This window comes from Bacillus sp. FSL R7-0166, from assembly GCF_038008935.1.
GTDB lineage: Bacteria > Bacillota > Bacilli > Bacillales > Bacillaceae > Bacillus > Bacillus altitudinis.
The window spans coordinates 173,015-403,700 of sequence record NZ_JBBPAC010000001.1 but is presented as its reverse complement, the minus strand read 5'-3'; the positions used below and the strand labels follow the sequence as shown (position 1 = coordinate 403,700).

192 protein-coding genes, 5 tRNA genes, 2 pseudogenes and 2 riboswitches (2 of these 201 cut by a window edge) are annotated in these 230,686 nt (G+C 42.8%); of the genes and pseudogenes, 51 read left to right on the top strand and 148 right to left on the bottom strand.

The window, feature by feature from the left end:
* The 10 genes from NST01_RS01990 to NST01_RS01945 all read right to left on the bottom strand — a co-directional run.
* A protein-coding gene (locus tag NST01_RS01990; protein WP_341041403.1) for a non-ribosomal peptide synthetase crosses the window boundary here: on the bottom strand, positions 1-9,471 show its 5' portion. The gene continues 672 nt to the left of window position 1, outside the view; 9,471 of the gene's 10,143 nt are visible here — the first part of the coding sequence; it begins with the start codon at positions 9,469-9,471; its stop codon lies off the left edge, out of view.
* 62 nt (positions 9,472-9,533) lie between these two features.
* Positions 9,534-13,367 carry a non-ribosomal peptide synthetase gene (locus tag NST01_RS01985; RefSeq protein WP_341041402.1) on the bottom strand — a complete coding sequence of 1,278 codons (3,834 nt, stop codon included), beginning with the start codon at positions 13,365-13,367 and terminating at the stop codon, positions 9,534-9,536.
* Between the two features lie 45 nt (positions 13,368-13,412).
* On the bottom strand, positions 13,413-24,107 hold the full coding sequence (locus NST01_RS01980; protein WP_341041400.1) for a non-ribosomal peptide synthetase: 10,695 nt from the start codon (positions 24,105-24,107) through the stop codon (positions 13,413-13,415).
* 19 nt (positions 24,108-24,126) lie between these two features.
* Entirely contained in the window at positions 24,127-34,842 is a 10,716-nt protein-coding gene (locus tag NST01_RS01975; RefSeq protein ID WP_341041398.1) for a non-ribosomal peptide synthetase, read from the bottom strand.
* 147 nt (positions 34,843-34,989) lie between these two features.
* Positions 34,990-35,083: riboswitch (cyclic di-GMP riboswitch) on the bottom strand.
* 368 nt (positions 35,084-35,451) lie between these two features.
* Entirely contained in the window at positions 35,452-36,255 is an 804-nt protein-coding gene (locus NST01_RS01970; protein WP_144740497.1) for an ABC transporter permease, read from the bottom strand.
* Complete coding sequence (locus NST01_RS01965; protein WP_008347830.1) at positions 36,248-37,117, bottom strand: ABC transporter permease; 870 nt, start codon at positions 37,115-37,117, stop codon at positions 36,248-36,250. Before NST01_RS01965 ends, NST01_RS01970 begins: the two co-directional genes overlap by 8 nt.
* Positions 37,117-38,208, bottom strand: a complete 1,092-nt coding sequence (locus NST01_RS01960; RefSeq protein WP_212357432.1) for an ABC transporter ATP-binding protein — start codon at positions 38,206-38,208, stop codon at positions 37,117-37,119. The genes NST01_RS01965 and NST01_RS01960 overlap by 1 nt, the downstream gene beginning before the upstream one ends.
* A gap of 8 nt (positions 38,209-38,216) precedes the next feature.
* Complete coding sequence (locus tag NST01_RS01955) at positions 38,217-39,302, bottom strand: ABC transporter substrate-binding protein (RefSeq protein ID WP_341041394.1); 1,086 nt, start codon at positions 39,300-39,302, stop codon at positions 38,217-38,219.
* On the bottom strand, positions 39,299-41,284 hold the full coding sequence (locus tag NST01_RS01950) for a hydantoinase B/oxoprolinase family protein (protein ID WP_341041392.1): 1,986 nt from the start codon (positions 41,282-41,284) through the stop codon (positions 39,299-39,301). Before NST01_RS01950 ends, NST01_RS01955 begins: the two co-directional genes overlap by 4 nt.
* Complete coding sequence (locus NST01_RS01945; protein WP_341041390.1) at positions 41,274-43,343, bottom strand: hydantoinase/oxoprolinase family protein; 2,070 nt, start codon at positions 43,341-43,343, stop codon at positions 41,274-41,276. The genes NST01_RS01950 and NST01_RS01945 overlap by 11 nt, the downstream gene beginning before the upstream one ends.
* Positions 43,344-43,709: 366 nt before the next feature.
* On the opposite strand from NST01_RS01945, the gene NST01_RS01940 reads away from it, so the two are divergent.
* The 3 genes from NST01_RS01940 (at position 43,710) to comJ (ending at position 46,486) form a co-directional block, all read left to right on the top strand.
* The gene (locus NST01_RS01940) at positions 43,710-44,138 is read left to right on the top strand and encodes a NucA/NucB deoxyribonuclease domain-containing protein (RefSeq protein WP_007498233.1); all 429 of its coding nucleotides are present in this window, start codon (positions 43,710-43,712) and stop codon (positions 44,136-44,138) included.
* A 126-nt stretch (positions 44,139-44,264) separates the two neighbouring features.
* A complete protein-coding gene (locus tag NST01_RS01935; protein WP_035390503.1) occupies positions 44,265-45,962 on the top strand; it encodes a methyl-accepting chemotaxis protein in 1,698 nt (565 codons plus the stop codon).
* Between the two features lie 137 nt (positions 45,963-46,099).
* Positions 46,100-46,486 carry a competence protein ComJ gene (comJ, locus tag NST01_RS01930; RefSeq protein WP_017366590.1) on the top strand — a complete coding sequence of 129 codons (387 nt, stop codon included), beginning with the start codon at positions 46,100-46,102 and terminating at the stop codon, positions 46,484-46,486.
* A gap of 1 nt (position 46,487) precedes the next feature.
* On the opposite strand, the gene NST01_RS01925 is transcribed toward comJ, so the two are convergent.
* Both NST01_RS01925 and NST01_RS01920 read right to left on the bottom strand, forming a co-directional pair.
* Positions 46,488-47,294 carry an aminoglycoside N(3)-acetyltransferase gene (locus NST01_RS01925; RefSeq protein ID WP_025206721.1) on the bottom strand — a complete coding sequence of 269 codons (807 nt, stop codon included), beginning with the start codon at positions 47,292-47,294 and terminating at the stop codon, positions 46,488-46,490.
* A gap of 24 nt (positions 47,295-47,318) precedes the next feature.
* Positions 47,319-47,738, bottom strand: coding sequence for an Lrp/AsnC family transcriptional regulator (locus NST01_RS01920; protein ID WP_008347846.1), 420 nt, complete (start codon positions 47,736-47,738; stop codon positions 47,319-47,321).
* A 115-nt stretch (positions 47,739-47,853) separates the two neighbouring features.
* On the opposite strand from NST01_RS01920, the gene NST01_RS01915 reads away from it, so the two are divergent.
* Positions 47,854-48,618: an MBL fold metallo-hydrolase gene (locus NST01_RS01915; protein ID WP_008347848.1), complete on the top strand. Its 765-nt coding sequence runs from the start codon at positions 47,854-47,856 to the stop codon at positions 48,616-48,618.
* Positions 48,619-48,664: 46 nt separating this feature from the next.
* On the opposite strand, the gene NST01_RS01910 is transcribed toward NST01_RS01915, so the two are convergent.
* Positions 48,665-48,994: a YckD family protein gene (locus NST01_RS01910; RefSeq protein WP_008347851.1), complete on the bottom strand. Its 330-nt coding sequence runs from the start codon at positions 48,992-48,994 to the stop codon at positions 48,665-48,667.
* Positions 48,995-49,232: 238 nt separating this feature from the next.
* Here NST01_RS01910 and NST01_RS01905 point away from each other — a divergent pair, with 238 nt between their 5' ends.
* Complete coding sequence (locus tag NST01_RS01905) at positions 49,233-50,048, top strand: transporter substrate-binding domain-containing protein (protein ID WP_370529221.1); 816 nt, start codon at positions 49,233-49,235, stop codon at positions 50,046-50,048.
* Between the two features lie 12 nt (positions 50,049-50,060).
* Positions 50,061-50,738: an amino acid ABC transporter permease gene (locus tag NST01_RS01900; protein ID WP_008347854.1), complete on the top strand. Its 678-nt coding sequence runs from the start codon at positions 50,061-50,063 to the stop codon at positions 50,736-50,738.
* Between the two features lie 224 nt (positions 50,739-50,962).
* Here the strand turns inward: NST01_RS01900 and NST01_RS01895 are convergent, their stop codons facing one another.
* The 6 genes and pseudogenes from NST01_RS01895 to NST01_RS01870 all read right to left on the bottom strand — a co-directional run.
* Complete coding sequence (locus tag NST01_RS01895; protein WP_008342056.1) at positions 50,963-52,261, bottom strand: arsenic transporter; 1,299 nt, start codon at positions 52,259-52,261, stop codon at positions 50,963-50,965.
* A gap of 129 nt (positions 52,262-52,390) precedes the next feature.
* Entirely contained in the window at positions 52,391-53,623 is a 1,233-nt protein-coding gene (locus tag NST01_RS01890; RefSeq protein ID WP_008342058.1) for a PucR family transcriptional regulator, read from the bottom strand.
* Positions 53,624-53,748: 125 nt separating this feature from the next.
* A complete protein-coding gene (pruA, locus tag NST01_RS01885; RefSeq protein WP_008342059.1) occupies positions 53,749-55,296 on the bottom strand; it encodes an L-glutamate gamma-semialdehyde dehydrogenase in 1,548 nt (515 codons plus the stop codon).
* Positions 55,297-55,319: 23 nt separating this feature from the next.
* A complete protein-coding gene (locus tag NST01_RS01880) occupies positions 55,320-56,237 on the bottom strand; it encodes a proline dehydrogenase family protein (protein ID WP_007498256.1) in 918 nt (305 codons plus the stop codon).
* Between the two features lie 160 nt (positions 56,238-56,397).
* A pseudogene (locus NST01_RS01875) lies at positions 56,398-56,982 on the bottom strand (nucleotidyltransferase domain-containing protein); the annotation flags it as partial.
* Positions 56,983-56,991: 9 nt separating this feature from the next.
* Positions 56,992-57,432 (bottom strand): annotated as a pseudogene (locus NST01_RS01870) (nucleotidyltransferase domain-containing protein); the annotation flags it as partial.
* 93 nt (positions 57,433-57,525) lie between these two features.
* Between NST01_RS01870 and NST01_RS01865 the strand changes: the two are divergent.
* Positions 57,526-57,840, top strand: a complete 315-nt coding sequence (locus NST01_RS01865) for a hypothetical protein (protein WP_008342068.1) — start codon at positions 57,526-57,528, stop codon at positions 57,838-57,840.
* 71 nt (positions 57,841-57,911) lie between these two features.
* Here the strand turns inward: NST01_RS01865 and NST01_RS01860 are convergent, their stop codons facing one another.
* Positions 57,912-58,874 carry an acetylxylan esterase gene (locus NST01_RS01860; protein ID WP_099496293.1) on the bottom strand — a complete coding sequence of 321 codons (963 nt, stop codon included), beginning with the start codon at positions 58,872-58,874 and terminating at the stop codon, positions 57,912-57,914.
* Between the two features lie 210 nt (positions 58,875-59,084).
* Here NST01_RS01860 and NST01_RS01855 point away from each other — a divergent pair, with 210 nt between their 5' ends.
* Positions 59,085-59,870 carry a carbon-nitrogen family hydrolase gene (locus tag NST01_RS01855; RefSeq protein ID WP_341041388.1) on the top strand — a complete coding sequence of 262 codons (786 nt, stop codon included), beginning with the start codon at positions 59,085-59,087 and terminating at the stop codon, positions 59,868-59,870.
* Positions 59,871-60,067: 197 nt separating this feature from the next.
* Here NST01_RS01855 and NST01_RS01850 read toward each other — a convergent pair whose 3' ends face one another.
* Positions 60,068-60,973 (bottom strand): LysR family transcriptional regulator, encoded by a 906-nt coding sequence (locus tag NST01_RS01850; RefSeq protein ID WP_129548440.1) that lies wholly within the window; start codon positions 60,971-60,973, stop codon positions 60,068-60,070.
* Between the two features lie 117 nt (positions 60,974-61,090).
* Between NST01_RS01850 and NST01_RS01845 the strand changes: the two genes are divergently transcribed.
* Complete coding sequence (locus NST01_RS01845) at positions 61,091-61,864, top strand: class I SAM-dependent methyltransferase (RefSeq protein ID WP_017366580.1); 774 nt, start codon at positions 61,091-61,093, stop codon at positions 61,862-61,864.
* Between the two features lie 39 nt (positions 61,865-61,903).
* On the opposite strand, the gene NST01_RS01840 is transcribed toward NST01_RS01845, so the two are convergent.
* Together NST01_RS01840 and NST01_RS01835 are read right to left on the bottom strand one after the other, a co-directional pair.
* Entirely contained in the window at positions 61,904-62,461 is a 558-nt protein-coding gene (locus NST01_RS01840) for a shikimate kinase (protein WP_007498270.1), read from the bottom strand.
* A gap of 85 nt (positions 62,462-62,546) precedes the next feature.
* Positions 62,547-63,320 (bottom strand): IclR family transcriptional regulator, encoded by a 774-nt coding sequence (locus NST01_RS01835; protein ID WP_017366579.1) that lies wholly within the window; start codon positions 63,318-63,320, stop codon positions 62,547-62,549.
* Positions 63,321-63,463: 143 nt separating this feature from the next.
* Between NST01_RS01835 and NST01_RS01830 the strand changes: the two genes are divergently transcribed.
* The gene (locus NST01_RS01830; protein WP_341041387.1) at positions 63,464-64,825 is read left to right on the top strand and encodes a hypothetical protein; all 1,362 of its coding nucleotides are present in this window, start codon (positions 63,464-63,466) and stop codon (positions 64,823-64,825) included.
* A 40-nt stretch (positions 64,826-64,865) separates the two neighbouring features.
* On the opposite strand, the gene NST01_RS01825 is transcribed toward NST01_RS01830, so the two are convergent.
* The 9 genes from NST01_RS01825 to NST01_RS01785 form a co-directional block, all read right to left on the bottom strand.
* Positions 64,866-66,176 (bottom strand): MFS transporter, encoded by a 1,311-nt coding sequence (locus NST01_RS01825; protein WP_341041385.1) that lies wholly within the window; start codon positions 66,174-66,176, stop codon positions 64,866-64,868.
* Between the two features lie 45 nt (positions 66,177-66,221).
* A complete protein-coding gene (locus tag NST01_RS01820; protein ID WP_017358567.1) occupies positions 66,222-67,424 on the bottom strand; it encodes a CaiB/BaiF CoA transferase family protein in 1,203 nt (400 codons plus the stop codon).
* Positions 67,425-67,511: 87 nt separating this feature from the next.
* Complete coding sequence (locus tag NST01_RS01815; protein ID WP_008342095.1) at positions 67,512-67,892, bottom strand: cupin domain-containing protein; 381 nt, start codon at positions 67,890-67,892, stop codon at positions 67,512-67,514.
* Positions 67,893-67,915: 23 nt separating this feature from the next.
* On the bottom strand, positions 67,916-69,676 hold the full coding sequence (locus NST01_RS01810; protein ID WP_017366574.1) for a thiamine pyrophosphate-binding protein: 1,761 nt from the start codon (positions 69,674-69,676) through the stop codon (positions 67,916-67,918).
* A gap of 38 nt (positions 69,677-69,714) precedes the next feature.
* Complete coding sequence (aroD, locus tag NST01_RS01805; protein WP_341041384.1) at positions 69,715-70,488, bottom strand: type I 3-dehydroquinate dehydratase; 774 nt, start codon at positions 70,486-70,488, stop codon at positions 69,715-69,717.
* Positions 70,489-70,497: 9 nt separating this feature from the next.
* A complete protein-coding gene (locus NST01_RS01800) occupies positions 70,498-71,931 on the bottom strand; it encodes an aldehyde dehydrogenase family protein (protein WP_098680990.1) in 1,434 nt (477 codons plus the stop codon).
* Positions 71,928-72,785: a citryl-CoA lyase gene (locus tag NST01_RS01795; RefSeq protein ID WP_341041382.1), complete on the bottom strand. Its 858-nt coding sequence runs from the start codon at positions 72,783-72,785 to the stop codon at positions 71,928-71,930. The genes NST01_RS01800 and NST01_RS01795 overlap by 4 nt, the downstream gene beginning before the upstream one ends.
* A 324-nt stretch (positions 72,786-73,109) precedes the next feature.
* Positions 73,110-73,931 (bottom strand): ammonia-dependent NAD(+) synthetase, encoded by an 822-nt coding sequence (gene nadE, locus NST01_RS01790; protein ID WP_098680988.1) that lies wholly within the window; start codon positions 73,929-73,931, stop codon positions 73,110-73,112.
* Positions 73,932-74,126: 195 nt separating this feature from the next.
* Positions 74,127-74,723, bottom strand: a complete 597-nt coding sequence (locus NST01_RS01785; RefSeq protein WP_008342104.1) for a DUF1989 domain-containing protein — start codon at positions 74,721-74,723, stop codon at positions 74,127-74,129.
* Positions 74,724-74,805: 82 nt separating this feature from the next.
* On the opposite strand from NST01_RS01785, the gene NST01_RS01780 reads away from it, so the two are divergent.
* On the top strand, positions 74,806-76,155 hold the full coding sequence (locus NST01_RS01780; protein WP_007498290.1) for an amino acid permease: 1,350 nt from the start codon (positions 74,806-74,808) through the stop codon (positions 76,153-76,155).
* Here NST01_RS01780 and NST01_RS01775 read toward each other — a convergent pair.
* From NST01_RS01775 to NST01_RS01740, 7 genes are all read right to left on the bottom strand, one after another.
* Entirely contained in the window at positions 76,150-76,908 is a 759-nt protein-coding gene (locus NST01_RS01775; protein ID WP_017358572.1) for a YqcI/YcgG family protein, read from the bottom strand. The genes NST01_RS01780 and NST01_RS01775 overlap by 6 nt on opposite strands.
* A 505-nt stretch (positions 76,909-77,413) precedes the next feature.
* Positions 77,414-77,797, bottom strand: coding sequence for a UPF0715 family protein (locus tag NST01_RS01765; protein ID WP_046342568.1), 384 nt, complete (start codon positions 77,795-77,797; stop codon positions 77,414-77,416).
* Between the two features lie 119 nt (positions 77,798-77,916).
* Complete coding sequence (locus NST01_RS01760; RefSeq protein WP_008342111.1) at positions 77,917-78,546, bottom strand: LysE family translocator; 630 nt, start codon at positions 78,544-78,546, stop codon at positions 77,917-77,919.
* A 125-nt stretch (positions 78,547-78,671) separates the two neighbouring features.
* Positions 78,672-79,859, bottom strand: coding sequence for an MFS transporter (locus tag NST01_RS01755; protein WP_098680986.1), 1,188 nt, complete (start codon positions 79,857-79,859; stop codon positions 78,672-78,674).
* Between the two features lie 57 nt (positions 79,860-79,916).
* Positions 79,917-80,963, bottom strand: a complete 1,047-nt coding sequence (locus tag NST01_RS01750; protein WP_007498302.1) for a Gfo/Idh/MocA family protein — start codon at positions 80,961-80,963, stop codon at positions 79,917-79,919.
* Entirely contained in the window at positions 80,960-81,826 is an 867-nt protein-coding gene (locus tag NST01_RS01745; RefSeq protein WP_017366565.1) for an HAD-IIB family hydrolase, read from the bottom strand. Before NST01_RS01745 ends, NST01_RS01750 begins: the two co-directional genes overlap by 4 nt.
* Positions 81,801-83,126 carry a DegT/DnrJ/EryC1/StrS family aminotransferase gene (locus NST01_RS01740; protein ID WP_181891150.1) on the bottom strand — a complete coding sequence of 442 codons (1,326 nt, stop codon included), beginning with the start codon at positions 83,124-83,126 and terminating at the stop codon, positions 81,801-81,803. The genes NST01_RS01745 and NST01_RS01740 overlap by 26 nt, the downstream gene beginning before the upstream one ends.
* A gap of 109 nt (positions 83,127-83,235) precedes the next feature.
* Here NST01_RS01740 and NST01_RS01735 point away from each other — a divergent pair, with 109 nt between their 5' ends.
* Entirely contained in the window at positions 83,236-84,225 is a 990-nt protein-coding gene (locus tag NST01_RS01735) for a LacI family DNA-binding transcriptional regulator (RefSeq protein WP_326114667.1), read from the top strand.
* Positions 84,226-84,474: 249 nt separating this feature from the next.
* On the opposite strand, the gene NST01_RS01730 is transcribed toward NST01_RS01735, so the two are convergent.
* The 3 genes from NST01_RS01730 to NST01_RS01720 all read right to left on the bottom strand — a co-directional run bounded on the left by NST01_RS01730 (position 84,475) and on the right by NST01_RS01720 (position 88,736).
* Positions 84,475-86,097, bottom strand: coding sequence for an L-lactate permease (locus tag NST01_RS01730; RefSeq protein ID WP_046342560.1), 1,623 nt, complete (start codon positions 86,095-86,097; stop codon positions 84,475-84,477).
* Between the two features lie 43 nt (positions 86,098-86,140).
* Positions 86,141-87,088: an L-lactate dehydrogenase gene (locus tag NST01_RS01725; protein ID WP_007498309.1), complete on the bottom strand. Its 948-nt coding sequence runs from the start codon at positions 87,086-87,088 to the stop codon at positions 86,141-86,143.
* Between the two features lie 217 nt (positions 87,089-87,305).
* Positions 87,306-88,736 carry a YfcC family protein gene (locus tag NST01_RS01720; protein WP_007498311.1) on the bottom strand — a complete coding sequence of 477 codons (1,431 nt, stop codon included), beginning with the start codon at positions 88,734-88,736 and terminating at the stop codon, positions 87,306-87,308.
* A 153-nt stretch (positions 88,737-88,889) separates the two neighbouring features.
* On the opposite strand from NST01_RS01720, the gene NST01_RS01715 reads away from it, so the two are divergent.
* Positions 88,890-90,017, top strand: coding sequence for a M20 peptidase aminoacylase family protein (locus NST01_RS01715; protein ID WP_341041378.1), 1,128 nt, complete (start codon positions 88,890-88,892; stop codon positions 90,015-90,017).
* Positions 90,018-90,064: 47 nt separating this feature from the next.
* On the opposite strand, the gene NST01_RS01710 is transcribed toward NST01_RS01715, so the two are convergent.
* The 15 genes from NST01_RS01710 to NST01_RS01640 all read right to left on the bottom strand — a co-directional run bounded on the left by NST01_RS01710 (position 90,065) and on the right by NST01_RS01640 (position 105,237).
* Positions 90,065-90,787, bottom strand: a complete 723-nt coding sequence (locus NST01_RS01710) for an SDR family NAD(P)-dependent oxidoreductase (protein WP_272754910.1) — start codon at positions 90,785-90,787, stop codon at positions 90,065-90,067.
* A gap of 85 nt (positions 90,788-90,872) precedes the next feature.
* Positions 90,873-91,679, bottom strand: a complete 807-nt coding sequence (locus NST01_RS01705; RefSeq protein WP_234891326.1) for an alpha/beta fold hydrolase — start codon at positions 91,677-91,679, stop codon at positions 90,873-90,875.
* A gap of 108 nt (positions 91,680-91,787) precedes the next feature.
* Positions 91,788-92,669 (bottom strand): glycine betaine ABC transporter substrate-binding protein, encoded by an 882-nt coding sequence (locus NST01_RS01700; protein ID WP_008342122.1) that lies wholly within the window; start codon positions 92,667-92,669, stop codon positions 91,788-91,790.
* On the bottom strand, positions 92,669-93,514 hold the full coding sequence (gene opuAB, locus NST01_RS01695; protein WP_024718999.1) for a glycine/proline betaine ABC transporter permease subunit OpuAB: 846 nt from the start codon (positions 93,512-93,514) through the stop codon (positions 92,669-92,671). Before opuAB ends, NST01_RS01700 begins: the two co-directional genes overlap by 1 nt.
* Before the next feature lie 10 nt (positions 93,515-93,524).
* Positions 93,525-94,790 carry a glycine/proline betaine ABC transporter ATP-binding protein OpuAA gene (opuAA, locus tag NST01_RS01690; protein ID WP_017358586.1) on the bottom strand — a complete coding sequence of 422 codons (1,266 nt, stop codon included), beginning with the start codon at positions 94,788-94,790 and terminating at the stop codon, positions 93,525-93,527.
* Between the two features lie 401 nt (positions 94,791-95,191).
* Positions 95,192-96,286, bottom strand: a complete 1,095-nt coding sequence (locus NST01_RS01685; protein WP_025206695.1) for a toxic anion resistance protein — start codon at positions 96,284-96,286, stop codon at positions 95,192-95,194.
* Between the two features lie 14 nt (positions 96,287-96,300).
* On the bottom strand, positions 96,301-97,917 hold the full coding sequence (locus tag NST01_RS01680; protein ID WP_035703101.1) for a YceG family protein: 1,617 nt from the start codon (positions 97,915-97,917) through the stop codon (positions 96,301-96,303).
* Between the two features lie 70 nt (positions 97,918-97,987).
* On the bottom strand, positions 97,988-98,803 hold the full coding sequence (locus NST01_RS01675) for an HAD family hydrolase (protein ID WP_017358588.1): 816 nt from the start codon (positions 98,801-98,803) through the stop codon (positions 97,988-97,990).
* A complete protein-coding gene (locus tag NST01_RS01670; protein ID WP_341041375.1) occupies positions 98,800-99,909 on the bottom strand; it encodes a cysteine protease StiP family protein in 1,110 nt (369 codons plus the stop codon). Before NST01_RS01670 ends, NST01_RS01675 begins: the two co-directional genes overlap by 4 nt.
* Positions 99,902-101,233, bottom strand: a complete 1,332-nt coding sequence (locus tag NST01_RS01665; RefSeq protein ID WP_341042511.1) for a phosphoribosyltransferase family protein — start codon at positions 101,231-101,233, stop codon at positions 99,902-99,904. Before NST01_RS01665 ends, NST01_RS01670 begins: the two co-directional genes overlap by 8 nt.
* Positions 101,217-102,410 (bottom strand): HpcH/HpaI aldolase/citrate lyase family protein, encoded by a 1,194-nt coding sequence (locus NST01_RS01660; RefSeq protein WP_236810204.1) that lies wholly within the window; start codon positions 102,408-102,410, stop codon positions 101,217-101,219. Before NST01_RS01660 ends, NST01_RS01665 begins: the two co-directional genes overlap by 17 nt.
* An 82-nt stretch (positions 102,411-102,492) precedes the next feature.
* Positions 102,493-103,272, bottom strand: coding sequence for a TerC family protein (locus tag NST01_RS01655; protein ID WP_008342130.1), 780 nt, complete (start codon positions 103,270-103,272; stop codon positions 102,493-102,495).
* Between the two features lie 140 nt (positions 103,273-103,412).
* Complete coding sequence (locus NST01_RS01650; RefSeq protein WP_007498343.1) at positions 103,413-103,991, bottom strand: TerD family protein; 579 nt, start codon at positions 103,989-103,991, stop codon at positions 103,413-103,415.
* A 41-nt stretch (positions 103,992-104,032) separates the two neighbouring features.
* Positions 104,033-104,614: a TerD family protein gene (locus tag NST01_RS01645; protein WP_008342133.1), complete on the bottom strand. Its 582-nt coding sequence runs from the start codon at positions 104,612-104,614 to the stop codon at positions 104,033-104,035.
* 20 nt (positions 104,615-104,634) lie between these two features.
* Complete coding sequence (locus tag NST01_RS01640) at positions 104,635-105,237, bottom strand: TerD family protein (RefSeq protein ID WP_008342134.1); 603 nt, start codon at positions 105,235-105,237, stop codon at positions 104,635-104,637.
* Between the two features lie 417 nt (positions 105,238-105,654).
* On the opposite strand from NST01_RS01640, the gene NST01_RS01635 reads away from it, so the two are divergent.
* Positions 105,655-106,647 (top strand): LLM class flavin-dependent oxidoreductase, encoded by a 993-nt coding sequence (locus NST01_RS01635; protein WP_017366555.1) that lies wholly within the window; start codon positions 105,655-105,657, stop codon positions 106,645-106,647.
* A 212-nt stretch (positions 106,648-106,859) separates the two neighbouring features.
* The gene (locus NST01_RS01630) at positions 106,860-107,900 is read left to right on the top strand and encodes an acyltransferase family protein (RefSeq protein ID WP_017366554.1); all 1,041 of its coding nucleotides are present in this window, start codon (positions 106,860-106,862) and stop codon (positions 107,898-107,900) included.
* Between the two features lie 19 nt (positions 107,901-107,919).
* On the opposite strand, the gene NST01_RS01625 is transcribed toward NST01_RS01630, so the two are convergent.
* Both NST01_RS01625 and NST01_RS01620 read right to left on the bottom strand, forming a co-directional pair.
* Entirely contained in the window at positions 107,920-108,702 is a 783-nt protein-coding gene (locus tag NST01_RS01625; protein WP_048001328.1) for a glucose 1-dehydrogenase, read from the bottom strand.
* A 112-nt stretch (positions 108,703-108,814) separates the two neighbouring features.
* Positions 108,815-109,243 (bottom strand): cell wall hydrolase, encoded by a 429-nt coding sequence (locus NST01_RS01620; RefSeq protein WP_008342138.1) that lies wholly within the window; start codon positions 109,241-109,243, stop codon positions 108,815-108,817.
* 539 nt (positions 109,244-109,782) lie between these two features.
* On the opposite strand from NST01_RS01620, the gene NST01_RS01615 reads away from it, so the two are divergent.
* Positions 109,783-110,844, top strand: coding sequence for a DUF4352 domain-containing protein (locus NST01_RS01615; RefSeq protein WP_035390550.1), 1,062 nt, complete (start codon positions 109,783-109,785; stop codon positions 110,842-110,844).
* Between the two features lie 305 nt (positions 110,845-111,149).
* Here NST01_RS01615 and NST01_RS01610 read toward each other — a convergent pair whose 3' ends face one another.
* The 3 genes from NST01_RS01610 to NST01_RS01600 form a co-directional block, all read right to left on the bottom strand.
* Complete coding sequence (locus NST01_RS01610; RefSeq protein WP_017366552.1) at positions 111,150-111,461, bottom strand: hypothetical protein; 312 nt, start codon at positions 111,459-111,461, stop codon at positions 111,150-111,152.
* A 172-nt stretch (positions 111,462-111,633) separates the two neighbouring features.
* Positions 111,634-112,815 (bottom strand): ABC transporter permease, encoded by a 1,182-nt coding sequence (locus NST01_RS01605; protein WP_341041373.1) that lies wholly within the window; start codon positions 112,813-112,815, stop codon positions 111,634-111,636.
* The gene (locus NST01_RS01600) at positions 112,815-113,555 is read right to left on the bottom strand and encodes an ATP-binding cassette domain-containing protein (protein WP_007498365.1); all 741 of its coding nucleotides are present in this window, start codon (positions 113,553-113,555) and stop codon (positions 112,815-112,817) included. The genes NST01_RS01605 and NST01_RS01600 overlap by 1 nt, the downstream gene beginning before the upstream one ends.
* A gap of 160 nt (positions 113,556-113,715) precedes the next feature.
* Between NST01_RS01600 and NST01_RS01595 the strand changes: the two genes are divergently transcribed.
* Entirely contained in the window at positions 113,716-114,417 is a 702-nt protein-coding gene (locus tag NST01_RS01595; protein ID WP_135226913.1) for a LytR/AlgR family response regulator transcription factor, read from the top strand.
* A gap of 182 nt (positions 114,418-114,599) precedes the next feature.
* On the top strand, positions 114,600-115,394 hold the full coding sequence (locus NST01_RS01590) for a sensor histidine kinase (RefSeq protein WP_326114652.1): 795 nt from the start codon (positions 114,600-114,602) through the stop codon (positions 115,392-115,394).
* Between the two features lie 35 nt (positions 115,395-115,429).
* Here the strand turns inward: NST01_RS01590 and NST01_RS01585 are convergent, their stop codons facing one another.
* A complete protein-coding gene (locus tag NST01_RS01585) occupies positions 115,430-116,359 on the bottom strand; it encodes an aldo/keto reductase (protein ID WP_007498377.1) in 930 nt (309 codons plus the stop codon).
* Positions 116,360-116,858: 499 nt separating this feature from the next.
* Here NST01_RS01585 and NST01_RS01580 point away from each other — a divergent pair, with 499 nt between their 5' ends.
* Positions 116,859-117,899 (top strand): DUF4352 domain-containing protein, encoded by a 1,041-nt coding sequence (locus NST01_RS01580; protein ID WP_039963227.1) that lies wholly within the window; start codon positions 116,859-116,861, stop codon positions 117,897-117,899.
* A 48-nt stretch (positions 117,900-117,947) separates the two neighbouring features.
* Here NST01_RS01580 and NST01_RS01575 read toward each other — a convergent pair whose 3' ends face one another.
* From NST01_RS01575 to NST01_RS01565, 3 genes are all read right to left on the bottom strand, one after another.
* The gene (locus NST01_RS01575) at positions 117,948-119,039 is read right to left on the bottom strand and encodes an SEC-C metal-binding domain-containing protein (RefSeq protein WP_135226915.1); all 1,092 of its coding nucleotides are present in this window, start codon (positions 119,037-119,039) and stop codon (positions 117,948-117,950) included.
* A gap of 193 nt (positions 119,040-119,232) precedes the next feature.
* A complete protein-coding gene (locus tag NST01_RS01570) occupies positions 119,233-120,171 on the bottom strand; it encodes a response regulator (RefSeq protein WP_326114648.1) in 939 nt (312 codons plus the stop codon).
* A 4-nt stretch (positions 120,172-120,175) separates the two neighbouring features.
* A complete protein-coding gene (locus NST01_RS01565; RefSeq protein ID WP_046526603.1) occupies positions 120,176-121,462 on the bottom strand; it encodes an ATP-binding protein in 1,287 nt (428 codons plus the stop codon).
* A gap of 517 nt (positions 121,463-121,979) precedes the next feature.
* Between NST01_RS01565 and NST01_RS01560 the strand changes: the two genes are divergently transcribed.
* Entirely contained in the window at positions 121,980-122,960 is a 981-nt protein-coding gene (locus tag NST01_RS01560; RefSeq protein WP_017366545.1) for a glutaminase, read from the top strand.
* Positions 122,961-122,993: 33 nt separating this feature from the next.
* Positions 122,994-124,421: an alanine/glycine:cation symporter family protein gene (locus tag NST01_RS01555; RefSeq protein ID WP_326114645.1), complete on the top strand. Its 1,428-nt coding sequence runs from the start codon at positions 122,994-122,996 to the stop codon at positions 124,419-124,421.
* A gap of 39 nt (positions 124,422-124,460) precedes the next feature.
* Here NST01_RS01555 and NST01_RS01550 read toward each other — a convergent pair whose 3' ends face one another.
* The 4 genes from NST01_RS01550 to NST01_RS01535 form a co-directional block, all read right to left on the bottom strand.
* Complete coding sequence (locus tag NST01_RS01550; protein WP_326114643.1) at positions 124,461-125,321, bottom strand: alpha/beta fold hydrolase; 861 nt, start codon at positions 125,319-125,321, stop codon at positions 124,461-124,463.
* A gap of 113 nt (positions 125,322-125,434) precedes the next feature.
* Positions 125,435-125,800 carry a VOC family protein gene (locus NST01_RS01545; protein WP_008342155.1) on the bottom strand — a complete coding sequence of 122 codons (366 nt, stop codon included), beginning with the start codon at positions 125,798-125,800 and terminating at the stop codon, positions 125,435-125,437.
* Positions 125,801-125,900: 100 nt separating this feature from the next.
* A complete protein-coding gene (locus tag NST01_RS01540) occupies positions 125,901-127,283 on the bottom strand; it encodes an amino acid permease (RefSeq protein ID WP_251186008.1) in 1,383 nt (460 codons plus the stop codon).
* A gap of 67 nt (positions 127,284-127,350) precedes the next feature.
* Positions 127,351-128,859 (bottom strand): class I adenylate-forming enzyme family protein, encoded by a 1,509-nt coding sequence (locus NST01_RS01535; RefSeq protein ID WP_251186009.1) that lies wholly within the window; start codon positions 128,857-128,859, stop codon positions 127,351-127,353.
* 262 nt (positions 128,860-129,121) lie between these two features.
* Between NST01_RS01535 and NST01_RS01530 the strand changes: the two genes are divergently transcribed.
* Entirely contained in the window at positions 129,122-129,559 is a 438-nt protein-coding gene (locus NST01_RS01530; protein ID WP_007498406.1) for a MarR family winged helix-turn-helix transcriptional regulator, read from the top strand.
* A gap of 21 nt (positions 129,560-129,580) precedes the next feature.
* Here the strand turns inward: NST01_RS01530 and NST01_RS01525 are convergent, their stop codons facing one another.
* The 4 genes from NST01_RS01525 to NST01_RS01510 form a co-directional block, all read right to left on the bottom strand.
* The gene (locus tag NST01_RS01525) at positions 129,581-130,714 is read right to left on the bottom strand and encodes a zinc-dependent alcohol dehydrogenase (RefSeq protein WP_046342536.1); all 1,134 of its coding nucleotides are present in this window, start codon (positions 130,712-130,714) and stop codon (positions 129,581-129,583) included.
* 161 nt (positions 130,715-130,875) lie between these two features.
* Positions 130,876-131,898: a quercetin 2,3-dioxygenase gene (locus NST01_RS01520; RefSeq protein ID WP_046526606.1), complete on the bottom strand. Its 1,023-nt coding sequence runs from the start codon at positions 131,896-131,898 to the stop codon at positions 130,876-130,878.
* Positions 131,899-131,978: 80 nt separating this feature from the next.
* A complete protein-coding gene (locus NST01_RS01515) occupies positions 131,979-132,542 on the bottom strand; it encodes a TetR/AcrR family transcriptional regulator (RefSeq protein WP_008342160.1) in 564 nt (187 codons plus the stop codon).
* Between the two features lie 45 nt (positions 132,543-132,587).
* Positions 132,588-134,072: an amidase gene (locus NST01_RS01510; protein ID WP_326114639.1), complete on the bottom strand. Its 1,485-nt coding sequence runs from the start codon at positions 134,070-134,072 to the stop codon at positions 132,588-132,590.
* Positions 134,073-134,260: 188 nt separating this feature from the next.
* Here NST01_RS01510 and NST01_RS01505 point away from each other — a divergent pair, with 188 nt between their 5' ends.
* Positions 134,261-135,874, top strand: a complete 1,614-nt coding sequence (locus NST01_RS01505; protein ID WP_235672455.1) for a S8 family peptidase — start codon at positions 134,261-134,263, stop codon at positions 135,872-135,874.
* Positions 135,875-135,911: 37 nt separating this feature from the next.
* On the opposite strand, the gene NST01_RS01500 is transcribed toward NST01_RS01505, so the two are convergent.
* Entirely contained in the window at positions 135,912-136,448 is a 537-nt protein-coding gene (locus NST01_RS01500; protein WP_113747535.1) for a DUF402 domain-containing protein, read from the bottom strand.
* A 114-nt stretch (positions 136,449-136,562) separates the two neighbouring features.
* Between NST01_RS01500 and NST01_RS01495 the strand changes: the two genes are divergently transcribed.
* Positions 136,563-136,769 carry a hypothetical protein gene (locus NST01_RS01495; RefSeq protein ID WP_008342164.1) on the top strand — a complete coding sequence of 69 codons (207 nt, stop codon included), beginning with the start codon at positions 136,563-136,565 and terminating at the stop codon, positions 136,767-136,769.
* 59 nt (positions 136,770-136,828) lie between these two features.
* Here NST01_RS01495 and NST01_RS01490 read toward each other — a convergent pair whose 3' ends face one another.
* Positions 136,829-137,365, bottom strand: coding sequence for a GNAT family N-acetyltransferase (locus NST01_RS01490; RefSeq protein WP_008342165.1), 537 nt, complete (start codon positions 137,363-137,365; stop codon positions 136,829-136,831).
* 211 nt (positions 137,366-137,576) lie between these two features.
* Between NST01_RS01490 and NST01_RS01485 the strand changes: the two genes are divergently transcribed.
* Positions 137,577-138,794 (top strand): multidrug effflux MFS transporter, encoded by a 1,218-nt coding sequence (locus NST01_RS01485; protein WP_148780765.1) that lies wholly within the window; start codon positions 137,577-137,579, stop codon positions 138,792-138,794.
* Between the two features lie 13 nt (positions 138,795-138,807).
* Here the strand turns inward: NST01_RS01485 and NST01_RS01480 are convergent, their stop codons facing one another.
* The 4 genes from NST01_RS01480 to NST01_RS01465 all read right to left on the bottom strand — a co-directional run bounded on the left by NST01_RS01480 (position 138,808) and on the right by NST01_RS01465 (position 140,810).
* Positions 138,808-138,978 (bottom strand): hypothetical protein, encoded by a 171-nt coding sequence (locus NST01_RS01480; protein WP_017360401.1) that lies wholly within the window; start codon positions 138,976-138,978, stop codon positions 138,808-138,810.
* Positions 138,975-139,562 (bottom strand): DUF1700 domain-containing protein, encoded by a 588-nt coding sequence (locus NST01_RS01475; protein ID WP_017366536.1) that lies wholly within the window; start codon positions 139,560-139,562, stop codon positions 138,975-138,977. The genes NST01_RS01480 and NST01_RS01475 overlap by 4 nt, the downstream gene beginning before the upstream one ends.
* Positions 139,555-139,872, bottom strand: coding sequence for a PadR family transcriptional regulator (locus NST01_RS01470; RefSeq protein ID WP_025206674.1), 318 nt, complete (start codon positions 139,870-139,872; stop codon positions 139,555-139,557). The genes NST01_RS01475 and NST01_RS01470 overlap by 8 nt, the downstream gene beginning before the upstream one ends.
* Positions 139,873-139,979: 107 nt before the next feature.
* Positions 139,980-140,810 (bottom strand): YitT family protein, encoded by an 831-nt coding sequence (locus NST01_RS01465; RefSeq protein WP_025206673.1) that lies wholly within the window; start codon positions 140,808-140,810, stop codon positions 139,980-139,982.
* Between the two features lie 336 nt (positions 140,811-141,146).
* On the opposite strand from NST01_RS01465, the gene mmuM reads away from it, so the two are divergent.
* The 3 genes from mmuM to NST01_RS01450 all read left to right on the top strand — a co-directional run bounded on the left by mmuM (position 141,147) and on the right by NST01_RS01450 (position 144,268).
* Complete coding sequence (mmuM, locus tag NST01_RS01460; RefSeq protein ID WP_341041360.1) at positions 141,147-142,085, top strand: homocysteine S-methyltransferase; 939 nt, start codon at positions 141,147-141,149, stop codon at positions 142,083-142,085.
* Between the two features lie 46 nt (positions 142,086-142,131).
* Positions 142,132-143,535, top strand: coding sequence for an S-methylmethionine permease (gene mmuP / locus NST01_RS01455; protein WP_008342173.1), 1,404 nt, complete (start codon positions 142,132-142,134; stop codon positions 143,533-143,535).
* Positions 143,536-143,647: 112 nt separating this feature from the next.
* A complete protein-coding gene (locus tag NST01_RS01450; RefSeq protein WP_017366532.1) occupies positions 143,648-144,268 on the top strand; it encodes a hypothetical protein in 621 nt (206 codons plus the stop codon).
* Positions 144,269-144,613: 345 nt separating this feature from the next.
* Here the strand turns inward: NST01_RS01450 and NST01_RS01445 are convergent, their stop codons facing one another.
* Together NST01_RS01445 and NST01_RS01440 are read right to left on the bottom strand one after the other, a co-directional pair.
* Positions 144,614-145,096 (bottom strand): hypothetical protein, encoded by a 483-nt coding sequence (locus NST01_RS01445; RefSeq protein ID WP_156060838.1) that lies wholly within the window; start codon positions 145,094-145,096, stop codon positions 144,614-144,616.
* Positions 145,097-145,203: 107 nt separating this feature from the next.
* A complete protein-coding gene (locus tag NST01_RS01440) occupies positions 145,204-147,870 on the bottom strand; it encodes a S8 family peptidase (RefSeq protein ID WP_341041359.1) in 2,667 nt (888 codons plus the stop codon).
* A gap of 242 nt (positions 147,871-148,112) precedes the next feature.
* Here NST01_RS01440 and NST01_RS01435 point away from each other — a divergent pair, with 242 nt between their 5' ends.
* Genes NST01_RS01435 through NST01_RS01410 form a run of 6 tightly spaced genes read left to right on the top strand, consistent with a single transcriptional unit; the run spans position 148,113 to position 155,602 of the window.
* Positions 148,113-148,571: a PTS sugar transporter subunit IIA gene (locus NST01_RS01435; RefSeq protein WP_017358748.1), complete on the top strand. Its 459-nt coding sequence runs from the start codon at positions 148,113-148,115 to the stop codon at positions 148,569-148,571.
* Entirely contained in the window at positions 148,568-148,897 is a 330-nt protein-coding gene (locus NST01_RS01430) for a PTS fructose transporter subunit IIB (RefSeq protein ID WP_017358747.1), read from the top strand. The genes NST01_RS01435 and NST01_RS01430 overlap by 4 nt, the downstream gene beginning before the upstream one ends.
* A 36-nt stretch (positions 148,898-148,933) precedes the next feature.
* Positions 148,934-150,052 (top strand): PTS fructose transporter subunit IIC, encoded by a 1,119-nt coding sequence (locus NST01_RS01425; protein ID WP_017358746.1) that lies wholly within the window; start codon positions 148,934-148,936, stop codon positions 150,050-150,052.
* A gap of 28 nt (positions 150,053-150,080) precedes the next feature.
* Positions 150,081-152,744, top strand: coding sequence for a mannosylglycerate hydrolase (mngB, locus tag NST01_RS01420; RefSeq protein ID WP_341041358.1), 2,664 nt, complete (start codon positions 150,081-150,083; stop codon positions 152,742-152,744).
* A gap of 57 nt (positions 152,745-152,801) precedes the next feature.
* On the top strand, positions 152,802-153,686 hold the full coding sequence (locus tag NST01_RS01415; RefSeq protein ID WP_008342179.1) for an ROK family protein: 885 nt from the start codon (positions 152,802-152,804) through the stop codon (positions 153,684-153,686).
* On the top strand, positions 153,683-155,602 hold the full coding sequence (locus NST01_RS01410) for a BglG family transcription antiterminator (protein ID WP_268439049.1): 1,920 nt from the start codon (positions 153,683-153,685) through the stop codon (positions 155,600-155,602). Before NST01_RS01415 ends, NST01_RS01410 begins: the two co-directional genes overlap by 4 nt.
* Before the next feature lie 61 nt (positions 155,603-155,663).
* On the opposite strand, the gene arr is transcribed toward NST01_RS01410, so the two are convergent.
* The 5 genes from arr to licT all read right to left on the bottom strand — a co-directional run bounded on the left by arr (position 155,664) and on the right by licT (position 160,918).
* Positions 155,664-156,080: an NAD(+)--rifampin ADP-ribosyltransferase gene (gene arr, locus NST01_RS01405; RefSeq protein WP_007498448.1), complete on the bottom strand. Its 417-nt coding sequence runs from the start codon at positions 156,078-156,080 to the stop codon at positions 155,664-155,666.
* Between the two features lie 120 nt (positions 156,081-156,200).
* A complete protein-coding gene (locus NST01_RS01400; RefSeq protein ID WP_008343855.1) occupies positions 156,201-156,386 on the bottom strand; it encodes a hypothetical protein in 186 nt (61 codons plus the stop codon).
* A 158-nt stretch (positions 156,387-156,544) separates the two neighbouring features.
* Positions 156,545-157,966: a glycoside hydrolase family 1 protein gene (locus NST01_RS01395; protein ID WP_008343856.1), complete on the bottom strand. Its 1,422-nt coding sequence runs from the start codon at positions 157,964-157,966 to the stop codon at positions 156,545-156,547.
* A gap of 19 nt (positions 157,967-157,985) precedes the next feature.
* Positions 157,986-159,845 (bottom strand): beta-glucoside-specific PTS transporter subunit IIABC, encoded by a 1,860-nt coding sequence (locus NST01_RS01390; RefSeq protein WP_057078645.1) that lies wholly within the window; start codon positions 159,843-159,845, stop codon positions 157,986-157,988.
* Between the two features lie 236 nt (positions 159,846-160,081).
* Positions 160,082-160,918, bottom strand: coding sequence for a BglG family transcription antiterminator LicT (gene licT / locus NST01_RS01385; protein ID WP_017358738.1), 837 nt, complete (start codon positions 160,916-160,918; stop codon positions 160,082-160,084).
* A gap of 185 nt (positions 160,919-161,103) precedes the next feature.
* On the opposite strand from licT, the gene NST01_RS01380 reads away from it, so the two are divergent.
* Entirely contained in the window at positions 161,104-161,304 is a 201-nt protein-coding gene (locus NST01_RS01380; RefSeq protein WP_008343859.1) for a hypothetical protein, read from the top strand.
* Positions 161,305-161,338: 34 nt separating this feature from the next.
* On the opposite strand, the gene NST01_RS01375 is transcribed toward NST01_RS01380, so the two are convergent.
* Positions 161,339-162,958, bottom strand: coding sequence for an APC family permease (locus tag NST01_RS01375; RefSeq protein ID WP_024719047.1), 1,620 nt, complete (start codon positions 162,956-162,958; stop codon positions 161,339-161,341).
* A gap of 343 nt (positions 162,959-163,301) precedes the next feature.
* Positions 163,302-164,270 carry an oxygen-dependent tRNA uridine(34) hydroxylase TrhO gene (gene trhO, locus NST01_RS01370; RefSeq protein ID WP_007498459.1) on the bottom strand — a complete coding sequence of 323 codons (969 nt, stop codon included), beginning with the start codon at positions 164,268-164,270 and terminating at the stop codon, positions 163,302-163,304.
* Between the two features lie 199 nt (positions 164,271-164,469).
* Here trhO and NST01_RS01365 point away from each other — a divergent pair, with 199 nt between their 5' ends.
* Entirely contained in the window at positions 164,470-165,552 is a 1,083-nt protein-coding gene (locus NST01_RS01365) for an iron-containing alcohol dehydrogenase family protein (protein WP_129548054.1), read from the top strand.
* 50 nt (positions 165,553-165,602) lie between these two features.
* Here the strand turns inward: NST01_RS01365 and NST01_RS01360 are convergent, their stop codons facing one another.
* The 4 genes from NST01_RS01360 to NST01_RS01345 form a co-directional block, all read right to left on the bottom strand.
* Positions 165,603-166,430, bottom strand: a complete 828-nt coding sequence (locus NST01_RS01360; RefSeq protein WP_017358734.1) for an aldo/keto reductase — start codon at positions 166,428-166,430, stop codon at positions 165,603-165,605.
* A gap of 96 nt (positions 166,431-166,526) precedes the next feature.
* The gene (locus NST01_RS01355) at positions 166,527-166,943 is read right to left on the bottom strand and encodes a hypothetical protein (RefSeq protein WP_017358733.1); all 417 of its coding nucleotides are present in this window, start codon (positions 166,941-166,943) and stop codon (positions 166,527-166,529) included.
* Positions 166,944-166,972: 29 nt separating this feature from the next.
* Complete coding sequence (locus NST01_RS01350) at positions 166,973-167,434, bottom strand: DUF523 domain-containing protein (RefSeq protein WP_341041356.1); 462 nt, start codon at positions 167,432-167,434, stop codon at positions 166,973-166,975.
* A gap of 348 nt (positions 167,435-167,782) precedes the next feature.
* Positions 167,783-168,241 carry a MarR family transcriptional regulator gene (locus NST01_RS01345; protein ID WP_282834045.1) on the bottom strand — a complete coding sequence of 153 codons (459 nt, stop codon included), beginning with the start codon at positions 168,239-168,241 and terminating at the stop codon, positions 167,783-167,785.
* Between the two features lie 207 nt (positions 168,242-168,448).
* On the opposite strand from NST01_RS01345, the gene NST01_RS01340 reads away from it, so the two are divergent.
* Positions 168,449-169,216 (top strand): GNAT family N-acetyltransferase, encoded by a 768-nt coding sequence (locus NST01_RS01340; RefSeq protein WP_050826876.1) that lies wholly within the window; start codon positions 168,449-168,451, stop codon positions 169,214-169,216.
* A 137-nt stretch (positions 169,217-169,353) separates the two neighbouring features.
* Entirely contained in the window at positions 169,354-169,731 is a 378-nt protein-coding gene (locus tag NST01_RS01335) for a hotdog domain-containing protein (RefSeq protein WP_008343876.1), read from the top strand.
* 42 nt (positions 169,732-169,773) lie between these two features.
* Here the strand turns inward: NST01_RS01335 and NST01_RS01330 are convergent, their stop codons facing one another.
* Complete coding sequence (locus tag NST01_RS01330) at positions 169,774-170,946, bottom strand: MFS transporter (RefSeq protein WP_017358727.1); 1,173 nt, start codon at positions 170,944-170,946, stop codon at positions 169,774-169,776.
* A gap of 77 nt (positions 170,947-171,023) precedes the next feature.
* Positions 171,024-171,123, bottom strand: a riboswitch (purine riboswitch).
* A gap of 400 nt (positions 171,124-171,523) precedes the next feature.
* Between NST01_RS01330 and proS the strand changes: the two genes are divergently transcribed.
* Entirely contained in the window at positions 171,524-172,957 is a 1,434-nt protein-coding gene (gene proS / locus NST01_RS01325) for a proline--tRNA ligase (RefSeq protein WP_341041354.1), read from the top strand.
* 175 nt (positions 172,958-173,132) lie between these two features.
* Positions 173,133-173,309 (top strand): hypothetical protein, encoded by a 177-nt coding sequence (locus NST01_RS01320; protein WP_017358723.1) that lies wholly within the window; start codon positions 173,133-173,135, stop codon positions 173,307-173,309.
* Between the two features lie 52 nt (positions 173,310-173,361).
* Here the strand turns inward: NST01_RS01320 and NST01_RS01315 are convergent, their stop codons facing one another.
* From NST01_RS01315 to NST01_RS01270, 10 genes are all read right to left on the bottom strand, one after another.
* Entirely contained in the window at positions 173,362-174,138 is a 777-nt protein-coding gene (locus tag NST01_RS01315) for a sulfite exporter TauE/SafE family protein (protein WP_060832026.1), read from the bottom strand.
* Positions 174,139-174,196: 58 nt separating this feature from the next.
* Positions 174,197-174,427: a sulfurtransferase TusA family protein gene (locus NST01_RS01310; RefSeq protein WP_341041353.1), complete on the bottom strand. Its 231-nt coding sequence runs from the start codon at positions 174,425-174,427 to the stop codon at positions 174,197-174,199.
* A 34-nt stretch (positions 174,428-174,461) separates the two neighbouring features.
* Positions 174,462-175,589 carry an MBL fold metallo-hydrolase gene (locus NST01_RS01305; protein ID WP_341041352.1) on the bottom strand — a complete coding sequence of 376 codons (1,128 nt, stop codon included), beginning with the start codon at positions 175,587-175,589 and terminating at the stop codon, positions 174,462-174,464.
* A gap of 15 nt (positions 175,590-175,604) precedes the next feature.
* Positions 175,605-176,162 (bottom strand): sulfurtransferase TusA family protein, encoded by a 558-nt coding sequence (locus NST01_RS01300; protein ID WP_008343883.1) that lies wholly within the window; start codon positions 176,160-176,162, stop codon positions 175,605-175,607.
* 53 nt (positions 176,163-176,215) lie between these two features.
* Entirely contained in the window at positions 176,216-176,572 is a 357-nt protein-coding gene (locus NST01_RS01295; protein WP_341041351.1) for a rhodanese-like domain-containing protein, read from the bottom strand.
* 11 nt (positions 176,573-176,583) lie between these two features.
* Entirely contained in the window at positions 176,584-177,066 is a 483-nt protein-coding gene (locus NST01_RS01290) for a DsrE/DsrF/DrsH-like family protein (protein ID WP_008343885.1), read from the bottom strand.
* 126 nt (positions 177,067-177,192) lie between these two features.
* Positions 177,193-177,453 (bottom strand): metal-sensitive transcriptional regulator, encoded by a 261-nt coding sequence (locus NST01_RS01285; RefSeq protein WP_341041350.1) that lies wholly within the window; start codon positions 177,451-177,453, stop codon positions 177,193-177,195.
* A gap of 122 nt (positions 177,454-177,575) precedes the next feature.
* A complete protein-coding gene (locus tag NST01_RS01280; RefSeq protein WP_058214100.1) occupies positions 177,576-178,040 on the bottom strand; it encodes a DMT family transporter in 465 nt (154 codons plus the stop codon).
* A 13-nt stretch (positions 178,041-178,053) separates the two neighbouring features.
* Positions 178,054-178,482, bottom strand: a complete 429-nt coding sequence (locus NST01_RS01275; RefSeq protein WP_035390625.1) for a DMT family transporter — start codon at positions 178,480-178,482, stop codon at positions 178,054-178,056.
* A gap of 83 nt (positions 178,483-178,565) precedes the next feature.
* Positions 178,566-178,880 (bottom strand): ArsR/SmtB family transcription factor, encoded by a 315-nt coding sequence (locus NST01_RS01270; RefSeq protein WP_008343888.1) that lies wholly within the window; start codon positions 178,878-178,880, stop codon positions 178,566-178,568.
* A gap of 193 nt (positions 178,881-179,073) precedes the next feature.
* Between NST01_RS01270 and NST01_RS01265 the strand changes: the two genes are divergently transcribed.
* The 5 genes from NST01_RS01265 to NST01_RS01245 all read left to right on the top strand — a co-directional run bounded on the left by NST01_RS01265 (position 179,074) and on the right by NST01_RS01245 (position 185,691).
* Positions 179,074-180,054, top strand: a complete 981-nt coding sequence (locus tag NST01_RS01265; RefSeq protein WP_341041349.1) for a DUF4917 family protein — start codon at positions 179,074-179,076, stop codon at positions 180,052-180,054.
* A gap of 123 nt (positions 180,055-180,177) precedes the next feature.
* Positions 180,178-182,241 (top strand): thioredoxin domain-containing protein, encoded by a 2,064-nt coding sequence (locus NST01_RS01260; RefSeq protein WP_341041347.1) that lies wholly within the window; start codon positions 180,178-180,180, stop codon positions 182,239-182,241.
* Positions 182,242-182,393: 152 nt separating this feature from the next.
* A complete protein-coding gene (locus NST01_RS01255) occupies positions 182,394-183,164 on the top strand; it encodes a SurA N-terminal domain-containing protein (protein ID WP_017358711.1) in 771 nt (256 codons plus the stop codon).
* 218 nt (positions 183,165-183,382) lie between these two features.
* Complete coding sequence (glpT, locus tag NST01_RS01250; RefSeq protein WP_008343899.1) at positions 183,383-184,717, top strand: glycerol-3-phosphate transporter; 1,335 nt, start codon at positions 183,383-183,385, stop codon at positions 184,715-184,717.
* Between the two features lie 92 nt (positions 184,718-184,809).
* Entirely contained in the window at positions 184,810-185,691 is an 882-nt protein-coding gene (locus NST01_RS01245) for a glycerophosphodiester phosphodiesterase (RefSeq protein ID WP_017358710.1), read from the top strand.
* A gap of 38 nt (positions 185,692-185,729) precedes the next feature.
* Here NST01_RS01245 and NST01_RS01240 read toward each other — a convergent pair whose 3' ends face one another.
* From NST01_RS01240 to NST01_RS01040, 41 genes are all read right to left on the bottom strand, one after another.
* Positions 185,730-187,118, bottom strand: coding sequence for an amino acid permease (locus NST01_RS01240; protein WP_048001358.1), 1,389 nt, complete (start codon positions 187,116-187,118; stop codon positions 185,730-185,732).
* A 219-nt stretch (positions 187,119-187,337) separates the two neighbouring features.
* A complete protein-coding gene (locus tag NST01_RS01235; protein ID WP_212047230.1) occupies positions 187,338-188,096 on the bottom strand; it encodes a DUF4097 family beta strand repeat-containing protein in 759 nt (252 codons plus the stop codon).
* 27 nt (positions 188,097-188,123) lie between these two features.
* Positions 188,124-188,795: a bacitracin ABC transporter permease gene (locus NST01_RS01230; RefSeq protein ID WP_341041346.1), complete on the bottom strand. Its 672-nt coding sequence runs from the start codon at positions 188,793-188,795 to the stop codon at positions 188,124-188,126.
* A gap of 28 nt (positions 188,796-188,823) precedes the next feature.
* Complete coding sequence (locus tag NST01_RS01225; protein ID WP_046342507.1) at positions 188,824-189,456, bottom strand: TetR/AcrR family transcriptional regulator; 633 nt, start codon at positions 189,454-189,456, stop codon at positions 188,824-188,826.
* A gap of 129 nt (positions 189,457-189,585) precedes the next feature.
* Entirely contained in the window at positions 189,586-190,476 is an 891-nt protein-coding gene (locus NST01_RS01220) for a helix-turn-helix domain-containing protein (protein ID WP_148780787.1), read from the bottom strand.
* 93 nt (positions 190,477-190,569) lie between these two features.
* Positions 190,570-191,514 carry an alpha/beta fold hydrolase gene (locus NST01_RS01215; protein ID WP_341041343.1) on the bottom strand — a complete coding sequence of 315 codons (945 nt, stop codon included), beginning with the start codon at positions 191,512-191,514 and terminating at the stop codon, positions 190,570-190,572.
* Between the two features lie 55 nt (positions 191,515-191,569).
* A complete protein-coding gene (locus tag NST01_RS01210; RefSeq protein WP_017366494.1) occupies positions 191,570-191,869 on the bottom strand; it encodes a hypothetical protein in 300 nt (99 codons plus the stop codon).
* On the bottom strand, positions 191,866-192,084 hold the full coding sequence (locus NST01_RS01205) for a helix-turn-helix transcriptional regulator (RefSeq protein ID WP_017358703.1): 219 nt from the start codon (positions 192,082-192,084) through the stop codon (positions 191,866-191,868). Before NST01_RS01205 ends, NST01_RS01210 begins: the two co-directional genes overlap by 4 nt.
* 184 nt (positions 192,085-192,268) lie before the next feature.
* On the bottom strand, positions 192,269-192,874 hold the full coding sequence (locus tag NST01_RS01200; protein WP_008343909.1) for an ABC-2 transporter permease: 606 nt from the start codon (positions 192,872-192,874) through the stop codon (positions 192,269-192,271).
* The gene (locus NST01_RS01195) at positions 192,858-193,733 is read right to left on the bottom strand and encodes an ABC transporter ATP-binding protein (protein ID WP_341041342.1); all 876 of its coding nucleotides are present in this window, start codon (positions 193,731-193,733) and stop codon (positions 192,858-192,860) included. The genes NST01_RS01200 and NST01_RS01195 overlap by 17 nt, the downstream gene beginning before the upstream one ends.
* A gap of 5 nt (positions 193,734-193,738) precedes the next feature.
* The gene (locus NST01_RS01190; RefSeq protein ID WP_008343911.1) at positions 193,739-194,110 is read right to left on the bottom strand and encodes a GntR family transcriptional regulator; all 372 of its coding nucleotides are present in this window, start codon (positions 194,108-194,110) and stop codon (positions 193,739-193,741) included.
* 173 nt (positions 194,111-194,283) lie between these two features.
* Entirely contained in the window at positions 194,284-195,411 is a 1,128-nt protein-coding gene (locus NST01_RS01185) for a DUF418 domain-containing protein (protein ID WP_341041341.1), read from the bottom strand.
* Positions 195,412-195,563: 152 nt separating this feature from the next.
* Entirely contained in the window at positions 195,564-195,755 is a 192-nt protein-coding gene (locus tag NST01_RS01180; RefSeq protein WP_017366488.1) for a hypothetical protein, read from the bottom strand.
* A gap of 23 nt (positions 195,756-195,778) precedes the next feature.
* Entirely contained in the window at positions 195,779-196,198 is a 420-nt protein-coding gene (locus tag NST01_RS01175) for a TlpA family protein disulfide reductase (protein WP_017366487.1), read from the bottom strand.
* Positions 196,198-196,713, bottom strand: a complete 516-nt coding sequence (locus NST01_RS01170; protein ID WP_341041339.1) for a HEAT repeat domain-containing protein — start codon at positions 196,711-196,713, stop codon at positions 196,198-196,200. The genes NST01_RS01175 and NST01_RS01170 overlap by 1 nt, the downstream gene beginning before the upstream one ends.
* 18 nt (positions 196,714-196,731) lie before the next feature.
* A complete protein-coding gene (gene skfF, locus NST01_RS01165; protein WP_017366486.1) occupies positions 196,732-198,153 on the bottom strand; it encodes a sporulation killing factor system integral membrane protein in 1,422 nt (473 codons plus the stop codon).
* The gene (locus tag NST01_RS01160; protein WP_008343917.1) at positions 198,146-198,868 is read right to left on the bottom strand and encodes an ABC transporter ATP-binding protein; all 723 of its coding nucleotides are present in this window, start codon (positions 198,866-198,868) and stop codon (positions 198,146-198,148) included. Before NST01_RS01160 ends, skfF begins: the two co-directional genes overlap by 8 nt.
* 17 nt (positions 198,869-198,885) lie before the next feature.
* Positions 198,886-200,376 (bottom strand): CPBP family intramembrane glutamic endopeptidase, encoded by a 1,491-nt coding sequence (locus NST01_RS01155; RefSeq protein WP_017366485.1) that lies wholly within the window; start codon positions 200,374-200,376, stop codon positions 198,886-198,888.
* A complete protein-coding gene (gene skfB, locus NST01_RS01150; protein ID WP_008343919.1) occupies positions 200,369-201,604 on the bottom strand; it encodes a sporulation killing factor system radical SAM maturase in 1,236 nt (411 codons plus the stop codon). The genes NST01_RS01155 and skfB overlap by 8 nt, the downstream gene beginning before the upstream one ends.
* 64 nt (positions 201,605-201,668) lie before the next feature.
* Positions 201,669-201,836 (bottom strand): sporulation killing factor, encoded by a 168-nt coding sequence (gene skfA / locus NST01_RS01145; RefSeq protein WP_017366484.1) that lies wholly within the window; start codon positions 201,834-201,836, stop codon positions 201,669-201,671.
* A gap of 251 nt (positions 201,837-202,087) precedes the next feature.
* Positions 202,088-202,486 (bottom strand): RidA family protein, encoded by a 399-nt coding sequence (locus NST01_RS01140; protein ID WP_017366483.1) that lies wholly within the window; start codon positions 202,484-202,486, stop codon positions 202,088-202,090.
* Between the two features lie 125 nt (positions 202,487-202,611).
* Positions 202,612-203,124: a PadR family transcriptional regulator gene (locus NST01_RS01135; protein WP_007498534.1), complete on the bottom strand. Its 513-nt coding sequence runs from the start codon at positions 203,122-203,124 to the stop codon at positions 202,612-202,614.
* A 5-nt stretch (positions 203,125-203,129) separates the two neighbouring features.
* Positions 203,130-205,595: an FtsX-like permease family protein gene (locus NST01_RS01130; RefSeq protein WP_341041334.1), complete on the bottom strand. Its 2,466-nt coding sequence runs from the start codon at positions 205,593-205,595 to the stop codon at positions 203,130-203,132.
* Complete coding sequence (locus NST01_RS01125) at positions 205,564-206,283, bottom strand: ABC transporter ATP-binding protein (protein ID WP_341041332.1); 720 nt, start codon at positions 206,281-206,283, stop codon at positions 205,564-205,566. Before NST01_RS01125 ends, NST01_RS01130 begins: the two co-directional genes overlap by 32 nt.
* Before the next feature lie 155 nt (positions 206,284-206,438).
* Positions 206,439-207,203 carry an ABC transporter permease gene (locus tag NST01_RS01120; RefSeq protein WP_129548047.1) on the bottom strand — a complete coding sequence of 255 codons (765 nt, stop codon included), beginning with the start codon at positions 207,201-207,203 and terminating at the stop codon, positions 206,439-206,441.
* On the bottom strand, positions 207,200-208,117 hold the full coding sequence (locus tag NST01_RS01115) for an ABC transporter ATP-binding protein (protein WP_217816263.1): 918 nt from the start codon (positions 208,115-208,117) through the stop codon (positions 207,200-207,202). Before NST01_RS01115 ends, NST01_RS01120 begins: the two co-directional genes overlap by 4 nt.
* A 14-nt stretch (positions 208,118-208,131) precedes the next feature.
* A complete protein-coding gene (locus NST01_RS01110; RefSeq protein WP_003217265.1) occupies positions 208,132-208,323 on the bottom strand; it encodes a PLD nuclease N-terminal domain-containing protein in 192 nt (63 codons plus the stop codon).
* 160 nt (positions 208,324-208,483) lie between these two features.
* A complete protein-coding gene (locus tag NST01_RS01105; RefSeq protein WP_026050037.1) occupies positions 208,484-208,840 on the bottom strand; it encodes a DUF2200 domain-containing protein in 357 nt (118 codons plus the stop codon).
* 530 nt (positions 208,841-209,370) lie between these two features.
* Positions 209,371-210,171, bottom strand: a complete 801-nt coding sequence (locus NST01_RS01100) for a hypothetical protein (protein ID WP_017366477.1) — start codon at positions 210,169-210,171, stop codon at positions 209,371-209,373.
* A 116-nt stretch (positions 210,172-210,287) separates the two neighbouring features.
* Positions 210,288-212,090 (bottom strand): glutamine--fructose-6-phosphate transaminase (isomerizing), encoded by a 1,803-nt coding sequence (gene glmS, locus NST01_RS01095; protein WP_046527275.1) that lies wholly within the window; start codon positions 212,088-212,090, stop codon positions 210,288-210,290.
* A 579-nt stretch (positions 212,091-212,669) separates the two neighbouring features.
* Positions 212,670-214,016: a phosphoglucosamine mutase gene (gene glmM, locus NST01_RS01090; protein WP_007498543.1), complete on the bottom strand. Its 1,347-nt coding sequence runs from the start codon at positions 214,014-214,016 to the stop codon at positions 212,670-212,672.
* Between the two features lie 25 nt (positions 214,017-214,041).
* On the bottom strand, positions 214,042-215,448 hold the full coding sequence (locus NST01_RS01085) for a CdaR family protein (protein WP_035390676.1): 1,407 nt from the start codon (positions 215,446-215,448) through the stop codon (positions 214,042-214,044).
* Entirely contained in the window at positions 215,441-216,262 is an 822-nt protein-coding gene (cdaA, locus tag NST01_RS01080) for a diadenylate cyclase CdaA (protein ID WP_008344027.1), read from the bottom strand. Before cdaA ends, NST01_RS01085 begins: the two co-directional genes overlap by 8 nt.
* A 204-nt stretch (positions 216,263-216,466) precedes the next feature.
* A complete protein-coding gene (gene rsiW, locus NST01_RS01075) occupies positions 216,467-217,093 on the bottom strand; it encodes an anti-sigma-W factor RsiW (RefSeq protein WP_008344028.1) in 627 nt (208 codons plus the stop codon).
* 14 nt (positions 217,094-217,107) lie between these two features.
* Positions 217,108-217,671 carry an RNA polymerase sigma factor SigW gene (gene sigW, locus NST01_RS01070; protein ID WP_007498553.1) on the bottom strand — a complete coding sequence of 188 codons (564 nt, stop codon included), beginning with the start codon at positions 217,669-217,671 and terminating at the stop codon, positions 217,108-217,110.
* A 185-nt stretch (positions 217,672-217,856) separates the two neighbouring features.
* Positions 217,857-218,768, bottom strand: coding sequence for an arginase (gene rocF / locus NST01_RS01065; RefSeq protein ID WP_098681036.1), 912 nt, complete (start codon positions 218,766-218,768; stop codon positions 217,857-217,859).
* A gap of 137 nt (positions 218,769-218,905) precedes the next feature.
* Positions 218,906-218,977, bottom strand: a tRNA-Gln gene (locus NST01_RS01060).
* Between the two features lie 4 nt (positions 218,978-218,981).
* A tRNA-Tyr gene (locus tag NST01_RS01055) sits at positions 218,982-219,066 on the bottom strand.
* Between the two features lie 28 nt (positions 219,067-219,094).
* Positions 219,095-219,167 (bottom strand) — tRNA-Thr (locus NST01_RS01050).
* 3 nt (positions 219,168-219,170) lie between these two features.
* Positions 219,171-219,246: transfer RNA gene (locus NST01_RS01045), tRNA-Val, on the bottom strand.
* A 6-nt stretch (positions 219,247-219,252) separates the two neighbouring features.
* Positions 219,253-219,327: transfer RNA gene (locus NST01_RS01040), tRNA-Glu, on the bottom strand.
* A 220-nt stretch (positions 219,328-219,547) separates the two neighbouring features.
* On the opposite strand from NST01_RS01040, the gene murQ reads away from it, so the two are divergent.
* Genes murQ through NST01_RS01010 form a run of 6 tightly spaced genes read left to right on the top strand, consistent with a single transcriptional unit; the run spans position 219,548 to position 227,277 of the window.
* Positions 219,548-220,459, top strand: a complete 912-nt coding sequence (gene murQ / locus NST01_RS01035; protein WP_206114153.1) for an N-acetylmuramic acid 6-phosphate etherase — start codon at positions 219,548-219,550, stop codon at positions 220,457-220,459.
* A 12-nt stretch (positions 220,460-220,471) separates the two neighbouring features.
* Positions 220,472-221,341: a MurR/RpiR family transcriptional regulator gene (locus tag NST01_RS01030; protein ID WP_007498558.1), complete on the top strand. Its 870-nt coding sequence runs from the start codon at positions 220,472-220,474 to the stop codon at positions 221,339-221,341.
* Positions 221,338-222,711 (top strand): PTS transporter subunit EIIC, encoded by a 1,374-nt coding sequence (locus NST01_RS01025; protein WP_341041327.1) that lies wholly within the window; start codon positions 221,338-221,340, stop codon positions 222,709-222,711. Before NST01_RS01030 ends, NST01_RS01025 begins: the two co-directional genes overlap by 4 nt.
* Before the next feature lie 18 nt (positions 222,712-222,729).
* Positions 222,730-224,085 carry a penicillin binding protein PBP4B gene (gene pbp4b, locus NST01_RS01020; protein WP_135226942.1) on the top strand — a complete coding sequence of 452 codons (1,356 nt, stop codon included), beginning with the start codon at positions 222,730-222,732 and terminating at the stop codon, positions 224,083-224,085.
* 13 nt (positions 224,086-224,098) lie between these two features.
* Positions 224,099-226,018 (top strand): glycoside hydrolase family 3 protein, encoded by a 1,920-nt coding sequence (locus tag NST01_RS01015; protein WP_065459693.1) that lies wholly within the window; start codon positions 224,099-224,101, stop codon positions 226,016-226,018.
* A 50-nt stretch (positions 226,019-226,068) separates the two neighbouring features.
* A complete protein-coding gene (locus NST01_RS01010) occupies positions 226,069-227,277 on the top strand; it encodes an exo-beta-N-acetylmuramidase NamZ family protein (protein ID WP_412778916.1) in 1,209 nt (402 codons plus the stop codon).
* Between the two features lie 38 nt (positions 227,278-227,315).
* Here NST01_RS01010 and NST01_RS01005 read toward each other — a convergent pair whose 3' ends face one another.
* The 3 genes from NST01_RS01005 to hag form a co-directional block, all read right to left on the bottom strand.
* The gene (locus NST01_RS01005; RefSeq protein ID WP_024719110.1) at positions 227,316-228,281 is read right to left on the bottom strand and encodes a bile acid:sodium symporter family protein; all 966 of its coding nucleotides are present in this window, start codon (positions 228,279-228,281) and stop codon (positions 227,316-227,318) included.
* A gap of 61 nt (positions 228,282-228,342) precedes the next feature.
* Positions 228,343-229,782, bottom strand: coding sequence for a SulP family inorganic anion transporter (locus NST01_RS01000; RefSeq protein ID WP_341041324.1), 1,440 nt, complete (start codon positions 229,780-229,782; stop codon positions 228,343-228,345).
* Positions 229,783-230,119: 337 nt separating this feature from the next.
* Positions 230,120-230,686, bottom strand: partial view of a flagellin Hag gene (hag, locus tag NST01_RS00995; protein WP_017358869.1) — the 3' portion only. 399 nt of this gene lie beyond the right edge of the window; the window shows 567 of its 966 coding nt (coding positions 400-966); the start codon falls outside the window, past its right edge; it ends in the stop codon at positions 230,120-230,122.

The window sequence follows — 230,686 nt, the reverse complement described above, 5'->3', positions numbered from 1 at the left end:
CTCGTATTCTCTCATCTGAAAAACGGTTTCCTGTGTATGGGCGAGCAATCGTGCAATCGTCCAGTCCGAATGGATCGGTAAACGAAGCGGCAATGTGTTAATAAAGAGCCCTGTCATGCTTTCCACTTCTGGTAAGTCGGCTGGCCGGCCAGATACGGTCACCCCAAATATGACATCCTCTGCGCCCGAATGAAGGTGCAAGAGCAGTCCCCACGCTGATTGAATCAGTGTGCTCATCGTGACCTTCTGCTTGCCAGTCATCTTCTCCAGCTTCTGCTGCATCTCTGGCGTCAATTTGACGCTGGACTGCGCCATGCTTACTTCTTGGTCTAAAGCATGTTCTTCGCCGTCTCCTGGAAGCGGTGTCGCTTCCTCTACGCCTGACATATAACGCTGCCAGAATTCTTGCGCCTTCTCTTGATCCTGCTTTTGCAGCCATTCGATAAAATCTTTATATGGACGGACTGTAGAAAGACTGATCTCTCGGTCGTCCACAAGAGAGCGATACAGCGCAAAGGATTCCTGAATAAAACTGAACAAACTCCAGCCATCGATTAAAATGTGATGAAAACTAAAGACAAACGTGCATCTTTCCTCATCACAACGGAATAAAGCAATCCGAATTAGCGGTTCATCTATATGGTCTAAATGGAAATCCTTTGAACGATCAGATATTAAAAAGTGTTCGATTGTCTCTTCTTGCTTCGCATCACTCAGGTGGCGCACATCGTGCTGAGTGAGATGGATGCTTCCTTCTGATTGAATGAACTGAACAGGCTCCTTCAGCCCTTCCCAAGCGAATTTTGTTCTCAAAATCGAATGACGTTCTACAAGAAGATTCCAAGCTTGTTCATAGGCATCGCCGTTTGTTAAGCCTTGGAGCGTCATATGCACCTGACCAAAATAAGCTTGTGAGTCTTGATCTAGCAGTGCATGAAACAGCATTCCTTGCTGCATTGGAGACAGCGGATACACATCGACTACATTGTCTGGAAGTTCATCTATTTGCTTTTGCGTGAGCTGAACCATCGGAAAATCAGATGGTGTAAAGCCGCCGCTCGTTTCAACACAATGCGTCAAGATGATCTCCATTTTTTCTTTAAAACGTTCAGGTAACAACCGCACCTCTTGATCTTGCAGCAGTTCACGATTGATCATAAAGTTCATCTGCAACTGACCATCTGTCACATATCCATACACATCGATCAAATGCTGTCTTTCTGCTTTCGGATCGTGAACATGTCCATTTCGTTCGTCTGCTATATACAGCTTGGCTTCGCCATCTGCCTGATCTAACTGACCGAGGTAATTAAAGCTCATCTGCGGCGTTACCGTTTTGAGTAAACGAGATTCTGTCATATATTGAAGCAAACCATAGCCGATTCCCTTTTGCGGCACAGCTCGTAAGGTTTCTTTGACGTCTTTGATTTGTCTTGCAACATCGGTTTGTATAAAAGGAATAAAAATAGGATAAGAGCTTGTAAACCAGCCGACTGTCCGTGACAAATCCATCTGTTCAAATAAATCCTCGCGTCCATGCCCTTCTAACGTGATGAGCATTGGCTTTCCAATGGCTTGCGTGAGTCCTGCTAACAGTAAATCGTTAATCTCTGTTCGGTATGCTTGTGAGGCCTGTCTAAGTAACCTATCTGTTTGTTCCTTTGTAAGCTGAACCGACAGGATCTCTGCATGTTCTTCTATATTAGAAAGCGCAGGCAGTTGGAAAGGAGAACCTTCTTCCTCTTGATCCTTGATTTTTTGCCAAAAAGAGGCCTGCGCTTGTAATTGATCTGTTTGTGCATATTCGTATAAGGCATCTGCCCACTGCTTATAGGAGGCGGTTTTTTTCGCAAATAGGATGTCCTGCCCCGTAGCAAGCTGTTTCAATCCATTTAGTACATCTTCTTGTATCATGCGCCATGATATGCCATCCATGACGAGATGGTGTGCAGCAATAAAGAGCTCAGACGTGTCTTCACCTGTATGAAAAAGAATCGCTTTGATTACTTCTCCGCGCTCTAATGACAATGTTCCTTGACAGGCACTTGTCTCCAAGCGGATTTGTTCCCGTGCTTCCTCCTGAGATACATTCGTCACATCAAAGAATGTGACACATGGTGTGATGCCAGGCTCACGAATGGTTTGAATCCATGTGCCATCTGCCTCTTTTGTATATATAGCTCTCAGCATATCGTGATGATCGACCAGTTTTGAAAGAACCTGTGTTAACTGTTCATGTGGAACAGATCGCTTCATTTCAATATGCGCCGATAGATTCCAATAATCTTGATTGGTCAACGATTGCTCAAAGAACCATGATTGAATCGGGAGAAGACGAACCTCTCCTGTCACAGGTGATTGATCATAGACCGTAGAGACCTCTGACTTTCTCATCGCTTGTGCGAGTTGTGAGATGGTCTGTTTTTCAAATACATCTCTCGGCTGGATGACGTAGCCTTCCTGTGCTAAACGTGCCACCATTTGTATGACAATAATAGAATCACCGCCAAGCTCAAAGTAGTTATCATGGACGCCAATAGAAGGAACGCCTAGCAGCTGAGACCACACTTTTTCTAACACACGTTCTTCCTCAGTAGCTGCTCTATCAATGGCTGTTTCTACTTCTTCTTGTCTCCACTCTGGCGGTGGAAGACGCTTTTGGTCTACCTTGCCATTTGGCGTGAGCGGTAATTCATCCAGCTCTATTAATAGGCTTGGTACCATATAATCTGGCAGGATGTCTTTTAAGTTTTTGCGAATGTCTTGCGTGGTCATGCCGCCTTTTTGGACAAAATAACCGATCAATCGCTTATGACCACTCTCATGCTGATGCGGGATAACGGCACATTCTGTGATGTCATCAAAAGTCAGCATAGCGGCTTCAATTTCTCCACATTCCACGCGGTGTCCGCGAATTTTCACTTGATGATCGATTCTTCCAAGACAGTCAATGATGCCATTTGACAGCCAGCGGCCCATATCGCCTGTTTTATATAAACGCGCTCCTTCTTGGAAAGGATGCGGGATAAATGATGATGCTGTTTTTTCTTCATCTCCAAGGTAACCAAGTGCTAGCCCTGTGCCGCCAACGTAAATTTCGCCGATGACGCCTTGCGGAACTGGCTGCATTTGGTCATCTAATACATAAGCTTGTGAATAAGCAATAGGCTGTCCAATCGGGACCGTCGCCTGATCTTCTTCCAGTGCTCGAATGTGATGCACACAGGAGAATGTTGTATTCTCTGTTGGTCCATAACCATTTAAAAGCCCTTCAGGCAAATACGGTAGTGCTTTTCGGATATGAGCGGCTGATAAGGCATCTCCGCCGATCAATAATGCATGAAGTCCAGATAAAGCTTCTGGATGTTCTTCTGTTAAACGGTTGAACAGCGGCACAGTCAGGAACCCTGTTGTAATCTGATAAGTTTTTAGTGCTTCCGCTAATGTATCCATTGATAAAATGGTATTTCGATCCGTCAGTATGAGCCTTCCCCCGTTTAAAAGGGCACCCCATATTTCATACGTAAATGCATCAAAAGAGAAGCTAGCGATTTGTAAAATGCGCGTTTGTTCATTAAGGGTGACATAGTCTGTTTCACACACAAGCCGGACGACCGCTTGATGCGGGATCAGTACTCCTTTTGGCTGTCCAGTTGACCCCGATGTGTAATTGATATAAGCAAGTCCATCAGGTCTTAGTGCAGCGGGCATGACCTCTGCTTCTGGTAAAAATTCTTCATACCCTTGATCAAGACAAATGAGTTCCGTTTGATGGATGGATACTTTTTTCAGCCATTCATTTTTTGTCAGTAAAAGCTGAATCCCTGTATCTCTCAGCATATAGTCAATGCGTGCATCTGGATATTCAGGATCAATTGGCACATAGGCCCCGCCTGCTTTCACAATGGCCAGCACCCCAAGAATCATTTCAGGCGATCTGTCGATGAGCAGTCCAACTGGTTCATGCGGCGTCACGCCTCGCTGCTGCAAATAGGCTGCTAGACGATCGACTTTCTCATGTAACTCTTGGTACGTCCACTCATCTCCCTGGAACTCGAGCGCCACTGCATGAGGTGTCTTTTTCACTTGCGCTTCAAATCGTTCCGTCATGAGTAACGGACCTTTTGGTTGATCAGTCTTTCCGCTCCATTCATAGAGCAATTGATGCTTTTCTTTCTCTGGCAGGAAATTCACTTGTCTGATCGGCAGCGCTGGATTTTCACAAATTCCTTCAAGCAGGTGCTCGTAGTATGCAAGGAATCGCTCCATCGTGTCATCAGAAAATAAATCCGCATGATACTCAAGTTTTAACTGAAGACCTTCAGCTCCTTCAAACACAAACAAAGAGAGATCAAATTTCGCTGTATCATTATCTTCAATGGCTAAAACTGACGTCGCCTCCCCCATTGGAGAAGCTTCAAGCGGTAGGTTTTGCAGAACAAACATAACTTGAAACAGCGGCTGCTTACTGGCATCACGGACAATATTCAATTCATCGACCACCATCTCAAACGGCACATCCTGATGTGCATAAGCACCGACGGTTGTCTCCTTCACTCGCTCTAATAATTCCGTAAAGGCTGGATTCCCGCTATGGTCGATCCGAAGCGCCAATGTATTCACGAAAAATCCGATTAAATGCTCCATTTCCGTTCGATTTCTCCCAGCAATGACCGAGCCAATGACAAACTCATCCTGTGAAGACAATCGATGTAAAAGTGTAGAGAAAGCCGACAGCAAGGTCATATAAAGTGTGCTGTCTGTTTTCTTAGATAGCTCATCAATCTTTTCAGACAGTGACTTCGACAGTTGATATGTTTTCGTCTTCCCTTCGTAGGATTGAACGGCCGGCCGCGGATGATCATACGGCAATACCAAATCTTCAACAGGTGCCGCAAATTGCTCCTTCCAATAGGTAAGCTGCTTATCTAGTGGCTCTCCTGTCAAATACTCCTTCTGCCACAGTGCGTAATCCGCATATTGAATTGGCAATGCCGGCAAGTGCGGCTCCCGCCCTTCGATCGCCGCTGTATACCACTCGGATAATTCTCTTGCAACAATGCCGATCGACCAGCCATCTGACACGATGTGGTGAATGGACATCAGCAAGATATGCTCTGCGGGTGAAAGTCGAATCAGCTTCACTCGAAAGAGCGCTTCGTGTTCTAATTGAAAAGGTGTGGATGCCTCTTCTTTCGCCCATTCAGCCGCTTTTTGTTCTTTCTCTTCCTGTGACGCTATGCCTGAAAGGTCCATCACCTCAAGCTCTGGAAGGGCCATCTGTTCATGAATGACCTGTACCGGTTCATCCCCGCTCATCGTAAAGGACGTTCTGAGCGATTCATGTCTTTCCACCATATGATGCAGACTTTCCTGAAGCACCTTGATATCTAAAGGCCCATTCATCCGAAACGAAATCGTATTATTGTAAAATGGCAGATCCGGCTCTAATTGATAGAGGAACCACTGTCTTTGCTGGGCATAAGACATCGGAATTTCCTGACCCTTTTCCATTTTTCTCATCGGAATCACTTCATCTGCTTTGGCATTTGAATCGATCCAGTCTGCTAATTCTCCGAGTCTCGTATGTTCAAACAACACAGCAAGTGGCACGTCAAACCCTGTTTTTTGTCTAACCGCAGACAGCATTTGCGTCGCCTTCAGCGAATGACCTCCTAGTAAAAAGAAATGATCGCCGCAGCTGACATCCGAGACATCGAGCAACTCTGACCAAATGTGTGCGAGCAGTTTCTCCGTTTCTGTGTGAGGTGCTCTGTTGTCTGAATCCATTCCGCTTTCCTCTATTAATTCATGAAAATATGCCTCGTCTGGCGATCCATCTTCTGTTTCTTTCCAATATTCCTCAGGAAACAAATGCACGGCATATTCACCAGATAGACGGGACTGTAAACACGTATGAATCGATTGATAAAGCCGCTCTTCCACCGCCTTTGTTTGATCAGTTTTGAAAAAGACGTAAAAGGTCTGCTCTGTTTGCATCTCCGCATCCGCATGGATCATCTCGTGAATCTCTTTCTTCGATCGATCCAATCCCGTATAAATGAGCGGAGCATCTGTCATCAGACATGCGAGCATTGTTTGGAAGCCTGCCTGCTTTGAAATTGGTAGATAACCTCTTTCTTTTAACATGCCTTTTATCATGGAGCCTTCACTCATTCCAATCTCGTCCCACATGCTGAAACTAAAGCAATATGGCTTCACTGTAGATGTCAGCTTCTGATAATGAGCAAATTGTTCCACGAACTCATTGGCAGCGCAATAGGCGCCGACAGTCATACCGCCCTTTAGCGTTCGGGCTGACGAGCTGGAAAGAAATAAAACATTCCTGCGTTTGGAGGCAGCTTCATGAAGCGCAATCGTTCCATATACCTTCGCTTCGTACATGTCATTCAGAGACACAGATGTCATATCAGCAAGCAGTTCTTCTTGAATAATACCTGCGAAATGAATGATGCCATCCAGCCTTCGATTTCCGGCGACCTCATGTCTAGAGATGATCGCTTCTACCTCTTTTTCAGCCGTGATGTCTGCTTTCTCATAAAGAACCTTGCCGCCATGCACTTTTGCCTGCTTTTCTAGCAAAGACAATGTCTCTTGCTGGTCACTAGAAAGTGCCTCTCTCTCTTTCCTTCCAAGCAATACGAGATGTGCTTGATAAGATGTCAGTAGGTGTTCACTGACTAAACGGCCAATTCCGCCTAGCCCGCCTGTTATGACATAAAGCCCAGATGATTCAAATGGCGGCTCTTTCCTTTTCTGTTCCTTTTCCAAATGAAGAGGTGCTAAAAAGGGAATATAACGAACACCTTGACGATAAGCAGCAACATGACGGTCTTGGTCATGTGTGAGTTCTGCCATCATCGCCATTGCATGAGAATGACTAGATACCGATTCTGCTAGAGAAAAATCAAGACATTGCACCTTGATAAACGGCCATTCATGCTGAATTGCTGTCATCAGTCCTACTGTCGTTGCTTTTTCTACATCGTGGATATGATCCCCCGGCACATTCATCGCATGGGCTGAGACAAAAGTGATGGCCACCTGCTCCTCATAGACGGAAATGGCTTTTGTTAAAAATAATGCACTCATGCTGCCCGTTTTCTGCGCTTGTTTTGCCTTGGACACATAAAGCTTGTCTTCTTGGTTTGTATAGTTCCAAAGGTGAATGATGTGTTTCACCGAAACGCCATACGAACGGAGCGTCTCAAAGAGTTGTTCGTAGTCAGACGGCCGATTCGGGTGGATGATGAAGTGAGTGTGTGTGAGTTGTTTGAACGCTTGACCCGGTTCAACCGTAATGTATGTTTGTTCACTGTTTGCAAAAGATTTCAATTGATCTGCCAGTCCTAATGGATCTGCAAAGATCACAACGTCCCCTATGATCTGCTTGTCAGCTGCATCAAGTGGAGCAGGTATCCACTTCTTTTGATAACTCCAATCAGGCAAGGTATGTTCATTTTCAAGTCTCATGTCCATTTCCATGATCATTTCATCAAATTCGCCTTCTTGCCATCTTGTCTTGAGCTGTGCCCTTTCTATTTTTCCAGAGCTTGTTTTGGGAAATGCATGCTTCTGGACAGGAATGATGCGAGATGCAGACAAGCCCATTTTTGTTGCAATATGGGATTTAATGTGCTGACTTGCCCTCATAATATAAGCTGGCTCATACAGCTTCGGTGTAAAAAAGAGAATCAGTTCATCGGATGCAGAAGCCTCCATTCGGACGGAACAAGCAGCCACAAAGCTCGTTTCTACTCCCGGTACTTCCTCTGCTATGGCTTCAATTTCATAGTTGTGATAGTTTTTCCCGTTGATGATAATCATGTCTTTTTCTCTACCGGTTAGTGTCAGCCTTCCTTCGTGCAGGAAACCTAAATCACCCGTGTGAAACCAGCCATCCGCTTGAAATACTTCTTGATTCGCTTCGTCATTCCGGTAATAGCCCTTCATGGTGGTTGGACCTTTTATTTGCACACGGCCAATATGATCTTCTGGAAGAAGCTCATGCTGATGATTGACGATGCGTATCGTGATACCTGGAATCGGTTTGCCCAACTCTGTAAAGCTGACGGTTCCTGTCTCACGTGCTTCTGCTGGTCTTAGCTGCTCTGTCAGCGACGTTTCCTCAAAAGTCAGAACCCCGCTGTTTTCATCTCCACGCTCAATCGCAAAGGAAAACACAACCGCTGATGAGATTTCAGACATGCCAAAAGCCGGTCTGATCACATCTCCCTTTAAGCCGTGCGGAGCAAGCAGGTGTAGAAATCGGTGGATGGTTTTTGGCACGACCGCCTCTGCCCCATTGATCATGCAGGTCATCGCCGACAGATCCCAAGATCCTGATGAAATCTCTTTCTCATAATCATTGATCATCGCAAATGCAAAGTTAGGTGCCCACGTCTTCGTTGCACGGTAGCGGTCCATCCAGTCAAGCCACCGCAGCGGCTGAGCGATAAAGTCATCTGTTCTTGCCCGAATCTGCTCGCAGCCTGTGTACACATTGACAAGGTGGAACATCACGATGCCACCAATATGATCTAAAGGCATCCAGTCTAACGAGACATCCTCTTGTGTAAATTGATTTGCTGCCACTGTTCCTTTGACGTTCGCCAGCACACTTCTATGGGAATGCTCTACACACTTTGGCATCCCTGTACTTCCAGACGTTAAGATAAAGAAGACGGAATCATCTGGCGCGGCAGGGTGAGCGGCTGTATCTCTTTCTAATGTCAGCATCGGCTCAACTGCTGCGACACGTAATTGGTCTGTATGCCACAGTAAGGCTAACCCTTGCACCTCCTCGATCAGTGAGTCATCTGTTAGGATGAGCGGATGCTCGAGCAGCTTCCAAGCGTGATGAAGCTTCTTCACTGCAGCATTCATCTCCCGATAGGTTGGGGCAGCCGACACAAGCGTTGGAACAAATCCGCCTAATACACATGCCCAAAAGGCAGTGACCATGGCATGATTCGATGAGAATTGAAAGAAAACAGGATCGCCTGCCTTAAGCCCCAGTGCCCTTAAACCAGTCAGAACCCTCTCGGCGTCCCCTTGTAACTGCGCATAAGATTGTGTGAGTTCGTTCTTGCTATTCACGATATACGTAAGCCCATTTGTCGTTTTTGCAGCCTCTGTTAAGACTTCCTGTAAGGTCTGTGCGCCTTGTGTGACGTCGAGATCCCCTCCATAGGAAAGAGCGGGCGGCATATCGGCCAAAGCAGGTACAGCCTTTTGCGTCTGTATCGCTTCCGCTGCGGCCTCCTGCTCAATGTGCTTGTCGAGAAATAAATGAGAGAGGTGATACGGCCGCGGTCGAATGGTTTTTTCACGTGAAAAAACAGCGAAGCGTTCGATTTCGTTGGTTTGTAAAATGGTTGTCTTTACATCTTGTAAAATCGCATCCATTGATTCATGTCTACTCGTTTGGTTAATGGTTGATGGTTTCATATGAGTTCCTTTCCTTTTTTGTTAGGCAGGACTGCAAGGCTGCATCCTGCCTAATCTAAAGTTTACAAGACTCGTTCTCTATTTGTTTGATTGACAATATGTTTGATCAGCTTTGCATTTTGAGCTGCACATTCTTTCTGTTTGAACATATCAGCATGCCGGCCATAGCCTTGGTATTGGGTAAAAGATCCGGCCGTTGCCTGTGTCCACTCTTCCATCCAGTCCGGGATCGCTATTTGTTCTTCAGATTGGATGAACGTAATATCTGCCTGTATTTTGCCTTGATTCACCCCCTTAACAAACGTTTCATAGTAGGCGCGCGTCTTTTGGGCAAGCGCTTCTTGAACGATCTCCCCTTGAGCAAGCTCGCTTTGTTTCGTTTGATGAACAATCGCTTCAATATCATCATCAATGGATCGTCCTTCTAAATCACTTTCTCCAATTTTCTTATAGGAATCGATCATGATGACCTTCTCGACTGTCCGTCCTACTTGTTCAAGCGCTTGAACAAGCTCAAAGGCGAGGTAACATCCGCCTGAGTACCCCATCAACGTCAGCGGCCCTTTTGGCTGAAGGTGCTGAATATGCTGAACGTACTGCGCCATTCGGTTATTCGTTTCAATAAAATCAAAAGCGACTAGCCGAACATCATCAAGCGTTTTTGCTGCTTCCTGATAGATAAAGCCGTAGCCTGGTAATGGCGGAAGAGCAAAGACTGTTGATGTTTGAGATTCATTGAATACAAGATAGCCAGCGGTTTCCCCGTCCTGATGCTGAATATAATGACTAAGCGCTTCAATCGTCGGGGTCTCAAACAACAAATGGATCGGCACCTGAACCTCAAACTCTTTTGATACTTTGGACAAAAGAGACATTGCTTTTAAAGAATGTCCGCCAAGCTCAAAGAAATGGTCATCTGTGCTAATATCCTCTCGTTCAAGTACTTCCCGCCACATTACCAGCAGCTTTTGTTCCACTTCATTTGCGGGCAGTTTCACACGGCGGTTTCCTTGCGGTGCCTCTGGTTTTGGTAGCTGGCGTTTATCAACCTTCCCGTTTGGCGTAAGTGGGAGGTTCTCCAGTTCAATCAGCTCATGAGGCAGCATATAAGCTGGAAGACGCTCTTTCAGCCCTGATTTGATGTCATCGAGTTTGCCTTTCCATGCATCATCACACGTGATATAGGCAAGCAGCCTTGTATGATTGGTTTCATCATGATCCGCTAGGAGTACAGCTTGTTTTACACCTGGGTGCATGAGAAGGTTGGCTTCAATTTCTGTCAGTTCAATTCGGTGTCCTCGAATTTTCACCTGATCATCAACTCTGCCTGCATACTCAATCAGACCGTCTTCTCGAAAGTAAGCTAAATCCCCCGTGCGATACAGGCGCTCACCCGCAGCGAATGGATGGGCGATAAAGACTTGTTTTGTCAGATCAGGACGATTCAAATACCCTTTTGCCAGTCCTTTGCCGCTCAGACAAAGCTCTCCAACCATTCCAATCGGCTGAAGCTGTCTGTGCTCACTCAATATATAAGCGCCCGTCTGGTTGAGCGGCTTCCCAATTGGAATAGAACGTGCCTCTAAAGGGATCGCTTCATCTATCGGATAATATGTGGCAAAAACCGTTGATTCGGTTGGTCCGTATACATTCAACAATCTGCCTTTTCCCATCACATCAAAGGCTTTTCTCACATGCTGAACCGATGCCCTCTCTCCCCCAAACAGCACCTTACGCACACCGCGCATCCAGTCTGTTCCTTCATCAACGAGAAGATGGAATAAAGCGGTTGGAACAAACATGACAGAAATATGCTCTCCTTTTATCAACTCAGTGAGCTTCCCCATATCTAAAATGGTTTCTTTTTGCGGCAGGACAAGCTTTGCTCCGTTTAAAAGCGCACCATATACATCAAATGTAAAGCCATCAAATACGCTATTTGATAACGACAGCAATGTATCTGTTTCTAAAATGGTTAAATAATTCGTATTTTTGACCACCCGGGCAATATTGGAATGGGTCGTCATGATGCCTTTTGGCTGTCCGGTTGTTCCAGATGTATACATGATGTATGCCGTATCATCTAAACCAGCTTCAAGTGGCAGATTCTCTGAGCTCATCAGTAAAATTTCTTGATCATCTGCAAAAAGATACGTGCCATCAAATGCGAGTGACCTCGTCTGACTGATAAAGGATGAATGAGTCAGAAGATGCGTCGCTCCGCTATCTTTCAGCATATATTGGATACGGCTTTCTGGATAATCTGGATCAATCGGCACATAGGTGGCACCTGCTTTTAAGACAGCGAGTAAGCTGACAATGAGTTCAGGTGTCCGCTCTGCTAAAATGGCGGTCACCGTTTGATGACCCACCCCATTTTTTTGCAAATGCCTTGCCAGTCGATTGGCTTGTTCGTTCAGCTCCGCATATGTCATCGTGTGATCACCTGCTGATAATGCCACTGCATTCGGCTGTTTTCGGACATTATGCTCAAACCACTTTGTCAAATAAAGCTGATCATGCTCCAGCTCAGGTGCATTCCATTCCTCTAACATTCGCTGTTTTTCCTGCTTTGTCACAAGTGTCAGTATATGAACTAACTGATCTGGATGTTTGATGGCCCCTTTGATCAAAAGGGTCAGCTGATCCTTTAATTTATGGACAAATGCAGGATCAAATGCACGCTGATTAAAGGCCAGCTTCAGCTGCAATTGTTCCCCGGGCGACGCCAGTAAATTGAGATCATAGTTCGATTTCTCATAGACATTCATGTCTTCTACTGTAAAGCCAAGCAGTGACTCCTGCTCGTCTTTCTTTGCAGCAGGGACATTCTCAAACACCACAATATGATCAATGAGCTGCTGCTGACCTGCCTTAGCCTGAATATCATAAATCGGGATATATTGGTGCGGTTCAGCCGCTAAAGACTGCTGCTGCGTTTCTGATAATAGAGAACGGAACGTCATTTGGTCTGTCAGCTGAATTCGTCTTGGAATGACATTGATGAACAACCCCACCATCCGGTCCACACCAGCTAAATCTGCCGGACGTCCTGACACAACCGTTCCAAACAACACATCGTTTGAGCGCTGATACCTGCTTAGTAAAATGGACCAAGCCGATTGAAGCGCACTGCTTAACGTGGCATTCTGCTGCAAGGCTAACTCTGATAAAGCAGCAGTTTCTTCTTTACTCATGGCCCATTCGATTTCGCCTAATTCATGCTCATTTGTTTGCTTTTGCTGTTCTTTAAAAGTCGACTGCCCCTCAAAACCAGCCAAAGATTGCGTCCAATATTCAAGTGAGGCTTGTTTATCTTGTTTTTCCAGCCATTGAATATATTCTTTATATGGCTTGACTGGCTCCAGCCTATAAGGGATGTCATGCAAAAGTGCATGATAAATCGCAAACAATTCCTGCACAACTAGGCCAAAACACCAGCCATCTAGAAGGATATGGTGATAGCTCCATATCCAGCGATAGCTTGAAGGACCCGTTTGAAAAACAGAGGCCCGCATGAGCAGATCCTTCGAGAGATCAAATCCTCTCAGCTGATCCTTTTGTTTAAAACGATCAATACGTTCAAGCTGTTCACTTTCAGAAAGATCCTGTATGTCCACAACATCAAGCTGGAAAGGTCGATTCTTTAATACAACTTGGACAGGACGCTTCACTTTTTCGTGGAGGAACACGGTACGAAAAATATCGTACCGTTCCACAATGATATTCATGCTTTTCTCAAGCAGATCAGACCGAAGTGTGCCTTTCACGTTCATATCCATTTGTTCTACATAAAAACCTTTTTCTTGATGATGGAGGGTATGAAACAGCATTCCTTCTTGCATCGGTGACAGATAGTACATATCTTGAACTTGATCCCTTTTAAATTGACTCATCTATTTCATTCCTCCTTCCCCTTTTTCATGACTGATCTAGTGGTGTTAGGTCAATTTCTCCTCAAGCATGTCAAAGATATCGTCCATTTCATCCATTTCAAGGTCTGCAGCCGAGAAGTCACTTGGTGTAAATTCTCGCTCTTGATGCGCTAAGCAATGGGTGATGATGGATCTGATCTTCTCCTTCAACAATGCGATGAACTGCTGTATCGTTTGTTCTTCATATTCACTTGCACAATATGAGCACGACAGAATGAATTGATTGTGCTGAACAAGACCGCTGAGGTTCAGCTTATAAACAGCTTCAGATTCAGGGCTTGCTTGACGGCCCATATCATAGGTTGAGGGCCCAAAGAGTTCTGTCGTCACTTCCTGATCAATCTGCCCAAGATAGTTCAAGCTGATTTCAGGCTGCACGTGTTTGACTGACGGTTCGGATGGTGTCATGTATCTTAAAATACCGTAACCAATCCCTTTATTCGGTACACGCCGCAGCATCTCTTTCGTTCCTTTGATAGCGTCTGCAATGGTCTGATTCGGTTTCGCTTCAAGAACGACTGGATACATGCTCGTAAACCAGCCAACTGTGCGGGATATATCTAATCCTGATAAAATGTCCTCTCTTCCATGACCTTCAAGCTGTACATGTACATGAGATTGACCTGTCCATTCCTGAACGGCCAGCCCAAGCGCACATAGAAGAATATCATTCATTTCTGTTGTGTACGGAAGATGGATATTCGTTAACAGATGCTCGGTTTCTGCTTCTGTCAGCTGCATTTTGACCGCTTTCGTATCCGCGACTTTTCTTTCTTTTACTTCATGGTCAACAGGTAAAGTCGTAAACGGTCTATTTTCAATCGCTGCCCAATACTCCTTCTGGTTTTTTAGCAGCTGTGACTGCGCATATCGTTCAATCGCTTCTGCCCATTCTTTGAAAGAGTGCGTTTTTGGCGGCAGAACCATCGTTTCTCCTTTTTCTGCCTGATGATAAAGAGACATAAAGTCTTCTAGTAAAATCCGGCAAGAAACGCCGTCAATCACAAGATGATGTGTGATGATGAGTAAGTGATCACCGTTTTCTGTATGGAAACAAATCACTTTCATCAATGGACCCTTTTCAAGATTCAGTTGACGCTGATACTCATTGGCGTATGTGGAAATCGCCTGTTTCACATCTTGCGCTTTTGAAACATCACAAGAAATAATTGAAAATGGTTCTGTCAACTCCCGCTGATTGTATTGCAGCATGTCATCATGCTCCTGTCTGAACACCATGCGCAGTGCATCATGATGTGAGAGCAGTTTTTGCAGAACTTGTTCTGTGACAGCCAAGTCAAACCCTTTTGGTGCATGAAGCATCATTGAGAGATTCCAGTGGTGCTGGTGATCAAAGTTCCGTTCAAAGAACCAGCGCTGAATCGGTGTTAAAATGACCTCTCCTTCCACAGCTGACTGATCAGCTGTGAGAAGGTCCGCTTCTTCGATATATGGGCGAAGCTCCGCAATCGTTGGGTATTGGAAAAGCAGTTTCATATCGAGCTTCCAGCCTTCTTGCGTGAGTCTGCTTGCCATCTGGATGCCTTTAATCGAATCTCCGCCAAGGAAGAAGAAGTGGTCGTGAATACCAACTTGGCTGACGCCAAGTACATCTTCCCAAATGCCGCAAAGTAGTGCTTCCACTTCATCTCTTGGGGCTTCGTATGCTGTTTGATTCGCTTCCACATCAGGTGCTGGCAGTGCTTTGAGATCCACTTTGCCATTTGCCGTCATTGGCAGTTGGTCTAGCTTGATGATCCATGATGGCACCATATATTCAGGCAAGATGCGCTTTAAGCTTTCTTTCAGCGCAGCCGTTTCTGCATCTGTAATGACGTAAGCGACAAGAGCGTCTTGATCACTTGCGTCTTTGACCGTTGTCACGACGGCTTCTTTCACTTCATTTAGCGCAAGGAGCTGCGCTTCAATTTCTGATAGCTCAATACGGAATCCGCGGATGCTCACTTGATGGTCTTTTCTACCGAGATAGATCAGTTCGCCATCCTCTGTCCACTTCACCAAATCACCTGTACGGTACATGCGCTCTCCTGGATAAAATGGATCTGGGACAAACCGTTTGTCCGTTTCCTCTGGTAGATTCCAGTAGCCTCTTGCCAGTCCTTTCCCTGCAATCACGAGCTCACCCGGTACGCCTTGCGGCGAGAGATCATATAACGAACCCATAATGTAAAAACGAGTATTGGCAATCGCTGTTCCGATAGGAAGCGTGCCTTGATCTGGATCAATGATCCCGCTTGTCGCCACGACCGTATTTTCTGTTGGGCCGTAGTTATTCACGAGTTTGTATGGAACGGGCTTCACCTGTTTCAGCTTGTCCCCGCCTGTCAGTAAGTAACGGAGAGAATGATTGTCCATCGACATAAACTGCTCACATAGCTGTGTTGGCAGGAATGCAATGGTGATGCCTTCGTGATTAAAATACGAATTGAGCTTGATCATATCGAGGCGAATCGCTTCATCGATGATATGGAGCTCTGCGCCGGCGATCCACGTCGGGAACATCTCCCAAATGGAGGCATCAAAGCCAAAGCCGGCATATTTGGCGGTTCGGTCTTGTTTCGTCACCTGGAAAGCATCATTGTGCCAAAAAGCAAGATTGACAAGAGACTGATGCTCGACCATGACACCCTTCGGCTGTCCAGTCGTTCCAGATGTGTAAATCATATAAGCGAGATCCGTTGGTTTGACAGGAACCTGAATCTCGTGCGCTTCTCCTTCTACTGCCTCTTCTATGAAGAGGGTATGACCTGTGAAAGAAGGTGGTGCAGTGAGCTCTTTCTGAATCAGAAGGACCTCTGCCCCGCAATCTTCCAGCATGTAGGCAATGCGCTGCGCTGGATAATCGGCATCAATCGGCACGAATGCCGCACCTGCCTTGAGCACACCGAGAACAGCGGCTGTCATCTCGAGCGATGGACGCGTGAGAATGCTGATGCGGTCTCCCGGTTTTGTGCCGGTGGAAATGAGTCTTGCGGCGACTGTATTCGCCCGGTTGTTCAGTTCTTCATACGTCCAGCTTGTGCCGCAGAAAGTTGCGGCTTTTTGATGAGGTACTTCTTGTGACTTCGCCTCAATCAATGTATGAACCGTTTGATCTGTCGGGACATCTAGGACAGGTCCGGACCATTCATCAAGCAGATGTCGCTCTTCTTCTTTTGTTAAGATGGAGATGGTCGAGATCGACTGATTCAATTTCGCAAGCATTTCGTCTATGATTCGCTCAACATATTGACTCCATCGCTGAATGGTACTCTTTTTAAATAGTGCCGCTGCATATTCAAAGCGCAAGCCCACTTGATCTTGTTCCTCAAAGACACCGAGCGTTAAATCAAATTTTGCCTGAACGGCTTCTTGCTGTTTGTGCGAAAGCGTAAGTCCATTCAATTCCGGTAACGTCAGATCACGCTCATCCGTTGTCATCATGACACTAAACAACGGGTTGCGGCTCGTGTCTTTCGGAAGGTCTAACTGCGCGACCAAATCCTCGAATGGGAATCCTTGATGTTCATAAGCTGATAGATTGTGATCTCTTATTTTTTCTAGCAGATGCTCTGCAGTTTCTTCTAACTGAACGTCATGTCGAAGGGCCAGTGTATTCACAAACATGCCCGGAATCCGTTCGATTGACGCATGTGTACGTCCAGCCGTTACAGCCCCTATGACGATGTCATGCTGCCCAGTCAATTTATGAAGGAGAATGGCAAAGGCCGTTTGCATCACCATGTTCAAACTCACATTTTTTTCAGCCATGAGCGCTTTGACATGCTGCGCCTTTTCAGCAGACAGCCATCTATCAACCCGGCCTCCTGCAAATGACTGCACGCTAGGCCGCGGGAAATCAAGCGGAAGTGCTAAGTCTTCTGGCGGCTGTGCATATTGCTCCAGCCAATACTGCCGCTGTTTTTCAAGTGCTGCTTGCTGTTCTTCCTCTTGCTGCCATACCGCATAATCCTTGTAGTGCAACTGAACTGGCGGTAACGTCTTATGCTCATACAACTCCGCTAATTCTTGAATAAGCAGACTGCGTGTCACTCCGTCTGCGATGATATGGTGCATATCCATCATGAACACATATTTGTCATCAGACAGCTTTGCCACTTTCGCTCTCATTAGAGGTGCTTGATGTAATGAGAATGGTGTCATGAAGTTGTCTACGACGGATTGTACCTGATCGCTTTCTACTTCAACCATCTGTAACGTAAACGGTACACGGCGATAGATTTTTTGGACGGGACTGCCGTCAATTTCAACAAAGGCTGTCCGCAATGACTCATGTCTATCAATTAAAGCTTGAATCGCTCCTTCTAGCTGCTTCAGATCAAGGTTTCCTTCCATCATGAAAACGGCTGGCATATGGTAGGTGACGGATTCTGGATGTAACTGCTGTAATACGTACATTCGCTTTTGTGCGGAAGAGACTGGATAGAAATCTTGCTTTTCCGCTGGCTGAATCGATGTGACGAGCGAAGCATCAGCTTCTTCCAAATAGGCAGCTATCGCACGTATCGTTGGCTTTTCAAAAAGAACCTTGAGTGGAACATGCTGATTCAGTTTGGCTTGCATTTTCGAAATGAGCACCATGCCTTTCAGAGAATGCCCGCCTAATTCAAAGAAATGGTCATCAATGCCGACTTTTTCAATCTCAAGAACATCTGACCACATATCACAAAGCGTCTGCTCAAGCGCCGTTTCTGGTGCTGCATGTGCCGTGCGGTTCATATGTGCCTCATGAGGAAGCGGCAGAGATTTTGCATCCACTTTTCCGTTTTGCGTCAGCGGCATATGATCCACTTTGACAAAATAAGTAGGAATCATGTAATCCGGTAGTGTCTCTGAAAGCTTTTCTCTAAATGTCAGCGTTCCAATGTGATCAGGTGCTGTATAATATAACGCCAGCTCCGGTAAACGAGATGTGTTGATCACTTTGACATACACTTTTTGAATGGTTGAAAGGGCACGTGCGGCATGCTCAATTTCTTGTTTCTCAATTCGATAACCGCGAATTTTCACTTGATCATCTACTCTTCCAAGGAATTCAATCTCTCCATTTGTATGCTGTCTAACCAAATCTCCCGTTCGATACATCCGCTCTTGAGGGAAATAAGGATTTTCAAGAAAACGCTCTGCTGTTAATTCAGGCTGATTCAAATAACCTCTTGAAACACCATCACCTGAAATATAAAGCTCCCCCGGTGCGCCATAAGGAACAAGGCGCTGCTCGCGATTGCATACGAGCGCTCTTGTATGAGCAATAGGCTTTCCGATGATAGAACGCTCCTTTAAAGCGTCCAGCTCATGCGGTGTCATTAGCTTGCTCACTGTACCAATCGTTGTTTCTGTCGGACCGTAATGGTTCATCACTGCCACGCATGGATGCTGCTTCATAAATGTCGCAACATCTTCAGAGACAATCGGTTCTCCTCCCAATACCACAAGCCGTAAAGCGTCAAATGTATGACCCTTCGAATCTGCCATCATATGAAATAAGGATGGTGTCATTTTGATATAAGTCAGCTCTTGTTCATCAATAAAACGCATGAGACGTACAGGGTCTGTATACACGTCTTCACGAGGAATATAGAGTGTCCCGCCTGCTTTTAGAACCGGGAAAATGCTTGTGTAACCAAGATCGTATGCATAAGAAGACAGGAGTGCCGTTCGATCGCATTCTTGTAAAGTCACTTCATGTGTCAACCAATTGACGTAGTGTGATAGATTACGATGCGTGAGCTGTACACCTTTTGGCTTCCCTGTTGTTCCAGATGTGTAAATCACATAAGCCAGTTGATCAACCGATACGTCTGGCAGGTCTAGAGAATCGTTTCGTTGGACGGCTTTCTCCACATGTACGACCTGAATCGACTTGAGATGCTGATACGAATCGCCAAGAGACTCATTTGCCACGATGACTTTTGCCCCTGAATCTTTTAATGTGTAACGAATACGTTCCGCAGGAAAAGCTGGATCAATTGGGACAAATGCACCGCCTGCTTTCATTACACCTAGCATCGAGACAACGACATAGACAGATCGATCAAGAATAAGTGCGACTGTGCTTTCTTTCTCTACGCCTTGCATCTTCAGCTCACTGCAAAGAGCATTGGACATGTGATCTAGTTCACGGTAGGTCAGCTTCCTTTCACCATCCATCACCGCAATGGCATCAGGCGTTTCCATGGCTTGACGTGAAAATTGCACATGGTACGGCTCATGTTGACCTGTTTGTTCTCCATCCCTTTTCTCCAGCCGCTCCATTTGTTCATGCTGATCCAAGAGGTTGAACAAGCCAATTTGTTCATTCGGATGCTGGACCGCCTCACGAATAATCGCAAGAAGATGTGTTCCGAACCGGCGGATGGTTTCCTCTTTAAATAATGCCGTTGCATAGTCTAGGCTTAGTTTTATTTCTCCCTCACGTTCAAATGCTTCTAGAGACAGATCAAATTTGACGGATCGGTGCTGCATTGCATAAGGCGAAATGTTCAGATCGCCGAGCTTTAGTGCAGGAACATCCATGTTCTGCATATTAAACGAAACACTAAAGAGCGGGCTTCGGGTTGTATCACGATCAAGCGGCAGACGCGCGATTAACTCTTCGAGCGGATAGCTTTGATGTGCAAAAGCATCTACACTCGTTTCTTTTATTTCTTTAAGCAGCTGTAAAAATGACTTTGTTTGTTCCGGTTTCCCGCGCATCGCAATGGTATTGATGAACATCCCCGGCATGTCCTGAATATCTGGATGTGTTCGCCCCGCAACAGGAGATCCGACAATGATATCTTCCTGTCCGCTGTAGGAAGCGAGCAGCACTTGAAATGCAGATAACAAGAACATGTACAGCGTCGTATCTGTTTTCTTGAGCAGCTCATGAATACGCTGAGTTGTCGCTTGATCACAGCCAAACATCACCCGTTCTCCAGAAAAATCACGTTCCACTGGACGTGGGTAGTCTGTCGGCAAATCTAAAACCGGTACATCTCCTTCGTATTGCTTCAGCCAATACGCTTCATGCGCACGCTGTTTCTCTGTTTCTTCTTCACTTAACTGCCAGACAGCGTAATCTTTATAATGAATGGCTCTTTCTGCAAGTGCCTCTCCATCATAGGCTTTCGCCAAATCCTGAATGAACGTCTTCATGGAGCTGCCATCTGTAATGAGGTGATGTGCTTCCAAGACTAATAGATGACGATCATGACTCACTTTGAGCAACTGTGCCCGCAGGAGGGGAGCGGCTGTCAAATCAAACGGCGCCTGACGTTCAGCAAGAAATGCCTCGGCCTCTTCTTCCTTTACATCATGGACAGGGAGGTCAAATGCCGCTCTTTCATGTACCCTTTGGACGATGTTCTCGCCTTTCATATGAAAACTCGTTCTTAAGATTTCATGCGTTTGAATCAATTCATCAAATGCTGAGGTGAGCCGCTGATGATCGAGCGTACCTTCAAGCGTTAAGACGATCGGAATATGATAGTTCGTACTCTTAGGTTCAAGTGTTTGTAAAATGTATAAGCGCCGCTGAGCTGGTGACACTGGATAGTCCTCCGCCTTCGCTGCGGGTAAGATCGGATGTCCTTGTTCTTCTTGACCGTCCTGGTCAATGTATGACGCAAGCGATCGAACCGTTGGCTTTTCGAATATCACTTGAATCGGAACTTCCTTTTGGAACACTTCTTGGATTTTGGCTGACATCATCATTGCTTTGAGTGAATGTCCGCCAGTCATGAAGAAATGCTCATCTATTCCCACCGCTTTCCCAAGCAGTTCCTCCCAAATTTGAGCAAGCGCCTTTTCCGTCTCAGTTTCAGGCGGAATGATCCTGACTTCTTCACGATGAGCTTCGTCAGGCGTTGGTAAAGCTTTTCGATCGACCTTTCCGTTTGCTGTAAGCGGGAAAGCATCTAGCTTCATGACGTGATGAGGTACCATATATGCTGGCAGTGCTTGATGAAATAAAGCCCGCACCTCTTCTTCTCTGATCGTTCCCGTATAGTAAGCGGTCATTTCTTTTTCTTCTGAAGGAGACGCATGGATGAGCACAACCGCCTCATCGATCCCCGCCTCTTGTTGAAGAACCGTTTCAATTTCACCGAGCTCAATACGGAAACCACGGATTTTCACTTGATCATCTGTCCGTCCGAGGAATTCGATTTGACCATTTGAACCGTACCTAGCCAAATCTCCTGTTCGATACAAACGCCCTTCTGCCTTGAAAGGATCAGCGATAAATGCTTGCTTTGTTAATTCTGGACGATGGAGATATCCTCTTGAGACACCGTCTCCGCCAACATACAGCTCTCCTGGCGCGCCAATTGGCTGAAGTCTTTGATTGTCATCTAAAATGTAAGCGGACGAATGATTGATCGGCTGACCAATTGGAATCGTGCCCGTTTCATCCCCTCTCACCTCATAAATGGTCGAGATGGTGGTGTTTTCTGTTGGGCCGTACGCATTCAGTAAAACAAGTGATGGATGATTTTTCTTCACAAGCTCTGCACTTTTCACATTGATCACATCACCGCCTGTGATCAATTTGGACAATCCTTTAAACATATGCGGTCGCTGCTGAGCAAGTTGATTAAACAAACCTGTCGTTAAAAAGAGCGCCGAGATTTGATTCGTTTGGATAAAGCGTTCAAACCGGTTGATGTCCAATAACGTGTCACGGTCAACAGGATAAAGCGTTGCACCGTTCAGCAGTGTGGTGAAAATTTCAAAAGTAATGGCATCAAAGCTGACTGCTCCTGTATGTGCCATACGATCCGACTTGTTCAAGCCCAGTGTCTCCTGTGAACATGCCAATCTGACAATATGTTGATGCTCAATTTGAACACCTTTTGGCTGTCCGGTTGACCCCGACGTGTACATGATATACGCCAATTGCGAAGGAGAGGTCTCGACTTCGAATGGTACGATTGACTGATTCGATATGTCCGACACATGAACGGCTTGGATGCTTTCATGAACTGGCGGCTGGCTGTCCGCATAGAGCAAAACGGATGCACCGCTGTCTTCAAGCATAAAGCGGATTCTCTCCTCTGGCTGGGCTGGATCAATTGGTACATAAGCAGCCCCTGCTTGAAGAACCGCTAAAATGGCGATCACTGCTTCAGCAGATCGATTCATATACACTGCGACGGCATCTTCTTGTTTCACTCCGCTATCAATCAAATGTCCCGCAACACGATGGATTTCTTGGCCGAGTTCTTCATAGGTGAATGCCCGCTCTCCTTCGACTAACGCCAGATGGTCTGGCTGCGTTTGAATGCGTTCTTTCAGAAGCTCAGGAATAGACAGATGCTTTGGATAATCTCGTTCTGTCTTGTTCCATGTTTCAATCTGCTGTTTTTCTTCTTCCGTGATACACGTCACGTCATGAAGGCGAACTTCCGGATTCTCGATGATCTGCTTCATGAGGTTGGTCAGGTGTTTCGATATTTTTTCAATGACCTCTTCCTCAAAAGCCACCGCATTATATTTGATTTTCAATGTCCATGTTTCACCTGGATATACGAGGACATTTAGATCGAAATTCGTTTGTTCAAATCCGTCTTTTACATCAATGGAAAACCCTAGACGTTCCGACATGGTGTCACCAGATAGCTCTTGATCTAAAGGATAGTTCTCAAACCCGACCAAGTGATCGAAGAGTTGTCCTCCTGCAGCTGTCTGTTGCTGAATGTCATAAAGCGGCATAAAATCATAGTTTTCCGCTTCCAGCGCATGCTGCTGAACTTTTTGAAACAGCTGTTTGAAGGTGTCTTCGTGATTCATTTCTACCCTGACCGGTATTGTATTGATAAAAAGTCCTGCCATCTGTTCTATACCAGCCACACTTGGTGGCCTGCCAGATACGACTGTTCCGAAAGTGACATCATGTGCCGCATGGTAAGTGCCTAAAAGAACCGACCAAACAGCCTGGAATAGATTTGGTGCTGTCACTTGGCAATTCCTTGCGATCTCTTGAATGCTTCTGACCATTTCAGCATCCCATGTGAACGTCCATTCCTGATGGTCATATTGTCCGTTCGCTTCTTTTTGCTGCAAAAGCCCTTGATGCTGAATCGCACCGTCTAAGCGATCCTTCCAATAGCCTTCCGCTGCTTGTTGATTTTGCTTGCCAAGCCACTGAATATAATCTGCATAAGGTTTTCCTTGTGAGCGATCCGGCGTTTTGCCGTTCCGATAAGATTCGTAGTAATGAAACAATTTTTTCATCAAAACTCCCATGGACCAACCATCCATGATGATGTGATGGTTGCTCCAAATGAGATGCCAGTTTGTTTCATTCAGTTGAAAAACAGCGACCTTCAATAACAAATCATTCGTTAAATGGAAGCCTTGCTTTCTCACTTGCTTTTTATATTGATCTAGTACCTTTTGCTGTTCCTGATGGTTCAGGTGAGATAGATTCTCTCTATACACATCTAGATTGCGCTCTGCCAGTACAACCTGTCGAGGCTTCTGTAATTGCTGATAGACAAAGGCTGTACGTAGAATGTCATATGTGCCGATGAGCTCATTGAGACTTTTTTCAAAAAGATCGAGATCAAACTCCCCTCTTATTCCAAGCTCCAGCTGTGTGAAATAAGAGGACGAATTAGGGTCTAGCATGGCATGATATAACATGCCTTCTTGCATTGGTGTTAAAGGATATACCTTTTGAATCTTCTGTTTGCTCATAGTCCACCTCTTCGTTTGCTTAAAATATATCCATTAGCTTTTCAAGTTCATCCATGGTCAGGTCATCGTCTCCTACATCACTAGGCGTAATTTGCGCTTCATCTTGTGATACACAATGTGAGATGAGTGCCTTCACGTTCTTTTCTAAAAGGTCCTTGAACTGCTCCATCGTTTGCTCTTCGAATTCAAGCTGGTGATATGACATCGTCATATGGAACATGCCCTGTTCTACGAAACCAACAATATCTAATGCATGAGGTTTCTCTGATTCTGGACTTAATGATTGACCTGCCTGCCAAGTGGATCGACTTAGTTCACCCCCGCCAATCTGTTCATCAAACTGACCAAGATAGTTAAAGCTGATATCTGGCGTGACATCAAATGCGATACCGTCCTTCATTTTGTCAGGCGTTAAGTATTTTAAAATGCCATAGCCGATTCCCTTGTTCGGAATGTGTCTGAGCTCTTCTTTCAAAAGCTTGATTTGATAGGAAAGATCCTCCGCATGCGACAAATCAAGCAGCACAGGATACATGCTCGTAAACCAACCGATGGTCCGTGACACATTGATCGCCGGAAGGATGTCTTCCCTTCCATGTCCTTCAAGGTGAATAAAGTGTCTGTCTTCTCCTGTCCACTCTTTCAGGGTCAATCCTAAAGCGGTTAGCAAAATGTCATTGATTTCCGTATGGTACGCCTCATGTACTTCTGTCAGTAGACTGCGTGTTTCTTCCTCAGACAGCGTAAAGCGAATGGTTTTTGTATGCAGCATTCTTTGATCCTCTGTAACATGATTCTTTTGCAGAGGTGCAGTTAAATGCCCAAGTACCTTTTTCCAATAGTCCCTTTCTGCCAGCAGCTCATCTGACACTGCATATTCCGTCAATTTCTGGGCATATGCTTGGAATGAATGTGTTTTTTCAGGAAGTGTCAGCTCCTCCCCACGCTTCGCCTGCTCATAAAGAGCCATGAAGTCTTCAAGGAAAATACGCCATGACACACCATCAATGACAAGGTGATGTACAACGAGCAATAAGTGATCTCCATGATCCGTACGGAAAATCGCAGATTTGACTAATGGTCCCTCTGTTAAAGAAATACTCGCCTGCACTTCATTTGCCAGCTTTTCTACCTGCTGGATTTGCTGTGATCGTTCTCCTTGTACTTCTACCATGTCCACCGCTACATCGTTTTCGTCTACTCCACGATGACGCTGGATGATACGTCCTTCTTCTATCGGATAAACCAATCGCAAAGCATCATGATGGGTCATCATCTGCTCGAGCACTTGCTTGACAAGCGCTTCATCCAAACCATTTGCCGCATGGAGCATAACGGACTGATTCCAATGATGCTGGCTACTGAAGTTCCGTTCAAAGAACCAGCGCTGTATCGGTGTTAAAATAACCTCTCCTTCGACAGCTGACTGATCGGCTGTGAGAAGGTCCGCTTCTTCGATATATGGGCGAAGCTCCGCAATCGTTGGATATTGGAAAAGCAGTTTCATATCGAGCTTCCAACCTTCTTGCGTGAGTCTGCTTGCCATTTGGATGCCTTTAATCGAATCTCCGCCAAGGAAGAAGAAGTGGTCGTGAATACCAACTTGGCTGACGCCAAGCACGTCTTCCCAAATGCCGCAAAGCAGTGCTTCCACTTCATCTCTTGGGGCTTCGTATGCTGTTTGATTCGCTTCCATATCAGGTGCTGGCAGTGCTTTGAGATCCACTTTGCCATTTGCCGTCATCGGCAGTTGGTCTAGCTTGATGATCCATGATGGCACCATATATTCAGGCAAGATGCGCTTTAAGTTTTCTTTCAACGTATCCGTTTCTTTATCTGTGATGACGTAAGCGACAAGAGCGTCTTGATCACTTGCGTCTTTGACCGTTGTCACGACGGCTTCTTGGACTGAATCCAGCGCAAGGAGCTGCGCTTCAATTTCTGATAGCTCAATCCGGAATCCGCGGATGTTCACTTGATGGTCTTTTCTACCGAGGTAGATTAGCTCGCCATCCTCTGTCCATTTCACCAAGTCACCTGTACGGTACATGCGCTCTCCTGGATAAAATGGATCTGGGACAAACCGTTTGTCCGTTTCCTCTGGGAGATTCCAATAGCCTCTTGCCAGTCCTTTCCCTGCAATCACGAGCTCACCCGGTACGCCTTGCGGCGAGAGATCATATAACGAACCCATAATGTAAAAACGAGTATTGGCAATCGCTGTTCCGATAGGAAGCGTGCCTTGATCTGGATCAATGATCCCGCTTGTCGCCACGACCGTATTTTCTGTTGGGCCGTAGTTATTCACGAGTTTGTATGGAACGGGCTTCACCTGTTTCAGCTTGTCCCCGCCTGTCAGTAAGTAACGGAGAGAATGATTGTCCATCGACATAAACTGCTCACATAGCTGTGTTGGCAGGAATGCAATGGTGATGCCTTCGTGATTAAAATACGAATTGAGCTTGATCATATCGAGACGAATCGCTTCATCGATGATATGGAGCTCTGCGCCGGCGATCCACGTCGGGAACATCTCCCAAATGGAGGCATCAAAGCCAAAGCCGGCATATTTGGCGGTTCGGTCTTGTTTCGTCACCTGGAAAGCATCATTGTGCCAAAAAGCAAGATTGACAAGGGACTGGTGCTCGACCATGACACCCTTCGGCTGTCCAGTCGTTCCAGATGTGTAAATCATATAGGCGAGATCCGTTGGTTTGACAGGAACCTGAATCTCGTGTGCTTCTCCTTCTACTGCCTCTTCTATGAAGAGGGTATGACCTGTGAAAGAAGGTGGTGCAGTGAGCTCTTTCTGAATCAGAAGGACCTCTGCCCCGCCATCTTCCAGCATGTAGGCAATGCGCTGCGCTGGATAATCGGCATCAATCGGCACGAATGCCGCACCTGCCTTGAGCACACCGAGAACAGCGGCTGTCATCTCGAGCGATGGACGTGTGAGAATGCCGATGCGGTCTCCCGGTTTTGTGCCGGTGGAAATGAGTCTTGCGGCGACTGTATTCGCTCGGTTGTTCAGTTCTTCATACGTCCAGCTTGACCCGCAGAAGGATGCGGCTTTTTGATCAGGTACTTCTTGTGACCTCGCCTCAATCAATGCATGAACCGTTTGATCTGTCGGGACATTTAGGATAGGTCCTGACCATTCATCAAGCAGTTTTTGCTGCTGCGCTGGTGATAATAATTGCATCTGATCTAATAATTGATCTGGTGCTGACACCATTTGTTCGATCAAGTAAAGGAAATACTCCTTCCACTTCTCAATCGACGACCGTTCAAAGATAGAAGAATTATAATCAAACACAAGCTCGATTTGATCGTCAGATTCGTTTCCAGTTAAGGTTAAGTCAAATTTCGCTATGTTCTCATTGAACGGCTGGGGAATGATATCAAGTCCATCCATCGACAGGTCACGAATATCTGCATTTTCCATCGAGAACACCACATCAAAGATTGGATGGCGGCTTGTGTCGCGAACCGTTTGCACTTGGTCCACCAATTCTTCAAATGGGTAAAGTTGATGTTCATTTGCCGCTAACACAAGCTCATGAACTGTTGACGCAAATTGAGAAAATGTCTGGTGTCCTTCTGGTTTTGTTCTGAGTGCCAGCGTATTCACAAACATGCCGATGACTGATTGAATATCAGGATGGGTTCTGCCCACCACTGGAGAACCGATCATGATGTCTTCTTGTCTCGAAAGTTTGCTTAAAAGCGTACTGTAGCAAGCAAGCAGTACTGTATACGTTGTACTGTTGAGTGATCTAACCAGCTCATCCAATTGCGATTTAAGCGCACCGTCTATAGCGAATTCGACGCGGCCCCCTTCAAACGTCTGAACCTTTGGTCTCGGAAGATCCTCAGGCAGTGCCAAAACAGGCAGTTCTCCTTGTAATTGTTCCAACCAAAACGCCGCTTCAGCCTCTTTTTTCACAAGAGATTCTTCACTGTTTGACCAAACCGCATAGTCCTTATATTGAATAGGCAATTCATCAAGTTGGTCTCCTCGATACAAGATCGATAGCTCATCAATTAAAATACCGACAGACGCACCATCTGAAATGATGTGGTGCATATCAATCAACAGATAATGAACACTCTCCGATTCAGACACAAGTCCCACTCTAAGCAGCGGCGCTTTTTCTACATCAAATGGACGAATAAAATCATTCATTAATTGATGAATGTCTCGGCCTTCCCCTTCGATGTTTTCAATGTTCACAGAAACATTCGTTTCAATTCGCTGAACAGGTTCACCCTGAACGAAGTCAAAGCTCGTACGGAATGCTTCATGACGATGAACAAGCTGGTCAATGGCTTTTTTAAATCGTTTTTCATCAAATACACCTTCAAGCTTTAAAGCAGCTGGCATATGATAGCTCTGCTCGGCATCTGTCATTTTTTGCAGAACAAACAATCTTTTCTGAGCAGATGTCACAGGATAAACAGCTGCTTCTTCCGCTTTCTCCACTCGCCTGATTTCAGTTCGATCTGTTTGATCCACCGCAAGGGCAAACGCCTCTAAAGTGGGTGATTCAAATAATGTTTTCAACGTACATTCCACATGCATCTCTTCATAGAGCCTGTTCAGCATTTTCATGCCGCGCAGTGAATGACCACCGCATTCAAAGAAATGATCACGTCTGCCGATTTTCGGAACTTCAAGAACTTCCTCCCAAATGTGTGCCAATATACGCTCTGTATCTGATTGAGGAGGGACGTATTCATTTGCCGCCTGCTCACTTACATCAGGTACCGGTAATGCCCGTCTGTCTACCTTGCCATTCCCCGTTAGTGGCAATTCGTCTAATTGCATGAAGAAAGCTGGCATCATATAAACAGGGAGTTCTCGTCCTGCTTGCTCACGTAAATCCGACAGTAGAACAGCACCTTCTGCTGTGAAATATGCACACAATGTATCATTTGATATCGCAATGACAACGGCTTCCTTCACTTGCGGATGCTGCAATAGCTGGTGTTCAATTTCGCCAAGCTCTATACGCTGACCTCGAATCTTGACTTGATGATCGATTCGCCCAATAAATTCAATATCTCCATTTGACAGCCATCGTGCGAGATCGCCCGTTTTGTACATGACTTCACCAGATCGGAAAGGATTTTCAACAAACTTTTCGCTCGTTAATTCTGGCTGGCGATAATACCCCTTGACCAGTCCGTCACCTGCGACACAAAGCTCTCCAGCTACTCCCGGCGGCTGCACATGTCCAAACTCATCGACAATATAAACAGCCGTTTGACTCACCGGCTTTCCGATCGGAATTGACAGTGCTTGTTCTTCAATGTGATTCACCGGATAATACGTTGTGAAAATCGTGCTTTCAGAAGGTCCATACATATGAATGAGTTTGTCTTCTCCAACCGTTTCAAGCGCTGCCACAACATGCGGCACAGAAGCACGTTCCCCGCCAAACAGCACTTTTCTGACGTTTTTCAGGCTGCCTTTTTTCATATCAATCAGTAAGTGAAATAGAGCGGTCGTGATCATTAAAATACTGACTTTTTCCTTCTCAATCGCGCCAGAAAGCTCATTCATATTTAAAATGTGATCCTTTGGCAAAACAATGAGTTTCGCTCCGTTCAATAAAGCGCCAAACACATCAAACATAAATGCATCAAATACATAGTTTGAAAGGCTCATCACCGTGTCTTCATGATGAATGGTGAGATAATTCGACTGCTTCACTGTTCTCAAAATGTTCCGGTGCGTCACCATGTTCCCTTTAGGTTTGCCTGTCGTACCAGATGTGTAGGTCAAATTCGCCAAGTCCAAAGGCGAAACACATACAACTGGATTGCTCTCTGACTGCTGATCAACGGCTTGATCTTCTGTTTCTATAATTTTCCCTTCAAACGCAGTAAGCACAGAGCGATGACGCAGCACCTGATGGGTCAGGACAAACTGTGCACCACTATCTGTCAAAAAGTGCTTGATGCGCTCATCAGGGAAGTCAGGATCGATTGGCACATATACACCGCCAGCCTTTAGCACAGCTAAAACCGACAACACCATCTCATTGGAACGTTCAAAGAATAAAGCCGCTTTCATCCCTTTTTCAAAACCATGTTCGTGTAAATAATGAGCCAGCTGGTTCACTCTGCGATTCAGCTCTTGATAAAAAAGAACCTCATCTTTATATTGCAAAGCAGGCTGATGACCATGCTGCTGTACTTGTGATTCAAATTGCGTCACAATGGTTTCTTCCAAAGGATAAGGCGTAGGTAACGGGTTCCACATCTTCAATTGAGCCTCTGCCTCTTGTTCAGACAGTAAGCGGTATGATTGAATCGCTTGCTCCGGCACTTCGACCATCTGCTCCAGAAGATAAACATAATGCTTGAGCAGCTGCTCGGCTGTACTTCGTTTAAATAACGCCGTACTATAATCGAGGACGAAGGAAAGACCATGACTTGACTCCATCGCTTGAAGTGTGAGATCAAACTTTGCAATATGGAAATTGGTTTCCTCAACTTCGACTTTCATCTCTCCAATATGCTGGGCTGTTGAATGATCTGGCGTTAGAGTAAAGACCGTATCAAATAATGGATGGCGGCTAAAATCTCTTTGCACATTTAGCTTTTCAAGCAGCCGCTCGAATGGATATTGCTGATGCTCAAACGCCCTCATCGTCTTTTCCTTTACTTGCTCAATCAACTGCGTCATTGAACCGTTCGGATCTACCTCTGAACGTAAAGCAAGTGTTTGGACAAACATGCCGATCATGTCATTCAAATCTGCATGCACCCGTCCTGCTGTCGGTGTCCCCACAACAAACTCCTTTTGACCTGTGTATTTCGCAAGCAATGTATAGTAAGCAGAAAGCAACACGGTATACAGCGTCGTATGATGATTCGCTGCAAGCTCCTGCAAACGGCCTGTTAACGTCTCATCTATGTTTCTGAGAACGCGGTCTCCAGTGAAAGACTGGACAGCCGGACGCTGATAATCCGTTAGCAGCTGCAAAGCAGGGATATCTCCTGAAAATTCTTTCAGCCAGAATGCTTCATCTATTTGACCGCCTTGCTCTGCCTGTTGTTCTTGCCAAACAGCATAATCTTGATATTGAAGCTTCAATGGCGCTTTCACTAATCCCTCATATGCGTCAGACAACTCACGCAGCATCAAATCAATTGAAAGACCATCTGAAATCAGATGATGCATATCGAAATAGAGAAGATGCTCCTGGTCATGTAAAGACTGTAGCCCAACACGCAAAAGGGGAGCCTGCTCAAGATAAAAAGGTCGGACGAATTGACGCATGTTTTCTTCCATCGTACTGCCTGTCAGCTGTTCTATTTGAAATGGAACGGATGAAGCTACCCGCTGACGAGGGACTCCTTTGACTGTATGAAAAGAAGTGCGCAGCATATCATGACGTGCGATCAGTTTTTCAAAAGCTCCCTCCAACTTCTCTCGTTGCAGCGTTCCTCTTAATTTCACAACGGCAGGCATATGATAGGCGATGCTCTGCTCCAGCTGAGTCACCATATAAACACGCTGCTGCGCTGGTGACAGTGGATAATCGGCGGCAGTCGGTGCTTTCGGTATGACCACTTGTGAAGACTTTTCCGCTTGTTCAATATAAACAGCAAGTGCTGCAATTGTTTGCTGTTCAAATAAAACAGATAAAGGGACCTCCACTTGAAAAGCCCGCTGAACGAGTGTAAGAACTTTCATCGCTTTGAGTGAATGCCCGCCTAGGTCAAAGAATGAGTCGTACACACCTATGCTCTCTTGATGAAGAACGTCTTCCCACAAACGAACAAGCTTCGTTTCTACATCGTTTCTAGGCGCTACATAAACAGCACTGACAGCCTTATCCCCTTTTAATGCAGCAAGCGCACGCCGGTCGACTTTCCCGCTCACTGTCAGTGGAAATGCCTCAAGCTGCTTGAAATAAAGCGGCATCATATAAGCTGGCAGCTGATGTTTGATAGCGGCTTGCAGGGTGTCCACGGAAAGAAATTCTTGTCGTGCTTGATAGTAAGCACTTAAAGCCTTTCCACCGTCCGGTTCATCCACGACAAGGACGACAGCCTGATCGACTCCGTCTACCCGCTCCATGACCGCCTCAATTTCACCTGTTTCGATGCGGTAACCTCTTATTTTTACTTGGTCATCTATTCTTCCAAGGTAATCAATTGTGCCATCTGGAAGCCATCTCACTACATCACCTGTGCGATACATCCGGTCTTCAGGGAAAAATGGATCTGGTCTGAATGCCTTCTCCGTTAATTCAGGCTGATTCACATAGCCCCGTCCAACTCCTATTCCCGCAATGCATAGTTCTCCCACAGCTCCCTGCACCTGTAGTTGTTCATGTTCATTTAAAATATAAATCCGGTGATGGCCCAGTGGCTTTCCAATTGACACATAGCGCTGTTCTGGTGACTTCTGCAGCTCACTGAGATCTAGACGGTGAACCGCCGCATCCACACACGTTTCTGTCGGACCATACACATTCCACAAGGCAAAATCCGGCTGGCTGACACGCACAGCTTCAATTAGCGCCTGCGCTGCTTTCGCAGGGAGTGCTTCTCCCCCAATCAGCATGTGAGTCAGTGCAAGCCCATCCAAATCAGCTGCAAGTAAAAGCTGCACATGTGCTGGCGTTCCATCTGTTGCTTTGATTTGATGTTCATTGTAATAAGCCGCTAGCTGTACACCGTTTCGTGTCGTTTCTCTTGGCACAATATGAAGCGTATGTCCAAATAAAAGAGCAGCAAAGATTTGTTTAACAGATGCATCGAAATGGAATGGTGCAAGAAGCGCCACTTGAAGCTGATTTGCCCCCTCATACACTTCGTGATGCAGGGCATGAACCAAATGATGCAGCTGAAGATGCTCGATCATTACTCCCTTCGGCTTTCCAGTCGTACCCGATGTATAAATGAGATAAGCCAAATCCTGTGATGTCGTCTGATCGATCAGCTCAGGCAGCGGACGATCTTCTAATTCCATATGCTGCTGGACAATCATTTTTTCCGCAATGGATGAATATCGCTGAACAAACGATTCTTCTGTTAAAACGATAGAAGCACCAGAATCTTCTACAATAAATTGAATGCGTTCCTCAGGTAATGCCGGATCGATCGGTACATATGCACCGCCAGCTTTTAATATCCCAAAAATGGCAGCCATCGCATCTGCCGTCCGTTCCATTAAAACGGCAACTGGTACATCACGCGAGACACCTTTCATCTGTAAAAATCGTGCCAGTTTGTCCGCTTTTTGATACAGCTCTCCATAAGTGAACGTTCCATTTTCCGCTACCACAGCTGCCCGTTCTGAATACGTTTTAGCTACCTCATCAAATAAGTGGTGAACTGGTTTCGCTCCTGGCAAATCAAATGCTTCTCCCTTAGATAATTGAAGCAGCTGCTTTTGTTCATCTGCTGGCAGTAAAGAGAGAGCCCCAATCAGCTGATCTGGCTGAGAGACTGCCTCCTCCAGCAAAATGATCAATCGATCAAACAGCATACTCATATCGTCTTCACTAAATAGATCTGTACGGTAATCCAAATCAATGGTCAATGTATCTGTATCCCAGCGGTCCTTCACATGAATCGATATATCATTCATCCCGCTTCCACTAAAAATCGGCTCCGTAATGAACGAAAGATTCTCTTTTCTCTGCCACTGCATGACCTGATACTCTAAAGAAATATCAAACAGGCGTCCTGTAAATCCATCTCTTTCCCTTAAATCATTCATGAGCACATTGTAAGGATATTTTTGATGACGCAAGATCTTCATCTGATCCGCCATGACTTGCTTCACGAAATCAAGAAACGTGAGGGATCCTTGCACAGATGCGCGCATCGGAATGGTCGACACAAACATCCCAATCATCTTTTTTTCCTTTGCATTTGTCCGATTGCCCATAAAAGTTCCAAGGACCACATCCTCCATGCCGCTAAATCGGTGCAAGTAAATATAGACAGCGGACATAAACATAGAAAGCATACTGACTTTCTCTTCTTCACAAAAAACTCGAAGCTTCTCCTTTAAAGAATCAGGAATATCCCCTGAAAATCTCTCCGCATGTAAGCTCATCTCGTAACCTTTATGCGGTGTTAAAGAAGCGAAATCTGGAATATTGGCAAATTGCTCGTTCCAAAAAGCTTGGTCTTTCTGAAAACGTTTAGAAGATTCATACGTTTGCTCACTCATGATGTGATCAACGAAGGAAATGTCTTCAATTGGGGAGATGTCTGTCCCCTGCAGCATGTCATGGTATAGATCAATGATTCGGTTTCCCATCAAGATAATTGAAATACCATCAGCCACAATATGATGTGCTTTACAGAACAGCCAGCACTCTTGATCACTGATTTGAAAGACCGTAAATTCAATTAAGGAACGATCAATCAGTTCCATCGGCTCACGAATCTCCTCGTTCGCCCACGCCCTGACTTCCTTTTCACTCCAGCCTTTCACCAAACGAATCGGCTGTTTTTCATATGGCTTGATATATTGAACGGGCTCCTCCTGCTCATGTTGATACACTAGCCTTAAACGAAGAGAATCAGTTTCACGAATGTACGCTTGAAGCACATCCACGATCAAAGAAGGATTTAGACCTGATACCGATCTTAACTTGGCAAACCCACCCAAATTAGAAATACTTGTGCCTGGATAAAATCTTTCCGTGTAGAATACTCGCTTTTGCGCATGTGTTAAGGGGTAATAAACTGTACTCATTCTCATCCTCCGCTCTTCTATGTTTTCTCCACCAACTGTGATACCCTGCACCCTCTATATCAAAAGAACCAAGTCTATTTCATTAAAATAGACGGAATAACAGAAAAGGAGCCCACCCCGAATAAAACGGAGGGACTCCCATTTTGATTCGGTAACCTGCCGACCATAGCAAAAAAGGAAACTTTTACCTTAGGACATGGCTTTGCGTCTCTATGTTTCCATAGATTTGCCTTTTTCTTCTTTTCTTTTAGATATTTTCTATTTACGTCCACTTTATATGAAATTATTGTTTTTTTCACCGAAAAATGGGTGTAAAGATTCATGCGTTATGCCGAAGGGATCACATCATAATTTACGATATTTACCGAAAATAACTAATAATAGTTGCGTTCCACCGAAAATAAATGACCAATTACCGCAAAAATTTCATGTTTTTCCTTAAATTTTGCAAATATGACCGAAAATGTAGGATAGAGGTCTCCTATCACGCCTCGCATTTTCTTAAACCTTAAGAACTACATTCCATAAAACTTTGAATATTTTTACCATAAAAAACAATACAAAAAGAGCTGTCATTTCAAATGACAGCTCCTTGTTTCTTCATTATATTTACATCACCTTAGACAGACCAATCGTTTTCTCAATAATGAGCAACGCAATGATAGAAATGATAATAAATATGACAGATATCGCATTGACACTCGGATCAAAAGTTTGCTCAATGTAATTAAACGTCCTCACGGGAATCGTAATGGTTTGAGGTGAAGAAACGAACAAACTAATCGAGATTTCACCAAATGATGTCACAGCAGAAAACACCCCACCTGCGATAATGCCAGGCTTGATCAAGGGCAGTGTCACACGAAAGAAAGTACGTATGGGCCCTGCACCAAGATTCATGGAAGCTAGCTCAAGACGTGGATTAAGATTTGAAACACTGACACCCACGGTTCGTACCACATAAGGAAAACCAATGATGACATGCCCAATGACTAATGCCCACAAAGACCCTGTAAAACCCATAGCCGTAAACAAATACAGCATCGCAATCCCTAATACCACCTGAGGAATCATAAGAGGTGACAAAATAAAGGCTTGAACAGCTTCCTTTCCCTTAAAGGAAAGCCTTGCTAAAGCATAAGAAGCCATCGTTCCTAAAAGAACAGTAAGAGGCGTCACAATCAATAACAGAATTACGCTGATACGCAAAGATTCCATCCATTCTGGATTCGACACGACCTCATGAAACCAGCGAACGGAAAACGAAGTCGGCGGGAATTCAGGAAAGGCATTCGGACTAAAAGCAGAAAGAACAATGACAAGAACAGGTACGGTTAAAAAGAGATAAACGAGTGAGCCTGCGGTCCATATCAGAACCGAAAGCAAACGGTCACTTATTGATTTTTTACGCATGCATCCTCGCCTCCCAACGCTTCAATAGATAGCTTAATAGACTGACGACCGCTAGCACACAAATCAATAAAGTAAAGGACATCGCAGCGGCAAGAGGCAAATTATACACCTGCATGACCTGCTGATAAATGGACAGTGGCAAGAGCGGCTGCATCCGTCCGCCGACTAGCAGAGGGGTAATATAGCTTCCTGCTGCAAGTGAGAAGACAATAATTGCTCCGGTGATCATGCCTGGAATCGTAAGCGGCAAGGTCACATGAAAAAATGTCCGAATACGACCAGCACCAAGACTCATAGAAGCCGGTCTTAAGTGACGGTCCATATCCGTTAAGCTCGTTGCAATAGGCAGCACTGCAAAAGGCAGCATCACTTGAACATAAGCAATAATGACCGCATTCATATTCCACAGCATCGATAGCGGTTTCTCAATCAGATGTAAATCGATCAGCATGCCATTGATCAAACCATTTTGCGAAAGAAGAACGATCCAGGCAAATGTCCGAATGACGACACTCGTCAAAAGCGGCGATACAAGTAAGATATAGAAAAAAGCCCGCAATCTTGGATGAGGTGCTTTCACTAGCACATAAGCTGCAGGATATGCCATCAATAAACAAATCACCGTTGTCTGTAAGGCCACCCACACAGTACTTCCAATTGCTTTCACATATGCATCTGTCGTAAATACATGTAAATATTGAGACAAACTATAGGATTGTAACGTATTCATCATCGAATCCACATCACGAAAACTGAGGACAAACATCATCACAAGCGGAGCAAGAAGGAATACAACTAGAAACAAACAAGCTGGCAGCAGCATAAACCAATGAAAGCGCTGATTCTTTTTTTTGATTCTCATCACGCATGCACCTTCGAATCTAAAAACACAATATCTTCAGGCTGCCAATGAATATGCACAGTTTCTCCAACTTGAGGCAGCTCGGGAAATGCTGCGTCTGATGCATGGACAATGATTTCACCTTGATTAAGCCCAACGACCAAACGTAAAGAGTGCCCAATATAACTGACATCTGCCAACACGCCTGTGACATGATTTGGCTGAACTTCCTCCCCGACAGAAGATAACTTGATTCTCTCAGGACGCAGCATGAGTAAATGCTTCTCGCTCTTCTCTTTAAATGCGGCAGCTTTTAGCTGAACTTGCTTCCCGTTTGATTGAATGAAATGTGGAACAGTGTATGTGGAAGTAACTTCATCATACTCCGCTTCAAATAGATTGACCTGTCCGATAAATTCAGCAACAAAACGATTATTTGGCTGACGATATACTTCTAAAGGTGTCCCAATCTGCTGAATTTTCCCCTCACCTAATATCCCAATTCGGTCGGAAAGACTTAAGGCTTCCTCCTGATCATGCGTTACAAGAATAGTTGTAATTCCGACATTCCGTTGAATATTTCGCAGCTCCGTCTGCATATTTTTTCTTAGCTTTGCATCTAGATTACTGAGTGGTTCATCCAGAAGGAGAACAGCCGGCTGGATAGCAAGTGCCCGTGCAATTGCGACCCGTTGCTGCTGACCACCACTTAATTGGTGCGGCATACGTTTGGCAAATGACTCTAATTGCACAAGAGACAAGCTCTCCATCACCTTTTGCTTGATTTCAGCCTTCTTTTTCTTTTGAACCTTCAACCCATATGCAACATTATCAAATACGGTGAGATGTGGGAAAAGTGCATAGCTTTGAAAGACCATCCCCGTTTTCCTTTGATAAGGAGGTAAAGTCGTCACATCCTGATCACCAATATAGACGACTCCTTTTGTCGGTTCTAAAAAACCGCCAATGATATTGAGTAAAGTTGATTTTCCGCAGCCACTAGGGCCAAGAAGGGAGAAAAATTCTCCCTCTTTTACCGTAAGACTGACATCATCAAGAGCAATCTGCTCGCCGAAATGCTGGCTGATATGTTCTAAATTGATTCCACTCATGCGATCACCTATTTTCCTCCGCCTAATACTTCATTCCATCGATTCGTCCATTGACCGAGCTCTGAAGTCGCTGTTTCGTAATCTACCCAAGTCAGCTTGCTATAATAATTTTCGCCAACCTTCACTTTCCCCTTAATTTTGTCTCCGTATTTCACATCAGAATTCGACATGCCATAGTAAGATTTTTCTGAGAAGGCTTCTTGAGCTTCTTTCCCGCTAAGGTAGTTTAATAGCTTATAAGCCGCTTCCTCATGCTGACTTCCCTTTGTTAACGCCCAGCTCGCAACTGCTGCCACAGCGCCTTCTTTCGGATATGAGAATCCAATATCCATCCCTTCTTCTTCAAGTGCAAATGCTCGGCCATCCCAATATGGAACTGCCGTCACGTCACCACGTTCTAACAGCGTTTGAATAGACCCTGGGTTATCAGGAAAAGCAGCTACACGCCCTTTTAATTGTGCGAGGCTTTTAAATGCTTTATCAATATCCTTAGGATTTGATTCTGTCCCTCCTTGAGCATGGACAAGTGCAGAGAAAAATTGTAAGCCCGCTGAATAAGTTGGGGAAGAAATCGCCACTTTCCCTTTCAGCTGATCGCTCCATAAATCTGTCCAGCTGTTTGGCTCCTGTTTGACAAGATCTTTTCTATAAGCAATTCCAAGCTGTCCCATACTAAAGCCTGCTGCATATTGTTTTCCATCAACAGTGAGTTTCTTTTGAACAGAACGATAAAGCTTTTTCACATTCGGTGCTTGATCTTCATCAATAGGCGCAAGAACGTTTGCCGCAATACCTCTTTGAATCGTATCAGGCTGTAAAATAAGCAAGTCATACGGTGGATTTTTACCATTAGATGCTTTTAATTTTGTAAACCATTCAGAATCTGCCCCAGAGACCGTTTGTACTTTAATGCCTGTATCCTTTTCAAACTTTTCGAGGATTGGCTTAATATTCTTTTCCCAATCCCCTCCGTAGACACCAACGATCACAGTCTGCTGCTGTTTACTTTGGTCCTGCCCATTTCCACCGCATGCAGACAGCAGTAACATGACGAATAGGACACCTGCAAATATGGCGATTACTCTTCTTTTCATGATTCATTTCCCCCTTTTTGTTGATTCAACTGACGAAGTGCTTGAATAATATCCACCTTTGTTAACGGTTCCTGTCTATGACCAAAATGAGAATGAACCGCATGTTTATAGTGCGTACGCTCATTTGCTGGGTATGAACGAAGCTGCACAGCAAGCTCACTGCTGGCTTCGTCCGTCCACACTTTCTCATAAGCTGCTCTTTGTTTTCCAAAATCCCAAGCGACAGCATCAGCATCATTCATCTTTTCACGAAGCCTGCTCGTCTGCTCGTCATCAATTTTCCACTCATTATGATCTCGATAGACTTTGATGCCATATTGCTGAAGTGCTCTTTCTTCACTTAATAGCCCTGCTTCCACTTCATGAAGGACTTTTTCTTTCGTTCTAGAAAATGGATTCCCCCATCCTCCCCCACTTGGTGAAACCAATTGAACAATATCGCCTTTTTCAAGACGCATGACATCAATTTTCGGCTGGTTTTTTGTCTCCCCATTTGGTTTGGTCAATTTCACCTCACCAACTGCTCCTGCACGTCCGCCCATTAACCCCCAAGGTTGAAACTTCATTCGTTCCATTCCTCGTGCCGTCACCATCGATTCTGGCTTGATCATTTCAAATTCCAAGCCAATCGCATGTCCCCCTCTATGTTCCCCTGCTCCACCTGTGTTCGGCAACAGTTCATATCGGTGTACATGAATATCAATATGCTGTTCCAAGCTCTCAATGGGTGTATTTTTTAAAAATCCTGACGAATGATCAATTCCATCTACTCCATCAGTCCCTTTTTGAGCACCGCCGCCTCCGCCTAACGGTTCGACCACAGACATTTTTCTGCCTCCTGTTTGATCATCAGGAACAGAGAGAACGACGATAGCGGATTGACCTGCACCTGCCGCCGGCACTGCTTCAGGCAACAGCTTACCAATAGCACCTAGCACGACATTATACAGTCTCATTGTAATGGAATGCCGAATACCGACAGAAGCCGGATATTCTGGATGGACAAGCGTTCCTTTAGGTGAAATCACGTCTATCGGATACGTAATCCCACCATTAATCGGAATAAAAGGATCTTTACTAATAATGTAATTGATCAATCCTTGATATAAGAAGGAGTGCTTTTGACCATTGGTGACAAGATTAAAAGCTGTCTTAACTTGCGGGTCACACTCAGAGAAGTCCAGTGTCAGCTGTTTCCCTTTGATCGTCAGCTTGATCTTTAATCGGATCGGCACATCCGAAATCATATCATCATCCAAATAATCAGCGAATTCACTCGTTCCATCAGGAATGGCTTCAATTACTTTTCCGGCGCGATCCTCTGCTTGCTTCAGCAGATCAATCATTCCTTGCTTCACTTCGTTTTTTCCAAATTTCTCGATCATTTCTTTTAGTCTGATTTCTGCTGTATTAACAGCGGCAATCATCGCATTAATATCGCCATCATTTAAATGACTCGCCCGGCTATTAGCTCTTAAAAAGGTACGAACAACCTGATTCTCTTTTCCACCTTCATAGATTTTCACTGGTGGAATTCTTAATCCTTCCTGATGAACATCTGTTGCAGTTGGAGAAATGCTTGAAGGGACAAGACCTCCCACATCACTTACATGAACAAAAGACCAGGCATAACTGACAATTTCATCTTCTATAAAAATAGGTTTGATGATATGAACATCTGGCAAATGAGTCGCTAAACCGTCTGTCGTATAAGGATCATTTGTGATGATAATGTCACCCGGCTGCATCGGTCCGCTTTCTTCAATCGCTTTTTTGAGACTCAGCCCTAAAAAGATCGTGACACCGACTGTTTTTGGGTAAACAAAGAAATCTCCAGAAGGCGTGGCTAATGCTGTGGCAAAATCCGCCGATTCTTTTACGAATGTTGTAAAGGATGTCCGCTCAATGACATGTCCCATGCCTGATGCAATCGCATTAAAATAACTCCTCATCATCTCAAGCTTTGCTGGATCAGTTCCCATGTAAAGCCGCCTCCCTTGAAATCACCAAGTTTCCTGAATGGTCTATGCTGCCTGCCCAGTTTGGCAAAATCAATGTTGTCGTATCATCTTGCTCAATGATGGCAGGTCCTTTCACAACAGCACCTAATGACAAAGTACTCCGATTGTAAACAGATGCTTCGTACTCTTTTTCTTCTATAAAGATTCGTCTGTATGATTGTGGTATCAAAGGCTGTCCGCTGCTTTCATCACCAAGAGAGAAAGGCAGTGGAGGCGTTTCACCTATAACCCGAACTCGCAAATGAGTAAATTCAATGTTCGCCTGATCATCTCTATGGCCATATTGACGCTCATGCAGGTTGTGGAAAGCTTCAATCAGGTGATAGACGTCTTGTTCCTGCTTTAGCCAATCCACCGATAATGGCAATTCAATCTCAAATGCCTGTCCTTGATAGCGGGCATCTGCTAATAACAAAATGGACGTTTGTTTGATATGTTGAATGTTTTGCTGGCTGAACCAATCCGTTGCTTTGCGTGAAAGCATTTCATAATCTTGTTTTAATTCGTCCATCGTATAGTCTTGTAAGCAGATTTTCTTAGACAACACAGCATCATGGATAAAATCGGCTGTAAGTGCACCTAGCGCACATAATGTTCCTGGACTTGGAGGGACGACCACATTTTTTGCATGAATTTCTCTCGCAAGGAAATTCGCAACAACAGGCCCTGCCCCACCAAATGCCAACAAACTAAAATCTCTAGGATCAAACCCTTGCTGCTCCATGACATTGCTTAGTTCTGTGTACATATTGGCAACAGCCACTTGAATCAACTGGTCAGCCGCCTGTTCGGCCGTTTTATGAAGCTGATCAGCAATTGGCTGAAAGGCTATTTCCGCTGCAGACCGCTGCAATTGTAAATGTCCTCCGGCAAAACGTTCTTGATTGAGGTAACCGCATATGAGAAATGCATCGGTTAAAGCAGCTTTTTTTCCCCTTCCATACGAAGCAGGTCCAGGCTGCGAGCCAACTGATTCCGGTCCTGCTTTAAGAAGCCCGCCTTGATCAAGCCATGCAACAGAACCTCCGCCAGCCCCTATCGAATACATTGCAACAGATGGAAGAATGATCGGAAATCCTGAAAGCTGATTCGATTGAGCCATTGTAGGCTGCCCATTTTGAATGATCGAGATATCTGCACTTGTGCCACCAACATCAAACGTAATTAAATTGGGTTCATTTGCAGAGGTTGCAATTCTTGCCGCACCAATTACACCAGCTGCCGGGCCAGAAAAAAGTGTTTTAACGGGTGAAGTGGCTGCACTTTCTGCATCCATTAAACCACCATTTGATTGGGTAATGTATGGAGAAATTGGTACACCTTCTTCTTTCAAACGGCTTTTCAATGTTTGTAAATATTGTTTCACCTTTGGTTGAATGTACAAATTGACAACAGACATCACTGTCCGCTCATATTCCCTCATTTGTGGCCATAATTCTGATGATGTCAGGACTTCTAGCTGTGGGTAATGATGATGAATATAGGCTTTTGCCTGTAATTCATGAACTGGATTTTGATAACTATGTAAAAAAGAAATGACAATGCCTGCTAGTTTTTTAGACATGACCTGCTGGACAGCATCATCTAATTGCTGCAGTTGGAGAGGTTTTTTGATCGAACCATCGTGTATGAGCCTTTCAGAGATTGGATATACATGTTTTCGTGGTATCAATGGTTCTGGCAATTGAGAATTGAAGTCATAAGGAATGGGTAGACGTAAACGCTGTAATGACAAAATGTCTTGAAAACCTTCCGTTACAAAAAGGGCTAAATCTGCTCCCTTTCTCTGCAATAATGTATTAAGACCGATTGTCATGCCGTGTACAAGATATTGGATTTTGGATAAATCGACACCTCTTTCTTTTAGAAGTTTTAGCCCATTGATAATTCCTTGAGCTGGGTCATCTGTCACTGTAGGTGTCTTGAGTTCAGTCAGCTCCCCTGTCGCTTCATTCATCAGCGATAAATCAGTAAATGTTCCACCTATGTCTATTCCGAGCCGATAAGAGACATCCTCCATTTGTACTTCCCTCCTGCAATGTAATTGGAATCATATTTTGATAAATTACGACATTTTTTGATATTTGACTCCATATTATTAAAGCATATCGGTCTAGTCAATTTTATTTTTTTGAAATTTCTGTGTGTTAAAATCTTGAAATTAGCCTAAAAACCAATCATAAAGCCATTTTGCATCAGCATATATGTTTTTTGAGCAGCAAAATTAAATTTTTATGAGTTTGTACAACGAGGAAAAGAGCATAAACAGGTAAAAAACGTTTTTCGAACTTTAAAAGACGTTTTTTCAAAACGAGGAGAAATTGGTAAGTAATTCTGCTATACTTCTGTTTACAAAATACGCTAAAGAGAAAGAGAGCTAGCATCTATGAAACTTCTTAAAACCATTCTATTGCTTTTATTGATTGTCATTGGTATAGCGACAGGCTATGTCCAACTAGGGCAACATAAACAAGAGACGACAAACTCTTCTTATGACAAAACCATTCACTTTCCATCAGATCGATATCCAGAAACCGCGAAGCACATAGAAGAAGCTATTGACGAAGGTCATTCTTCCATTTGCACCATTGATCGAAAAAATAGTGATGAGCAAAGAGACAAATCACTTCATGGCATTCCAACAAAGCGTGGTTATGATCGTGATGAATGGCCAATGGCGATGTGTAAAGAAGGTGGAGCAGGGGCTTCTGTCAAATATGTACGTCCTTCGGATAATAGGGGGGCAGGCTCTTGGGTAAGTCATCAATTATCAGATGATCCTGATGGCACAAGAATCCAATTTATTATCGAGTAGCACTAACTTTCCTTTTTTCATAACAAAAATTTCTGTGTAAGTGCATTCACGTATATCAAACATTTTTTTCATGCCGATAATCTTTAAGGAGGGTTACCCTACCTTATACCTAAAGGAGTAAAAAGCATGAAGAAAAAAGGAAAACTGAGGCTTGGCGCCAAAATAATGCTGATCTTTTTAAGTGTCCTCATCGTATTTTCAGCAGTGGTTGGTTATGTAGTGAACCGCGAAATGACAGAGAACATTAAGCAAATGGCCACCGAAAAAGCAAAAGGCGATCTAAAGCTAGGATACGCTTACCTAACTGAAAAGGTTGCTGGCTCGTGGCAGATAAAAGATGGCAAGCTTTACAAAGGAAATACTCAAATCAATAACCATGACACATTGGTTGATCAATTGGCCGAATATACTGGTGATACAATCACGATTTTCCAAGGAAATACCCGTGTTGCCACAAATGTCATGTTAAATGGGAAACGAGCTGTAGGAACCGAAGTCTCACCTGAAGTAAAGGCCGCTGTTTTGGATAAAGGCGAGAATTATTACGGAACAGCCAATGTTGCGGGGAAAGACTACCAAACGGCTTATATGCCCATCAAAAATGATACAGGGGAAACGATTGGTATTTTCTATACCGGTGCAAATCAAAGCATGATTTCACAAATGCTTCAGTCTTTCTTTATTCAATTTGTCACGGTTCTACTGTTAAGTTTAATTGTTTCTGTTATCATTATTTCTATTTTCACAAAGCGGATTCAGACACGTCTCAAACATATGGCATCTGCTATTAAGAGTGCAGGCGAAGGAAATTTAACCATCAACGTGACAGATCACACAGGCGATGAACTTTCTGAGCTGGCAGGTCACTTTAATAAGATGCGTGAGAAATTAAATCAAACCATTTTAAATGTGATCAAAACATCTGAATTAGTAGCCACCTCTTCTGAGGAGCTGTCAGCTAGCGCAGAAGAAACGAGTGCAGCATCAGAAAAAATTACCCATACCATTCAAGAAGTCGCTCAATCGTCTGAACAGCAATCAGCCCAAATGACAGCTAGTGAGCACACGATGAGACAAGTATCTAACGAGCTAGTAAACATCACTGAAAATGCGGGACAAATGGCAACAAGAAGCCAATCCGCACAAGAAATGGCCCAAAAAGGTGTACAAAATATCGGTGAAGTCAATTCACAAATGACATCTATTGCAAAATCAATTGAAGAGAACGGTACAGCAATTCAAGCGCTAGAAACACGTTCAGCCGAGATTGATCAAATTTCCAAAGTGATTACAGATATCGCTAACCAAACTAATCTACTTGCTCTTAATGCGGCCATTGAGGCAGCACGCGCAGGTGAACATGGAAAAGGTTTTGCCGTTGTGGCAGACGAAGTGAGGAAGCTCGCAGAAGAATCGCAAACATCATCCAACATGATTTCACATCTCATTTCCGAAATACAAAAAGAGATGAATCATTCGACGAGTGCCATTAAACGAGTACGAGAGGAAGCGACTCAAGGGGCTGTTCTTATTTCTCATACAGAGGAATCATTTATTGACATTCAGCAGTCAATGAAGGAAATGGCAGATGGCATTAAACATTTATCAGATGCATCCCAAAAAATCGCAGCTTATACAAATGATGCGAAGCAAACCTTTGCCTCTATCACAGAAGGCGTTAAACTGACGAGTGAACATTCACAACAAGTAGCAGGTTTAACAGAAGAACAATTCGCAGCAATGGAAGAAGTAACAGCTTCATCAGAGGCTCTCGCCCATTTAGCAGGAGACCTAAAAGAAATGGTTTCGCAATTTCACATCTAGATCCCTCATACAGTAGCGCAAGACGGCGACAATCGTCTTGCTGCCTAACATTCTCTTCAATTATCTTACTTTCAAACATTCACTTTTCAACATGATTCCAAGCTGGACAAATTTTATGAATAAAGGAGTTATCTATTATGAATGATTTAAATCAAACGTATCCCCTATCTATCTCCTATCACCAAATCACCGTATACACTGGAAGCACGACGCCACCTGTGATTGATTGGACAGATGACGATATTCTTCAAGGATTCGCAACTGGGGATCGAGGTATTTCTTTTGAAGGCATCAATAACGGAAAAGCTTCTATTATCGTGACATTAAACAGCCATGAGCCTCCATCATCCGTTAATAGAGTCATCACAGTGCCATTTACTCATTCAAGTGATCATGTTTATCTGACAAGCGTCATGGCACAGGTACTGTCTTTCTCCATTCCAAAAGGAGACTATCAGCTCACCTGCTATATATCTGAGCACCCTGATCAAGATCTCTATTATTTTGATTTTCAGACTGCTTAGATCACGCCTGGTCGTACTGCTCAAGCCATTTTTCTGCAAAATCGACTGATTCTCTCATCGGCAATAAATACGAATTGGCTAGCCCGATTTGACTGTGGTTATAACTACATTCTGATTGTAAAAAATCACGACCAATCTGTTCAAATAGTTCTTCTCTTGTGATGATATCTTGATACTCTTTCCACACCCTCCAACCATTCTCTAAAATGGGGGCCCCTCGTGTCATGAGGTCTTGCTGTGAGATTCGATATTCAGCTAAGTGAAAAGCTGTAACACTCTCGAATGACGTGCCAATTAGCAGCACTTTTGCATCAAGATCGTACATACGTCCAAGAGGTGAATTTTCTCCTAAACCATAAGGAAGCGCATGGTGGTTCAACACTTCATGTTTCCTTTTCCCCCAGGCGGTGAATGAGAAATGAGGATGATTGCTTCTTTCTACGCCTGGGTATTTCCAAAAGGTCTCCGCTACCTTTCCCATTGCTGTTGGAGCTGTGTAAGCCGGATCAAATGCAGGCATCGTGTCTTTGATCGGTTTCCACCAAGAATAAGGAACAGGCGGATTGATCCAATCAGCAGGATCAGACAGCTCTAATGTTTGTGCCGGCATAATCAGTGTTCCTTCATCTGTTAAAATATCCATCATAGCTTGTATAACGGCTATAGCTCCTCCATTCACCCAGCCAATAGATGACAAGGATGAGTGGACACATAAGATCATGCCCTTCCTTACACCAAGTTGAACCAAATCCGCTTTGATTCTTTCCTTTGTGATCGGTTCAGCCTGATGTTCAATTAATCTTTTCATCGGTTATTTCCTCCTGCGCCTCATCTATTCTTGATGAGTGAGACGTTTCACAGCGATAGACAACTTATAATTTGCATGCTTTGTTAGCTCCGTTAAAAATTGATCAAGCTCATCATGACTGGAGAAATGTCCTTCAGCCATATAACAGCCCTCTCCACTTATTTTAAACAGGTTTTTGATTTCTTCCTTTTGATGGAGAAACGATAAAAGCGGTTCATGATCATAACTTCGGGTAAAGAGCTGCAAAAATGTTTGGATGTTCTGCTGTGTCCGCCAGTTAATTGAAATGGTATAGGCTTCAATAATCCCCTCTTCCTCAAGCTTTAAAACTCTATTTTTAGCAGCTTGACCGGTTAAATGGACTTTTTCACCAAGTGCTTTCATCGTCAATCGGCTATTCTTTGAGAGTTCTTTTAATATATCCATATCTGTTTTGTCTAGCATTAGCTCACCTCTTTCAAAAATCAAGTCTTTCCGCTGAAAGACTTTCATGATCCTCTGTCACATGAGGCTCTTTTAATATACTGTAAACTTAATGAGAAAAAAAGGAGGCCTTCTAATGAAAATAACACTCATTCGTAATGCTACTTTATACCTTCAATATGGTTCGTCAACATTTTTAATCGATCCCTTTTTAGCAGCAAAAGGAACCTATCCACCATTCCCGCATACTGCCAATCAACATGCAAACAATCCAATTGTGGATCTGCCTGCAAACATTGATTTGGACAAGATATTACAGCCGGATGCTGTCCTGCTTACTCATTTACATGTAGATCACTTTGACGACGAGGCAAAAAAGAGATTAGCTCAAACTTTGCCGATCTATACTCAATCAGAGAAAGATCGCACGGAAGTAAAAGAAGCTGGATTTCAGCATGTTACATGCATTGAAGATGAAATGGATGTTTGCGGTGTTCATATCAAACGAACTGGCGGGCAGCACGGGACAGGAGAAACCGCTAAACGGATGGGACAAGTGAGTGGTTTTGTTTTCTCTCATCCTGATGAGCCTACTCTTTATATTGCAGGAGATACCATTTGGTGTGATGAGCCGAAAGAGGTTGTGAATACATGCCAGCCAGATATTATTGTGGTCAATAGTGGGGCTGCCCAATTTTTAGAGGGAGATCCCATTACGATGACAAAGGAAGAGATTGTAGACATTCACCATACTCAACCACAAGCTCAAATCATCGCCTGTCACCTTGAAGCCGTGAATCATTGTTTATTAACAAGAGCGGCATTAACATCTTACATTCAAGAGAATCATGCAGATCAGGCCATTTTTGTCCCTCAAGATGGTGAGACGCTGACCTTTTAACACTTAAACAATAAAAACCGGCACCTTGCTGCCGGTTTTCTTGAACTTATGGTCGATGGTGCTGTGGTTTTTTTAGTAATGGAACAAACCCGTTATTTTTTAAGTGATTGTAATGTTCATCCATTCGTTTTGTGATGTGCGTGCCTTGTTCCTTCGTTAACACACCATACTGAACGTATTTTTCGATCACTTCTTTTCGTTTAGACAAAATTTGCTGTTCAAGTATTTCAATTTGTTTTTGTTGCTCTGTCGTTAATTTTACTTGATGCGTGACGGGGCGCTTTTCCATTTGGGGTGTTTCTCCATGAGCCGTATTCACTTGAAAACCAAATAATATCACCATCGTTAGTATGATCAAACCACTTGTTTTTTTCATCTCTGTCGTTCCCTCCTTTATTCGATTTTAATTTGCGCATCCTTTCCTTTTTTATACATTATTCACACCATCAAATTGCACATAATATTCTTACTTTTTCGCTTTTCATCTGAAAACGTTGTCCTAACTGAAAAAGCGTGCTATGTTTTGTTTTGTATAAAAAATAGAGGAGGATTCTTAAATGAGTCGTTTTTATCATAGAAAACCTATATGGGTGCTGCTTGTTGTGTCTGCTCTCATGCTTGTCATGTCTGCTTGCAATCAATCAGGCTCATCTCAGTCTGGAGAATCAAAGTGGGATCAGATTCAAAAGAAAGGGAAAATCGTGGTCGCTACTTCAGGCACCTTGTATCCTACGTCTTACCATGATACATCGAACGGCAAGGATCAATTGACTGGCTATGAAGTGGAAGTCGTCAAAGAAGCATTTAAGCGCCTTGACGTAAAAGTAGAATTTAAAGAAATGGGTTATGACGGTATGCTCAGTGCCATTAATTCAGGTCAGGTGGATGCCGCTGCAAACGATATCGACATCACAGATGACAGGAAAGATAAGTTCGCCTTTTCAACACCTTATAAATACTCCTATGGAACCGCTATCGTCAGAAAAGATGATCTGTCAGGTATTAAAACGCTAAAGGATTTAAAAGGAAAGAAAGCAGCAGGTGCTGCAACGACCATTTATATGGATGTTGCCCGTAAGTATGGTGCAAAAGAAGTCATCTATGATAATGCCACAAACGAGCAATATTTAAAGGATGTTGCAAACGGCCGTACAGATGTCATTTTAAATGACTACTACTTGCAAACACTGGCGCTTGCTGCATTCCCTAAGCTAAATATTACGATCCATCCAGACTTAAAGTACATGCCGAATGAACAAGGGTTTGTGATGAAAAAAGACAATACAGAGCTTCAAAAAGAATTAAATCGTGTATTAAAAGAGATGAAAAAAGACGGAACCATGAAAAAGATTTCGGAGAAATTCTTTAATCATGCTGACGTCTCAAAGAAAATTGATGTTGATGTCGAAGATGTCGACATTTCTAAATAAGGGGCCGCAGCCGTGGGAGATATTCATTTAGAATATATCTTTAATCCTGCACTGGCAAAAGCGTCATTTCCATTTGTCATGAAAGGCATCTGGCTGACGCTGCTCATTTCTTTTGTGAGCATGTTTTTTGGTACGATTCTAGGCTTTTTTATTGCCCTTGCTCGAATGGCAAATACGTGGTTCCTTCGGCTGCCTGCACGACTGTATATTTCATTCATGCGTGGGGTTCCCATTCTGGTCATTTTGTTTATCCTTTATTTCGGATTCCCTTACATCGGCATTGAATTTACAGCTGTCACTGCTGCTATTATTGGATTCAGCTTCAATAGTGCTGCATACATTGCCGAAATTAACCGGGCGGCTCTCTCCTCTGTTCCAAGTGGTCAAGTGGAAGCCGCCAAATCACTTGGTCTCAGTTATTGGCAAACGATGCGCGGAGTCATCTTGCCTCAATCCGTGCGCATTGCACTGCCGCCCCTGACCAACGTCATGCTTGATTTAATCAAAGCTTCCTCACTAGCGGCAATGATTACTGTGCCCGAACTCTTCCAGCAAGCAAAAATTGTGGGTGGACGAGAATTCGATTATATGACCATGTATATTTTGGTTGCCTTGATTTACTGGGGCATATGCAGTGTGGTCTCATTGCTCCAAGACTTTTTGGAAAAACGCTATGCAAAATATCTATAACAACAAAAAGCAGATCCATGGGATCTGCTTAGATTGTTAACAAAGGGCTAAAATGAACTTGATTTTAGCCCTTTGTTTTCTTTTCAGCGTGATAGAAAACCTTTGCAGTCTAGGAAGGACGAGTACTGGCGCAGAGCGAATTTGATATTCGTGAGCACCAGCACGCAGGACTGACAAAGAATGCGAGGGTTTGCCTACGCGCTGAGATCCATTGGATCTGCTTTTTAATGTATCAGCCATAACCACACATACAACCCCAATAACGTGATGATCAGCGTCGGTATGGTTAGAATGATTCCAGCTTTCATGTATGCTCCCCAAGAAATATGCACACCTTTTTTCTTCAAGACATGAAGCCACAGCAATGTCGCCAATGAACCGATTGGGGTCATTTTCGGACCAAGGTTTGAGCCGATGACGTTGGCATAAATCAGTGCATCTCTCATCACACCTGCTGTATCTGTGTGACCGATGGCAATCGCATCAATTAAAACGGTTGGGAGGTTGTTCATGACAGAGGATAACACGGCTGCCAGAACCCCCATAAACATCGTTCCCGCAAGTAAACCGTGTGACGCCCCCTGTTCAATCCACGCTGCTAAAATTTCTGTCAGGCCGACATTTTTCAGCCCATACACCACGACATACATGCCGATAGAGAAAAACACAATCGACCACGGCGCTTCTTTGACGACTCGTTTTGTCGCTACTTGTGGACTCCGTTTCGCCAGCCATAAGAAAGCAATGGCAATGCCTCCTACAATGATTGACACCGGAATGCCTGCCAATTCGCCAGCAAAATATCCAACAAGCAAGCACCCTAACACATACCAAGATAACCGGAACATGCGCAGATCACGAATGGCCGAAGCTGGTTCCTTCGCCTGCGAAACATCGTACGTTTTCGGGATGAGTTTCCGATAAAACACATACAACACAAGCATACTAGCGCCAAGCGATACAAGGTTTGGAACGAACATGTTTGCTGTATATTCAAGAAAGCCAATATGAAAATAATCGGCTGATACGATATTGACCAAGTTACTAATGACAAATGGCAAAGACGTCGTATCTGCAATAAAGCCGCTTGCCATGACAAATGGCAGGATCATACGCTCATCCAGCTTCAGTGCTCTGACCACAGATAAAACGATCGGGGTTAAGATAAGTGCCGCTCCATCGTTGGCAAAAAAAGCTGCTACCACAGCGCCGAGCAATGTTAAATAAATAAACATGCGGACCCCGTTCCCTCTTGCGGCTTTTGCCATATGAAGTGCCGCCCATTCAAAAAAACCAATCTCATCTAAAATCAATGAAATGATGATAATTCCAATAAATGCAAAGGTGGCGTTCCAGACAATTTGGGTAACTTCCCATACATCGCCCAAATGAACGACCCCAAAAGCAAGCGCAAGAATCGCTCCCCCGCATGCTGACCATCCAATGGTTAAACGTCCTGGCTGCCAAATGACAAGGACGAGGGTCATGATGAAAATCAAAATGGCCAAGGTGACTGATCCCAAAGGTGGCCCTCCTTTCACTTTCCTTATAAAATCTTTATCTATCATACAACGAAATAAGGCAATTGTATGCCATTTTATCATCTCGCATAAAAATCCGCAGGTCAGCCTTTGCACCTGCGGAGTCCACGCCTATTGATCTTTTTTCATCAGCATCAATTCAATAAATAACTCACATCGCTGGCTAAAATGACTTAAATCGATAGACGTCATTTCAAAAATTTGTTTCATTCGATAGTTTAGTGTATTTTGATGAATAAACAACTGCTCTGCAGCTGGTTTTAGCTTGCAATTATTCAATAAGTAGACCTCTAAAGTTTTTAAAAATGATGTTTGGCTGTCACGGTCTTTTTCCTTTAGGCGCAACAAATCTGGATTGAAGTCGTTTTTCTTTTTTTGGTGACTGTAAATCGAGTCTAAGAACCGGAAGACCCCCAAATGCTCGTAATCGTATGGAATCAATTCCTGTCCGCCGACAATCTTCACTGCTTTCACGACTTCTATCGCTTCAAATCGACTTGTGCTCATTTTCATGACATCTCGATATTCTCTTCCCATCCCAATATATAAAGGAGATGGGTGTGTATGCGTTTTCGATTGAAGATGGGCGACGACATCCGCAGCGGTCGCTTTTGGTGAGTGGCGATCTGACAAACTGCCTAATATCACGACGATGTCTGCTTGCACAGAGTAGACATGATTGACCTTGTCTTCTAGCTGTAAATAGGTTCTAATCATATCCTTCACATCTTCTGCCGTCTCACTTTTGTTATCGGCGGCATGAACAACCATCACAGTAAAGACAGCTGGCAGTGGTATGCTTAAATTCTCAGCTTCCCATTTTAGCTCTTCTTCTGTATAAAAATGATCATCCATGACCTTTTTGAAGAACTCTTCAATCTTGCCTTCCTTTTTCTCCAACTGCTTCTTATTTTTATAAATGACTTTTCCAACCTGAAACGATGCCTCGTGTAAAAATTGCAGCTCCTCTTGAGAGAGAGAATCTTCAATGTCCTGCACCCAAATAAAGCCGACAACCTCTTGTTTGTGTTTGGCGCTCACAGCCACTCGTCGATTAAACCCGAGCTCCTCATGACCATTCACATAAAAAGGATTTGAATCTGTATATAGCTGCTCAATGACCCCTGTTTTTTTTAACCAATCCACCACAGCTCCCGGGCATTCCTTTGAGAAAATGGTTTGCTGATTGACTGGGTCGAACTGCTGGATGCTGTAAGAATTATAAGCAAGCAGCTGACATTCAGTACTTTCTAAAATGACTGGTTTTTTTAAATACCCACTAATAAATGCAATTAATTTATCGACATCAAAAAATGTATGAAGCTTTTCTAATATCTCTTCCATCCCGATTGCTCCCTGAATAAGTGATACATTTATCATACTTCTTTCCAGTCATATTTGTATAGAAACAAGTCGTAGACAGGTAAAAAAAGCATGAACTCGCCTGCACGAGTTCATGCTTTTCCATATTAAAACATTTCGCTAATCGTTTTGGCCTGCATGTGCAGAGCAAGATAATCTGGTCCGCCTGCTTTTGAATCAGTTCCTGACATTTTAAAGCCACCAAATGGGTGGTATCCCACAATCGCTCCCGTACAGTTACGGTTAAAGTAAAGGTTCCCGACATGGAACTCCTGCTTCGCACGGTTGATGTGATCACGATTATTTGTAATGACCGCACCGGTTAACCCGTATTCTGTGTTGTTGGCTACTTCAAGCGCCTCATCAAAGCTTGAGACTTTTGAGAAAGCTAGGACAGGTCCAAAGATTTCTTCTTGCATTAAACGAGATGTTGGCTCTAGATCTGCAAACACGGTTGGATGAATGAAGTACCCTTCTGAATCATCACTTGTTCCGCCAGTGACTAGACGGCCTTCTTGCTTGCCAATTTCGATATATTCCGTGATCTTGTCAAAGGAAGCTTGATCAATGACAGGTCCCATGTACACATCAGCTGATAACGGACTCGCTGTTGTTTTCGTTTCTGTGATTTCTTTCACTCGCTCAACGACTTGGTCATACAGCTTCTCGTGGACGACAGCACGAGATCCAGCTGAACATTTTTGACCTGAGAACCCGAAGGCTGATGTGAAAATGGCGTTAGCCGCTAATTCAACATCTGCATCCTCATCTACAACGACTGTATCTTTACCGCCCATTTCAGCAATGACACGCTTTAAATGCTGTTGTCCTGGCTGTACTTTTGCCGCACGTTCAAAAATACGTGTGCCCACTTCTCTTGATCCAGTGAATGTAATAAGGCTTGTTTTCGGATGATCTACTAAGTAATCTCCTACTTCTGCTCCGCTACCTGGCACGAAGTTGACAACACCTTTCGGAAGACCTGCTTGCTCCAGTTCTTCTACAAAGCGGGCTGCAATGACAGGCGTCGCACTTGCTGGTTTTAAAACAACTGTATTCCCTGTGACGATTGGTGCAACGGTTGTTCCTGCCATGATCGCAAACAAGAAGTTCCATGGTGGAATGACAAGCGTCACGCCAGTTGGTGTGTACACATATTGATTGCGTTCCCCTTCGCGGCTGTTCACCGGTTTGCCTTTCGCAAGCTCTAGCATTTGACGGGCATAATACTCTAGGAAGTCAATGGCTTCTGCTGTATCTGCATCCGCTTCATTCCAAGGCTTCCCTGCTTCTTTTACGAGAAGGGCTGAATACTCATGCTTTTTACGGCGAATGCTTGCCGCAGCGCGGAATAAGACGCCGGCTCTTTCTTCTGGAGACGTGTAGCGCCATGTTTCAAACGCTTTTGCCGCAGCTTGAATCGCTTGCTCTGCCTCTTCTTTCCCAGCTTTTGATACGGTACCCACGACTTCTTCCTTCTTCGCTGGATTGATCGAGACAATCTTGTCTGTTGTTTCGATTCTTTCTCCATTAATCACAAGCGGATAGGTTTGCCCAAGTGATTCTGTTACTTTGGCTAATGCTTGTTCAAACGCTTGGCGATTTTCTTCCTGGCTAAAATCCGTGAATGGTTCATGCTTGTAAGGTGTTGTCATCTTTGTCACGCTCCCGTTTCAAATTATTTTCTCGTCATCCCTTTTAAAGCAAATGCAATGTTTGCCGGTCGTTCTGCAAGACGTCTCATGTAGTAGCCATACCACTCTCGTCCATACGGGGTGTAGACCCTCATTTGATAGCCTTCCTTCACGAGTGCTTGCTGCGTTTCTGATCTCATGCCATACAGCATTTGAAATTCGAACTGATCTGTCTGTATATTGTGTTTTTTCACAATATGTTTCGTAAATTCGATCATTTGATCGTCATGTGTCGCAATGGCTGTATAGTTCCCTGAGAGTAACTGCTTTTCGATCAGCTTCTTGTAATTCTGATCGACGTCTTTTTTGTTTGGATACGCCACTTCGGCGGATTCCTTATAGGCACCCTTTACAAGTCTTAAAAATGGCTGCAACTCATTTAGGTCATCAAGATCTTGTTCTGTTCTGTACAAATACGCCTGCAAAACCGTACTGACATACTCATATTGAGATTTCATTTCTTTAAAAATGTCCAGCGTTTTTTGACAGCGCTGTTCATCCTCCATATCAATTGTCACCATAATACGGTGTTTCTCTGCCGTATCTAAAATGCTTTTCATATTGCGATACACGAGATCATCGTCAATATCTAAGCCAAGAGATGTCATTTTAAGTGATACGTGGGAATTGAGTCCCGCCTCTGCAATTCGCTGAATGGTTTGAATACACTCATTCGTCCGCTCATTTGCAATCTCTGCCTTTGTGACAAACTCACCAAGGTGATCAACCGTTACGGCCATACCTTGATCGTTTAATCGTTTGATGACAGGGATAGCGCTCTCAAAATCCTTCCCACCGATGATTTTCTTTGATGCAACAGCACTTCCCCAATTACGAGCAATATGGTTCAAGAGACTGCTCTTTGACAAAAACAAGAAGAAATTTCTTGTGACCGACTCCATAAAGGGCACCTCCCACTCTTTGTAAGCTATGTCTTTATTGTAAGGCTCATGAGCTGTCCGCTACAATATTTGAAGATGACAAAAATTCTGACTTTTTTTGTGGTTTTATCACAATAAGAGATAAAAAAGAGCCTACCGCTAACCGGCTGGCTCTCCCCTCCTACGCCCACACCTCATCAAGGGTAGACTGCAAAAGCTCATTTAATTCTTGCATCAGATTGTCTTTCGGCTGATTGTAGCTTTTCACCAATTCATCAAAACGCACCAGTTCTTGATCAATAAATGGATGGACATGAGCGAGACGGTTCTCTACATCCATTTCTTCTCCGTCCATTTTACGTTTGAGCAGTTCGTGAATTTCTGCTAACAGCGGGCCTTCCTCCACTAGCTCCTTGAGTAATTCATGAAAGTCCATTGGTGGAACTGTTCGGTAACGTTCAATCCACTGGCAGGCAAGCAGCGGACGAAGCACATAGAAATACTTCTTGATTCGCACCTGCTCCCCTCGTAAATGCCGGCTTTCATTCCGCTTCGCCATATTGAGGTAATGATACATCAAAGCCGCAGGGTAAAACGCTCGATCCTTTAATTCTCTTAGCTGCTTGGCTAGAGAGAAGGATTCAGCATAAATGATGTCAGAAGACAGCCATTCCATAATGGATGGATTCGATTTATTGAATAAGCGCAGTGCCTTTCTAAGCTCCCAGCCGCTGATATCAAGCATGTCATCAATCGGCCGTTCAATGACATCACGTCGCACCTGCTCCCCTCGTAAATGCCGGCTTTCATTCCGCTTCGCCATATTGAGGTAATGATACATCAAAGCCGCAGGGTAAAACGCTCGATCCTTTAATTCTCTTAGCTGCTTGGCTAGAGAGAAGGATTCAGCATAAATGATGTCAGAAGACAGCCATTCCATAATGGATGGATTCGATTTATTGAATAAGCGCAGTGCCTTTCTAAGCTCCCAGCCGCTGATATCAAGCATGTCATCAATCGGCCGTTCAATGACATCACGATGCTCTTCCATCGCCCAGTACCATTCTTTCCGGGGAACGTATAAAAAGCGAACATCATAATCACTGTCAGTTGAAGGAAATCCCCATGCCCTGCTGCCCGATTCAACGGCGAGACAAATCTTGACGTCATACGTTTCTTCGATGATTTTCAGCTCTTCCTTAATTCTTTCTCTCAAGTGTCCATCAACTCTTTCTATAGAATTCTGCATGACTTCTTCACCTTTTGGGAAAATACGAATAAGACATATATGAAAAAGGAGTTGGATCTGATGTCTATATCTCGCATTATGAAATGGATCACTGGGATTTTTGAAGCTTGCCTTGCTATCCCTGTGATCGGAGGTCTATTCGTTATCAGCAATGGCTATTCACCGCTCATGGTCATGCTTATTCTGCATATTATCACACTCGTCTTATCGAAGCGAGACCAGGGACCAATGATCGGAAGTATCATTGGAATTGTCACATCCTGCCTTGCATGGATTCCGATTCTCGGATTCATCCTTCACATCATCACAGCCCTTGCCCTGATCGTTACAGCATTAGTACCTGATGAAAAAACAAGACAGAACACCAGTTATTAAGCTGATCGCTCCAATAGCTGAAAAAAGACAAAGAGCTAAAATGAATGTCATTTTAGCTCTTTGTCATGCTCTTATGTTGATAGAAGCAAATGCTTTTGTAAAAAGGACAGCTTCTCTGTTTGAAAAGCAGGAATAAACTCGTGCCCAAAATATCGGTACACTTTCAGCTCTTTATCTGTTTCTAAATGATTGTATGCCGCAAACACGGTGGATGGCGGTGTCACTTGATCAATCAGACCGATCGCCATCAATGTTGGCTGTTTCACCCAGCCGGCTAAATTGATTAAATCAAAATAGCTTAATGTCTCAAATGCCTTTTCCTCCACTTTCGGATCACTGTTTCTTCGAAAGTATGAATTGATTTCTAAATAAGGCTGCTCCAAGGCTACATCAACCGCACGCTCAAAATTTGATAAGTAAGGATAGTCTGCCACAACGACTTTTGGAATATCTGAAAGGGCTGCGGCCGCAATCGCTAACGCACCCCCCTGACTTCCACCGATCACGCCGATACGGTGTTCATCTACTTCGGGGAAAGACTGAATGACTTCGAGTGCACGAACAGCATCTAGATAAACACCTCGATAATAGTACGTATCCTTCGACAAAATGCCTTTTGTCATCCACCCTAATGCATGCCCGCCTGGCGTCACTGATGTGTCTTCACTGCCACCTTGACCACGGACAAGCATTCCAAACGTCGCATAGCCATGCAGCGCCCAGTTGACGATGTCGTGAATGCCGCCGTCATAGCTGGCATTATAGCCATGAAAACGAACGAGCGCTGGATGCGGACCAGTTTGATCAGGCACAGCATAAAAGCCTTCAATTTTAGAATGTCCAAAGCTTTGATACGTCAGGCGGTACACCTTGACGCCTTTCACTGGATAGTCATAAGATTCAAGTGTTGGCTCTGCCTCCACTTGGTGCAGTTCTTCGAGCGATTTCTTCCAAAAGTCTGAGAAATCAGGACGTGCTGTTTTCTTTGGTTTATATTTTTTTAGCTCTTCTAGTGATAAATCGAACAATTGCATATCATACTATTCCCCTTTGTTTTATTAGTTATGAGTATCATACCACTCATTTCTTGATTGAGAAAGTCATTTAACAAAACCTTCTGACATTTCTATTGGCAAAGATAGCGGAAAGCTTTATGATAAAGAAACTGGCTTGAAGACTAGATGTTTCAGGCAATATCACCCGAACCATTCATTGCATGAAACGAATAAAGGAGGAAGACCGACATGAACATCGCCCTGATTCAAATGGACGTACAAATAGGAGAACCTGATGTAAACTTTCAGAAAGCAGAAGCGTTTTTAGAAGAGGCCATCCGCCAACAGCCTGATTTGATTATTCTACCTGAAATGTGGAATACCGGCTATGCGCTGGAACAAGCGGATGAGCTTGCCGATCCAGATGGCGAGCGAACAAAACAACTCTTCTCTTCCTTTGCCCGCAAGCACCAAGTGTATCTCATCGCAGGCAGTGTTTTAAATAAGAGGACAGAAGATGAAAACATCACCAATACAATGTATGTCTTTAACCGCCAAGGTGAGCTTTTGTTAGATTATGATAAAATTCATTTATTCCGCTTAATGGATGAACACAACTATTTAACCGCCGGTCATCAGCTTGGTTTATTTAACTATGATGAAGATGTCAAGATTGGCACCATGATCTGCTATGACCTCCGCTTCCCTCAGCTTTCTAGGACGCTCGTGAACAAAGGGGCGAAGGTGCTTATCAATACCGCTCAATGGCCGTCAGCAAGAGTGGACCATTGGCGCAGTCTGCTCATCGCAAGAGCCATTGAGAATCAGTCATTTGTGATTGCGGTGAACCGGACGGGCACAAGCAGAGACACTGAATTCCCTGGTCACTCCATGGTGATTGACCCGCTCGGACGCATTCTGCTTGAGACAAATGATGAAGAAGACATTTATTATGCAGACATTGATCTTCAGCTCGTAGATGAAGTGAGACAACAAATCCCCGTCATGACAGATCAGCGGCTGGATTTATATTAGAAAGCAGGGGCCCCCTGCTTTCAGCGTGTAGACAAACCCTCGCATTCGGTGTCAGTCCTGCGTGCCGGTGCTCACGAATGTCAAATTCGCTCCGCGTCGGTACTCGTCCTTCCTAGGGCTGCAAAGGTTTTCTATCACGCTGAAAAAAGGTAAAAGCAGGGGGATCCCCTGCTTTTTGCGTTTAATTAAACGTTTGTTTAAGCTTTTCCTTGATTCTGTTGAAGGTCCATGAAGGCTTGAGCGGCTTTCGTTAAATATCTTTCTTCCACATATGCAAACACAAGTGTGCGGGTTGGGCATGAATCAATGTGTAAATAAGTGACTGCTTTGCTTTCCTCTTGTGCCACCATTTTCGGCACCACTGTCACCCCTAGCTCATTTTCAACCAATGCCTGAGCTGTTTGAATATGACTCGTTTCAAATGCAATCCTCGGCCGAAAACCATGATGACGGCACAGTTCCGTGACCACTTGCCGAAAGCCATATCCCTCTTTCAGCATAATAAATGGGGCATCTTCCAGAAGACGAAACGGGACAGACCCTTCTTGATCCGCTTGATTGATGATTTCATTCAGTTCATCTGTCAACCACGGTTGAGCCGTTTGCGGAATGGCGAGAAGAAGCGGCTCGGTCAGCATTTGTTTTGTTTTCAATGATTCATGCTCGACAGGCAAAGAAAGAATCGCCAGATCCAGTTTCCCAGTGAGTAAACGTCTTTCTAGCTCACGAGGCGATTCTTCTATCAAATGAACGTGAACATGCGGATACGTTTGACAATAGGTTTTTAATAAACTTGGCAGGACATATCCCCCTGTAACAGCTGGCGCACCGATCATCAGTTCTTTCCCCACCTCATAAGCAGCTTCCCCCATCTCACGCAATAAATCATCTCGTTCCTTCAAAATGGTTTCTGCTCTTTTGATCAATCGGTTTCCCTGAGGTGTAGGAGTGACTTGTCCATACTTCCGAATAAACAGGGGAGTATCTAATTCTTCCTCAAGTTTTTTAATTTGCTGACTTAATGAGGGCTGTGCAATGTGAAGTTTTTCCGCTGCTTTTGTAAAGCTTTGCTGCCGGTACACTTCCATGACATATTCCATCATTCGTATATCCACTTCTCTCACCTCATAGGTTTTAACTATTCATATCATATCTTTTATGTCTTAGACAAATCACGGGAAGAACCCTACGATAAAGAAACAACAAAAGGGGGTAAAGAAATGAATCCATATTCGAAAGCCGAGAAACAATTCTCACAAAATGCAGAGAACTACCGAGATTCACCCATCTTTGCAGCTGGAAAAGAGCTTGAATGGATGAAAACGGCGGCGAAGCCAAAGGGCGATGAGCATCTACTTGATATCGGCTGCGCGGCAGGTCATACCATTTTTTCCTTTTCAGACGTCATCTCTAAAGGAATCGGGATTGATGTCACACACAAAATGATCGAGGTTGCTACAGCACTTGCAAAAGAGCGCCAGCTGAACCACATTACGTTTGAGCAGGCATCCGCAGACGCATTGCCCTTTTCTGATGCATCATTTGATCTCGTCACATGCCGATTTGCTGCTCATCACTTCCCACATCTCCCGGCAGCCATGTCTGAAATCAGCCGAGTCTTAAAGAAAGGCGGCAAATTTCTACTTGTCGATCATTATGCACCTGAAAACCAAGCACAGGATGACTTTATTAATCATTTAAATAGACTGAGAGATCCCTCCCATGTGCGAGAAAGCTCGTTATCAGAATGGAAAGAGCTTTTCGCTGACAACCATCTGACGAAAGAAGATATCCGTTACTGGGATCTGCATATTGATTATCAGGACTGGATCATACGAGGACGTACACCAGAGAATGTTCAAAAGGAAATCGTTGCCCACCTTCATGCTGCAGACGATGAAACGAAACAGCTGTTTCAACTGCAATTCGACGAACATCGTCAGCCAATATCCTTTTGCCTAAAAGCCGCACTGCTTCAAGGGATTAAACACTGATCCTATAGAAAAAAGTCTACCCTAAAGCGGTAGACTTTTTTATTTCGAATATAGATCCCAGCCAAGCTTGAGTGTGTCGACAATATAATTGGCGACTTCTTCAGCTTCTAGATGATCTGTTTCCACTCTTGAGTTATGAAGGGAATAAATTTCCCGGCGCTCTTCAAACAGCTCTTTCATCTCGTCAAGCGTGCGGTTATGAAGAACAGGACGGTTTTCAATTAAAATATCCAGCCGTTGTTTCCAATTCTCCCAAGATAGGTCAAGGAAAAGAACCGTACAATGCTTTAAGCAAGATCGTTTGATTTCTTCCTGTTTAAACGCACCGCCTCCAAGAGACACAATCTTTAGCTGAGTATGTTCACATAAATCGACGATATAGTCCTTTTCAGCCTGCCTGAAGAACGCTTCTCCTTTTTGCTGAAACATTTCTGGAATCGTCATGTTGTACTTTTTCTCAATCTCCTGATCAACATCAATAAAATCTCTATATAACTTTTTGGCAACCAGCTGCCCAATGGTTGTTTTCCCAACGCCCATAAAGCCAATGAGGACAATATTTCGCTGTCTCACAGGAATCTCTCTATTGTTTTTCATGTTCGTGACACGTCCTCCTTACGACAAGGAATGCTACATAATGTTTCTATTATATGATAAATGGGCTGAGAAAAGATAGGCATTCTTAAAAATTGTGTTTGACGACGTAACCGAGCTGTTCGGAGAGCTTCTCGGCATGCTCTTTCACTTTTTGCTGCAGCTGAGGGATGACATCTTCAGTAAATCGTTGGGTCGGTCCAGATATGGATAAACATGCCTGCACCTCCCCATGAATGTTAAAGATCGGTGCCGCCACTGCCGCCGATCCGACTTCCCGTTCATCAATACTGCAAGCGGTATGCGTTTCAAGAATATGACGACATTCTTTTTGCCATTCCTCCATCGTCATGTGATCAGCCTCAGATGCGAAAACTTGCTGTTGAAACTCTTCGCTTTGGAAAGCAAGTAGCACCTTTCCACCAGCACCAGCGTATAACGGCAGCTTCTCACCGATTTTCACAAGATGCCGAATCGATTGCAGCCCTTCGGCTTGTTCAATACATACCCTGCTTTTGTGATCGAGCACATATAGGTTGACGGTTTCCTTTGTTTCATCACGAAGTGTGTACATGAGCGGTTTTGCCAGTTCCCTCAATTTGATGGACTTCCCAGCAATATAACCGAGAAGATAAAGTCTTTGACCGAGCCGGTACTTCATTGTCTCTTGGTTCTTTTCCACAAAATGATTCATTTCAAGTGCCTTGAGCAGTCTCGTTGTGGTAGACATTGCTAAATTCATCTCTTTTGAAATGTCCGTTAGCGTCAGCTCTTGACGTTCTTCGCTAAAGCAAGAAAGAATATCCAAAGCGCGCTGAACGGTACGCAATCCTGATTCTTCTTTTGACTTCTTATCAGCCATGTTCACTTTCTCCTTTTCCCCTTTGATTTCTTATCGACATGATTGACCAATTTTGCTATAATCCATTTTAAATGTTCCATTAAAAGAAAACAAATTCCACTGTACGGAATAAAACCGATAGATGTTTTGATGGAGGAGATATCATGATCTACCTACTACTTTTCACACTTCTTATTAGCTTATACATCGTTCATCAACTATTCCCTGCTCCCATTCTCTCCTATTTGGTTGGTCTGCTGGCGGCTGCTTCGCTCACCATTTCCTTTAAGAAGGCCAATGGGCTTTATTTGAAAACGGGTGCTATGTTTCTCTTGATTGGATTGGTGTTATTTTTTTGGTCAGAACAGCCTTTGCATACGCTTTTTCTTCATTTTCATTCCATGCTAGGCTTGCTTTCTTTATTTTTCATGTTGCCATTTATTCATTCTCTCATACATGTTGGGCATTTCGATACTCAATTAAATAAACTGCTTACCTTACATACAACGAGTACAAATCAGCTTTATCGCAAGAGTTCATTTGTCACTCATGTTCTTGGCATGTTTTTAAATATCGCAACGATTCCCTTATTATATACATCCTTGAAACCGTCGCTGAACGCCCTTCAGGAACAAGTCAAACAGCACCTTTATACGCGCAATCTTTTAAGGTCATATGCGCTATGTCTTAGCTGGAGTCCTGTCGAAGTACTGGTGAGTGTCACCATTGATGCAACCAAATTGAAATATTATCAGATTGCACCCGTTACGTTTTGTTTAATGGTGCTTGTGCTGTTGACGGATTGGTTGCTGTTTTCTCGTCAAAGCAAACGATTGCCGCATATCATCCAGCCGGCGGAAGCTCACTCCAACCCTCATCGCATCAAGAGAAAAACCCTTCAGCTTGCTTTCATGCTGCTCAGTTTTATGACAGTCGTTTCGCTTGTTGACGCCTGGGTTGGGAAAGGTTATCTGTTCGCTGTTGTGCTGACGATTATTCCTTTCGCTCTATTATTCTCGTCTATCATCAAAAAACGAAAACAATATGTAGCCGTCTCTATTCCCCATTGGAAAGAACGGACCCGCCGGCTCTCCAATTATATGTGTCTATTTTTAAGCGCGGGCTTCTTTGTCGATATGCTGCTTGTCACAAACAGCCTGCAGCCGATTCAAGCATTTATCGTCAGTATATCAGATCATGCCATTTGGGTTTATGGGGTCATCGGGCTGTATTTTCTCATCACCGCTCTTTGCGGTTTTCACCCGCTCGTTTCGCTTGCTCTATTAGTGAGCTTGATGGCACCTGTCATTCATGAACTGCCTGCCCTTCCCATCGCAATCATGCTCATTATCGCTGGAACCTCAACGGTCATGTTTAGCCCATATAATGTATCTGTCTCCCTATTAGCCGATTTAATGAAGGTTAACCCTTACCGAATCACTCGATGGAATATCTGGTTTGCTGGTTTTTATATCAGCATGGGGATCGCATGTGCAACGATCATCACCGTCATCTTTTATTCATAGAAAAAGAGAACCCAATGAGTTCTCTTTTTCTTGCTCTCTATTATTTTAATTGAATCCGTTCAATCTTACCTACAATAAAGATATACGACAACGCTCCGCCTAATGCCACTAGGCTGACGAATAAAATACCGCCGTTGTAAGAGCCTGTCGCCGATACAATGAATCCGATGATCAGCGGGGTGATGATGCCGGATAAGTTAGCAAAAAAGTTGAATACGCCGCCAGCCAGACCGACCATTTCTCGTGGTGCTACCTCAGACAGCATGGTCCAGGAGATATTAGACAGTCCTTGTGCAAAGGAAGCGATGGATAAAATGGTCAGCACAAGCGGAATATTCGTTGTAAAATTCGCTAAAACAATGGTACTTGTCAGAAGCAAGCCGACCACAACCGGTAGCTTTCTCGCTATATTGACCGATACACCCTTTTTAAGCAGCCAGTCAGACACATATCCTCCAAACAGTACCCCAAAGAATGCAGCAATGTATGGCAGAGATGCCGCAAAACCCACTTTGAGAAAGGCCATATTTTTCGCCTCTGCTAAATAGGTCGGAAACCATGTTAAAAAGAAAAAGAGGGTAGACGCAACAGAAAATTGACCAATATAGAGTCCAATCAATTTACGATATTTCAAAAGTGCGGCAAAGTCTGCCCATTTCAGTTTCTCATGTGATGCCACTGTCAGCCCTTCGCCTTGACGGATCAATTCTAACTCATCTTCATTGATCTTCGGATGCTCTTTCGGTTCGTGATAATACTTGTACCAAAAGAAAGCAAATATAATACCGAGCGCACCAGCAGTGATAAAGACGGTTCTCCAATCGAAAGTTGTCATGATCCAAAAAAGAAGAGGTGTCGCAAATGCAAGCCCCACATACTCACCAGCGGTATAAACCCCTGTTGCAAATGCGCGTTCCCGCCTTGGAAACCATGTGGTCACAATGCGATTATTCGCAGGAAATGCGGGAGATTCTGTAATTCCGATAAACAAACGGCAGCCAAATAAGAAGGCAAAGCTGTTCGCAAACGCCTGTAAACCGGTGAAAATAGACCAAGTAATGAGTGATATTCCATACGTTACCTTTGATCCAAATTTATCAAGAATAAAGCCGCCAGGGATCTGCATGGCTGTATAGGTCCAGCTAAATGCTGAAAAGATGAGGCCTAATAAGGCAGGGTTTAATTGCAATGAAGACTGAATCGCAGGTGCAACAATGGATACACTGGCTCGATCAATATAGTTAATAGCGGTAATAAAAAACAACAGAATCAAGATGCCGAAACGAGCTTTTGTTGGTTTCGCATAAGCAGGCCGCAAGTCGTTCACCTTCAGTTCTGAATGCACTTTCATAACCATCCTCCTTTGTTTCCGCAGCGTGCGGATCGGTTGAGTGTCTTAAATGACCCCTTTTTCTTCTAACTGTTTACACTCTTCTTCTGTGAAGCCAAGCATTTTCGTTAAAATTTCATAATTATGTTCACCTAAATCAGGCGCAATATGGCGAATACGGCCGGGGGTTTTTTCAAACTTCGGAATGATCCCAGGCACTTTCACTTTTCCAAGACGCGGATGATGCACCTCGACAATATTTTCTCGTGCTTTAAATTGCGGATGCTCAAAGATATCCCGAATGCTTAGAATCGGACTCACAGGCACACCATGTGTATCTAGAATGTCTAGGACGTCATCTCTTGTTTTGGACGCAATCCACTGCGAGACGATCGCATCCATTTCATCGTTATGCTTCAGCCTGGCTGCATTCACAGAGAATTTCTCGTTCTCAAGTAAATCTAAGCGATTCATCGCCTCTGCCAATCGATTAAAGGTCGAATCTGTACTCGTCACAAGAACCAAATAATGCCCGTCCTTTGTCTCATAGGTGCCGGCAGGGCTTGAATGACCGCTTAACCCTGGTGAACGCTCACGCACCTTCCCTAGCTTGTCATATTCAGCAACCAAAAATTCTAACATGCGGAACACAGATTCATAGAGAGCCAAATCCACCATTTGCCCAGTTCCTTCTGAATGTGTGTCACGGTAATACATCGCTGTCACAGTGGCAAACGCCACATAAATTCCTGCGATATAATCCGTAAGGGAAAAGGAAGGGCTGACTGGATGCCGATCTGGAAACCCTTGAATATATGTAAAGCCGCTAAACGCCGTCGCAGGTGTACCAAATCCCGCCTTGTCCTTAAACGGACCGGTTTGCCCATAACCCGAAACACGAATCATAATTAAACGAGGGTTGATTTCTTTTAATACATCGTACCCAACGTCCCATTTTTCAAGTGTTCCTGGACGAAAATTTTCAATGATCACATCAACCTGCGCTGCAAGCTTTTTAAAAATGTCTTTTGCTTCTTCTTTGTGTAAATCGAGTGTAAGAGATTTCTTATTCCTTGAAAGCCCTGACCACCTCAAAGGTTCACCATCTGCAAAAGGACCAACATGCCGCAGTGTATCCCCTTTTCCAGGAATCTCGACTTTAATGACCTCTGCACCAAAATCCCCTAGAAGCACCGCGCCGTATGGTGCAGCAATCATCGTAGAAACATCTAATATTTTGATTCCTTCAAGCGGTGTATTCTTATTCATTGCTTGACTCCCTTTCATTCAATTGATAAAGGGCTAAAATGCTTTCTATTTTAGCCCCTTTTCTTCTTTCTCTCGTGCAAGGTTTTTTTAGTCCTTCGGAAGCTGCCCTTGCGGTGTATAGAGCCAAATCAGCCATAAAGGTTCGTCCCCTGTGTTCACATGCTGATGTGAGACACCATCTGGAATAAACATAAAGTCATTTTGTTTAAATGATTGTCTTTCTCCATCGCAAATGACTTCGCCAGACCCTTTAATCACATAATCAAATTCCTCTGAACCCGGGTGATTGTGTACCGAGCTTGCTTCGCCCGGCTCAAAAATAGTGAGACCTGCCATCATATGCTCTGATCCAACGGTATCTGGTGTTATCGTTTGAAACACCTTCCGAATCATTTTCTCTTCTGGATGATCTAAACCTAACCATAATGGATGACCGTCTTGAAATGGATTTAATACTTTAATTTTCATTGTTGATTCCTCCCTAGTCATGTTTAGTTCACACTGACATGTGAACGTTTTGTATTTGGTGAATAAATATCATTAATGTTCCAATGTCCATCAGTAGGCACTGGATCATTTTTCATCGCTACATCAATGACACATGGCTCCTGAGAAGCGATTGCTTCAGCCAAAGCTTCTTTGAATTCAGAAGCCGCCGTAATTTTGATCCCCTTCATCCCATAACCTCTTGCAATGGCTGCAAAATCAGGCGAATAGCTTTCTCCATCTTTTCTAAAAACAGTGCCGTAAGTCGTTTCATAGTGTGCCATTTGCAAGCCGGCGATCGTCCCAAACGCACTGTTGTTCATCACAATCCACACGACAGGAATGTTTTCTTCCATGGCTGTTGCGAGAACAGATGGATTTTGACCGAAACCGCCGTCCCCAACAAGTGATACAACGACACGGTCAGGTTGGGCAATCTTTGCTCCAAGTGCAGCAGGAGCGCCAAATCCCATCGTCGCAAAACCACCTGGGGTTAAAATAGTGCCTGGCGTGTATACAGGAAATTGCTGTCCGACCCCATTTTTATTCCAGCCAACATCGGTTGTAATGAAGGCATCAGGTGGCAATACTTCCCGCACTTCCTGCAAAATACGCTGTGGTTTCATTGGGAAAGACTCGTCTTGAATATTCGTCAAATTGCTCTTCTGAAATTCCTCACGATATGCCGCAATGTCCTTTTTCAATTGAGGGCGATCCAGACCTTCTGGCAGCCTTTCTTTCGCCACACGATTGAGTACAGTCAACGCCTGCTTGAGATCTGCTACCGCTCCAATTTCCACAGGATAATTTCGGCCAATTTCATTCGGATCAATGTCAATATGAATGAGCTTGGTTGATTGGAAATTGAACGTATACTCCGATTCCCACGAACTCGCATCTGCTTCAGCAAAACGGGTGCCTAAAGCCAATATATAGTCCGCTGCTTTACACTGATCATTGATAAATTTCGTCCCCCAAAACCCTGTCATGCCAAGGGTCATTGGATGATCATCCGGCATCGCCCCTTTCCCCATCAAAGAATGGGCAACAGGGATACTCAAATGGTCAGAAAATGCCTTTAACTCTTCTGCTGCATCGGCTAGTAAAATGCCTCCCCCTACATATAAGAGCGGTTTGTCTGCCTGCAGCAATCGATCTATTATCCGATTCGCTGTTTGATCATCAATAGATGGTTTTTCAACGGTGTGTGTATGATGAGCGATTTGTTCAAATAACGACACATCTAAGTCTTTTGAGAACACATCCATCGGAACTGAAATCAGGACTGGCCCAGGGCGGCCACTTTCAGCTAACTGAAACGCTTTTGATAATATTTCTGGAAATAATTCTGGAATGTCGACTCGCCATGCTCTTTTCACAAACGGGCGATAAATTTCGTATTGAGAAGCATCGGAATGAAGATTGATTTCTTGGTGTGGGTGCTTTCCGTAGTAATGACTTGGAACATCTCCTGCAATGACAACCATTGGAATGGAATCGAGTGCGGCATTCGCTACGCCTGTTGCCGCATTGGTGAGTCCAGGACCTAAATGACTGAGCACAACAGCCGTCTGTTTTTTCGCTCGTGCATAACCGTCTGCTGCATGCGCCGCTATCTGTTCATGTCTAACATTCACAAATTGAATACGGCTTTTTTCTAGGGCTGATAAAAAAGCAATATTCGTATGACCGCACAGACCGAAGATATGCTCAACTCCTCGATTTTCTAAATACTGAATGACCTGTGTAGATATATTCTTCTTCATGTTTCTCTCCTCTCACGGTGCAGCTATGAATCTGCTACTCACTGATTCTTTGAAAACACAATCGATAGAACGGCATTCAAATCCTGTATCGCAACTTGTCCAGGTGCCGAGCTTTCTTTCCCTACAGCAAAGGTCATGACAGACCCAAAGAGTCCACCTACCATTCTTGTGAAGGCACCATATTCCCCCATCGCCATCGAAATAACGGGGATGGACAGATCCTTTTTCGCCTTGCCTGTCGCAGAGAGCAGTGTCAGTGCATCCTCATAGGAATGCGGCATGACGGCAATCTTTGCGATATCGGCGCCAACCGATTCTGCATTGGTGAATAGCTCCACAAGCCGATCTGCCTCCGGGGTACGATGGAAATCGTGGTACGACACAATCAAGATGACCCCGTTTCTCTTAGCCGCCTGACTGACTTGCTGGATATGCGAGACATCATGCATTAATTCAAAATCAATGGCAGCCACAAGCTGAGTGGCACAAAGCTCGACAAGCAGGGACACTTTTTCATCCTCTGAGAGTGAGATGCGTTCGCCGCCCTCTTTTTCAGAACGAATGGTGAATAAAAATGGGATGTTATCTGCCTTTTCAATCATCCCTTTCAGGGTGGTGATGACTTGTTCCTTGTCATTGAGGTGATTGAAAAAATCCGCTCGCCACTCTATCACATCAGGCTTCTTCTCAGCTAACACCTCAACTTCAAGAAACAATTCTTCCTTTGTTTGTCCAATGAGCGGCGTACAAATCATCGGCTGACCGCCTGTCTGCGCACTCTTTACCTTTTGTTGAAAGATATTCACATCCATCTGCCCCCTTTATAGCCCATTTGGCAGCACAACCATTTTGGTTTCGGTCATCTCCTCGATGGCGAAACGCGGGCCTTCCCTTCCAATACCGCTTCGTTTAATTCCGCCATATGGCCAATGATCCAGTCTAAAATTCGATGTCCCATTGATGACAACGCCGCCAGTTTCAAGCTCTTTTGCTGCGTGTAACGCAATATCCAGTTGATTCGTAAAGACGCCTGCCTGCAGACCGTATCGACTATCGTTTGCTTCTTTGATTGCCTCATCCAGCTCCTCGTATGGAAGGACACTGACAACTGGACCGAACACTTCTTCACAGACAACCTTGGCTTGTTTTGGAGGGTTTAGCAAAATAGCCGGTGTGATGCTTGCGCCATTTCGTTGTCCTCCAGATAGAAGCTCGGCACCCATTTTCTCTGCCTCTTGTATCCATGCCTCCACACGTTTTGCTGCTTGTACATCAACCATACAGCCGATATCACTTTCACTAGACAGCGGATCTCCAACGACGAGCTGTTCTACTTTTTGTTTAAGTGTCTCAGTAAATGTCGACAAAATTTGCTTGTGAACATAAATTCTTTGAACAGAAATACAGCTTTGACCAGAGTTGCTAAAGCCCGTTTTAGCGCAAAGAGATGCGGCTTGCTCGATATCTGCATCATGATGAACAATCGTCGCTCCATTTCCTCCGAGTTCTAGCAGTACCTTTTTTAATCCAGCAGAGTTTGAAATATGTTCTCCGCCCACCGCACCGCCAGTAAAAGAAACAAGATTGGTTCTTTCATCAGTGACTAACTGTCTGCCGGCGTCTACTCCTCCAATCACAAGCTGCAGGCTCTTTTCAGGAAACCCTGCTTCAAGCAGGAGCTTAACAAACGCTGTGGCAACAGCTGATGTTTGCGGTGCTGGTTTTAAAATAATGGCATTCCCTGCCGCAAAAGCTGGACCGATTTTGTGACAAATTAAGTTGAGAGGCGCATTAAAAGGCGTAATCGCCAGCACAACCCCAACCGGCACTTTAAATGTCATCGCCATTGCTCTCTGTCCACGGGAAGATACATTGCCAGGAATGGTCTCACCGATTAGTCGATTGGCTTCTTCGGCTGACTGCGCCAGCGTTTCAATTGATCGTGAGACTTCATCTCTTGTATTTTTAAGCGGTTTGCCTAATTCTAAAGAAATGAGTTTTGCAAAATGCTCTTTTTGTTCTTCCAATAAGGCGGCTGCCTTTGTTAGAAGCGTTGAACGTTCTAATGCTGATATTGCCGCTATTTGTTTTTTAGCTTGCTGCGCAATAGAAAGCGCCTGTTCTATATCTTCTGAGGATGCAAGATAGGATGTACCGATCATTTCCCCAGAGTATGGATTGATAATGTCTTCTTTGACATGGTTTGCATCCAGCCATTCGCCGTTTATATATGACAACGCTTTCAATTCACTCAAATTCTCTCACCCTCCTTCAAGTGACGCGTCCCGACCCCCGCATAACGAACAAGTCTTTCTTCATTCGGACAAGGACCTTTCACTAGGGCACCTTTTGTCAGCTCTTCATATGCATGCGCCACGATGCCCATTCCTCTGGATAAGGAAAAGATGCCTTTTGCCGCTTCAGCTGGAATGCTTAATTCACATTGGATCGCAGCAGATACACCATCTATGTTCATCGTGATTTTTTTCCCTTTTAATTGTTCTAGTTCATGTCTAATCGCCTCAGCTAACCGTAAGTACGTTCCGCTGATATCACCTTGCTGCACATATGTTTGACTCAGCTCATACAGCCGTCTCACTCTCGGATCATCATCATGCAGCTGATGGCCGATTCCCGGAATTTTTTCCTTGCGAGCTAACCACGTCTGACATACTTGCTTTGCAGCAGACTTCATATCTTTTTGTGCATCATAAACCGCTTTGGCTTCGTATAACATACGCATCGCCTTTTCTCCGGCTCCGCCATGAATATCACCTAATAGATTCACCCCTGTTGCAACAGAGGAATTAAACGAAATGCCGCATGTAACCGCCATTCTTGCCGCTGCAATAGACGGTGCCCTTGGCCCATGATCCGCACCTGCGACCAGAACACTTTCAAAAAGAGTTGCCTTCGAATCATCTAGTAATTCACCAACAAGCAGTAAATAAAGCATTTGTGGATACGATAATTGACCAATAAGCTCTTCAATTGGATAGCCCCGAAGTTCAATTGAATTTTTTTGAATATGACTAATCTCAGTCTCCCACCAAGCGCCTCCTTCTTTGTATATTTCCAGTGCACTTCGATTTTTCATCGTGTGAATCATTCCTTTAGCCTCTTATTTGGAGATGAACGACTCCTTTAATTCCGTCTAGTGGAATTCAATTTCACTTTTTGGAATGTGTTTTCATTGTAAGCGCATTCGTTTTTATCGTCAATCATTTTTTCTGAAAATACTGTCTTTTGATGAGAAATTAAGTGAATCGAACTAATTATTTCACCACTTATTCTTCAATTCATCCTTTATTTAGTCAAACAGACTTATGTATATCGTTCTACTAATTAATGAACCATTTTCGATTCATTCTGTCAAATTCAGCTGAAATTTGACATAAAAAGACCCCTCCATCTTCTGGAGAGGTCACTTATTTTATTTCCACCAGTCATCAAACATAGAAGCTGGTACTTGACGTTTATGTTCTGATTGAACATAGCGTTTTTCAATCGCTTCTGCTGCTTGATCTGAAACTGGTTTTCCTTCTAAGTAATCATCAATTTCATTGTACGTAATACCAAGTTCTGTTTCATCCGTTTGCTGAGGCTTGTCATCCAGCAGATCGGCTGTCGGTTTCTTTAAGTATAATCGCTCCGGCGCCTGAAGGGTCTCAAGCAGCAACCGTCCTTGGCGTTTCGTTAAACCTGTGAGCGGAAGGACATCAGCACCGCCATCACCATACTTCGTGAAAAAGCCCGTCACAGCTTCGGCTGCATGATCCGTTCCAATGACAAGTAAGCCTTCCTGTCCACCGACGGCATACTGTGCGATCATTCTCATGCGTGCTTTGACGTTCCCTTTATTAAAATCAGACAGCGCACCGCCTGTTTCCTTTTGGTATTGTTCACTGAATGCCGTCACGGCAGGCGCGATATCATATTTCCAAGACTTGTCCGGCTGAATAAATGATAGAGCCAGCTGCGCATCGTCTTCATCTTGCTGCGTGCCATGCGGAAGACGGACTGCAATAAAGACAGCATCCTCTTTTCCTTCTTGACGAAGCTCACTTACAGCGAGCTGAGCGAGACGGCCGGCAAGCGTTGAATCCTGTCCGCCGCTAATACCGAGAACGAATCCTTTTGCACCGGTCTTTTTCAAGTAAGCCTTTAGAAATCCAACCCGTTTTTCGATCTCCTGCTTTGGGTCAATTGAGGGCTGCACATGCAACTCTTGGGTGATTTTTTTCTGCAAACTCATACACTTTTCCTCCTAAGCATCCTCTACATGAAGAGAACAGGTTTTACTTCCATTTCAATTGATTTACCTACGATTTTAGCCACTTTATTATATCATGTTTTGAAAAAAGATATTTTTTAGACGTTCCCCTTTTTCATAAATGATCAAACATTCACAAACGAAATAGACCAAGTCGCTTTGACTGGTCTTTCCTTTTCAATCGATCTCCACTCGGATGGATGTACAGCTTGAGCCATTGCATTTTCCAATGTCGGCAGGACATGCAGACACCGCGACAATGAGGTCCATTTCTGCACGCAGGCGGATGTAATCACCGGAGAGCGATTTTGGCAGCTCGACAGACAACTTTCCTTTGTCATCAATGACTGTATTCATAAAGACATTAAAAGGATAATACATATCCTCTTTTGGAATCCCGAATGGCTCAAAGGCCGTCCTGAGATTATCGTAGCATGTATGCATGACCTCTAGGTGCGTACGCCCATATAAGAGCTGATACATTTCTTGCCGGCACGCAGGCATATATAAATCATGACATTCAACTGTATCTTCAATGACCGTAAACATTGGTTTATATAAATTAGAATAAAGCTGATCTCCCTTTTTCACCTTGGAAGAGAACAGGCTGTCCATTGTAGCGCCTTGATCAAATTTTTCATAAAAATCCTTTTCATGATAAGCCATCACATCTGCTACTTGCTGCCCTTCGACATCAACCACTCGCATACATTGTCCTTTTCCTAACCGAAAACCAAGCCCATCCTTTGGTAAAATCACGTATTCTCCGTTCATCACATGCACTCCTTTCCATGTTGACAGTATGCCCAAAACGTCCTCTTGATCATGTATAAAAAAAAGAGGCGGTCACAAGCTAATGCTATTGAATCAGAAAGGTGTTGCACATGCATTGAAAGAAGAACAATCTTTATCTTGGTGGCAGCTTTCTCTTATCGGAGTCGGCTGTACAATCGGCACTGGTTTCTTCCTTGGTTCCAGCATCGCCATTACAAAGTCCGGTTATTCCGTCTGCATTTCATTTTTGCTTGCGGCAGTCGGCACATATCTCGTCTTTAAACACCTGGCTGCGATGACAGCCGAAAACCCAGATAAAGGATCATTTTGTTCCTATGCCCGAAAAGCCTATGGGCGCTGGGCGGGATTTAGTAATGGCTGGGTGTATTGGTTTTCAGAAATGCTCATCACAGGGAGTCAGCTGACGGCGATTTCTCTTTTTACTCGTCACTGGTTTCCATCCATTCCACTTTGGGTATTTTCAGCGATTTATTCCGCTCTTGCCCTGCTTGTGATTATCATTGGGCTTTCTTCTTTTCAAAAGACGGAAAATGTCCTTGCCGTGCTGAAGACCGGGGCGATCCTATTGTTTGTCGTCCTTGCCGTTCTTGTTTTATGCGGCATTCTCACAGAGCATAGGCCCACCCTCCACCTGCCAAATAAAGACCATGAATGGATGCCGCTCGGCCCACTCGGTCTATGGAATGGACTGATTTATGCGTTTTATGCTTTCGGGGGGATTGAAGTCATGGGGCTGATGGCGGTTCATTTAAAAGACCCGAAGGACGCCGCAAAATCTGGACGTGTGATGCTGATCATTCTTGCTGTCATTTATATCGTCTCCATCGGACTTGCGCTTTTGCTGGTGCCAGTGACAGCCTTTAACGAGAATAGCAGTCCATTTATTACATCACTGGAGCCATTTCATTTATCCATTTTTCTTCATATCTTTAATGGCATTTTCATTATTGCCGGGTTTTCCACATTGGTTGCCTCCCTCTATGCGGTCACGACGCTGCTTGGCACGATGTCGGAGCATCAGGATGCACCTGCTTGTTTTAAACAAAAAGAACCATCTCATGTCAGATGGTCTTCAATTCTTTTAACTGCTGCAGGGTTGATTGTCTCGATTTTGCTGGCACTCTTTTTGTCCAAACACATTTACGAGCATCTCACAACGGCAGCCGGTTTAACTCTTTTGTACACATGGGTGTTTATTCTGCTTTCAAGCAAAAAACTGTCAAAGCCATCCACTCGCCAAACGTGCGAAATGGTTCTTGCCCTGATCTTAATTGGTGCAGCTGTTTCAGGTACTCTGACAGAGGCAAGCGGACGACCTGGCTTTTTTATTAGCCTTGGAATCATTGCTGTAATTGGCATCATGGTACTCTTTATGAGAAAAAAGTGGAAACAGGATCAGGCCGCATCATAATTTCATCATGTTTTTTAAAGCAGTAAATGGACATTTGGCGGAGGCTGGTTTCTCCGCCTCATCATCTGAGAGAAAATATTGTTTCCATTCTAAATTTTTCTGATCCCCATACCATTTTAATGCTGGATGTACATCAACTTGATCATACGCCTTCAGCCTCTTCCGAACGAGTTTACTCATTTTTTGACCAAATGTGGTGGAACCGTTCATCTTTTCAAACACCCACCTTGGTTGAAAGGCCCACATCACATAAGGAAAATGACGGCTTTTTCTTAGCTTATGCGCTGGTGTCGCGCATAAAATAAAATAAGGCTCTCCATGAAAACAAAATTCCCATTCATGATTTTCAGGATCTGATGGAATTTCCTCTGGCCATTTCATTTCATCCTTTTGATGTAATTGCTGAACCATCGACCAAAACTGCTCCTCATACTCTTCGAGCGAATACTCCTTCATATCCTGCGGTGTTTCAAAAAAGCAAATGAAAGAAGCATATTGACCGGTTTCCCTAGAGCAGCTTTGGTATTCCCTTAAAAGCTCTGCTAATTCATTCACGGCCTCTTCTCCCCGCGGATCACCGACAAATCCATAACGCAAATGATCGAGAAAAAATCCTTGTCTGCCTGGTACACACGGAAATGTATCTGCCTCATCCCCGACCATTTTTCCAAACTGTGTGAAAGCATCCTGCTTCCATTCATCTAGTGATCGTAGATTTTGATCAAGGCAACTTTTTGCATACAGCTGGGCCATTTTTTTCCACCTCGTTTTAGCGTCTTCTCCATAGCCTATGAGGAGGAAAAAGCTGTGGTGACTGTCCTTCAACGACTTTCACTGGACATTCACAGGGTGGTTGATTTGCCGGATGAAGCAGGAATTCACTTCCATTTATCTAATCATGTATGAGTATGCTTCTGCATATCATCATTTAGCCGCCTCTATCTAATAGAGTCGGTCATCATAAAAGAAATGGGTGAATGACATGCGTCTTCTTTTTCTCCATCCGATGTATCTGATCTTATTTACACTACCAGTGATGGCTTTCCTTTGGGGATTTGTTGGTTATCTGCTATTTAAACGGATATGGCCTGTCCTCATATTAACGTCTGTGATCTCGATGATTTTCATCTTCGTTTATACTGGATTTGACCTTAGCAATCTATACTGGGTCCTTCTGATGACGGCTCTTGCTTTTGTATCAAGCGGATTCTCGAAGGTCATACACGTTCATGTTCAAGAGAAAAAACGGGAAAAGCCTTTATGATTGTTTCTTCTTTAAAAAGACGGAATCAAGCAGCCAATAAATAAAGGCCGCACAAAAGCTAAATAGATAAATCTTGTAGCTAATAAAGACGACAACACCATAATCAATCCATAAAGCAAGCGCCGTACAAACCACCCACGCCCCGATAAAATAAACCAATAAATCACGGCGTCGAAACTTCTCAGGATGACGGTGTAAAACCATTTGGATAGGTGCAGCAAATAGGACATAAGCGATCAAAATGAAAAGACTGGTGACCTCCACATAACTGAATCCGGATTCAGTTGAGGCAAACAACATGATATAAACAAATGTCGATGTGATCACAGACAACATCAGCATACACACATAGTTGAATGCTGGCAGGAACATACGCATGGCAAAAACTCCTTCAATTTTATGTATCTTCCATCATTATTGAAGAGTGTCCTATTATTGTCAAATATGAAAAAGGGCTAAAATGATTTAGATTTTAGCCCTTTTTCTTATCAACCATTCTATCCAATGAGCGCCATGATCCCTTGATATCCAAAGTAAGCACCGAAGCCGAGTAAAGAGAGACCTGCCAGAACGGATAAGCCGTGCAAAATCCGTTCATTTAAATATCGTCTAAACGTACTGGCGAGCAGCGCCATACAGAAATCCCATAAGAGCATGCCGATGAAAATAGCAATGCTGTACATCAGCATTTGAGATGCCCCGTACTTTTCAATCGTATTGGCTAAAATACTGCCATAGATCCCAAGCCAAAATAATATACTAAGCGGATTGGAAAGGGAAATGAAAAATCCCGTCATGAACGAATGCCCGATCGACGTGTTTCCTCCGTCCTTCTTTGGGCTTTCATGCAAATTGATTTTACGAAGGCTTTCAATACCGGTATAGGTCAGAACGAAAAAGCCGAACAGCCACAAAAAGGTTTTCACAAGAGGTGCAGTCAAAAGCTGGGCGACACCAAAATAGATGAGGATCATATAGACAATATCCGCAGCCATAGCCCCCACACCAAAAATCCAAGCGTGCCAAAATCCACTTTTAATCCCTCTGTCGATTTGGGCTGCATTGACTGGCCCAACAGGCGCTGAAAGTGACAACCCTAAAAAGATATAACCAAAAAACACCGCCACATAGACGTCCTCCTTTTGATGCTGACTTGTACATGTTATTCACGCTTTCGTTGTTTTAGTACAAGTCCTTCGTCACCTTTTCTGAAGATAAGCTATACAAAAGGAGGAGCCACCAGATCAGCTGCTTATCGATCTGCTTTCATCGCCGGCGGCTGTGTGGGTATGGTTTCTTTTTTCCGAGATCGATTCATTTGAATGGCAGCCGCAAAAAGGAGAACAGCTAAAAAGGCGAAAACAAAGACGGCGCTTGCCGCACCTGCCCACTCAAGGCTAAACCCAATCAAAAAGGACAAACAAGCTCCACCTAAACTAGCGGCGGCAATAAAATAACTCGTGGCCTCGTCGATGGCATTTTCAATCATTAATGCAGATGCCGTTAGGGCAATAGGGAACATGCCAGCTGCGCACAGACCGATGAAAAAGATAAGAATTAGCTGCGCGGCGATGTGGGTGGCTAGAGCAAATATGGCGAGCAGCACAATCATAAGTGCTGCGCTTAACTTTAAAAAACGCAGCGGATGCAGCTGATCGGCTTTTCTCGCAATGACAGTTCTGCCAATGACGATCGCTGTCCAAAAAGTAGAGACCGCAAAAAGACCCCAGTTGTCTCCCCCTTTTTCCAGCATGATCGACGGTAAAAAGTTCGCAAAGTTCGTTTCAATTCCTGCGTAGAAAAACGCAAAACAGATCATCAGCACCACAATCATTCGATTCCCTCGATCAAACAGCAAGGACGATTTCTTCATGTCTTGAACAGGAGCCGCCATCTGCCCACGAGGGAGTTTATTCATAAAAGTAAGCCAGAGCATGAGAAAAAAAGTCAGTGCACCGACTTGAAATAAAAACACATAATGCCACGTTTCCTCTGTCACAGTCAACAGAATCAATAGAGGAAATAATAATGCACCTAATCCAAAAAAGACCTCCATGATGCTGATTCGCTTTGCACTGTTTGCCATTGAAATGACATACGCCCCGGCCGTCGTCTCAAGACTGCCTGCACCGCTCCCAAGGAAAAAACCTGCCACCACAAGAATCGTCCAGCCCGGCACTAAAAGGCCAAGAAGAAGCGCTCCGATCATCAGCAGCAATCCCATCGTCAGAACAGTACCATAGCCTTTTTTCCTCACAAGAATGGGCGACAAAAGAACGCCTGTCAAAAAACCAATAAACTGAAAGAAGATTAAAGAAGATAATTCCCCAGGACCCTTATCATAACTAGACAGCAAATAAGGCGTTAAACTGCCAAAAAACACATGAATGGTCCCAATAAAAAAATAAAAGATACAGCCAAAATAAAACACCTTTTTCATCTTTTCACTTCCTCTAAAAAGGAGCGGAGTCATGATATCCTCCGCTCCACCTCTTCATTAATATGCACGGGCAGAGACGACAGCCTCTTCCCTCTCGAAGCATGTATTCAGCGCAGCCTGCGCGCGATAACCATCTTCAAAATCAGCTACCTTCATATGAGATGGATATGAGTTTGTATTTACCCAATGCATCAGCTGATCACGGAATGTATCAGACCATCCATAAAATTCATTCGGCGGATCTGTCAGCAATGTTTGCGGCATTTGATGACGCTCTACACACAAACCATCACTGATCTCATATTCGTTTTTCATGTTTGTATGGTATTTAAAAACCTTGTCATGCCCCACCACTTCTACACTAAATCCACATTCCTCGGGCTGCGTACTTTTGGACGTCACCAAATGAAAGAACACTTGATTCTCCATTTGCCCAAAAATTTCGGTATGGTCATCAACCTGTACCTTTTTCTCTTCTTTTTCCTTTACATGTGTCAGCATCTTCGTATTAAGGGATTCTTTTTTCATTTCACTGCCAAATAAGTACCACAGCATATCAATCAAATGAATCCCTAAATCTCCTAATGCACCGCTTGTACGCAGACTTTCGCCGCTATCTCTCCACGAAAATGTCTTTCTTCTAAGGGCACTATTTTTCTTAAAATGTGTCCGTACTGTCAAAACGCGTCCTAATTCACCATTGGCGATCAAGTTCTTCAAAATATTCACAAAGGATAAATAGCGATAGTTAAAGCCCATACTGGCTTGAACCTGGAACTGTTTGGCTGTCTCCACCATTTCCTTCGCTTCTTTTAACGATACAGCCATCGGTTTTTCGCATAAAATCGGCTGTCCTGCTCTAAGCGCCTGAAGGGCATGGTCCTTGTGACAGAAGTTAGGGGAAGCAATGATCAATCCATCTGATGCATCCGCTAGTGTTTCGATACTGGCATACACCCGTCCGCCGTACTGTTTAATAAATCCTTGTGCGACGGATTCGTGCAAGTCATAGACCCCAGATAATTCTGCACCTTTGATCGTTGATAAAGCTCTAGCATGTGCTTTTGCAATATTCCCTGCTCCAACAATTCCAATTTTCTTCATGAATGTGCCTCCTCATGTTTATACATCACTGTTTTCAATGTTTCATAGATTCCTTTTGCATACCCATGATGACAAATTTGATGATGGTGCCGTTTGGCTTCGGCTGTTGCATTTTGGACAAGAAAGCCGTGCGTGACGGATTGAAGCATCCGCAGGTCATTCCCACTATCACCAAAAGCAAAGCCCTTATCTTTTGACAGGTTATATTGATTCAGCATAAACCGAACGATTTCATCCTTCCCTGTTCCCACTGGTAAAAAATCAACGTCATAGCAATCCGCCGGGTCTCCCGCAAGCGGGTTGCATTTGTTGATGTTCACCGCCACTCCCCGCTCCTTCGCAAGTGTTTGGATGAATGATAGATGATGAAGGTCTGTCCGTTCATCCTGCTCCTGATAATAGAAATTCTTTTTATACCCAGAGCTGCCCAGCTGCGTTTGCGGCCTAAGAGTGATCCCCTTTTCACGTACGCTTTGCAGAATATCTTCGATTTTTTCGTCTGAAAAGCCCTGTGCATCAAGCCGTTTCATCCATTCTGCATCCGGCTGTCCAAATTTCCCATCTGATGTATACACGATTTCAGTTCCTAAATTCGACGCAATAAAATGCGGGAATTGATAGAAACCACCTTTCTCCATTTTGCTCGTAACAGAATCGAGGCTGCTTCCCGTCACCCAGCCCAGCATGAGCTGTCCGGCTTCGCTCTTTTCTGCCACAAAAGCTTCCAGCCGTTTTACATCCTCTCTCTGCTCCTCGGTCATTCCGTGAGAATAATAGGTCTCATCGAAATCACAGAAGACGATCCACTGCGGATGTTGCGGTTGATGCACAAGCTTTTTATTGAATGGAAGATTTGATAACATGATGGACCCCCTCGATGACTTTCTCCTGATCTTGCAGCGGCATACCTGGATAAAGCGGCAAGTGAAGTAATTGCTGTACAGCTTTTTCCGTATGTGGTAGTTCCGTTTGTCTATACTTTTGAGAAACAAGATTCGTTTGATGCTGATGCGATAAAATTGGGTAATAGACGTCTGTTTCTATGCCCATTTCTAATAATTTCTCTGCCAGCTCATCTCGGCTTCCCTTCACCACTCTGATCGGGAATAGATGCCATACATGATCCTCTGTCAGCTTCGGAAGCTTTATGTAGCCTTCGTCTTCCAGCGTTTGCAGCTGATCTATGTATCTCTTTGCCAAGTAAAAGCGTTTAAAGTTTTGTAAACCTAAATATTTCATTCGTTCTAGCCCGATTGCGGCCTGTAAGTTATCAATCTTGGAATTAAAGCCATAGTCACTGCGCTTCACGTTTTTCTTTCCTGGTTCAAAACCGTGATAGCTGATTTCCATGCATTTTTCTGCTAGGGCTTCATCATTTGTCGCGATGGCTCCTGCCTTCCCGCAAACTCCAAGGTTTTTGTACGGGTTAAAGCTGAGAACAAGTCCATCCCCAAATGCCCCAAGCCCGCTGCTGCCAATCGCCTGACAGCCATCCTCAATGATCGATAGACCATGCCGTTTCGCAATCGTCGAAATTGCCTTCATATCCGCTTGCTTTCCATACAAATGAACCGGGAGAATACATACTGTCTTATCTGTGATATGCTTTTCTATTTCATTCGGCGCTAGGCAGTAGGTGTCTGGATCAATATCGACATAGACTGGAACCGCCCCAATCGCAAGCACTGCATTTTCTGTTGCAGCAAAGCTGTTGGCAGGTAGGATGACCTCATCTCCAGGATGGACGCCTGCTGATATTAAACTGATCATCAAGGCATCTGTTCCACTTGATGTGGCAATGACATATTTTTTCCCTAAGTATGCTGCGAGCGTCTTTTCAAACTTTGGAATATAAGGGCCTGATGTAAAACGGCCTGAACTTAATACTTCTTTCAGCACCTGCATAATATCATCGATCTCATCCTCCGAAATCAGTTTATCGACCGGCAGGAACGGTATCTTTTTTTCCTTATTTTGTTTATAATGGAAGAGAATTTTTTCCAAACCCGTACGCGCAATATCTTGCTCAAGGAACGCAGCAAGCTTATCATTCGCTAGATTCTTTTCAACTGAATCAGCCTTTACTTGAACACCTTGATTGATCATATCCAGCAACGGTAGATAATCCTTGCTTTTACCTGATATCTTCGTCAATATTTGCATTCCATTCCCTCCAATTAATCAATTCCATTTGTTAATATTTAACTTGTTTCACATTGTAAATGATGTTATCGATTTCAGAACAATAACTTTGTGTAAAGGATTTGTTAATATGTGTACAATTTATGAAATTGCCAAACGCTGCGGGGTTTCAACGACCACTGTTTCTCGGGTGCTGAACAACCATCCATATGTATCAGAAGAAAAGCGCCAGCACATTTTACAGGTGATGAAGGAAATGGAGTATACACCAAGCTCAGCAGCCCGCACCCTTCGGTCACATCAGACAAAAACCATTGCTGTGTCTGTTCCAGCTGTGGACCATCCTTTTTTTGCACAATTGATTAAAGGCATTTCAAAGGAAGCACTAGATCAAGGGTATAAAGCCATCGTGCTCCAGACGTTTTATCAAGAATCAGTAGAACTTGAAGGGCTTCAATTATTAAAAAGAAAAGAAGTAGATGGTGTCATATTGGGGGCGTTAGAAAATAAGTGGGAAACAATCGAGCCATTTTTATCAAACGGCCCGATCGTCATGGCAAATGAGTATCATCAAACAGCAGACATTCCGATTATCGGATATGATGAGCGGGAAGCTGCTTATAAAGCGGTTGACTACTTGATTCAATCAGGGCGTACATCCATTGGATTTTGCTTTGATACAGAAAGCAGTGAAGCGCAAAAACAAAGAAAGCAAGGCTATCTTGATGCGCTTTCTGATCACGGTTTGCCGCTTAAAGAAGATTGGCTGTTCGGCGAGGCTTTTACCATTGAGGACGGCTTTCGTTTAATGGACTTAATCCACCGGATGCCGGAGGCGCCGGATGCGATTTTCACCGGCAATGATCAAGTGGCAGCAGGCCTCATTAAACAAGCCATTTCATATGGATATCACATTCCTAAGGATTTAGCGGTGATCGGTTATGACAACCAAGACATTTGCGAGGTGACAGCTCCAACGATCACGACCATCGACATCCCTATCGTCGAGCTTGGCCAGCAGTCTGTCAAACAAATGATTCAGCTGTTGCAAGATCAAAAACCATTACAACGTGAACATATTCAGCTACCTACTCGGCTTGTCACACGAGAATCTACATAAAAAAAAGACTGAGAAATCTCTCAGTCTCAGCGTGTAGACAAACCCTCGCATTCTTTGTCAGTCCTGCGCTCTGGTGCTCACGAATGCCGAATTCGCTCCGCTCCAGTGCTCGTCCTTCCTAGACTGCAAAGGTTTTCTTTCACGCTGAAAAGAAGACAAAGGGCTAAAAAAAGTACATTTTAGCCCTTTGTTAACAATCTGAAGACTGAGAAATCTCTCAGTCTTTCATTTTTCAATCAATCGATCAACCTATATAAATTGAGCAAGAATGAATGTCCATATACATACGATGCCGAGCAAAATGAAGCTGTACTTCACTGTTTTTTGGAAGAGCTCAGATTCTTTACCTGTTTCTCCAACAGCTGCTGTTGCAATAGCGATAGATTGTGGAGAAATTAATTTCGCCATTACACCACCGGTCGTATTTGCCCCGATTAACAAACCTGCCTGAGAGCCGATTTGAGAAGCGGTGACTGCTTGAAGGTTACCAAATAAGGCATTGTTACTCACAACAGATCCCGTAATAAACACGCCGATCCAGCCAAGCACTGGGCTGACAAGCGGGAATAAATCGCCTGTTTTAGCAAGTGCTAGTCCGATAGCAGAACTTAGGCCTGCAAAGTTCGCCAAGTTGGCAAAGCCCATGACAAAACAAATCGTAAGAACAGGGACCCAAAGCTCTTTGACCGCTGCATTTAAGCAGGCAGCCCCTTCTTTTAATGTAATATGTCTGCTGAACAACCCTGTCAGCATCACCGCAATTAGAATGGCGGTACCTGTTGCACTAATAACATCAATTTTAAAGATCGCATCAATCGGTGTTTCTGTTTGGGCAATTGGTGGTAATTTCACAATTTGCTGATGCAGAAACGGCATTTTCACTAAAATGGTTGTCCAGTTAAGCGGTCCTCCTACAGCAAATAATGCTTTAAAAGCTGGTAGGCTCCATACAGTAATGACGGCAGTTAAAATATAAAACGGAGACCATGCTTTCAGCACCTCAACTCCGCTAAACGTTTGTTTTTGTTCAATGGCCGGCGCGCCTTCTTCACGGTAAATGTGTTTTGGCTGCCATTTTCGAAGAAATAAAGCCAAAATTCCCATACTCGCTAAAGCTGAAATAATATTGGCAAGCTCAGGACCCATCGTGACCATTGTAACAGCCTGCAGAATCGCGTAGCTTCCACTCACAACAAGCAAGGCTGGAAGCGTTTCTTTGATCCCTTTAAAGCCGTCTACAATGAGAATCAGCAGAAACGGGATACAGAAAGAAATAAACGGAATGGTGTACACAAGGGTTTGAGACAGCTCAAGCGGCGTCATATTTCCCATTTGCGCCCCTGTAATAACCGGGATACCTACTGCACCAAAAGCGCCAGACGCAGCATTTGCAATCAAGCAGAGCATGGCGGCTTTTAGTGGTTTAAACCCAAGCTCTGTTAAAAGAGCGGCACTAATCGCAATCGGTACACCGAATCCAGCGGCTCCCTCTAAAAATGCGTTAAAACTAAAACCAATTAATAAGAGCTGTAACCGTTGATCTTGAGAAATTCCTGCAATACTAGAACGAATGACATCAAACTTTCCAGACTTCACAGCAATTTTATAGAGCCATACGGCCATGATGACGATATATCCAATCGGCCACAGCCCATTAGATACACCGAGCACCACAGCAGATAATGCTTTTTCAATTGGCATATGAAAGAAGAAAACAGCTGTTACAAAACTGACGATCAAGGTAAAACAAGCGGCTAATACCCCTTTTAACTTAAATACAGTCAATGCAAGTAGGAAAAACAAGATTGGAAGCATGGCCACCAATGCACTGACGAACTCATTACCAAACGGATCATATATTTGCTGCCACATAGTGATTCATCCTTTTCTGCTCAGATAGGTTGCCTTTGATTGATTAAAAATGAGGAGCTAAAATTTCTTTTAACACATTCACACTATGTGCGAATTTTTCTTTTTCTGTGTCGTTCAGTGCGAGCTCCATCACTTCTGTTGCACCATTTCGGTTCACGAGGGCAGGTACACCAATGTAGACATCTTCTGCTCCGTATTCCCCATCTAAATAAGTGCTGACAGTCAAAATGCTGTTTTCATTGTGTAAAATGGCTCTAGTAATACGGGCTAAACTCATCGCTACGCCGTAATAAGTCGCTCCTTTTTTCTCAATGATTTGGTAAGCAGCATGACGGACATTCTCCATGATGTCGTCTAAATCTTCTTGTTTGTATTGGTCATTTCTCTTCATTAATTCTGTGATCGGTACACTTCCGATATTCGCATGGCTCCAAACAGCAAGCTCTGTATCTCCATGCTCTCCAATGATGTACGCATGCACATTGTGCGCCGCTGCTTCAAAGTACTCACTAAGCATGTATCTGAATCTTGCCGTATCAAGCGTTGTTCCACTGCCAATCACTCGTTCTTTTGGTAGTCCGCTGAATTTCCAAGTCGCATATGTCAAAATATCAACTGGGTTCGTAGCAACTAAGAAAATACCATCGAATCCGCTTTTCATCACATTGTCTACAATGCCTTTAAATATATTTAAATTTTTCTCAACAAGATCAAGTCTCGTTTCACCTGGCTTTTGGTTTGCGCCAGCGCAGATACATACAATGTCAGCATCCTGACAATCCTCATAATCTCCATACCAAGTATTCACAGGATGCGGGGCGAATGCTTTCCCGTGGTTTAAATCCATGACGTCACCCATTGCTTTATCTTGATTCAAATCGATGACTACCAATTCATCTGTGATTGCTTGATTTATTAATGTAAAGGCATAACTGCTGCCGACAAAACCTGCTCCAATAAGTGCTACTTTGTTTACTTTTTCGTTTGTCATTTATCTCATCCTCCTGAGTAAAACTAGGTTGTTTTTCTTATGTGAAGTATTTCACATTCTTATTGTGCAACACTTCACAAACTTTTGCAAGGGGATTGCTCAAAAAAATAATGTAGCCATTTTGTGAACACTCATATTGTGGTTTTAAACCGCTGTCCCCATACATGTTCTCATAAGAAAAAAGCCACCAAACACTCTTTGGTGGCTTCTCTCTTATTTAATAAGGTCCCCAATTGATCATGACACCGATACAAATAAAGACAAGGCCGATGACGAACCAAATGAGCGCAAGCGGCACCATAAAACGCAGCCATTTCACGTATGGAATCCCACTTGCAGCCAAGACAGCCATCAACACACCTGAAGTCGGATTCACGCAGTTGACCACCCCTTCACCGAGCATCACTGCTTCTACCGCTACTTGTCTCGTGATACCCATTAAATCAGCAAGCGGCGCAAGAATCGGTATAAAGACAACCGCTTCTCCTGATCCTGATGAAATCAAAAAGTGAAGGAGCGCACTGGCGATATACATGCCGATCGCACCAGCGATTGGACTAAACCCTGTCAGCATACTCGCAAGCCCATTCACCACAGTATCAAGCAGCTTGCCATTTTCCAAAATGACTGAAATGCAGCGTGCCATGCCGACAATGAGTGCGCCGTATACAAGGCTTTGACAGCCGACAATAAACGTTTTTGCAATATCATTGGCAGCTAATCCGCCAAGCAGGCCAGCAGCAATTGCCATGAAAATAAACACACCAGCCATTTCCTTATCGGTCCAGCCAAGCTGAAGCGCACCATACAAAAAACCCCCAAGCGACAAACCACACACCGCTAAAATCAGCTTATGTCTGCCGGTGAATTCAGGCTTGTCCACAGATTCCGCATCAGCTCCTCCTAGCCCTTTAGCTGGAAACCACTCGTCACCAAGCAAGCTTCCCTTTTCTTTATTTTTCAAGCGTTTTGTATATAAATAGATGTACACAATACTAGATAGGAGAAAACAAAGATAAATGATGACACGCAGCCCAATACCAGAAAAAATCGGCAATTCTGCAATCGTTTGTGATAAACCTAAAGGAGATGGAGACAAAATGGTTGCGTTAAAACCTGCATAACAGCCGATGTAAATAACCGCCGCTCCCGCCACTGCATCCCACTTTAAAGAACGTGCCACAATAATCCCAATAGGAATAAAGCCAATGACTGAGTTCACCACAATTCCGGTCGTCCCAAGTACAGAAAACAATCCGCCAACAATACAAATAAACAATAGCTGTTTCGTTTGGAACCGGCTGATGACATTGTGAATCATCCCATTAATGGCACCTGTCTTTTCCAAAATTGCAATGGTTCCGCCAGTAAAAAGAATCAGAAAAATAATAGAGGATGAACCAACCATCCCTTCTTGAATCGCTGTAAAAAAACCAACCGGACTAACTGGTGATTGATCAATACGGTGATAACTGCCAGGAACAGCTGTTGTGATCTCTCCTGACGTTTTCCGATCAAATTCACCGGCTGGTACAAAATACGTTGCGATCGTACAAATTAAAGCAATCATAAATAAGAGTACATATGCATCCGGCATCTGAAGTTTTCTTTTTTGTTTCTCAGGTGCTGATACTGTCGCTGTTTTCATCTGTCAAAACCCCTTTGTCCCGATCGGAATTTCACTTAATTTTCTGAATAATCAAATGATGTGTTATATTATAAACACTGATGATATTTAAGATCAATATTATTTCACTAAAAGAATGTTTTGGCAGATTATCTGTCAGCAAGGAGGCTTCTCATGACAACTTTGACAAACGAGATGAAACAAACCGTGACAGACATCTTTGAACATCTGCACGCTCATCCAGAAATCAGCTGGGAAGAGACAAATACGACAGCTTATATTGAAGCTCTATTAAAGAAATTAGGCTGTAAAACGAGAACATTTGAAGACTGTACAGGGGTAATTGGTGAAATTGGGGAAGGCGCACCAGTGGTTGCTGTGAGAGCCGATATTGACGCATTGTGGCAGGAAGTAGATGGCGTATTTCAAGCCAACCATTCATGCGGACACGATGCTCATATGACGATGGCACTTGGGACATTCATGGCATTGAAAGAAAAAGAACTTCCAAGTGGCACGATCCGATTCATTTTTCAGCCTGCCGAAGAAAGAGGCGGCGGCGCTTTAAAGATGATCGAAAAAGGTGTGTTAGCTGACGTCGATTATTTATACGGGGTGCATGTGCGCCCAATTCAAGAAACCTTAAACGGACGCTGCGCTCCTGCCATTTTGCACGGATCAAGTAATCATTACGTCGGGACCATTCTAGGGGAGGAAGCTCACGGTGCACGCCCGCACCTTGGGGTCAACGTCATCGAAGTTGCATCTACGCTTGTGCAGAGACTGGCGCATATCCATGTCGATCCACGAGTCGCCCATTCTGTGAAAATGACCAATTTAAATGCAGGCGGCGGCAGCTCAAACATCATACCTGGCAAGGCCTCTTTTACACTCGACGTTCGGGCACAGACAAACGAAGTGATGGATGAATTAGAAAAGGAAATTGAAAGAGCATGCTATTCTGTAGCGGATGCTTTTGGCGCCTCTATCACACTTTCAACTGATCATCGTCTTCCAGCTGCGACATTAAATGAAGAAGCTGTGGAGATCATGTCACATGCCATAGAGCAAGTGCTAGGCAAAGAACAGCTCGATCCACCGATCGTGACGACAGGCGGAGAGGACTTTCATTTTTATGCAGCAAAGGTTCCTCATATTAAATCGACGATGCTCGGTTTAGGCTGTGATTTAAAACCTGGGCTTCATCACCCTTATATGACATTCGATCGCTCCGCCATTTTTACTGGTATTGAGATTTTGACGGAAGCTGTATACGAAACACTTCAGCAGCATTCATCGTAAAATAAAAAAACCACCCGTCTTTCCTGAAGCGGGTGGTCTCCTTTATTTTACGCATTCGCATCTGTCATTGCCGGTACATTGATCTCTTTGACACAGGACACCCTGGATAGATGAATAACACATCTCGCCAGCTCGACAATATCTTGTACAGGTATTCTCGTTTCATCATACAGAGCAATGGCTTTTTCAGCGCCATCTTCGTACGGAACTTCTGCCGCCAGCTCTCCTGGATTGATACAGGTAACGGATATTTTATCTTTCCTCACGTGCTCTCTTAGTGCGTTCACAATACCACGAAGCCCAAATTTAGAAGCAACAAAAGAAACCTGAGACAAATTCGTATGGTCAAGTCCCGCAGTAGAACCAATGACGATGATCTTTCCATTCTCAGACGTCCTTACGTGCGGAAGCAGAGCTTGGATGTAGGTAATCGTTGAGGTAACGTTCACATTGATTAAATGAGCGATATCCTCCGGTTGATCATGATCGAAAGAATAATCATCTTCAAAGCCGCGTTTCTCCCATAAACCTACGTTATAAATAAGTACATCAATTGTTTGATTCTTCAATGCTTCGAGCATAAAAGGGATATGGGTTTGGCTTGATAAATCGATCTTCAGCCAAATTCTACGCACCCCATCGTCTATGTTCAAACTGCTTGGTTCACTTCGTGACACAATCCATACTGTATCTCCACTTGAAGGAAGACCTTTTACAAAGGCATCCCCTAATCCTTGACTCGCACCAAATATGATATAGTTTTTACTCATGCTTCCTCCTTCATGGCTCACTTACGAGCTTCCATCCATACACCCATTCATCTGTAAGCGTTTTATACCTATATCATACAGTGTCTTATACATGCCTGCCCCTTTTATGCTCATCTTTACTTTCTAAATGGCCTAGCTTCCTTATTTCCTTTAATTCCTCTGGTAACGCACGCGCTTCTATAAAGCTTTTGATCATGTCGACAAAAAGTTCTTTCTTTTCAAAAGTAAACGTATGTCCAATGTCAGGAACGATGAACCCGGCTGCATTCGGGTGTGCATTCGTGATTTTTTCTGCTGACCTAGTCATAATGCCCTTTTCCTTTTCTCCCACTGTCACAAGAATCCGTGCCTTCGCTTGTTGAAACGTGTCAGGGAGCTTGTAATGAAGATTTTCTTGAAACATCGTAAGCAGCGTCTTCTTCTGCAATTGTTTGGAATCCGCTGCATAATGATCCAGTACATCGTTTGGAAGTCCCATCTTTTCTGCTTGCAGCTGGATGAACCAATCTTTCTTTAATAACGGATATGTAAGAGGTAAAATGGGCCTTACCATCAAATAGAGCCATGGTAATGGCAACACAAGGGCGCTATTGATGATGGCGATGTCTGCGATGTCTGGCTCTCTCGATAACACATCAACGGCTACCTGTGCACCTAGAGAGAAGCCAATTAGAATGACTGTACGGCCATGTGCATGCTCCTTTATCCATGAAATGATTTCATAAGCACTTTCTCGCATGGAAAACGACGTTTCATTTGCTCTTGTCCCGTGACCAATAAAATCAGGGGTATAGCATTCATACGTTTCCTTGAATATTTCCATATGCTCCTGCCACATCCAGCTGCTTACGCCTCCACCGTGCAGGAAAATCATCATTGGTTTTTCCACCATCGACAACTCATCCACCATCCTTATATATAAGAAAAAGCAGTCGCTTTTTGAGCAGACTGCTTTTTCCATATGCTCCCTTCTATTATAAGGGAACTGTTATACAATTGGCTATTTTTTCAAATCTTCGATCGAGTTGACGTTTTTCATATAAGTCGGAACAACGAGACCCATGCGAAGACCCTTCATACTTGTACCGAGATCATCATATTTTCCTTTAAACTTCGCTGCATACGTTTTATGCGTATTTGGAAGCCATGCAGATAATGATGCATCAGCACTTCCGGTTGCAATTGCTGTCCACATTGGGCCCGCTTCAACCTGAGTCAAGGTCACTTTAAAGCCAAGTTCACGCAATACCTCTGCGGCCACATTGGTACTTGCAATCTCACTATCCCACGCAACGTAGGCAAGATTGATTTTGTCACCGTTTGACTTTTTCACGCCTTTTGTCCATTTCGCTACTTGATCTTTATGCTTTTTCACATATTTAACTGCAGCATCCTTTGGTTTGACGCCATCCTGAATATCAAGCATCACTTCACCCATATCATCTTGAGACCATTTAAACTGACTGAGCATTTTGGCTGCTTCCGGCTGATCCTTCGCAAATCCTTTACGAGAAATGGTGTGAATTTCTTCTTCGTCACCATATGATTTTTTCGGATCATCTAAATATTTCAAATCGTAGCGGGAAAACATCCAGTGAGGATTCCAGCCAGTGATGATAATCGGTTTTTTACGGTCATACGATTTCTTCAATGTCGCTGTCATCGCTGCACTTGAGGCAGATACAACCGTCCAATCCTCTAAACCGTAATCCTTTTTCGCTTGATCGGTTAAGGCCATAATACCTGAACCCGGATCAATCCCGATAATCGTTTTATTGACCTGCTGTGCTGCACTTGCATTTGAATCTGATTGTGCACCACAAGCCGCTAGTAAAAAGACGAGCAGGGCGGTCATCCCAATGTAGAGAGACTTTTTCCACATTAAGCATTCCCCCTGGTTTTTTTCGTTTTAATGTTTTGTGTAATACGATCCAGTGTGATCGCTACAATAACAATGGCAATACCAGCTTCAAAACCAATCCCTGTTTTCAGCTGCGTTACTGCACTATATACTTCCGAACCAAGTCCTGGTGCACCAACCATTGCCGCAATGACGACCATGGATAGAGCAAGCATGATACTTTGGTTAATCCCAGCTAAGATGGTTTTTGTAGCAAGTGGAAGCTGAACTTTGAACAAACGCTGGAATGTCGTTGAACCAAAAGCTTCTGTTGCTTCAATTAAATCAGATGGTACTTGTTTAATCCCGAGAATGGTCATACGAATCGTTGGCGGCATAGAGAAAATAACCGATGCCACAACGCCAGGTACTACTCCGATGTTAAAGAAGAAGATTGCTGGTAAAAGATAAACGAATGCAGGCATTGTCTGCATTAAGTCTAAAATAGGTGTGACAATTTTACGCACTGTTTCCTTCTGTGATGCCCAAATACCGATCGGAACCCCGATCACGATAGAAATGACCACAGCTGTCAGAACGAGCGCAAGTGTTTGCAGCATTGGCTGCCAGTAGCCTAAATAGTCGATCAGTAAGAATCCAATAAGTGTGAAAAGAGCAACTCCTCTTGTACTGATCCACCAAGCAATGCCGGCAAAGATAAGCGTTAAAATAATGGATGGAATGACGCCAAGTGCAGCTACAATACCATTTACTGTTCCAGCTAATCCATTTGTGATGCCATCAAAGAAACCACCAAAGGTTAATGTTAACCAGTCAACAAATTGATCGATATAATCCGCGAACGGAATTCTAGGTAAATCACTCATACTAAACATCTTATTCTACCTCCTGTGCAGAAGGCTCTTGTGCTTTAATTTCCTCTAGCTTGTTAGAAGACATGTTGATATATTCATCATTACCTGATAATGCACCAATCAATGCACCTCTGACCACAATACCCTTCATTCTGTTTTTCTCATCTACAACGGCAATTGGAATGTTCGCATCAGACACCGCGTCAAAGATCTCTGTTAAATACGTTGATTCCAATACTGTCGTAAATTCTTTATCAAGAACAGTTTCTAGCGACGCACCCGTTTCTGCCGCTTTTTTCGCTGCTTGTGCAGAAATAACACCTAATAAATGCTTTTTCTTATCTACTGCATAGATAGACGAAATACCAAGGTTCTTCATGAGCGTGAGCGCAACACGTGCCCCTTTATCAATCTGAACTGTTTCTGCACGTTTCATAATATGACCAGCGGTTAATACTTTAGAAAGGTCTACATCTTCAACGAAACGTTCAACATACTCGTTCGATGGGTTCATCAGAATTTCTTCTGGTGTTCCGATTTGAACGATATTCCCGTCTTTCATGAGGACAATGCGGTCGCCAATACGAAGCGCTTCATCTAAATCATGCGTGATGAAAATAATTGTTTTTCCTACAGACGTATGAAGCTCAAGCAATTCATCCTGCATGTCTTTACGAATTAATGGATCTAGTGCGCTGAATGCTTCATCCATTAACAAAATATCAGGGTCATTAGCTAGTGCACGTGCCAATCCAACACGCTGCTGCATACCGCCACTTAATTGATTTGGGTACTGCTCTTCAAAACCTTCAAGTCCAACAAGCTTTAAAGATTCAAGCGCTTTAGAGCGGCGCTGTTCTTTCTCTACACCTTGCAATTCAAGCCCGTATTCTGTATTCTCCAGAATGGTACGATGCGGGAACAATGCGAAGTTTTGGAAGACCATGCTGATCTTTTTCCGTCTAACTTCACGCAATTGATCCTTTGACATATTTGTTATCATATCCCCATCAATATAAATTTCGCCGGAGGTTGGTTCGATTAACCTATTTAGCAGCCGCACAAGTGTGGACTTTCCGCTCCCTGATAGCCCCATGATGACAAATATCTCGCCGTCATACACATCAAAATTTGCTCGATTGACACCAACTGTTGCGCCGGTCTCTTTTAGGATTTCTCTTTTTGTCTTCCCTTTTTCAAGCATTTGAGATGCTTTTTTAGCATTTTTACCGAAAATTTTAGATACATTATTTATCTTGATTTTGATCTTTCTCTCTTCAGAATTCATTTTTTCCCTCCAAATTAGCATCTTTATAACCGTAACATAAGCGTTATGATGCGAACAATCTTTAGAATTCGCTTATTTCCGTACAATATGTATGAATTCCATATAGAGGTCTGGTGATTACAGTTTATACGCCGTATTACTCGTAAATCCTATAGAATGCTTCATAAACTACATATTTTACGGGGTATTTTCTCTCATCAGACAATATTTTACTGGAAATTCCTTATTGTGCTAAAAAATAAGTCGAATCCTTGTGATAGCGGACTTTTTCTTTCATGGGTGAACCATGCCCCTGAACAGGATTTACCCGAAAAAGGTCACATAAAAACCTTTTTCCTCAAATTTTAATCAAATTCATGAAAAAAACTGCCTGCAACTTTCGTTACAGACAGCCTGTTTTTTTAGGACTCTAGGGCAGCTTTCTTAATATTATCTTGAAGCTCAAGCATACGTTTTGTTCCGTCCTCACGTAATCGTTTGTTTTCTTCTTCAATCTGCTTCGTCTCTTTCATCCCTTGTACAATCGTATTAAAGGATGATTCGATCGTTTCAATGTCGATGCTTGGACGACCTGATAATTTAGCAATCTCAACACTTTGACTTGAGATATTTTCAGCATTTCGTTTCAGCATTTCATTCGTTCTTCTGTCCAGTTCACTCATGGAATCAGCCACAAGCTTTTGTCTCTTCACTGTCACCGCTTGAATAATTCCATTTTTGAAAATTGGAATCGTAATGATGAAGGCAGAGTTAATTTTCCCGATTAATTTCGTATTACCACGCTGTAGCAAACGGATTTGCGGTGCCGTTTGAAGTGCCACCATCCGTGCCATATCAAGATCATATACACGCTCTTCAAGCGCTTGAATCCCATTACGAAGCGTATCCAACTCCATTTGTGCCAGCTGGTTTCCCCCCGCCGCTTTTTCTTCATAAGAAGGAACCAATTGTTTTAATTCTTCGATCTTCATTTGCCCTGCGACGACATACTTTTCAAGCTCCATATAGTATTGAATGTTATGCTCATACATTTCTTCAAGCGTAACCGTCGATTTGGTCATTTCATCTTTGTATTTACTGATTTCCACATTGATTTTTTCAATTTCTGCACCGAGCGTTTGATATTTGCTGAAAATCTTTTCGATCATGCTGCCGCCGCGTTTAAAGATTTTTGATAACAAACCACCCTTAGGCTCGTCAAAATCATTTTTATCAAAACGATCCATAATTTTTCCAAGCTGTGTAAGCATCGTTCCTGAGTCTGTGACACTTGTTGAACGCATCATAGAGAGAATACGGTCAGAAAACTTAGAGATTTCGACAGCCGGCTGTTTTCCGTATTCAAGCAGTTCAAGCTGATTTTTGGCATCAATCTGTCTCGCAATGTTTTGGACTTCTGGTTCATTGCGCAGCTGAACGCGAATATCGTCTGCCTTTTCAATCGTGATTTCCTCTTTATCAATTGAAATGATGTCATTTCCGTTTGTATTTGTCATAAGCTTTGATCTCCTTATCGGTTTTTAATGGATTGAAATAACTTTCTCACAATAGACGGCTCTTTAAACTCTTGGTTCATGACCATTTCATCAAGCCAATGTGTATCAAATAATTGATCGTCTATATACCGCTCTATACACTGATAGCCGGCGGGATGATACACGAAGAGATCCACACCCATTTCATTTAGGAAAATCAGGGCAGCCGCATCAGAACGAGTCAGCTCACCATTATATTCCGTATGGTATAAAATCACTTTCGGTACAGTCTGGGCATAATCAAAGGTTTGAATGAGTTCAATTACATCTTGGTTCATATGCAGAAGCTGCTTGAATAAATAAATACGCACATCTAATTCAGTCTCATGGCCTTCTTTTAACAGCTTCGGATGCTGACAAATGCGAGAAATGGCCTCTGCGATCGCACGCTGCGTGCCCTCATATAAATGCGAGAACTGCCACACATTGCTTTTCATTAACAAATCAGGGTCAACCTCTCCTGCTTTAGAAAGTGCATGCTGATAATGAAATTGATAATTCGAAGACACTTCTTGTGTGAAAGGGAAATGACGAATCGTTTTCGTTTCTTTCCCCTCCATTAGCGTGTGGATACGGTCCCAATATTCTCGCTTGTCTCTCGTCACCCCCATCATCTTCGCAAAAAGATTCGGAATCTGTATGGTGTCACGGTCTGCTTTGAAATTCGGGCGGATAAACGACCGTTCCTTCGCAATTAAAAATAGCTCATCATACGTTGTCTTTAGCGTAATAGAATGAGGGGTATGATCTCTGAATTGCCATGGCTTATACAGCATGGAATCTTCTGTGTGAAGTACCTCTTCAAGCTCTCTTGTCGAACGGTACGCCACCGTTGATTTCCTCTCAGGCTTTTCAGTAGGGAACGGTTCAAGCTTTGACGTCCCTGGATACTGATCAATAAAAGTCAGCTTTTCTTCTGGATCTAATTCACGAAATTGATCCTTGCCTTCTGGATGAAACAGCACCACATCACAGCCAATCAGCATGACATAGTAAAGAAAATAAAGCTGACTTTTATTCGCCTCTCCATACCAAATGACAGCTGGCATTTTTTCTTCCAAATTGCCTTCCTTCAGCCATGGTCCTAGATGATTATTTGAAAACTTCACCACATCTAGCAGCACGCGGCGGAAATCAGGATGCTGGAATCCCCCTTCATGCAGCTGCTTGAAATGTTCAAACACCTGGATTAGCGAAAGGCGGATATGCCGGTTCATCACTGGGTTTGGATGACGGACAATGAGCTGTTCACCGTCTAAGAAAGCCACAAATCGATTCACGGACAATCCCTTTTCTTCCTGATTGATCATATGAATCCGCTGGAGCGCTTGAAAGTGCTCCGGCTCAATATGCCGGTTGAGGGTTTCACTTAAAATATGCATGCCGTCAGTTTCGTATAATTCATGTAAATAAATAAAATAATCGGTTGCATCATGCGGAGTTCCAAGGACGCGGGCGGCGAGACGCGGCAAGGATAAGGTGTGCTCGTCCTTGACGTAGCCGTCTCGTTCAGGGAGCGGCTTTTTCAGCAGGTTTTTCCAGGCTTCCTGTTTCGCCCGTGTCTGGGTTACGTTGATTTCTTTATAACTCACGCCGCTCCTTCCTTTCTCCTATATTTTCTCGAAAGCTACTACTATCATATCATTCAGCCTTCTACTTCTGCTATCGAATCGAAGGCTTTTTTGCTGTGTTCATCTTCTTTGCGACAGAAGCGGCGATTTCGTCTGCCGCCGCCATGCCAGAGGCTGTCGTCGGTTCAAACGATAGCTCAGCATCTAAGACTTCCCCATGACTCGGAGCGAAGCCTTTATCTGCTTGACGTATGAGATCAGCATCTAACAAGGAGTCGCCCGCTCCATAAACATATTCAAGGTGTAGCCTTTCTTTTAGAAAAGCAACAGCAGCCCACTTATTGAGCGGCTTTGGAATAAAATACAGCTTTCGGCCTTGAAGGGAAACTTGCCAGCCTCTCTCCTCACCCCACAGCCTTAATTCAGCAAGCGGAATATGAGAAAGAAACTCGTCTTTCATAATCAAATAAAGAAATCTTCCCTCAGCTGTTCGAGTACGTTTCACCCAAGCGGCAACCGGAAGTTCAGAGATCGCCCTCAGCATATCTCTCACCGGCATACACTCTTGCAGTCTCTCATCTACAATCGCCTGCCACTCCTCAAGCGGCTTACCGTGATGAAGGATACAGCCGCCGTTTGTCGTGACGGCATACTCTGGTTTGATCTCTTGCTGAAAGAGAGTGATTCGTTCAAATTGTGCTGTCGTTCTTGTCGTCACTGGGATAAACCAGCCTGCTTGATGAATTGCCTGTAAGGATGCTTTCGTTTCAATAGACATGTAGGAAAGCGGCCGGTCGTCCAGCACCTCAATTAATTCGTATGCTCCCTTGTATGCATACTGCTCAAGCATTCGATGTGAGTATATCAGTGTCCGGTCTAAATCACTGGCAAATGCGATGTTCTTCATGACGATTGCTCCAACGGGCGGATGAGCCCGCAGCATGTGTAGGACATGTTGGCATATTCAATGACGGGCACGCCTCTGTCCTCTGCGAGTAGTAAAATGTGCTTGAGCTTTTCCCGAGATCGAGGCTGAATGAGTATTTTCCAAGGGACTCTTCTGAGCAGCACACGGGTCGTCTCACCGACGCCCGGCTTAATCAAATGTGTATTGTCTATTTTGAACTCCTGACCAATTGCTTCAATGGATGTCATCCCCCGCCAGTCAGGAGGCGTTCCTTGTGCGAGCAGGGTCTCTGCTTTCTCTTGTACATTTGCATTAAGTTCAGAAAATGCTTCTTCAATTGTATTCACGTACAGATTAGAGACATCCTCATCAATGAGCTCTTCATAATACTTGGCCCCATGGAAATCATCGGCATGGATCCAGCGGTTGTTTAGCACCGTTCGACTAACTAGACCAGAGACCGTTGAATTCAAGCAGGCACTTGGAATGAGGAAATCCTCTCTCGTTCCGTAAACACTCGTACAATAACCAGGATCAGCAAGCACAGCTAGCTCACTCGAAAGACGAATTCCATATTTCTGTTCAAAATCAAGCACCGCTTTTTGAAGCTCTTTGGAAATAGCACCCTTTCCGGTCCAGCCGTCAATAAAGGCAATCTCAAAACCTGGATGTTCTTTGAGGATATAATGTAGCGCATTTTCATCTATTCCACGGTCACGAATAATAGAGATGCTATAATGCGGCAAATCGAGACCATACGTCTTTCTGATATACCGTTTAATGAGCACCCCGATTGGTGTCCCAGCCCGTGCCAAGCTGCACAGAACGGTTTGAAAACCTCGCTTTTTCACAATTTGTTCTGCGACAACCGCTACGGCTTCCGCTACCTTTTGCTTACTTTCTTCAAGAGATTGATAGAATAAGTCCATATAAGATGCCGTCGGCTTATATTCAATTGGCAGCATTTCTGAGTAATGGGCACCGCTTTGAATAGAGCGCTCCCGCTCTTCTGTACTTTTCTCCATCTCAATCGACGATAAATCCTTGAGTAAGAAGGTTACGTCCTGCTCTGGATAGCTTCCCATCTTTGTATACACGTTAGCCATTCACCTTCACCTCATCTGATAAAGTCACAATATGCACATGCTTCACATGCCGCTCAGCAAATAAGTGGATCAGCGGCATCAAAGCTTCTTGAGACACCTTTTTCTCAAAAAACAAAAAGACATCATCGTACTGATCTTTAGGGATATTGTACACATAGTGCTGAATGCGGGCATCCTCTGGACTCAAAAATGCGAATCCGTTTTGAACGGCGTACCCTTCCTTTTCAACCGGATGAATCGGACTTCTTGTCGTCGAATGAAAAAGGACACCTTCGCCCATATGAGCTGCAAGTCTCATCGGCACATACATCAATTCTCCTGTCCCTAAGCAGAGTGTCTGTTTTCCTTTTCGTTCTCGCTGAAGCTTCAGCCCAGCCTCAGCAGCTGCTTGATCAATGGCGTCCGTGTCCGCTGCGCTTAAACCGAAACGACCTGTTTCATGGATATACGGCGAATGCCCCGCCGGATTGACTGCATGGGAAAGTGAATATGGCACTTGCTTAAAGAAGGATTGAAGAGAATGAAAAGAGAGTTCAGGTCTTTTCTCTTGCGCAGCAATTTCATACGAATAAGCAGGCTCATCCAGCGTTGTCCCCCGAAACATCATCTGCCCTTTTAATAAAGATAATGATGTGATATTTACACCTAGCTCCTCTTGAAGCTGAAGCATCGCTTCCTCGTGCTCCTCTGTTCTCCAATCTAAAATGGATAGAATCGTATAAGAGGATCTAGGGTACTTTGCGTGCAGATCCCGAATGATATTCATATTTGTCCGGCCTGTCGTGACCTCATCATCTACTAGCACAATCGGGCGATCCGTCCGAAGTAAAGCGTCGTCTGCGTAGCAAAGCTGATCTGTCGCATGAGAATGTTCCTCTTCAAATACGAGTGAAGGATCAAGATCCAACAGCTGTTCACGTGTCGTATGAATGTAAGATGCTCCTTCTATGACGTCATACACTCCATGACCAAGCGCAGTTGCCGTTTCAGCAAAGCCGATCACAATCGGCTCGTTTACCGCCGAAAGCTTCTCTTTTTTAAGCGCAGCATAGGCTTCGGTTAACTTAACATGATCATTCGTTTTTAGTGCTTCTACTATATCGTCTTGATGCAGGGGCGTCTTGCCTGTTTGTTCTTTTGCATAAGCCATTGCCAAAAGACCTGAGACGAGGAGTGGTTTCAACGGGTGAACAGGCATATGTTTCCCGAGCACCTTACTAACAAATAAAAAGGCTCTCTTTTTGTTCACCCGTGCCGCCATGTCAAAAAGATGTTCTTTTTCAAGCTGAAGCGTACCCCCTTTGAGGTTAAGCTCCACCTCCATATGTTCCAAGATGTTCAGCGTATGTGGCTTCTGATTCTGTGAGTATGTCGATATAGCTTCTATTTTCATGAAACACCCCGTAAATGTCTGACTTCATTAAAATGTTTTCCGCCCAGCGATAGTGCGGCTTCGTTTCGTTCATTTTATTAGAGAAGGTACTCTTCATCACGCCGACTGTACCATCTGCATGCTCTAAAATACTTAATGCATCCATGTACTCTTCCTTTGTGACAACGTACATGCTTTGAACTGGCTTGAGATGTGTTGGATGGATGACTGTCTTGCCATGAATACCGTTTACCACATCCAGCTTTGTCTCTTTGAGCAGACCTTGCATATGATCGAGTTCAGATGAGGAAGACTCACCGCTCTTAGAAATTGCACGGATGAATGGATTTTGTTCTTTTCGTGCCGGTCCAAAATGCTCCCATACAGCTCCTGATATCACAAAAGAACGACCAAAATAATTGATGATATCTGTGATCAACTCAGCAATGACTCTGATCTCATAAATGGTGGTCTCGCGGTCACGGCGAATGCCGTATAATCCACACAGATCCGTTGCCCCAATGCGAATATTCAAAATATATTCCTCATCATTCAGCATGATCTGCTTTAATTCAGACAACACCTGATATCTCGTTTCTTTTTCTAGTAAATCTGGTGTTTCTAAAATGGGCATTCCGTATAGTGTTTTCTGAGTTTGTGCTGAAGCCTGTTTCAAACTGTTCACATATTCCTTTGCATTGTGAACGGAGCACTTTGGAAACACAAAACCAGTCAGTAAATGAAGAGAGGGACCGAGCAAATCTGCCATTTTGAGCAGCTGTTTGGGCGAACGAACCCGAATAAATAAAAGCGGCAAGTGCTCAGCCATTTCTGGAGAGTGATGAATTGTCTCAGAAAGGCAGGTCAATTGTGCCACTATATTCTGTTCAGCCATGTCCACTTCCTGATCACCAATGGCGTCCTCCAAGCAAAACACAACAGAGCAAAGCGCTTCATATTTCTGCGAAAGCAGCATGTCTGCTACATCCTGTCTTGTCGCAGGCATATACAAAGTAGCACCTAATGCATGCGCAAGTACATGCCTTGGCGTCAATGAATGAACTGCCGCCGGCCGCTTAAAAAAAATATCGTGCTGCCTCGTCTCTGATAAAAAACGAAAATATCGCATGCAGTGCCACCTCCTGTTGTAATGACTTGATGATTCAAAAAAGGATGGAGCCGCTAGTCAACTCCATTCCTTTTTGATCGTCCTATTCTTCTTTTGAAGCCGCAGCTTCGTTTGTTACACCTTGATGCTTCTTCTTATTGATTTTATGAACAATAAACGTTCCGATAAACGCTAGGATAATAATCGCAAAGAATGCAAGATGCGGGATTTCAATATGAGCAGCACTTAAGCCCATTTTGATGGCAATAATTCCAATGAGAATAAATGCCGTATTCTCAAGCTCTGGTATACGGTCGATGAGCACAAGGAATAATTGTGCCACTGTACGCATCATGAGAATTCCAAGCATTCCACCTAAAAGAAGAATCCATACTTCCTCAGATACAGCGAATGCAGCAAGAATACTGTCTACCGAGAAGGCAAGGTCCATAATTTCTACAGAAATAACAGTTGCCCAGAAGACGCCAAATACACGAATCATCCAGCCTTCTTTTTTCAATTCCTTCGCTTCGTCATCTCCGTCACCTAACCAGAAGTGCTTAATGACCAGCCAAGCTAAGTATGCAGCGCCTAGTACCTTAATCCACCAAAACTTAATAAGCAGCATCCCTACGCCAATAAATAGAAAACGGAAGAAATAAGCGCCAATTAATCCGTAGGTTAATGCCTTTTTACGCTGCTTTTCAGGTAAATGTTTCACCATAACAGCTAATACAAGTGCGTTATCCGCTGACAACAAACCTTCAAGCACAACAAGGGTCCCGATAAGCCCCCAAGAGACAGGGTCTGTTAATACCTCTGCCCACATATGCCAATCAAAAAACGAGGCATACGTGTCCAACATATGTTTCAAAATGTCCAACTGGTTTTCCTCCTATAAGTGTAGAAGCATCAGCAGGCTTTCGCCTGCTGTTATTCTTGATCGCTGTTTCTTTCTCACTTTGGAAAATACCCTCATATGAGTCATTGGCAGCGCCTCTTGAATGAAGTTGTTTCTTCTCTTTACACTTCTAACCCATAATTTTGACAAAGAGCTGCAAGTCCGCCAGAGAATCCGCTTCCGATTGCGTTAAACTTCCAATCGCTGCCGTGTCTGTATAGTTCGCATACGACGACAGCTGTTTCAATTGAGAAGTCCTCCCCTAAATCAAAACGAATCAATTCTTCCCCGCCCTCTTCATTTACAACACGAACAAATGCATTAGAGACTTGTCCAAAATTCTGGCTGCGTGCCTCTGCATCATGAATCGTCACTGTAATTCCGATACGATCAATGTTAGCAGGAATTTTCGAGAAATCAACGAGAATTTGCTCGTCATCTCCATCTCCTTCACCCGTACGGTTATCACCGGTATGAGTAACACTACCGCTTGGATGCTGCAGATTATTATAGAACACGAAGTCTGTGTCTTGCTGACAACGATTGTTTGCATCTACTAAGAAAGCCGAAGCGTCCAAATCAAATTCGGCTCCGCCTGAATATTTATTCGTATCCCAGCCAAGTCCGATCATCACTTTTGTCAGCCCTGGGTTGGTTTTCGTTAAATCGACACGTTGTCCTTTTGAAAGCTGAATCGCCATATTCGTATCTCTCCTATCTTCTGAAAATATGAAAACGGGCGTTACCCGATATCTAAGCCGAAGTCTGTTGCAATGCGGGCAAGTCCGCCTTGATAGCCTGATCCAACAGCTGAAAATTTCCACTCTCCGCCATGACGGTATAATTCACCTACAATAATCGCTGTTTCAATTGAAAAGTCTTCTGCCAAATCATAGCGAATGAGCTCTTCATTTGATGCCGCATTTAAAATACGGACGTAAGCGTTAGACACCTGTCCAAAGTTTTGGCTGCGTGCTTCTGCATCATGGATTGTAATGACGAAGGAGATTTTCTCAATACTTGCTGGTACAGTTGAAAGATCAACATTGACCTGCTCGTCATCTCCGTCTCCTTCACCTGTACGGTTATCGCCTGTATGTACGATACTTCCGCCACCGCCAGTTGTTTGATTGTAGAAGACAAAGTCAGATGGAGAGTTTGCTTTCCCTGCTGCATCTAAAAGGAATACGCTTGCGTCTAGATCAAAGTCATGTCCGCCATCATACTTGTTTACATCCCAGCCAAGACCTACGACTACTTTTGTTAAACCTGGATTCGTTTTTGTTAAATCAATTTTTTGACCTTTCGCTAAAGAAATTCCCACTAGGAACCTCTCCCTTCTAATTAAATGTAGTTTCTCGTAATATCGGCAAGCTTCGCATCGTTTGTACCATTTCCTACAGCTACAAACTTCCACTCATTCTCGTGGCGATAAAGCTCTCCAACGATTAATGATGTTTTACCTGCATATTCATCTTTCAAATTATATTTCACTAATTCTTGATTGTTTGAACGGTCAACAATTCGGATGTAAGCATTTTGAATCATACCAAAGTGTTGGTTTCTTCTAAGTGCATCATAAATGTTCACAACGAACACCAATTTATTCACATTGCCTGGTACCTTGCTTAAGTTGACGAGGACTTGTTCATCATCTCCGTCTCCTTCACCTGTCAGGTTGTCACCTGTATGTTCAACACTGCCGCATTTGCTTTTCAAGTTACCAAAGTAAATCAAATCTTTATTTTCAACAAACTTATCATTTTTCAGCATCAGCACTGAAGCGTCACAATCAATATCAGCACCGCCGCCTCCGCCAAACAGCTTACCTAAAAAACCGCCGCCTTGTGATACAGGGTCCCAGCCCAGTCCAACTAGAATATTGGTTAGTCCTGCTTTTCCTTTTGTTAAATCAATACGTTGACCTTTTTCTAATGTAATCGCCAAATCAATCACTCCTCCAGCATAATAAAAATCTATTTATTAAGCGATGGACCCTATTAAAATCATCATACATGAAAATTCGACAAAATTCATGAAATGACATTGGAGCCTCTTACTCTTTTTTCTATTTACTAGTATATACGATCTATGTATAAAAGAGGTTTCAATATGATGATATTTTTTTAAAGAAAGATCCATGACAAAAATGATTCATGTCGTAAAAGAAGTGTTTCATGTGAAACATTGTCGAATGTTCCCGTTACATAGCCTCTCGCTTAAAAACAGTGCGCGCATCCACTTCATATGTTGATATAGAAAATTCATGTACATAGCTGTGATAAACCCTTTCATTTCCTTCCGTTCCTGACTTTCTTTATACTTATGAATAGAATTCAACGTATTGATGAAAGGGTGTTGATGATGCCATCACTTCATATATTAGATCAAGTCGCCATCCCTAAAGGCCAGTCCGCACAAGAAACATTGGTTCATACGACAGAGCTGGCCAAGCTTGCAGAAACACTGGGGTATGAGCGGTATTGGTTTGCTGAACACCACAGCACGAGAGGACTCGCGAGTACAGCGCCTGAAATATTAATGGCACATATTGCTTCACACACATCGACTTTGCGCACAGGCTCTGGGGGGATTTTACTCCCGCAGTACAGCCCTTTTAAAGTAGCAGAAGTCACCCGCCAGCTTGAAGCCCTTTACCCTGGGCGGATTGAGATCGGGATTGGTAAATCCCCAGGCGGAATTGAACGGACGAGACTCGCTTTGACAGACGGCGTGAAGAAAGAACTATCTCAATTTGACCGCCAGCTGGAGGACCTTCTTTTTTACTTATCTGACAGCCTGCCTTCTGGTCATCGGCATGCAGGAGTGAAAGCGGCTCCGCTCGTTGATTCTTATCCGCCAGTCTGGTTGCTTGGACTCGGGGAAAACAGTGCCATCCAGGCGGCATCACTTGGAATCAACTATATTTTCGGACATTTTATTCATCCTGCACGAGGCCGGCAAGCTTTTGAAGCGTATCGGTCACACTTTTCTCCATCCGTTTTCTCACGTCAGCCTCAGTCTATGTTTGCTGTCTTTGTGATCTGCGCAGACACAGACGAGGAAGCAAGCCGCATTGCCACCAGTACAGATTTATGGCTACTTCGGGTTGAAAAAGGGCTGGACAGTCGCGTTCCTTCTATAGAAGAAGCAGAGAACTATCATTACACTGAGCAAGAAAAGAAAAAAGTGTTACAAAACCGCCAGCGAATGATTGTTGGCTCAAAGCAAACAGTGAAAGAACAGCTACAAATCTTAATGGACCGCTATCAAACGGACGAGATCATGATATTAAACAATTCATTTGATCCAATGGAAAAACAGCGTTCCTTTGAACGAATCGCAGAACTATTTTGAAGCCAATCTTTCATTGGCTTCTTTTTTACATTGTCATAAAAAATGGGAAATGTAACATCGAGATGTCAAAAAGCTTCCTTCTGTCATCTGATCGCAAATGTGTCTTCTAATCGTTAGCGAACTGTAAACGCATGGTAGGTGTACCTTTTATATAGTAGAGGTACATATGAAGTAACGGTTTACAATGCTGAGAAGGAAGGAGATGACTGGCCTTGAATAAGCGACTTGACTGGGTGGATGCGGCTAAAGGAATCGGCATTCTGCTCGTCGTTATGGCACATGTACCCATTCCTGATTCATTCAAGCAATTTATATATTCTTTTCATATGCCACTCTTCTTTTTACTATCAGGTATGATGTTTCGATCATCCTCACAACCTGCTATGTCATTTATACAGAAAAAAGCGAAAAGCTTGCTCTTACCTTATCTCTATTTCTCCATTATTACGTACGTTTTCTGGTTCACGGTGACCCGATTTTTCGCCTTTAAGGGGCAAACAGATATTGATCCCTTCGTTCCTTTTACAGGGATTTTCATTTCAAATGCCGATGAAGCAAGACTGACGCATAACCCAGCCATCTGGTTTTTAACGACGCTCTTTTTAGTGGAAATGTTGTTTTTCTTAATGCATCGTCTGACAAAAGGAAAACCAGCTGTATTGATTTTACTGACCGTCCTTTGCGGCGGAGCCGGATATGCTTCCACGCTATTGTTAAACCAGAGTCTCCCTTGGAATGCCAACGTTGCATTAACGGCTGTTGTGTTTTATTCAATCGGATTTTTAGCAAAACAATGGTTTGTGGAATTAAAAACAGATCCTACCCTTCTGTTATGTACAGGTCTGCTTGTACTGACTGCATATATGCAAAGCTTTAATTCACGAATTGATATGCGGGTCAATGACTATGGGGACCTATTCATTTTTTATGCTTGTGCACTGCTCGGTTCAGCTGCTGTTATTTATTTAAGCTTCAAATTGAAAACGTCCACGATATTGACGTATCTCGGACGTCATTCCATTGTGATTCTCGTCCTGCAATTTGCCGGTATCGATATCATGAAGGCATTTGTTTATTACGGACTAGGCATCAATATCTCTGATACAACGCAGCTTTCTTGGACACTCTTTTATACGATCGGTACATTGCTGCTCATGGTGCCATGTATCTCTTTCTTGAGCAAGTATCCTATGCTGCTCGGCAAACCAGCAAAGTCAGCACACCGCTACAAAGAAAAAACATCCGCCGGCTAATGGGGCGGATGTTTTTCTATTATTCATCATTTAATTGAGAAGGATAAAGTGTCATTCCTCCATCAACAAATAATGTAGCACCTGTAATATAGGCCGCTTCTTTTGATACGAGAAATGCAGCGGCGGACCCAATCTCCTTTGGCTCGCCAAACGTTCTCATTGGAATTTTCTCAAGCTGCTTTTGTTTTTTTTGTTCATCTTGAAGGTCGTCATTTGATTCCGTTGCCATTGTACCTGGTGCAATCGCATTAACCCGAATACCCGCTTCGGCATAATCAAGAGCCAGCGTCTTCGTCATCATATTCATTCCTCCTTTAGAAGTAGAGTAATGAACATTGAACGGCCGCGGGATCTCTTGATGGACACTGGATATATTCAAGATTGACCCTTTCACATCATGCTCCATCATATAGGCAATCGCTGCCTTTGCTCCTAAAAATGAGCCTGTGATATTCACATCAATGACCTTTTGCCATTGTTCCAACGTCATTTCATGCGGCATTGCTTCTTCACCGTTAAAGCCTGAATTATTGACGAACACGTCTAGTGCGTTAAAATTCTCCAGCGCGGCATCCATTAACGCCTGAATTCCTTCCTCTTTGGAGACATCTGCGTGTACTTTCACCGCCCTACCTCCATGCTGTTGAATGGCTTGTACTGTTTCTTCAGCCCCCTCTTCATCGCCTTTATAATTCACAACCACGTTCATTTGTTCTTGTCCAAATCTCAAGGCAATGGCTTGTCCTATGCCTTTAGAAGAACCTGTCACAATGGCTGTTTTCCCTTTTAAATCTTGATACATCTTCATTTCCTCCAATCACGTGCTTCATCTTGTTGATACACAATGGTTACCCATTTTGAAAAAAAGAAAAACACAATCCTCTTGAATACAAAGGATTGTGCTGTTCATCAAGCTAAAAGGTGTTATAAACATTCTCGCAAGTTTCAGCTGTGGGCTGGTAAAAGCAATGTGACTTATACCTTGCCACAAACGGCTGATTGTACCAAGTGGAAGGACAATTTCCAGGCGGTTTGAAATACCAAAGGCTGAATTTCGCAGGCCAAAATCGTTCACCATTAATGTTCCTCCGTGCAAGTGTCTTTTCACTTTCTCGTGCTCGCTGATAAAAATAGCCATGCGTGACCGCCTCAAACGCATGCTCCTGATAAATCATTTGTGGAATCGTACGCAGCCCTTTAAAGTCAGAACAGTTGGCACGCAAACGATTGATGCCTACATTTCCTACAAGCAGCATCCCTTGTTTCCCTTCACCTTCCGCTTCGGCTCTCAGCAGTCTGGCCATTAAATCAATATCAGAGCTTGTCGCTCTTACCACTGCCATACATCCACCTCCCATTCATTTCTCTTTTATTTTATGTAGGGTTTCTGTGTAGATGACTGCCATTTTGAAGGGAAAAGACACATTCCGTGTCGAGAGCCTGTCTAAATACCTCAACATTTCGCTGGACAAGTGTCTCTATGTCAACAACACACAAACCTAGTGATCATACACATCACAGGAAAAAATATTCATTACTAACGACTCATTTACAAGTCATAAAAATCCTTCTATTTGCTACATCTTCTTCAAAAACAGTCATTTGAACCTATTCAATAATCCGACTCAAAACCTTAAAATATAAAATGTTGAGTTTTTACAGGAGATTTCAAACAATAAAATACACATTTCTCCTCTCAACATAGTGTCATTTTTACTACTTGAAGTGGATGAACCTTTCGAACGCACTGAGGTATTGACAGTACTTTCGCTTCATTCTACAGTAAAAAACATACAGTATTTTTCTTTTTGTGCAAAAAGAACGATATGAACTAAAGCTTTCCAATGAAATTCACCATAAAACCCGAGGAGGAAAACATCTCATGTTTAAAAAGAAATTATCCCTGTTTCTTCTGATTTTGTGTGTAACTGTTGTCGCTGCTGCTTGTAGTGGTGGAAAAGACAAAACTGCTGCGAAAGAAAGCGATACAAAAAAATCCCTTGATGCAGCTGAAGTAAAAGTAGAAAGTGCTGAGTACACTTTACCACCTCAATACGATACATCTGTTCAGGATGATCAATATGTCCTAAAAGTGAATGTATCAGTAAAAAACATCAGCAAAGAACCATTGAATGTGGATAAAAGCAACTTTACGCTTTACCAAGATGACGCTCAGGTGTCTACCATCTCTCCTGATGACTACAACGAAGTATTATCTTCAAGCTCTCTAAATGCAGGTAAAGTATCAAAAGGTGGTCTTTTCTATGTAGTTGATAAAGAAAAAGACTATCAACTTGTCTACACAGAGCCTGGTTCTGGATCGAAAAAAGATGACAAAACACTAGAATTCGATATTAAAGGAAAAGACTTGATGAAAAAGGCAGATACACTTCAAGCGTCTGCAAAAGCCCTTTCTTCTTATATTGATGTCATGATTTTTGGTAAGAAAAATGACGATTTCGAAAAACTAACAGGTGATAACAAATCAACTGTCGTCAACGAATTTGATAAATCATTCAAACAAGGCTATATTTCTTCTTCTGGTATTTCATCTAGCTCAGCAAAAGACGAAAACCTTGATAAGCTTCTAAAAGCTGTGAAAGAAACATTAGCTGAAAAATCAAAAGTATCAACGAAAACAAAATCAATCAGCGGTGATAAAGCTGTCGTGACTGTGACACTTACACCAATTGATGCAAGCCCGCTTGTCGATCGTTTAAAAGAAAAAGCAACTGAATTCTACAGCAAAAACCGTACAGCATCTTATGATGATGCACAGAAATATCTACTTTCTATCTATCCAGATGAATTTAAAAAATTAGGACCATCATCTTCTGAAGAAACAGTAGAAGTGAACATGAAGAAAAACGATATCGACCAATGGAAACTTGATTTGAACGACTACAAAACAAGCTCATTGGTTGAAAAGTTCATCAAGAACTAAAGAAAACCCCCGGGAACCGGGGGTTTTCTTTAGTCTTTTTTTGATTGAAGTCTATATTTGATTCCGACATACAAGCAAGTAAGGAAGAAGATGGTGACCCACACCCACAAGACATTCACCATCAATAATGTGGTGGCTACTACGATCAAAATTGTGAGATCTAGTTTTTTTTCTAGTTTTTTATGCGTGAGAACGAAAATGATTAGTAGAAAAGCGATGAAACAGGTGATTCCATAACTGAAAGCTGCGGGCAATTTTCGCACCTCCTTATTACAAGGCGTATACTGACAAAAGGATACAACATACTATGAAGATGAATTCCCCTTTTCAGCATCATATCCTTTTATGATGTCAATCGGATCAACTGCATCATCTTCTTGTATGTATTCCTCTACATAAGGAGTGATTAATTTCTCGAAACTTTGCTCATCGCCTTCATAGTCAGATGGGAATAAATGTGCAACAGAACTACCTGTTTCTAAAGCTCTATCAATTGCATTTCTCAATTCTATCAGCCCTTTTTTATTCCCTAAAATGAAAGCTTCAAAATGATGTGTTTGCTGAGCATATATATTACATAACCCCAAAACATCATCATCTTCTAATTGATCACTCATATACAAAACCCCTTTTAAGTGAAATGAAGTCAATTTTACACGACTGAGCATTTTTATTCTATCACCTCATTCACATTGTGATCCCTTTTTTATCACTCACTTAAACATACAAAACAAAAAACTTGTAGAAAAAATCTACAAGTTCTTCATTTCTATCAATGAAATGTTCTTTCTATTTCGCAAGCATCCATTTCTCTTTCATAAACAAACTTCTCACGATGACAAACAAGATCATCACTGTCAGCGCCGAGGAGCCGAGCGTCAGGGCAATCGACATTGGGTCAACGATGCCAAACATCAATTGCTTGCATAGTGCGTGAATATTAAGGAATGGGATCGCAAAGTAATACGTATCTAGCTGCATAGCGCCTGCTCTCATGGTGAAAAACATCGGAATCACACCTAGTGTAATGATCATGGACATGTACGATTGTGCTTCTTTCACTGAGCTTGAAACGACACTGAGCAGCAGTTCAATCATGGATACCATGAATGAGAAAATAATTAATGCCGCAAACATAACACCGATGATGCTCCACACTTGATCTCCGAAGTTCAGCGCTTGTTTCAGCTTTTCTGTAAAGAGCAATGTAGAGAGCAGCAGCATACCAATCGCCACAATGCCACTTAATATACCAAACATAGAAACAGCTAGCCATTTTCCAATCAAAAGCTGAAGTCTGCTGGCCGGTGTCAGGAATAAAGCTTCAATTGACTTTCTATCCTTTTCACCTGCTACGATATCAAGCGCAGCTGGCAAAGCACCTGAGATCACAGACGTCACTAAAATCATTGGAAGGAGAATCGACAGCAGCATGGTGGTCACCCCGTTTTCTCCATCCCCGTCCTCTCCTTCTTGCATATCAACCGATTGCACCTCAAACGGATGAATCACTGACGATTTGATCTGATCCTGTGCCAAACGCTTTTCTACGACTTGATTTTGATATTGCTCCAGCAACGATTGCAGCATTTGAACCGCAATCACTGAATCATCATCTGTTGGATACCCATGGACTTTAATGGCAAACGATGTTTGATGCTGAAGCATATCGCCTGCATCTTTTGGTATTTCTAGATAAGCATTTGCCTCACCGTCTTTAACGGCTTGCTGCGGGTCATCAAATGTTTCAAGTTTCAGGTTTTTCACTTCTTTGATCATGTCATGCATATCGGACGGAAGCTTTTCATTGATTGCGACTGTGTACGTTTTATCGCCTGGATCAGCGATCATGCTTTCGTAGAAAAACACGAGTCCGAGCATCGTCAAAAGAGGGATCAACACTGTTAAGAGCAACGTTTTCCTGTCTCTGAGCGAATCTGTCATTTCTTTTAAAAAGACGGTTTTCCACATTATGCATTCCCCCTTGCGAGCTTCGACATAAAGATGTAATTCAAGTCTTCACTTTGTTCCTGTGCATATAATTCTGGAAGCGTTCCTTTGTACACGAGCTCCCCTTGATGTATCATCATGACACTATCACAAAGCAGGCTGACTTCTTCCATGATGTGGCTTGAAAATAGAATCGTTTTATTTTGCTGTTTCAACTGATGAATAAACTCTCTAAAAATATTACTCGATGTGATATCTAAACCTGTTGTCGGTTCGTCAAACAAAATAATGTCAGGGTCATGAATCAATGTTCTGGCAATCGCCACCTTTTGCTTCATCCCTCTTGAAAATCCTTTTACCTTGCGATCCATGTACTGCCTCATCCCGAATCGCTTTGCCAAATCCTCAATTCTTGCTTTGATTTCATGCTGATCTAAGCCATATAATTTCCCAAAGTATTCAAGGTTTTCACGAGCCGTCAAACGGTCATAAAGTCCCGTCTCGCCGCCAAATAAGACCCCAATTCGCTTCTTCACTTCAGTTGCTTCTTTGACTGTATCAAAGCCTGCAACATTGACTGTTCCATGAGTAGGCTCCAATAATGTCGCAACGGCGCGTAATAATGTGGTTTTCCCCGCACCATTTTCTCCTAAGATGCCGACGACTTCTCCTTCCTTCACGGAGAACGTCATATGTTTCATCGCCTTTACGACTTTTTTCTTATCTGTAAACCAGCAACTACAATCGCTGAGAGTAATCATTTGGTTCGCCCCTTTCGACTATCTACGTCTATGATAGAAAAAATACCGCCTGTCTGACATAAAAATGTCGCGAAACGTCCTTTTTCTGTCTTGAAATGAACCATTTTAAAAAACAAATGGTAAAATAGACAAATAATAAGAAGAGTCATAGGTGATTTTTATGATAAAAGTAGGTCTTGTCGATGATTACCGAGTGGATTTAGAAAAGCTGCATGCCATTGTCGGCAGAATGGATGCCGTTGACATCGTTTTTGTGACGCAGTCAGCAGAGGAGGCATATGAGAAGGTCAAACAGGGCGACATTGATCTATTGTTTGCAGACATTGAGATGCCTGGCATGTCAGGCTATGAATTAGCAGATCTTATTCACTCTCATGCACTGAATGTGGATGTTGTATTTGTGACGGGAAACAGTGGGTATGCTGTTCATGCCTTTGATTTGAATGTCCATGATTATATTATGAAGCCTTATCAAGCTGATCGAATCGCCAAATCCTTAGAGCGCTACATGTCCACCAAGCAGGAGAAAAGCATTCACGGACGGCTTCTCATCAAGCAGCAATCAAATATCCATGTACTGCAAAAAAAGGATGTCATCTTTGTTGAACGTACTGGCAGGTCGACGACCATTGTCACAACAACAGGAGATATTCAAACATACCAAACTCTCAACGAGTTAAAAGGTGATTTAGCTGAGAAAGACTTTATCCGCTCCCACCGCTCGTTTATCATCAATATTCATTACATCAAGAACTTTTCGGCGTATGCCAAAAATTCATTTATCGTGTCTTTTGAAGGGACTGATAAAAAAGCCATGATGACGAAGCAGCAATTAGAATATTTTAAGAAATACTACTTTTAAGGAGAACGAACGTGAACGCTTTCTATCTTGGATTTCGCATATATACGCTCATCTGGCTGGGTCTTGCAGTTCAAGCTACAGCTAAAGTTTTTCTGCCTTTGTCATCAAGCATGGTGTGGCTTCTGACCTTTTGCATCTTGTGCCTTTACACCTTTTTCATTTACAAAAGGTTTTGGCTAGGTATGAGTGGTTACGTGATATTAGGCGCTTTTGTGCTCATTACCTGTTCAGGCATTTCACTTTTTCTCACGCACGGAAATGGACTAAGCCATCTTCTAACTGTCCTCATCATTTTGACAGTCGATCTCCTTTCCTTCAAGGTGATGCAAACAGAGCAACGATTAAATGGACGGCTTCAAGAGCTGATTCATGCTGAGTCGAGAACCAATGACTTGCTGCTTGAGCTGCGAAGTAAACACCATGAAACAGCTAGACATTTAAATGCCTTTTCCGCATCGAATGACGAGCATGAGATCAAAGATTTGATTCAGCAATACGTGAAACATTTCCCTTGGATCAAAGGGGAAAATGCTTATTTGGCTTCCTCCCTTCATTCCTTTTTCCAGCGGGCTGAAAAAGAGGAGATTGCCCTTTCACTAGATCTTCAAGCACCCTTTTCTTCTCTTCCTTTTTCTAAAGCGGATCAGGTGAGTTTTACTGGCAACCTGCTTGATAACGCATTAGATGCCGCCATTGAAGCGAAGCAAGCTGGGAACGAGGGAAACATCTCGATCACGACTTCCATCCGGAGCGGGCTCTTTTTGATTCATTGTGAAAACAGTACGAAGGGAATGGAAAAACACGTATTAGATCATCTGTTCAAGACGTTTGGCCGCTCGACAAAAGGCGGTGATCATCAAGGTATGGGTACTTATATCATTCATCAGCTTGTTGAAAAGGCAGACGGCACGCTTGATTTTACGTATCGTTCTCCAAACCTGAGGCTCGTGATCAAGATTCCTCTCACAATGGCATAAAAAATAAGGTGCTACTTGGCACCTTATTTTTTATATTATGAAAAGATCTGATCGATTTCGTTGATTTCTTCTTTTGTTAATTGAACATCGTTTGTTTTCAAGTTTTGTAAGACTTGCTCGGCTCGTTTTGCACCCGGAATTATGGCATCAATGCCATCCTGCGCCAATAGCCACGCCAGCGCTACATGAGCTGTTTCGGCATGTTTTGATTGCGCAATGGCCTTCAGCTTGTCTACTTTTTCGAGGTTTTGAAGGAAAGCATCGCCTTGGAAAAGCGGGTCCTTTGCTCGAATATCATCAAATGTCGCATCCTTTGTAAACTTCCCGGTCAACAGGCCTGACGCCAATGGAAAATAAGGGATAAAGGAAATCCCATGCTCCACACAGTATGGGAGAAGGTCTTGCTCAGCCTGACGTTTCAGCAGAGAATACTCTGATTGAAGCACGTCTAGGTATCCATCTCGATTAAAGGTTTGAAGCTGTTCAAAATCAAGGTTTGATGCCCCAATTGCCCGGATTTTCCCCTCATCCTTCAATTCCTTTAAAGTACCTGCCACTTCATCCAGCGGCGTGCGGCCATCTGGGAAATGCATATAGTACAAATCAATATAATCGGTTTGGAGCCTCTTCAGGCTGTCTTCGACTTGCTGTCTTAAGAAATCTCGGCTATTATCCAGTTCGATTTGCCCGTTTACCTCTTTATGAGCCCCTTTTGTCGCAAGAACCAGTTCGTCTCTGCCGCCTCTTTTGGCAATGATCTCACCAATCAATTCTTCTGAACGGCCCAGCCCATAAATAAAAGCAGAATCTAAGAAATTGACACCATGATCAAGAGCTGTTTCTACCAGCTCCCGCCCTGCATCTTCACTCAGATTCGGGAATAAATTATGCCCGCCTACTGCATTTGTTCCAAGCCCTATCGGATTCACCTGTAAATCAGTTCGTCCAAGCGTTACTTTTTTCAAAAGCTCATCTCCCTTATCTGCTTAATCATCCTTATTTTCCCATGAATCATTTTCAACATTCAAGTATTCTGCTCTCTGAAAATCAATCTGGAGGTGGACGCTTTGAAAGTAAAAAAATTCGTATGATGAAGATATACTTAAACGAAAAGCTTTGCGATGTGAATCCTAACACATCTTTTAAAATGAAAACTACCTCCATTTCAAGATTTTTACACACAAAACATTTAAAACCCATGATAAATAGATAAATTAATTCTTATTAACTAGTATATTCTACTTATTAAATTCCGTTTTTTATAGGCATTTGTGTAAAAATCTATCAAAGATAGGGACTAAAACCTATTCCTCATCACGAATGAAATTCGATAGAATGAATAGTGCAAATCGTCATTAGGAGATTTTCCCCTTTAACACCCGAATATACCATTCTATCTGTTTCTTTTTTCTTAGTCAGATAGCGGGAAGAAAATGACGAAAGAAAAGCAAAGGAGCATCAACTGTGAATCTTAAAAAAATAAGTGCACTCCTCATGATTTCATTCGTGATGATCATCTCTGCAGCCTGCCAGAGCTCAGCAAAATCAACAAAGGATGACCAAAAATCAACAAAAACAGCAGAGGTAAAAGTGAATAGCTACGAATATACGTTACCAGAAGACTCAACAACTACCTTGCGAGACAATGAATTGGTGTTAAAAGTCAACCTGACGATCACGAACAAAGGTGACAAAGCCCTTTCACTATATAACTCTGATTTCACCCTTTATCAGGACGATGCCAAAGTCTCTGATTTAAAATTCTACGGCAGTAAAGACCGCCTTGATCTTGGGTCATTGAACAAAGGGAAATCACTATCAGGAGCGCTTTATTTCCTAGTAGATAAAGGCAAAAAATATCAGTTCGTGTACCAAGATAGCATCAAGAAAAACAGCGATTCGATCGAAATTGAACTAGATGGAGAAAAAATACTGGATACAGCGAAAAAGCTAGATAACCCAGCAAAAGCACTATCTGCTTATACAGATCTCATTGTTTTTGACAAAAAGAATGATCAATTCTCAGAATTAACAGGTGACAATCAATCAGATGTCGTTAATAAATATCACGAAATGTTTGTGAAAGACTTTAAGAGAAGTGCAGGCATATATGGAAACGAAGTCAGTGACCGCGATATTTTATCCATGTACAAACGTATGCAAAATACAATGAAGGATAAAGCGAAAGTGGAAACAAGTGTGAAAACCATCTCAGATGATGAAGCGAAGGTTGTCGCTCAAGTAACCGGTATTGATGCTTCTAACTTAAAAGACAAACTAGACAAACAAAGAGATGAGTTTTACAACGGCAAAATCCGTTCGAAAGAAGAATTGTATAAGAAAAGCTTGAATATGTACGCATCTGAGTTTGAAAAGCTTCCTCCAGTCTCAAGCCCTGCTGAGTATGAAGTGAAAATGAAACGTAACGGAGATGGTCAGTGGAAAATTGACCTCAATGATTATAATACAGAGCAATACATGAGTGGTTTTATTAAAACAAGATGATGAAAAAAAGACGCTGGCTCCTTGAAAGGTGCCGCGTCTTTTTTCATGCTATGATACAGTCGTCTCTTGCTCTTCTTTGACCGCTTTTTCAATGTCTTTAAATCGGCTCGATACAGTGGACGCACTAATTCCATACTTTTTAGCAACTTGTGCTTGAGAAAGCGGGGCATCGCTTGCAAGTGAATGAATATAATATTCGATTCCTGCAGCAAATGACGCCGCTTTACGGATCACAGGTGCTTTCTGATCACAGTAAGCTTTCCAAACCGTTAAAGCGCCATCTGTCAGGCTTTGGTCACCGTGCTCTTTCATCCCGTCTTCAATCAGCTTGGCTGTTTCCAGCTGAACGTCACTAGCCCATTCCATACGATCTGCTGATAGTCCTACTGTACTTCCTTCTGTTTGAGCAGGCGCTTCTGTTTCTTCAACTTCTTGCTTCGCAAACATACACTTCAGCACTTCAGGGAAGGCTTCTCTCATAAATGTGCTGCGTGCTCTTCCGTTTGCCTCATGCGCTTCAACGAGCTGGCGAACCTGAAGAAGAAGCGTATCAGTAAACTCTTTCGCAAACATCGTATATTGAATGAAAAACTCTGCCTTTTCTTCAAACTGAACAGGGAAACCTAGAACAAGACTACCTTTCTCTGGCAGCACAGTTTGATCCGGCTTCACATCAACTTCAACCTTCTCAGCTGTCACCATATTCTCAAAGTAAAGAGACTCGTCCGTTTTTTCATTTAATAAAAGCAAAGATGGCTCCATGTCTGTCCAAGATTCCACCACTTGTCTTGTTTTAGGACGGGTAATATCTTCTGCTTTTTTTGTCAGGAATTCTTGGAAGATGGTCTCTTTCTTATCTGTTAATGGGCGGAAGAAGATGCCCCATACACTCAAATGAAAGACTGAGATTTGTTGCGTTTCTTTATCCATATCTGCTAGGAAAGAAAACTCATTAATGAATTGATTGATCGCTCTCTGATGCTTAGAGAACGCATAATTCATTAAATCCTTTTGAACTTGTACAGCTTCCTTAAACACAAGCTCAGACGTTTGTTCTCCGCCTGACTTTTGACCACAGCAATGTTTATATTTTTTTCCGCTTCCGCATGGGCAGAGCGCATTTCGTTTAATTTTTCCCAAAATAAAACCTCCGACATTCTAGTCTAACCTCACTATTTTAACAAACGATTGCACAGGAGAGTTTTATTTTCAAGAAAAAAGAAAAATCAGAATGATCAGATAAATAACAAAGACGTCTATAAGAGCAAGGCGGCTCATAGTCAAAAGCACTCTGTCTCTGTTTATTTTCTCCAATCATTCCAATAGATTTCCCTCAGCTCATCCCTTCGAATAGCTGCTTTGCTTCAAAATAAAAGATTTGCACGAACTTTTTCGTATTGACCCTGCCTGTTGACCCTGCGGACGAAGAAGTTTTCTGCATTTCTTTCATTCTTTGGCTGACATCAGTGAAATCAAAAAACTTCGACGCATAGTGCTCAAATTTAGGATTTGAAAAATCTGTGAGCCCTAGTGATGCGAAATGATTTAAGGAATGATGGATGGCTCGTCTAATTCGCTGCTCTGCTGCTTTCACTTCCCGCATCACTTCCACATCCGCCGCACCACGACCAAGCTTTCGTTCCGCCGTTTTGATAAATAGCTGCTTTAATGGCGGAAAATTCACCTCATGAGAATTGGCTGTCTGCGTTTCATGTAAGTAGATCAAGATCTCTAGTAAATCCTTAGAGCCACTCTCTCCGACAATTCCTAATTCAGATAGGAGGAATTCTCCTGCCTCTTTCATCGTTCTTCGCTTTGATCCAGTACCTGTCTCAAGAGAAATCACTGGCTCTAATGGCAGCACATGCCGAAGAGAAGCTTGAATATCGTAAATTGATTTTTCCAGCTTGATCCGCTCCATGACCTTTCGAATGACACTGACAATCTCAATTCGATTGACGGGTTTATGAATATAATATTCAATTCCAAGTTCATAGGCTTCTGCCATCATCTCTTTTGCTTCTACTTGAGATATCATGATGACCTTTCCTTTGAATTCAGGGTGAATATGACGTATGGTTTGAATGCCGTCTCTAGCTGGCATTAAAAGATCAATCAGAAGGATGTCTACTTTTTTCAGGTTCAATGAATGCGCCTCTAATCCAATGCCGTCATCAGCTTCATCCACGACCTCTCCTAGATCCTCATCCTCAATGATCTGACCTAAAATCGAGCGTATTGCACGATCATCATCTGCAATGAAAAATCGCATACACTCACCCTCTCTGTATTAAATTTTTTATCGGAAGGACAAGCTGAAAAGCTGTTCCCTTCGTTTCTTTCTGCTCAATCTGGATTTGACCGTCCAGCTCTTGAACCAGCTCTCTCACATAGGATAAGCCAATCCCAGTTGACGGTGTTCCATATGCATCAAATTTTGAAGTATATCCAGGATCAAATACAATCTCTCTCAATTTCTCAGGAATACCCGGTCCATCATCCTCAACCCGAATCTCTATTTTATCATGACTCCCTTTTAATACGAGTGAGATGGCTCCATCATCCTTGATTGCTTCAACTGCATTTGCCATTAAATTATTAATCAGCGATAAGAAAATGAACACATGATACTCATGCAAGTGAATGCCTTTTATATCAGATGTAAAGGAAATGTTCTTCCCGAGAGATAGCGCATATTTCTCTTGAATGCGAATCACGATTTGAACAAGATCCTCTGCCCTCATATAATCTTGCATATTTTCCTTTGAAATCAGCTTTGAAAGCCCGGCGTAAATACGCTGATTGTCCTTTTTGACTTCATGTATTTCCCCTGCAAGCTTCAGCAGCTCCTGACTCACTTTCCTTCCCGCCTCATGTTCATTCAGCAGACGATAGAGCCGATAGGATTCTTGCGTTATGTGCTCTGTATGATTTAACGTTTTCTTTAAATGAACTGTTTCCTCATATAGATTTGAAATGACCATCATCATATGCTCATTTTGCTTCATGATTTGTTTCTCTCTTGATTGTGCCTCATACAGTCTCATCATATTAAAAAAGCTGATGACCACGAAGCTGTGAGCAAATGCAATGAGGATCATATCACTCAGCTTTGAGAAAGTCATGGTTGTATCAAACACTAAAAATTGTACAAACAGCTCAACAAAATCAGCAAGCAGTTCAATCATCAGTCCGATCAGCCCAATAAAAATGGAACGCTGCTTAAAACGTCCTGTACGGACAACAAAGAAAACAAAAGCATAAGTAAAGTAAAAAAAGAAGCTTGGAAACTGCTGATAAAATGACAGAGCCAGATCAGCTTTTTGCTGAATAAGATCTAAACCTACCCGAAATAGGACAATGGCTGCGCCTGTTAAAAACCCTGGCAGCAATGGTCTTGATTTTCTTAAAAGTAATAAGCAAAAGAAAAACGCAGGTGCCCCAAAACTAATGCGAAATGTTTCATTCACAGGATAAAACTTCAGCTCTCCCGCAAGCGGCACAATGACGATCATAAAAATCAAAATAAATGCGTCTTTTTTGACAAGCTGGTTTAAACTCAAATGACTGACATCCCTTCCCCTGTTTACATAGCCACAGTATACAAGGAGACTCTTTGCTTCACAATGAGCAAAAAAATTATTTTCACGGCTTCTTCTCTCTTCAAAATCATTTTTTATGACTATTCTCCGAGGAGGCATGGTGACCTTTCAGCTATTCTACGATTTGGAGATTGTCTACAATAATGGGAATTGTTTAGACAATTGCATGTAGACTAATTTTTATTTGTAAGTTTTTCTGTAGATTTTCGTCAGATTGTGTAGTTTCCAAGATAAATTGAATGAACAATTTTAGTGAAACTATATGTAAGCGTTTTCTGAATTTTCACTAAAAACCCTTTTTGTTGTTTCGTCGCCAAAGCCTTCATTTGAACATATATTTAGGTGTAAAGGAGTGGTACAAGCAGCGCATGACAAGTTCTTTGAAGATGTGTAACATGTTTTCGTGCCTATTTGATCGCATTTTTTGTCATCCGCCAATTCAATAGGGTACTTTTTGATTTTTGATTGGAGGAATCGTATGAAAACAGCAATTTCTAATAATACACAACACGCATGCCAGTCTTCTGTTGATCAATGGGCAGAAGAAATACGTCCGTATTACAAAAACGGGCAGAACGCTGGCTACATTCCAGCACTCGGAAAAGTAAATTCCTCTCAACTTGGTATCAGCGTGATAGGCCCAGATGGATCATCTGTACGTTATGGTGATTGGGACGTTCCCTTTACCCTGCAAAGTATCTCAAAAGTCATCAGCTTTATAGCTGCCTGTTTAGGAAGAGGCGTTGCGTACGTCTTGGATCGGGTAGATGTAGAGCCAACTGGTGATGCATTTAATTCGATCTACCGCCTTGAGATGCATAAACCAGGGAAGCCCTTTAATCCAATGATTAATGCTGGAGCTATTACCGTATCCTCCATCCTTCCTGGAAAGACTTCTACAGAAAAGCTAGCATATATTTTCGATTTAATCGAAAACTTAATAGGTAAGCGTCCTTCTGTTAATGAAGAGGTTTATCAATCAGAATGGGCAACTGCACACCGCAACCGGGCACTTGCTTATTATTTAAAAGAAACCAATTACTTAGAATCAGATGTCGAGGACACGTTAGAAGTGTATTTAAAGCAATGTTCCATTGAGGTCACAACAGAGGACATCGCCTTGATTGGACTGATTATTTCAAGTGATGGCTACCATCCCTTTAAACAAGTCCAAGTCATCCCAAAAGATATCGCAAGACTAACAAAGGCATTGATGCTGACATGCGGCATGTACAATGCGTCTGGTAATTTTGCGGCATTCGTAGGCGTTCCAGCCAAAAGTGGTGTGTCTGGAGGAATCATGGCTTGCGTTCCGCCAAGCGCAAGAAGAGAATTCCCATTTCAGACAGGCTGCGGGATCGGCATTTATGGTCCTGCCATTGACGATTGTGGAAATAGTATTACCGGTGTCATGATGCTGAAGAAACTCGCCAAAGAGTGGGATCTCAGTATTTTTTAAAAAGAACAGTGATGAATTCGAAGAGGTGATGTTATGAACGAAAAAGCTTTGCTATCTTATTTAACAACTACAAATGATTTTATTTGGACTTATCTTGTCATTGCTCTGTTACTTGGAGTAGGGGTCTACTTCACATATAGATCACGCTTCTTGCAAGTCAGAATGCTGAAAGAAATGCTGCGTGTTCTAAAAGAAGGAAGAAAAGAAAAAGAGGGAATCTCACCGTTCCAAGCATTTGCCATCAGTATGGCAGCACGTGTTGGAACAGGGAATATCACAGGGATTGCCATCGCTATTGCGATCGGTGGACCTGGCGCAATCTTCTGGATGTGGATCGTAGCGATTATCGGTTCTGCATCAAGCTTTGTTGAAAGTACACTAGCTCAGGTGTATAAAGTAAAAGATAAAACAGGCTTCCGCGGCGGACCTGCTTATTATATGGAAAAAGGGTTAAATAAGCGCTGGATGGGAATTTTATTTGCCATCCTGATCACGATCTCTTTTGGGATTGTCTTTAACGCAGTGCAATCAAATACAATCACCGTCGCTTTTAAAAACTCTTTTGGTCTAGATCGTTTAACTGTCGGAATCGTTATGGCTGTTATTTTTGCAGCGATTATTTTCAAAGGGATCAAAGCGATTGCAAAAGCATCTGAATATATTGTCGTTGTTCTTGCCGTTGCTTACATCGGGATTGCTTTCTTTGTCATTATCACAAATATCACTGAACTGCCAGGTGTCATCAGTACGATTGTGAAGCACGCTTTCGGATTTGAACAGTTTGCCGGCGGTACACTAGGTGGAGCATTGTTACAAGGGATTAAACGCGGTCTCTTCTCAAACGAAGCCGGTATGGGTAGTGCGCCTAACGCAGCAGCAACTGCTGTCACGAGCCACCCTGTCAAACAAGGGTTAATCCAAGCATTTGGTGTGTTAACAGATACGTTAATTATTTGTACAAGTACAGCCTTTCTTGTCCTGTTCTCTGATGCGTATAAAACAACCAATCTGCAAGGAATTGAGCTAACTCAGGCTTCATTAAGTCAGCACATTGGGCCTTGGGCTTCTGGATTCCTAGCGATCATGATTTTCTTATTCGCTTTTAGTACGTTAATCGGTAACTATTACTATGGTGAAACGAACATTGAATTCTTGGGAGCGAATAAAATTTGGCTCAACATCTATCGTGTGGCTGTCATTGGCATGGTTCTTTTCGGAGCTGTTGCGACTGTTCCTCTCGTTTGGGGTCTAGCCGACTTATTCATGGGTCTCATGGTCATCGTCAACCTCATTGCCATTACCATGTTGTCCAAAGTCGCCTTTGCAGCACTGAAGGATTACATGAGACAGAAAAAAGAAGGCAAAGATCCTGTTTTCTATAAAAACGCTGTTCCAAACAATGAAGAGATTGAATGCTGGGACGACGAACCTGTTTCCTTGAAAAAGAATCAAATCGGATAAAACAAATAAGCTCTGGTCATATGATCAGAGCTTATTTCTTTATGTTAAAAATTCGAGTATGAGCTTATTCACGACATCTGGTTTTTCATGATTGATCCAATGAGTGGCATCATCGACAAAAATCAGCTGTCCATTTGGGCAAATTTTGATTGTTTCTTTTGCGAGCTTTCTGCTTAGAAACTTGTCCTCCATTCCCCAGATCATGCGGACAGGAACGAGAATTCGTTTGGAAATCGGTTTTTCAAAGCCGCCTTTTTTAATCGCTCGATACCAATTCAACATGGACGTAATGGCTCCAGGCTGCGTCCATGCCAACTTATAGCTTGAGACATCTTCCTTCGTGAACAGATGAGGTCTTGTAGACAGTCCAATTGCTTCATCCAGTCTTTGAAAGTGATTTTCTTGAAGGGCTGCCTCTGGTACATTTGGAAGCTGAAAGAATGCGATATAAGAGCTCTTCTTCCACTGCGGCGGATAAAACGGAAGGACCTTCATCATCACACGAGGATGCGGCATGTTGACGATGATTAATTTTTCTACATATTGAGAACGGGTTGAAGCAAGATGCCAAGCAACAGCTCCGCCCCAATCATGTCCGCCGACAATAGCCTTTTGATTTGGGCTCAGCGCCTTAATTAATCCCACGATATCATCTCTTAATTTGTCTAAGACGTATGATTCGACTCCTTCTGGTTTGTCACTCAGATGGTATCCCCTTTGATCAGGAACAACGACACGATACCCCGCCTCAGCTAGGGGGAGGATTTGATTTTTCCAACCATACCAAAACTCAGGAAATCCATGCAGCAGGACCAGCAGTGGGCCATCTTCAGGACCAGCCATTGCTGTATGGAGCTTTATGCCGTTTGTTTGAATATATTGAAACTCAACTTGATCCATTCCTTTTCCACCCTTTCCCCATGTCTTATCATTCTTCCAACATAGCATATTTTCCATTTTTCAGAAAATAAAAACACTCACAAAAAAACCTTCACAAGGGTGAAGGTCTTTATTTATTTCATATAATTCAGCACCCATATCAGACCATTCTTCCGATCTTGTACTTGTCCATGAAGTGCGCCAAAAAACGTATCCTGTAATTCTACAAGGACATCTCCGTCAGCTTCAAGCGCCTCGTATACAGCCTTTAACTCTTCCTCATTGTCAAACTGCATGATCAATCGAAGATTCTCCGGTTTTGGTGTGCGGCCAAATGTATCTGAAAAGTGGAGCAGTGATTCTCCAAGGTGTAGCTCAGCATGCAATACACGGTCTTGATGTTCATTTAAGATACGAATATCTCCGCCAAAAATTCCTTGATAATATTGAAGAGATTCTTTGACGTCTTCTACGACAATATAAGGACTAACGCTGATCATTTCCCTCATCCTCCTCTTGTTCCGTTCATTATCTCTTATATAGCTTATCCCAAATCGTATGAAAAAAGGCACAAATCGTCAACGGATTTGCACCTTTTTCTCAAGCAGATTTCGCTAATTCACTGTGTTTGTTAGAATATGCTGCGTACATGACGACACCGATCATCAGCCAAACCCCGAAGTACAGCCATGTCCGGCCTGGTAAATTGAGCATCAGAAACACACAACAGCCCATCGAGATAATTGGCAAAACCGGTACAAATGGAACCCGGAATCCCCTTTCTAGCTGTTTATGTGTCTTTCTCAAAATGAGTACGGATAAACTCACCATCGCAAACGTTAATAATGCACCGATATTGGCTAGGTTAGACAGATCCTTCAAATCAATAAACCCTGAAATAACAGCTGTCATCCCGCCAATCACCCATATACTGGCAACAGGTGTATCACTTTTGTTTGTTTTTGAAAACACTTTAGGCAAGAGCCCGTCCCGCCCCATCGCAAAAGCAATTCGAGTTGCCGCATAATTATTGGCGAAAATCACAGCCATCAATCCAATCACAGCACCGACAGAAATAATACCAGCCACGCTATGTTGATGGACACTTTGCAGTACATAAGACATTGCCTCTGTCACATTCAACTTCGTATAGTGCACCATGCCTGTCATGACCAAACAAACGACAATATAAATGATCGTACAAATGAGCAATGAACCAATAATGCCAATTGGCAGGTTCCGCTGTGGATTTTTCACCTCTTCTGCAGAAGCCGAAATGGCATCGAATCCTAAAAAGGCAAAAAACACAGCAGCGGCTCCAGCAATAATCCCTTCCGTACCAAACGGCATGAACGGCTGCCAATTGGCTGGCTCTACATAAAAACCACCTACTACAATGAAAAGAACAATAATGCCAAGTTTCACAAACACCATGATATTATTGAATTTTTTACTTTCTTTCGTTCCTCTAGATAGGATCCACGCAATGAGTAAAGCAATGATAATTGCTGGCAAATTCATAAATCCGCCTTGTTCTGGACCAGCTAAAAATTGATGTGGAATTGAGATTCCAAACCCCTCCAGCAGGCTGTTAAAATAACTCGACCAGCCACTCGCTACAGCTGAAGCAGTCAGCATATAAACAGATAATAACGTCCATCCCATGAGATGACCTACGAGTTCACCCATTGTGGTATATGAATAAATGTACGCACTGCCGAACACAGGCAGCGCGGAAGCCATTTCTGCATAACAAAGTGCTGCTAAACTGCACACAATCGCTGCGATCGCAAAGGAGAAAATAACAGCCGGTCCTGCATCCTTAGCTGCTGTAATTCCGGTTAACACCATGACCCCCGTCCCAATCACAGCCCCTATGCCAAGGAGCGTGAGATCGAGCCCGCCCAGTGTTTTCTTTACCTTTTGCTGTCTGCTCTGTTCTAACAAATCGTGAATGTGTTTCTTACGAAGTATATGTCGCAAACCCTTTCCCTCCAAAACGTTAGAAAAACAAAAAAATCATTCAAATTTCATTATAGCAGAATAGGTCCTACGCATTCACAACCAATTCACGTAAATCTTTCTTCATGATTTTACCAAGTTTATTTTTTGGCAGATCGTGCGTGAAATGAATGGATGGCACTTTGTAATCTGCTAAACGTTCCTTGCAGTAATTCAACACATCTTCTTCGCAGAAATCGACAGATTCGTCTTTTACGATATATGCACTTGGTACTTCACCATATAAGTCATCTGGTACCCCAATGACAGCAGATTCAATTACACCTGGAATTTGATCAATGACCTCTTCCACTTGGTCAGGATAAATATTATCCCCACCGTATAGAATCACATCTTTGTATCTCCCTGTGATGTAAAGAAAACCGTCTTCATCCAGATAGCCTGCATCCCCCATATGGAACCAGCCATCTTTGAGCACTTTCTCTGTCGCTTCAGGTTGATGATAGTAGCCTAAGAAATAAAATGGGCTTCTCATGACGACCTCGCCAATTTCTCCAGCTGGCAGCGCCTCCTCTGTCTCAGGATGCACGATTTTGACTTCTACATCCGGATCCACTTTACCAGCAGAGCCCATTTTATCCTCGCCCATCGCTGGATGCCACGCACTCACAACCCACGCTTCTGTACTTCCATAGCCATGCATCATCTGAATGCCTACTTCTTTGTAATCTTTAATTAAGCGTACCGGTACCTTCGTACCGCCAGAAATTGCAATTTCAAAAGATGAGAGATCGTAAGAACCGCGCTTCATTTCTTCTAGCATGTACGTGTAAGCTGATGGGAAAGCCATCATAAACGTAATTCTTTCTTTCTCAATTGTTTCTAAAATGCGTTTCGGCGTTGCATCATGTAAGAAGACTAACGTATACCCTTCAATTGCAGCTGCAATCAGGTGATTAATTGAACTCATATGATACAGCGGATGACTTGCCAAGTACCGTTTTCCTCTCAGATCAAATCCTCGGTTCCCATGTCTTGTTAAAAATTGATAGATTCGCCCATGTCCGACCATACAACCTTTTGGATTGCCTGTTGTACCTGAAGTGAATAAAATCATGGCCAAATCCTCTTCTGATACCTCTTCAGCAAGATCACTTCCATCATTAGACGCCAATATGTCTTCAAACAGCTGTGTTGTTTTCGCATTGACACCAGATTCCACCATGAGACAATCTTCTAAAGACACATTCACTGCCGCAATGATGTCACGGAATTCACGGTCAAAAAATAAAGCTTTTGGCTCTGCTTTTTTCAAGATACCTTCTAGCTCAAAAGAGGTAAGCTGCCAGCTAAGCGGTACGGCGACTGCACCTGCTTTAATGGCTGCCAGCATAATCGTAGAAAAGTGATGATGGTTTTGACAAATAAAACAAACCCGGTCACCTTTTCGAATTCCTTTACGATGTAAGTAATGCGCCAGCTGATCAATGCGTTTTGCATATTCTTCAAATGTATAAGACACACCTCCGCCAGTTACCGCTTCAATTTGTGAAGAGCGTTCCATTCTGTCGTTTAGTAATGCCTGTAAAGTATTCAATATCTTCATCTCCAAACGTTTGATGTCCAATAGCCAATTTCCAGTGAATTGGATTGGCAGATTTTATCTCATTCACATTCTAAAATAAAAAGAGGTGAAAGTAAAATCATTTCATTTTGGAATTGTTCCTTTTATTAATTGATAATATAGGTAATTTTATATCCGTCTTCCATTTTGGTTTAAATGATGATGCTTATTATGATAAGATAGACCTAGTAATTGATCGGAAAATGCGAATGCAATAGGAAAAGAGGTATGGAGAATGCAACATTTCGAGCTAGAGGCAAGTTTGTTAGACCATGCACTGACAAAGTATTTAAAGGCGACGAAACGAATAGATGAAGAGAATATCCCCAAAAACGTCACGAATGTAAAAGGGTTTATTTTACGCATCATCTACCGCCATCAATCATGTACTGTGAAAAATATTCTGCAGGAAGTTTCATTATCTCCCTCCGCAACAACAACCGCTCTCAATCACTTAGAAGATGAAGGGCTGATTATCCGCTCTAGAAATAACAATGACCGCCGTACGGTATGGATTACACTCTCTGAATCAGGTGAACAAATCGCCAGACAAATGATCGACAATCGTCAGCTGCTTGTCAATCAACTGTTCAATCACCTATCAGAAGAAGATAAAAAAACATTTTTTGAATTAATCGAAAAAATGATGGACGAGCGCACATTAAAGGCTTAGGAAATATCCTAAGCCTTCTTTTTATGGCTTTAAGATGACTTTTATACAATCATCTTGTTTTTCATTGAATATGTGGTACGCATGAGCTGCATCATCTAGCGGTAATTGATGTGTGATGATCGCTTTAGGATCAATTTCCCCGGTTGTCACTTTTTGATAAAGCTTTGACATGTACCCTCTCGCCGGTGCCTGTCCCATTTTCAGCGTGACGTTTCTTGCGAAAAAAGCACCCAATGGGAACATATTGTAAAGACCTCCATACACACCCGTCAGCTGAACAGTCCCGCATTTCCTCACGGCTTTTGTGGCAATTTGAATGGGCCCTATCGTTCCGCCTTGCAGCTTGAGCTTCTGTTCAATCTTTTCAAGCGGTGACTTTTTCCCATCCATCCCCACACAATCAATGACAACATCCGCCCCGCCTTTTGTGAGCTCCTTTAGGGTTTCTCCCATGTCAGGGTCTTCTGTAAAATCAAATACTTCTACGCCGCTCATTCGTTTTGCATGATGTAGACGGTAGTCAATGTAATCAACAGCAATGACCCGCTCTGCGCCCTTTTGCCAAGCAAATTGCTGTGCCATTAACCCAACAGGTCCACACCCCAGCACAATGACTGTATCCCCCTTTTTTACACCTGCGTGTTCTACACTCCAATAAGCAGTTGGCAGAACATCTGATAAAAACAGCAATTGTTCATCCTCTAGCTCACAATCATCCGGCACCTTAAATGGTGTATAGTTTCCAAAGGGCACACGTAAATATTCAGCCTGTCCTCCGGGGTAATTCCCATATTTCTCACTGTATCCAAAAAGTCCGCCTGAATCATAATGAGGATTTGAGTGATCGCATTGACTTTCTAAATGGTGATGGCAATACTGGCATTGACCACACGCCACGGTAAATGGAATAACGACACGATCTCCCTTTTTCACCGCAGTGACATCCGGCCCGACTTCCTCTACCACCCCCATCGGTTCATGCCCAATCACATAGCCGATAGGAAGCGGGAAATTCCCTTGATATAAATGTAAATCTGACCCACAAATAGCTGTAGATGTTATCCGAACGATGACATCTTCACGATCTTGAATAGATGGCGCAGCTACTTCCTTCACCGCAATGCGGCTTTTCCCTTGATAGGTGACAGCTCTCATCTGCATTTCCTCCTTTAGCTAAGGTCATCATGTCTATAGCTTCACCTTGAATGGATGGTTCATACATATGAATAGGGATGCTGTTCCACAAGGGAAAACAAAATAACCCGCCGATTGATTCGACAGGCTGTTTATTCAAATCTGTGTAACGCGTTACACAGCTATTTTTCTTCGACAAACACCAAATCATACTGAGCAGAGGTCTCCCCATCCTCCATCATGTCCCCTTCCTGTATAAAATAAGGGCACATACCTGGACTTTGTGCTTCTTCAAATTGTTCAAACACTTGCTCAATATAGCCAGGCAGCAGCAAAACCAACATTTTATTTGAATGAGACACGAATTCATACGAGTGAACGGTATTCGGAGGAATATAGGCAAAATCCCCTGGCATCAAGCAAATATTTTCTCCGTTTAACTGAAGATTGATTCTGCCTTCAACACAATAAAGTGCTTCTGTATGCATTTCATGATAATGCGAACGTAACCCTTTTCCCTTTGTCCCTTCAATCACAAAATAACTAAATCCGTCTCCTGTTGTTTCCGTTGTCGCAATCAGCTCATGAAGCTGACCTTCGACCATGTATTGCTTTCCTTCACCAGCCTCCAGCACATATGGCTGCACTGCGCGCGGGAGCTGACTATGAAACAAAACAGCTGGCTTGGTTGTATTGGATAGCTCCCTAATGCCGTGCATCAATATGATATCGCTTTCTTTTTCAGCCTGATGAAAGCTGTCTGCATCAAATGGGTGATCAGTCATCGGCCATTCATTCTGCAACAGCCTCTTTCCGATTTGCTGATAGACATCTGTCATTTGCCCGCCCAGTGTATAAGAAATAAACCTTGTTTTGTGACTATGCATTCTATAGCCATGAATTGTTTTGGGCGGAATATGAATATAATCGCAGGCCGTCACCATATACTTTTTACCGTCCAGTATCACTTCCAGCTTCCCTTCCAGCACAAAGATGGTTTCAAATAGCGTCTCATGACAATGCAGCGGAAAGTAAGCACCTTTCCCACCTGTGATTAAGACAAGCTCAAACAGTTGATTTGTTTGATTTGCTTCTGCCAGCACATGTACAAGCTGATTTTCCAAACCATACAGCTCCCCCGAACCGGACACGGTATAAAAAGAGGTATCTTCGGATTGCTTGATCGATTGTGGTTGCTCCGACATCCCATCACTCCTCATGACTAATTGACTATCTTTATTATATAGACCAATTGATATAATAGATAGGCAATATGCGAGAGATTTTACTCTTCTCGCATAAATAAGTGTCTAAGGTAACATTTTACGTGCTCTAAAGGTGTCGTTTGCTTTAATGCAGTAGTCATTGATAATCCGCCGATGACCATTGAATGAAGGAGAGATGCCCGCTCATCCGCTTTTATTTCATCATATCCGCTATTCATCAGCTTTTCTTTGACAAGCTCTTGCCAGCGGATCATTTCTTGTTTGCATGCAGCATGAAGTTTTGTATGTTCAGGTTTTGACTCTGCCGCCAGTAAGACAATCGGTATCCCTCTTTCACTTTCTTGCTCCATAAAACCCCGAATAATATTTGTCATAAAATGATCGACGGCGACATATGGGTCATCAGAATAGGCAAAGCTTGCTTCAATTTGATCGATGACCCTTTGACTCATATATTCAACGGCTGCTATGGCTAGCTCTTCTTTTCCATTTGGAAAGTAATAATAAAGAGATCCTTTCGGCGTGCCGCTCTCTCGAATGATTTGATTCAACCCTGTCGCATGATACCCCTGTTTACGTAAAAGAAGTGCGGCCGTTTGAATGATTTTGTCCTTCGTACTCACGTGTGACACTCCTTTCCTCCATAGACCAACGTCGATGCCATTGTATTATTGATTCAGTAATGGATGCGTTCCTTTCCATAATGAGGATGATTCTATTTCTGACGCCAGTCTGAGCAGCCAGTCCTCTTTTCCTTTCGGTGCTGTCACCTGTACGCCTAAAGGCATGTCTGCTTCTGTGAGATGAACTGGAACACTCATAGATGGCTGGCCGGTTAGGTTAGCCATCTGTGTAAATGGTGTATAGGTCAAACTCTTGAGGAACATTTCATAAATCAAATCCTGCTGTGCTTGCATTGAAAGGGATGACACACGTAACAATGCAGCAATTTCTTGATCGTTATGCATCAGCTCGCCAACCTTTGGAGCCGAATAGGCAGTAGCTGGGGTCACATATAGATCGTAGGTTTGATGAAATGCGGCCATTTTTGCAGCGGCCATATCCCATGCATCAAGACTTTCTGTATAAGCAGCAGCTGTCACATTTTTTCCTGCTTCCGCCAGTACCCATGCCACAATATCTGTCTCCTCAGGCTTCACCGGACGCCCGAATGAACGAGCCAGAGAGGTAAATAAGGCAGACATTTCACCGCTGTTCATGACATAATATTGCTGCATCAGATGGACACCATCAATGTCCGGCTTCGCTTCCTCTATTTGATGCCCTTGTTCACTCAGCCATTTCACAGTGTTCAAGACTGCCTGCTTTGCTTCCTCACTCACCTTCGTGCCTACTGGAGAGTCTACACTGTAAGCAATTCGCATAGAAGAGGTTCGTTTCACCAAATCCTCCTGATAGCTACCGTCATATAATGGCGTTTGGAACGCAGCCTCTGGCTGAATGACTTGAAGCAAATCAAGCAGGGCTGCACTGTCTCGAACTGTTTTTGTGAGCGTAAAGTCAATGGAAGCTCCTTGCCACTGCCTTCCTGCACCCGGGCCGACCGGTGTTCTCCCCCTTGTTGGCTTGAGTCCAAATAAACCAGTAAAGGATGCCGGAATCCGAATAGACCCTCCGCCATCACTCGCTCCACCCGCCGGTACGATGCCGCTTGCCACAGCTGCTGCCGTCCCGCCGCTTGAACCGCCCGGAGAATAGTCAGCATTCCAAGGGTTTCTCGTCGGACCATATAAAAAGGGTTCTGTCACATTTCTCAATCCGAATTCAGGTGTGTTCGTATGACCGATCATGAGGAGCCCAGCCTGCTTCAATCGACGGACAAAGTGGGAATCTGTTTGCGCCTTTACATCCTTTAACAGCAAAGCACCCGCCGTCAAAGGTTCATGCTCCAGCCCCTGCGATATATTTTTCAACACAAACGGAACACCAGCAAACGGCTGATCCGCATCTAGTGACTTCATGTCTTTGAACACTTGATCTCGCCTTGTCTGAATCACCGCATTTAGTACTGGATTCACTTCTTCCAATCTAGCAAATGCAGCTTGTACAAGCTCTTCGGGCGTGACCTGCTTTTTCTGCACAAGTGACGCCAGTCCCGTCGCATCATACGTCATATACTCTTTTACATTCATCGGCATGTCCTTCTTTCTCATATTATGATCTCTCTATTGTCTACTAGAATTCTATGAAATTCAATTTCGGGATACGTGTGAAAAAAACTTTCTTTCTAGACTATGATTCTTCTAACCATCTATCTTATTTCTCCGATATAATAAAGAAAAAAAGACGGAGGTCACCTCATATGCAAGGAGCCATTGCCTTGAAAAAGAAAATCGTCGTGGTCATCGCGTTTCTTCTTGCTTTGACAACTGCTTTGCCCTTCCATTCGCAGGCAGTTGCACCACCAAAAGAAACAGATGTCATCATCGTCTATAAAAATCAAAAAGGAAAACAGACGGCTATTCAAGAAAGTGAAAAAGTGAACGCTCAATACATACATCTTCCAGCTGTAGCAGTGACAGCAGATGAGCAAGCTGTCACCTCACTTAAAAAAGACCCGAACATCGCTTATGTTTCAAAAAACGTTAGGATCAAACTCGCTGCTGCTACCATGAAAAAAACGGCTGCTGCTACTGGCCAGGATGCTTTGGTACAAAAATCTTATAACTTGCAGAAGCTCAATGTAAAGCAAGCAATCAAAGAAGGTGTGACAGGGAAAAATGTGAAAGTAGCCGTTCTCGATACTGGTATTTTCCCACATGAAGATTTAAAGGTAGCCGGCGGTAAATCATTCGTCGATTACACGTCTTCTTACAAAGATGATGAAGGACATGGAACACATGTCGCCGGTACAATTGGGGCGCTCAATAATGATTACGGTACGGTCGGCGTCGCTTCTGGTGTGAAGCTGTATTCTGTAAAAGTATTAGATAAAAAAGGAGAGGGCGACTTATACAGTCTGCTCCGAGGCATTGATTGGGCGATTAGCAATAAGATGGACATCATCAACCTAAGTCTAGCTTTTGAAGATAACATTCCGATTTTACGTTCAGCAGTTGATGAAGCATACAAAAAAGGACTGCTGGTCGTTGCTGCAAGTGGAAATGATGGAAAGAAGAATGGGATTAGTTATCCTGCCGCATACAATAGCGTCATTGCTGTTTCCGCAACGACAGACAAAGACAAACTCGCCTCCATCTCTAATACGGGGAAAGGAATTGAATTTTCCGCTCCCGGCGAGAACGTCATCAGTACCTATTTGAAAAATGAATATTGGTATGCCACGGGTACATCACAAGCGGCACCGCATGTCACAGGGATGCTGGCGCTCTTAAAACAGCTACATCCTAAGAAAACAAATGTTCAGCTCCGCACTTTATTGCGCAGCTATACAGTGGATCTTGGCGCAAAAGGAAAAGATCCACAATTCGGCTATGGCCGCGTGCAATATGTGCCGCAGTCAACCTTTTTAAAGGCTGCGACAAGCGCAGTCAAGACAGCCGAAACATCTAAAAAACAGACAGATGTTGATCAAGCCAAAACGAAAATTGGCAGACTAACTGCCAGCAAGCAAAAAACCGCACTCACTGACCGAGTCAAAAAAGTCCAAACAGCCATTGATATTCGTGACGCACGAGCGAAGGTCAAATCAGCTGAAAAAAGTAAAACCCAAGGCTCGATTAAAAGTGCCCAAACGGCTATTAAAAAGCTATCCAAAGGCAAAGAAAAAACAAGCCTGCAAAACCGGCTCGACAAAGTCAAAAAACAAGTCGCCTATCAAAAGAAAGTGACAGATGCCAAACAAAAAGTAAAAAAAGCGGAAGCCAAACGAACAAAGAAAACAAAAGCAACCGCTCAAAGTGCGGTCAAACAACTAAAAGCATCTAAAACAAAAACTGATTTACAAAAACGAATCAACCGGATCAAGGTTTGATAAAAAAACGATTCCTTTCAGCAAGGAATCGTTTTTTCTATTTCAACATCTTCTGAAACAGGGTGTGATGATATTTCCCTTTCGCATCCAGCCTCACTTGATCGAGGATGTGCGCTAACGAATGGATGACATCATGTAGTGCTCGTTGAACAGAGCCGTGTTCAAAGGAAGCTAAACTCTCCGGCAGTTCATCTTCATCCAAAACAAAGAAATCACCATTCGGAAGAACGAGTAGATCAATCAACAAATCTTCAAAAACAACCGCTCGTTCTTCAAACCATGTATGTCTGACGATATTCAAATAAGAGCCAAGTTCATTGCCTTGATCATCCCGCCAAAAATAGACATTGTAAGGTCGGTCCGTCCAATAATAGGCGGTCGTATAACTCCCTTTTGGAATCGTGACAGTGCCATCACCAGCAACCATTGTAAATGGTTCTTGAATTTTATGAAACAACACGACTTGCTGCTCCTGTGCGTCTAACAGCTGACACGTATGTTCCACAACCTGATCATCGTATTTGATTTTTCTCTCAATGACGTCATCCCAAGAATTTGCATATAGCGGAAACAATCGGTCACAACCCCTTCTGCATCTACTTCTTATTCTAGTATACACTGCTTTCCTTTGAAGAAATAAAGGTTCACTGCTGCTGCCTATGGAAGACATATGGTGAGGTGAAAACAAATGAACGGAATCACAATCATCGAAACCGTAGCAGAACTCGGACAAATCATCTTGGTTTTTTGTGGCTATGCCCTTTACTGGCGGCTTGTGAAAACGAAAAGAGATCGAAAGCTGACCCCTTATGAACATGTGTTGAAATTCTTTGTCATGTTCGGGTTAATCTCCTGGTGCTTTTCATATATGGCACTGAACGTATGGGTGTCATGAGAAAAAGGAAGAGTCCCGTCCATGCAGGACATACTCTTCCTCTTCTTATTCGGTGTATGTTATGAGCCAGCCGGCTGTTCTTTTTTAATCACATACTGATAGCTCTTCACATGCGTCCCATTTTGATTCACAAATTCTTTATCAAGCGCCCGTTCAAAGCCCATTCTTTCATATAAACGAATGGCGGCCTGCATTTTATCCGACGTATGAAGGTACAGGACGTTCTCGCCCCACGATTGCGTCAGTTCTATACTTTTACGCAACAATGACTCTGCAATACCTTTTCCTCTCACATCAGGATCTACCCCTAAAAACCGGACAATCGCTGAAGTAATGCCCATCTCCGGCTTGTCATATGCCTGTTCTGATGATCGGAACATTTGAAGTGTCCCCACGACCTTGCCCTCAAGCTCGGCCACAAGCATCAACTCCATGTTTGGGTTATCTACAGCCGCTCGCAGGGCTGCAGAATAATTTTGCCAGCCTTCCTCTGTAAATTGAGGCTCATACTGTGCGTATGATTTGATCAGCACATGTGTGATCGCCTCATGATCTTCACTCACCGCTTGACGAATGATCAACTCTTGCTGCTCCATGCCAGCACCTCCTGTTTGTCTATGAATGGATATACGTATCATGCAATCACTGCATGCCGATGACCTGATTCTTTTCTCTACTCATTCAATGTAAAGAGTCTCCTTCGAAAGATCAATGATTTTGCACGAAAACTTCTTTGAAAATTTTGATTGAAATGGAAAGCTTGATTCATTATGCTGATTTGAGGACATATACGAGGAGTGGCATCATATGAATTCTTTATCTTATCCCCAAGAATCGAAAAAAAATCGATTCCTCCTTGCCGCGCTTCTTGGCTCTTTAACAGCCCTTGCACCGCTGGCAATGGATATGTATTTACCTGCTTTACCTAATATCGCCCGTGACTTTGAAGCAAGCACGGCGCTGTCTCAGTTAAGTCTCATGGCTTGTTTGATTGGACTTGCGCTTGGACAGCTCATTGCAGGTCCAATCAGTGATACAGTCGGCAGAAGAAAGCCGCTCATGATTGGATTGATCATTTTTATTGCGGCCTCTCTTTTATGTACAGTGGTCACATCAATTTGGACATTCATTCTTTTAAGACTGATTCAAGGACTTGCTGGATCAGCAGGCATTGTTATTGCACGAGCCATCGTGAGAGATCATTATGAAGGCTCAGAAATGACGAAATTCTTTGCTTTGCTCATGTTAGTCAACGGAGTGGCTCCTGCAGCGGCACCGATCGTGGGCGGACAAATGTTACGGTTCACGACGTGGCAGGGAGTGTTTGTTCTGCTAGGAATCCTCGGGACGCTCATGCTCCTAAGATCGATGTTTTCATTGAAAGAAAGCTTACCTGTGGAACGTAGACAGACTGGAGGCTTCAAACAGATCCTAGGTGCGATGAAAATTCTAGCGAGCGATCGACTCTTTGTCGGATATGCTCTCTCACAAGGACTTGTCTTCGCCGCCATGTTTGCGTATATCTCTGGATCACCGTTTGTATTGCAGGAGATTTTCAACCTTTCTCCGCAAGGCTTCAGTGCTGCCTTTGCGGTGAATAGTCTTGGCATCATCACAGCCGGACAAGTATTTGCCCGCGTTGCTGCGAAAATTGGTGAGGAGAAAGTCCTTCGCATCGGGCTGCTGACAGCTGCTTTAGGAGGCGTCACCTTGTGTGTGATGATCTCTATTGATGCAGGATTGTATGGCATTCTCATTCCGCTCTTTTTTGTGGTCTCAAGCGTTGGGATTGTCGGCACCTCTGCACCATCTCTTGCGATGCAGCATCACGGCGCACATGCTGGAAGTGCCGCTGCCCTCATCGGTGTGGCGCAAATGCTGCTAGGCGCTTGCATGACACCCCTTGTCGGCTTAGCTGGAAGCCAGACTGCCTTTCCAATGGGGCTGATTATTATGCTCTGTGACCTTGGCGCACTCTGCTGTTATTTTTTCTTTGTTGCCAGAGCGAAAAAAAGACCCGCATAAGCGGGTCTTTCATTTATGGCTTGCTCCAATTGATCGTGCGAAACACATTGTACTGGTCATTGTTTTGATATGCATCTAGGTCAAAGCCTGAAAGTCCAAAACCAATTGCCATGACAATTCCTCCGGCAACGGTGAAGATGATCCCCCATTTGATGCATTGCTTTTTTAAATCATTCACGTTCATACTCTCACGACCTTCTTTTTAAACATTCCCATGAATGCCTTAGTGGTTTGAACAGTCCCTTGCACAAATAGCTTTGTTAAATACGCCGTGGCTATGCCGCTTAATAATCCGACACCTAATAGAAGAATCCCAACTCCGATCTGCGTCACCACCACATGCAAACCGTCTTGAAAAATAAACGGTGAACCAATGATGCTCCAAAAACCGCCGAGCAGACCAACTAGCGTCATTGTACCTGTCACGAGTGGAATGCACCAAATCACCATATACACAGAAAGAAACAGCAGGAAGACTGTTGCTAGAATACTGCCCCATAACGGAAAGCCCAAAATGAGGATGGAGAGTCTTGTGGCTTTTTCTCCAAACGTCGGCACCTGAACGGTTTTGATTCCTTGTTCCTTCATAATCCCTTCAGCGATGATGGCAGGCTGACCGACTTGATGAACTGCCTCCTGTTCACTGTAGCCATCTTCCTGATAATCCTCGATCATTTCATCGTAATACTCGATGAACCGATCACTTTCTTTTTCGCCTAGACGATGCAGATGCTTCTCCAAGCTGGCTAAAAATTCTTTTTTATTCATTGCTCTGTCCTCCAGAAATAAAGTCGTAAATCGCCATCACTTGATCCCATTCCGCTAAAAATTGCGCGATATGCTCCCGTCCGTTCTTTGTCATCCGGTAGTATTTTCTTAATCGACTGTTATGTTCCTGTGAATAGGTCTCCACATAATTGTTTTGCTCTAATCGCTTTAATATCGGATATAATGTCGATTCTGAAATCTCAATACAATGGGACATATCTTTAATCATTTGATAACCATAGGAATCGCCTTTCTTTAATACCGCCAGTACACAGAATTCCAGTAATCCTTTTTTTAGTTGTGCATTCATGTTTACAACTCCTAACTATTTATACTATACAATACATAGTATGATGTGACAAGAGGTATTTATTTTGTAAAAGCATAAAAAAAAGACCCCCACAGGGCCTTTCACTTTTATATATTCACAAATCCTTCTCCAAACACATCACGCACGTCATGGACAACAACGAATGCGTCTCGATCAATTTTCTTAATGATTTTCTTTAAACGCATCAGCTCCTGTTTTTGAATGACTGCATAGAGAATTTCCTTCGATTCCTTCGAATAATGACCGCGACCGTTTAAAATGGTCACGCCTCGATCCAAGGTGTGATTGATTTCTTCTGCAATATCATCTTTGCATGAAGAAATAATCGTGACCGCTTTTTTCGTGTTAAGCCCTTCTATGACGAAATCCATCACCTTAGTCGCCACATACAGCATCACAATCGTAAACATTAATTTTTCCGCACCAATAATAAAGTAAGAAGCAAAAACAACGATTAGATCAAAGAACAAGATGGCGTAGCTCACGTTCCAGTCTAGATACTTATTCGCAATTCGGCCAAGAATGGCAGATCCCGCTGTTGTACCGCCCGCTCTTAAAACAAGACCAATGCCAATCCCAATGATGATCCCTGCGAAAATAGAACCAATGATCAATTCATGGACATTCACCACCCATGTAGTGGTCAAATGTAAAAATAGAGAGTTACTTGCGACAGCTACCACTGTGTAGATCGTGGTCTTCTTGTCCAAGTATTTATACCCCACAAGTAATAAAATCGCATTCAACACAAGGTTTGTCAGCCACGGCGCAATCTCAAACATATAGTAGAAAATGATGGACAGCCCCGTTACGCCGCCTTCACCAAACTCAAGTGGAATGACAAACATGTTCACAGCTGCAGCAAATAAAAAAGAACCAACTAGAATCATTGCAATATCTTTTACACATTTTTTCAATTTCTTCTTTCCTCCTTTTCTAAGCATATAAAAAACCCTCTTTCTACACGAAAGAAGACAGTCGTTGGACAAAATAAAAATCAAAAGACGGCGCCTTTTGATGAAGCTTTCTGAAATGAACCTTTCCATAATATATATCTCTTTTTAGAGGCTGTCAATGACTTGGTTTTCTATTATTTCAACTGTATGTTTATGCACTCAAACCCGCATGTTTTCAGGGTTTTTCCGTCATATGATGCTTATTCCTCTCCTTGACAAAAACACTTTAGTCATTTAAACTACTGCCTCATATCATATCCATTATTTCCGATCGACAAAGGAGGCTGTTTGATTTATATGAATCCTATTCAAAGCCGTTTACAGGCTCACACACCATTGATTTTAGATGGTGCACTTGCAACGGAGCTTGAACGAAAGGGCTGTGATTTAAACTACAGTTTATGGTCAGCCAAAATCCTCATTGAACAGCCAGAATTGATTCAGCAAGTACACTTGGACTACTTCCAAGCAGGTGCTGACTGTGCAACAACAGCCAGCTACCAAACGACAATTGATGGCTTTGCTGAAAAAGGCTATACAAAAGAAGAAGCCATCGAATTAATGAAACGATCTGTCACGTTAGCAAAAGAAGCATGCGAGCAGTTTTGGCAGGATGAGACACATCGTAAAGAGCGGACAAAACCATTTGTCGCTGGATCTGTGGGGCCCTTCGGCGCTTATTTGTCTGACGGTTCAGAATATAAGGGGAATTACGGACTCACAGAGCAGGCGCTCATTGATTTTCACAGACCAAGAATTCAAGCATTGGTAGAGGCTGGTGCAGATATTCTCGCTTGTGAAACCATCCCTTGTCTCATTGAAGCAATCGCTATCGCTAAACTGCTGCAGGATGAGTTCAGCGGTGTATATGCGTGGATTACATTTAGTGCAAAGGATGGTCAGCACATTAGTGAAGGAGATTTACTTAGAGACTGTGTACAAGCACTTGAGCCATATGAGCAGATCGCTGCTGTTGGCGTAAACTGTACACCGCCGCAATATATGTCTTCTCTTATTCAGGAGATGAAAAAAGGGACGAGCAAACCGATTGTCGTGTATCCGAACTCAGGGGAATTATATGATCCTGAAGAAAAGGTTTGGAGCGGAGATACGTCTCACCATACATTTGGTGAATGTGCACAGCAATGGTATAAAGACGGCGCACAAATCATCGGCGGCTGCTGCCGGACGACACCAGAGGATATTACCGATATCTTAAAACAGGCAACATCGTAGCATCATGACTCAACACACATACTTCTAAGCAAAAGGGCGGGAAGACATGGAACAAGCAAAAGATCAGTCACAACAATATCAACGAAAAATGACAAGCCGTCACCTGTTCATGCTTTCTTTAGGCGGCGTGATTGGCACAGGACTCTTTTTAAGTTCAGGATATACGATCAATCAGGCCGGACCTGCGGGAACGATTTTGGCTTATCTGGTCGGGGCATTAATTGTGTACCTCGTGATGCTCTGTTTAGGTGAACTGTCTGTCGCAATGCCGGTTACAGGCGCTTTTCACACATATGCAACAAAATACATTGGGCCCGGCACAGGCTATACAGTGGCTTGGCTTTATTGGCTGACATGGACCGTGGCACTTGGTTCAGAATTTACAGCGGCAGGTCTTTTAATGCAGCGCTGGTTCCCGGACACATCGGTTTGGATGTGGAGCGGTGTTTTTGCGCTTCTCATCTTTTTACTCAATGCTTTTACAGTTAAATTTTTTGCAGAATCGGAATTTTGGTTTTCTAGCATTAAAGTCATGGCTATTATTCTCTTTATTATCCTTGGCGGAGCCGCGATGTTTGGATTGATTCCACTAAAAGGCGGTGAGGCCGCTCCGTTCTTCTCTAACTTCACTGGAGATGGGGGTCTCTTCCCAAACGGCTTTTTACCGATTTTAATGACCATGTTGGCTGTTAATTTTGCTTTTTCGGGTACTGAGCTGATTGGGATTGCTGCGGGCGAAAGTGTCAATCCAGATGAGACCATTCCCCGGGCGATTCGCACGACTGTGCTACGTCTTGTCCTGTTTTTTGTCGGAACGATCGTGGTCTTAGCCGGCTTAATTCCAGTAGAAGAAGCCGGGGTGATCAAAAGTCCTTTCGTTGTGGTATTTGACCGCATCGGTATTCCTTATGCGGCAGATTTCATGAATTTTGTCATTCTGACAGCGATTTTATCTGCTGCAAACTCAGGGCTATATGCCTCATCTCGCATGCTATGGTCCCTTTCTGAAGAACGAACATTACCTAAAAAGCTGGCAAAATTGACGTCAAAGGGAATTCCTTTGAATGCACTCATTTTGAGTATGATTGGGGGCATTCTCTCTTTGCTATCGAGTGTCATCGCACCTGAAACAGTGTATCTGGTTCTTGTTTCAATCTCTGGACTCGCCGTTGTTGTTGTATGGATGGGAATTGCAGCTTCACAGTTCATGTTTCGCAAAAAATTCTTACAGGATGGCGGACAGCTTCATGATTTATCTTTCCGAACCCCGCTCTATCCGGTGGTTCCGATTGCTGCCTTCCTCCTATGCCTTGCATCTGTGATCGGCATTGCTTTTGATCCAAATCAGCGTATTGCTCTTATCTGCGGTATCCCTTTTATCGCACTCTGCTATGCTGCCTATTACGTGACAACATGGATTCAGAAAAAACGAGAAAACCCTGGTGTATAGCACCAGGGTTTTTGTTTGTCCCAAAAAAGGATATCACTAGCAAAACAAAGACATTTTGGTATATGATAGGAATCTATGATTTTCAGGATGAATCAAGGGAGCTGTTTTTAATATGGAAATGACCATTACAAGAGCATTAAGTGAACTGAAAATGTTAGATAAGAGAATCAGCCGAACGATTGATGAAGCCGTACTCGGTGGTTTGATCATCGGGAAACATATACAGAACGGATTTCAAAATCAAGAAGAAGTAGAAAAAAAGGCAAAAGCAGATGACCAATCGATTCAAGCATTAATCAAACGCCGAAATGCCATTAAATCAGCCATCGTTGTGTCGAATGCTACGACAACGATTGAGGTGGCGGGTGTTAGCATGACCGTAGCAGAAGCCATTGAACGCAAGACATCCATAGATTACGATATTCGTTATTTACGAAAATTAAAAAAGGTCTACACAGAGCTGGTTGACCGGTCAGAACAAATCAATGAAGATGTGAAAAAGAGACTGGATCAGCATTTAGAAACACTATTTGGGAAAGATGGGAAAACACAAGCCGCTGCCAACCAAGAGATCGTCAAGTCATTCCTAGCTGAAAATGAGGCGGCGATCATTGACCCTCTTCGTCTCCGAGTGAAGATTGAACAGCTTTCGAAAGAGATTGAAGATTTCCAAATGGAAGTGGATTTCTCCTTGTCAGAAAGCAATACCTTGACCAAAATACAGATCGACTAGTCGATTTTGTTAGTGAGCCGAAAATCGATAGGACTAAACACCTTCGAGGGAAAGGTCATTCCTCCTCATCTGATGATCATCTTAGGATGATCCATGATAAAAGCTCAAAGCTGAACGTTCAAAGCTGAAAGCTCAAGTATTCAAAGGTCTTATCCATCAAAGCTCAAGATGTAAAGCTCAAAGCTCGATCGAATCTGGGAGAAACGGCTCATGAGTGTTTGTTTATCGACTCTTTCGGTTGCCGCCCAGCAGGTTTGCTAACAAAAAGAAAAGGATGTCACTAGCTGACATCCTTTTTTTCTATGAAAACGACAGGGCTTGCGCCAAGTCGCCTCTTCTAGCAGATTAGTAACGTGATGTATATGCCAAATGGTACACACTTGTCACATTTGAAGATAGCGTGATGTCGTTTGAAGTGAAAGTCACTGGAACGATATCGTAGTAATGTGTAGACCAGCCTGCATTATTGTATGTACGGTAGCCTGCACCTGCAGGAACTTGAATCGTTAGTGAAAATTGTCCATTCTCGTCTGTTGTACCTGTCGCTGTTTGAGCATATGATTTGATTGCTGCTTCAAAATAAAGCTGAATTGGCTGATTCCCCATGAGTTGACCACTTGTGTCCTTTAATGTTCCTTTAAAAGTAGCTGGATAATATGAACCTACACGATATTTACTACCAGAACCGTAATTGACCACACCACCGTCTGCTGCTGTGACGCCTGTTACTTGTACGGATGCTGGTACTGCTCCTGTTTCCTCTGCATGTGCAAAGCTTGGGAAAACGAGAAGCAATGATAGAAAGAAAGCAAACATGATTTTTTTCATCGATAAATCCTCCTTTTTTTTCCTACTATATTACTATCGACAGTTATTGTCATTTTTCCAGTAAAAACAAAAAACTTCCCTTTTTATTCAAAAGGGAAGCTGCAAAACTATTTTTTCACAACAACTTTCACTGCTTTACTTTCTCTTTTTCTCACATCTGAAGCCGTCACATACAAGACGGTTTTGGCTTTTTGCGGCTTGATTTTAGCCGTAAATGCGCCTTTGCTATTGGTTTTGACCGTTTGAATGACTTTCTTTGATTTGTTCTTCACCTTGATTGTCAAGCCTGCACCCGCAGTTCCTTTGACCGTTTTACTTTTCACTGTTACTCGATTCACCTTTGGCTTAGCTGGTGCTTTGCCCTTTTTCACGACCGTTTTGAGCGAAGTCGCAGCCTTTCCTTTTGATATCTTGATGTGAAGCACTTTATTTTTGTTTTGATGCTTGATCTTCACACTAAAGGTTCCCTTTTTGCTTGCCGTGCCTTTTCCAAGCAGGGTTTTGCCTCTATACACAGAAATGGCAGCGCCGGCTTTCGCCTTTCCTGTCACCTTTTGATGCTGATCTTCTACTTTGTTAACTGATGCGTTTAATTCAACAGCACTTAACGCGGCAAAAGCATTGAGTCTGCCATGTCCTGTCATCCAATCGATACCCGGAATTTTCGGATCAACAACAGGCTCGTCATTTTCATCATAGAAAACGTCATCTGTTCCATCAACAGCTTTAAATGAAATATCATCCGCTGTATTTTGTAAAATATTTCTCACTTGATTTGGTTTCAGGGTTGGATTTTTAGAAAACAGTAATCCTGCTGCTGCTGCAACATACGGTGTAGCCATTGATGTCCCGCTTAGGTATGAAACATTCCCATCAGGCATTAAGCTTGGAATATCAGACCCTGGTGCAGACATGCTTAATCCTTTCCCATAGCTTGAGAATTCAGCGGCAATATCCATGCGATTGCTTGCACCAACTGCCATGGCGTACTTGGAAGTCGCAGGATAACCCATTTCTGGAATGCCATCGTTTCCGCTCGCCACTACCACTAATACATTTTTTTGTGCAGCATAGTTCATCGCATATTCAATGACCTTGCTGTAGTAGCCGCCAAGGCTCATGTTGATGACCTTTGCACCTTTGTCCACTGCATGTTTAATGCCAAGAGCAATATGCTCTGTATCTCCATTTCCATACGCATCCAGTACTTTGACTGGGATGATACCTGTATGTTGATTCAGCCCTGCCATGGAGTAATGATTGTCGGCTTTTGCTGCAATGATACCTGCCACATGGGTACCGTGGCCATTGTCATCAATTGCATCTTTATTACGGCCAATCAGATTAGCACCTAAGTCTGTGCGAACCGTTCCGCTTAAATCGGACAAACGGCTGTCGACACCTGTATCCACAACAGCAATTAACGTTTGCTTCATTTTGCTTGTGCCAATCAATGTATTCATTTGTTCAAACTTCACATCAGCGCCTTTTTTCCCACTGTTCTGCGCACTGTTTTTCAGCGGCCACTGGTAACCATACTGCGCGTCATTACTGAGCGCACGATACGTTTGTACAGGCTCTGCAAATTCAACATTCGGCATACTAGAAAGCTTTCTCGCCGTGCTTTTGATCACAGCTTTGCCTGCTTTAAGCGTTTTGCCAGCTGATTCTTTCCCTGCCGGTACATCGTAAACATACATTCCTTTAAATAAAGGATTTACTGACTGAGATGTCACACGGTTTTCTTGAATTCCGTAGCCTTTCATCTTCTTTTTTGCGGATTGAAGCGTTTGTCCATCCTTTAATTTAAAGATGATTTTGTTTGTGTTGACCTTTTCTTCTGGAACAAGCTTTTGTTTCTCGAGGACATAACCGATCGATTTTCCTTCAAGCTGATCGATTCCTACTTTTTGCTCCACTGTTTCTAATTCCTTTTTTAAATAGGCTGGACTCGCCTCTTTGAGCATATCAAAAAGGGAACGGATTGCCTGTTGCTCTTTCTCTGTGACGATATGACCGCTGAATGCACCATTTTTCTCTACGTCATTTAGCAATGATTTTAATGTAAGCAAATGATTGTACACCGTTTGCTGCTTTTTTTGATTGTTGATGAGTTTAGATTTGAGAAACGGCTTTGTTTTTTGTAGCAGACGTGTAAGCTTCTGACCATCGGCTGTTTCATTGAATCGTTTGTCTTCGATCGTACGAATGGATTGTAGAATTTCACGTCCATGCTTTTTCTCAATAATGATGATCGTTGGTTCTTCTTCTTCAGGAAAAATCGGTTCAGATGGCGGAAGATTCGCACCTTTATACCCGATTGTATATGCTGCATCCTCTTCCTCATCACGACTGTCTTCCTCTGAACCTAAATACAGCACTTTGACATAGTAAGGACCTGACCATGCATGCGGGAAGTTGATTTCTGTCTCTCCACTTGCTGTGTCCACACGATATCTCGAATAAGTGTCATCCTTTATCGCTCTATCCTTACTTGGGTAGACCGATACAGATAACACTTGTTTGCTTTTGACAGAAATTTGCATATGTGTATGTTTTGCCACATCATCTGCAGATGGCGTGATTTGGTACCATGACTCTTCTTTTTCATTCTGTAATGTACCTGAAATGACTTCACCATTTTTTAACCCAATGGCTTCATTGACACTTGTGCCTTTACTAACTGCTGATGCCTTGTACCCAGGTAATGCAGCCATACATAGAATGATGGCCATGAGTACAACCACACAGGATTTGACCTGCTTTTTAAACATGAAAAGACCCCCTTATCTTTTACAATACCTTGGAAGAATATCACAGAATCCTTTTTAGTAGAATCTATTTTTGACATAATTAAACTCGTTTTAAGCTAGGATTTGAGATATTCAGATGACTAGTCTAATCGCTTCATAAACTTTTTGCCATTTCAAACGGAAAATGATGCTATTTAACCATGTTGAAAAGTACATTACAATCAAATTGTAAGCGCTTAACAAACAAGAGAGAAGGGATCAGCTTGTTCCAAAAAGATCATGTTTTTACACAAGTAAACGGTCGATCAAAGAATGAGATTTTACAATACATTTCCGAGAAAGCTGAAGACCTTCACATTACAGATGATCAGTCAGGGTTATTAACAGATTTGTTGAAACGCGAAGACGAAGTCTCAACAGGACTTCAGCAAGGTTTTGCGATTCCTCATACAAAAAGCTCTGCTGTTCAAACGGCTTCACTTCTCTTTTTAGAACTTGAACAACCCATTGAATGGGGAAGCTTCGACGATTTGCCAACAAGCTATTTATTTACACTGCTCGTTCCACTAGAAGAGGCCAATGTCACACACCTCAAATTACTGTCTGGCATTGCCACAAGTTTAATGGAGCCTGCTTTTATCGAAAAGATTCAACCCGGTCAAACAGCAGACTATTATTACGGAGTCATTGAACAACAATTGAAAGAGGGGATTACACAATGAAAATTGTCGGTGTCACTTCATGCCCAGCAGGGTTAGCTCATACACCAATGGCAGCAAAAGCATTAGAGAATGCGGGTAAACAGCTTGGACACGAGATTAAAATCGAACAGCAAGGAATTATGGGACAGGTGAATGGCATTACAGCAGAGGAAGCCAAGCAGGCAGACCTTTGCATTATCGCCTCCAATCAGCACATTAACGACGCTGAACGCTTCTCAGGTATTCCTACTGTTCGTGTCGAAATCGGACGCGCCCTAAAAAATGCCGAGCAAATCATCACAAAAGCCGTTGCGCTGGTTGAAAAGAAAAAATCTGAATTCCAATAAACAGGAGCAATGCCATATAGAAAGGAGCAAAGCAGAATGAAAGCAAAATTAAAAGTCATTGAAGGCCACCTCATGACCGGTATTTCTTATATTCTTCCGGTGATCATCGGAGCTTCACTTATCGTTGGTTTAGCCAAACTAGTCGGGTTAGGTTTTGGTGTATCAGATTTAAACGCCTATAAAGATGCAGGCGGCATTTTACATGGTGCCTATTTGATGGAACAGGTTGGCTGGACAGGCATTGGCTTAATGAACGTACTGCTCGCTGGCTTTATTGCCTATTCGATTGCGGATAAATCTGGTCTTGCGGCCGGCTTTATCGGCGGAGCTCTTGCCAGCTCAACAAATGCTGGTTTTATTGGCGCCGTCATTGCAGGTTTCTTTGCCGGATATGTCGCTCTCTTTGTGAAAAGAAAAATTCAAATTCAAGGCTCCGCAGCTGGACTCGTCCCTCTGCTCATCTTACCGCTCATTACTGTTGGCTTAACCGGACTTCTCATGTCCGTTCTGCTGGGCGGTCCATTAGGGGCTTTGAACACCGCATTAATTGAATGGATCAAAGGCATGGTCGCAGATGGAACAAGTACACTCGCACTTGCTCTCATTTTAGGCGCCATGATTGGCTTTGATCTTGGCGGCCCAGTGAATAAATCAGCTTGGATGGCTGGTAATGCGCTCTTCCTATCAGGTGTCTATCTTCCTGCCATTCTCGTCAATATCGCGATTGTCATTCCGCCGCTTGGATACGGGCTTGCGACATTGATTCGAAAACGCAACTTCTCTCCTACCTTTAGAGAAGCCGGACGAGGCGGTCTTGTGATGGGGATTATCGGGATTACAGAAGGAGCCATTCCCTTTACACTCGTCAATCCTTTGAAATTGATTCCGCTGAATGTCGTCGCTTGTGCTGCTGGAAGCGGGGTTGCTGCCTTATTAGGTGTCCATGACATCATGCCGCCAATTGGCGGACTCTACGGATTCTTCTCAGTAGGAAACTGGTGGGCATATTTAATCGGCGCGCTAACTGGCGCACTTGTTATTGGAATTGGTGCCAACCTACTTGTGAACTTCTCTGAGAAAAAAGAACCCCAAAAGCCAGAACATGATCAGAAGCAGAAAGAAGAAGATGATTTTGACCTTGTGCTAGAAGGATAATTTGAACAAAGAAAGGTGTCGTTACACAATGACTGTCAATGTACATGTGATTCCACATACTCACTGGGACCGGGAATGGTATTTTACCACCTCCCGCTCCCGTATCTACTTAATGAAAAGCGTAATGGACATATTGGACACCCTCGAAACAGATGAACGGTTCCATTACTTCATGCTCGATGCACAAGCATCCTTGCTAGATGATTACTTGAAATGGCGCCCAGAGGATGAGGATCGAATCAAACAGCTCGTCACAGCAAAACGCCTCATCATCGGTCCATGGTATACACAAACGGATCAGCTCGTGATTTCTGGGGAATCGATTGTACGGAACCTGCAATATGGGATTGAGCGCTGTCAGCAGTTTGGACATGTCATGAAGGTCGGTTATGTCCCTGATTCCTTCGGTCAATCTGCACAAATGCCTCAAATTTATCAAGGCTTTGGTATTGTCGACACAGCCTTTTGGCGCGGCGTTTCTGATCATATGACGAATCACACAGAATTTAATTGGCGCGGGGCTGATGGCAGTGAAGTGTTTGCAGTGAATCTGCCATTTGGCTACTACTACGGAGGAAATATTCCTGAAAAGGATGAAGACCTGCAAGCCTTTCTTTCTGAAAAAATCGGGGCGCTGCAAGCAAAAGCCACGACAAAGAATGTCTATTTCCCAAATGGCTTTGACCAGGCGCCTATTCGTAAAAACCTGCCTGACTTATTAGAAAAAGCCAATGAAATAGACGAGCACCACTATCAAATCAGCAGTTTAGAAGACTACATTGCAGCAGTGAAAAAAGAGCGGACTTCTTTTGAGACATTAGAAGGAGAACTCATTCATGCCAAGCATATGCGAATTCATAAGTCTATTTTTTCAACAAGAGCAGATTTGAAAATCTTAAACAACCAAATTGAAAACTATCTTGTCAATGTGATGGAGCCGATCCTTACAATCAGCTATTCACTTGGACATGACTATCCGCATGACACGGTGCGTGATATTTGGTACCTCATGTTCGAAAATGCAGCGCATGACAGCATTGGCGGCTGTAATAGTGATACGACGAATCAAGATGTTTTCTTCCGCTACAAGCAGGCAAAGGAAATTGCTGAGAATCTTGTGGACTTACACATGCGTCTCATCGCCATCCGGCTGCAAACGGAGCAAGAAATCACGTTCACTTTATTTAATACACTGCCTTCAAAGCGCTCTGAAGTCATTGAAGTCGAAACCTTTATCACAGAACGTCCATTTACACTAAAAGACGCTGATGGACGAACTCTTCACTACACAGTCAAAAGTAAAACCGATGTGACAGATTATGTCTTAGCACAGCAGATTTCACTTAACCCAAGCAAAGAGGTGTACATGCCAAAGCAAGTCTGGAAAGCTGTTTTACTCATTGAAGCAGTCGATTTGCCATCCGTTGGTTATACACAAGTCAGCATGGTGTTCGATGAATCTAGTGAATCCATTTTGGAAAAAACAGAAGGTCGTGTCATTGAAAATACGTTTTACCGCATTGCAGCAAATGACAATGGGTCATTAGAAATTACGGATAAACAGACTGGACGAACGTTCTCTGAGCAAATGATCTTTGAAGACAACGGAGATGATGGGGATTCTTATAACTATTCACCACCGCGTGAGGATCTTTATGTATCGTCTAAAGATATCTCATCAGCAGACATCACCGTATCTAAAAGCAGTTTACAGGAAGAGCTCACCATCAAGCTTCAATTGACTGTCCCATATGATTTAGAGGAACGTTCGAAGCAAAAGGTGACGACTTCCCTCCCGATCACAGCGAAGGTAGCTTTAAATAAAGATGAAGCGGTCATCCGTTTTCATGTAAATGTGGACAACCATGCGCTAGACCACCGTCTACGGGTACTCTTTGATACAGGTATTGCATCAAACGTATCACTCAGCGATCAACAGTTTGGCACCATCGAACGTCCAACGGAGCTGACACAAGAACTAGAATGGTGGAACAATGAACATTGGGAAGAAAAACCGATTACCATTGAACCCATGCAATCATTTGTTGCACTTCGCGATGAAGCATATGGTGTCTCTCTTTTAACGGACTGCGTCAGAGAATACCAAATCACAGGCGAGGGCTACACAACCATTGCTTACACACTCTTCCGCTGTTTCGGAAAAATGGGGAAAGAAAACCTTCTTTACCGTCCCGGCCGGGCTTCTGGAGAAAAAATCGTGGAAACACCTGACGCCCAGCTTCAAGGTTCGCTATCATTCTCCTTTGGCATGTACTATAGCCAAGAAGCGGTGAGTGAAGGACACTTGGCTCAGCTTGCTAAACGTTACACCACCCCGGTTCAGTGCTACGAGCGGGCAGACTTTTTAAACGGTCGTTTAATTTTCTCTTTCCGAGATGAAAAAGAAGACTTACAATCTACTTATAGCCTGCTTGACATTGAAACAGACGGGGCCGTTCTAAGCGCTTTGAAAAAGGAAGAGCATGGAACAGGCATTGTCATTCGTCTCTTCAATCCATATTTAACACGTCAAACAGCCGCTTCAATCAATAGTTCATCTCTACAACATGGAGAAACAGCGAATTTAGGCGAAACACCTGAAGGACATATACTGAAAGCACAACATGGATCATTACACATTGAACCGCTCACACCTTGTCAGGTACAAACCTACATTGTAAAGAAAAAATGAACATGTAGGGGCGGGATCCATTTGGATTCCGCCTCTCTTTAATGGAGGGCATTGATCATGCGAATTGGAGGCATCGAAGCAGGCGGTACAAAATTTGTCTGCGGCTACGGAACAACAGACGGAACGATTGAACATATGACTTCCTTTGCAACAGGGAACCCAGAAGAAACATGCCGGCAAGTGATCGAATACTTTACAGAGCATCCAGTTGATGCGATTGGCATAGGCGCATTCGGACCTGTCGATGTAAAAGAACACAGCCCCAGCTATGGAACGATTCTCGAAACACCCAAAACAGCTTGGCGCCAATTTCCATTACTCTCAACCTTAAAACAAGCACTCGGTCTCCCTATGAAGCTTGATACGGATGTGAACTGTGCGGCGCTCGGTGAAGCTCGTTTTTCAATGGAAACAGACAGACCAAATTCCTTGATCTATATCACGGTTGGGACGGGAATCGGTGGCGGTGCCTATATTGAAAACCGCCTCATTCACGGACTGCTTCATCCAGAAATGGGACATATCACCGTTCAGCGCCACCCTCATGACACCTATGGGGGCTGCTGCCCGATCCATCATGATTGTTTAGAGGGATTGGCATCTGGACCTGCCATAGAAGGCCGCTATCATACATTGGCACAAATGCTGCCAGAGGAACACCCTGCCTGGTCACTTCAAGCTTATTATCTCGGGCAAATGACCGCAAATTTATTACTCACCCTGTCACCAGAACGCATTATTTTTGGTGGAGGTGTCATGAAACAGCCGGCCTTGCTGCCGCTCATCCTTGAAGAAACAGACAAGCGCCTTCATGGTTACTTACAATTACCAAAGCCATTAAATGAAATCGTCACAAAGCCTTCCTTTGACGGATTATCTGGTTTAATGGGAGCCATCGCCCTTGGAGCTGATGCCTTAAAGGAACAAGGAGCGGCGCAATGATGATGACGGCAGATACTCGAACCTACCAGCTCATTCAGCGGCTATTTGAAACGAAAGGGTTCGTGAAGCTGGAGGAGCTCACTGCCTCTTTTCGCTTATCTGACCGCTCCATCCGCAATTTAATCAAAGAAGCAAATGAGCTGTTAACGCAAGCTGGAGCCATGATCAAGACCATCCGCGGGAAAGGGTATACGCTCTTAACAAGTGACCAAGACGCTTTCCTGCTTTGGCTTCATCAGCAAAAGCTTCCTGCCCGCTCTCTCGTTCCCGTCATGCCAGAAGAGCGCATACGATTTATGATGAGAAAACTATTGCTTCAATCAGACTACTTAAAAATTGATCAATTAGCAGAAGAATTGTTCATCAGCCGTATGACGGTCAGCAGTGATTTAAAAAAAGGACGGGAGCTGTTAGCCCGTTACGGTATGACCCTTGTCTCAAAGCCTGGATTTGGCTTAAAAGTAGACGGAGACGAATTGCAAAAAAGGACGTGCTACGCAGACTTACTGCTTGAAGAAGAACCCGCCCTATCTCATATAACTGAGCGGGAACAGCTTCATTTCCCTGACATTTCACTTGAAACCATTCGATCCATTGTGCTGACAAATCTATATCAAGAATCACTGCTCATTAAAGATATTGCCCTAAAGAATTTAGTGATTCACTTAGCGATTGCCATTCAACAAACGCAAAAAAAACAGCGGATACCCACCAGTACTACTCACACACAAAGACCGCCAGTGTTAACAAGAATCGCTCAAAAGATCACGCATCAAATAAGCGACACGTTTCATGTCACCTTATCAGAGGATGAAACAGATTACTTGGTGATGCATCTCTTGGCGAATCAAACGTGGAAAGAAATCGATGAGCACCAAACAACAGAAGAAGTACGTCAGGCGGTGACACGATTTCTCCAGCACATTGAAAAAACAAGCGGTCATCGTTTTGTAGATGACGATATCCTGCGTCAAGATTTGATGCTGCATATGAAGCCATTATTAAATCGAATTCAATACGGCGTGTCTTTACAAAATCCGCTTTTGCATGAGATCAAAACATCTTACCCTTATCCGTTTGATTTGGCCGTCAGCGGACTCAATGCCTTACAGCTGGTACGGACGCCAAATGAAGATGAAGCGGCATATGTTGCCTTACATATTGCTGCTTCATTTGAAAGAAGCCATCTTGACACCTCGCAAAAAAAGAGGGCCATTATTGTATGCGGATCTGGACTAGGAACGGCACGGCTACTTGAAATTAAATTGAAGGCGGCCTTTCAACATGAGCTTGAGATTGTTGAGCTTTATTCTTATCAGGATTACGCTTTTAGCACGACTTTGCCATGTGATGTGATTATTACAACCGTACCTCTCGCACCAAAGGGGAAACCAATCATTCAAGTGAATGCTTTTTTTGAACATCATGATGTCCAGCGTGTGAGTGAGGTCATTCACCTGTTAAACGGACACGGTGCCCCTTCGCAGGAGCTGATGGCTTTTTTCCAAGAACGATTGACCTTGTTGGATGTGAACCTTTCAAGCAAAGAAGAGGTATTAGATACGCTTTGCAGCCGGCTGGAGGCGCATCAGCTTGTTTCATCTTCTTTTCGTTCCTCCGTGCTGGAGCGGGAGCAAATGTCATCAACTTATCTTGGCAAGGGGATTGCGATGCCTCACCCGCTCATCACAAATGAAGGCACCTCCTGCGTGGCAATTGCACGATTGAAACAGCCGATTGATTGGCAGGGAGATCAAGTATCTCTGATTTTCTTATTAGCCATTCAGAAAGATGACGCTGCCTGCATGAATCAATTTTTTGAACAAGCTGTCGATTTGTTAGACAGTCCTGACCGCCTTCACTCCTTGACACATGCAAAGACATTTGATGAGCTGATGCATGTCCTGTTTCAATAGCACTAAAGGCCGCCCAAGTGAAATCGGACGGCCTTTTATTCATCTATTCCTCACATAGGAGTCAATCGTATATGACATTTTTTCCTTCTTCCCTTAACTTTTTTAACGACGTCAGCATATGGTTGATTTCTTCATCGGAATGTCTTTCCCAAGCGCCTAATTCTGCGACAATTTTCAAAGGGGATGTCGATCGATAAGAACGGGTCGGATTCCCTGGAAACTTTTGATCCGTCAAATTCGGATCATCTTCAAACTCGCCTGTCGGTTCTACAACATAAATTCTCTCTTTGGAATCAGACCGGGCTAATTCAGCTCCCCATTTGGCTGCATTTAATGTTCCGGTGAAATAGATGTGGTTCGATTGTTTATCCTGATAATTGGATAAATGCAACGGTTCAAGCAGGTCCCCAATCTTCAATTCTGCTTTCGTCCCATGAAAAAACGGCCCAGGATCTAAAACATCTTTCTTGTCATTCATACAGCCACATCCCTTATCGTTATTGACTTGCGTATAACAGTATACGGGCTGATGCGGGCGGAAAACAGTCTATAAATGAGATTAAATTCGGGGTATAATGATAGTAGAGAGTAAGATCGTTTAAAAAAAAGGAAATTTCTCATTGATTCCAACAAGAACAAAAACAAGAATACCTTCCACTGCTGACAGCGTCACAATCAATCCGTGGTTCATTGGGTGTTCCTTCGCAATTAATTTCTGACCAATATAGTTTAAAGCGTAAAAAAGAAAGAACAATAAGAAAAACAAATAAAGGATCGTCATCATCTACATAACCCTCTTTCTTATAATGGATAATCAACCAATTTTTACAATATATCATTAGACTAACATTTTAGAACAACTCGAACAATATGCTCTTGCCAATAAAGTGAACGAACAAAAAAGCCAGCCACCCGCTAATAAGGTGACTGGCTTTTTTCCTGTTACTTCCCGATGTTCTCTCCATTTTGCTCGATCAATGTTTCATACCAATAAGAGCTCTTTTTCCGAATTCTTTTGAGGTCTTTTAGGTCAAATTCATCACGGTTGACGTAGATAAAACCGTAGCGTTTTGAGCAGCCTTGGTGTGTACTGATTAAGTCGATGGCTGACCATGGGCAGTACCCGAATACCTCAACACCGTCAGTGATCGCCCATTTGATTTGTTCAATATGTTTTTCTAAATAATCAATTCGATAATCATCCTGAATCGATCCATCCGCTTCTAACTTGTCAAAAGCGCCTAACCCGTTTTCCGTAATAATAAGAGGCAACTGATAGCGATCGTAAATCTCACGCATCGTTGATCGGAAACCGGTAGGGTCAATCTCCCAGCCAAATGCATTTTTACTTAAGAACGGGTTGTTCCCGCCTTTGTAGACGCCATCTTCACCGGATTTTAAATGCTGATCTCCACCGCGGGCAAATTCATCATTGCCATCTCCTTTACTCGCTTCAACCGTTTGAGATGTGTAGTAGTTAAAGGCAATGAAGTCTGGTTTTGCACTTTTCAAAATATCCATATCTCCCTCTTCAATCACAGGAAGAATGTCTTTTTCCTTCATGTATGCCCATGCAAGGTTGTTATAACGGCCGAATACCGCCATATCAAGATACAGCCAGTTGCGGATCGCATTGTAATTAGCCGCAGCAATGACATCCTCAGGTTTTGGAGATGCCGGGTAAATAAGGGCGATGTTTGGCGCTGGTCCTATTTTCGCCTCAGGCAGTAAACGATGACAAAGCGTCATGGCTTTCGCCTGTGCCACAAGCATATGGTGGTTCTGCTGATATAGTTCTTTTTTCGGATTTTCTAAATTTGGATCCAGTGTACCTAGAGCTGATCCATGTAAGATCATCATGTTTTGTTCATTAATGGTCAGCCAATATTTTACCTTCTCACCATACTCTTGGAACAAAACTTCCGCATAACGTTCAAACGCATCGACTGTCGAACGATTTGACCAGCCGCCTTTCACTTGAAGCGCATGAGGTAAATCAAAGTGATACATCGTCACAATTGGTTCAATGTCATAGCGGCGCAATTCATCAATGAGAGAATGGTAGAAGTCAATTCCCTTTTGATTGATCTCCCCATCTCCATCTGGAATGATACGTGTCCATGCAATAGAGAAACGATAAGCCTTCAAGCCCATTTCTGCAAACATCTTCACGTCCTCTTTATATCGATGATAGTGATCGCTGGCTACCTTAAAATCAGTTGTTCCTTCAGGATAGCTTTCTCTCATATCAATGACTGAAGGTCCCTTGCCATCCTCGTTCCACGCACCTTCTACTTGATAGGCGGAAGTCGATCCGCCCCAGAAAAAGTCTTTTGGAAATGGTGCTAGTGTTGAATATCTCATGATTATGTCCTCCCTTTTCTTAAACTAAGTGTAAAAATGATTGTCCTGGTGTCACTTGTTTTTCTTCTGTCTCAATGATATCGCTAAATTCACCGGAATTGGTAATAATCACAGGTGTTGTGACAGAAAGACCTGCTGCTTGAATGGCCTCAATATCAAACTCCGCAAGCAGTTCACCTTCTGTAATCGTTTGGCCCTGCTCAACCTTCGGCGTAAAATGACGGCCCCCAAGTTGTACAGTATCCAGTCCAATATGAATGAGTACTTCTGCTCCGCTTTCAGAGGTGAGACCGTATGCATGTCCTGTTGGGAATACCGTTGTCACGACCCCAGTTACTGGTGCAAACAGCTTGCCTTCTGATGGAATAATGGCTGCGCCCTTACCTAATGCGCCAGATGAGAAGGCTTTATCCTGCACCTCTTCTAGCTTGATGACTTCGCCAGATAAAGGACTTTTCACATGAGCTGCTTTGACACCATGTTCATTTTCAGATGCTGGTGCAGAACTAGCTGCAGGAGCATCTTCTTCATCCACAGGATCTTTGAATCCAATCAAATAGGTTAAGACGATTGAAAGGACAAATGAAACGGAAATTCCGATTAAGAACCCTGTAAATCCTTGACCATAGAAGATCGGAAGTGTCAGTAAACTCGGAAGACCTGACGCGATCGCAATACTTTGTGAATAACCGATAATGGCACCACCGACACCGGCAGAGATAACCGCTGCAATAAATGGTTTTTTCAAACGAAGTGTGACGCCGTATACAGCAGGCTCTGTAATTCCAAATACAGCAGAAACCGCTGTCGATCCAGCTAATGATTTCAGCTTTTTGTTCTTTGTTTTCAGCATAACACCGATGGAAGCACCGGCTTGTGAAAATACAGCTGGCGCAGTGGCCGGCTTAATATGATCTTTTCCATGAACCGCAATATTATTTAAAATGACTGGCACAAGCCCCCAATGGATACCGAAGATGACAAGAACCTGCCATGCCATCGCAATTAAAGCACCGGCAAGTGTAGGGCTAAAGGAGAATACTTTCAGCAGGACGGCTGCAATTCCGTTCCCTGCATACACACCAAATGGTCCAAATACGATCAGTGTCAGTGGAACGACCGTGACCAGTAAAATCAGTGGTGTAATAAAGTTTTTCACACTTTCATGAATGACTTTGTTAAAGAAACGTTCGATATATCCCATCACAAACACTGCCAAAATAATCGGGATAACCGTTGATGTATAAGACATTAAGACAACCGGAATGCCGAAGAACGACACATCTCCGCCGCCTTTTGTGAGCTCTTGAATAGTCGGGTAGATCAGTGCACCTGCAATCGTCACAGCGACAAATGGATTCGCTTTAAACTTCCTAGCAGAAGTGAATGCGAGCAGCAGCGGCAGGAAGTAGAACAAGCTGTCTGATGCGGCAAATAAAATTTGATACGACGTATCTTCAGGAGATAACCATTTTGCATTGATACAGATGCCTAGAAGTCCTTTTAAAATACCGGCACCCGCCATGACACCTAGAAGCGGTGTGAAAATTCCAGAAACAATGTCGACGAATTTTCCAAAAAGACTTGTACTTTCTTCACTTGATCTAGAAGATGAAGAAGTGGAGTCCTCTAATAGATTCGTAAACTCCCCAATCTCTCGATATACCTCTGGTACGGTGTTGCCAATGACCACCTGAAACTGGCCGCCGCTTTCCATGACAGTCACCACACCATTTAATTTTTCAATGGCTGCTTTATCTGCTTTTGATCTGTCATTTAGTGTGAAGCGAAGTCTTGTGGCACAGTGAACCAATGAATGAACATTTTTCTCTGTCCCGATATGTTTGATAATGTCTTCTGCTAATTGACGATGACTCATACAAAAACCCCCTTTTTTTCAAAAAAATACGTTTTTAGGCAAAATAAAAACCTAAACGGGCACCAAAAATAGTCGCAACTTGCTATTGCGCTTTTTCAGTGAACGTTTAGGTTTTGCCTGCCGAACAGTCACAATCCTCTAAGACGATCATTGTGAAACCGTATTCTTTTATGTTTATGAGCAAATAGTACCACTCACTTTTTGTGATGTCAACGCTTTCTTTTAAAATTCTATCTTTATTTTTCTCGTTTGATGAGTCGATTCAAATGAATCGATAGATAGAGCATCTCCTCTGATGTCAGGTCGCGATGATACGTTTGATACACATATTCCGCGATTTTCTTTGCGCAATCGTACGCCTTCGGATATTTTACTTTAATCAGCTGATATAAATCTTGATCTTCACTGACGAGTAACGTTTCGTTGATGAGACGCTGTACGAAAAAGCGTAAATGTGTGAGAAAACGATAAAAGTTGAGCGAGTCTTCATCAAATTCCATGTTCAGATGATATTTCACAATGGTCAGTATGGCATTCACTTCTTTCGTGATATTGACCGTTGTATTCATGTCTTCATTGAGCTCTGCATTAATAATATGCATGGCAATAAAGCCCGCTTCATCTTCAGGCAGTTCAATATGAAGACGATCTTCAATCATCTCAAGGCATTCCTTCGCCACGAGAAACTCATCTTTGTATAAACGTTTAATCTCCCAAATCAGCGAATTCTCAATCAAGTGGTTTTTCTTTAATCGTTCGATGGCGTAATGAATATGGTCTGCCAGCGATACATGCAGACTTTCGTTTAATCTTCGGTTCAGCTTTGTATGTGCGTATTGGATCATTTCCTCGGTCACCTTGACGACATCATACGGAACCTCTTGAAGCAGCATTTTCATTCGCTCATGTACGGAATGATCCTCTAGGCGGAACACTTTATCAATTAACGCCTCGTCCACCGGGTCTCCGGGACGTCTTTGAAAAGCGATGCCTCTGCCCATGACGACGATTTCTTTTCCTTGTTCATCTATCACACTAATGACATTATTGTTTAGAACCTTTTGAATCTGCATCTCCAAACACCTCCGTCTATAACCAGCCATCTACACTCAAAATATGCTCTCATCTTAACACAACTGTCAAATCACTTGGCGTTTTTATCTGACTTTTGAAATAGATTTCACGATATTTTCACTTCTTTCTTGCTGGTCTGATCCTCCCTCGGCCTGCATACAATACCCCGAGGAGGTGACCTTCGATGAAGGCTTTTTTCTGGTCAGCATCTTTTTTATTCATGTTCATTCTGACTCTCTTTATTCTAGGTATTGTTTTTTGGCTTAGTGGACAAGGCTTAGATCAGCTATGGAGATATGCGCTTATCTGTCTTGTGACAGCCACCGTTCTACACGGCGTTACCACTTGGCTAAAGCAACATGTCATGGATCATCCATCCAAATAAAAAGGCTGCCCTCAGTATTCAGGCAGCCTTTCCGTTATTCCTTAGATGAGGCGGCTTCTTTCTGAGAAGCACGCAGTTCATCGTTGATTTTTTTCGCATCTTCTAAAAACTCTGTTTCAAATCCACTTTTGAGTGCCCACATATAAAATAACAACGCCACAACTGCAATAAGTGCCATATCCCAACCATAATGAATGACGTTATACCCACCAAATTTATCACTGCCGAGACAAGAAATCGTCATCATCACAAGCAAATACACAACCATCCAAGCACCTGCTTTAAAGTGACGGCCAAAGCCCTTCCACTTCGCTTTTGCTTGATAGTAAAAATAGATTGGCAGACCGATGAGAATAATGAACAGCACCTGACCCGTCAGCGGCCATCTCGCCCAGTACAGTGTCAATGATGCAAAGACAAAACCAAGCGGAGCAATGATGCTGAGTCCTTTAATTCGCAGTGGACGATATAAATCTGTACCCGTCTTTCTCAGCGTCATCACTGTCACAGGTCCTGTCAAATAGGAAATCAGGGTCGCCACAGAAATAATTTCAGCGAGAACCCCCCATCCTCTAAACAAAAACAGAAAGATAAACGATACGCCTAAGTTAAAAAACATCGCTGGACGAGGCACACCATAAATTGGGTGCAGACGACCAAGTACACTCGGCATGTACTTATTTTTTTCCATCCCATAAATCATACGAGACGTCGTCGCCGTATACGTAATCCCTGTGCCAGAAGGAGAAACGAACGCATCTGCATATAAAATAAGGACAAGCCAGTTGATTCCTAGCGCAATGGCAAGGTCAGCAAATGGCGAGTTGAAATTCAAATGCCCCCAGCCATTCACAATCATTGATGGATCGACAGCGCCAATAAAAGCGATTTGCAGCAGCACATAAATGACCGTTGCAATCAAAATCGATCCAACAATGGCGATTGGAATCGAACGCCCTGGATTTTTCGCTTCTCCTGCCATATTAATCGGGCTTTGGAAGCCATTAAAAGCAAACACAATCCCTGATGTTGCGACAGCTGTGAGCACACTCGCCCAGCCGTTCGGCGCAATACTTGTTCCAGAAGTAAAATTCTCACTATGAAAACCTACGAATAAGAGCGCACCAATTGTTAATCCTGGAATGACGATTTTAAAAACCGTAATGAATGTATTCGCCTTTGAAAACAACCCAACTGTCCAATAATTGAGCAGAAAATAAATCACCAGCAGCACACTTGCCACCATGAGCCCCTCGGTCGTCAAAACCCCTTTTGTGACCAAATGGCTTGTCCACTTTGCCCACTCCCAAGGCCATGAGCTCATGTATTGAACGGAAGCCACTGCCTCAACAGGAATCACTGAGACTATCGCAATCCAGTTTGCCCAAGCGGCGATAAATCCAATAAAAGAGCCGTGTGAATATTGCGTATATTTGACCATTCCGCCTGCCTCTGGAAACATCGACCCGAGTTCACTATAAGACAATGCGATAAATAAAATAACAACCATCCCGATCAACCATGACAAAATAGCAGCAGGGCCGGCGATTTGAGCAGCCCGCCACGCACCAAAGAGCCATCCTGAACCAATGATTGAGCCAAGACCTACCATCATTAAAGCGAAAGTTCCCATCCTACGATGCAAATGATTCATGTTCATAACACCTTTCGATTAAAATACAGAGCATGTGTCGAGCAAGCGCCTTTCTTTTATAGCAGCTCACCTTTCATTTCATTGGCAAATACTTTCTGATCTGAACTTTTATCTTTGTTCATTTTTTTGCCTGTTATATTATCTCTCAATTCTCCATTTTCTGAAATAGTCGAACATGCTTATTTCAAAAGAAAGCGCTTTTTCAACTGTTCAATCTATTAGACTGATTAACTACCTTTACCCTTATTTTGAAAAAAACAAAACAAAAAAGAAAGAGGAAATGACTTCCTCTTCCCTCTGAACACATATCATCCAAAGAAAAAAGGATAAAAGGGAAACCCTCTTATCCTTGTGAGATTGCTTGTTCTTTTTCAATGACAGCTAGTCTTTCTTGAACTTCTTCTTCAGATAAATTGTGCTGTTTCACATAAAGGTTACGTTCGCTTGTGCGGCATTCATGGCTGCAGCTGCGCATATATTTATGCTCGCTTTCTTCTGTTGCAATCATTTTGCGGTTACATGCAGGGTTCGCACAGTTCACATAACGCTCGCAAGGTTCGCCAGTGAAGAAATCTTTTCCTACCACGACGTGCTCTGTTTGATTGACTGGAACCGTTAGGCGGTTATCAAACACATAACATTGACCGTCCCATAGCTTTCCTTGAACTTCTGGGTCTTTTCCGTATGTGACAATTCCACCGTCAAGCTGGGATACATCTTCAAAGCCTTCACGCTTTAACCATCCTGAGAATTTCTCACAGCGTACGCCGCCTGTGCAATACGTCAGAATTTTTTTCCCTTCAAGAATCTCTTTGTTGTCACGAATCCACTCAGGCAATTCACGGAATGTCTCAATGTCAGGGCGCACAGCACCTCTGAAGTGACCGACATCAAACTCATAATCATTACGTGCATCAATCACGACCGTATCAGGTGATTGCATTTGCTCGTAAAATTCAACTGGGCTGAGATGTTTCCCCGTTAATTCTAGCGGATTCACATCATCTTCAAGACTTAAATTCACCAATTCATTTCGGTGGCGGACGTGCATTTTCTTAAACGCATGACCATCTGCTTCGTCAATTTTAATTGGCATGGACGCAAAGCGTGGATCTTCTTTCAATGCTTGCATGTACTTGTCCGTCTGCTCAATGGTACCAGAAACGGTTCCGTTTATGCCTTCAGATGAAACAAGAATACGACCTAACAAACCAAGTTCCTTACAGAATGCAAGATGCTCTGCTGTAAACGTTTCTGGATCCTCAATGGGGACATATTGATAGTAAAGTAATACACGATATTGTTTTTCCATATATATAAACACCTCTTAAATTTAATCAAAACATACCATTTTATATCATACAGGAAATACATACCTTAAGGCAATGTCAGCAGTTCAATTCCATAAAACGGAAGGGTCTATGGTCTCATACTGTTCGATTATTTGACAGAACTTTCTGTAAAATGAGATGATTTAAGAACTATATGATTTCGTAAAGGAGCATAAGTCCATGATCCAGCCAGAAGAGATCGTCAGAAGCGGTCCTAACCAGTTTATTTCTCAAAAGGGGATTTATCATGAAATCGAGTCACTTGTTACTCCCTTTCAGTCACCAGCTATAGTGACAGGATATGACTCATATCAAGCCTTTTCACAGTACACAAAGCTTCCATCCGAGTGGCCTGTTGTTCAGCATAAAGGTTACAGTTCACCAAATGCGATCACACGAATTGCGGAAGAACTCAAGAGTTCAGATGTGATCATCGGGATCGGTGGCGGCACGATTTTAGATACAGCGAAGTCTGTTGCCGACGCTCTCCAAATTGAAGTGATCATGGTGCCGACGATTCCTGGGACATGTGCGGCTTCTACACCGCTCAGCGTCATTTATGATGACAAGGGAAATTTTATGAGGGTCGACTATCATAAGCGGTCCAGCTATCTCACGTTAATTGATCATACTTTTTTGATTTCATCTCCTCTTTCCTACCTCCAAAGCGGAATTGGGGATACACTGGCAAAATGGTATGAAGCGGAAGCCATTATTCGTAACACAAAAAGCACCTTGCCGCTCATGGTACATGCTGCATTAAAGCAGGCAGTGTACGTTCGTGACATTCTTCTGACTCATAGTGAAGAAGCCGTTAGCAGCTTAAAAACTGGCCAGCTTTCTCAAGCCTTTGCAGATGTAACAGATACGATCATTACGTTAGCCGGAACAGTCGGCGGCTATGGAGGACGTTATGGCAGAATGGCAGGAGCCCATGCCGTTCATAATGGATTAACATTTATTGATGAAACACATCATGTGTTACATGGACAAAAAGTGGCCTATGGCATTCTCGTCCAGCTTGCCGCAGAAAACCGTATGACGGAAGTAGAAGAATTACTTGAGCTCTATCAAACACTCGGATTACCTAGAACGATGCGTGAGCTTGGCATCACAGCTCAGCTAGAGGAAGCAGCACATACAGTGGCAAACCATGCTGCACGTAAAGATGAAACCTTTTGTTTGATTGGAGACTATACGAAAGAGCAAATTGTCGACGCCATTCAAATCATTGAAACCTATCAGCCTCAAAAGACGGTCTGAACATAGGGGCAAATAAAAAGCACAGGCATCCCGCCTGTGCTTTCTTTCTATTAAAAATCGAAGTTATCTGGGTCTGGACCCGTGCGCTCATCTTCATTGAGCTGATCAATGACACTCATTTCATGGGCGGACAACTCGAAATCAAATACGTTTGTGTTTTCGATGATTCGGCTCTTCGTCACCGATTTCGGAATGGTGATAATGCCATGCTGCAAGTCCCAGCGAAGAATGACTTGCGCCACTGACTTCTCATGCTTTTTCGCAATATCTTGAAGCACCGGATGATTAAGAAGTTTCCCGCTGCCTAATGGCGACCATGCTTCTACATGAATGCCTTTTGCCTTGCAGTAGTCACGTAAAGGCTCTTGCGTCAGCTTCGGATGCAGCTCAATTTGATTGACCATTGGCACCACTTCTGCCTCTTCTAATAAATCTTCTAAATGGTGCTGATGGAAGTTACACACGCCAATGGCTTTCACACGGCCATCCTTATAAAGCTTTTCTAGCGCCTTCCACGTTTCTTTATATTTGCCTTCAACCGGCCAATGGATTAAATAAAGATCCAATACATCCAGACCTAGTTTGTTCATACTCGTTTCAAAGGCTTCAAGCGTTGACTCATACCCTTGATCACTATTCCAGACTTTTGTCGTAATGAACAGCTCATCGCGAGAGATGCCTGATTGCTGAATGGCTTTGCCAACACCTTCTTCATTTTGATAGGCCGCTGCTGTATCTATACTGCGATAGCCCGCTTCAAGTGCGTCTTTGACTGCATTTACAGCCTCATCCCCATCTTTTACTTGCCATACACCAAAGCCAAGCTTCGGCATTTTCACTCCGTTTGCTAATGTGACTGTATCTGTTAATCCACTCATCAAACAAACCTCCGCTTCATTTTTGCTTACCATGCACTATACCCGAATGTGCGAAAGATCATGCATGAAAATAGACCATTCATAGACTGAATGATCTTATTTGATGTATTGTCCCATATCGACTTGATTTGCATCAACAATTTGGTATTCACTGATTCGATTTTTTGTTTTAGAACCATCATACGTATCTAAAAAGCTTTGGTCATAAAAAATCAGACCATACATTTGCTTTTGGTTCTCGTACACTCTGATCCAATAAGATTCTTTTGTTTCTTTTTTAGATCCAGTTAACTTCTTTAATTGAATACCCGAAAATTTCTTCAGCAGCTTTTGAATATCCTCTTTCTTATCCACCACAACGCGCTCATCATCATGCTCAATTTGAATGGAAGTCACTTTATCTTTATCAATCGAGACCACATCATCAAAAGCATATGTTTTGGCATTGATCATAAAATAAAGACCTATTCCGATGAAAATAACGACTACTAAACCAATGATCCACTTCTTCAACCTAACTCCTCCTTCAATTCACGCCATCCCTATACAAACAGCGAGGTCCAATCATCCTCCTCAGAGAATACTTGAATCCCATGCTGTTTCAGCAAGGCAGACGTCACACCGTCCCCAGCCTTTGTCTTCCCGTTAAACTCTCCCCGATAGATCATCCGGCTTCCGCAAGAAGGGCTGTACTCTTTTAACACGACGGATGTTGCGCCAAGAGTCTGAACCTGCTTAAGCGTGTCTTGTGCACCTTTTACATACATCTCTGTCACATCTGTTCCATGAACATCAACAACAGAAGCCTGCCCTCGTAAGACATCATGACCATCTCCACCAATAATTTCTGCGGGAGGTCTTGGTGTTGAGAAACCGCCAAGCAGCTCAGGGCAAACTGTTATCGCCTTTCCTTCCTGCACAAGTTCTTCGATACGTTGATCTAATCGATGGCTGCCATTATAACGGACCTTTAATCCCGCAAGACAAGCGCTGACAACGATCATGTATGTTCCTCATTTCTATGTATTGAACGTTTTTTGCTGACTTTAAAATAAATCCATAAAGGCAAACAGAGTATCGTGTACATCAGAAAGGGCAGAGCACAATACAAAACAGCCGACCACATGGACCCTTCAACTCCTGTGATCCCAAAAAAATAAACAAATAATAGCAAGCTGACAAACAATCCGACGAACGGCATGATAAATACATATTTTTTGAAATTTCCCATCATCTCTTCCACCAACACGGTTCCCTCCCTCAATCATCATCACGAACAACGTCAATATATGTTAATTTTACCATAAAAAAACCGAAAGCATCTAGTTTATAGAAAGCTTTCGGCCCGTTATTTATATCTTTTCCTTCCAAGCCTTTAAGAAGCGCTCAATAACCTGTAGTTCGTCTTCATTAAATTCATGGAGGAATTCTAAATAGGAGGAGACTGCCTGTTCATGAAGCTCATCATGCAGTGCCGCAAGCTGTGTGCCTTCCTCTGTCAGTGAATAATAGACGGATTTCTTGTCACCTTGCCGGTGGCAATAGTCGACCATGCCTTTTTCGATGAGCTTTTTCACAGCCTTTGTAATAGCTGGTTTTGATAGTTTTAGTTGTTGTGAAAGAAATGTATTATTGGATTCATTAGGGTTTGCTTGAATCATAGATAAAATATGAAGCTGTGTAAGTGTCCAATCTTGCTTGAGTGTATCAGTCGTGGTAATCAGTGGATCTGTTGGATCGTTCCGTTTCTTTTCCCTATGCATAATCAAATCTTGAATCGCTTTTAAGACAATCTGCTCGTTTGTTCCCATCTGAACCTCCACTCTTAACTGGTTAATAAAATGGTACTAATAATCAATAAAGGAGTCAAAAGAAATGTGGGGATGAGGAAAAGAATGGGTCATCAGACCTGATAAATAAGAGAACTTTTTTACTAGATTACAAGAGACAGCACAATTTCCTTTTCTTTGCTATCATTTATGATAGGTACCCCTCAATCAAAAAAAGAAGGTGAGAGAATGAAAACAGAGCAGCAAATGGCCATTCGCCAGTTAGAAGAAAAAATAAATTTGTTTTCTTCTGTTGTCAACGGATCGTTCCTATCAACGGAAGATTTCGTTCTATCAAACACGCATATATCAACTGACACGTTCAATTTGTTATTACCCATTTCAGCGCACATACAAGATCAACAAAAAGTGGAAGCTGCCATCGAACAAATGCAGCAACAGCAGCTAACATTCAGCACATGGATCACTCAAAGCCTGCTCCATCCCGATTGGTCGAATATCATGCAGAAATATGGGCTTCAAGAAGTGGAACGCAATACAATCATGATGTTTGAACATACAAACGACATCGATCAAAGGACCTCTCAATCGCTTACGATCAAGGAAGTGACTGACGATCAAACTTTTCTCGATTATCAACATTTATTTATCGAACTTTTCGAAGGATCACCTGAGGCAATCTCTTTAAACAGCTATTTCCAGCGCTTTTCGATTGAACGATTACACCCGAGTACACGCATGTTCGTTGGATATGAACACAACAAACCGGTCACAACGGGCTTATTGATTGAAACAACAGACAGCTACGGTATTTATGATGTCATCACAAAGGCAGAACACCGCGGAAGAGGACTTGGCAGTGACATGTTTCATTACCTTCTGACCCAGACAGATAACAAACAAAAGTGTGTGATGTTACAAGCCTCAAATGACGGCAAACATATCTATCAGCGTGCCGGATTTCATCCAATTGGAGAAATGGTTATTTTTGAATAGAAGATGACATTTTTCCTGACGTATCAAGGGCAAAGAAAGGCATCCTGTCTCTTCTTTGCCTCTAACATCTCATCACAAAAATGAATGTACATTCATTCACTCCTTTGGTACATTTAAAAAAAGGAGCTGAAGAACAGATGGTTCGACCAGGCGATCAATTTCAAACAAGCAAAACCTATACGCATGAAGATGTGATCCAATTTGGCGAGATGACAGGTGATCTTGGCAAACATCATACCGAGCTAGATGATCAAGGCAGGCTCATGGTACACGGCTTTCTCACAGCAAGTCTAGCCACGAAGCTTGGCGGGCAGTTTCATTTTATCGGTCAAGAGATGACATGTACCTTCATACGCCCTGTTTATACAGGTGACACGATTACCTGTCAGATGGCCGTCACCAAGGTAGAACCCCTTGAAAAATACCATCGTGTCCACCTTTTTTCCCGGTATATCAATCAGCATGGAGAAGAAGTCATTACTGGTAAAAGCGAAGGTGTGGTTTTCAAAAAATAAAAAGCTGCCTATGATGAGGCAGCTAAACGATCTTGTTCTCTTCTATTCAGCGTGATGCTGACGATCCATATAAAGCGGCGGTCTCTTTAATGAAATCACTGCACAGCTAAAGGCAATCAGCACAAAAACAGCGCCGAATTTAGCCAAATCAACAGATGAACCGGTCATTGTAAACATGACGCCGCCCACTGCTGATCCAATGGAAATCCCAATTTGCAAAGCGGATGTATTTAAACTTTGCTGAATATCAGACGTCACAGGGTCTGTTTGAATCAAATAGCTCTGCAAAGCAGGTGTCAGTGCCCAGCTAAGAGCACCCCATAGGACAACCATCACCATAAAGAGCATAAACACTCCCGCTGTATAAGGAAGGATAAACATCACAATGGCAAACGCCATGGTCACAAGCAAAATGGCTTTTCCTGATCCTAGTTTGTCACTCAGCCAGCCGCCAAACCCATTCCCGCCAATCGACGCAAGTCCGAAGACCAAATAACAAATACTAATCCAAAACGGAGTCATATGCAGAACTTCCATCAGAAATGGCGTGAAATAAGAATACAGCATATAATGACCAGCAAGCATGAACAAACTAATCAAATGTGCACTGAAAATTTTCGGATGCCCTAAAGAACGAATTTGTTCTTTAAGCGGTGTGACTTTTTCAACAGGCATTTTCTCCAATAGAAAATAAATGAGTACCATGGATATGGCGGACAAAATACTGATTCCTAAAAACATCACTCTCCAGCCAAAGCTCTCTGTAATAAAAATACCGATCGGTACACCGAGAACAAGTGATGAGCTAATCCCTATAAAAATCAGACCTAATGCTTTCGCTCGATGCGCCGGTTCCACCAGCTTGGCGGTAATCGTTAGTGATAACACCACAACAAGCGCCGTACTCATGGCAATCAAGACCCTAGAAATCATGACAAGGGCAAAGGTGGAACTAAAATATGTGAATACATTGCCTAATGTAAAGACCAATAATGCGATTAAATACAGACGCTTTCGTTCGATTTTGGCTGTGACGGTCAGTAGCACCGGTGCTGAAATAGCATACACAATCGCAAATACCGTAATAAGCTGCCCAGCTGTCGCAAGAGACACATTGAGATCCTCTGCTAAACTTGGCAAAATGCCCCCGACCACAAGCTCAACTAATCCAACCGCAAAAGTAGAAACAGCTAATAAATAAACTCTCCAGTTCATGTCTAACATCCCTTCTCTATATCATGGCTTTCACTTTTGATACAGGGTGCAGACAAACAAAAAAACCCTGATTACAAAAAAGGAAAGCGCGCTTTTGTAATCAGGATTTATCGGATCCTGGTAGAAACCCTCAAACCATATTATTGAGGTTATACAAGTCTATTTTTTTCTTCAAATATATTAGCATAGCCTTCCATAACGTGCAAGCTGCAAAAATAGAAAATATCTGCCAATGGCTCTTCGACATAAACGACCTTAGAAAGGCATGAAATGAACTTGCGGACCAACTTGCTTTCTCCCCCATTTACAGGTAAACTGATGAAAAATCAACGAACAAGGATCAACGTAGATCTGGAATAGTAGCTTGAATTGATCTTTACCAGAGAGGGAACGGTGCTGAGAAGTTCCTACTGACATCTTCAAGTGAACCTGCCGATTTAGTTCTGTTTCATACAGCGGTTCATACCGTTATCATGATCGAGTGTAAAGCTGTGCTTTAAATTAGGGTGGTACCACCAGGAATGGTCCCTAACTTAAAGCACAGCTTTTTTGTTTTTTTAAAAGGAGGAAAAAGACGATGTCAAAGAAACAATTTGTTGAGAAAATTACAAGCATGGAAGACGACTTTGCCCAGTGGTATACAGATGTTGTCACAAAGGCGCGTCTCGTCGATTATTCAAGCGTTAGAGGCAGTATGATTATTCAGCCATACGGTTTTAAAATTTGGGAGAATATTCGCGACGAACTTGATCGTCAAATCAAAGAAACGGGTCACGAGAATGTCTATATGCCGCTCTTTATCCCAGAAAGCCTTCTCCAGCAGGAAAAAGATCATATCGAAGGCTTTGCTCCTGAAGTGGCGTGGGTGACACATGGCGGTGATTCGGAATTACAGGAAAGACTCTGCGTCAGACCAACCTCTGAGGTGCTGTTCGCTGAGCATTATAAAAACATCATTCACTCCTATCGTGATTTACCGAAGCTATATAACCAATGGGCCAATGTCGTCCGCTGGGAAAAGACAACACGTCCATTCCTTAGAACCCTTGAATTCCTCTGGCAGGAAGGGCACACTTGTCACGAGACTGAGCAAGAAGCGATTGAAGAAACAGAAAGAATGCTTCATATCTATGCGTCTATTTGTGAAGAGCTTCTAGCGATCCCTGTCATTAAAGGCAGGAAAACAGAGAAAGAAAAATTCGCTGGCGCCCGCTTCACCTATACGGTTGAAAGCTTGATGCATGATGGAAAAGCCCTGCAAACCGCCACTTCTCACTTCTTCGGCAACGGATTTGCCAAGGCGTTTGGCATTGAATTTTTAAATCGCGAAGGAAAACTAGAGCATGTCCAGCAAACATCATGGGGCTTCACCACAAGAATTATTGGCGCTATGATCATGGTGCATGGCGATGACAGAGGACTAGTCCTGCCACCAAACATTGCGCCAACCCAAGTACGTGTTGTGCCAATTGCTTCCCATAAAGAAGGTGTCCTCGATCATGCCTATGAAATAAAGGATAGACTCGCCCGCATCGCACGCGCTGACATCGATGCAAGTGATAAACAGCCTGGCTGGAAATTCAACGAATGCGAAATGCAGGGCATCCCATTACGCGTAGAAGTAGGACCAAAGGATATGGAAAAAGGCCAGGTGATGCTTGCAAGACGAGACACAGGTGAAAAGCAAGCCGTCACGTTAGATGCACTTGAACAAACCATCACGTCAACACTTGAAGACATTCAACAGACGATGTACGAAAAAGCAAAAGAACGATTACATGAAAAAACATCAAACGCCCACACAATCGAAGACATCGAGCAGCTTCTTGCCGAAGAAAACAGGTTGATCAAAGCCATGTGGTGCGGCGATGAAGACTGTGAAAACGACATCAAAGAGAGAACAGGGGCGACATCACGCTGTATCCCGTTTGAACAAGAATCCGTTTCTGACACATGTGTCTGCTGCGGGAAACCTGCTTCTGATATGGTGTTCTGGGCAAAAGCCTACTAATCATATTTCGAATTTTTGACAAATAATGCAGGGGTTTGTCTATACACTGAAGCATCTTATACGATGCTTCTTTTTTGTTAAAAAGAGCCAAATATCCATTGACCTCATTCACACAATCCCCTATAATTCATATTAATATAATCGGTTTTAAAGACTTTAACTGGAGTGGTGATCTATGAAGCGCTGGCTCTCAATATTTAACGAACGTTGTCCAAAATGTAAAACAGCATTAGATGTCTCGAAGTCCAATGCCTTGCAAGGCAAAGTCGTGAAAACATGCCCCAATCTTCATTATCAAAAAGAGTACCACCCTGCACTTGAAACGTATATCGAGCACGATGACATGAAATAAAAAAGACCAACACATGGAAAAGAGCCCTTGCTCTCAGTTGTTGGTCTTTTTCTTATAATAAATCTACCCAGATTTTGATCGCTGTGGCTGTAATCATCACGGCAAGCGCCCATTGCAAATAAACGGCATTGATCTTCTGACCAATCTTCGCCCCAATCGGCGCAGCAATCAAACTGGCCGCCATTAAGACAAGAGCAGGCATGAACATGACTTGACCCGTCAGCACTTTCCCAGCAGATGCGCCGATCGCAGAGAGAAACGTAATGGCCAGAGACGAGGCAATCGTCATCCGCACAGGGATTTTGAGAATCGATAGCATCACCGGTACTAAAATAAAGGCACCGCCTGCACCTAATACGCCCGATACACTTCCGATCACAAAGGCAATACCAGCCGCCAGTCCTTTATGAAAGGTCACCTCTCCATCTGCTTCTGCCCGCTGACCTTTTTTCGGAACAAGCATTAAAATGACAGCGACAATGGCAAGCAGACCATAGACTACATTGATGCCTTTTTCTGGAAGAAAATGTGATAAATAGCTCCCTAATAAACTCCCTGCCAATATACTGCTCCCCATATATAAAATCAATGGTCGATGTAAAAATCCGCTTTTTCGATACGCCAGCACACCGCCGAGTGTCGAAAATAGGACTTGAATGGCACCAATCCCTGAAACCTCGTGTGCCGATAATGCCATCACTCCGACTAGAGGCGGGATATAAAGCAGCATGGGATAGTTGATCACCGATCCTCCTATTCCGACCATTCCTGATAAGAAGGAACCAATAAATCCGATGATAAATAAAGTAATGAAAAATGCAAAATCCACGCTGGTCTCCTCCTTTGCAAAAGGAAAAGGGGCTCCCTCATAGATACCCCTCTCCCCTTTAGGACCCTTTTCTCACCCAGAACTTCAGCACATGTCCTTCATCCGTCTGCGTGATCAATTCATGTCCGATTGACTTAGCCCATGCAGCCAAATCAGCTTTAGCTCCTTTATCTGTTGCATGTATTTCTAATACTTGGCCTTCAGCCAAGTCATTCATTTTTTTCTTCGTCCGAATAATTGGCATCGGGCATGCAAGCCCGGTTACGTCTAAAATGTGATCTGATGTCATCTGATCATCCCTCGCTTCTTTATTTTATTGAACATTATCGAATTGCACAACGGTTTGGACCAATTTCCATGTCTCGCTGTGCTTCCTCGTCTGGATGCAGCTTCCCCATATTGGTAGACCGAATGTCTTGATAAGCGTTTGGCTGTGCAGGGAGATCCTGCGTGACCATTTGTCTAAATACGTCTTCATCTTCAATGTTCAGCCCGTGATTTTCTTCAAACAAAGCGCCTAGCTCCTTCCAAACGCTCCCGTCTTCATTAAGCTCATCCACGATCATAAAATGTGCAGGCAGCACAATCAATTCTGCCGAAAGCGCCGTATATCGTGTATAAAGGGTTTCCCTCAAATCACCTACCCAGTCCTCCGCCATACCGGCTAGATCAGGTCGTCCGATCGAATCAATGAACAAAATATCACCTGAAAGGAGGTAACGGCCGTCTACGATAAAAGAGGTTGAACCAATCGTATGGCCCGGTGAATAAAGGGCATGAATATCAATCTCCGTCGCTCCAATCGTCACACGCTGCCCTTCTTCAAGGTGATTGTAATCAAATGTCACCTCTTCGGCGTCTTTTGGTGGTAGCCAATAGATAGCACCAGTCTGTTCAGACAGCTTTTTCCCGCCAGATATATGGTCCGCATGAAGGTGCGTATCAAACACATGCGTCACTGTGACTTGATGTTTTTTAGCAAATTGCGTATAGACCTCCGTCATTCTAGCCGCATCAATAATCGCAGCTTCCCCATTCGACATGATCATATAGGACAAGCACCCCTTGCCCATTCGCACAAATTGGTACAACTCTCCACCGCCAGTTAAATCACCGATCTTCACTGGCTCTAAATGCTCACTCCATGCCTTCATGCCGCCTTGCAAATAATGGACCGTTCTGCCTGCCTCTGACAGCATCTCTGCCACCATAATAGAAGAGCCCTCTTTCGCACAAACGACCAGTACATCTAGGTCATCCGGTATGTTCTCCACCATATCCTCTACGCCATCAAGAAGCTCAAAGTAAGGCACATTTAAATATTCAACGGCTTTCCCTTCAATTTTCCAGTCCTGCACATCTGATTCGTTTCGTACATCCAACAAAAAGATCGGCTCTTTGTTGATGATCTTTTTTGTTAACTGTTCTGCTGTCATTGATTTTACAGTCATCGTTTCAATCAGCTCCTATTTTTCAATCTCTCCTGTCCAGCTGTTCATGCCTGGCACTACATTGATCAATTGATGAAATCCTTTTTCTTTTAACTTTTGTGCGGCTAATTCACTTCTTCTGCCTGAATGACAGATGAGGTAAATGAGCGTCTCTCGGTTCAATTCTTCAGCACGTTGTTCCACCTCGCCAAGAGGGATGTGAACAGCTCCTGGTATATGACCCGCTTCATATTCATCCGGCTCTCGTACATCTAAAATAAACAATGACTGATCTTCTTTTACCTTCTGTTGAAACATGTTCAACGACATTTCCGAAATCATTGACTGCTCCTCCTGTTTCGCTCCACCTTTACGAATCAAATGATGAAGCACCTGCCCTTCTACTTTTGTTCCTAAAAATTCATGACCGGCGCTTTTTGACCAAGCTGCTAAATCCGCTGTAGACCCTTTGTCAGTTGCTTGCACTTCAAGCACATCTCCTGGCAAGAGCTCATTCATTTGTTTTTTCGTTTTGACAATGGGCATTGGGCATGCCAATCCTTTTGCATCTAGAATTGCTGTTGGTTGCTGCATTGTTTTTCCTCCTTTTTATAGGGGTGGGGGTATATTATAAAGCCTATTGATACCTATAATCGCCAAGCATTCATGCCACCCTTGATATTCGTAATGTGGGTAAATCCCTGTTTTTTTAACAATTTAGCCGCCTGCATACTTCTCATCCCGCTTTGGCAGATCACATACACTTCTTTGTCTTTCACAAGCTCATGCGCTCGATTCCTTAACTGTGGTAAGGGGATATTTTGAAAGCCTTTTATATGATTTGTTTGAAATTCTAAAGGTGATCGCACGTCTATCAGCTGTTGATGCCGACTATGCAATTTAGGTTTCAGATGAGCTGCGTCCATTTGTTTCACACCCCGTACGGGAAGAAAACGGCTCACAAGCAAAGCGATCAAAATGATGAGCAAAAGCGTTTGAATCATGTATGGACCCCCTAGATAAATAAGTTCACATTCCCGATTTCTGCCTCTGCTAAATACGCTGCCACACCGGCATATTGAATGTCTGCTAGTAATTCATTCTCCTGTAGCCCTAAGAGATCCATCGTCATCGTACATGCCACGAGGTTGATCTCTTGTTCCTTTGCCATATCAATGAGCTGCGGCAAGGTCATGGCATTGTGTTTGTTGATCACATGCTTGATCATCTTCGGCCCCATTCCTGCAAAATTCATCTTTGACAGCCCCATTCGATCAGCGCCGCGCGGCATCATTTTGCCAAACATTTTTTCTAAAAATCCCTTCTTCAGTGGCACCATCTCTTCCTTACGCAAGGCATTCAGCCCCCAAAAAGTATGAAAAATAGTCACCTCGTGATCATAAGCTGCTGCGCCATTTGCAATAATATAAGCGGCCATCGCTTTATCATAATCTCCACTAAATAAAACAATTGTTGTTCGTTTTTTCTGTTCCTCCATCATGATCCTCCTTTTATAAATTACCCGTGGGGGTATATTGAAAACAAAAAAATATATACACATACCGGTAAGGGTATATTATAACAAGTAAAAAAATTCGTCAACCTCCAAAGGCTGAGGAATTTTTTACCGGCTTTTCACCAAGAGTTCAACCGCTTCTTTGACAAGCCCCTCTGTATCCTTGCCTTGTTCAAAACTTTCACGGACACATTGTTCAAGGTTTGTACTCACAATCACACCCATCGCCCGATCAATGGCATTGCGTGATGCAGATAGCTGCGTCACCACCTCACGGCAATCCTTTCCCTGCTCCATCATGGCAAGAACCCCTTTAATCTGCCCTTCAATCCGGCGAAGACGATTCTTCATCTGCTGATTATACTCCACGTTTAACACTCCTTTCTCTTTTCCCTATGATCAGATAGTATACCCTGACAGGTATTTAGTCAAACATGATGAATCAGTATAAAAGAGCTGCTGAGAGCAAATGTCGCAGCAGCACGTTCTCTTTAAGCACTCGCTTCCTCTCGAGAGCGCTTATTTCCTTTGTAAATAAAATAAAGAGCGATCAGCATAAAGAACAATGCCCATATGCGTTTGAGATCAAGTGAAATCACCAAGCTATGGAACCAGCCAAAATGATCAATGACCATTCCAATGACAAGCTGCCCAGCAATCCCCGCAATATTCGCAGCAATGACACCGATTTTCGGAACAGCGATCACTGTCAGAATTAAATAAGCCGTTCCAAGAAAAGCCGCACTCAACTGCCACTTCGGCGCATGCAAGAGATTCAACAGATGGCCGCTCCCAAAGAATAAAATCAGAATGGTCAAAAACATCGTACCCGTTAAAAAGGTCAAAAAGGTCGTTTCAATCGTACCCGCTCTCCTGCTAAACGTACCGTTTATGGAAGATTGCGCACTTAACGTAATGCCTCCGATGAAAGTAAATAAAATTAACAATAATGCCATATCGAGTTTCCTCCTAATGAATAAGAATAAGGGCAATGATCATCGAAATGACCGCAAATACCTTCTCTTTGTTTACTCTCGTTCTCTGACTCCCAAGCCAGCCAAAATGCTCAATCACCATACTCATCATCAGCTGACCAATAATGACAGCAACCATCGTTACCCCCACACCAACAAATGGAACACTCACCACAATAGACGTTAAATACACAACCCCCATCGCTCCGCCAAGCAGTGACCATTTCGGTGCCTTCAACGTATAGGAAAGGTCACCTTTGCCAACAAAGAGCCACAATAAACCCATAATAATTGAACCGACAAAAAAGTTATAAAAACTCGTTTCTAACTGTCCAATTGACTTCCCAAGCTCCGCATAGATGGCTCCTTCAAAACTAAGTGCCGCACCGGCTAATAGTGCAAGCACATAAAAAATTAAACGCATCATCAAATCTCCTTTGATTCAAATATTTATATATCTAGATAAACAGATATATAGAATAGAAAAAAACAGAAATCACACATCCTTTAGATCTCTGTTTTCATATATTGTCCGATCTGTTGGATAAATTCTTCATTTCGTCTATAGTATGTCCATTGTCCATGCCGTACCGATTCAAGCAGACCAGCTTTTTGCATCAAATGTAAGTAGCTAGAGACCGTTGATTGAGAAATTTGCGCCTTTTCTTGAATATCCCCAACACAAACGCCCCCCTTATAACTAACCTCCTTCGGTAAATGAGCGCCTTGCTTAGGAAAATGCTTCTCAGGTTCCTTAAGCCACTTTAAAATATTCAACCTTGTTTCATTCGATAATGCCTTAAACACATCAATAGGTTCCATGGCAGACATTGTATATCTAGAAATACCGATATGTCAAGTTGTGCTGTTTTGGAAGAAAATAAATCAGAAAATTATTAATAAGAGCTTTATGTTAAAATTCTCGCTATTAGTTTATATGAAATTTTTGGGAATAATTGAAATACTTCTGTTACAATAATAATAAAATTGGCTCCAAGGAAGAGGAGAGTTATCGATGATTGAAAGCTTTCAAGATTTATACGAAACTAAAAGAATAAAAACTGATCACTTACTTATTGGGAATGGTTTTTCAATAGGCATTTGGCAGGACTTTAATTATAAATCACTATATGATAACCAAAAGGAGTCACTCAAAAAACAAGATAGATTATTATTTAGTGAATTAGAAACAACAAACTTTGAGTATGTCTTAGAGAACTTAAAGCGAGCTATAAGTATAAATAAAATATTCAATCATAATAATGAAGAACTTTCGTACAGTTATGAAAATGTTAAACAGGCATTAATAAATGGAGTTGCAAATGTTCACCCCAATAATTTTGATAGACAGTTATATAGTAAAATAGGAGCTAATCATACGTTTAATATATTTAAAAAGAGTATCTTCACAACTAATTATGATCTTATACCTTATTGGTTACATATTAAATTGTCTAAAAAAGAAAGGGCAATCAATGATTTTTTCAGATTGAATGGATTAGATTTCTTAAATTTTGCACCTTCAAAAAATACCAAGTCCTTAAACTTATATTATTTACATGGCGGACTACACATATTTGTTAATAAGGTAGACTTAATTGAAAAAGTTAAAAAAAATAATCAGAACTACCTAATTGATGCAGTCATTGATTCTATGGAAAATAATAATATACCGCTCTATGTTTCAGAGGGCAATTGGGAAGATAAGTTAGAGCAAATTCAGTCAAATAAATATTTAAGGTTTTGTCACGAAGCACTATCAGAAATAGACGGACATCTAACTATTTATGGACATGATTTAAGTGAATCTGCGGACAAACATATAGTAGATGCGATTAACAAATCTAAAGTTGAAGTTATCGCGTATGGTATTTATGAATTAGATAAAAAAGAGTCAATTTCCGAAAGAATTAGAGCGTACTTCCCTGAAAGGAAAATACATTTTTTTGACTCAAACAGTTTTGACAAATCAGTTGAAATTTTAGCTAATATTTAGCTCGATATAGTAGTTTTAAATTTTATTCCAGAGTTAAAATAATTAAAAACGGTTATAAATGATGTAAATGTACACCTTTTATATCAACAGCACCTTAAATAGTAATGCGAAAGCAGGTGTCCCATGCCAAACAACCAAACACCCAACCCACTCATCACGGAAAAATCACCCTACCTCCTTCAACACGCCCACAACCCAGTTCACTGGTACCCGTGGGGGCAAGAAGCATTCGACAAAGCGAAACGTGAAAATAAACCGGTGCTTGTCAGCATCGGCTACGCCACTTGCCACTGGTGCCACGTCATGGCACACGAAAGCTTTGAAGATCAACAAGTCGCTGACATCCTAAACGAGCATTTCATTTCAATCAAAGTTGATCGTGAGGAGCGTCCAGATATTGACTCGATGTATATGTCCGTTTGTCAGATGATGACCGGGCAAGGCGGCTGGCCGCTCAACGTGTTTGTCACGCCTGATCAAAAGCCGTTTTATGCGGGGACATACTTTCCAAAAAGAAGTGCTTACGGCCGTCCCGGCTTCATTGAAGCACTGACGCAATTGCTGGATGCGTATCACAACGATCGTGATCATATTGAATCATTGGCAGAAAAGGCAACAAATAATTTACGGATCAAGGCAGCAGGGCAGACAGAAAATACGCTCACTCAGGAGTCGATTCACAAAGCCTATTATCAGCTCATGAGCAGCTTTGATACGCTGTATGGCGGCTTCGGTTCTGCGCCTAAATTTCCCGCACCTCATATGCTCACGTTTCTCATGCGTTATTTTGAATGGACAGGGCAAGAAAATGCGTTATATGCTGTCACAAAAACGTTAAACGGTATGGCAAACGGCGGTATTTATGATCATATTGGTTCTGGATTTACTCGGTATTCAACCGATGAAAAATGGCTTGTGCCGCATTTCGAAAAGATGCTGTACGATAACGCCTTGCTGATAGATGCCTACACCGAAGCCTATCAAATCACTCAACACCATGAGTACGAAAAGCTTGTCCAAGACCTCATTCAATTTATTAAACGAGACATGATGAATCGTGACGGCTCTTTTTATTCCGCAATCGATGCCGATTCAGAAGGAAAAGAAGGGCAATATTACGTTTGGACAAAAGAGGAGATCATGACCCATTTAGGTGATGACCTCGGCACTTTATTTTGTGCGGTCTACCACATCACAGAGGAAGGAAATTTTGAAGGACAGAACATCCCTCATACCATTTCCACCTCATTTGATGACATCAAAGCAGCATATTCAATCGACGACAAAACCCTTCATTCCAAACTGCAATCCGCTCGACGCATTTTACTCACTGTAAGACAGCAGCGACCTACACCGCTAATCGATGACAAGGTACTCACCTCGTGGAATGCGCTGATGATCTCCGCACTTGCCAAAGCAGGGAGTGTCTTTCATGAAAAAGAGGCCATCCGCATGGCAAAACAGGCGATGTCTTTTCTCGAAACACACCTCATCCAACAGGGACGCCTCATGGTCCGCTTCAGAGAAGGGGACGTAAAGCATCTAGGCTTTATCGAGGATTATGCGCACATGCTCACAGCGTATATGTCTTTATACGAAGCGACCTTTGACCTAGATTGGCTGACAAAAGCCAGAGCCGTTGCTGAAAATATGTTTGAACTGTTTTGGGATGAGCAAATCGGGGGCTTTTTCTTCTCAGGCTCAGATGCAGAAACGCTTATCGTTCGGGAAAAAGAAGTATACGACGGGGCCATGCCGTCTGGTAACAGTACTGCACTCCAACAGCTTCTGAAACTAAGCAGAATGATCGAACGTCAAGACTGGATCGAAACACTAGAGAAGATGTTCAGCGCCTTTTACGTCGATGTCTCTTCCTATCCAAGCGGACATACCGCCTTTTTACAAGGACTATTAAGCCAATATGCCGTCAAACGAGAAATCATTATTCTCGGGAAAAAGGGCGATCCGCAAAAAGAACAGCTTCTACAAGCATTGCAAAAACGATTCATGCCATTTGATCTCATTTTAACTGCCGAAACAGGGCAAGAATTAGCAAGGCTCGCACCTTTTGCAAAAGATTACAAAACGATCAACGACAGCACGACGGTCTATATTTGTGAAAACTACAGTTGCCGCCAGCCGATCACCAATCTCGACGAAGCGATGGAACAATTATTCCAAACTTGAGCTGTCATATGATGACTATGAGAAGACAAAATGAGGACAAACAGATAAAAAACATGTCAATCCGCTAACAATTCGTCTATACGGTTTTATTTTTCCTCTAAAACGGTTAGAATGCGCACTAGATGTTCTCATACCGAAGGGAGAGAAAATAATTGAAAAAAGTATCATATACACTCATTGCTTGTCTGTTATCAGTGGGGCTTGCAGCCTGCTCATCAAACGATGCGAAACAGGATAAGCAAAACGATTCAGCCAACAGCAAGGAAACAACACAGGCTGACCAAAAAGAGCAGCAAAAGCAAATGGAAGAGATGCAAAAGAAATTAGACGCACAAAAAATTGATGATCAAAAGGTCGTTGCGACCGTCAACAAAGATAAAATCACAGGAAGTGAATACAATAGCGCCCTATCAACCATTCAAGGTCAACTTCAGCAGTCTGGACAAGACCCAACATCTAAAGAAGGCGCAAAAGCTGTCAAAAAGCAAACCATTGATGCGCTAGTAGGTCAAGAGCTCATCCTGCAAGATGCTGAGAAGAAGGGCTATAAAGCCTCTGACAAGCAAGTCGATAAGCAGCTAAAAGAAGAAAAGAAACAATTTAAAGACAATGCTCAATTTGAAGAAGCACTCAAAAAGAGCGGACTGACAATGGATCAGCTGAAAAGTGATATTGCCGACAGCATCAAATACAGCCAATATGTCGACAAAGAAATTAAATCAGCCTCTGTGTCTGAAAAAGACGTCAAAGCGTACTATGACCAATACGCCGAACAAATGAAAAAACAAAAACAAAAAGCACCTGATTTCAAAGACGTCAAATCACAAATCAAGAAGCAGTTAGAATCTCAAGAAAAGCAAAAAGAAGTACAAAAAGAAATTGATCAACTAAAGAAATCTGCCAAAATTGATGTATCGATTTAACCACTATTAAAAATCCGCCATTGTGCGGATTTTTTTCATCACTTCATGAACTGTTTTTCCAAAATAATGACAAAAGCCTCATCATAAACATCTTCTCCATCCGATATGATGGGAGTACAAAAGAAAGCGTTATCAATTCTTTTGTCTCTGAAAAAGTACAAGATCAAAGACAGATCTCGTACTTTTGTTTTAGTCATATCTACAAGAGGAGGATGTTTATGTTCAAATGGTTTAAACCAGCTCCGCATATCGACAGGCTCGATGATGCCAAAACAGACGAAACCTATAAACGGCTGCGGCTGCAAGTCTTTTTGGGAATCTTTATCGGATATGCGGGCTACTATTTGCTGCGCAAAAATTTCGCATTTGCCATCCCTTATTTACAGGAAGAGGGGTTCACAAAAAGTGAATTAGGCTTTGTACTGGCGGCTGTTTCTATCGCTTATGGCTTTAGTAAATTCATTATGGGGATGATCTCAGACCGGTGTAACCCAAGATACTTTTTAGCCGCTGGACTTTTTCTATCAGCTCTTATCAATATTCTATTTGTCTCATTTCCATGGGTGACATCCAGTGTATGGATCATGTTTTTATTCATGTTCTTAAACGGCTGGTTTCAAGGAATGGGGTGGCCGCCATGCGGACGAACGATGGCACATTGGTTTTCGGTGAGTGAACGTGGAACGAAAATGTCCATTTGGAACGTCGCTCACAATATCGGCGGGGGGATTCTTGCACCGCTTATTACATTAGGAATTGTTTTGTTTGCGACGTGGAAAAGTATCTTTTTCTTCCCTGCCATCATTGCCATTATCGTCTCCTTCGTCATCATTCTTCTCGTACGGGACACCCCGCAATCCGCTGGTCTTCCGCCAATTGAAGAATACCGAAATGACTATCCGGCACAACAATATGAAGATCAAGAAAAAGAATTAACCGTAAAAGAGATTTTGTTTAAATATGTACTCAACAACAAATTCCTTTGGTATATCGCCATTGCCAACGTCTTTGTGTACTTTGTCCGTTATGGGGTCGTAGACTGGGCACCTACCTATTTAACAGAAGCAAAAGGATTCTCACCAGAGCATTCACGCTGGTCTTATTTCCTTTATGAATATGCAGGCATCCCTGGTACATTATTGTGCGGGTGGATTAGTGACCGCTTCTTTAGAAGCCGCCGCGCACCTGCTGGCGTCCTCTTTATGATTGGCGTATTAATTGCGGTTCTTGTGTACTGGTTAAACCCTGCTGGCAATCCAATGGTTGATAACATTGCCCTCATCAGCATCGGGTTTTTAATTTACGGACCCGTCATGCTCATTGGACTGCAAGCCATTGATCTCGCTCCGAAAAAAGCCGCTGGCACTGCTGCCGGGTTGACAGGATTCTTTGGATATATTGGTGGCTCTGCTTTTGCTAATGCCATGATGGGCGTCGTCGTCGATCACTATGACTGGACAGGAGGTTTCATTTTACTAGTTGGTTCTTGTATCCTTGCGATTGTGTTCCTCGCCATGACATGGAATACAGGAAAGCGCGTAGAGCAAGCTTAATGAAAATCACATAAAAGATTCATCTCCGCCCAACATGCCCTTTACATCTATTTCTTATGATGGAGGCAGTTACCGTAAAAGGAGGATAAAATATGAAGAAAAGTAGATTACTTGCTTTCGTGTTACTCTCTTTTGCTTTACTGTCTTTTGGTTGGGTGCCGACCACCATATCGGCACATGAACATCTTTTATCTCCAGATCGCATTTTAACCGTTGCACACCGCGGAGCATCAGGGTATGCCCCAGAGCATACCCTAGCTTCCTACAAGCTCGCCACAAAGATGAATGCAGATTACCTCGAACTCGACCTTCAAATGACAAAGGATGGACACCTCATCGTCATGCACGATGAAACGGTTGACCGGACGACAAACGGAACCGGCTGGGTCAAAGACCTCACACTTGCCGAAATCAAACAGCTTGATGCCGGTGCATGGTTTAACGAAGCCAACCCCGACAAACAAAATGCCCACTTTATTGGACAGCAAGTCCTCACATTAGATGAGGTATTACGCTACTTCGGTAAACGAGAAAATTATTATATTGAAACCAAAAAACCAGACATCTATCCGCAAATGGAAGAAAAACTATTGGCCGTCTTAAAGAAACATCATCTTCTTGGAAAACATACGAGAAAAGGGCAGGTCATCATCCAATCTTTCAGCCAAGAAAGTCTATTAAAATTGCAGAAACTCGCCCCTCGGCTTCCAAAAGTACAGCTATTAGATAGAGCGCAAATGACGTCTATTACAGATGATCAGCTCGACTTCATCAAATCGTATGCAGTGGGGGTCGGACCGAATTTTAGAGCTTTGACACTTGAAAATGTACAGCAGGTCAGAAGCCACGGACTCCTCCTTCACCCATATACGGTAAACAGCGAAGCAGACATGACACGTCTTCTGCAATACGGCGTCACCGGTCTTTTCACCAACTTTCCAGATGTCTTTCAGCGTGTCAAAGCTTCTCTGTAAACGACAAAAGCCTTGCGGTTGTTCCGCAAGGCTTTTGATTATTCCACCGTTTGATTAGATGGAGCAGTTTGGATCGGTTTTCTCTTTCCAATCCCAAATATGAAGAAGCTAAGCGCTACAACAATCAAGAAAACAATCCCCACAATAAGAGAAATACGCGTATCCTGATTAATGAGCATAAACACAAGAACCATCAATAAGAAGCCAATCGTAAGATAATTAGAAACTGGTGCTAGCGGCATCTTAAATGGATGCTGATCAAGCGCTGCCCCCTTCGCTTTTCTGAAGCCAATATGACTAATCAAAATGACAAACCAAGGCACCATACCAGGAAGGACACTCGCACTATACACATAAACGAAAATGTTTGGCGGCGAAACGTAATTTAAGACCACCCCAACCGCTAAACCAATCAGCACAGCAAATGTCCCAAAATACGGTACACCATTCTTCGAAATTTTTGTGAAGAAAGCAGGTGCCTGTCCATTCACACCTAATGTATAAAGCATACGTCCCGCACTGAAGATTCCACTATTACAGCCGGACATCGCTGCTGTAATGACAACAAAGTTAATAATACCTGCTGCTGCCGTAATTCCAATTTTCGCAAACGTCGCCACAAATGGACTGCCGAGCGTATTCAGCTGATCCCACGGATACACCGTCACGATGACAAAGATCGCACCGATATAGAAAATCAAAATACGCCAGATGATGCTTTTGATGGCATTTGTAAGCGTCTTTTGCGGATTTTGCGCCTCACCTGCAGTAATCCCAATGAGCTCTACCCCTTGATAGGCAGCAATCACTAGGGACAATGCAAACAAGAAACCACTAAATCCACCTGTAAAGAATCCGCCGTGCGCCCAAAGGTTAGACAAACCAATCGCTGTTCCACCATTGCCAAACCCAAAGAAAATAATGCCTAAACCTGCAATGATCATTAAAATAATCGTCACAATCTTGATCATCGCAAACCAGAATTCAAACTCACCGAATGACTTAACCGAAATCAAGTTGGCCGCACCTAAAATGATCATGGCGATTAATCCGGGAATCCACGCCGGTAACTCCGGGAACCAATATTTCATATAAGCGCCTACGGCGATAATCTCAGACATTCCAACAATGACCCACTGGAACCAGTTACTCCAAGCTGTCATATACCCCGCAAGCGGATGAATATATTGATGCCCAAATGTAGCAAAAGATCCCGTACTCGGTTCAAGATACAACATTTCTCCCATCGCACGCATAATAAAAAAGATAAAAATACCACACACTGCGTACGCTAGAAGAACCGATGGACCTGTCCATTGAATGGCTTTAGCTGACCCCATAAATAAGCCAACACCAATTGTGCCGCCAAGCGCAATCATTTGAATATGACGAGCACTTAACCCTCTCTTTAATTCCTTTTGAGCCACTTCTATTCCCCCTCATCAACAAACAACATAAAAAATAAAAAATCAGAATTTTCATTCTGATTCAAAATCTTCAATCTTTCGATGTATATTATCATAATAAATCTACCCTTAAAAAACAATTGTTTTTTTGAGGAAAACAATATTAGCAAAATATTCTGACATAAGAAGATGTTCAAATTATTTTATATTGATATATTGAATCAGAGGATCATCATCGCTTCAATGACCATCACTTAATAGAAAAGAACCTCCCCTTATATCGACCTCAAAGCTTTTCCCTCCATTTTTATAAACCATTCTCTCCTGATCATCAACACAGGGAAAGTCATTGTGAAAAGTACCTGATCTTTTCTTCACATAACAAATAAATCCATCATTTTCCGGAATCGCCACTTTAACAGATGATCCAGTTGACGTCGATTTGAGTGAATCCAGCATAGCCTTTGAATGTATCTGTACCCTTCTGCCTATTAAATTCAAATCAATATCCGAAAAAGCACCTGCCATCTCCACTTTTGACGAAGTAGTACGCAGGCTCAATGTCTGCGTGTTGAGCTGTTGACTAGAGATAAATCCACCCACTGTCTGCAAGCGCAGATGCTTGATTTCTCCCGTAAACATGGACTTTCCAGAAATCAATTGGCAGTTAGCCTCCTTCACCTTCAGTCCATCCAAGAATAGATTTGCTCCTTTACAATGAATAGACAAGTACTGCAACTGTGTCCGTGGGAGGTAAATCTCCAAATCCGTCTTATGAAGATGAAGACCCAAGCTGACCGCTCTTTTTCTCTTATCTTGAATGACCAGCCTACCTCCCTGCACTTGATGATGCAGTAAATACCGATGGGGGAATACATGATTGGTGGTCTGCTTTATCAATACATAAGGATGATCATGGTGATGAAGGCGAACATCTCCCACCAGCCAGTTTAAAGAAAGTTGCGCTATGACTTCTTCAATTCGAACCGTATGCTTCACATGTCTCCCTCCTTTTCCCATCATGAATTACCTCGTTTGCATCCGGCCGATGCGGCTCCACAATTCCAAAATCACAATGAGCACTGCCGAGATCATCACTCCTGACAGGACGAGGTTCAATTGATCATTTCCATAAATGGCCAGCGATACATTTCCTAAAACAGCACATAAAACAATTGCAGTCAGGACGGTCATCAAAACAGATTTCTTCCTCAACCCGATTCTCATCGCCATCAAACCAATCGCTTGAACACAAACAATCAACATAAAGAATGTTTTCATCAATTGAAACAGAGCACCTGCCGTCAGCGTATCATGAACAATAGGGAAGAACATTTCAGACACACTAAACACAACAAATGAAGGAATGATGCTGCACATCATCGCAAACGTTGAAAGGCACACCATCCATATCATATGAGAAAGGAATCTCACTGAATTGGATGTGCGTTCCTGATCAACAGTCTTGCCTACACGCCAATACAGCATAGCTGTGATGATAGAAAAAAAGATCATCCATACTGTACTCGTTAACAAATAAATATTCGTATATTGCTGAAAACCCGGTTCGCGTTCAATTTTTGCAGCAAACGCAATAAAATAGATGAATACTAGCAGCACAATACTCGCGATAAAACTAGCTTGAATATACTGCTTCATGTGGCCTTTTCTTAGCTCAACCTTCATAAAATGAATCATACGTCATCCTCCTATCAGTTGGCATTCTTTATCTTTCGGGCAGATCATACCCGCCAATTTCAGCATAGTGCGCTGTCACCTTTTGAATAAATAGATCACTCACAATATCCACGCCAAGACCCTTCATCATCTGCTTTAAAAAACACAAACGCTGGACAGTTTCTTCATGATTGCGTACAAACAATGTGGGATTCAACCATATATTCACAAGAAGCAAAAATACTTCTGCCACTTCACCAGGAAACTTAGTTTCCATCGAACCATCCTCAATCCCTTCAATGATTAACTGTTTGATTCTCAAAGCATCCTGATTGACACCTGTCTTCATGCCTTCAATCACAAATTGCGGATTTTTCATCTGATCAACCAAGATCCCATCAATCGAATGAGACTGAGGGTCTGCCACAAGCTGCTCCAGGATAAGCTGCAGCTTCTCTTTCGCATGAGCTGCCTCCGTATGCTCAATTAACTCCTCAAGCTTCTCGGTTGCATAACGAAACTGCCGATCCATCACGCCGCGTAATATTTCATCCTTCGATTTAAAATGATGATAAATAGCCCCTTTAGACATATTCAACTCATGAATAATATCTTGCAAACTTGTCTTTTCAAATCCCTTTTCCTGAAACAACTTTGTCGACACATCCAAAATTTGCTGCATCGTCTTTTCTGGATACTTATTTCGCGCCAGTTCAAACGCCCCCTTTTACATACCGACCGTCGGTATGTTTATTTATATTTTTCATTATAAACGGTTCATGCAGATTTGTATACACCAAAAAAAGACCGCTCACACGGTCTTCTCAAGCTCAAAATGCAAATTCATCGGCACATCTGGCAAAGCCGAGGCCTCCTCCATATTCGTCGTAGGTGTTTTCTCATCCACTTCCTCAAATCGAAAACCGTCAGCCCAGACTGTTCCATGTCCGCTGAGTAGCACTCCAAAATGAATGGATTCACTGCGCGTAGGAACATCTAATACGATCGCATATTGATTCCATTCCGTAGAATCTGTCACAGGTCGATTCTGCATATTATCAAACTGCACCGTATCACCCTTTCCGTCATCTACCCGCATCCAAATTCCTGCTGAAGATACATTCTCTGTTTTCAAGAAAGCAGAGAGCTTCAATCGCTTGCCTACATACTCTTTTGCTTGAAACCCTTGCATCATCGTCGCAAACTGTCCTTCTTGTACGCCTTCTTTAGATGATAAAACACCTGATTGCTTTCCCGTATGAAATTCTGCTGTATCAACACCCATCTCATACATATGCGGATGTGAACCACTCAAACCCCAGCCAGGTACTGCTTCATGTAATGTCATCGAATCTTCCTCCTTTTTCATTCGCATGTCTCTCATCATGGACCTGTACATTCCGGGAGGTAAGGAATACAGATGCTTAAAAGCACGCGTAAAGGCTTCCTGCGATTGGAATTGTAACGAAAAAGCGATGTCTAAAATCCCCTGATCCGTATACAAAAGAAGCTGTGCAGCCGTAGCTAATCTTCGTTTCCGCACATATTCCCCCATCGACAGCCCGGTTTCTCGTTTAAACACACGCAGCAAATGAAAATGTGAATATCCTACTTTCTCAGGCACCTGTCTCAGCGACAGCTCATCCATCAAATGCGACTCCAAATAAGAAATCACCTCTTGCGTCACCCGACTATACATCATCTCCCTCACCTCTTCTTGATCATAAAACAAATCAGTTCACTCGTTTTGATCAAAATTGCGATGTTTCATCTGTCCAGCTGAGGAGGAAAACCGCTAACGTGAGCGCTCGTTGTTCGATAGAAACTCCCTCACATCATCTGCGATTTCTTTTGATTTCGTATGATGCAAATAATGGCCGCCTTTAAAAGTAACGACTTTTCCGTGGTCTACATGTTTCAGCAGCTCTTCATGCATTGGTTTCCAGCTTGGTGTTTCTTCCTCCGTTTGATCCGCTAGATAGAAAGCAACAGGGAGCTTCTTAGGGAAATGTAGGCGTTGAGCGTTTTTAAAATTGTTTCTAAAGTTTTCTGCCTCACTCGCTTGGCTTTCATCCAAGAAATTTCGGAAAGTCAGCATTTTAATCTGAGCTTTCGTTTGATCATCTACTTTAGGCATCACCAGTTGATCTGGATTCATTTTCACTATCAATCTGTAAAAGCCGGATTGATGAAGCAGCTGTAAGCTGGAGACTGGCAATTCATCCGTTTCCTGTTTAGGAACACTCGTATCAATTCCAACAAAGGCTTGGACTTCTTTTTCATATTGATTCACATATTCTAATCCATAAATGCCAGCAATCGAATGACCCATCAGCGTATATTTTTTAATGTTGAGTTTTTGCAAACATTCATGAATCTCATCCACAATGTTTTGACTTGTCCTTACTTTATCTGTGTCGTCACTTAAACCATAACCAAACGGTTCAATCACAACGACTCTATAATCTGGCGATAACTCCTTGACTAACGGTTCAAAATCCAGCACTGGTGAAGCAGTTCCATAGCCTGGGAGAAGGACAATCGTTTCTTTCCCATCGCCTTGAATGAGCACATTCATCTGCTTCCCATCTACCAAGACCTTTTGCCCATAATATTCTATTTTCCCCTGTTCTCTTTCATTACTAATTAGATTCACAACATAAACACTGGCTACAAATACAACCAAGACAGTCAGAATGGTACATAGAGCAATCAGCATTATTTTCAGTAATTTTTTCAATATTTTTTCTTCCCTTCATGATGAAGTACCCTAGCTTGCATCCGCAGATGAAAGATTAGTATTTTCTTTCACAATAGATAATGCCAATGGTATTTGCGCAAACACTTGATACATACATAAACGTAATCGCTATATAAAACCATTCCGTTGGAGATGATAATTCATGAACAAAAGCTTGAATGACAGCCACCAATATATAGGCTAATGCCACACCTACAATTGAAAAACTTCCAGCTTTCGCTAAAATAAATTGACCCCGTTCATCCTGTTTATATTCACGGCTTTTCTTAAATTGAAAGACCGTACTTAAGATAGAAAGGATAATCAGAGAATAAAGTATGATCGTTGTCATCATCGCTGTTGTTCCTCCTTGTCGACCTCTTGAAAAACGTCATATAAATCAACTTCAAATGTTCTCGCAATTTGAAATGCTAGTTTTAAAGACAAAGAATATTTACCATTTTCAATCGCTGCCACAGTTTGACGAGTCACACCTAACTTCTCTGCCAAATCCTTTTGTGTCCAGTCTTTTTCTGCCCGTAATACTTTCATTCTATTTTTAATTTCCATTTCAGATTCCTTTCTTAAAGGATGTTTTATTTAACATAATGTTAAAAATAATTAACATTATGTTAAATAACAATAACCTGTTTTCTTCTGTATGTCAATTTCACCGGATGCAAAAAAGAATCATCCATTTTGAAAGGCCTACCTCAAAATGAATGATTCTCTATAAATGATGTGATCATCTGATTTAAAACACTTTCCTCTGGTAAATCGCAGTAGAAAGTCCCCAAGACAGCAAGTAGATGAGCATAATCAGTACAGTTGACCCCGTATATACAATAGGGATCGATAAATTCATGATAAAATCAGTGATCCCACTGAATTGCTCTGCTAAATAGAGAACAACAGGCGGTCCCATAGCAGATAATACGATAAAGCCAATAATCACTGCCGTTGTGATATAGCCAGGCTTTAAGATATAAAACAATGGAAACGTACATGCTGCGAACAATAAAAACAACCCGCTGCCAATCGCAATATCTGACAGCGAAAACAGCTTCCCAAACACAAATAATGCAGCACTTGTCAGCACGATCGCAATACTCATATAGAAAATGGCGCCAAGATAACGTGATGCGATAATTTCTTTACGTGTATAGGGCAAGGAATTTAATAGAATATTCGTTTCTGCCTTCTCATCATAAGCATATGTGTTAAATGGAATGAAAACACTAGCGACTAGAAACGTTAATACTGGATGGACATCCATGAAAATAAAAAATAAGATAAACGGAATAAAAATAAGTAACTGCTTCTTTTGCAAAATCACATCACGCTTAATTAAATGAAACATGCGCAACCCCGCCTTTCAAATAAAACATGATATCCCCAAGCGACGCCGGTTCAATCACAACCGCATCCCCAAAAATAAGTTTCACCTCATCAATCCGATCTGTTAATGCTTCAAATCCGGCTGCCGTACGCTGAATATGGATAAACGCCTTTTCTGTGTCTCGATCCAGCAAATCAAGGCTCCCCTTCACCAGCGCATAATTCTCCGCCACCTCATGAATCGACTGTTGAAAGACCAATCTTCCATTTTGTATAAACGCAATATAATCCGCGATGCGATCTAAATCAGTCGTCATATGCGTTGAGAAAAAAATCGTTCGGTTTCCATCAATCATCAATTCTTGTAACGTGCCGAGCAGCTCTCTTCTAAATACCGGATCTAGCCCAGCAGTTGGTTCATCCATAATAATCAGCTCGGCATGATGCGACAGCGCAATCGCAAGTGACGCCTTCATCTGCATCCCTTTTGAAAATGTTTTAATCGCTTTATTCAGCGGTAGGCCAAACTGTTCAATATATTGATAAAAAAGCTGGTCATCCCAGCGTTTATAGGCAGGTGCCACAATTCGTTTGATGTCTTTTAAATTCAATCCTGGGAAAAAAACGTTAGCATCGTAAACAAAGCCAATTCGTTCCTTAATCTCTTTTTCATGCGTGCGATAATCTAATCCAAAAATTTTAATCTCACCAGAATCTGGTTTTAACAAATTCATGATCATTTTAATCGTGGTCGACTTACCGGCTCCATTTTCTCCAATAAACCCAGTAACAAAGCCCTTTTTGACCTGTAAATCAAGATTCTGCACAGAAAAGTCTTTGAACCGTTTTGATACTCCTTTGAATTCAATCACGTGCTCCACTCATCTCACTCCTCATACAAGAACTTTAATAACTGCTGCAATTCATCAAAAGATAAGCCTAATTCCTTGCCGTTTGTAACAACCGCTCCAAGCTGTTCCTCAATCACCTTCAATTTTTTCTCTCTCATGACCTCTAGGTTTTGCTCGGCAACAAATGATCCCTTACCGACAATCGAATAAATAAATCCTGCCTTCTCTAACTCTTCATATGCACGTTTTGTTGTGATGACGCTGATTTGTAAATCCTTCGCCAGCTTTCGGATAGACGGCAGTCCCGCACCTTCTGCAAGCTCACCCGTTAAGATCAACGATTTGATTTGCGTCGTAATTTGCTCATAGATAGGCTCCTTAGAATGGTTAGAAATCGTAATTTGCATATAAAAACCTCTTTTTTCTGTACTGGTATTCGCAATGAAATATTGTATATACACTATATATACATTATATACACATTGAGAAAATATTCAACTCCTTTTATGAACTTTTTTGAATGCGATCCAACTAAAAAACCGCACAGCTCTTCAGCCATGCGGTTCCTCAACAAATCAACTTATCTCCAATATACCCATTTTCCCATAAGCCATTCCAAAGGCCCTCTTCTCCATTTTTTCAAATAGAGATAGCTGATGAAGAGCTGTGCTGTGTAAAGTCCAACAGCAAGTAGCAGTCCAAACATTGAGCCCATTTGTCCGAATAACCCAAGTCCGTAAGAATAGAAAATCGTTGTACAAATAATAGATTGTGCTAAATAGTTTGATAAAGACAATCGGCCCAGTCCTGCAAGCAGACGTTTCAACCCCTGTGCAGCCTTTGAATAGTAGAAGACAATAAAAGCTTGAATATAACCGATCGTCAGGACATAGGCTCCTAACGTCAACACCATTTCACTCCAAGGAGCATCACTGAACGTCGCACATTTTAGCGCGAGCCCGATCAAAATCATCCAGATCCAGCCTTTACGATACGCCATCCCTCGATCTTCTTCTGTCAGATGACCTTTTTTCCCGATGGACATGCCAAGCAGTGCAAATGGCCCCACCATGATCGTACCGAATAGAAAACCTAAGATCGGCATCAACGTAATGGTCACGATCGCCATAATAATGGTCACAATCATCATATCGTCTTCAATCGTCACCCGGCTCAATAAAATCTCACCGTATGCACCCTTCGCATACACATCAGTTAACAAATCATCATTTCCATAAACAAAGGTCATCAGATATGGTAAAACCACTAATGACAAAGCACCTAACACACCTGACCAAATCAGCATTGTTTTGATCCGGCTGCTTAAAAACATCATCAAGAAAAACGTACATGCTCCATAATATAAGAGAATATCACCATTCCAAATGAATATGTAATGCAGCATCCCAAGCACAATAAGACCAAAGCCGCGGCGAACGACGATGGCATTCGTATTCAGCCCCTTGGCCTTTGTAGATTCAATCAGTTTGATAAAAGAATACCCAAACAAAAAGGAGAAAATCGGATAAAATGACCCCTGGAACAAGATCTCCGTCACATATACCCCAAATTCCTGTCCCCATATGCTCGGATCAAACATCTTCTCAAAATCATAATCATATTGAAAATTAAGCATATTCACTATCAAAATACCTAATAAACTAAAACCACGTAAACTATCAATAAACTCAACCCTAGATCCCTTCAACACGACAGCTCCTTCGGAAAATATAAAAATAAAGCATATTTATCCTACCACACTTTTAAAAAATTGGATCTCATCCCCATGTGAAAAATCATGTTTTAAGGTAAATTTAATAAAAAAACCTAGAATTTATATTCTAGGTAACCTACTTATGATTAATGACTCTTTTCATCCTTCCAAAGCACACGCTTCACATAAAACAAAATCCCCAATCCAAACAAAATCAACGGCAACTCCCAGTCTGCAGAAACCGGCAGCCATGTCAACATCATGAGAATCAGCAAAACAGCTCCCACACCTGCATAAAAGACCACCGTTTTTTTTAATTCTTGGTTTGATTGAAACAAAACGCTCTCCTCCATAACTCTAATTATGATCGTTTTTCTAGTTTTTTTAATATCTTTTCCCAGCCGGTATCTCCCATTTTCCGATCAATTAATTGTCCCTCTTTATCTATGAGGCAAAAACTTGGCAATCCTTGAATTTTATATTTTGTGACAATCTCATAATCTTGATCCAAAACAATGGGAGCAATGAGATTCTTTTCCTCCGCATATTTCGAAACAACCTCTATCGATTTTTCTTCTTCCGTATATGGAACATGGACACAGGTTAAATGGATACTCAACTGATCCACACTATGTAGAATGTGGTCGGTTAATTCTTCACAATGCGGACAGTTAACTGACCAAAAATAAAGAAGCTGAGTATGCCCTTCAGGTAAACACCGCTGATGTGAAGAATGAATCCAAGGAAGGTGCTCAGGCCATTTAAGTATTTGCGTTTCCACTACTCATCCCCCTTTTCTTTTAATTGAAAAGCGATGATTTTTCCTAGTGCCTCTTCTGCGGCAAAAGGGGCCACATTTCCTGATGGATTCTCTTGTTCCTGTTTTAGGCACTCGTACATATTTTTTTCGATTTTTGATGGGTCAATCCAAGAGATACACCACGATGCCCAAAAACAAGAAGGACCCTCATAACGCTTTGCCAAAGACAGAAGAAATGGCAAACTAGGCTGACCAATTCTCATGAGTGAGATCGCAGCCGCCATTCTTGTCTCCTCTTCTTCACTTTCTAACAGTTTAGCAAGAGCTTCTGCTGCATCCCCTGCATCTGCTCCAAATTCACCAAGAACCGCTGCTGCAATATTCCGCAAAGAACCCTCTTCTTTTAAGGCTTCAACAAGCACTGGCACTGCCTCTTTTCCTGATTTCCTTAATTCTCCCATGGCTTGAACGATTGTTACTTCATTCGTATTGACTAAACGTTGAACCGATTGGGATAGCTTATCTTCTGGTTTCATGACAATCAACTCCTCTTTTTAATGAGTCCCACGGCATCGATAACACATCACATAACATACACATCCAGCAAATACACATGTCATCGTTGTAAACCAGCCATTAGTGAACAGATGAATCCCAATGATGACTGCAGCACTTATGACAGATCCGATGAGCAATGATCGATAATAGATGCCCAAAGAAAGACTCGCTTCTCGTCTCAAAGGCTGCGTAAAGGCAAAGAGCCGAATGGTCAAAAACCAAATATAAACCCCTACCCCATAAATGGCCCAATACAATACATCATGAATCTCTAACAAGATAAGAGAAACCAAGTAGACACCATACAACCAAAAGGTTTGAAACACTTCCAATAGAAGAATTTTTTGATATAAAGCACCCGGAAAAAGATACAGCATTCCCGTTTGCCCGTGTCTTACAATCCCCGCGTAATATGAACTGAGCAGGACAGATGCACCAATGACCAGAAAGAATAGAGTCAACCAATTTGAAAAATAAGAACTGACGACATAATAAGTACCGATCAACAGCATGGTAGATAACAGATGGAAGGCAGCATACTTTTTGATCATCAATATTTCTAGCCAAAGGAAAGCCCAGATGCCCGTTAATGTTGAAAGCCCCCACCACGTCTTGCTTTTCTTTGGACTTATTGGATTTGCATGAACCTGTTTCCCCTCAAATTCCTCCCAAAATGCCGCCTCTTTGACTAACGACTCCATCATCTCTATACGATGACTCGACCTGTACATCATCATGAAAGATAAAATCATCATTCCAAGTAATATCAATACAGAAATGAATGAAAACTCCACTATCATGCGTCCGACTTGATACATCAAAGAAGCAGATATCTCCATCATTGACGACTGTTTCAATATCAATTGATTCATAATAAGCAATGAAAGACAACCAAACATCAGTATAAAACCAATGAAGAGCACTCGCTTATATACTTGAATGGTTCTTGCACAAGATACCGCAATCATCCATGTTTCGATCATACATAACAGCGCTGTTAACAGGAGTGATTTACCAAGTAGAAAAAAGTACTGCTTCGTTAAACAAAGAAGGAGGATATCAGCCATCACAGCAGAAACAATGAGAAGAGCACATCGCCAAAAAATGTGATATACCCATACACTCATCACAACCGTCCATAAGGAAGCACCACTTCCATACAACCACATGATATCGTTCATCTGACTAGGCAATCGATTCGAAAACAAGCCAAAGCCAGTATAAAGAACAAATAAAACGACAATGAACCATCCAGCTGTACTCGCATTCCAATCGCCCATACTTGAGACTGCGCTCAGCTGAAAACCAATGGCAGCAATCATAAGCAGCAAGATCAAAAAGGGCATTTTCTTTTCTTGATTTTTACTGATCAAGCGCCTTTGGGATTTCATCCATAAAAGGGAAAGCGTGTTATTCACTAGACCACTCCCCTAGAAGTTGAATGACTTCTGCCCGCCACTTCATTTGTTCTTCCTGCCGCTTAGGAACAGCGATACTTTTCATGATGGCACCGTCTCGAATCAATATCACCCTACTAGCCGTATCAAGAACAAACTCTAGACTATGAGTGGACACAAGAACCGAACCACCTTGAAGGCTCTTCTGTATCAGCCAATCTGACAGCCATTGTTTTGAAGGAATGTCTAACCCAACAGTCGGCTCATCTAAAATAAAAAGGGAGGCATCTTGCACAATGGCCCCTGCTAAGACGACACGCTGTTTTTGACCTCTTGAAAGCCTTCCGCACAATTCGTTCATCTTCATTTCGATATGTACTTCTTTCAACGCCTCAAATACCTTTTCTTTGATCTGTTTTAAACCTTTATGATAGCCTCTTGCACGGAATTGAACATGTTCAGCAACCGTTAAATCTGGGTACAAATATGGCTGATCTGGAATAAGAGCTACTTGTTTTTGGACATGGGAATGACCAGGAGGAAATCCCTCTATGAGTATTTCCCCTTGATCAGGTTGATAGAGACCTGTTAAACATCGAATGGTTGTCGTCTTCCCCGCACCATTAGGCCCAAGCAGCGCCACAACCTCCCCTGCTTCAACGGAAAATGAAAGACCCTCTATCCCATCACCATTGCTATATCGTTTGCTTACATTCTGAACCTCCATGAATGGCATCAAATCTCTCCCTTTTATTAGAGTGATGTATGCTGAGTCTTTTTGGTATGTAGATATCTTTGAAGTTTAAATTGCCATAAGGGCATACAAACGAGCACAAAATTGTGAATAAAATGTGCCGCCAGTACACAAATAAATCCATAATGCATAAAAAGAAAACCAAGAAAACATCCAAAAACAAAAAGATGCGCCCAGCGAATCCATCTTGGATCATACCCAGTGACCTGATGCATAATTGCCCATAAAAAAGATGATATTAAAATGGACAATATCGCATTCCCACTAAACCAAAATATAAGAGAAATCATTAAGAGTCGGTATATTACTTCTTCCCCTATAGAACTTTGCAGACTCATATTAAGCCCTTGTCTTAAAGTAAATCCAGATAAAAACATACTTCTATTTGATAGTTCCGGAGAAATACGTAATTTATTCATTCTCTCTAACAGGTAAAAGACCAGTGATGTGATGCCTAGACTAATTAACCCAGCGCTAAGACCAATAAAAGTTTGTCCAACGATTTCATCTAAAAATTTCATTTCTAATTCATTCGCAAGAGCGCCTCCTGCCAATGAACATATAAATACTACAAATCCTGTCAATAATCCTGCAAACAAAGTAGAGAGTATACCAAGTAATTTAACAGTTTGAACACTCATCCTAGCATCGTAAGCATTTACTATCGTTAACTGTATATCCTCCTTAATTGTCAGAGATTGCACTAGTACAATCATGAAACCCAGCATAAGACTTAATGTGAGGTGAATTTGAACATTCATTAAAACTAAAACTAATATAGCCATGATCATCGCAGCAGCTGATCCTAACATACCTGAGAGACCAAAAGTAGACTCAACTTGTTCATCTCTTATTACTTTATTCATCCGATCCGTTAAAATCTCTGTATCTGTGCCTATATAAGTGATCACACCAGATTGCATTTCAACTGTTACCTTAAGTCGGATATCTTCCTTTTCAGCAAGATACCAATATGTTTTAATTTCACGAAAATCCTCTTCTTTTGAACCAGAACCAGTTGGTTTTGTCTTAGCCCATAACCCCTTTGAAGAACAAGTCAATTGATCTTTTAAACCTTCTAGTGAAATCTGACCGTCTTTTTTAGATAATGAAGTTTGCCTTACATCTGCATAAAAAAAGGTCACTTCCCGTTTAGCGTTTACTCCTATCACGAATGATTGGTTTTGGTGAACAAAACGAACACGCCAAGACTCAACCAATCCCATTTCATGAAGTATATGTCGATTTTTTTTAAGTAAACCTAAATGATGTAACTTATTCACTGTTTCATGATCATACCAATAGACTGAATATACCTCCCAAGCTTCCACGTCTATGCCCACAAACTCTCTAATAAAATCGATACCAACTTTTCTTGCCTCAATTTTATCTAAAAGGTTTGATTCTATTGTTGAAACTCTATACTTCGCAAACAGGAAGAGCCCTATCACTCCAAGACCTGACCACAAAATAAAAGTCATACTATTCATGAGCGATGCCTGCTCTCATTTCATTTTCAAAGGGGAGATCTGGCTCAGATAGTTCAACTTTCCCTATACATTTACAGTTTTTCGCTTCACATTTCAATTTCAATAGACGTGTTGGTGAACCAATATCAGAAAAAGAATCCGTTAGAATGTGACCTAAAGGAATATCCTCTAATTGACAAGGTGTCACATAACCGTCTGCCCTTATATACCAAGCCAAATAACCCGGTGTACAAAAATCAGTTGTAAAAGAACTCTCTTCATGCTCCCAATCAATTATATTCAAATGGTGTCCCCACTTAGAACGTGCCTGCTGTAACTGGCTTTGAACACGCTGCTCAAACGAAGTTTCTAGCGCTTTAAAATTCTTTGTAGCACGTCCTACGGATAATGTCTTACCAGCACGGAAAATGGAGGCATTTGCTTTTGCACAATGATCAACAACCTCTGCTACTTGATCAGCGTTCATTTCATTGATGGTCATTGCAACAATTACAGGAACATTCACTTCTGTTAACCGCTGGATGGTTTCCATACTTTCCTGAAAAGCACCTTTCCTTCCCCTTAAGGAATTGTGAGTGTCGCTCGTACCGTCAATACTAATTTGTACAGATACATTTCCTAGATGACTGAGTAATTCCACTTCTTCTTGTCTCCAGTTTAAGCCATTGCTAAAAACGTTTACGTTCGTAAATAATGAACTCGCAACCATCACAATTTCTTTGAAACCTTTTATGAGTTTGGCTTCGCCCCCTGTTAAAGTGACATCAGCCACACCTTGCGCAGCTAGTTTTTGCATCACATTAATCCACTGGGAACATGTTAATTCTTCAGGATAGGGCTTACCGGAACTAGCATAACAAAAGGAACAACCTAAGTTACAAGCGTTTGTTAATTGGAGAGTACAGCTAATTGGCAAATAGGACTGTAAAGATCCTGTAAATTGAATAGGTTGATTCAATAACCCTTGTGTCCAAGCTTCTGTAAAAGGATGGGCACTCAATTCTTCACGCAACTGATCAGCTGTTAGCTCTTCCTTTTTAACGATTTCCCAGATACGAGCAGTTTTGCTCACGTCTTTATTCTTAGATAATAAAAATGCAAGCTGAGCCCCTCTTCCACTCAATCTAAAATAATACATTGATTTTCTATCTATCATAACTGCGCCATGAGGCTGCAAATGAATCGCTAGTTCAGGTAAATCGTATTCTGCTAGTTGATTACTTGACATAAATAGACACCCCTTTTATAGAATAAGGAGCTAGCAATATATGCTTAACTCCCTATGTTATTCATTAAATAGCTCTCATTGCAGGATGTGGCAGTGCACAAACTCGTGTCATTGCAATACTTTTTGAGGCCCAGCACCCCATACATCCAGCCGCCTTAACAATTGAAGTACCACCTGGACGCTTAAGGCTTTTTTTACTCACAGATTCCCATTCTTTTTGGTTTCTTGTCATAAGTAAAACCTCCTCTCAAAATTTGCATAGTGTCAATAGACCCAATAGCTATGCACCCTGATATTACCATATGAAAAATGTCGAAGTAAGGGGAATTGTGTAAAATATTCTAAAAATATACTTAAAAGGTTTTTATATCAATAAATTAGAGAGAACTAAATATAAAAAAGATTGGATATGAAAATCCAATCTTTTAGCCCATACTTCCCATATGCAAAAATTTTTCATTATCTACCTCATCAAGATAATCATTAAACCAAGTCCATATCCCGACAAGCCCATACATCCACCTCGACCTTTAAAGCAGGTGAAGCCAAAGCCACCACATAAATCATCGTCATACAAGGCAGGTGATCTCCTAAAAACTGACCCATGATTCGTTTTCTACTCTCAGCATCAAACTCACCTACCAAATAAAACACAAGCTTCGTTATATCTTCCACTTTCATATCTGCCGCTTCTACATTGCGTTTTACATTCTCTAACGCTAGCTCGAGCTGTTCCATCGGGCTCGCTGGGATGGTCCCATCGACTTCCATCCCCACTTGCCCTGATAAGGTTAACCACCGCTGCGGCCCTGTTGTCTCTATTTGATGGATGTACGGTGCAACTGGCGCATGAATGGTCTCAGGATTACGTGATGTTTTCATTGATCAAACCCCTTTTCTGAAAATACAATCAATTTATAACTATCATACCAAACTTTCTTCCCATCCTATCTGCGTATGCTCCGAACGAAGCCAAAAAAAGACCTTTCTTCAAAAGAAAGACCTCTCTAAAATGATGACCCGCTCCGATGCTCAATTTGATGAATCCAATTCAAATCCGCCTCTAAATGAAGCAGCGTGCCAGAAATCAATAAGTACCGACTCTCATCACCTTGCACAAGACATTCCGTTTTCAGCTTCGTGAGTTCCATCACATCTTTCATGATGACGGCTTTCTGCTGCTGAAGCATTTCTTTTTCTTGATGAAATCTGATTTTCCGTGCACAGCCCCATTTAAAGTGAAAATCATCCTTTGCAGCATGATATGGAACAGGTGCCAACAGCCATGATTCCAGCTCTTGTCTACCTTCTTCCGTCACGTCGTACAACTTTCGATCTTGGTCATCTATTCCCACTGCTGTCACCAATTGATCACGAATTAACCGATCAAGCGTCGTGTAGATTTGACCCGGGTTGATTTTTCCTTTTATTCCGAGCAATGACTCCAGCTCTAGCTTTAATTCATATCCATGATGTTGCTGCTGACAGAGCGATGTTAAAATTCCGTATTTCACTGACATATGATTTAACCTTCTTTGAGAGATGATATCATCTCTATTTTACTCGCTGTCGCACTAGAAATCCACGAAGCCGCTAAACTGAGTGCAATTCCTGCGATCACTGCCAGCAATAGATGCACAAACGGCAATTGGAATGAAACAAATCCACCCAGCCAATCAGATTGGCTTGAAATATATAGAAGAATCACACCAAATAAAATGCCGCCAATCACACCTGTTAACCCAATGAGCACACCTTCTCCGACGATCATTTTTCTCACCTGCTGCTTTGTCAGCCCCAGCGCCCGCATGGTGCCAATCTCAGATGTACGTTCAAGCGTATTCATCAGCAGTGTATTGGCTGTTCCAATGCTCGCGAGCCCCATAATGAAAATGAGCATCATAGAAATTAACTCGTTCATACCAGTGAAAGCCGATGTCGTTGATTTAATCTCATCCTCTACTGTTTTCACCTTTGAAAGCCGATGTCCAAAGTCTTCCCATAGCTGATCTCGTAAAGACTCACCGGCACCTTTGTCTTTTAACGTAAGCAGGATATCAAGGGGCTGCGCCCACCCTAAATCGTCTTGTAAAAATGTCTGATCGACAAATGCCACATAACCAGAATGATGAGAAGTTTTGACCACATCAATGACTTGTAACTGTTGCCGGCCAGAAGGTGCATTGAGATACACACTCTCTCCAATACGCCCACCCCATTCATCAAACGCACGCTCTCCTAACACGATAGAAGGCGTTTCTGATAATCGTTGATACAAATCGCCTTTATTGTCACCTTCTATAAAAGACGGTCCCTTTTCCTCTACGCCGATCAGAGAAAATTGTCTTTTCTCTCCATCAGCCGTTTCCCATGTCAAAGGAGCCGCTTCCATCATCGGTTCCACCCGTTCAACAGCCTCATAGGATGACAGCTTTTCTTGATCCGCTTTCGTCCATGACGCTTCAGAAGTAACCCTGAGATCACCGCCGTACGTTTGACGAATCTCTTTTTCGTAGCCGTCTGGAGCCGATTCAATGACCGCACTTAAAAGCAAGATCACAGCAATCCCAACAGCTAGAATCGCCGCCGTATTGGCATTTCGATTCAGTTGCTGCGTGACATGCTGCGAGGATAGATGGCCCGGGTAACCAAAGATAAACTTCAAAAGAGGCGCCAACAACCGGTTCAAAAAGAGCAGAAAAAATGGGAATAACAGAACCATGCTGGCTAAAATGCCAAGATAAGCAGCTGGATGATCCACCCATACAAATGAAAGCAAGCCTATCCCTATCACCGCTCTAATGACCGATTGTTTTTTCGGTGTAGAAGTTTGGGTAGTGGATTTTAAAGTCAGCAGCACAGACGTTTTCCCTGCATGATAGATCGGAAATAACGAAAACAGCACAGGGAACACAATACCAATGATCACGGAAATTACAACAGGCACTTGCCAATCTAACGAATACACCATATCAAAAGCGAACACACCAAGCAGTGTTTGCATGAACACATCTCCAAGCCAAACGCCAATCGGCACCCCAATGGCTGTTCCAATACATGCCAAGATCAAAACCTCAATCAACATCAGCTTAGAAACAGAGCCCTGCGTATAACCAAAGCTCTTCATAATCGCAAATTCCTTTTTCCGTTCCATCACACTCGTATAAATCATATTAAACACGATAAAACCGCTCATAAACATCGACAGCCCTGCGATGAGGTAAAAGAACGTGTACAACCCGCCAATGTCATTACTTTGCCGGTCATCCGCCACCACAGGCTGGACAAAAACATCGGCATCCTTGAACTCTTTCTGTAAAGATTGAAAGAGCTGCTCTCCGCCATCATTCGTCTGAAATCTCATATAAGAAAGCTGATGATCGAGTCCCGTCCATTCTCTCAATAAATCAAGCGGCGCCATCACACGAAAACTCGATGATTCTGCACCCTCCCAGTCACTCGGACTTGAAAGCAGCTGTGTATATTCCACAATGGCAGATACCTTCGCTTCGCCCAAATCAGAAAAACGAATGGTATCTCCCACTTTTTTATTCAGCAGCTTCGCCACAACATCTGGTATGACCAACCCCTGATTATCCAAACGCCCTTCAATCACAGGCAGCTTCAGTAAAGAGCTCGTTTGATCTTGTACTCCGGTAATTCGTACCGCCCGTTGGTTAAGAGAGTGATCACCTTCTACATCAAAAAACGTCTGTTTATCCAGCGCTAATAATGATCCTGTCACATCAGGATGCTTTAAAATGGAGGAGATCTGTTCCTCATCATACGTATGATCATCACTCAACACCCAATAATCTGCATCAGCGACATACATTTGCTCATAGTAATGAAACACATCATTTGTCGTTCGATCGGCAATGAGCATCGACGTGACAAAAGCAATCCCCACCATGATGCCTAAGACAGAAATGACGAACCGCTTTTTATGCTGAATCATGTTACGCCATGAAATTCGCCACATACTGAGCATAATCATCATCCTTTCTAGAGATCACTTGATCAATGACACCGTCTTTAAAAAGGATGATTCGATCCGCAAATCCTGCTGCGAAAATATCATGCGTCACCATGATAATCGTCTGCTTGCTTTCTCGATTGAACTTGCACATTAACGCCAAAATATCCTCCGCTCTATGCCGGTCCAAGTTCCCTGTCGGCTCATCTGCTAACAGCACTGACGGCTGATTGACTAGAGCTCTTGCAATCGCTATACGCTGCTGCTGCCCGCCGCTCAGCAAACTAGCCCGTTTCCGTCCAAGTCCATTCAAGCCAACAGCCTCTAACAGCTCTACAACCGTCTGTTGATTCTCCTTTGTTAAACGTCCATCTGCATGCAGCGGAAACGCCACATTTTCTTCGACAGTTAATGTAGGCAGCAGCTGATAATTTTGAAACACAAACCCAATCTGTTTTCGGCGAAAAATCGTTCTCTCTTTCTCATTCATCTCACTCAACTGATGCTCATCTATCAAAATCTCTCCATCAGTAGGCAGATCAAGCCCGCCTAACAGCTGAAGTAATGTACTTTTTCCAGAACCACTCGGTCCCATCACCGCTACAAACTCCCCTTCTTCTACCGTCAAATCAACGCCCCTCAACACTTCAGTCCGCTCTTGACCTTGAAAAAATTCCTTCTTCACATTCTTGATCTGAATCATCTGCAAACTCCTCCCATCCCTTTACGGAGTAATTATATACTAAGTATATATTATTTCAACATTTAAATCATGATAATATGTATTCACATCTTATTTATTACTTACTAAATACATAAAAAACCCTTTAGATTTTCATATCCAAAGGGTACACCATGCTATAATTCTTGTTTTCTAAAAAGAAACCATCCGATGAGAAAAAAGAAACCAATCAATACCGATACACCTAGAAAGCTTGTAAGTGCCTGATCCGAATAAGTCCCTCTATGAATCATCTCCTCAGCCGCACTTGTGACGCCTTTAGGTGCAAACTTCCCTAATATATCCTCATAAAACGAAGGAACGGTAAACAGGATGAGGTTGAGCAAAAGGGAAACGCCGCCCGCAGTCACTGAGCGCTTAAAGAACGCCGATGCACAAATGGTCGACACCACAATGAGCAGTAGGTTTGGATAATACAAAAGCGTTCCTTTTAACACATTGCCCCAATCTACATGCCCAAATTGGATGTCCACATAATAAACGGAAGCAAGCACCGCCACTACCAAACTAAACAAAGTTAAACAGGCATAGGCACATATTTTTGAGGCATAATAACTCATTCGACTGATCGGTTTCACCATAATCATCGCCGTCACCCCAGAGGCACGCTCTCCAGCAATTGTCCCCATCACGATCATAATGAGGATAAACACGCCAAGCGAATCAAATTTACTCAAAGCACTGGCTAAAGCCTCTCCAGCACTAGGCTCTGGTATATAAAATGTAGACCCTTCAGGTAAATTAGCCGAATTCGATAAAAGATCCGGCAGCATTTTGAGCGTAATAGGCTGTGTAATCATTAAAATCGTAAAAATGATCGGCACAAATAAGATTTTATAACTAGTGAATAACTCCCTAAATTCCTTTTTCAACATCATCATGCCGTCACAACCTTCATGAAAATATCTTCAAGCGTTAGCTTAGATAGTCGATATTGGAGAAGAACACCACCAGTTTCAGTGATGAGACCCGGCAGCTCCTTCAATGCCGCTTGTTGATCGTTGACTCGCACCTGATAAGCGTCTCCTGTCTCCATGCATTCCTCCACCCAATCCCGCTCCTTTAACAAAGCCACTAGTTTCGTATTCTGTTGTTCTAATTGAAATTCAATCACGGGCTGGATATAGTCTTCTTTGATCTGTTTCATCGAAGAGGACATTTCAATTTTGCCGCTGTTGATCATGATAATATGATCGGCCACACGTTCAATGTCATCTAAAATATGGGTCGACATAAAGATCAGCATCTCATGCTTTAGACGCTCAATCAAAGTCAGGACGTCTTTTCTCCCCATGGGATCAAGTGCCGACACAGGCTCATCTAGGATCAGAACCTGTGGGCTATTGATCAGCGCCTGTGCAATGGCAAGCCTCTGCTTCATGCCTCCACTATAGCTGCCAATAACGCGATCCTTCGCCTCATACACACGGCAAAGCTTCAACAGCTCCTCTGTTTTGGAACGAATGATGTTTTTCTCTAAATGAAATAACCCGCCAACCCAATGCATCCACTCCTGCCCCGTCATATCTTGATAAAATGCAGGATGCTGAGGACAGTACCCAATCACCTGACTGATTTGATCCATGTCCTTTGTGACATCAAAACCTGCCACCTTCACAATGCCAGACGTAGGACGAGCAAGCCCCGTCAAAATCCGGATCGTCGTTGTCTTTCCCGCTCCATTGGCTCCTAAAAAGCCAACACATCCAACCTCCCCAACAGAAAACGAGACATCTTTTAACACTTCATGCCGTCCATACGATTTCGTCAGCCCGTAACACTCCAAGATATTCAAGCGAATCCCCCCTACTAAGATTGTTTACGACCAAAAATGAAATACGCAATAGGACCGGCACTCGCCACAAACACAATCACCAAAGCCCAAACCCACTTCACCTCTCCCCTGATTCTCGACGGATCTCTTTTCAACAAATCAAACAAACCAATCACCATTAAAATCGCTTGTAGCAAAATAAGAGGTAAAATCATCTTCATATCCATACACGCCACTCCCTTTTCAAACGTCAATTTGTTTTGATATTACTTCTTTTGACGACATGAAGAGAGAATTCGTTCAAATGGATTTTATTTTTATTGGTCGAATGGTCTATAAATATAAAAAAGCCCAGTGAAGGTTATTCACTGGGCTTGCTTGTAATGATCATGACGAATCTCGCAAAATCTTTTCCATTTTCTTTCCCTTGGCTAACTCATCAATCAACTTATCTAGATACCGAATATTTTTCATCGTTTCTTCCTCAATGTCCTCTACCCGTACACCACAGATGACTCCTTTGATTAAACTGCGGGAAGGATGAAGCTCAGGAGCCTCAGCAAAGAAGGTTTCAATGTCTATCTGTTTATCTATCTGTTCCTGTAGCTCTTCTGGACTGTACCCCGTTAACCAACAAATAATCGTATCAACCTCAGCCTTCGTTCGACCCTTTCTCTCTGCCTTTGCGATATAGAGAGGATAGACTTTTGCGAAGCTCATTGTGTAGATTTTAGGTTTGGTCATGTATCTGCTCTCTTCTTTCGTTACATATTGATATTGCCAGGTCTTCAAAAGTTTCTACTCCCACTATATAAAATGTCTATTCCTTTTATTTTGGTGCAGTCTCAGTATTAAACATTTGAAGGAGATAGCATGATTAGCTCTTTTTAAAGCTCTAAAATAGACGTTCTACCTAAATTTCTTAACCTACGCTGTTCACAGTCATAAAATTTACAAGTCCTTTTATGCTCTATCTATAAACAATCATATATACCTTTTTATTTCCTTCATCTTTTTTGAAAGCTTAATGTCGTTTATTAATACTTTCTACTGAAATACTAGTTGAAAATTTCTTATTAAATACGAAAATAAATGTGTTCACTCGATGCTTTCAAACACCGAAACGATGCACACGTCCTCGAGAAAGTGCATCTTGAATTGTTAACAAGGACTTGTAAAGAGCAAGTTCACCTTGCCCTCAACTTTTTTAATACAACTAGAGATTTTTGTTTTTAGTTCCACTGTTTGACGTTTTTCATGTAGATTACCTACCTTTACAAAAATTCTAGAAACACAATACCAAATACTGCTGATAACGCTGCACCTACTCCTATAGAAATTAGCGCAAATATCCAATGATCTTTTATAGACTCGAATATTCCTTGTGGTGTAAATCCATAAATATGATGCCATTTACTTTTAGTTTTCAAACTCTTATCAATAACTCTTTCAAGTATGGCATGAAAAATATCTACTTTCCTAAGCGTTGAACGATGTAACTCAACATACTTTAATTCTTCAAAAGCTTTCGCTTCTTCTGCGCCCGTTAAAAAATCTTTTTTAGTTATATTGTTTAAATCTATTAATTTTTCTAACCTCGGATGATCGGCATAATCTGCATAAATATCAACTAGTTTTCTTGCTAAATCAAACTTTTGAGAATCTGGTATTGAAATTGGCTTACCACCCAATACACTAAATCTATGATCTATAGCTTGAAAGCCATAATTAATATCTCTCATGTTCCAATGAACCCAATTGTAATTCAGATGAGTTTTTATGAACTTATAAAATTCAGTTAACATTACCTTTTCTAACTCGTCATACCTCGCTTCAATTTCTGCTAAAAATCCTTTTTTTTCAGCTACTTTATGAATAGAAAAAGTTTCTGTTTGACCTGTATGAAAATAACGAACTGCAATTGACGTTATTCTAGGAGTGCGTCCGTCTTTAATATGATAAAAACTTTCGCAAGAATAATGTATTATTAGTAAGTTAGCAGCATTATTAACTAGATTTTGAATTTCATTTAAAGTTTTTCTTCTCTTATTCAATCTTTGTCTAGTATTAACCATTATTTTCCTCCTAAAATAAAAAAAACACCCGCTCTCTTATTTTAATTATAAGCGAACGGGTGCCAAAATTCCATATTTAAACAACTTTACTATTCGAACTCCGATTTTATTGAAACCTACTCCACTGTCACACTCTTCGCAAGGTTACGTGGTTTATCCACATCACACCCACGGTGAAGGGCTGCGTAGTAAGCGATTAGCTGTAATGGAACAACAGATGCAAGTGGTGCAAGTGCTGGGTGTACAGCTGGAAGGACGAAACGGTCGCCTTCGTCTTCTAGGCCTTTTAGTGAGATGACACATGGGTTTGCGCCACGTGCAACGACTTCTTTGACGTTACCGCGAATGCTGAGGTTTACGTGCTCTTGTGTTGCAAGGGCAATGACCGGTGTGCCTTCTTCAATTAAAGCAATGGTGCCGTGTTTGAGTTCTCCGCCAGCAAAGCCTTCTGCTTGGATGTAAGAGATCTCTTTTAATTTTAGTGAACCTTCAAGGCACACATAGTAATCAAGTCCTCTTCCGATAAAGAATGCGTTACGTGTCACTGTGAAGAAGTCACGAGCGATTTGTTCCATTTCATCCTTTTGATCGACTAGGGCTTCCATTGCGTTTGCTACAATCCCAAGCTCTTTCACAAGATCAAAGTCAAGAGATTGACCATTTAATTCAGCTGCAACGGATGCAAGGATCGCAAGAACAGCGATTTGTGCTGTGTAAGCTTTTGTTGAAGCCACTGCGATTTCTGGTCCTGCATGAAGAAGCAATGTGAAGTCTGCTTCACGGGAAAGCGTAGATCCTGGTACGTTTGTGATCGTTAATGCTTTATGACCAAGCTCTTTGACTTGAACAAGTACAGCACGGCTGTCCGCAGTCTCTCCAGATTGAGAAAGGAAGATGAACAACGGTTTTTTCGATAGAAGCGGCATGTTGTAAGAGAATTCACTTGCTACATGGACTTCTACAGGTACTTTCGCCCAGTCTTCAATGTATTGTTTACCAACAAGTCCAGCATGGTAGCTCGTTCCGCAAGCCACGATGTAAATGCGGTCTGCGTCTGCTACTGCGCTTGCGATATCGCCAGCGACTGACAGCTTGCCGTTTGCGTCTTGATATTCTTGGATGATTTTGCGCATCACTAGCGGCTGTTCATCCGTTTCTTTTAACATGTAGTGAGGATATGTGCCTTTCTCAATGTCGCTTGCATCAAGCTCAGCGATATAAGAAGGACGTGTCATAATATCACCGTCAAGGTTTTTAATGATGACCTCGTCTTTTGTGACAATGACCATTTCTTTATCCATTAATTCCGCATATTCGTTTGTTACTTGAAGCATCGCCATTGCGTCAGAAGCCACAACGTTGAAATCTTCGCCGAAACCAACCAATAATGGGCTTTTGTTTTTCGCCACATAGATTGTTTCTTTGTTTTCGTTATCGAAAAGGGCAATTGCGTAAGAGCCTTTTAGTTGAAGAAGCGTTTGACGGAAAGCTTCCTCTGTATCAAGACCTCTGTTCACAAATTGTTCGATGACTTGAACAACAACCTCTGTATCTGTGTCGCTTTTTAGTGTGACGTCTTGTAAATATTCGCGTGTCAATTGTACATAGTTCTCGATGACACCGTTATGAACAAGCGTAAAACGGCCAGAAGCACTTTGATGCGGATGCGCATTTAGATGGCTTGGTACACCGTGTGTTGCCCAGCGTGTATGTCCAATTCCTGCTGAAGATGCCACGTTTGCATCAACAACTTCACGAAGTTCAGCGATACGTCCTTTTTCTTTGAACACATGCACGCCATCTTCGTTTGCCACAGCGATACCTGCTGAGTCATACCCACGGTACTCAAGCTTCTCTAAACCTTTTAATAAGATTTCCTTCGCATCATTCTGACCAATATAACCTACGATTCCACACATAAATATTCTTCCTCCCGATCATGTGAAAGGGACAAAGAAAGCCTACTAAAATAGAAGGGACATTTCTTCGTCCCTCTCTACATGTTTATTTTGGGAGATCATGTGTATTCCCTTTGTACAAAGAGTCACCTCTTTGCTTTAAAGAAACACTTACGGCTGTGATCTCTATATTTGATCAGCCGGGAGGCATCCGCCGAAAAATTCGATAACCTCCATCCTCGTCAACTAAGCATCTGTCTCGTTCGATCGCTTAGTTCGGGCGCTATAATTATAAGAGTGGCTGAACATCTACCCTGCCTTTCCTGCTAGAATAAAAATCCAGTAACACAAGGATGATTGTACTATAAGGTCTGACCTCCGTCAATCACAATTTAGCGGGTGATCCCTTTCATGTGAGAAAGTGAGACCTCCCTACACTATATGCGATGAGGCTTGTCACGTTCTACCTTTGATGTGCTCTCTTATGTATGAAAGCAAGCAGCAAATTGCCCTCGATTATATGATTCGTATAGAACTTTCCTCTTATGACGTTTATTCGAAAAAAAAGCAAACCGCTACTTTGCGATTTGCTTTGATCAATTACTCTATACCCATTTCTTCTTTGACAACAGCCGTAATGCGAGCCACGTATTCATCACACAGCTCTTTTGTTTTCGCCTCTGCCATGACACGTACAAGCGGCTCTGTTCCTGATGGACGAACAAGGATGCGTCCGTCACCGTTCATCTCTTTTTCAACCTCTTGGATCACAGCTTTTACTTTTTCATTTTCTTCCACTTTATACTTATCAGATACCTTCACATTCACTAGAAGCTGCGGGAATTTCTCCATTTCAGCTGCAAGCTCTGATAATGTTTTTCCTGTTGCTTTTAGTGTATTCACCAGCATGATCGCAGAAAGCATACCATCACCTGTCGTATTGTAATCAAGGAAAATCAAGTGGCCTGACTGCTCGCCTCCGACATTATAGCCATCCTTTTTCATCGCCTCGACCACATAGCGGTCACCAACAGCGGTTTGAATGCTCTTAATGCCTTGCTTCTCAAGCGCTTTATAGAAACCAAGGTTACTCATGACCGTTGACACGACCGTGTCATCCTTCAATCGGCCTTCACCCTTTAGATAACGTGCGCATATGTACATAATTTGATCGCCGTCTACAATATCACCTTTTTCATCGACTGCAATTAAGCGGTCGCCGTCGCCATCAAACGCAAGACCAATATCGGCTCCTTTTTCTTTCACAAAAGCAGAAAGTGCCTCTGGATGAGTAGAACCTACGCCATCGTTGATATTCAATCCGTTTGGTGATGTTCCCATTGTTGACACATCTGCATCTAAATCTGCAAATAAATGTGTTGCAAGAGAAGATGTTGCACCATGTGCACAATCAAGCGCTACGTGAATGCCTGTGAAATCCTCGTCCGCTGTCTGCTTCAAGAATTGCAAGTACTTCTGACCGCCTTCAAAGTAGTCATTCACGGTTCCAAGATCGGCTCCCACTGGACGTGGCAATTCATCAACTGGCTGATCCATTAGCTGCTCAATTTCATTTTCCTGTTCATCTGACAGTTTAAAACCATCACCACCGAAAAATTTAATTCCGTTGTCTTGAACTGGGTTATGCGAAGCTGAAATCATGACACCTGCTTCTGCATCCATTGCCTTCGTTAAATAAGACACACCAGGTGTTGAGATCACACCTAAACGCATGACTTCAGCACCAATTGAAAGTAAGCCTGCTACGAGTGCTCCTTCTAACATATGACCAGATACACGCGTGTCTCGTCCAACGAGTACCTTTGGACGTTCTTTATCCTTCGTGAGCACATAGCCGCCAAATCTCCCAATTTTAAATGCGAGCTCTGGCGTTAATTCGCTATTAGCCACACCCCTTACACCATCAGTTCCAAAGTACTTGCCCATGTTTCAATCGCTCCTTTTTTACCATTCAAGAGGACGCTGCGTCCTCTTTATTATCTTCTTTGACCCGCTGTCTTTGACTCGATTCTTTTTTTGCTTTATCTTGTGTTGATTCCTTTTGACTCTTCTCTTCCTGATCATCATCGGATGATTGATCTTTCCGATCATTCGTAGAAGCCGGCTGATCTTCTGTATCAGTAGAAGTCAGTTTCACTTTGACCTTCGATCTAGATAATGTCCATGTCACATTTTGAGGGCCATTCACTTGTACTTTGACCTCATGTGTTCCTTCGTTTAAGTCCCCGACATTGATATAGGCTTCAATATCTGAAGCCTTTAGTTTATCAATTGCACTCTTTGATCCTTTTGCTGTTAGTGTGAGACGCCCAGAAGACGGACTCACAAATGCAGAGCTAAGATCCTTGCTCAGACCCACGACAGAAATTGGGACATTATCGATCTTTTTTTCTTCAGCTGTTGCAACCTTCACTTTGATTTTAACAGTTTCAGGCGATACCTTTTTCACACCATCTGGCAGTGGAATGTCGGCATCAATCTCTGTATCATCTTTAATCTTGCTTAGGTCCAGCTGAACGCCGTCAATAAAATCAAGTGCATCCAGCACCTTTTGAGAACCGTAGACTGTCACCTCACTTGGGCTTGTCTCGATGCTTGAGATACTAATCCCATCTGGCAAGCTGCCCGTCCGCTCAATCTTAAACGGAACTTTCTTGCTTGGACTCGTAATCGGGACCGTAATATCTACCACAGACGGACTCACTTCGACTGGTAGCTCATTCCCACTGCTATCATACACAGTGAGCTTCGCTTCTTTCTCAATTTGCTGATCGACATCCTCTAAGTTCACAAATGCTTTAATGACAGAAATTTTGTCGATCACGTCTTTTGAGCCAGTAACCGTGACATTTTTCGGATTCACAATAGGCTGCTCTGGTGAATAGCCGTCTTTGATTTTATTTTGATTATAAAATTCCGTTTCAACAGGGAATTCAGCTGTCGTTTTTTCTTGTATCGTCACAGTCGTCACAGACGGATTAATCGTTAACGTGATTCCTTTCGATACATCTCTTGCCTTCAATTCGACTTTATGTGTACCTGTCGTCAGGTTTTGCATATCTGCGTAAATTTCAAAATTTTTCGTTTGTCTTGCTGTTTTCACAGCACTAGTTGATCCTTTAATCGTGACATTGACTGTCTGCGGCACACCAGTGACTACATACTTTTCGTCGTCATAATATGCTTTAACAGGAATGTCCGTTAAGGTTGCTTCGTCTGTTGTCGATGTTGGGAAAAAGGATTCACCGATTTTTTTCGGCGTGGGCGCTTGCGCTGAATTGACTGCACCATACAGCAATAAAGCGAAGACCAATGCAAGAAACTTAACGGCCCAGCGATTATTCAAAATCTTATCCATTTTTCTTGCCCCTCCAATACCATTTGGTCGAGGAAGCATCTTTGCTGTTCTTACTAAACTCAGCAATCAGCATTTCTTCAAGCGCTTCTTCTGTCAATTCTCGATGGAGATCACCATTTCTTGCGACACTAATGCCGCCTGTCTCCTCGGAGACAATAACGGTTAAACTGTCCGTTACTTCACTAATACCAACTGCCGCGCGGTGACGTGTACCGAGCTCCTTAGAGATAAAAGGACTTTCAGACAGCGGTAAATAACACGCTGCAGCTGCAATCTCATCACGCTTCATAATCACAGCGCCGTCATGAAGCGGTGTATTCGGAATGAAGATATTAATCAGCAGCTCAGAACTGACCTTTGCATTTAAAGGAATTCCGGTCTCTATGTAATCATTCATTCCAGTATCGCGCTCAATCGTTAACAGCGCGCCTATTCTTCGTTTTGCCATATAGTTAATTGCTTTTGTAATTGCCTCGATCGTTTTCTGCTGCTGTTCCTCTACAGGTGTTCCGCTTCTAGAGAAGAAACGGCCGCGCCCAAGCTGCTCAAGCGCTCTCCTTAGCTCTGGCTGAAAAATAATAATGATCGCAAGGAACCCCCACGTAATCGCTTGATCCATCAGCCATTGAAGTGTGTTAAGACCGAGATACGCACTTCCCATCCTGACGAGAACAATGACGACAATTCCCTTTAAAAGCTGAACAGCTTTTGTTCCGCGGATGACCATCATTAATTTATATATCACATACCAAACAACGAGAATATCAACAGCATTACCGAGGTACTGCAAAAAAGGAATATCCCCTAAAGCCATTTCCTCGTCCTCCAGAATTTTCAGTTATTCTTCGTTCGATTCATTTTTTATAAAAAAAGAGCCTATGTGTAAGTACATAGCGTGGCTATTATACCACATTTTGTTTCAGCAAGGAAAATAGTTGCCATATCTGGCTGGCATTCAAGTCTGTCCATCAATAGAAAAAGAGCAGTCCCCTTAGAGACTGCTCTCAAACTGTTTGATTTACTTTTGCTCCTCTGGACCAATGACCCGCATCACATCTTGTGCTGTAGATTTCATTTTGTACCAAACCCAATCAAACACTTCATTAATTTCATTGATTTGACCAGTGACTTGTCCGGCAGAAGCAGTCAGCTGTTCTCCATTGACGACTGTTACGTTTCCATCAACCTTGCCTTCTACAATCAGCTTGCCATTTTTCACAGTGACATCACCTTTGACGGTTTCCCCTTTAGGTACCGTCACTGTATCATTTTCAACCACGAGATTCGGCTGCTTTGACACACTGAAATTATGATCCGTATTCCAGCTTGTAAACAGACTGCCTCCCATCAATATGACAAAGAGGGCAGCGGCGACCATTAGCGGATGAGCTTTGATCCATCTTTGAATCGACACACGCTTTTTCTCCTTTGGAAGACCTGCCATCACCTTTGCAGTGAAATCAGATGGTGCTTCTATATGAGATGTACTCTGCACGAGCGCGATGGATTTCTCAATTTGTTGAAAATGAGTACGGCATTCCTCACACGATTGCAGATGGCTCTTTAATTCTTTTTCATCTTCGGGCTCTATGTCCCCGTCTAAATACTGATGCATAAGCAGGACGATTTTTTCCTGACAGCTCATCAAAATCACCTCACTCAAAGGTCTCTCAACTGTTTCCGGAGAGCCTCTCTACCCCTGTGTATTCTCGTTTTCACCGTACCAACTGGTATATTCAGAATCTCACTAATTTCTTTTAACGAGAGTTCATCAATATACTTTAATACGATGACCGAGCGATATTTATCGGGTAATCTTAAAATTTTTTGCTGAATGGTGCTCGATAATTCAAGCGACACCACCTCGTCCTCTGGCAAAATGCCGTCAGCCGCAATTTGAGAATACATATTCAGTCCTTCTGTCCCTGCCACCTCTGCATCTAAATAATAATCCGGCTTTTTTTTACGAATACGGTCGATGGTCAGGTTGGTTGCAATGCGGTACAGCCACGTGGAAAACTTACGATTCACATCAAAGCTCTCAATATTCACATAGGCACGAATAAACGCCTCCTGCGCAATATCTTCTGCTTCATGTGCATTCCCAAGCATACGGTAGCACAGCTGATAAATTTTGTCTTTATACAGGTCTACGATGTCTGCAAATGCGTTCTGGTCGCCTTTTTTCACTTGCTTAATTCTCTTTTTAATCATTGTTTCCATAGTATATTCAACCTCTGCCTTCACCGGTCTTTATGTATACGAACCTCGTTCCAAAAGGTTTCATTCTCCTCTAAAAAATAGTGTAACAAATTTTTGACAGCATGTTACGCTTATCAGCCGGTAAAAACCTTAACATATCCTTAAATTTCCCCAAAATTAAAAAAAGAACGGGAACAAGTCCCGCTCTATAATAGCTTTTCACCCATTAAAGAACCAATTAATGCAACTGCCGCTTCTGCTGTTTTATTTTTCTCATCTAATACCGGATTCACCTCAACAAACTCAGCAGAAGTCAAAATACCTGCTTCCTCTAAAAGCTCCATTGCTAGATGACTCTCCCTATAACTGATGCCGCCAGCAACCGGCGTTCCCACGCCAGGGCACTCCGCTGGATCAAGGCCGTCTAAATCAAGCGACAAATGCACACCATCTGTTCTTTCTTTTAAATACGCAATGGCTTCCTCCATTACTCTCGTCATCCCTAATCGATCTATTTCATGCATCGTATACACTTTAATGCCTTTTTCTTTAATCAATGCCCGCTCTCCTTCATCTAAAGAACGAGCACCGATCAAGATCACATTCTCAGGCTTTACTTTAGGTGTATAACCGCCGATATTGATTAGATCATCATGCCCAAAGCCGAGACTGACAGCAAGTGGCATCCCATGAATATTTCCAGAAGGAGAGGTTTCCTCTGTATTTAAATCACCATGCGCATCATACCAAATGACACCCAAACTTTTATAATGCTTGGCTACACCGGCTAGTGTACCAATTGCAATGCTATGATCCCCGCCTAAAATCAGCGGAAACGAACCTGACTGCACAATACTGCTAACCTTTTCAGCAAGAAGCTGGTTCGCGCCAGCATTCTCCGTTAAGTTTTTCAGTTTTTCACTTGTATAGAGACCTTTCTCATCATCTCTTTGCTCAACGGGAATATCCCCTAGATCCTCGACATCAAATGAAAGCGATTCCAATTTTTCTTTTACACCAGCACAGCGAATGGCACTCGGCCCCATATCAACGCCCCTTCTCATTTGACCGAGATCCATCGGCACCCCAACAATCGTGACCTTCTTTTGATCTCCCATATGTACATCCCCTTTCCGTTCATGCTTATATTTTACTTTCTCGGTGCCTTCTGACTCAACTCAACAATATTTTGAATAGTTATACATTCCAATCGTCAAAATAAAAAAAAGACACCTTTTTAAAAAAGGTGTCTTAACTGGGCTAGCTGGATTCGAACCAACGCATGACGGAGTCAAAGTCCGTTGCCTTACCGCTTGGCTATAGCCCAAAAATGGTGGAGGGGGGCGGATTCGAACCGCCGAACCCGGAGGGAGCGGATTTACAGTCCGCCGCGTTTAGCCACTTCGCTACCCCTCCACATATGGAATTGATAAAAGAAAAACAGTGCCGGCAAGAGGACTTGAACCCCCAACCTACTGATTACAAGTCAGTTGCTCTACCAGTTGAGCTACACCGGCATATGGTGGAGGATGACGGGCTCGAACCGCCGACCCTCTGCTTGTAAGGCAGATGCTCTCCCAGCTGAGCTAATCCTCCACATGATGGTGACCCGTACGGGATTCGAACCCGTGTTACCGCCGTGAAAGGGCGGTGTCTTAACCGCTTGACCAACGGGCCAGTTTGTCAAGTTTACTGTTTCCGTGAAGCTGACAAAAGTTATTATATACAGGTTGTCCCCCTTTTGTAAAGGGGATTTTTATTTTTTTTATTTTCTAACTATTCAACCCTCATCAGCACAACATTTTGACTGAAATATAATTTCAGTATTTAAATATAATATTGAAATTTCATGTCATACTCAATATATTGAAAATGAAGAAATAAGGAGGTATGTCACATGCAGCCATCTCAACTGCGTTCTTTGACAACAGAATCAAGAAACCCTAACACCATGGGAATTTCACAAGCAAGCCCGCTAGAAATGCTCCAAATGATAAATGAGGAAGATATGAAGGTCGCTCAAGCCGTCAACCGTGTCCTTCCAGACGTAAAGACAGCAAGTGACTTTGCCTTTGAATCCATCTCGAATGGAGGCAGACTCATTTATCTAGGCGCTGGAACAAGCGGCAGAATTGGGGTAATGGATGCGGTCGAATGTCCACCTACCTATAGCATTTCACCTGATGTCATCGTAGGCATCATGGCCGGTGGTGACTCTGCCTTTTCACATGCAGCAGAAGATGTGGAAGACAGTGAAGAAGCTGGTCAAAAAGATTTAGAACACATTCACCTGACATCAAAAGATACAGTTGTCGGCATCGCGGCGAGCGGTAGAACACCCTATATCATTGGCGCTTTAAACTATGCTAAAACCATTGGAGCAAAAACAGTAGCCCTCAGTTGCAATGAACAAGCAGAGATTAGCGAACTAGCAGACTGCGCCATTGAAGTCGTCGTAGGACCAGAAGCCATCACTGGGTCAACACGAATGAAAGCCGCATCCGCTCATAAAATGATTTTAAATATGCTTTCCACCTCTGTCATGATCAGACAAGGCAAAGTATATGAAAACCTGATGGTGGATGTAAAAGTAAGTAATCATAAACTAAAAGAACGCGCCATCACCATCATTCAGCATGTGACCAATGCTTCCTACGAACAAGCCGTAAAAGCCCTTGAAGCAGCCGATTTAGAAGTTAAAACAGCCATCGTCATGCTCCAAACCAAAACAGATAAAAAGACAGCCAAAGACCTGCTCAACAAAGCAGATGGTCACATCGACAAAGCCATCTTACGTCATCAATCTTAAAGGAGGAAACTCATGTCAGCAGGCGGACTCACCCTACTACACACAATGAAATCAAAGCTTCCCCAATCTGAAAAAATCATTGCAGACTATATCCTTGCCCATCCTGACAAAGTCATTAAAAGCACAGTGCATGAAATCAGTCAGGCTGCCGGTGCAAGCAGCTCTGCCGTCATCCGTCTCTGTAAGTCTCTCGGGCTGGATGGCTATCACGATTTGAAAATGCGGATCGCTGGAGACTTAATGCACACTGATAAACAAGGCTACCGGGATATCGAACAAGATGAACCACTTCAATCCATTATTCAAAAGACAGCAGGAAACACCATTCAATCGATCAAAGATACAGCCTCTATTTTAAATGTAGAAGCTTTAGAAAAAGCTGTGCAACTGCTGCTGAATGCAAACCAAATCCATTTTATCGGTGTGGGTGCATCTGGCATCGTCGCAGCTGATGCCCAGCAGAAATTTCTCAGAATCAATTATGCAGCCACCGCCTTCACTGACATGCACATCGCATCTACGGTCATCGCAAATGCTGGAAAGAATGACATTGTGTTCGGTATATCCTTCTCAGGAGAAACATTAGACATCATCCAAGCGCTTCAGCTCGCCAAAGAAAATGAAGTAAAAACCATTGCTTTAACGCACCCAGGTCATACAAGCGTTTCTGCATTGTGTGATGTCCATCTATCAACGTCCGGTTCCAATGAAGCACCTTTTCGCAGTGCTGCCACTTCCTCTAGAATGGCACAGCTCTATTTAATCGATGTCTTGTTCCTCAGTTTAGCCTCCCGTCAATATGAACAGACAGCACAATATATTGACAAAACAAGGCATGCCATCCGCTCCATGAAACGAAAAACAAAGGGGGATTCAACATGAGTCATCAAAAAAAATATCAGCAGTTGGCGAAAGAAATCCTTTCACTCTGTGGTGGTTCTGAAAACATCTCTTCCCACACACATTGTATGACACGTCTCCGAATTACACCCATTGATCGTGAAAAAGTGCAAACCACCGCGATCAAAGAACTCGATGGCGTCATTGGCGTCGTCGAAGCGGAAACACTGCAAATCATTTTAGGCACAGGTGTTGTCAACCAAGTATCAAGTGCGTTTGAACAGCTGCTCAACGCCTCAGGTTCATATGACTTAAACAACGAAGCACAGAAAAACAAACAAGCCATTTCACAAAAGAACCGCACACCATTCAAGCTGTTCTTACGGCGGATCGCCAGCATTTTCATTCCCATTATTCCAGCACTCGTTGCATCGGGTCTTATAACGGGTATTACAAAAGCGGTCGTGCAAGCAGGCTGGCTCGATGAAAAATCTCAAGCTGCGATTATCCTAACCGTTATAGGCTCAGGTTTGTTTGCTTATCTCGGTATATTAGTAGGAACAAACGCCGCAAAAGAATTTGATGGCTCTCCTGCATTAGGCGCATTAGCAGGTATTCTCATCATTAACCCAGCTGCTGCTGATATTATGTTATTTGGCACTAATATTCTACCAGGTAGAGGCGGACTTATCGGTGTTCTTCTTGCAGCTATTTTTATGGCACTTGTTGAAACCCGGATCAGACGCTTCGTCCCGCAATCACTCGATATCATCGTCACACCAACCATCACACTACTCATTACAGGCATTTTCACGTACGTTATCTTCATGCCAGTCGGCGGATTTATATCTGATGCCATCACCTCTGGACTTACTTATCTATTAAACATTGGCGGTATTTTTGCCGGATTTGTTCTTGGTGCGACCTTCCTTCCTCTTGTTGTCACTGGACTTCACCAAGGCCTAACACCTATTCATATGGAACTGATTAATTCAATTGGAGATGACCCGCTTCTGCCAATCCTCGCTATGGGAGGCGCAGGACAGGTCGGTGCTGCCTTTGCCATTTATATGAAAACAAAAAAGAAAAAGCTGAAAAGAGCCATTGCAGGCGGACTTCCTTCAGGAATGCTTGGAATTGGAGAACCGCTCATTTTCGGTGTCACACTCCCGCTCGGAAGACCCTTCCTCACTGCTTGTCTCGGCGCTGGAATCGGCGGAGCATTTCAAGCCTATTTCCAAATCGCCACTAAAGCAATCGGGGTATCAGGTCTCCCATTAACCTTTATCGTTCACACACATCAAATGCTGCTTTACTTAATAGGACTCTTCATTGCATATGTCGCTGGATTTATCTTCACATACTTATTTGGATTTCATGATGATATGGCTGTTGAATTCGAGGAAAATTAGCAATAGGAGGTCTAGCTCTTGAAGAAATATTTTCTCATCATCACAAGTCTGTTCATGCTCCTTGGGTTACCAGTACAAACATTTGCAACTAGCTCCCATCCTGTATCGTCTTTGTCTAAAACAGCACCTGAAGAATATCCCGTCTTAAAAAAAGCAAAACGACCGGAACAAGTAGGTTTTTCTTCTAGGCAGCTTAGGAAGGTTGGTCACATGATTCAAAACGATATCAAAGCAGGATTTCCAGGGGCAGCACTCATCATTATCAAGGATGGTCAGATCGTCCATCAAAAAGCCTATGGCTACAGACAAAAATATAAAGGGACAACAGAACTCAAATTCTATAAGAAAATGAAAAAGAACACACTGTTCGATTTGGCATCCAACACAAAAATGTATGCCACCAACTATGCCCTGCAAAAGCTAGTATATGAACAAAAACTAGATGTAAATGAAAAAATACAAACCATCCTACCTGACTTTCAAGATGAACCAGATGCAAAGGTAACCGGCAAAGATCAGCTTCGAGTCAAGGATCTTCTCACCCATTCTGCCGGACTGCCTTCCAGTGTTTTATTTTATAGCAAAGAGCAAGCGGGCTCTTTTTTCTCTCAAGATAGACAAACAACCATGAAATGGCTACCAAAGGTGCCTCTGCAATACAAGCCAGGCACTCAGCATATTTATAGTGATATTGATTACATGCTGTTAGGCATGATCATTGAGAAAAAAACCGGTATGCCACTTGATCAATATGTAGAGTCGACGATTTATCGACCGCTTGGTCTAAAACATACCATGTTCAATCCGCTGAAAAAGGGATTCAAGCCAAAGCATTTTGCAGCAACCGAGCGTCTAGGCAATACACGCGACGGCGTCATTGATTTTGAAAACATTCGCAGGTATACCTTGCTAGGTGAAGTCCACGATGAGAAAGCCTATTACTCAATGGCAGGTGTCTCCGGACATGCTGGACTTTTCTCTAATACATCAGATATGGCCGTACTGCTTCAACTGATGCTCAATAAAGGAGGCTATGGGAAAACAACCATCTTTGACCAAGCTTCTATCGATCTCTTTACGGAATCATCAGACACGAACCCAACTTACGGGCTAGGCTGGCGGAAAAACGGCAATACTGACATGGAATGGATGTTTGGAAAATACGCAAGTAAAGAAGCCTATGGACACACAGGCTGGACCGGAACGATGACATTGATTGATCCAAAACACAATCTAGGCGTCGTCTTGCTGACAAATAAAAAGCATTCACCCGTCGTTTCACCTGAAGTCAACCCAAATCAATTTGAAGGTGACCTTTTCCCAACTGGTACTTATGGAAGCATCATGACTGCAATCTACGAATCTTTTAAGTAAAAGGAGGAATTCGATGTTAAAAGCTCTGTTCCCCGCTGCACTCGTTTTGGCCCTGCTCACCTCTTCCATTCCAACGGAAAAGGTGAGCTCCGCCCCTCTCCCAACTGCCAAACAAATGGTTCAGGACATGTCCTTGGATGAAAAAATTGGCCAAATGCTCATGCCAGACTTTCGCAATTGGCAAGCAGAAGGTGAATCCGCTCCTACAGGCTTCACAAAAATGAATAAAGAAGTTTCTCACCTTGTAGAGAAATATCATTTAGGCGGTGTCATCTTATTTGCAGAAAATGTCGTTGATACGAAACAAACCGTCAAACTCACACATGAATTTCAACAAGCATCACCCAACATTCCTTTACTCATTTCCATTGATCAAGAAGGCGGAATCGTCACAAGACTACAAAAGGGAACACATTTCCCAGGAAATATGTCGATTGGTGCCTCTCGAAGTAAGAAAAATGCTTATGACACTGGAAAAATCATCGGCAAAGAATTAAACGCTCTAGGTATCAATACAAATTTCTCTCCTGTTCTTGATGTAAATAATAACCCGAATAACCCCGTCATCGGTGTCCGTTCCTTTAGCTCTGACCCTGAACTTGTCACAAGACTTGGTCTGCAAACCATGAAAGGACTTCAAAAGGAAAAGACCATTTCCACATTAAAGCATTTCCCGGGACATGGTGATACAGCTGTTGATAGTCACTACGGTCTTCCGCTTGTCGAACATGATCTAGATCGTCTTAAAAAGGTGGAGCTGTATCCATTTCAACAAGCAATCAACGCAGGGGCAGATATGGTCATGACTGCTCATGTTCAATTCCCAGCCATTGATGACACAACGTATAAAAGCAAAAAAGATGGCGAGGACATTATGGTTCCAGCGACCTTATCAAAAAAAGTCATCACAAATTTATTAAAAGAAGACATGGGCTTTCAAGGAGTGGTTGTAACAGACGCCCTCAATATGAAAGCGATTGCAGATAACTTCGGACAGGAAGAAGCTGTGGTAATGGCTATTAAAGCAGGCGTCGACATTGCCCTCATGCCAGCACCTGTCACGTCCTTAAAGACAGAAAAAAACCTAGAGAATGTGTTCAATGCTTTAAAAAGAGCAGTTCTCACAAAAGAAATCCCGATATCTCAGATCAATCAATCTGTCGAAAAAATCCTTCAATTAAAGATCAAACGCGGCATCATTTCCGCCAATAAATCAGTAAGCCTTGAGAAGAAAATCAAAAAAGCCACACAGCTCGTTGGTCAAAAGTCGCACCGAAAAGCAGAACAAAAAATGGCACGTGAAGGAATCACTCTCCTTAAAAACAACGACAAAACCTTGCCTTTTAAGTCTAAAAAGAATGACAAAATCGTACTCATGGCACCGTACGAAGATCAAACAAAAGCAATGTCCGTCACAATTGAATCACTAATCAAACAAAAAAAGATCAAACCTGTGCGTATCCAATCATACGCATTTGCAGATAAGAGCTTCTCCAAAGAAACAGCCAAACTCATTCAAGATGCTGACTATGTCATTACCGGCTCTTACGTTGTCCAAAATGACCCGGCTGTGAATGATGGCGTCATTGATGACGGTGTACAGGATCCGAAAAAATGGGCAACGGCCTTCCCTCGTGCTGTCATGAAAGAAGCAGCAGCACAAAACAAAAAATTGGTCATCATGAGTCTCCGAAACCCTTATGATGCGGCAAATTTTGAAGAAGCCGATGCCTTACTAGCTGTGTACGGTTTTAAAGGGTACTCAAACGGACAATTCAATCAACCGAATATTCCTGCGGGACTAGAAGTGATTTTTGGAGCGGCCTCACCTAAAGGGAAATTACCCGTCGCTATCCCATCAGTCACTCATCCTAATCAAACCCTTTACCCATTTGGCTATGGACTCAATTTAAAAGGAAAACAGATCAAATAGGAGGGATTCTCTTGAAAAAGACAGCAAGCTTGATACTCGCTAGCATTCTCATGATCAGCACATTGACCGCCGCCTCCCCCGCAGATTCAGAACGAACAGATACAAAAGGAAAAAAAGCAACAGTCAAAACAGGTATCGAAACATTACTCTCAAGTAACCTCTCTTGGCTTAAAGGGAAAAAAGTAGGGCTTATTACGAATCCTACAGGCATTGATGCAAACATGAAAAGCAGTGTCGATCTGCTATTTGAACACCCCAATATTAAACTGACTGCCTTGTATGGGCCTGAACATGGCGTGCGCGGTGATGCACAAGCAGGAGAAGGCGTCGAATCGTATACTGACGAAAAAACAGGCCTGCCTGTTTACTCTCTTTATGGAAAAACAAGAAAGCCAACTCCTGAAATGCTCAAAAATGTAGATGTCCTGCTATTCGATATTCAAGACGTTGGTACTCGTTATTACACCTATATTTACACGATGGCGTATGCAATGGAAGCAGCTAAGGAAAACAACATTCCATTTGTTGTCTTAGATCGTCCAAACCCAATAGGCGGGCTAAAAGTAGAAGGACCTGTATTAGAGCCAGAACACGCCTCTTTTGTAGGTCTCTATCCCATCCCATTAAGACATGGGATGACGACTGGAGAACTTGCATACATGTTTAACAAAGAGTTTCATATCAACGCTGATGTAAAAGTGATCAAAATGAAACATTGGAAACGATCCATGACGTTCGATGACACGAAGCTGCCATTCGTCCTCCCTTCACCTAACATGCCAACCGTTGATAGTACCTTTGTTTACCCAGCAACAGGATTAATCGAAGGCACAAACGTTTCTGAAGGCAGAGGAACAACAAAACCGTTCGAACTCATTGGCGCTCCATATATCAATAGCAATGAGATAGCAGACCATTTAAATGGGTTAAAACTAAAAGGCGTTCAATTTAGACCTGTCTCATTTACCCCTACCTTTTCAAAACATGCTGGGACTTTGTCTCACGGGGTACAGCTTTATGTCACAGACCGAAAATCATTCGAAGCAGTCAAAACAGGTCTATCCATCATCAAAGCAATTCATGACTTGTATCCTAATGACTTTCAATTCCTACAAACAGGCAGCTTTGATAAACTCATCGGGAATAGCTGGATCAAAGAAGAAATCAATAAAGGCACTTCCATCAAACACATCATGAAACAATACCACCATGACATAAAGACATTCGAAAAGAAACGGAAGAAATACCTCATCTATTAATTGCAAAAAAGCCTCCACCTTAAAGGATGGAGGTTTTTTCATGATAAAGACTTAGTCACAGCAGGTACTTTCAGCTCGAAACGATGAAGTAAAAAGCCAAACAAGGCTGCAAGCACTTGCTGAAACAGCATGCCAATCACAACAGGAACAGCAACAGCAGGCGGGAAAAAGCTAATGGCAAGCACAGCACCCGCGCTAATGTTCCGCATACCGCCCGTATACACAATCGCCACAATTTCTCCTTGGGTACATTTCATCGCCTTTCCAATCAACCACGCAAACGCATACCCACTCATCGCAATGAAAAAGACAGTCGCTGCTTTGCTAAAAAACGCCGCATCCAGTTCACGCAAATATGGGGCGACAACAGAACTGTTAATCGATACGACAACAAACAAGCCTAATTTTGAAAAAGGAGCCAAGGTCTGACTCATTGCTTTTGTCACCGATGGCTTTGCATACTGACGAACGAGCATCCCTAATATAGATGGAAGCACCACCATACCAAACAGCCCCTTCATGATCGCCGCCATGTCCATATGGACCTGTGTACCAACGAAGATTGACAAGCTTACTGGCACAATCAATGGCGAAAGCAATGTATCAATTAATATGATAGATAACGTTAACCCCACATTCCCTTTATACATTGCCGCCCATATTAAACTAGACACACCTGTCGGAATCACCATCGCAAGCGTCAAACCGGTGATCGTCATAGCATCACCTGCAAATATCAAATGCCCCGCCGACCATGCATAAAGGGGCATCAGCACATGCAAAATCATAAACGATAAAATCAAAGGCAATGGATGCATCACCGTATGTTTTAAAGCTGAAAAAGTAGATGACAAGCTCCCTGAAAATGTCATCACAGCAAACACCCAAGGCACCAAAAAGGTGAAATCTTTTAAATACGCCGCCAATAATACACCAAGTAGCACGCTGACAGGCGTAATGAGCGGCATCATCCGGCCGAGCACCTGATTCAAACGGACAAGCATGCCGGCCACCTCCATCCTTCACTTTCTTCCTTGTTCTATTGTAACAAACAGAACAGTCTCTTTAAGATCCGATCACTTGTTTCATAAGTTTTTGACTAGACGTATCCATTCCAACTACGTCCACTTCTACACCAGCTGTACGATATTTTCCCTTCACACGTTCAATTTCGGCCACACCTGATTCGTCCCATATACGCGCTTCAGACAAATCAATCACAACCGTGTTCAGGTCGTTTCCATGATGGAAGGCTTGAATCAATTCAGTCACGGAAGCAAAGAAAATTTGACCCTTAATTCGGTAAACCCATGTACCAGCTTGGCTTTCTGTAGAGGTAATATGCAGTTTTGATATTTTAGCCACAAAGAATACGGCACTAAGCAGCACCCCTGCAAAAACACCCTTGGATAAATCATGAGTGAACACCACCGTCACGACCGTGACAAGCATCACAAGAGAATCTGTTTTTGGGTTCTTTTTCAGCTGCTGGAATGAACTCCAATCAAAGGTACCAATAGAAACCATGATCATGACAGCAACAAGAGCAGCCATTGGAATTTGAACAACCACATCACCAAGCACAAAAATCAATACCATTAAAAATGCACCAGCCACAAAGGTAGAAAGCCGGCCTCGTCCCCCTGCCTTTGTATTAATCACAGATTGACCAATCATCGCACAGCCAGCCATACCGCCAAAAAATCCTGCCACCACATTGGCAATTCCTTGGCCTCTCGCTTCCTTATTTTTACGACTAGACGTTTCCGTCATATCATCTACAATTTGTGCTGTTAATAAAGATTCAAGTAAACCAACCATCGCAAGTGCTAAGGAATAAGGAAAAATGATAGCAAGTGTTTCCCAGCTAAACGGTACATTGGGAATAAGAAAAGTTGGCAAAGAGCTAGGAAGCTCTCCCATGTCTCCAACCGTTCTGACATCAATATGCCCAAATACAGCAATCATCGTCATCACAATAATTGCAATAAGTGGAGAGGGAATAACTTTTGTGACCATCGGCAATACATAAATGATCAACAATGCTCCACCTGTCATGACATACATAGCCATGGATTCCCCAACGAAATGCGGCAGCTGTGCCATGAAGATCATAATTGCCAATGCATTAACAAAACCAACCATCACAGACCTCGGAATAAATTTCATCAGACGAGAAACACGACACATTCCAAACACAATTTGAATCAGGCCTGTTAAAATCGTAGCCGCAAACAAGTACTGCAATCCATGATCGGCTACCAAATTAACCATAACCAGAGCCATAGCCCCTGTAGCGGCCGAAATCATACCTGGCCGTCCACCAACAAACGAAATGACAATGGCAATACAAAACGAAGCATACAACCCAATCTTTGGATCAACGCCCGCAATAATCGAAAACGCAATCGCCTCAGGAATTAAAGCCAGAGCCACTAAAATACCCGCCAGCACATCCTGACGCACATATCCAAACCATTCTTGCTTTACAAATAAATCTTTCAAACCATCTACTCCTTTTTATATACATACCGTACAAGGAAAAAGAAGGCGAATAAAACCCGGAGATACAGAAAGGAACAAACAATAACCATTCAATTTCGGGGAAAAAGAGGAACGTACAGAGTCTTTTGTTAGAGAGGATTATCTTCACTTTAGTAAGAATATAAGAAAGGAACTAAGGAATCAAGCACAAAAAGAAGGAATGTATAGAAAATTGATACAAGGCTTACTTACCAATCGATTTATTCCATTCATGAGTCTATTGTCTATTTGTCACTGAGCATGTCCAACATTTAAAACAAACAACAAAAGCCCCTATATAAAAGGGGCTTTTGGTTGATTAACGTAATAATTGAAGTACATTTTGCGGCTGTTGATTCGCTTGTGCAAGCATAGCTTGAGACGCTTGAGAAAGAATGTTGTTCTTTGTGAACTCACTCATTTCTTTCGCCATGTCAACGTCACGAATACGAGACTCAGCAGCAGTTAAGTTTTCAGCAGATGCACCCAAGTTGTTAATCGTGTGCTCTAGACGGTTTTGCACTGCACCAAGTTTTCCACGTTGAGCAGATACTTGGTTAATAGCTGCATCAACAATACTTAGTTGAGTATCAAAACCAACGTCAGTAGCATCTGCTGCATTATCAGCAAACTTTCTTACATCGATGTCTTTAATCGCTTGATTCGCTACAATTCCATTAGCACCTTTCACTCCCAATGCATCTGTACTCATTTTATCAATATGAACTGAGATTTGTTGAGTTGCATTAGCACCGATTTGGAACACTAAAGCATTACCACTTGCTGGAACTGCAGGTGTACCTGTATCTGGATCATCTGGATCTGTCGGCGGAATTGCTGGTGTTCCTGGGGTTCCTTTAAACGAACCATCTAATAATTTTTTACC

Coding starts and splice junctions, on each gene's coding strand:
- glpT (WP_008343899.1), top strand. CDS start 183,383: ATGTTCAAATGGTTTAAACCAGCTCCGCATATCGACAGGCTCGATGAT.
- NST01_RS01890 (WP_008342058.1), bottom strand. CDS start 53,623: ATGGAAGAGATATTAGAAAAGCTTCATACATTTTTTGATGTCGATAAA.
- NST01_RS01710 (WP_272754910.1), bottom strand. CDS start 90,787: ATGAGTAAAAACTATATCATATTTGGTGCGAGTCAAGGATTAGGGGAT.
- NST01_RS01220 (WP_148780787.1), bottom strand. CDS start 190,476: ATGATGTATAGTCGGGTGACGCAAGAGGTGATTTCTTATTTGGAGTCG.
- NST01_RS01430 (WP_017358747.1), top strand. CDS start 148,568: ATGAAAATTGTCGGTGTCACTTCATGCCCAGCAGGGTTAGCTCATACA.
- rsiW (WP_008344028.1), bottom strand. CDS start 217,093: ATGAGCTGTCAGGAAAAAATCGTCCTGCTTATGCATCAGTATTTAGAC.
- NST01_RS01260 (WP_341041347.1), top strand. CDS start 180,178: ATGCCAAACAACCAAACACCCAACCCACTCATCACGGAAAAATCACCC.
- arr (WP_007498448.1), bottom strand. CDS start 156,080: ATGAATGACAAGAAAGATGTTTTAGATCCTGGGCCGTTTTTTCATGGG.
- NST01_RS01390 (WP_057078645.1), bottom strand. CDS start 159,845: ATGAGTCATCGTCAATTAGCAGAAGACATTATCAAACATATCGGGACA.
- NST01_RS01475 (WP_017366536.1), bottom strand. CDS start 139,562: ATGAATAAAAAAGAATTTTTAGCCAGCTTGGAGAAGCATCTGCATCGT.
- NST01_RS01400 (WP_008343855.1), bottom strand. CDS start 156,386: ATGATGACGATCCTTTATTTGTTTTTCTTATTGTTCTTTCTTTTTTAC.
- NST01_RS01295 (WP_341041351.1), bottom strand. CDS start 176,572: ATGATTCAAACGCTTTTGCTCATCATTTTGATCGCTTTGCTTGTGAGC.
- NST01_RS01835 (WP_017366579.1), bottom strand. CDS start 63,320: ATGGCTGATAAGAAGTCAAAAGAAGAATCAGGATTGCGTACCGTTCAG.
- NST01_RS01010 (WP_412778916.1), top strand. CDS start 226,069: ATGATCAGCACATTGACCGCCGCCTCCCCCGCAGATTCAGAACGAACA.
- NST01_RS01850 (WP_129548440.1), bottom strand. CDS start 60,973: ATGATGGAATATGTCATGGAAGTGTACCGGCAGCAAAGCTTTACAAAA.
- NST01_RS01130 (WP_341041334.1), bottom strand. CDS start 205,595: ATGCTCAGTATGTGGCGAATTTCATGGCGTAACATGATTCAGCATAAA.
- NST01_RS01415 (WP_008342179.1), top strand. CDS start 152,802: ATGCGAATTGGAGGCATCGAAGCAGGCGGTACAAAATTTGTCTGCGGC.
- NST01_RS01025 (WP_341041327.1), top strand. CDS start 221,338: ATGAGTCATCAAAAAAAATATCAGCAGTTGGCGAAAGAAATCCTTTCA.
- proS (WP_341041354.1), top strand. CDS start 171,524: ATGTCAAAGAAACAATTTGTTGAGAAAATTACAAGCATGGAAGACGAC.
- NST01_RS01820 (WP_017358567.1), bottom strand. CDS start 67,424: ATGAATAAGAATACACCGCTTGAAGGAATCAAAATATTAGATGTTTCT.
- NST01_RS01730 (WP_046342560.1), bottom strand. CDS start 86,097: ATGTGGCAGCAAATATATGATCCGTTTGGTAATGAGTTCGTCAGTGCA.
- NST01_RS01005 (WP_024719110.1), bottom strand. CDS start 228,281: ATGCTTGTCCGTTTGAATCAGGTGCTCGGCCGGATGATGCCGCTCATT.
- NST01_RS01300 (WP_008343883.1), bottom strand. CDS start 176,162: ATGCAGCAACCAACAGCAATTCTAGATGCAAAAGGATTGGCATGCCCA.
- NST01_RS01785 (WP_008342104.1), bottom strand. CDS start 74,723: ATGAACGGAGAATACGTGATTTTACCAAAGGATGGGCTTGGTTTTCGG.
- NST01_RS01225 (WP_046342507.1), bottom strand. CDS start 189,456: ATGCAGCAAATTTTGGATGTGTCGACAAAGTTGTTTCAGGAAAAGGGA.
- NST01_RS01375 (WP_024719047.1), bottom strand. CDS start 162,958: ATGAATCATTTGCATCGTAGGATGGGAACTTTCGCTTTAATGATGGTA.
- NST01_RS01910 (WP_008347851.1), bottom strand. CDS start 48,994: ATGAAAAAAACAAGTGGTTTGATCATACTAACGATGGTGATATTATTT.
- NST01_RS01200 (WP_008343909.1), bottom strand. CDS start 192,874: ATGTTTCATTTAATTAAGCGTGATGTGATTTTGCAAAAGAAGCAGTTA.
- mmuM (WP_341041360.1), top strand. CDS start 141,147: ATGAATCCTATTCAAAGCCGTTTACAGGCTCACACACCATTGATTTTA.
- NST01_RS01170 (WP_341041339.1), bottom strand. CDS start 196,713: ATGAAACCAGAAGATAAGCTATCCCAATCGGTTCAACGTTTAGTCAAT.
- comJ (WP_017366590.1), top strand. CDS start 46,100: ATGAATGATTTAAATCAAACGTATCCCCTATCTATCTCCTATCACCAA.
- NST01_RS01845 (WP_017366580.1), top strand. CDS start 61,091: ATGAATCCATATTCGAAAGCCGAGAAACAATTCTCACAAAATGCAGAG.
- NST01_RS01610 (WP_017366552.1), bottom strand. CDS start 111,461: ATGAGTGATCAATTAGAAGATGATGATGTTTTGGGGTTATGTAATATA.
- NST01_RS01555 (WP_326114645.1), top strand. CDS start 122,994: ATGAACGAAAAAGCTTTGCTATCTTATTTAACAACTACAAATGATTTT.
- NST01_RS01230 (WP_341041346.1), bottom strand. CDS start 188,795: ATGATTCATTTTATGAAGGTTGAGCTAAGAAAAGGCCACATGAAGCAG.
- NST01_RS01825 (WP_341041385.1), bottom strand. CDS start 66,176: ATGAAAGTGCATTCAGAACTGAAGGTGAACGACTTGCGGCCTGCTTAT.
- NST01_RS01550 (WP_326114643.1), bottom strand. CDS start 125,321: ATGGATCAAGTTGAGTTTCAATATATTCAAACAAACGGCATAAAGCTC.
- NST01_RS01450 (WP_017366532.1), top strand. CDS start 143,648: ATGGAAATGACCATTACAAGAGCATTAAGTGAACTGAAAATGTTAGAT.
- NST01_RS01635 (WP_017366555.1), top strand. CDS start 105,655: ATGCCATCACTTCATATATTAGATCAAGTCGCCATCCCTAAAGGCCAG.
- NST01_RS01155 (WP_017366485.1), bottom strand. CDS start 200,376: ATGAATAGTATGACTTTTATTTTGTGGTCAGGTCTTGGAGTGATAGGG.
- murQ (WP_206114153.1), top strand. CDS start 219,548: ATGCAGCCATCTCAACTGCGTTCTTTGACAACAGAATCAAGAAACCCT.
- NST01_RS01520 (WP_046526606.1), bottom strand. CDS start 131,898: ATGTCGGAGCAACCACAATCGATCAAGCAATCCGAAGATACCTCTTTT.
- NST01_RS01935 (WP_035390503.1), top strand. CDS start 44,265: ATGAAGAAAAAAGGAAAACTGAGGCTTGGCGCCAAAATAATGCTGATC.
- NST01_RS01595 (WP_135226913.1), top strand. CDS start 113,716: ATGATAAAAGTAGGTCTTGTCGATGATTACCGAGTGGATTTAGAAAAG.
- NST01_RS01350 (WP_341041356.1), bottom strand. CDS start 167,434: ATGATCGTTGTCAGCGCTTGTCTTGCGGGATTAAAGGTCCGTTATAAT.
- NST01_RS01310 (WP_341041353.1), bottom strand. CDS start 174,427: ATGACATCAGATCACATTTTAGACGTAACCGGGCTTGCATGCCCGATG.
- NST01_RS01530 (WP_007498406.1), top strand. CDS start 129,122: ATGCAACATTTCGAGCTAGAGGCAAGTTTGTTAGACCATGCACTGACA.
- NST01_RS01665 (WP_341042511.1), bottom strand. CDS start 101,233: ATGGAGGTGGAGCTTAACCTCAAAGGGGGTACGCTTCAGCTTGAAAAA.
- skfA (WP_017366484.1), bottom strand. CDS start 201,836: ATGACAAGAAACCAAAAAGAATGGGAATCTGTGAGTAAAAAAAGCCTT.
- NST01_RS01970 (WP_144740497.1), bottom strand. CDS start 36,255: ATGCGTAAAAAATCAATAAGTGACCGTTTGCTTTCGGTTCTGATATGG.
- NST01_RS01675 (WP_017358588.1), bottom strand. CDS start 98,803: ATGAAGAACATCGCATTTGCCAGTGATTTAGACCGGACACTGATATAC.
- sigW (WP_007498553.1), bottom strand. CDS start 217,671: ATGGAAACAATGATTAAAAAGAGAATTAAGCAAGTGAAAAAAGGCGAC.
- NST01_RS01765 (WP_046342568.1), bottom strand. CDS start 77,797: ATGCGTATGTTCCTGCCAGCATTCAACTATGTGTGTATGCTGATGTTG.
- NST01_RS01495 (WP_008342164.1), top strand. CDS start 136,563: ATGAACGGAATCACAATCATCGAAACCGTAGCAGAACTCGGACAAATC.
- NST01_RS01775 (WP_017358572.1), bottom strand. CDS start 76,908: ATGGCCCAGCTGTATGCAAAAAGTTGCCTTGATCAAAATCTACGATCA.
- glmM (WP_007498543.1), bottom strand. CDS start 214,016: ATGGGCAAGTACTTTGGAACTGATGGTGTAAGGGGTGTGGCTAATAGC.
- NST01_RS01685 (WP_025206695.1), bottom strand. CDS start 96,286: ATGACAAATACAAACGGAAATGACATCATTTCAATTGATAAAGAGGAA.
- pruA (WP_008342059.1), bottom strand. CDS start 55,296: ATGACAACACCTTACAAGCATGAACCATTCACGGATTTTAGCCAGGAA.
- glmS (WP_046527275.1), bottom strand. CDS start 212,090: ATGTGTGGAATCGTAGGTTATATTGGTCAGAATGATGCGAAGGAAATC.
- NST01_RS01030 (WP_007498558.1), top strand. CDS start 220,472: ATGTCAGCAGGCGGACTCACCCTACTACACACAATGAAATCAAAGCTT.
- NST01_RS01395 (WP_008343856.1), bottom strand. CDS start 157,966: ATGAGATATTCAACACTAGCACCATTTCCAAAAGACTTTTTCTGGGGC.
- NST01_RS01715 (WP_341041378.1), top strand. CDS start 88,890: ATGACAACTTTGACAAACGAGATGAAACAAACCGTGACAGACATCTTT.
- NST01_RS01440 (WP_341041359.1), bottom strand. CDS start 147,870: ATGTTTAAAAAGCAGGTCAAATCCTGTGTGGTTGTACTCATGGCCATC.
- NST01_RS01470 (WP_025206674.1), bottom strand. CDS start 139,872: ATGAATGCACAACTAAAAAAAGGATTACTGGAATTCTGTGTACTGGCG.
- opuAB (WP_024718999.1), bottom strand. CDS start 93,514: ATGAGTGATTTACCTAGAATTCCGTTCGCGGATTATATCGATCAATTT.
- NST01_RS01560 (WP_017366545.1), top strand. CDS start 121,980: ATGAAAACAGCAATTTCTAATAATACACAACACGCATGCCAGTCTTCT.
- NST01_RS01335 (WP_008343876.1), top strand. CDS start 169,354: ATGGTTCGACCAGGCGATCAATTTCAAACAAGCAAAACCTATACGCAT.
- NST01_RS01745 (WP_017366565.1), bottom strand. CDS start 81,826: ATGTTATCAAATCTTCCATTCAATAAAAAGCTTGTGCATCAACCGCAA.
- NST01_RS01985 (WP_341041402.1), bottom strand. CDS start 13,367: ATGAGTCAATTTAAAAGGGATCAAGTTCAAGATATGTACTATCTGTCA.
- NST01_RS01780 (WP_007498290.1), top strand. CDS start 74,806: ATGCTATTGAATCAGAAAGGTGTTGCACATGCATTGAAAGAAGAACAA.
- NST01_RS01830 (WP_341041387.1), top strand. CDS start 63,464: ATGATCTACCTACTACTTTTCACACTTCTTATTAGCTTATACATCGTT.
- NST01_RS01955 (WP_341041394.1), bottom strand. CDS start 39,302: ATGAAAAGAAGAGTAATCGCCATATTTGCAGGTGTCCTATTCGTCATG.
- opuAA (WP_017358586.1), bottom strand. CDS start 94,790: ATGAATTCTGAAGAGAGAAAGATCAAAATCAAGATAAATAATGTATCT.
- NST01_RS01670 (WP_341041375.1), bottom strand. CDS start 99,909: ATGGCTAACGTGTATACAAAGATGGGAAGCTATCCAGAGCAGGACGTA.
- NST01_RS01480 (WP_017360401.1), bottom strand. CDS start 138,978: ATGAACGTGAATGATTTAAAAAAGCAATGCATCAAATGGGGGATCATC.
- licT (WP_017358738.1), bottom strand. CDS start 160,918: ATGCAGATTCAAAAGGTTCTAAACAATAATGTCATTAGTGTGATAGAT.
- NST01_RS01280 (WP_058214100.1), bottom strand. CDS start 178,040: ATGGCATTATTGTTAATTTTATTTACTTTCATCGGAGGCATTACGTTA.
- NST01_RS01920 (WP_008347846.1), bottom strand. CDS start 47,738: ATGCTAGACAAAACAGATATGGATATATTAAAAGAACTCTCAAAGAAT.
- NST01_RS01725 (WP_007498309.1), bottom strand. CDS start 87,088: ATGACAAACGAAAAAGTAAACAAAGTAGCACTTATTGGAGCAGGTTTT.
- trhO (WP_007498459.1), bottom strand. CDS start 164,270: ATGGAAAAACAATATCGTGTATTACTTTACTATCAATATGTCCCCATT.
- NST01_RS01975 (WP_341041398.1), bottom strand. CDS start 34,842: ATGAGTACAGTTTATTACCCCTTAACACATGCGCAAAAGCGAGTATTC.
- NST01_RS01410 (WP_268439049.1), top strand. CDS start 153,683: ATGATGATGACGGCAGATACTCGAACCTACCAGCTCATTCAGCGGCTA.
- NST01_RS01490 (WP_008342165.1), bottom strand. CDS start 137,365: ATGGAGCAGCAAGAGTTGATCATTCGTCAAGCGGTGAGTGAAGATCAT.
- NST01_RS01190 (WP_008343911.1), bottom strand. CDS start 194,110: ATGCAAATTACGATTTCTAACCATTCTAAGGAGCCTATCTATGAGCAA.
- NST01_RS01650 (WP_007498343.1), bottom strand. CDS start 103,991: ATGGCGATTCAGCTTTCAAAAGGACAACGTGTCGATTTAACGAAAACC.
- NST01_RS01750 (WP_007498302.1), bottom strand. CDS start 80,963: ATGAAGAAAATTGGAATTGTTGGAGCAGGGAATATTGCAAAAGCACAT.
- NST01_RS01660 (WP_236810204.1), bottom strand. CDS start 102,410: ATGCGATATTTTCGTTTTTTATCAGAGACGAGGCAGCACGATATTTTT.
- NST01_RS01265 (WP_341041349.1), top strand. CDS start 179,074: ATGATTGAAAGCTTTCAAGATTTATACGAAACTAAAAGAATAAAAACT.
- NST01_RS01625 (WP_048001328.1), bottom strand. CDS start 108,702: ATGTATCAAGATTTAAAAGGGAAAACAGCCATTGTGACAGGTTCTTCT.
- NST01_RS01865 (WP_008342068.1), top strand. CDS start 57,526: ATGTCTATATCTCGCATTATGAAATGGATCACTGGGATTTTTGAAGCT.
- NST01_RS01925 (WP_025206721.1), bottom strand. CDS start 47,294: ATGAAAAGATTAATTGAACATCAGGCTGAACCGATCACAAAGGAAAGA.
- rocF (WP_098681036.1), bottom strand. CDS start 218,768: ATGGGAGATCAAAAGAAGGTCACGATTGTTGGGGTGCCGATGGATCTC.
- NST01_RS01815 (WP_008342095.1), bottom strand. CDS start 67,892: ATGAAAATTAAAGTATTAAATCCATTTCAAGACGGTCATCCATTATGG.
- NST01_RS01720 (WP_007498311.1), bottom strand. CDS start 88,736: ATGAAAACAGCGACAGTATCAGCACCTGAGAAACAAAAAAGAAAACTT.
- NST01_RS01810 (WP_017366574.1), bottom strand. CDS start 69,676: ATGAAGAAGAATATATCTACACAGGTCATTCAGTATTTAGAAAATCGA.
- NST01_RS01735 (WP_326114667.1), top strand. CDS start 83,236: ATGTGTACAATTTATGAAATTGCCAAACGCTGCGGGGTTTCAACGACC.
- NST01_RS01110 (WP_003217265.1), bottom strand. CDS start 208,323: ATGGATATGAAGATGATTTTACCTCTTATTTTGCTACAAGCGATTTTA.
- NST01_RS01960 (WP_212357432.1), bottom strand. CDS start 38,208: ATGAGTGGAATCAATTTAGAACATATCAGCCAGCATTTCGGCGAGCAG.
- NST01_RS01485 (WP_148780765.1), top strand. CDS start 137,577: ATGAATTCTTTATCTTATCCCCAAGAATCGAAAAAAAATCGATTCCTC.
- NST01_RS01840 (WP_007498270.1), bottom strand. CDS start 62,461: ATGAAAAACAATAGAGAGATTCCTGTGAGACAGCGAAATATTGTCCTC.
- NST01_RS01270 (WP_008343888.1), bottom strand. CDS start 178,880: ATGGAACCTATTGATGTGTTTAAGGCATTATCGAATGAAACAAGGTTG.
- NST01_RS01210 (WP_017366494.1), bottom strand. CDS start 191,869: ATGATGACAACGATCATACTTTATTCTCTGATTATCCTTTCTATCTTA.
- NST01_RS01125 (WP_341041332.1), bottom strand. CDS start 206,283: ATGATTCAGATCAAGAATGTGAAGAAGGAATTTTTTCAAGGTCAAGAG.
- NST01_RS01100 (WP_017366477.1), bottom strand. CDS start 210,171: ATGGTTAATACTAGACAAAGATTGAATAAGAGAAGAAAAACTTTAAAT.
- skfB (WP_008343919.1), bottom strand. CDS start 201,604: ATGTCAAGTAATCAACTAGCAGAATACGATTTACCTGAACTAGCGATT.
- nadE (WP_098680988.1), bottom strand. CDS start 73,931: ATGAGTTTGCAGAAAAAAATCACCCAAGAGTTGCATGTGCAGCCCTCA.
- NST01_RS01755 (WP_098680986.1), bottom strand. CDS start 79,859: ATGAAAAAGGTGTTTTATTTTGGCTGTATCTTTTATTTTTTTATTGGG.
- NST01_RS01290 (WP_008343885.1), bottom strand. CDS start 177,066: ATGGAGGAACAGAAAAAACGAACAACAATTGTTTTATTTAGTGGAGAT.
- NST01_RS01160 (WP_008343917.1), bottom strand. CDS start 198,868: ATGCCATTCATGGAGGTTCAGAATGTAAGCAAACGATATAGCAATGGT.
- NST01_RS01590 (WP_326114652.1), top strand. CDS start 114,600: ATGAGTGGTTACGTGATATTAGGCGCTTTTGTGCTCATTACCTGTTCA.
- NST01_RS01570 (WP_326114648.1), bottom strand. CDS start 120,171: ATGCGATTTTTCATTGCAGATGATGATCGTGCAATACGCTCGATTTTA.
- NST01_RS01950 (WP_341041392.1), bottom strand. CDS start 41,284: ATGGGAACTGATCCAGCAAAGCTTGAGATGATGAGGAGTTATTTTAAT.
- NST01_RS01855 (WP_341041388.1), top strand. CDS start 59,085: ATGAACATCGCCCTGATTCAAATGGACGTACAAATAGGAGAACCTGAT.
- NST01_RS01915 (WP_008347848.1), top strand. CDS start 47,854: ATGAAAATAACACTCATTCGTAATGCTACTTTATACCTTCAATATGGT.
- mmuP (WP_008342173.1), top strand. CDS start 142,132: ATGGAACAAGCAAAAGATCAGTCACAACAATATCAACGAAAAATGACA.
- NST01_RS01345 (WP_282834045.1), bottom strand. CDS start 168,241: ATGGGAACAAACGAGCAGATTGTCTTAAAAGCGATTCAAGATTTGATT.
- NST01_RS01445 (WP_156060838.1), bottom strand. CDS start 145,096: ATGAAAAAAATCATGTTTGCTTTCTTTCTATCATTGCTTCTCGTTTTC.
- NST01_RS01140 (WP_017366483.1), bottom strand. CDS start 202,486: ATGAAAACATCACGTAATCCTGAGACCATTCATGCGCCAGTTGCACCG.
- NST01_RS01105 (WP_026050037.1), bottom strand. CDS start 208,840: ATGACCAAACCTAAAATCTACACAATGAGCTTCGCAAAAGTCTATCCT.
- NST01_RS01980 (WP_341041400.1), bottom strand. CDS start 24,107: ATGAGCAAACAGAAGATTCAAAAGGTATATCCTTTAACACCAATGCAA.
- NST01_RS01905 (WP_370529221.1), top strand. CDS start 49,233: ATGCTTGTCATGTCTGCTTGCAATCAATCAGGCTCATCTCAGTCTGGA.
- NST01_RS01510 (WP_326114639.1), bottom strand. CDS start 134,072: ATGAATGTAAAAGAGTATATGACGTATGATGCGACGGGACTGGCGTCA.
- NST01_RS01365 (WP_129548054.1), top strand. CDS start 164,470: ATGATCCAGCCAGAAGAGATCGTCAGAAGCGGTCCTAACCAGTTTATT.
- NST01_RS01795 (WP_341041382.1), bottom strand. CDS start 72,785: ATGATTCACACGATGAAAAATCGAAGTGCACTGGAAATATACAAAGAA.
- NST01_RS01330 (WP_017358727.1), bottom strand. CDS start 170,946: ATGAACTGGAGAGTTTATTTATTAGCTGTTTCTACTTTTGCGGTTGGA.
- NST01_RS01380 (WP_008343859.1), top strand. CDS start 161,104: ATGAAGGCTTTTTTCTGGTCAGCATCTTTTTTATTCATGTTCATTCTG.
- NST01_RS01740 (WP_181891150.1), bottom strand. CDS start 83,126: ATGCAAATATTGACGAAGATATCAGGTAAAAGCAAGGATTATCTACCG.
- NST01_RS01135 (WP_007498534.1), bottom strand. CDS start 203,124: ATGTCAGTGAAATACGGAATTTTAACATCGCTCTGTCAGCAGCAACAT.
- NST01_RS01620 (WP_008342138.1), bottom strand. CDS start 109,243: ATGGCAGTGGTAAGAGCGACAAGCTCTGATATTGATTTAATGGCCAGA.
- NST01_RS01305 (WP_341041352.1), bottom strand. CDS start 175,589: ATGACTGTAAAATCAATGACAGCAGAACAGTTAACAAAAAAGATCATC.
- NST01_RS01085 (WP_035390676.1), bottom strand. CDS start 215,448: ATGGATAAGATTTTGAATAATCGCTGGGCCGTTAAGTTTCTTGCATTG.
- NST01_RS01605 (WP_341041373.1), bottom strand. CDS start 112,815: ATGTGGAAAACCGTCTTTTTAAAAGAAATGACAGATTCGCTCAGAGAC.
- NST01_RS01965 (WP_008347830.1), bottom strand. CDS start 37,117: ATGAGAATCAAAAAAAAGAATCAGCGCTTTCATTGGTTTATGCTGCTG.
- NST01_RS01945 (WP_341041390.1), bottom strand. CDS start 43,343: ATGGAGGATGTCTCTTATCGGCTCGGAATAGACATAGGTGGAACATTT.
- NST01_RS01940 (WP_007498233.1), top strand. CDS start 43,710: ATGAAACTTCTTAAAACCATTCTATTGCTTTTATTGATTGTCATTGGT.
- NST01_RS01600 (WP_007498365.1), bottom strand. CDS start 113,555: ATGATTACTCTCAGCGATTGTAGTTGCTGGTTTACAGATAAGAAAAAA.
- NST01_RS01245 (WP_017358710.1), top strand. CDS start 184,810: ATGAAGAAAAGTAGATTACTTGCTTTCGTGTTACTCTCTTTTGCTTTA.
- NST01_RS01360 (WP_017358734.1), bottom strand. CDS start 166,430: ATGAGTGGATTAACAGATACAGTCACATTAGCAAACGGAGTGAAAATG.
- NST01_RS01525 (WP_046342536.1), bottom strand. CDS start 130,714: ATGAGAGCTGTCACCTATCAAGGGAAAAGCCGCATTGCGGTGAAGGAA.
- NST01_RS01860 (WP_099496293.1), bottom strand. CDS start 58,874: ATGCAATTGTTCGATTTATCACTAGAAGAGCTAAAAAAATATAAACCA.
- NST01_RS01425 (WP_017358746.1), top strand. CDS start 148,934: ATGAAAGCAAAATTAAAAGTCATTGAAGGCCACCTCATGACCGGTATT.
- mngB (WP_341041358.1), top strand. CDS start 150,081: ATGACTGTCAATGTACATGTGATTCCACATACTCACTGGGACCGGGAA.
- NST01_RS01340 (WP_050826876.1), top strand. CDS start 168,449: ATGAAAACAGAGCAGCAAATGGCCATTCGCCAGTTAGAAGAAAAAATA.
- NST01_RS01700 (WP_008342122.1), bottom strand. CDS start 92,669: ATGTGGAAAAAGTCTCTCTACATTGGGATGACCGCCCTGCTCGTCTTT.
- NST01_RS01705 (WP_234891326.1), bottom strand. CDS start 91,679: ATGGTGGAAAAACCAATGATGATTTTCCTGCACGGTGGAGGCGTAAGC.
- cdaA (WP_008344027.1), bottom strand. CDS start 216,262: ATGGCTTTAGGGGATATTCCTTTTTTGCAGTACCTCGGTAATGCTGTT.
- NST01_RS01615 (WP_035390550.1), top strand. CDS start 109,783: ATGTTTAAAAAGAAATTATCCCTGTTTCTTCTGATTTTGTGTGTAACT.
- NST01_RS01545 (WP_008342155.1), bottom strand. CDS start 125,800: ATGATCAGCGTTAGTCCTTATATTGTCGTAGAAGACGTCAAAGAATCT.
- NST01_RS01205 (WP_017358703.1), bottom strand. CDS start 192,084: ATGGAAATTAAAAATAGAATGAAAGTATTACGGGCAGAAAAAGACTGG.
- NST01_RS01015 (WP_065459693.1), top strand. CDS start 224,099: ATGTTAAAAGCTCTGTTCCCCGCTGCACTCGTTTTGGCCCTGCTCACC.
- NST01_RS01275 (WP_035390625.1), bottom strand. CDS start 178,482: ATGCGTTTAATTTTTTATGTGCTTGCACTATTAGCCGGTGCGGCACTT.
- NST01_RS01880 (WP_007498256.1), bottom strand. CDS start 56,237: ATGGAGTCGGTCACAAGAAATTTCTTCTTGTTTTTGTCAAAGAGCAGT.
- NST01_RS01120 (WP_129548047.1), bottom strand. CDS start 207,203: ATGATGATGTTGAAAAAGGAATTTAGGGAGTTATTCACTAGTTATAAA.
- NST01_RS01320 (WP_017358723.1), top strand. CDS start 173,133: ATGAAGCGCTGGCTCTCAATATTTAACGAACGTTGTCCAAAATGTAAA.
- aroD (WP_341041384.1), bottom strand. CDS start 70,488: ATGGATGTGAATATCTTTCAACAAAAGGTAAAGAGTGCGCAGACAGGC.